The organism is Aestuariivivens marinum (assembly GCF_022662175.1).
Classification (GTDB): domain Bacteria; phylum Bacteroidota; class Bacteroidia; order Flavobacteriales; family Flavobacteriaceae; genus Aestuariivivens; species Aestuariivivens marinum.
This window is the reverse complement of sequence record NZ_JAKMCR010000004.1, coordinates 1-230,686: the sequence shown is the minus strand read 5'-3', so window position 1 is coordinate 230,686 and position 230,686 is coordinate 1. Positions and strand designations below refer to the sequence as shown.

Here is a 230,686-nt window from a genome sequence, read left to right as displayed (position 1 = left end):
AATCCCGACAAATATATTGGTGATGTTTCAAATTGGGAAAAAGCAGAACAAGCCATTATTAACGCAGCAAAAGATAAAGGCTTAGACTATGTTATTGAAACTGGAGAAGCTGCATTTTATGGGCCTAAGCTAGACTTTATGGTTAAAGATGCTTTGGGAAGACGTTGGCAACTTGGAACCATACAAGTAGATTATAATTTACCTGAACGTTTTGACCTGACTTATAAAGGTAGTGACAATGAAATGCACCGTCCGGTAATGATTCACCGTGCACCCTTTGGTAGTATGGAACGTTTTGTAGCGTTATTATTAGAACACACAGGAGGCAATTTCCCTATTTGGCTTATGCCTATTCAGGTTAAAATCCTGTCGCTAAGTGAGAAATATGAAAAATACTCTGAAAAAGTTTTAAATTTGCTAGAAAATCACGAAATTCGCGCCCTTGTAGACCATAGAAACGAGACAATTGGGAAAAAAATTCGGGAAGCCGAAATGGAAAAACACCCTTATATGCTCATTATTGGTGAACAAGAAGAAAATGAAAATAAAGTAACAGTACGAAAACATGGTGGCCAAGATTTGGGAATGATTTCTACTGAAGACTTTGCCAAAATAATAAAAGAAGACATTAATAAAACGCTAAAGTCGTTTTAAGGAAAATAAGTTTAATTAAAATTTTTAAGCCATAGCAATTAGAAGAAGAAGACAACCCCAAAGGGTTTCACAAGAGGATAAGCATAGAATTAACTCTAAAATTACATCGCCAAAGGTAAGAGTCGTAGGCGATAATGTTGAAGTAGGTATATACAGTATTAGAGAAGCTCTAAGTATAGCCGATGATCAAGGTTTAGACCTTGTTGAAATTTCACCAAATGCCGACCCCCCTGTATGTAAAGTTATGGATTATAAAAAGTTTCTTTACGAACAAAAGAAACGTGATAAGGCTTTAAAGGCGAAAGCCAGTAAGGTTGTAATAAAGGAAATTCGTTTTGGCCCTCAAACAGATGACCATGATTACGAATTTAAAAAGAAACATGCCGAGAAGTTCTTAAAGGAAGGGGCTAAGTTAAAAGCCTTTGTATTTTTTAAAGGACGCTCCATTATATTTAAAGAGCAAGGACAAATATTATTATTACGCTTGGCCCAGGATTTAGAAGAATTTGGGAAAGTTGAGCAAATGCCAAAACTTGAAGGTAAGCGAATGACCATGTTTATTGCTCCTAAAAAATAAAGTTGTTACTGAAATAATCCTGATAATATTTGGGACAGTAAATTGAAGATAATTAAGCGAAGTAATTAAAAACTAGGAGAAGACAATGCCTAAAATGAAAACAAAATCTAGTGCCAAAAAACGTTTTAAGTTAACTGGTACTGGTAAGATTAAAAGAAAGCACGCTTTTAAAAGTCATATCTTAACAAAGAAGTCTAAAAAGCGTAAGCTAGCGTTAACCCATGCCACTACGGTAAATGAGGCTGACGAGAACAATGTTAAATTAATGTTACGTTTAAAGTAACACTATTTAACCGGTTAAATTATTTATAAACCCTGGAGTGGGCCAATTAATTGACAATTGAATATCTTAAATTTTAGATTTACAATTTAAAATAAATAAAGAAGTGCAGATTATCTGTCGCCTACTACAAAAACAATTAAAATTATGCCAAGATCAGTAAATTCTGTAGCAAAAAGAGCCAGAAGAAAAAAGGTTCTAAAGCAAGCAAAAGGTTACTTTGGAAGACGTAAAAACGTTTGGACAGTAGCTAAAAATGCGGTTGAAAAAGCGATGCAATATTCGTATAGAGACCGTAGAAACAAAAAAAGAACATTCCGTGCCTTATGGATCCAACGTATTAATGCTGGAGCTAGAGAACATGGATTATCTTATTCTCAATTTATGGGGAAATTAAAAGCTAACAATATCGAATTAAACCGTAAGGTCTTAGCCGATTTAGCAATGAATAACCCAGAAGCTTTTAAAGCAGTTGTAGATAGAGTTAAATAAGGCGTATCGCCTAATGTAAAACATATTATTCGCTTAATGTAAAAGCCCGATTCAAAATTGAATCGGGCTTTTTATATCACGTTTTAAACACCAAACGCAGTTACCACTAAATTTCGAGATGATGCATGGTTTCTATGTTCACATAAATAAATACCTTGCCAAATCCCTAAATTAAGCCTACCGCTAGTAATTGGAACCTGTATAGACCCCCCAAGCAGCGACGCTTTAATGTGTGCTGGCATATCATCAGCTCCTTCATAGGTGTGTTCGTAATATGGAGCATGTTCTGGAACCAGTACATTAAAATGGTTTTCAAAATCGGTTCTCACTGTATCATCTGCATTTTCATTAATGGTTAAACTTGCAGAAGTATGTTTTATAAACAAATGTAACTGCCCCACCTCTATCTGTTCTATTTCGGGAATCGCATGCAATACGGTTTCGGTAATTAAATGAAACCCTCTTGAATATGGTTTTAACTGTATTTCCTTTTGAAAAACTTTCACCTTATTTATTCAAAATGCGGTACATCACTAGGTACGTTATATTGTGATTGCAACTTCTTAATTTCCTCTTTCATGGTATCTATGATGGATTGGTGTACCGTGTCATTAATTACATTTTTAAGTTCTTTGGGATCTTTTTGTAAATCATAAAACTCCCAAGTAGGAGGTGTATCTTCCTTTGACGCTCCGTATTTATTCAATCCCTTTCCATAAAAATAGGCTAATTTATACTTGTCATTTCTTACGCCAAAATGTGCCGGTCTTTTCGGTTCGTGTAACCAATATTGATAATACATGTTTTTCCTCCACCCTTTGGGTGGCTTTCCTTTTAAGTTTTCCCTAAAGCTTTCACCTTGCATATAATTGGGTTTCTCTATACCCGCATAATCTGCCAATAGTGCTGCAAAATCTATATTCAAAATAATATCATCTATCCGTTGTCCACCCTTCAATTCTTTTGGATATCGAATAACAAAAGGCATTCTAAGTGATTCCTCATAAATTAATCGTTTATCAAAAAACCCATGCTCCCCTAAAAAATAGCCTTGGTCTGCCGTATAAACTACAATTGTATTATCGGTAATACCTGCTTCATCCAAATAATCTAAAAGTTTACCAATATTATCATCAATAGTGGCACCACAACGCATAAAATCCTTTACGAATTTTTGATAGATTTTTTGTCGCAACCCAATACTATCCAAACCTTCTTTTTCAAAAGGCAAACCAGGATAACTGGTCCAAAATTCATTAGGACGACGATAAGCTTCTTCCCATCTTGCCTCCAAATTTTCTAATTTTTGCCCTACAAAAGTGCGTCCGCCCGTACCTTTACCAAAGTCCAGTAGCGATTGTGGTTCTGGGATATCAATATCGTTATACAAATCTTTAAAGCGATCGGGGTATTCAAATGGTTCATGAGTTGCTTTAAAATTACACATCATAAAAAAGGGCTTAGACACATCCCTTTGTTTTAAATGTTGAATAGTTAAGTCGGTAATTACATCCGTAGAGAACCCTTTATGCACCTTTCCTACAGAACCGTCATGACCATCTTTCCAATTGTCCTTGCTTTTAAGAATAGGATCCCAATAACGCCCTTGACCAGGAAGCACATTAAAATACTGAAAGCCTTCAGGTTGTTTTACCAAGTGCCACTTACCAATCACAGCTGTTTGATAGCCATTATCTCCTAAAGTTTTGGCTATATTAGGATGGCTATCTGGTAATGGTTCTCGTAAAGTATAGACCTGATTAATATGGCTGTACTGACCTGTTAAGATGCTAGCCCTACTGGGTGAACAAATGGAATTAGTACAAAATGCATTATTGAGCACCACTCCTTCATTGGCTAAACGTTTTATATTTTTATTCTTTACGTGGTCTTTTAAAATGCCCCCATAAATTCCCCAAGCTTGGGAGGTATGATCGTCAGAAAGAATAAAAAGGATATTAGGTTTATTATATACAACCGTTTCTTGCTTTTCATTTTTACAATTGAAAAGCAATACGATATACAACAAATAAATCGTTAAGGTTATATATGTTTTCATCAATAAAAAAGGTTATCTGCTAAATTTACAATTTTCATTATGTTTTATTTAATTGTATTGTATTTTTTTGACGCAACCTTTTTTTAATTTTGCATCTAATAAACAAATATTATTTAAAAATGAAAAAAAATATAATCTTCTTATTGGCCATAGTTTTAAGTGTTACTAGTTGTTCTTTAAAAAACGATACAGATCAAGACCAACAAACCTATAAAAGTCTTTGGCATTTGATCAATGTTTCAGGAGGAGTTTCTGGGGTAAATGATAGTTTTAGTTTAGGGACTATAGTTTGGTCATTTAACGAAACTACTTTAAAGTTAACCATTGAAAACGACAATACAGATGATACCAAACAAGACGGTTGGGATTCGGGAACATATGATTATTTACTTGATCAAACAGACTCACGTGATTTTTTAACCATAAGTGGAACAGAGGTTGGTGAATTGATATTCACGTCCGAAAATAACATGATTATTAATGAAAATGAAAAATCTACCGGTACTGCTGCCGACGGTTTAATATATACCTTGCAGCGTACTCTTGTAGCTGAATAGTATTAAAATTAAGTTTTTTGTTTTTTCTTTCTAGCAGCTGGGAAAAGCACATTGTTTAAAATTAAACGATATCCAGGAGATGTTGGATGCAAATCCAATTCTGTTTTAGAATCGCCAACCCTATGTTGGTAATCTTCAGGATCGTGGCCACCATAAAACGTAAAAAAGCCTTTGCCCCTAATTCCATGAATATACTTAGCTTCACCGTTGGCTTTGTTTTCTCCCATGACCAATACATTGGGTTTAATTTCACTACGTGTAAACGAAGTGGTTTGTCCCATAAAACCTTTGACCAAGGCTGTATGGTTTTGGCATAACATGGTAGGCACAGGGTCCCATTTAGCAGAAAACTCCATTAAAGAGAAATAATCAGCTGTTTTAGGTATTCGGCGCTTGCGTGTCATATCAATAGAAGAAAATTCATAGACTAATGGATTTTGCTCTAATATAAAATTTGTAAAGGCAAAAGCTTTACTATAGTCAATTTTATTTTGATAAGCAGGGTCACTACCATCCCCGTCAAACATAGGTTCACAAATATCAATACCTTCAGCTGCCAAAGCAATATCGAAACTATCAGTGGCACTACACATAGCAAACATAAATCCCCCTCCAATGACATAATCCCTAATTTTCTTTGCAACATCTAGTTTTTCCATAGACACTTTAGCATAACCTAATTTTTCTGCCAAAGCTTCAGCAGATTTCTTATCTTCTATATACCAGGATTGTGCTCGATAAGCACCATAAAATTTTCCATACTGGCCTGTAAAATCTTCATGGTGCAAATGCAACCAATCAAACAATAGCAAACCATCATTTAGAACCTCTTCGTCATAAACAGTTTCATATGGAATTTCGGCATAAGTAAGTACCATGGTAACAGCATCGTCCCAAGGTTGATCGCCATAGGGGGTATAAACGGCTATTTTTGGTGCTTTTTCCAAAACTACAGCCTCCATATTTTGACTTGGACTACTAACTTCCTCTAAAATACTTTCTGCTTTAGCATTAGAAATAATTTCAAAAGATACGCCTCGAATTTGACATTCTTTTTGAATCGCTTCACTATTAGGCAACAAAAAAGAGCCTCCCCTATAATTGAGTAGCCATTTTACTTTTAACTGCTTACTAATCGTCCAATACGTCATACCATAAGCCTTTAAATGATTTTTTTGGCTGTCGGCGTCCATGGGAATAAGCACATAGGAGGCATAGGTTTTTAACCCTAAACCTATAAATAGTAATGTAATTAGTATCCTTTTCAATTTAAAGTAAATGTTATGGGATTTCTAAGTCGTTCCTCCTTCGAAATGACAAAATCTATTATTTATATCGAAAGATACTTAAAAATATTTCCGAGGTAAACTATTTATGAAAATATTAAATCGAAAAGATCTAGAATGGCACTTCGTCTTCTTCATCATTAAACGAACTTCCAAAAGCTTGATCTGGGCTTGCTTTAAAAGCATCTGACTTAAAAGTATCATCGTTTGCAGCTGCATTCATCTTACTATGAAATTCGAAAGGTGAATCGAAATCGTCCAGATTATCAAATTTACCCAAGTGTCCTATAAACTTCAATCGAATATTATCCAATCCTCCATTACGATGTTTAGCAACAATAAATTCGGCTTGGCCTTCAGTAGGAGAACGTTCTTCATCATCCCACTCATCTATTTTATAATATTCGGGTCTATAGATGAAACTCACGATATCTGCATCCTGCTCAATAGCACCAGATTCCCTTAAATCGGACAGCAATGGACGCTTACTACCGCCACGTGTTTCTACAGCTCGGGATAACTGTGATAATGCAATTACAGGCACATCCAGTTCTTTTGCTAAGGCCTTTAGGTTTCTTGAAATCATAGAGATTTCCTGTTCCCTATTCCCTGAATTATTCCCCCCTGCAGTCATTAACTGCAAGTAATCGATCATAATCAACTTAATACCATATTGGGAAGATAAACGTCTTGCTTTGGCCCGTAAATCAAAAATGGAGAGTGAGGGGGTATCGTCAATATAAAGCGGTGCTTTCTCTAAACCCTTTACTTTTACGTTTAATTGTTCCCACTCATGCTTTTCCAATTTTCCGGTTCTTAGCTTTTCTGAAGACAGCCCTGTTTCACTAGAAATCAAACGGGTAATCAATTGTACCGAGGCCATCTCCAAAGAGAAAAATGCCACAGGTATATTTTGGTCAACAGCAATATTTCTTGCCATAGACAGCGTTAACGCAGTTTTACCCATACCAGGTCGAGCTGCTACAATAATCAAATCAGAAGGTTGCCAACCCGAAGTCAATTTATCTAATTTTGTAAAGCCTGTTGGGATACCACTTAAGCCTTCCTTATTTGAAATTTCCTCAATTTTTTTCTTCGCTTGGATTACCAAATCCTGTGCTGTTTCACTAGACTTTTTAATGTTACCCTGTGTAACCTCATATAGCTTGGCTTCAGCTTTATCCAATAAATCAAAAACATCCTTGGTTTCATCATAGGAATCCTCAATAATTTCGTTTGAGATTTTAATTAAACTCCGCTGGATAAATTTTTGCAAAATGATACGGGCATGAAACTCAATATGTGCAGACGAGGATACTTTTTGGGTTAATGAAATGAGGTAAAAATCTCCACCACACAATTCCAGTTTTGCAGTTTTCTTTAATTGGCTGGAAACGGTTAATAAGTCTATAGGTTCGCTACTTTCAAACAATTGAAAAATAGCTTCAAAAATGTGTTGATGGGCTTCCTTATAGAATGCTTCTGGACTAAGAATATCTATAACCTCATCTACTCCTTTTTTATCAATCATCATCGCTCCCAACACAACTTCCTCTAAATCAATTGCTTGCGGAGGTAATTTTCCTTTTTCTAAATTGATAAGCGTGCTTTTATCTACTTTGTATCCTTGTATTTGGTTGGGTTGTTTCATAGTTGCGAAAGTAACTAAAAAGAATTTTCTTTTAAAGTCAATGAGAATTGCTGTTGTTCACTAGTCATTAACAATTGAACTGTTAATAACTAAAAAATATTGTCGATAACCATAAAAAAATCTGAAGTTAATACTTCAGATTTCTATTAAGGTATGATTTTAAAAGGGTTACCCTTTGAATACACCCATGTTTGAATATTTTTCCATACGTTGATCAACTAATTCTTTTGGTGATAAGTTTTTAAACTCCCCATAAGAATTAACAATGGCATCACTAACCAATTCAAATGCCTTTTCACGATTTCTATGTGCACCTCCCAAAGGTTCTTTTATTATATCGTCCACTAATTTTAGCTTCTTCATATCATTAGCAGTCAATTTTAATGCTTCAGCAGCTTGTTCTTTATACTCCCAACTACGCCATAAAATGGATGAGCAAGATTCTGGAGAGATTACAGAATACCATGTATTTTCCAACATTAAAACCTTATCGCCAACACCAATTCCTAAAGCACCACCTGAAGCACCTTCACCAATAATAACTGTTATGATAGGTACTTTTAGTCTGGTCATTTCCAAAATATTACGTGCAATGGCTTCTCCTTGTCCTCGTTCTTCAGCTTCCAGTCCTGGATAGGCTCCAGGTGTATCTAAAATAGTTACAACAGGAATACCAAATTTCTCGGCTGATTTCATCAATCTTAGAGCTTTGCGATAGCCTTCAGGATTTGCCATCCCAAAATTTCTATACTGCCTAGTCTTGGTATTATACCCTTTTTGTTGACCAATAAACATAAAGCTTTGATCGCCAATTTTTCCCAATCCACCTATCATCGCCTTATCGTCCTTAAAGTTTCTATCGCCATGCAGCTCTAAAAACGAACTACCACAAATGGCACGAATATAATCTAAGGTATAAGGCCTATCAGGATGTCGGGAAAGCTGGACACGTTGCCAAGCTGTTAGGTTTTTGTATATTTCTTTACGGGTTTCTTTTAACTTTTTTTCTATTTGCTTGCAAGTTTGGGTAACGTCCACATCACTCTCTTCACCTATGACCTTACACTTCTGCAATTGTTCTTCAAGTTCTTTTATTGGAAGTTCAAACTCTAAATATTCCATAAAAATTCCTAGTTTTAGTTAGCCTACAAATATAAAAACTTTAATCGTCTTAAATAGTTAAGTATCCTTTCTTTTTAAATATCTCAAATTTTTTATAATCCCATTTAACAGTACCGTACTAATTATTATTACTGCCCCATAATAAAATGAGTTACTCATTTTCTCCTTTTCTGGAAATAAAATAACTGCCATTATAATGCCATAAACAGGCTCTAAATTATAGGTTAATACAACCGTGAAAGGACTAATTAGCTTCATAACATAAACCGAAGCAATAAATGCATAAGCGGTACATACTGAAGCCAGAATAAAAAGATACCAAAAATCTGCTGCACTCAATAAAAAAAAATCTGTTGAAAATCCACCATCAAAAAGCATAATAAAAATTGAAATGAACGCTACACCACTAATAAACTCATAAAACGAAATAACCGTAGCGGTGTGTTGCCTTAAAAATTTACCATTTAACACTGCAAACAATGATGATAAAAAAGCTGATGTGATACCGAGTATCATACCGGATAAATATTTTATCTCACTTTGTGTTATGATATATACCCCAGCGATGACAAATATTCCGAAAAGAATTTCATACCAAATAATCTTTCGCTTATATATTAATGGTTCAATTAAGGAGGCAAAAAAGGCTCCTGTTGAAAACATAGCCAATGCAATAGACACATTGGCAACATCGATTGCACCAAAAAAGGTTATCCAATGCAAAGCAATTATAATTCCAGCAATTGAAAACCGTAAAATAGCTTTAAGAGAAATCTTTGATTTTACCTTAGCCATTTTTATGTAAGCAAATACTAAAATACTAGCCATTAACATTCTAAACCATACCAATGGTATGGCCTTAATGGATATTAATTCGCCTAAAATGGCTGTAAAACCAGCAATAAATACTAAAAAATGTAGATGTAAGTAGTTTTTTATTCTATCGTTTGGCATTCCTTAGTAGGTATAAAGCTAAAATACCAAAAATAAAATTAGGAAACCAAACTGCAATTACCGGTGGAAAATCAGATTGTTCTGCCATAACCCCAAATATTTTATCGAAGAACACAAATACCATGGCTATACAAATCCCTACGGCTAAATTTACGCCCATGCCCCCACGTCGTTTTATAGATGATACGGCTACAGCAATAATAGTCAATATAAATACTGAAACCGGTAAACTCCACTTCCTATACTTCACTAACTTATATCTACCAATATTCGAAGAGCCTCTTAATTCTTCTTTCTCAATAAATTCATTAAGTTCTTTATACCCCAATGTCTCAGCTATATATATAACAGGTGTTAAATCGTCTACATCAAATGAAAAAATGGTATCTTTACTTTTACTTTCTTCAATTATATCATTTACTTCACCAACTTTTCGTTTTACATAATTTGTAAGTCTATAAATGGAATCCTCTTCAATGTATTTAATATTATTGGCATCTATTTTATACACTAACTTATTGTCTTCAAAATGCTCGAATACAAAATTTCTTCCTATTTTATTTTTAACATCAAAACTACTTACGTAAATAATATCGTTATCGTTTAATTGTCTGTAAACATTTGTGTTTTCAACTGCTGTTCTCCCCTTTTTTAAATATTTATAACTAAAATCGTTAAATCCTTCACTTGCACTTGGCGCCAAATACAATCCTAAAACAATAGATAAAATGGCAACAACAAAAGCGCCTATTAAATAAGGCCTTAAAAATCGTGTGAAAGACACTCCAGAGCTTAAAAAGGCAATAACTTCAGTATTATTGGCTAGTTTAGAAGTAAACCAAATAACCGATAAAAACAAAAAAAGTGGAAACAACAAATGGGCAAAATAAATGGTAAAGTCTAAAAAATAGAGCATCACCTCAGCAAAAGGCACCTCATTTTCTAAAATTTTACCAATCTTTTCAGCAAGGTGTACCGTTATTCCAATGGGAATAAACAGTAATAACATCATTAAAAATGTAAAGATATAGCGCTTTAATATGTACCAATCCAGTATTTTCATTACAAACGCTTATCCATTTGTTTTACCATTTTGTCTTTCCAAGTTCTAAAATCTCCAGCTAATATATGTTTTCTAGCTTCCCTAACCAACCATAAATAAAAACCTAAATTATGTATGGTTGCAATTTGTTTGCCCAAAAGTTCATTAACCGAAAACAAATGTTTTAAATAGGCTTTACAGTACTCAGTATCTACAAATGTTATGCCCATTTCATCAATAGGTGAAAAATCGGTTTCCCATTTTTTATTTTTGATGTTGATTGTACCATTAGCTGTAAATAACATGCCGTTTCTGGCATTGCGGGTTGGCATCACACAATCGAACATATCAATACCTAATGCAATATTCTCTAAAATATTAATAGGTGTTCCTACGCCCATTAAATAACGTGGTTTGTCTTCTGGTAAAATATGACAAACCACATCGGTCATTGCATACATCTCTTCCGCCGGTTCTCCTACCGACAACCCTCCTATGGCATTTCCAACAGCTCCTGAATTGGCAATATACTCTGCCGATTGCTGACGTAAATCCTTATAGGTACTGCCCTGCACTATTGGAAAAAAAGCTTGATCATAATCATATTTTAACGGTGTTTTATCTAAATGGGCAATACACCTGTCCAGCCAACGATGTGTCATGTGCATAGAACGTTTTGCATAGCTGTAATCACATGGGTATGGTGTACACTCATCAAAGGCCATAATAATATCTGCTCCTATACTACGTTGAATCTCCATTACATTTTCAGGTGTAAACACATGATAACTTCCATCGATATGTGACTTGAACTTAACGCCTTCCTCTTTAATCTTTCGGTTTGCAGACAAGGAATACACTTGGTAGCCGCCAGAATCGGTTAAAATGTTCCTATCCCAATTCATAAACTTATGCAATCCACCTGCTTTTTCTAAAATATCGGTTTGGGGCCTTAGGTATAAATGATAAGTATTTCCTAATATAATATCTGGATTAATGTCATTTTTAAGCTCTCTTTGGTGAACTCCTTTTACTGAAGCAACTGTACCCACGGGCATAAAAATTGGTGTTTCAATTACACCATGGTCTGTGGTTATACTTCCTGCCCTTGCTTTACTTTGGGAGTCTTTTCCTTTTAATTCAAATTTCATGTGTTGCATTTATTGCTCATTCATACGGAACACTTCTAATATGCTCAGTTCAATCATGTAACATCCATATAAACATTATCAAAAAAGGGATAAAGATTTGCTTTGGATGTTCCTTTCTAAGAAAATCAACAGGGAACAAATATAGGCAACTATATGTGACCTATTTCTTAATAAAATCAAAATTGTTAGCAAATCACAATAAATCGTTAATAAATGGATGAAATCCCTTTTTTTAAATCTTAATAAACCCTTACTTTTGTGGCTTAAAATTTTTAAGAATTAAAAAATGCCAAACACGCAGTATTTAAACGATTTAACGACACAAGTACGTAGAGATATTTTACGTATGGTTCACAAAGTAAATTCAGGACACCCAGGAGGGTCATTGGGTTGTGCTGAATTTTTTGTTTGCTTGTACAACAACATTATGGATAGAAAAGAAAGCTTTGATATGGATGGTATTGAAGAAGATCTTTTCTTTTTATCAAATGGTCATATTTCACCTGTTTATTATAGTGTTTTGGCAAGAGCAGGATATTTTCCTGTTGAAGAATTGAATACGTTCCGATTAATAGATTCGCGTTTACAAGGACATCCAACAACCCATGAAGGTTTACCTGGCGTGCGTATTGCATCAGGATCTTTGGGACAAGGCATGAGTGTAGCTATTGGAGCAGCACAAGCTAAAAAGCTAAACAATGACAACCACTTAATATATTCGCTTCATGGGGACGGTGAGTTACAGGAAGGACAAAATTGGGAAGCCATTATGTATGCTTCTGCCAAAAAAGTGGACAACCTGATCGCTACTGTGGACCTAAACGGAAAACAAATTGATGGTGATACCGATGAGGTACTTAATATGGGAAATGTTAAAGCCAAATTTGAAGCTTTTGGATGGACCGTTTTAGAAATTAAAGAAGGTAATAACATTGAAGCCATTTTAAAAGGCATGGCAAATGCCAAAGCTGAAACTGGAAAAGGAAAGCCTGTTTGTGTGTTATTGCATACCGAAATGGGTAACGGTGTTGATTTTATGATGCATACTCATGCATGGCATGGTAAAGCCCCTAATGATGAGCAATTAGAAAGCGCATTGGCACAAAATCCTGAAACTTTAGGCGACTACTAATCCACCAAAAACAACAAATACATGAAAACTTATACATATACAGAAAAAAAAGACACAAGAAGCGGGTTTGGTGCTGGTTTGGCTGAATTAGGAAGGACCAACCCAAATGTAGTTGCACTTTGTGCCGATTTAATTGGTTCGTTAAAAATGGACCAATTTATAAAAGAAAATCCAGAGCGCTTTTTTCAAGTAGGTATCGCTGAAGCTAATATGATGGGTATTGCTGCTGGATTGACCGTTGGTGGAAAAATTCCTTTTACTGGAACCTTTGCAAACTTTTCAACAGGTCGTGTTTACGATCAAATTCGCCAATCAATAGCTTATTCTGGAAAAAATGTAAAAATATGTGCTTCACATGCAGGCATTACGCTTGGTGAGGATGGTGCTACTCACCAAATTCTTGAAGACATAGGCTTGATGAAAATGCTCCCAGGTATGGTAGTTATCAACCCCTGTGACTATAACCAAACTAAAGCTGCCACTATTGCTATTGCTGATTACAATGGCCCTGTCTATTTACGTTTTGGAAGACCTTCTGTTCCTATTTTCACGCCTGCCGATCAAAAATTTGAAATTGGTAAAGCTATTCAACTAACAGAAGGAACCGACGTTACCATTGTAGCGACCGGACACTTGGTTTGGGAAGCATTGGAAGCTTCAAAAGCATTACATGAAAAAGGTATTTCTGCTGAAGTGATTAACATCCACACTATAAAACCTTTAGACGAAAAAGCCATTTTAACTTCTGTTGCCAAAACAGGATGTATAGTGACTTGTGAAGAACACAACTATTTAGGTGGTTTAGGAGAAAGTGTTGCCAGGACCTTAGCATTAAATAATCCTACACCGCAAGAGTTTGTTGCAACTAATGATACTTTTGGTGAATCTGGTACACCAGCACAACTCATGAAAAAGTATGGCTTGGATAGTGAAGCCATTATCACTAAAGTAGAGGCTGTTCTAAAAAGAAAATAATAGTAATACATTTAGTTTAACAACACTTTTAAACGCTGCCAAAGAAAATAAAATGTCTTTGGCAGCGTTTTTGATTATATACAAACCTAAATCTAAAAACTTATATTATGAACAGATTAATTTTAACACCACTACTAACAATGCTTTTCGTAACAGGTATTAACGCTCAAACGTCATCAGGCTTTGGCTTTAAAGGTGGTTTGAATTATAATGCCAATGGCAAGTATTTTGAGTCTATAAGTGAAAATGCTAAAAACCCAGATAGAAACATAGGTTATCACTTAGGTATCTTTGGAAAAATTGGAAGCAAAGTTTACTTTAAGCCTGAATTGGTTTATACTAGCACCAAAAGTGATTACGACAACGACACCTTTAAAATGGAAAAAATAGACGCACCTCTTTTAGTAGGCGTTAAAGTTTTAGGAGCTGTTAGTGTTTTTGGTGGGCCTGCTTTTCAATATATTTTGGATACCGAATACGACGGCATTTCTATTAACGATATTGAAAACGATTTTACCTTAGGCTTAAACTTTGGGATTGGTCTTAATTTTAAACGCATGGGGCTAGATTTACGCTATGAAAGAGGGTTTAGCGACAATGAAGCTAAATTTTTCTTAAATAATATATCATCAAATCCAGATAGGTTAGACACACGTCCAGACCAACTTATTTTAAGTTTGTCTTTTATCTTATAACCCTTTAAGATTTTATTTTATACCCGACAGGTTTACAAACCTGTCGGGTCTTTTTTTAATGTCTTTTGGCTTTCCCAACTCCGCTAGGAATTCTAATTTTTTCTACAATGTTTTGTACGCGCTTGGGTGGTTTTGGTGTAAACTTCATAATAGAAATAGATACAATAAAATTCAACATCATAGCGACCGATCCAAATCCTTCGGGAGAAATACCAAACCACCATTCACTTTTATCGGGCAAGGTTTCATCAAACCATCCTAATTTATATTTTATCATATATAATAGCATCGACACAATACCAACAATCATACCTGCTATTGCACCTTCCTTGTTCATACGTTTGTAAAAAATACCTAATATAATAGCTGGAAAAAACGATGCCGCAGCCAGTCCAAAGGCTAAAGCCACAACAGCTGCCACAAAACCTGGTGGATTGATTCCAAAATATCCAGCCACACAAACAGCACCTACTGCCGATATGCGAGCAGTTACCAATTCCCCTTTTTCTGAAATTTTTGGGTTAATGATTTTTTTAATTAAATCATGTGATACTGATGCTGATATCACCAATAGCAATCCTGCTGCTGTTGATAATGCTGCTGCCAATCCTCCAGCTGCAACCAAGGCAATCACCCAATTGGGTAGTTTAGCAATTTCGGGATTCGCTAACACCATAATATCACGATCTACAATTAGTTCATTTTTGCTAACATCAGCTACATATTGAATACGACCATCGTTATTTTTATCGGTAAAGCCAATTAATCCTGTTGTTTCCCATTTTTTAAACCAATCAGGAACACCTTCATAAGGTTTATTGGATACTGTTTCAATCATATTGGTTCGGGCAAAAACAGCTACTGCAGGTGCCGTAGTATATAAAATTACAATTAGCAATAGAGCTATTCCTGCCGATTTACGGGCATCCCTTACTCTTTTCACCGTAAAAAAACGAACAATCACATGGGGCAAGCCAGCTGTACCTACCATTAACGCTAAGGTGATAGCAAATACATCGATCATGGATTTGGAGCCTTCGGTATATTCTTCAAAACCTAATTGTGTACTCAATCCATCCAGCTTATCCAAAAGATAAGTACCGGAACCATCGGCCAATTCACTGCCAAATCCTAATTGCGGAATGGGATTACCAGTCATTTGTATGGAAATAAAAATAGCAGGTACCATAAAGGCAAAAATCAGCACACAGTATTGTGCTACTTGGGTATAGGTAATGCCTTTCATGCCCCCCAAAACGGCATAAAACAACACGATAAACATTCCAATAATTACTCCTGTGTCAATATTGACTTCCAAAAATCTTGAAAATACAATACCCACACCACGCATTTGCCCAGCAACATAGGTAAACGATACCAACAAAGCACAAAATACAGCGACTAACCGTGCTGTTTTGGAATAATAACGATCACCTATAAAATCGGGTACAGTAAATTTTCCAAACTTTCTTAAATAAGGCGCCAGCAATAATGCCAACAAAACATAACCTCCTGTCCAACCCATGAGGTAAACGGCACCATCGTACCCAGCAAAGGATATAATCCCTGCCATAGAAATAAAAGAAGCTGCACTCATCCAATCGGCTGCTGTGGCCATTCCATTGGCCCACGGGGAAACACCTCCACCTGCTACGTAGAAATCCTTGGTGGAATTGGCTCTAGACCAAATAGCAATGCCAATGTACAATGCAAAGGTTAATCCCACCAAAATATAGGTCCATTTTTGGACACCAATGCCTTCCAGCACCATCATACTACTTATCATAGCCATATTTTTTATCGAGTTTATTCATTAAACGCACATATACAAATATGAGGACGACGAATACATACATGGACCCTTGTTGGGCAAACCAAAAGCCTAGTTTGAATCCTGCTATTTTAATTTTATTTAATTCGTCCTTAAACAGTATCCCTGCTCCATAGGATACCAAAAACCAAATGGTCAAAAGAATTAAAACATACCTGATGTTTTCTTTCCAATAGGCTTTTGCATTATTTTTAGTCATACTTTAATTGGTTTGGTTAATTATTTTTGGTTAGTATTTACAACACATTTGATTAATTGAAAATTATTTAACTTTTTGAAAATACACTCTAATTTCTTTCACCACCCTTGGTGCCATGATTAAAGTTGCTGTCATGGTTGGTATGGCCATGAGGGCAAAAAAACCATCAATTAAGTTTATCATCATACTTAATGTTGTGGTAGCTCCTAAAATAATGCTTACAATATATAAATATTTGTAAAAGTGCTTATTATGGTTACCAAAAAGAAACGCCATACACTTGGTACCATAGTAAGAATAGGAAAACAAGGATGAAATGCTAAAAACCGATATACACAACATCAGCACATAGTGTCCTATAGTTGGCATGGCTTTAGCAAAAGCCGATGCGGTTAAACTTACCCCATTGGTGTCGGTAGTTTGCCATACTCCAGTAACTAAAATAGCCAAGGCCGTAAGTGTACAAACCACAAGCGTATCTATTGCAGGACCAAGCATAGCAACTAGTCCTTCCCTTATAGGTTCATTGGTCTTGGTCGCACCATGGGCCATAGGCGCTGTACCTATACCTGCTTCATTCGAAAAGGCACCTCGACGAATGCCCAATAAAATCAAACCGCCAAAAGCTCCTCCTAAGAAGGAATCACCTGTAAAGTGCTTTGCAGAAAACGCATCAGTAAAAATCATTAGGAAATATTTTGGTACAACTTCAGAATTGATAACCAAAATAATCAGTACCGAAATAAAGTAGAGCAGCACCATAGCAGGAACCAATTTAGCAGCCGTTTGACTAATTCGTTTTAAACCTCCAAGAATAACTATTGAAGTAATCACAACTAAAACTAGTCCAATTACTGTATTAGAAAATAGCCCTACTTTGACACCATTGGGAATCAATAGTATATCGTTAACAGCCTGGGTCAATTGGTTCACGTTAAAAACGGGCAAAGCACCAACCAAACCACTAAAGCTGAACATAACCGCCAACGGTTTCCAAATTGTTCCCAAACCTTCAACTATAAAATACATGGGGCCACCTTGCAACTCACCTGCACTATCTTTACCACGATACATAATAGCCAATGATGCAGTAAAAAATTTGGTGGACATTCCTATAATAGCACTTATCCACATCCAAAATATAGCACCTGGGCCTCCTATAGAAATAGCTACAGCTACCCCAGCTATATTACCCATTCCTACCGTAGCTGATAATGCCGTAGTTAAAGCCTGAAAATGGCTAATTTGCCCTGAATTGTTGGGATTGTCATATTTACCACGCAGTACCTGAATGGCATGCCCTAAATATCGAAATGGCAAAAAACGAGATAAAATCAATAGATATAGTCCACCTCCTATTAATAGCACCAACAAAGGAAAACCCCACACAAACGATGAAAAATCATTTAGGAATTGCTCCATAAAAGTCCTATTGATTCAAAAATATTTTATAAATATATCATTTTAGCTGAGTATATTTACCCTAACCAAACCAATTATTTTGCAAACCATTAGACTGTATTTTATTGATACTGTTAGGGCATTTGCCATTTTAATGATGCTCCAAGGGCATTTTATTGACACCTTAATAGATCCTATTTACAGAGACCCATCGAATACTATTTATGCCATTTGGGTTTATTTTCGCGGCATAACGGCCCCTACATTCTTTACCATTTCAGGAATGGTATTTATGTATTTATTATTGAGGGCTTATGTAAAAGGGGATGATAAACCTAGAATTAAAAAAGGGCTGTTAAGGGGGCTACTACTTTTAGGCATTGGTTACAGCCTACGTATCAATCTAATTGGTTGGTTAACCGGACATTTTAACTTTAATTTTTTAGCTGTAGATGTACTGCAATGTATTGGTTTATCATTAATTATTTTGGTAGGACTCTATGTTATACTAAAAAGACAATCTTATGTTTTGTCTTTGGTACTAGCCCTATTGGGGACTGCCTGCTTCTTGACCGAACCACTATATAGAACCCTATCGTTACCCTCGGTTCCATTGTTCATAGGAAACTATATGAGCAAATCACACGGTTCGGTATTTACTATATTACCCTGGTTTGGCTATATGGCCTATGGTGCATGGCTTGCCACGGTATTTTTTAGGCATTTGCAAAAACCAAAATTTAAATTGTTTACCATTATTGCTTTTTTTGTTATTGGAGGGTTACTCATTAATTGTTCGTCCTGGTTTTTAATAAAATTATACCACATGACCGGTTTTGAATTGTTAAACGCATCAGCCAACTACAATTATCTTTTTACCAGATTTGGTAACGTTTTAATACTTTTTTCAGTTTTTTATACATTCGAACGTTTTTTAAAACAATCCTTAGTTACTAAAATTGGTCAAAAAACCTTATCTATTTATGTGGTACACTTCATCATCATTTATGGTAGCTATACAGGTTATGGCTTAAAACGCTATTTTTATAAATCCTTAAACCCTACCGAAGCCATTATTGGCGCTATTGGTTTTATGCTAATAGTCTGTTTTATTGCATTTCATTATGCAAAAACCAATGCCTTTTTGTACAGTATTTTTAGGAGAATCGTAAATAAAACAAACCGTTAACCATGGCTTACGATGAATATTTAGCAGACCGCATTAGACGTCATTTAAAAATCAAGCATATCGTTTTTTCTGAACTTAAAATGATGGGGGGCTTGTGTTTTAAAATGGATGACAAAATGCTATGCGGAATCCATATCGATAAAAAATACGGTGATAGCTTATTAATGGTCCGTATAGGTGAAGCTGTATATGAAACTGAATTAAACAAACCAGAATGCCTGCCCATGGATTTTACAGGTCGTCCTATGCGTGGCTATATTTTTGTAACTCCCGAAGGTTTTGATTCTGATAACGACCTAAGCTACTGGCTAGACTTATGCGTTGCCTTTAACCCTACTGCCAAAGCCAGTAAACCAAAAAAGAAAAAATAAAGCTTAAGAATTTAGCTCTAACAAACTAATTTTTTATTTACCTCATTAAAAAAAATTAAATTTTAAAGGCATATGTTTATTGTTTTGCATTTGGTAAAAAACATGGTATAATTAAAAACTACATTCTTCATTAAGTTATTTAACAACCTTTTTTAGTAGAGCAAGAGTTGAAGCTAAAATAAAATAAATAGCATAACACTTTGAAGGTATTTCTTTTAAATTATTAGTGTATTATTTGTCGAAAGCTTATTATTGGGTATAGGGTAAATTAGTTTTTTTTCGTATTAATTAAAATGAAATAAAAATATTATGAAAAATCAACTTAATCTGTGCATGTTATTCTTTTTCTTATTAAACATTTCTTTAGTTGCTGCACAAGAAGATTGTAAGGTTTTATTGGAAAATATTTCTGGAACTTATTCTGGCGAGTGTAAAAATGGAATTGCAAATGGTATTGGTATTGCGAAGGGCATTGATTCTTATGAAGGAGAATTTAAAAAAGGATTCCCTCATGGCAATGGAATAATGACTTATACTAATGGCTCTGTTTACGAAGGTAGCTGGAAAAAAGGAAAAAGAAATGGAGAAGGCGTTTTTACAGCAAATATAGAAGGTAAAAAAGTAATTAAAAAAGGCATTTGGAAAGATGATGAATACATAGGAAAACCTAAATCTCAAATGTATAGAGTAATTACAGATATGGGTGTTCGTAATTACAAAATAAGAAAAGTTGGTGATGCTATTAATCAAGTTACTATTGAAGTTAGAGTTAATGGTCAAAGAATTAGAATACCAACAAATACTATTGGAGATAGTGGAAATTATTGGATCGATCAAGATTTAGGTATTTTTAAAGGAACCAATGTGCCTTTTGAATGTAATATGAATTATTCCTTTAACAACGTAAGTAATCCAGGAACAACTCTTGTAAATTTTAATTTTATTATTTTGGAACCAGGTGAATGGAAAGTTGAGGTAAATCATAACAACTAAATCTGTTTTCATTTATTTTTTATGAAAAACAACTACTTAAGTTTAATTTGTAAACTATTGCAATTAAAAAATTAATCCTATTAAATATGATAGTGTAGTCTGTATCCCTTCTCATTTAAAACCATTTGTATTATTGAAAATGATTAATAAATTTTAGGTTTTAAATTTTATAAATTGATTTTAGGTTAAGGGGCTATAGCCAATTTCAAAAAATTAAAAAAAACATATCTCTTAATTATTTGCAAAATGGAACAAATGTAATTACTTAAAAAGTGAGATAGAAAATTTAAATACACCTTATAAGTGAATTAAAAAAATTGTTTAATTATTTCATCAATAGCATTGTAAGAAAGTTTATTAACTAAACTATATAAATTCAGGAAAATAAAATTATTTCATTATTCTTTATGCAAATTTACAATTCAAGTTTATTTATAAAATTTACAATTTCACTATTGTTCCTTGTTCAAACAGCTGTTAACGCACAAACTTTCACAAAAACAAGTGACAGATTTGGTGATGCCGAATTTAAGGATAATAAAGGTGTTTCTGTTGCTGACTACGATAATGACAATGATTTAGATTTGTTTATAGTTTCTAGTTCTTTAGATGAGGAAGGCAAACCATTTACATATAGTAGATTATTTAAAAACAATAACAATGGTACATTTACAAACGTTACACAAGAAGCTAGATTAAATAATTTATATAGTGAACCAATAGGTGAAATAAATCAGATACCTGCATATATAGGATATAAGTTTGGCGCTTCATGGGGCGATTTTAACAATGATGGATATCCAGATTTATTTTTAACAAATGCTTACAAAGTACAATTGTATAAGAATAATGGGGATGGAACATTTGCTAATATTACCACTAGTGCAGGTTTCCCCTCAATTGACAACTGTGCCAATACCACTGCCACTTGGTTTGACTATAACAATGATGGTTTTTTAGATATTTATATAGCAGACTTTAAGTCTGGTTGTGGCAATAGATTGTATAAAAACTTAGGTAATGAAACATTTACTGAAATTACTGAAAATGTTAATCTACATAATGAAGACAAAAACTCTTTTATGGCTATCCCCATCGATGTTAATAAAGATGGTTATATGGATTTATACGTTACAAATGATTTTTCTCAAGGAAATGACTTATACATAAACAATAATGGTGTTTGGTTTGTTGAAAGTTCTAGCAGTTATGGTTTAGACATAAATATTGATGCCATGGGTATTACTGTTGGAGATTATAACCTTGATAATATTTTAGATTTTTACATCACAGATACTGTAATAAACACCATTGTTAAAGGAAATTTAGATAACACCTTTCAATATTTTGGAACTTCAAATATTTATTTGCCTACAGATTGGGCTTGGGATACTCGATTTTCAGATCTTGATAATGATGGTGATGATGACCTTTTAGTATGTACTGGCGATACAATACTTGGAGAAAAGGTAAATGTAATTTACAAAAATTTACATGCCAACGGTGGAAATAATTTTGAAAACATTGCAACAGCATCAGGTATAGGTATTGAAGAAACAGTATCCTATTCCTCAGAGGTTTTTGACTATGATAATGATGGTGATCTTGATATTTTTTTTTCAAATAGTTACTTCGACACTCCTTCTACGTTTTATGATAATGATTTGATTAATGGTGTTCCAGAAGTCAGTTCAAATTGGGTTAAAATAAAACTAAAGGGGGTTTCTTCTAACAGAGACGGCATAGGTACCAAGTTAAAAATAACAACGACAAAAGGCACCTTTACGAAATACTATTCAGGAATGGGATTGTATTCTCAAAGTTTACAATCTGTACATTTTGGTTTAGGAGAAGCAGAAGAGATAACTTCTTTAAGTGTAGAATGGCCTTCAGGAATTATTGACAATTATTCAAACATAAGTGCTAATTCCCATATATTGGCTACAGAAGGTGTTAATTATCAATACTTAGGAATAAGCCCTAGTGTAAAAGTAATGGGCTGTACCGACCCAAACAGTTGTAATTATAATCCATCTGCAACCGTAGATGATGGCTCCTGTAATTATTTAGAGCCTAAACCAATCACTGGAAATAATACAAGTACTTTTTTAGCTGAAGAAAATTACACCTATCCACTAGGTTCAAATTCTACTATAGTATGGCAAGCAGAAGGAGGACACATACTAGAAGGACAAGGAACTAATACTGTAAAAATTAAATGGGACATTGCCAGTACAGGTAAAGTAATAGCTACAGAAACAGATGGCTGTTCAACTTTACCTGTTGAATTAAATATCTCTTTGTCTGCTGCTGATGTTTCTCTTAGTGGAAACGCATCTATTGCGAGGCTTTGGAATGAAGTTTTACTTGAGGCTATAAGGAATGATTTTGCTAGACCTACTGTACATGCAAGAAACTTATTCCATACCAGCATTGCCATGTATGATTCTTGGTCTGTATATGATACAACAGGAAGTAGTAAAACCTATATGTTGGGCAACCAATTAGGAAACTATTTCACTCCTTTTGGCGGGTTCACCAATTCTGGAGACCTAGAAGATAATAGAGCAAAAACATTAAGTTATGCTGTTTATGGATTATTAAAGCATAGGTTTTCTAATTCTCCGGGTAAAGAAGAATCTTATGTTTTATTCGACTTACTTATGGATGATATGGGTTACGATAAAAACTTTACATCTACTGATTATTCTGATAACAATCCTGCAGCTTTAGGAAATTATATAGCTCAAAACCTTATCAATTTTGGTTATGTTGATGGAGCCAGAGAAGCTACGGGGTATGATAATGCTTATTACCAACCGGCAAACCAACCATTACCAATAGATTTACCAGGGAACACTACGATCACAGATCCGAACAGATGGCAACCACTAAGTTTAGAAACTTTTATCGATCAAAGTGGGAATTTAATACCTGGTTCAACTCCAGACTTTTTGAGTCCCGAATGGGGAAATGTAATTCCGTTTTCACTACAGAACAATAATAAAACCACTTTTTCTCGAGATGGATCATCTTATCACGTATACCATGACCCTGGAACACCTCCATTATTGGATCCCAATACGGTTACTACAAATGGGGATAATTACAAATGGGGATTCTCATTGGTATCAATTTGGGGGTCTCATTTAGATCCTACAGATGGTGTTATGATAGACATCTCACCTAATTCTATAGGAAACATTTCTATAGACCAATTACCGACCAACATAAATGAATACCTCAATTTTTATAATACCATTGACGGTGGTGATATTGGAACAGGTTATGGCATTAATCCACATACAGGTTCACCATATGAAGAACAGATAGTTCCACGAGGGGATTATGGTAGGGTTTTAGCAGAATTTTGGGCGGATGGACCAGATTCAGAAACCCCTCCTGGACATTGGTTTACATTACTAAATTATGTGAGCGACCATGATCAATTGGTCAAAAAATTTCAAGGTCAGGGTGAAACGCTTTCCAATATAGAATGGGATGTAAAAAGTTATTTTGCTTTAGGAGGTGCGATGCACGATGCAGCTATTACGGCTTGGGGTATTAAAGGCTGGTATGACTACATAAGACCCGTTTCAGCTATTAGATATATGGCAGAAATGGGACAGTCTACTAATAGTAGCCTTAGTAATTATAATATTGCTGGTATTCCTTTAGAAAATGGTTTTATAGAAGTTGTTCAAGCAGGAGACCCCTTAGCAGGGAGTAATAACGAAAATGTAGGTAAAATTAAATTATTTACTTGGAAAGGGCACGATTATATTCCAAATCCAACTACAGATATTGCTGGAGTAGATTGGATACTTGCTGAGAACTGGATGCCATATCAGCGTCAAAGCTTTGTTACACCTCCTTTTGCTGGTTTTGTATCAGGTCATTCTACATACTCAAGAGCTGCTGCCGAAGTTTTAACTAGAATTACAGGCGACGCTTATTTTCCAGGTGGTATGGGTGAGTTTGTTGCTAAAAAAGATGAGTTTTTAGTTTTCGAAAACGGTCCTTCACAAGATGTTATTTTACAGTGGGCAACCTATAGAGATGCTTCAGACCAATGTAGTTTATCTAGAATATGGGGAGGTATTCACCCTCCAGCAGATGATATTCCTGGTAGAATTATCGGAGAACAAGTAGGTATTGATGCCTTTAATTATGCAAAGACCTATTTTGACACTACACTTTCAACTAATGATGAACACATTATTAATAGGATTGTTTACCCAAACCCTTTAGTAAATAACTTAATCAAAATTACAAATACAACAGAAACTGATGAATTTGCTCTATTAAGCATTAATGGTGTTAGTATTTCCATTGAAGATAAAAAATATATTTCAGCAAACCGTACTACAGAAATTTCGTTTTCGAATAAGCTGTCTTCCGGAATTTATTTCTTAAAGGTGAATAATCAGATCTATAAAATTATATCACCTTAATAAATAATTTTGCAACTGGTTAAAATATAAAATGAGATATGGAATAATTAATTCCCTTAACGTATAACTTTAGTAAATAACAATCCAAAATATACTTAAAAATGAGAAAAATCATATTAGCCCTTTTTGCATTGGCAGTAATATCCTGTAAGGACGAAACAACAATTGATTATGCTGTTATTTCAGGGAAAATTTTAAATAGTGATGTTACCGAACTTAATTTATCAAGTACAGATAGAAAAACAAGAAAACAACTAAAAATTGATAAAGATGGTAACTTTAGGGATACCCTAAGAGTAAACCCGGGAGTTTATAGTTTTTACGATTCAAATAATTATGATTTTATCTATATTGAAGCAGGTAACGATATTCAAATAAATTACGATGCCAAAGATTTTGCAAACACCTTAACTTTTACTGGAAAAGGTCATGAAGGTAGTAATTATCTTAGAGAAAAAAATACGTTATCTTCTGAGTTAACTGGAGATAGAAAGGAGTTTTTTAAGTTGGAAGAGGATGCGTTCAAATCTAAATGTAATGATATAAAACAAGCCAAAATAAATCTTGTTTCTAACTATGTTGGGATACCGGAATTATTTAAAGGACAGGAAGTAAAGGATATTAATTATGAGTACCTAAATACCTTAACTTCTTATGAAAGATCTCATGCCTACTATGTAGGCAGCGAAGACTTTAAGGTTTCGGATAATTTTTTAAGTGAACTAGTAAGTGTAGATTATAATAATAAAGAGGATTATGGTTTCTCTACGAATTATAAAGGCTTAGTAAAATCATTTTACAGAAAAAAAACTTCTGAGATAGTAAAAAAAGATTCTTTAGACAGGAATATTGCTTATTTAAAAGCGGTCTCCTTAGCAACAGACCCTGATATAAAGAACGACCTACTATTTGATGCAGCCATTTTTGGCATTAAATATGTTAACGATATTAATTTGTATTATGAATTATTTATCAAAGCCTCTACAAATGATGAAAATAATGATAAGATATCAGAAATTTATGAAGGCCTGATAAAATTAGCAAAAGGACAACCTTCTCCAAAGTTTTTTAATTATGAAAATGTTGATGGAGGCTCAACATCGTTAGACGATTTAAAGGGAAAATATGTTTATATTGATGTATGGGCTACTTGGTGTGGGCCATGTAAATATGAAATTCCCTTTTTAAAAGAGGTAGAAGAAGAATATCATGGAAAAAATATTCATTTCGTTAGTATTTCGGTTGATAAAATGAAAGACAAAGAGAAATGGGAAAACATGGTTAAGGATAAAGAGCTTACAGGTATCCAATTAATAGCCAATAATGACTTCAGTTCTGATTTTGTTAGAGACTATATGATTAATGCCATTCCTCAATTCATTTTATTGGACCCTAATGGTAATATTGTTGAGAAAAACGCTCCAAGGCCTTCAAATAGTAAATTAACTGAATTGTTTAATGAGTTAGGTATTTAACCCTTATATACCATGAAGAATTTTGTACTGAGAATTACAGTTGTTTTAATTGTTTTTACCTTAATTACTTCATGCAAAGACTATACAACTCAAAGTAGAGAGAAGGCTGGATATATAATTTCAGGTACCATAAAAGGACTTGATCAAGGCTTTGTTAAAATGACTGATTACGGTAATCGTGAAAAAGTTACTGTGATAGACAGTACCCAAATTGTAAATGGTGCTTTTGAATTTACCGGAAAAGTTGATTTTCCAGATATGGTTAATTTATCCATTGATGGCAAGATCAGTAGATTTTTTCTTGAAAACAGTCACATTACTTTAGACATCGATTGGTCTGAGGTACAAGCAAGTAATTGGCAATTTAATTCTAAGGTTTCCGGTTCCAAAAGTCATAACCAATATGCAGCCATAGAAGCGCAAGCCCAGGCTATACTAGAAGACCCAAAATATAAACCCCTTGATGAAATCGGGAAACTTTATGCACAAGCGAAAAAGACTAAAAGCGCTGAAGATCTTGAAAAAGCTGAAAGCCTTCAAAAAGAGCTAATGCCACTTAGCAAGGAGCAAAAGGATAGGTACATAAAAGCAAAAATAGACTTTGTTAAAAACAACCCAGGCTCTCCCATAGCAGTGCATGTTTTAGGGTATCAGTATACTGAAGGCAGAATGACTAAAGATGAATTAAAGGAGTATTACAACCTTTTTACTGGTAACGCCAGAGAGACTGTATTTTTCAAACATCATATCACCAAAGTTTATAAAGACAATTTTGAAAACTTAGGGATAGGTAATACTGCTCCGGACTTTACCCTTAATACTGTTGAAGGGAATGAACTGGCTTTATCAAAAGTAAATGCAAAATATAAGTTAGTCGATTTTTGGGCTAGTTGGTGTATCCCTTGTAGAACATCATTTCCACATTTAAAAGAATTACGTAAGCAATACAAAAAAGACGGTTTTGAAATTGTTGGTATTGGTACTGCCGATGTTGAAGAACAATGGCGTAAAGCTATAGAGGAAGATGAAACCCCATGGATTCATGTATTTGATGCTGCAGAAGGCAGGGCTTACGGCCCTGTAGCCAAAAGTTACGGAGTGCCTCATTTACCAACTACATTTTTGATTGATAATAACAACACCATTCTTTTAAGAAACCCAACCAAAGATGAATTGGATACTAAGCTAAAAGGGCTATTCGGACATTAATCAAGAAAAAAACAAAAAACTTTATAGGGTATTTTTAAATTCCTCGTATTAATAATAATTAAACCACAGAATAACATAAATTAACAACTAACTATTCTAATTATGAAAAGAGAAATAATTTTTAAATGTTTTTTATTTTTTAGTGCTATTTTTTTACTAAACTCTTGTGATGAAAGTGACGATTCAATTTCTGAAGAGGTTGTAGTTAAATGGCAAGAAAAAACGAGAATTGCATTCACTCCAGTTGAAGATAAAGAAACTTTCATTTGGTATTACGACCTACTTACTAAAGAAGAATATTGGGGAAATGATGAAGTGGAAATAAATATGAGTATAAAGTCTAACGTCTCTACAGATAACTTTTCCAAAGTAGATTTTTATCTTACCGTTGAAGAAAAAGATGGCTATAATTATACCGCTCCGTTTAATACAACTGGTAAAATGATAGGCTCAGTAAATGTTCCAGAGTCTGGAGAATTTACCTTTAATATTAATGCCGATGATGCTTACGGATTATATTTAAATGACTTTAAAAATAGTAGATCTAGTGTTTTAGCAAGAGAAGGTGATATTTTTCTATTGTACTATGTAATTACAGCCAAGGATGGCACTACTTTTGATTCCAGACAATCAATAAAGGTAGGTAACCGCTTTGGTATGAAAGTTAAAGTTGAGGATTATGCGCCACCTGTTTGGGAAGGTACTTTTGATTTTGAATGGATTGTAGTAAGCGGTGGTGCTGAACAATGGGGAGGCGTGTATGTAGGTAAAACAGGTTCTGTTAACATTACCCACTTAGGTAACCAAGTTTATAGTATGTCAAACCTATTATGGGACTATTATTATGGTGGTCCAGGTAAATTATATTTCAACTTTTTATCAGGTGAAACCTATGTAGAAGGTAACTATTCTGAACACTGGACCATTTCCAATATCAATGGTCCTTCTATGGACATCGAGTTTTGGTACACTTACTCCGATGCTTATGACGAAACGGGAACAGTGAGATTTACAAGAACAGATGGTGCCGATTGGCCTTCCAATATCTATTCTAGACCTAGATAATAAATTTAGGATAAATAATAAGCTAGCAAAAAAGGCTCCCAAAATAATTTTGGAAGCCTTTTTTTAAACAATTCATAATTAAAACAAGTTCTCTGAATTCTCTCTATTATACTTTTAGTCTAAGTTATTATTTCAATGGAAATAAAATCTAAATAAAAAAACAGCTCAGAAACTTTTGGTAATGTTGTTTAATCTTTACAAAATAAAGATTGTTTATCACATCACTTGTTTAAAGCTGTTATTGTTATTTACTTGCTTCATAGCATGTAAAAGTTAAAAAAATGGTAAAAAACCCTCTAACCCTAATAATTTATAAGGGTATATGTAGTTGTTTTCGTAATTTCTTAAAATTAATTTAAAAAAACCACTGGTAATGCAAAAAACAAACTCAAAAAAACACACTTTAATCCTTTTAATTCTTAACTTAATTTTAGGTTTAAATAGTTTTGATATTAAAGCTCAAGATTCCCTAAAATTAGTAACACCTGATGACTATGAAAAATGGGAGAGCATTAACAATTATGCACTATCCAATGATGGAAACTGGTTAAAATACCAAATCAACACACAAGGAGGTGATCAAACCACTTATTTGTATAATATTAAGTCAGGTAAGTTAGATACAATAATAAATGCTGCTAAAAGCAGTTTTTCAGAAAAGAGCATTTGGTTTTCTTACGATATTGTTCCTTCTGGAAAAGAAGCAAAACGCATTAATAAAAATAAAGACAAAAAACCTAGAAAAACCGTCTTACTGAATCTTAAATCAATGGATACTATTAATTTAGAAGATTATTCATATTTTAATATAAGCGGTACTGAAAATTTTATAGCCTTAGTAAAAGAAAACAATAATACAAAAACACTAATTGTTAAAAACTTAGAAACTAGCTCCAATCTAACTTTTGGAAATATTACAGAATTTAGATGGCAACCTGAAGGTGATTTGTTAGCAATGTTAATTAAAACAGAAGACAATATTGGCAATACCATTCAACTATATAACCCTAACACTGGAACCCTAAAAGTATTAGATCAAAAAGATGTAGAGTATTCAGGTTTGAATTGGTTTGAAAAAAGCAACACGCTGTTTGTTAGAAGAAAGGTTGAAAATAAGGATTATGAAAACAATACGTTTGATCTATTGGCCTGGAACAATATAGGTAAGAAAAACACCTCTTCTTTTGTTTTTAATCAAAATGATTTCGAGAACTTCCCTATAGAAACCAGAATTCTTCCTGATAGAATTTCAATATCAGATGATGGTAATCATATCTTTTTTAAGACTTTTAGTTGGAACAAAAAAGTATCAGAAGAAAATAAAGAAAAGGATTCAACAGCAACAGATACCGACAAAATTGAATCGCCCGATCTTGAAATATGGAACAGCAGAGATGTTGTTATTATCCCTGCCCAAAAAAGGAGCAGGATGAAAGATATTGAAACCCCAAAGAATGCTGTTTGGCATTTAAAGGAAAATAAGATTGTTCAGCTTAACGATTCACTTGTTGATGACGTTAAAATTCAACAAAACAATGAAGTTATGATAGGTTTGGATGGCACACCATATGACTTTGAAGCCATGTTTGGAAGACCATCCTATGATGCCTATGTCATCAATTCGTTAACTGGAGCAAAAACTAAAGTATTGGAAAACATTTTTGATACATGGGATGTGAGTCCTAACAATACCTTTTTTGTTTACCTAAAAAACAACCATTTACATTTATTCGATATCAATTCTAAAACAACCAGTAATATCACTAAAAATATTGATGCTACTTTTATAAATTTTGAAGACGACCACCCTTTACCACAAAAAAGAGCTTTTGGTTTTGGTGGATGGAGTAAGGACAGTAAATCCTTTTTTATTTATTCAGAGTTTGATGTTTGGCAGGTATTCACTAAAACGGGCAATATTAGAAAAATAACAAATGGAAAGGACGAAAACATTGTATATCGCATTGTTTCTTTAGACCGTGATGAACCATTAATAGATACCGATGAATTAATTTATTTTTCATTGTTTGGAAAATATTCGAAGCAAACAGGGTATGCTTCCGGAATTCCAGGTAAAGGAATAAAAAGGCATATTTTTGAAGATGCTTCAATTACAAGGTTAATGAAAGCCAAAAATGCCAATGATATGATCTTTGTAAAACAATCGTATGTACAATCACCAAATGTCTATCTAACCAATAGCACATTTTCAAATCCCCTGCAAATAAGTAATACAAACCCGTTCCAAAAAAATTATAATTGGGGAAAAGCAAAATTGGTTTCCTTCACTAACGCCTTAGGAAAAGAAGCTCAAGGTATTTTGTATTATCCAGCGGATTATAAGGAAGGGGAAAAATATCCCATGATAACCTATATCTATGAAAAACTAACAAGAGGATTAAACAGATATATCATGCCATCTAAAACCGATTATTACAACACAACCGTTTGGACCCAAAATGGATACTTTGTCCTCAATCCAGATATCGATTTTATAGCTGGTAATCCTGGTGTTTCTTCAACCAAAACATTAGAAAACGCTGTTAGTGCTGTTGTTGATTTAGGTGATGTTGACCCCTCAAAGGTAGGCCTAATAGGCCATTCATGGGGAGGCTATCAAGCGGGTTATGTGCCAACGCAAACCAATATTTTTGCAGCCAGTGTAGCGGGAGCTGGTTTAACCGATTTAATTAGTATGAATTTAGCAATAACCCCTGCTTTTGGCGGTAGACCTGAAAATGACCACTTTGAAGTAGGTCAAGAACGCATGGACACGGCGCCTTGGGTTTCTCCAGAAAACTATATTAAAAATTCGTCTGTTATGCAAATAGAAAAATTAAACACCCCTATTCTATTTGAAGTAGGCGACAATGACCTAAATGTAAATTGGGCTCAAGGCATTGAATATTACAATGCTGCCAGAAGAGCGAACAAACCATTTATTTTATTAGTATATGCCAAAGAGGGACATGGGTTGAGGGCCGACAAAAACAGGATAGATTACCAACAACGCATTTTAAAATGGTTTGGCCATTATCTTAAAGGAGAAGTAGCAGAAGATTGGATTACAAAGGGTATTCCTTATGCAGAACAACAAAGAAGGCTGAAGAACTAATAAAACTAATAATTTTTAAATAATAAAAAAACCTCTTTAGAAAATTCTACAAGAGGTTTTTCAATCTATAGACCGTTTGATACCGGTTTTTAAATCAAATTTATTTGACATTAAATTAAAAAATAATAATAATGAACTATTATTTCTTATTTCATTTCTTATTTTTTTAAAGGCTATTGACATTTGCGATTCAACTGCTTTTTCAGTTATCTTTAACATTTTCGCAATTTCATAATATTTATAGCCCTGAAGCTTACTCATTTTGAAAATCTCCTTACATCGGGGTGGTAAATTCTCAATGGCTGAATAAATTTTTTTTAATCTTTGTTCCTTTAAATAACCATTATCTGTTTCTTCGAAACTTGAAAGTGCTTTGTAAGTTAAAGAATCTATCATTTGAGACTCTTTCTTGTTTTTTCTATAATTATCAATAAAAATATAATAGCCTATCTTGTATAAATATGCTGATATTGAGTTTTCGCTTTTAATATTTGCTCTTGCATCCCATAATTTAACAAACGATTCTTGAACAATATCTTTCGACAATGCTTCATCATTCGTATAACTATTTATAAAAGCTGTAAGCTCAACATGATATTTCTCAAACAGTATTTTAAATGCTAAGGTGCTACCGTTTTTAAAATTTTGCACTAACAACTCAATATTTTCTTCGCTATTTTTCATTTCCATTATTGAAGATGGGGTAAATCTATAAAAAAAATGAAATTTATACTAGGGTAATTTTAGATATAAGCGTCTTAGAAGTATATTTTGTTATTTTATGATTAACTATCAAATAGAAGCGTTAGTTATTAAGTACTTTACTAATCAGATAAATAGTGAAGAAATACAAGTACTAAATAACTGGTTGAAGGAAAAAGAAAAAAACCGTCTTGTGTTTAAACATTATGTTGTAACAAATTACAGCATTGAACAATTCAGGTCTTTACAATCTGCCAATTTAGTTTCTTGGGATGACTTAGAAAGTAAAATTAAACCCATTAAAAGAAATACATCCTTTTGGAAATATGCTGTTGCGGCGTCTGTAATTTTGTTTGTTAGTCTTTCTATTGTCTTTATAAACAAGAGAGAAAAAAACAATCCCATAAATATTATAACTATTGCACAGCCAACTTTAATTAATAATGATATTGAAATTGGATCTAACAAAGCAACATTGACTTTAGAAGATGGAACCGATATCTTTCTTGAAACAGGTAAAGACTTTGTGAGTAACAACGTGAAAGCTAATGATGCAGGTGTGGTTTATAGGGATGCTAAAGTTTTAAAAGGCGAGATTAAATACAATTATTTAACCATCCCAAGAGGTGGTGAGTTTTATGTACAATTACCCGATGGTACAAAAGTTTGGTTAAATTCTGAATCTAAACTTAAATACCCAGTGGCTTTTGCCAAAGGAGAATCACGTAAAGTTGAGTTGGTATATGGAGAAGCCTATTTTGAAGTTTCTCCTAGTGCTAACCATAACGGCGCTCAATTTATTGTTAATACACAAATGCAAGAAATAGAGGTGTTGGGTACTGAGTTTAATATCAAGGCTTATAAAGATGAACCACGTATTTTAACTACATTATCTGAGGGCAGTATCGCAATAAACAATGGTTTTGAAAAGGCTACTTTAAAACCAGGTGAGCAGTCCGAAATAAATACTAAAGGACAAAACAACACAATTAATATTACTAATGTTAATGTGAGAAAAGTTGTTTCTTGGAGGAAAGGAATTTTCACCTTTACAAATTTACCTTTAAAAGAAATTGCAAAAGTACTATCTAGATGGTATGATGTGGATATTATTTTTATGGATAAAGAATTAGAAAATATTCGTTTTACCGGAGTGTCAAGTAAAAACCAGAATATAGAAGAAATATTAATCAATATAAAGAATACTAATTATATTAATAACTATAGTATAAATGGAAAAACAATTTTAATAAGATAAAAAAGAAAAAGGAAGTGAGGGTTTATACTTTACCACAAAACAACACCTCAACTCCCTTTCATAAACATTATTAATCAATTAAATCGTTAACTAACTAATAAACAATGTAAATTTATGGAAATTAAATTAAAGAATCCTTTTTTCTTTTATAAGGATAAGTTACTAATTATGGCTATGAAGAGTTTTATTTTTTTGTTTTGCTCAATGGTTTTTGGTTTCACCCCTGCAAATGAGGTGTTTTCTCAAAACACAAAAATAAAGATAGAAAATGATAGAGTATTAACTGTAGATGAGGTTTTTGAACTTATTTCTGACCAAACAGATTATACTTTTATTTATCAAGTAGATACTTTTAAAGATTTTCCAAAAGTGAATCTTAAAAAAGGAAGTATTTTAATTAATGAATTACTTCAAAAAAGTTTATCGCACGGTGAATTTCAAGTTGAGTTATCTCCCAACACGAATAATGTTTTAATAAAACCAATAACAATTGGTGGCTTACAGCAGGGTATACCAGTTACAGGGACTATTATAGATGGTCAAGGCGTTCCTATTGCGGGTTTAAGTGTTTATACTACTACTAATACTTCTGAAATTGGTCAAAACATTATTAGGGGAACCTATACAGATTTCGACGGTAAATTTAAGCTTAATGCTAATCTAGGTGAAATAATAGTTGTAACAGGTGTAGGTTTTAAAACAGCACAACAACTTGTGCAGGAAGGAAAAACAATATACGATTTCACAATGCAAGAGGATGTAAGTGAACTTGAAGAAGTTATTGTAACTGGATACCAAAAAGTTGCTAAAGAACGTTCAACCGGTTCTTTTACACCAATTAAAAAAGAGCAAATTCAGAATACAGTAACTCAAAATATAGGTTCTGTACTTCAGGGTATTGCTCCTGGTATTCAAGTGGTTGAAGATGCTGATGGTAGAATTAATTTGGACGATATAGCGATAAGGGGTGTTGGAACTATGACTTCATCCAGAGCACCTCTTTTAGTGGTTGATGGATTTCCAATTCAAGTAAGCAACTTTAATACGATTAACCCTAACGATGTTGAAAGTATAAATATTCTTAAGGATGCTGCTGCTGCATCTATTTGGGGAGCAAGAGCTGCAAACGGTGTCATTGTAATTACAACAAAAAAAGCCAAGAAAGGTAAAATGCAAATTGGGTTTACCTCTTCAGTTAAAATGCGTCCTAAAATGGATTTAGATCGTAATATTACAACTGCTGATTCCAAAACACAATTAGCATATGAAGCTACCATATGGATACCTGGTGGACATGGTGTTTTAAGTGGTTTTATGTTACCATATCCTGCTCCAAATACATTATTTGACAGGCAAAATGTTAACCGTGGTGGAAATACAGCCTATTCACAAGGCGCAAGAGCTTATTTTGATGCTTATAATGGTGATATAACCCAGGCAGAATTAAATGCCATTATTTCTAGGTTGTCTAACAATAATAGCCTTATAGATGCTAAAGATTATTTATTAGTTGCTCCTATTCAAAAACAATATAATTTGTCTTTTGGTACTTCTACTGATAATAGTAATACTAGGTTATCTGTGTTATATAACGATAATACAGGTGCATTTATAGGGACTGAAGACAATCAATTATTAATTAACCTCAACAACCAGTATAAAATTTCAGATTGGTTAACATTAAACATTAGTGGAATGTTGGATAAATCTAGAAGAGAAAGTGCCGGTGTTGGGTTTAATACAATACAGAACTTACAACCCTATGATCGATTGATAAATGACGATGGCTCTTATGCTTCTGTATATCATCCTACATACGATGCTAAATATTTAGAGATTTTTGCAAATAGTGTTAATGGCCTGCCTTACGACGACATTACATTTAACCCACTTAGGGATGCCAGGGATACAGAATTTGTTACTAAGGAAACCAATTTAAGAGTTAGTGCTGGATTAGACATTAAAATTATAGATGGGTTAATGGTTAAACCAAGTTTTACTTATCAGAAATATGATACTAATTCTAATAACTATTATGGCCCTGAAACGTCTTCTGTTAAGTTTGCAGTAATTAATGGGTATGAAATCCCTAATTATGATCCAGTAAATGGTAATTTGGGGGAATCCCGTATTCCTACTGGAGCCATCTTAGACAATGCCTTTGGAGAAACAGATTATCTTACTTTAAGAAACTTAATAACTTATGATAAAATGTTTGGTAAACATTATATCAATGTTTTAGGGGGTGTTGAAAAAACATCCAGTACAAGTAAGTTTACAGGTGGAGTAAGAACCTATGGCTTTAATAAAGATAACTTCACTTATGCTGTTCCAAATAATCAACCTTGGCAGTCAATATGGGGTGCTGGTGGAGTTGGTGATGGTAGAGCTTTCACACGAAGCGATGATCGTTTTATATCATATTTTGGAAATTTTGCATATACTTATGATGGTAAGTATACCATTTCTGGTAGTGCACGCTCTGATGGTGCTAACTTTATAGTTGAAGATAAAAGTCAACGTTATAACCCGATGTGGTCTATTGGAGCTAGCTGGAACATTAGTGAAGAAAACTTTTTAAGAGATGTTGACTTTGTTAATCGTTTAAAACTTAGGGTTACCAATGGTCAAAATGGTAATGTTGTAAATGCTGAAGCTACAATTCCTACTATTAGTTTGAGTCCTTCTTTTAGCCCTATTCATGGAGGTTTTAGAGCTTTTCTTAATGGTTTAGGTAATCCAGATTTACGTTGGGAACGCGTAGCTACTTACAATATTGGTTTGGATCTTGATTTATTCGATAGTAAATTATATGGTTCAATAGATTACTATAATAAAGCAAGTAAAGATTTAATAGCTAGTGTAGACACCTCTCCTACTACAGGTTTTACTTCTGCTAGATACAATGTGGCAAGTATGCTTAACAAAGGGTTAGAGTTTGATTTAAGTTCAGATATCAGGCTTTCAAGCAATACCAGTTTTACAACTAATGTTGTTTTTGCATTTAATGATAGTGAAGTCACCTCATTAAAAGATATTGCTATTTTCCCACGTAGTATTTCTAGTTTTCCATATATTGAAGGAAAGCCTTACCAACCAATCTATTCATTTGTATATGGCGGTATGCAAACCATAGATTCACAACCCAAACCGTACCCAACTATAATTGGTGAAAATGGTGAAACTTATGGTATGGATCTAAACATTGGTCAAAATGGAGAAGATGGTAGAGATGTTCTTAAGTATATGGGTACCAGAGTAGCGCCAACAGTAATAGGATGGAACAATACCTTAAGATTTAAAAACTTTACCTTAAGTACCAGAATGACTGGTAAATTTGGACACAAATTTATTAGACCAACTTTTAATTATGAAGTATTCCTGCAAAAAGGAGGGTTTCATGAAGACTTAGCTGGGTTATTAGCCGGCAATCATGACGCCATGGGGCTTCCTAAGCTAGAAACGGAATATGAGTTTTGGGGTTATAGATGGGGTTGGTATACTCCAAATTTGGATACCTTAGTGGAAGATGCAGCACATATTCGTTTAAGACAAGTATTTTTTGCATATGATTTGCCACAAGATGTCCTTTCAAAAGCAGGAATTTCACGTCTGCGCTTATTTGCCCAAGCTGAAAACTTAGGTAATATATGGAAAGCTAATGATCATGGAATAGATCCTGAATATATTGAAGGGGTAACAAGAGCTCCTGAAAAAACATTTTCTTTAGGTTTAAATATTGAATTTTAAAAAAAAAATTATGAAAAAAGTATTTTTATTTATTATATGTAGTGTTCTTTTTACTGCCTGCTCTGAAGATCATCTAGATGTTAACCCAAATGTTAATACAGATGTTGTAATACAGACAGTTGATGATTTGGATAGATTATTTTATGGAACCATATCTGCAGTTGGTACTGAACATCAGGCAAGTGTATGGTGTCATGATAATGCATTTATGCCTCAAGAGATTTTAGATGAGTCTACTTCTTTTAATGAGGAACAACAACAACAGTATACATTTTCTACAACTATGGAAAGTAGATCATCTGACAGAACTTGGGCAACTTATTATGGACGTATGCTGGTTGTTTCTAATTTAATATTAGAACAACTGGAAGAAGGAACAGTAAGTGGTATGGAAGACCAAGCTTTAGTAGATTTGTTAACAGCTGAAGCACATTTTTATCGAGCTCACAATCACTTTAATTTGGCACTAACTTATGCTTTATACCCCAATAGTGCTAATCAAGAAGAATTGGGTATTGTAATAAAACAAACCAGTTCTGTTACCGAAAGTCAAGAAAGAGCTACAGTTAAGGAAACTTTTGATTTTATTTTAGCAGAATTAAACGAAGCATTAAAATACCCTAATACAGAAAAGAAAGGGCGTTATCGTATAGGAAAACCTAGTGTGCATGCCTTAGCTGCCAGAGTACATTTGTATTTGGGTAATTATGATCAGGCTAAAACTCATGCTGATGCAGCCTTAAGTGGTTTTAATACCATGGTAAATTTTGAGGATGAAATTACAATTCTTCCATTCACTTTATGGTATGGTGATTTTGTTTATCCAAATACTGCACAATTGGCTTCTTGGCAACAGTCTGGGTCTGACTTTTATACTGACCAATATTTTTATTTCTATGAAACAAATGGGTCATGGAATACAAGCCCTAGCCAAGAATTGTTAGATTTATATGACCCAGCAGATATACGTAATGTCTTTTATATTGATGGCTGGTTTGCCCGTACCGGTGTTACCTCTAATACATGGACCAGTTATATGCACATGGGACCTGGGGATTCTTATGCCGGACCTAGTGTTGCAGAAATGTATTTAACAAGAGCTGAATGTAAAGCACGTGATAATGATTTATCAGGAGCCATGTCAGACATTGAAATGGTACGTGTTAATCGATTTGCAGCAGCTGATTACACACCACTCACAATACCGGCTTCTGTAAAAGATGCAGTAAATGAAGTTATAGACGAACGTAGAAGAGAGGCTCCATTTACCTTGCGTTTTATGGATATTAAGCGATTGAATAATGATCCATTAACAGACCCTATAGTAATTACTAGAACGATTAATGGAGAAACTATTACTATACAACCAGACTCTAGAGCTTGGGCTAGACCAATAGGTGATGAAGTTTTAACCCTAAGCGGTGGTGCTACAGTACAAAACGAGTACTAACCGGTTTTAAATAATTTCAAAAGGGTTTCACGCCATGATGCATGAAACCCTTTTTAATAAATCTAAAATAAACCATTATGGATTTTAAATCCATCGTTTTAAAGAAAGAAATGAAATTCTTTTTTTAGTATTTACTGTCATTCCTGCGAAGGCAGGAATCCAAAACATATAAGTGGATTCCGCATCAAGTGCGAAATGACAAAGTAATATTCAAAAGGTTTATTGAAACTAAAGTAACTGCAATGAAATTGCAGAGTTTTAACCTTTAACTAGTTAATAAATTTAAACAAAAAACATAATGAACAATTTAGGTAGTAATATAATGCTTGTTTTATTGGTCGTTTTCTTGGCTTCATGTAAAAATGAGGTAAGTGAAGTAGAAACTCCAAAGACCTTTACATTAGAAGGTACTATTGAAGGTTTAGAGAACAACACCCTATATTACAGAATGCCAAACAAAGATTATGATGCTTTGGGCTACAGAACAGATTCAGTTGTTGTTACTAATGGAAGCTTTACATTAACCGATTCTATTGAAGGACATCATTTTGTGACTTTTTTCACAAGAATGAAAGAACTCATTAAAGGAACGCCAAGGGGCTATTACCCTGCTAAGTCGGGTTATTTAGCTGCCATCCTATACCCTGGTGCAAACATAAAAGTGAGTGGCAAGGCATCAGATTTTATGGATGCTTACCCAGAAAACAGCGATAGCATTAACAATGAACTGGGCACATTCCATAAAAAGATTTATCCTTTAATGAACGAAAGCGTTAATTACTTGGTTAAATCGTCTTTTGAGGAAAATGAAGACATCCAAAACACGCTTAAAGAAAAAGCTGATTCTGTAACCGCTATTGTTAATGATGTTAAAAAGGAGTTTGTTACAAATAATCCTTCATCTGTAGCAGCTTTATATTACTTAAGCGACATGATGATGCGAAGCCAAATTGATAACGACATTGCCATTGAGGCCTTTAACAATCTTGATAGTGCATTGACAGATATGGCTTATTACAAAGACATATCTTATCGTGTTAATGCCATTAACAGTACAAAAGAAGGCGCTGTTGCTCCAGCTATTAAAACGACATCGACATTAGATGGTAACGAATTTGATTTAGCTTCATACAGAGGCAAGTATGTCATGGTCGATTTTTGGGGTATTTGGTGTGGTCCATGTGTCTCTGAAATGCCTAAAGTAAAGGAGTTTAGTAAAAAATACAATGGTCGTTTAGAAATTTTGGGCGTAAACTCTGGTGATAAAAAGCAAAGAATAATAGACTTCGTTAACAAGAACGATTACCAATGGCAACAGGTTATGGATGTAAGGGACAGTGAAGTCGATAATTTTGTGCTGCGTTATAATGTTAATGCCTTTCCAACTAAATTTATTATTGACCCAGAAGGTAAAATAGTAAAGAAGTTTGTGGGATCTGGCGAAGAGGCTTTTACCCTTTTGGAAGAGCTTTTAAAATAAAATCAACCTAATATTTTGTTAATAATTATCTTGAGTTAGTCACTTTTTTTAACAAAAGAAAAAAGGGTTGTTATTGTAACAACCCTTTTTTAATAAACTCCTATACCATGAAAACCAATTTTTTTAAGATTGCATTTATTTTTGCATTATTTATATCCTTTACATGTACTGCACAACAGAAATTGGATTTAAAAGTGTTGTATGTTGGTTACCATCCTGAAAAACCTATGCCAGAACGATTGGGTGTTTTCACTACGGGATCCTTATCTAACGAACGGTTTAAAAAAGAATACGAATATAGGTATCCTGCTTTTATGGATTACCTAAATACTTACTTTGCTGAAGTTAAAGGTGTTGATGCCAGAGACTATAATTCTAAATTATCCGAAAATTACGATGTAACTATTTTTGACCATATTCCAAACCTTATATCAGAACAGGTAGTTGAAACTGATGAAAATGGACAAAGGGTGGGTTATATTCCTGCAAAATACATTGAAGACGATTTTGACCATGCAGCCATTTTTATTGGACATGCTGCACCAGTAATGACCTCTCCCCTAGGTTCTAAGTTAGATTGGTATTGTTTATGCTTAGATGCGCATGCACATAGCTTAAATACCGGTCACCCCATCTTTAAAGGCCCTTTAAATGTTTCTTTAACTATGGAAGACAGACCAACACCTAGTGGAGCATTTCACTATGCATCGGGAAGAAATCTTCCAGATACCATGCCCATGTGGCAAGTGCAAACAGAAGGATATTTAGAAGGTAAAGGCTATAGAATAGGACAAGTCTCTTCTTTTGATGGTTTTCTAGACTCTCCCGAAACAGAATTTATATCAAGTGGGGTTTGTACCAAAGACATTGATGCGGTTGCCATAGGAAGACATGGTAACTTTTTACTTTGGGGTTTTAGTGCGTCACCAGACTACATGACCCAGGAAAGCAAAAAAGTTTTTGCCAATGCCATTTATTACATGAAACAGTTTAAAGGGCATAAAATTATTGCCAAAAAAACAGAAAGAATAATATTTACCAGACAATATATAGATCAGATTAAATATGGCCTTACAGAAGAAGGGTATCAGGATTATTTGGGTTTGATTAGGGAATTTCATGATAAAAATGAAAAAGAGAGAAACGATGCTATATTAAAAAAAGAAAAAGGTGAAAAGCTTACTGAAGAAGAAGAAGAATTAGCTAATAGGCCCTCTAGGCCAAGGCAACCAGATATGCCATGGGAAGATTACATAAAAAGGTATATGGGTGGTTTTTTTGAGCAATTTGGTACCGATGTAAAAGCGTATATAACTTATTTAGATGAAAATTTAGAATACATTAGCTTTGAAAACGATAAAGGGTATTATGGGCTTGTTGTTGATGAAAATGTAAAATCATTGGGCGTTTCCAATAGACAACCTGAATTATTGACGACTTGTATTGAGCTACTTGAAAAAGGTGAAAAAATGGAACTGGCTCATAAAATTTTAAAACGTTATACTGATGAAAGTTTCGAGTCGGCCAATGAATGGAGAAATTGGTACAAAAACAATAAAAATAAATTATTCTTTACCGAAGCAGGGGGCTATAAATGGCTTGTAAATACCGTACCAAACCATGAAGAATAAATATTTATTATTCGTCTTTTCTTTACTAATACTGTCACAAATTGGAAGATCTCAATCCTCTGAAATTTCAGAGTCATTCAAGAAAAAAGTTGCTGAATCGGCTTCTAAACTTAAGGCCTTCGAGTGTTATGATTTGGATCCTTTATCATTAAATGCTACTATAGTTTGGTCTGAGGATAAAACCCAACTTGCGGTAATTATGAAAGTGAATTTGCTACATGGTTGGCATATTTACTCCTATGTTCCCAAAACACAGCCTTATATCACTTCAGAATTACAACTAAATCTACCCGAGGGCATTAGCAAAATAGAAAACTGGATTAAACCTCTGGACGAACCTTATGATGATGGGGTATATATTTATCACGGCGAACTTGTATTCGTTCAGTATTGCCAAGTGAACAACATTAGCGATGGCGTTTTAACCTGTGGTATTTATTATCAAACCTGTGATCTTAACAAATGTTACCCACCCGAAGAGAAAAAAATAAACTTAAATCCTAAAAAATTTTTATAAAGTCATTACAGACAGTTGTTTAGCCTTAGTTTATTTAATTTAACATTTTCTTAATAGGGGAATCTAGAAACATTACCGTCTATATAAAAAACATTCATTACATAATCATGAAAAACTGCATAACACTATTAAGCATCTTCTTTTTCTTAAATCTTACTGCTCAAAACACCAATAATAACTTACCTATTGATAACAGCATAAAAAAAGGGGTCTTGCCAAATGGAATGACCTATTACTTGCATAGCACCGATGTGACCAAAGATGTAGCCAGCTATTACATTATACAAAATGTAGGATCTATATTAGAAAATAATGACCAACAGGGTTTGGCTCATTTTCTAGAACATATGGCTTTTAACGGCACAAAGCATTTTGAAGGAAAGGGAATTTTAAATACCTTGGAAAAAGAAGGTATTGTTTTTGGAAAGGATATAAATGCCTACACCTCTTTTGATGAAACCGTTTATAATGTAAATAATATTCCAACAACACCTGAGCTTATTGAAACGGGACTTCAAATCCTTCATGATTGGTCTAATTATCTACTCCTAACAGAAGATGAAATTGATGCTGAAAGAGGGGTTATAAAAGAAGAATGGCGTACCAGACAAAATGGTAGAATGAGGATTTTTCAACAAACTATAGGTACTGCCTTTGGTAATTCAAAATACGCAGAACGCCTTCCTATTGGAAAAATGGATATTGTTGAAAATTTTGAATATAAAGCACTGAGAGACTTTTATCACGATTGGTATAGAACAGACTTACAGGCCATAGCAATAATTGGAGACTTTGATTTGGAACAAATGGAAACCAAAATAAAAGAAAAGTTTTCAGCAATTCCAGCTGTTGACAATCCTCTTGAACGTTATGTTGTTGAAATCGAAGACAATGAATCGCTGGCTTATGCTATGGCAATGGATAATGAGGTATCTTCCGCAGGTATTCAATTTAACATCCGTCACGACAAACCAAAAGACAAAAAATCTATTGCTTATTTAAGGGAGAATATACTAAATGGTATTGTTATAGATGTTTTAACAGAACGTTTTAACGAAATCAAACAGCAACCTGACGCTCCTTTTATAGATGTTTATACAGGCTTTAGAGGTCTTTCTAGGGCCCATAATCAATTTATATTTGGAATTATACCTAAAGAAGGCAAACAGCAAGAGGCTTTTAAGTTAGCGATGTTGGAAATTAATAGAGCCGTAAAATTTGGTTTTACTAAGGCCGAAATCCAAAGATCCATCATTAAAAACCAGAACAATTATGAAAACCAAATTGCCAGATTAGATGATAGAGGCCATGGAGAAATTTTAGGACAAATACAAGCAAATTATCTTGATAATGAGCCTATTACAGACATAACCAAAGAATATGAAATAGCCAAGGGTATTTTTAATGAGGTAACCCAGGATATTCTGTTATCCCAAATACAAAAACTATATTCTAAAAATAACAGAAATGTTATAGTAACTGGGGTTGAAGGAAAAAATAACCTAACAGAAGCTCAGACAATAGAAATTATTAACGAAGTAGAAAACGATACAACATTACAACCATACCAAGAAGAAGAGGAATTGAAGTCATTGATGGCAGGTGTGGAATTAACTCCTGGTAAAATTGTAAAAACAGAGTCACAAGAAGAACTTGGATTTACTACTTACACACTAAGTAATGGGGTTAAAGTACACTATCAATTTGTTGACAAACAAAAAAACAATGTCGCATTAAGAGCCCATAGTTATGGTGGAAATTCATTAATAAATACAGAAGACCTACCCTCTGCCAATATGATGCTTAATGTTATTGGAAGATCTGGGCTAGGTGAATTTTCAGCAACAGAACTGCCAAAAGTTTTAGCAGGAAAAACGGCTAATGTGAACCTTTCATTAGGAGATATCTCTGAATCAATATCTGGATTTTCAACCACTAAGGATGTTGAAACCATGCTACAACTATTAAACCTTCATTTTACAAAACCTAGATTTGATGAAGTAGCTTATAATGTGTTTTTACAAAATTTAGATAATTATTTACTTACTAAAAGTAAAGATCTAAGGTCTAAAATAAGCGACAGCATAACCGTATCCCTCTATGGCAACAATAACCCAAATAAAAGATTGTTTGATAAAAATTATGTTTCCGATATTGATTTCGATAAAATGAAGAGCCTTTATAGTTCAAGGTTTTCCAATGCAGCAGATTTCGAATTTGTTATTGTAGGGGATGTTAAAGAGGATAGTCTAAAACCTTTATTGGAACGCTATATAGCAAGCTTACCTACAACTAAAGAAAAAGAACACTGGAAAGATAATTCTGTAGAATGGTTAAGTTCTAAAATAGATAAGGATATATATTTACCAATGGAAGATCCTAAAGCTTCCGTAAGAATAGCTATTAAAAATAATATGGCACATTCCATAAAGAATTCCTTGCTTATGGATGCTCTTGGAAGTATACTACAACTTAGATATACAGAATCTTTAAGGGAACAGGAAGGTGGTACTTATGGCGCCAGTGCTAGAGGATCTCTTTACAAAAAACCTGTAGAATTAGCTTATCTATCAATAAGCTTTGACTGTAATCCAGATTTAGCTGAAAAATTAATAGGAATTGTTTACCAAGAAATAGAAAAGATAAAACAGGGTGAAATACAGCAAAATGATTTAGATAAGGTACTTACTAACTTTTTAAAAGAAAGGGAAGAAAGTAAAAGCTTTAACAGGTATGAATTATCAGCAATTACTACTTGGATTATAGATGGCTATAATAGAAATGCCCCTGAAAACTTTGAAAATATTGTCAATTCAATAACAAAAAAAGATATTCAAGATTTAACAATAAAATTATTGGAAGACCACAAATCGTATGAGATTGTTTTTAAACCAACCGAATAGAGTTTTCAACTTTCTTGGGTAATAATTTTATTAGATTTAAACCTACTAAATTTTAAAAATAAATTAGATTAACAATGCAATCCTAAAAAAACAGAAAACATTTGTTTTAATTTAACTGTATTTTTTATAGTATCTTAACAACATTAAACCAACCTTAAAGAACATGAAAAAATCACTTCTTTTACTTTTTTTACTTTCAGTTTCAGTTTTCAATGCCCAAATATTTGAGCCGGTAAAATGGGCTACTTCAGTAGAGAAAATTTCCGATTCAGAATATTACCTTATAAGTACGGCAACCATAGATAAGGGGTGGCACTTATATTCGCAAGATGTGCCAGAAGATGGTCCAATTCCAACAACCTTTATCTATGACCAACAGGAGGGAAAGATTAATGTTATTGGTAATACAACAGAAGAAGAAGGACACACCGTTGATGATCCCGTATTCAATATGAAAATCAAATTCTTTGAAAACAAGGCTACTTTTAAACAAAAGATAGAGGTTATTGGAGAAATTACTAAGGTTATGGGAACTGTAGAGTTTATGGTCTGTGACGACGTAAGATGTTTGCCCCCAACAGAGGTGGACTTATCTTTTAAAATAGGTACATCAAATGCATCTGCTGAAACCAATACAGACGATAGTCCAAAATTATCTAATGAAGGCCCCCAAAAGACCGAAACCATTACTACAACAGAATCAGTAAACGCTACAGGTTCAGAAAAATCCAAATCAAGAAGCTTATGGGCTATCTTCATCATTGCATTTTTCTCAGGGTTTGCTGCATTGTTGACTCCATGTGTATTTCCAATGATCCCACTTACTGTTAGCTTTTTTACAAAACAAAGTAAGACAAAAGCACAGGGCATTAGAAATGCGATTTTCTATGGTATATCAATAGTAGTTATCTATGTATTACTAGGATGGCTAGTAAGTGCTATTTTTGGTCCAGCTGCCATGAATGCCCTATCTACCAATGTATGGTTCAACATTATTTTCTTTTTGTTATTAGTTGTTTTTGCTGTTTCCTTCTTAGGTGCTTTTGAAATTACCTTGCCTCAATCGTGGGCCAATAAGGTAGATGCACAATCGAACCGTAGCGGTCTAATAGGTATTTTCTTTATGGCCTTGGCCTTGGCCATTGTTTCCTTTTCATGTACAGGTCCAATAGTAGGCACTTTACTTGTTGAAGCTGCCGTTGGAGGCAATACCCTAGGCCCCATCATTGGAATGCTTGGTTTTTCTTTGGCCATTGCTTTGCCGTTTACATTATTTGCTGCCTTCCCGGGTTGGATGAATTCATTGCCAAAATCTGGTGGATGGCTTAATACGGTAAAAGTAGTACTTGGGTTTTTAGAACTGGCACTGGCCTTTAAGTTTTTATCCAATGCCGATTTGGTGCTTCAACTGCATCTTTTGGAAAGAGAAGTATTTCTAGCCATATGGATAGCTATTTTTGGTGCGTTGGCCTTTTATTTGTTTGGAAAAATCCAGTTACCCCATGATTCTCCAGTGACCTATATTTCTGTAGGACGATTAAGCTTAGGATTGCTTGTTTTAACCTTTACCATTTATTTAATCCCTGGTCTTTGGGGAGCTCCCCTAAAGATTATTAGTGGGTTTCCACCTCCTATGAAATACAGTGAATCTCCTTATGGAGTGGGCTTTACCAAGACGGGAAGTACAAGCTCTACAAGTTATGTTCCTGACGATGCTTTAGCTGCAGGTGGGGAAGTTGGCGAACACGGTATCATTATGTTTCATGATTACAACAAAGGTTTAGCCTATGCCAAAAAAGTAGGTAAACCAGTTATGATAGATTTTACTGGTCATGCTTGTGTTAATTGTAGAAAAATGGAGCAATTCGTATGGTCTGATCCAGCAGTACTATCGGTATTGAAAAACGATATTGTTATGATTTCCCTTTATGTTGATGATAAAAGAAAATTATCAGGTGATGAGATCGTCGATTCCAAATTAAAGCCTGGAAAGAAATTAAAATATATTGGTCAGAAATGGAGCGAACTACAAACCATAAAATATAAATCCAATTCACAACCTATGTACATTTTAATGGATCATCAGGAAAATAATCTTATAGAACCCGAAGCATATAACCCTAACGTACAGGAGTATTTGGATTGGTTAAATAAAGGTATTCAAAATTTTAAAGAATAAAAAAAGTATTAAAGTTTTACCATTAATGAGTATTTCTTTTTTAGTAATTAGTTAAAATTGATGGTGATTTTTGATTGATTAGGATCTCTCCGAAAATCAACCGGAGAGGTTATTTATAATTAGAACTATGAAGCAGATAATCCAAAACAATAATTCCAATTCTGTAAAAACAGATACAACTTTAGAAAATTATTTTCAACAGTTCAGAAAACATATAGTAGGTATAGACCAAACTTTTAAATCCCCTTATGGAGAGCAGAAGCTAATTTATACAGATTGGACAGCAAGCGGAAGATTGTATCAACCTATTGAAGAAAAGTTACTAAATGAAATGGGGCCTTTTGTGGCCAATACCCATACTGAAACATCAACCTCTGGTGCGGCAATGACATTGGCATATCATGAAGCTAGAAATATTATAAAGCGTCACGTCAATGCGAGCGCCAATGATATGTTAATTACATACGGCTCTGGAATGACCGGTGTGGTAAATAAATTCCAACGTATTTTAGGTTTGAAAGTTTCTGAAAACCTAAAGGATTATACGCAAGTACCCGAGGAGAAAAAACCGGTAGTGTTTATTTCCCATATGGAGCATCACTCCAATCAAACCTCATGGCTGGAGACTATTGCAGATGTTGTGGTAATTCCCAGTAATGAAGAGGGACTTATTTGTATGGAGAACTTTGAAAAAACTGTAAAAGAATACCAAAATAGGCCTATTAAAATTGCATCGGTTACGGCATGCTCTAATGTAACGGGTATAAAAACCAATTATCACAAAATTGCGGCATTAATGCACAAATATGATGGCTTGTGTTTTGTAGATTTTGCGTGTTCAGCACCTTATGTTGATATTGATATGCACCCAAATAATGAAGATGAGTATTTGGATGCGATCTACTTTTCTCCTCATAAGTTTTTAGGTGGACCGGGCAGCTCAGGCGTATTGATTTTCAATAAAAAATTATATAAAAACATGGTTCCCGACAATCCTGGTGGAGGCACCGTTAGTTATACAAACCCTTGGGGCGACCGTGACTATTTTGAAGATTTCGAAACAAGGGAAGATGGTGGTACCCCAGCATTTTTACAAACTATAAAAGTAGCTTTATCCATACAATTAAAAGAGCAAATGGGAACTGAAGCCATTAAAGCTAGAGAGGAAGAAATTAACACTCAAATCTTCAGAACCTTAGAGAATTTAAATGGTGTGAAAATTTTGGCTCCAAATCACAAGAATAGACTGGGAATTTTTTCATTTTATTTTGAAGATTATCATTTTAATTTGGTAGTCAAACTTCTTAACGATAGATTTGGCATCCAAACTAGAGGTGGCTGCTCCTGTGCGGGTACCTATGGGCATTATTTGTTAAATGTGGATCAGCAAACCTCAAAAGCCATAGAACAAAAAATTCTTGAGGGATGCAATACCGAAAAGCCTGGTTGGGTGCGTTTATCAATACATCCTACCATGACCAATGAAGAATTAGAATTTGTATGTAATTCGTTGGTGGATCTTTCTAAAAACATTGAGCATTGGGCTAAGGATTATAAATATGATCCCATTAAAAATGATTTTGTTCATAATTCTGCCCAACCTGTAGAAAAGGAATTGGTGAAAAAATGGTTTGATTTATAAACGGTTTCCATTTAATTTGCTTTAAAGAATCGTTTATAATTGGTCTTGGTTAGTCATTTTTAAAAAAGGATATTGAAGGCTATAAAATTTTTTACAGTCTTTTGCCTTTAAAGTTGATCTTTAAAAAGTAAAAGATCAAATTAATAACCAATGGAAAGGATTTAAGTATGAATCCTTTTTCTAAAAATTAATTTAGCATTAATAATTGCTAGTTGTTTACAATGCGATTTAAGCAAATTGTTTTTAATTTTCTTTTATGGTCAATTTGTAGTCAGAATCTTGTTTTTTCACAAGTTTTTGAACGTATTGATCATTTAACTGGATTAAAAGTACTTGAAGAAAACAATGGCGCTGCAGTTGCAGACTATGATGGTGATAACGATCTGGATATTCTTGTTGTTGCAAAAGGAAAAGATCTCTCTGGTATAGAAAAAACCCATAGCAAACTATTTCGAAATAATGATAATGGAACATTCACGGATGTTACCTTAGAATCGGGCCTGACAAATTTATTTCCAGCAAGTGAATACAGTGAAGAAAACCCATCGCTAGATGGTGTTAAATATGGTGTTTCTTGGGGAGACTACGACAATGATGGTTATCCCGATTTATTTCTAACCTATTTGTATAAAGTGCAACTATTTCACAATGAAGGAAATGGTACTTTTGTTGAAACTACTATAGAAGCTGGCATTGATAGGCAGAACGGATGTTGGAATACGAGTGCTTCTTGGTTCGACTTTAATAATGATTCTTATCTTGATTTATTTGTTTCCGATTGGGAACTGTGTGGACAAAACACATTCTACATTAATAATGGTGATGGAACTTTCAATAATGTTACCGAAGCATTTGGACTAAACAACTCTCCTGAAAGATCCTATCTAGCATTTCCTTTTGATTTCAATGAAGATGGTTGGATAGATATTTATATCACAAATGATTTTCAGACTCCAAATGACCTTTTCATTAACAATGCTGGAGCTACAGTAACCGAAGCTGCAGCATCATATGGGTTGGATTACTCATTCAATGATATGGGAGTGGCCATGGGAGATTATAATAAAGATGGTTTATTCGACATATATGTTACCACTATTAATTCAAATGCATTATTTAAAAACAATGGAAATTTAACATTCACTAATGTTGCTGAAGAAGAAAACATTAAAAATACTGGATGGGCATGGGATACTGCTTTTGAAGATTTTGACCTCGATGGTGATGAAGACCTTTTTGTTGTAAACGGCTTTAATAATACAGGGCCACAGTTTAATAAATATTTTAAAAATGAACTTGAAGAAATGGGTGGTGGGTTTATAGATGCTTCACAAGCTTCAAATTTAAATGAAGCTGGAGAAAGTATAAGCAGTACAACATTTGATTATGATAATGATGGCGACCTAGATATTTTAGTGACCAATAACGACAAGGAAATTTTCTTTTACGAAAATAAGACCATAAATATGTTTGAGGAATCTAACCTTAATTGGTTGAAAATTTCATTAGAAGGAACCATTTCCAACAAAGACGCCATAGGAACTATTATAACTGTTAAAACGGATAAAGGAGACTTTAAACGTTATTACAATGGTATTAGTTTTTTATCACAAAGTTTAAAACCAATTCATTTTGGCTTAGGAGACATCTCAAACATAAATGAAATCTTGGTCAAATGGCCTTCTGGAATTTTAGAGTCATATCAGCATTTTGAATCAAATACAACCATAAAATTTACTGAAAACCAGGGATTTGAAATTACAGATATTAGGCCAAGCATTAAAATAGTTGGTTGTACAGATCCTCTTTCTTGTAACTACAATCCAGAAGCTACAATACATGATAATAGTTGTGAATATTTAAATTCCAGTTTAATATCTGGACCTACACAATCGGGATTTCATCAAATAGCCAATTATACATATTCTTTAGGAAGTAATTCAACAGCATCTTGGCGTGTTGAAGGAGGTGAGATTATCTCTGGTCAAGGGACTGGTCAAATTAGTGTAAAATGGGGGCTAGAAGCCACGGGAAAAGTTATAGTTACTGAAATAAGTGAACTTTGCAATAGTCAAAGTTCTGAACTGGAGATATCATTAAATATAACAAGAGCTCATAATGATATTTCTATTGCACGTTTATGGAATGAAGCACTATTGGAAGCCATAAGAAATGATTATGCAAGACCCAATGTACATGCCAGAAATTTGTTTCATACTTCCATGGCGTTATTTGACACTTGGGCAATATACACCAACAAAGCAAAGCCTTATTTAATTGGTAATACGGTTAATGGATTCAAAAATGAATTTAAAGGATTTACACCCAACGAATTTGGAAACAACTCTGTTGACAAAGCATTAAGTTATACTGCATATAGATTATTGAAACATAGGTTTTTAAATTCTCCAGGAGCTGAAGAAAGTTTATCGCGGTTTGACTTAATTATGTCTCAATTAGGATACAATTTAGAAGAAACCTCCATAGACTATATATCTGGCAATGCCGCTGCATTGGGCAATTATATAGCCAAAACTGTTATTGATTATGGATATAGTGATGGATCACAAGAAGCTTTAGATTATGAATATAGCTATTACGAACCCGTAAATCCCCCTTTAGATTTAGCCGTTTCTGGGTTGAGTGATGGGATAAATGACCCTAACCGTTGGCAACCGCTTACTTTTAATACGTTTATTGACCAAAGTGGTAATTTAATTAATGGATCTACACCCAAGTTTTTGGGTCCCGAATGGGGTAATGTATCACCTTTTGCTTTACAAGAAGAAGATAAACTGACTTTTCAAAGGGATGGTAATAACTATCATGTATATCATGACCCGGGAACACCACCTCAATTAAACATTTATTCTAATAACGAATCCAGCGAACAATACAAATGGAACTTTTCATTGGTATCGCTTTGGAGCTCCCATTTAGATCCAACCGATGGTGTCATATGGGATATCTCACCAGGCAATATCGGAAACATAGATATCAATATTTTTTCAGATGATTTTGCCGATTTACCCTCTTATTACAAAGAATTAGAAGGGGGTGATATTGGACAAGGACATTCCATAAATCCTATAACAGGTAAGCCTTACTCACCGCAATTAGTTCCAAGGGCTGATTATGCCAGAGTGTTGGCAGAGTTTTGGGCAGATGGACCCGATTCCGAGACACCTCCAGGACATTGGTTTACTATCTTAAATTATGTGAATGATCATCCTCTGCTTATAAAAAAGTTTAATGGCAAAGGTGATGTTTTGGAGCCTTTAGAATGGGATATCAAATCTTATTTTATTCTCTCCGGTGCCATGCACGATTCCGCCATTTCAGCTTGGGGAATTAAAGGTTGGTATGATTACATCAGACCTATTTCAGCAATTCGTTATATGAGTAGCTTGGGTCAAAGTACAGACGAAAACTTACCAAATTACCATATTGGGGGTATTCCTTTAAAAGAAGGGTTTATCGAGTTAGTTGGTGAAAACGATCAACTGGCTTTTCACAATAATGAAAATATTGGAAAAATTAAAGTATTGGCATGGAAAGGACATGATTATATAATTAATTCTAAAACTGATGTAGCTGGTGTTGATTGGATCTTAGCTGAAAATTGGTGGCCCTATCAAAGACCATCATTTGTTACACCTCCCTTTGCTGGGTATGTTTCTGGGCACTCAACTTTTTCTAGAGCAGCAGCAGAGGTATTAACGCTTATTACAGGTGATGAATTCTTTCCTGGAGGTATGGGTGAATTTGTAGCTAAAAAGAATGAATTTTTAGCTTTTGAAAAAGGGCCCTCAGTAGATATTACCTTACAGTGGGCAACATACAGAGATGCTTCAGATCAAACCAGTTTATCAAGAATTTGGGGTGGTATTCACCCTCCTGCTGATGATATTCCTGGCAGAATAATAGGAGAAAGTGTAGGTATTAACGCTTATTATTTTGCATTACCATATTTTAGCCACGAAACAACTGAACCTTCTGATATCGAATTTAAAATATTCCCCAATCCAGTAATAGATAAAGAAATCTATATAACAAATACAAAGGCTTTAGATGAGTTTAAACTTTTTGATGTTTTAGGAAAATCAATACCAATATTAAATTCAACTTTTAGCGAATCCAACTCTAGTACCAAACTTACATTTCCTAATTCAATAACCTCTGGTATTTACATCTTAAAAAGTAATACATTTTCTAAGATTGTTTTAGTAAACAATTAATCCCGTTGTCTTTTTAAACGCTTATATTCTGAGGATAATAATTTTTTAGTCTTCTAAAAGTGTTTAAAACCATTTAAATATTTTGGATATGCTCACTTGTTAATGATTCAAGAGATTTGTGCATCCCATCATTTACAATACGCTCTAAACCATTAGTGACCGCTTTTTGCAGTCCATCAACTTTTGTTAAATCCATTCCCCAAAACTCAAGATTTTCAAGTGTTGCCTTAACAATTGTTGGAATATGTCCTTTAGCCCATTGTAACTTAAAGAATTCTAAAACAGATTGGGAATCTTTTAACGGAATAACATCATTGTTCCTTTCACCCTTATAGAACGCAATTAATGCTGATAACGAAAATAATAACCTACGAGGCAATTCTCCATTTCGCTTAATATACTCAAGAATAGAGGGTAGTACCCTTGTTTTAAATTTAGAAATAGAATTCAAGGATATACTCATCAATTCATGCTCTAGGTAAGGATTTAGAAAACGATCCAATACGTCATTTGCAAACTGATTGAGTTCAGCTTTTGGTAAATCCAGTGTTGGACAAATCTCTTCAAAAATAGCATCTTTTAAAAATTTGCCAACTATATGGTCTTCTATGGACTCTCGAACCTTATCGATACCATATAAATAACCCACAGGTACAAGTGTGGTATGGGCACCGTTCAAAATACGTACCTTACGCGTCCTATATGGCTCCATATTATCAGTAAAAACAATATTCAAACCACAAATCTCAGCCGGAATTTCCTTCTTTATAGATTCTGGACCTTCAATGACCCATAAATGAAACTGCTCCCCTTCTACCACTAAATTATCTTTGTATCCCAATTCTTTTATTACGTTGTCTATTTTACCCTTTGGGTATCCTGGAACAATTCTATCTACCAATGTATTGCAAAAAATATTACTGTTCTCTATCCAATCTACAAAAGCGATTCCTAGATTCCAGTCATTGGCATATTGCAATACTATTCTCTTTAAATTATCACCATTTCTATCGATAAGTTCACACGGGATAACAATTAATCCTTTGTTTGCAGCTCCATCAAAAGCTTTAAACCTTTTATACAACAAAGCGGTTAATTTTCCAGGAAAACTTTCCTGAGGTGCATCGTCTAATTTATCGTTTGCATTATAAGCTATTCCAGCCTCTGTAGTATTGGATAATACAAAGCGAATATCTGGATTTTGGGCAAGCAACAAAAAAGCACTATAATCTTTATACGGATTAATACCTCTATGGATACAATCAATTATTTCATGTTCGCTAATAGCCTTTCCGTTTTTAAGTCCGTTAAGATATAGTGTGTACAGACCATCTTGGTCGTTCAACATTTTTACCAATCCTTCCTTTATGGGCTGTACAACAACCACTCCTGCATCAAACTCTGCCTTTTTATTCATTACATGGATCATCCAATTGGCAAAGGCTCTTAAAAAGTTACCTTCTCCAAATTGTATGATTCTTTCGGTATAAGTTAAAACATTTTCTCTATCCCTATTTAATGTCTTCATGTTTTGAATACCTCTTTCTTTTAAGCAAGTTATTAGCTAAATTATAGCTGTTTATAAATTAGAAATTTGAAAACCTTTACTATTAATTAAAATCTACAGTAGCTTTTATAACACCTGTTTCTGGTTTTAACCAACTATCGAAATGGTCTATCATTTCTGTAAATGCCACATTGTGTGTAATGAATGAATCGGTTGGAAATTGATCTAACACATCAATAACATGCTCAAAATCTTCAACCGTGGCATTACGGCTACACATTAAAGTCATTTCCTTTGCATGTATTTTAGGATGGATATAGGTCAATTCTCCTTTGGATAGTCCTACCAACACAAATCGGCCTCCATGAGACATGTAATCAGGACATGCCTCTAATGCAAACTTATTCCCTGAAGCATCAAACACCGTCGTACATAAATCGCCATTAGTTATCTCAGAAACCTCATTAACTGTATTTTCTCCTGCCTCAACAATATATTCAACTCCTATTTTCTCTTTAGCATATTCTAACCGTTGCTTATTCATATCAATAGCAATAACTTTTGCACCTGCAATTTGTGCTAACTTCATAATACCTATTCCTATGGGGCCACACCCCACTACAGCTACGGTCTCCCCTGCTTTTATACCTGCCCTTCTTATGGCATGTGCCCCAATAGCTAAGGGTTCTACTATAGCCATCTGGTTGTCTGACAAATTATTAGCTGGCAACAAGATATCGTATGGTACAGTAATTTGTTCTTGCATACCTCCATCACCATGCACCCCCAAAACAGTTATATTAGTACAGCAATTAGTCTTTCCATTACTACAGGCAATACATTTGCCACAACTCACATAAGGCATTACTACGACTTTATCCCCTTTTTTAATTCCCTTGGGGTTTTCTCCTATCTCTAAAACTTCAGATGCTAACTCGTGTCCCAAAATTCTAGGATATGTGAAAAACGCTTGGTTACCGGCATAGGCATGTAAATCTGTACCACAGATACCCACTTTATTAATCTGCAACAAGGCCTCGTTTTCTTTCCTAGTTGGAACTTCCTTTTCTTTTAAAAGAAATTCACCAGGTTTTTCACAAACTATATACTTCATTTAAGCCAATAATTATTTTATAAAATTTAACATAAAGAGTACTTAATCTTTTTGAGGGACAACCCAATAAGAATAACTATAGGACTGGAATGGTAATCTATATTCTTCTAAAGGCAATGCTCCCCAACTATTAATACTACCCAATCCTTGTTGAAATCCGTCAATATTAACATAAACTTCATCCCTTGCAATAAGTTCTCCAGCATGTTTTTGGCCTTTTTCACTTCCAGAATCCAAGTCATCAACACTGTAATTTAAAGCTGAAATATCGAGGGGTTTATCTCCAAAAAGTTTTAAGGAAACCCCATCATCTGTTAGTATTTTCATCCAACGAACACCTCCTCTATTCCCGTTTTCTTGAGGCCTTATATAAGGAAAATAAAGATCAGAAACAGAACTTGAAAACAGCCCTACTTTAGCAGCATGCTGTCTATCGGCATAAGATTCGAAAGGACCTTTACCATACCATTCTACATTTTTAAAGTCTTTAGATAATATCCATTCGTTACCAAATTTAAACATGTTGGTATGATCTCCCTTTAATGCTTCAAAATTATTGGACACGTTAATTGTACCATCTCCATAAATTGTATAAACTTGTTTAAACATAGCATCTCCCCCAAACAGCTCTTTGGTACTAGATACAACTATTTTAGTTTTTAAGTTTTCTTTAATAGTTACTTGAGCCGTTTCATTTTTCCCGGCCATTTTCCATTCAGCGTATCTTTTTTGCAACCTTGCCCCATAATCATTATCGTTGGGCGCTCTCCAAAAATTTACTGCCCCTCCTTTTTCTATTAAAGATTTACCGCTAAAAGTAAAGGATGATAATGTCCCTGAAGTTTTATCTATTGAAACTTCAAAATTAGTTCCTATGACATTCACGGCTTTTGAAGTTTCTTCAAGCTCAATACTTGGTAGATTATTAGGTTCGTTATACGCAAACTCAACATCATTTATTTTAAATTGCTCATGCCCAATTTCAAAACCAGGTTCCAACAAAGGTTCTGCTTCTTTCAATACAGCTTTTAGGTTCAAAAAATATTCTATTCCTACATTAAAATCTTTTTTGAATGGAATTGAAAGCGTACTTATTTTTTGAGGTTGACAATCTATATTATCAATGCTTCCTGAGTCGACTACTAAACCATTACCTATAACTTCCCAATGTAATTTATAATTAGATAAATCCCTAAAGAAATACCAGTTCTTAATATCTATTAACCCTTCACTGATGTTATTTTCATAAAATTTGATGTTTTGATGGATGTGTTTAACTTCATTTATATGAGGGTTTGGCTTTCTATCGGGCTGTACCAATCCATTATTCAAGAAATTGTTATCGCTAGGTACATCTTCTGGGCCAAAATCGCCACCATAGGCAAAAATCGTCTTACCATTTTTTTCTGTCTTAATCCCTTGATCTACAAAATCCCAAATAAACCCTCCTTGTAGCTTATCGTATTTTTCGTATAAGTCCCAATATTCTTTAAAACCACCAATACTATTTCCCATAGCATGGGCATATTCACATTGAATCAAGGATCTTTCGTCTTCATCTGAAATTGCATATTTCTCACAATAATCGGGTGAAGCATACATAGGCACATATAGATCGGTATTCCACTCTAAACCTGCTCTTTCATATTGTACTGGCCTAGTACTGTCCAATTTTTTAGCTAACAAATATGTATTATAAAAATTGTATCCGTTTCCTGCCTCATTACCTAAGGACCAAATAACAATTGAAGGGTGGTTTTTATCGCGTAATACCATTCTTTCTGTTCGATCCAAATGCGCTTTTAACCATTTAGGGTTGTTGGCAAGTGTTTTATTAAGGTTATACCCCATACCGTGGGACTCTACATTAGCTTCATCTATAACATAAATGCCATATTGGTCACAGAGCTCATACCAATAAGGGTCATTTGGGTAATGACAGGTTCTAACAGCATTGATATTATACTTTTTAAATATTTGGATATCCTTAAGCATATCTTCTTTCGATACCACATGCCCGGTTTCAGGATCTGTCTCATGTCTGTTAACTCCTTTAAAGAGTATGGGTTTACCGTTTAACAAATACCTACCATTAACAACCTCAGAGCTACGGAACCCAATTTTTTTCGAAATTACTTCTTTAATATTACCTGATTTATCTTTTAGAATTATATTTAAAGTATAAAGATTTGGTGCTTCTGCCGACCAATTTTTTACCTTTGGGACAACCGTTTTAAAATTTAAAACAGCTAACGTATTGGAATTGAATTCAACTTTCTTATTCGACTGAAATATAGTTTTATCTAGATCCAGTAGTTCAATTTCAACAGTTCCTTTATACTTTTTCGAAATGGCATTTGAAACATCGACTTGTAATTCAAAATCACCATCTATATATTGGTTTACTAACCCTGATTTTACCGTAAAATCTGAAATATGAACTTTTGGTCTGGCATATAAATAAACATCTCTTTCGATACCAGATATACGCCAAAAATCCTGACATTCTAGATAACTACCATCACTCCATCGGTACACTTCCATAGCTATGGTATTTTTACCCGGTTTAACAAAGTTTGTTAAGTTAAACTCAGCTGGTAATTTTGAACCTTGACTATACCCTACTTTTTTACCATTTACCCAAATGTAAAAAGCTGATTTAACTGCTCCCAAATGAATAAATATGTCTTTATTGTTCCAATGGGTTGGCAACTCAAAAGATCTTTTGTAAGACCCCACAGGATTATAACCATCTGGAATATCGGGTGGGTTAGGATTGTTAACAGCAAATGGATACGTTGTGTTAGTATAAATGGGAATCCCATAACCTTCTACTTCCCAATTAGAAGGCACTTTAATATCATCCCATTGATCCACATTAAAATCATCTAAATAAAATTTTTCTGGCCTTAATTCAGGTGATTTAACCCAGTTAAATTTCCATGTTCCATTTAACAATAAATAGTTGTCAGCTCCTTCTAGATCATTTTTTAATGCAATCTCTTTTGAACTAAATGGAAAAAAAGACGCCCTAGCTGCCAATTTATTTTCTGAAATAACATCTGGATTTTCAATTACAGGATCTAAAGTTTGAGATATTAGAGTGTTAGACAATAACAATACGATTACAGTAATTTTCTTTAAAATTTTCATTAAAACTAGCCTTTATTTGGTGATTAAATTCATTAATTATTACAGATGTTTTTTAACCTAATATTCTTCTAAACAACCTATAAATATTGAAGGCGCAATATAAACAATAAGCACTTTAAATTAAAATATTTTTTTACACTTAAATAATATTTTTATATTTGAATTTTTTCAAATTTATGGGGTTAGTTTCAGGTATAGATGCTATAATAATCTGTGTATATTTTATAGTTATAATATTAATCGGGTTATGGGCATCTCGTAAACAAAAAAACACAAGTTCTGGATATTTTCTCGCAAACAAAACTTTAACTTGGTCCGTTATAGGGGCTTCTTTATTTGCTTCCAATATATCAACAGTACATCTTGTTGGATTAGCCGAGTCTGGTTTTTTAGACGGTATTGTTTGGGGTAATTTTGAGTGGTTTTCTTCGTTTGAGCTAATTCTGTTGGCATTTATTTTTATTCCATTTTATATAAGAACCAAAATATCTACTCTACCAGAATTTCTTGAAAAAAGATATGACGGACGGTCACGAATCATACTTGCAATATTTAGCATTTTAGCTGCATTATTCATGCACATAGGTGTTAGTTTTTATGCTGGAGCTGTAGTAATAGAAAATTTATTTGGTATAAACATTCTAATATCCATTATTATCATTGCTATTGCAACAGGGATATATACCATTATAGGTGGTTTGGTTTCAGTGGTTGTAACAGAATCTGTACAAACCATTATATTGATTGCTGGCTCTATAACCATTACCCTTTTAGCTATTTATGAACTTCCAGATATTGGTATTAATTCTTATGAAAGCTTAAAGCAAGCTGTAGATCCAGACAGATTAAAAGCGGTTAGTTTTGATGCCAATAAAAAAGGTTTTACCTTTTTAGATATGCTTTTTGGGCATTTGGTATTGGGCATCTGGTATTGGTGCACAGATCAAACGATTGTCCAACGAGCTTTGGGTGCAAAATCTGAAAAACAAGCAAAATTAGGAGCATTGTTCGCTGGTTTTCTAAAAATCCTGCCCGTTTTTATCATGGTCGTTCCAGGAATTTTAGCATTTGCACTATTTCAAGAGGAAATTGGTAGTGAAACAAAAAATGTTTTACCTGTACTTATCATGAATTTAATGCCTATTGGACTCAAAGGACTAATGATTGCGGCACTTTTAGCTGCCGTAATGAGCTCTGTGGCTGCTGCTCTAAATAGCTGTTCTACACTTATCGTTTTTGATGTGTTTGATAAAATCAAACCTCATCTCTCCGACAAATCAAAGATACAAATTGGTAAAATAACCAGTGCCACTGTCCTTGTCCTTGCTGTTGCTTGGTCTCCCTTTTTAGGGGATTTGGGAAGTATTTTTGCCTTAATCAATCAAATGTTCAGTATTTTTGCTCCTTCAATTGTGGTTGTATTTCTTTGGGGTATCTTATCTAAAAAAGGTACAAGCAATGCATCCTTTTGGACTTTATGCCTAGGGAGTTTATTTGCAGGAACTATCTTTATTATAGAAAAATACATACCTATTAATGGTATTGAAAATTATATTTCAAACCCAGAGGGACTAGGCATCAATTGGTTACGACAAACCTATTTGTACTTTATAATTTCTTCTTTCATATATTTTAGCGTTTCTTATATTGATAAATCTAAACAAAGCATACCTGAAACCTTTTATTTAAAGATAAAATCACCATCAAAAACAGTCAATACCTTGAGTATTGTATTGGTTATTGTCATGTTAATCATTTATGCTACCTTCTATTGATTAAAGCTATGAATATGTCTACCAATCAATTATGTTTTGTTTTGGAAAACAAAGGGAATTGCAGTGATTCAGAACTAATATCCAAATGCAATAGCATAAGTTTCGACAATAATTCTATAAAACTTGAGATCTATAAGCTCCAATCTGTTTATTTTATTATTATTCAGGCTTTAAAACAGGATTCGAATACTATAAGACAGTTTCAACAACTTCTAAAAAGTTTACAAGAGTTAGATAGAATAATTAAAATCAGTAGTAAATTAAATTGTATTTTTAAAAAAGAAGCACTAGATAATACAACATCAGACCATAAAAGAATTGTTATGAGTCTAGAATTAAAAAATGACCCCATATTAATTTCTGAATACAAACAGATACATAGAAAAGATAAAATATGGCCTCAAATCATTACAAATATGGATACTATTGGTATATTGGACATGGGATTATATCTCTACAATTATAGCGCCTTTATAATTATGGACACCCATTTGGATTTTGATTTAGAAAAGGACGGAAAACAATGGTCCAATCTACCAAAGGAACGAGAGTGGCAATCCTATGTAGCCAAGTTCCAAAAAGTGAATCCCGATAGTAAAGCCATGGAAAAATGGCAAATTATGACACCTTTATTGTAATGAATATAAACCAAGACGTTACACTGCCAAATACTCCCCTTCCCATAGTCATTATTGGTGCGGGTGGCATTGTTAAAGATGCCCATTTACCTGCATATCAATTGACAGGGTTTCCTGTAAAGGGCATTTACAACAGAACCCAAGAGAAGGCACAAGCTTTAAAAAATGAGTTTCCATTTGTAGAAAAAGTCTATAACAGTATTCCAGAATTAATAGTTGATGCCAAATCATGTAATGCAGTATATGACATTGCCTTGCCTGCAAATCATAACTGTGAAATTCTAGAACAAATTCCAGAAGGTTCGGCCGTATTGATACAGAAACCAATGGGTGAAACCTTAGAAGAAGCCAAACAAATATTGGATATATGCAGGCGTAAAAAATTCGTTTCCGGAATTAATTTTCAATTACGCTATGCACCCTATATAATGGCTGCAAGAGATTTAATAAAAAAAGGTGTTTTAGGTGACGTATATGATGTAGAAGTTATGGTGTGTGTCTTCACGCCTTGGCATTTATGGGATTTTCTTTTTGATTTACCAAGGATGGAAATTTTATATCATAGCATTCACTATTTAGATATGATACGGTCCTTTTTAGGTAATCCTAAAAAGGTATATGCAAGCTCCATTAAACACCCTAAAATGAAAGCATTGGCACAAACCCGGACAACCATGATTTTAGATTATGACGATTGCCTGCAAGCTAGGGTGATTACCAATCATGGCCATGAATTCGGGTTGGAAAAACAACAGTCCTACGTGAAATTTGAAGGAACTAAAGGCGCCATTAAAATAAGAATTGGCCTATCTATGGATTATCCTAAAGGCGTTCCAGATACATTTGAATATATAAACTTAGAAGACAAGGCTCCTAAATGGAAAGAGCTTCCTTTAAAAGGCTCATGGTTCCCCGAAGCTTTTGTAGGAACGATGGCCGGCGTACAGAACTCATATTTAGATCCAACCATTCCATTATTGCACAGTACAGAAGATTGTTATGAGACTATGAAACTTGTTGAAGCAGCTTACCAATCGAGTGAAAAAGGAGGAGTTGCCTTTTCTGAAATAAAATAAAAACATCTTTAATAAACGAAAATGAATAAAACAGTTTTTATAAAAAATATAGTGGTTAATGATTCTAGATTTGAGCTTGGCAATGGCGCAGGATCTGATGCTATACATACCACACCTATTTATGCTTATGCGGTATGCAAATTGAAAACAGACACCAATCTGGAAGGTATTGGATTAGCTTTCACATTAGGGACAGGCAATAATTTAGTTTGTGAAGCTATTAAATATTTGGCCAGGCATATAGAAGGCAAAGAAATTAATGAGTTAATGTCCAACTTTGGTGAAACCTACAAAACCATGGCTGAAGACCCAAATTTTAGATGGTTGGGTCCCCATAAAGGTGTGGTGCATTTAGCCCTAGCTTCTGTGGTAAATGCATGCTTTGATTTGTGGGCAAAATCAAGAGACTTACCTTTGTGGAAGTTACTCCTTGAGCTATCACCTTATGATATTGTAAATACCTTAGACTTGAGTTACCTAGAAGATATTTTAACTCGTGATGAAGCCATTTCTATGTTAAAACAATCTTCTTTAACAAAACAAAATAGAGAAGCTATTCTTTTAAAAGGTTACCCTGGTTACGATACCTCCATTGGTTGGTTTAATTATAGTGACGAAAAAGTAAAAGACAATATTAAAAAAGCCATGGACCATGGATTTACGGCCATGAAGCTGAAAGTTGGCTCGAAAGATCACGAGCGTGATATTAGAAGGGCTTATCTAGTTAGAGAAACAGCAGGAGAAGAAGCTACAATTATGCTTGATGTAAACCAACAATGGCATTTACCAGAAGCCATACATATGGGAAAAGCATTAAAAGGCATGAACCCATATTGGATTGAGGAACCCACGCACCCTGATGATGTAACTGCCCATGTTGCATTAGCTAAAGAAATTAAACCAATAAAATTGGCTTTAGGTGAACATGTTCCAAATAAAATCATCTTTAAAAATTTTCTACAATCGGGCTGCATGAGTTTTAATCAAGTTGACGCGGTAAGGGTTGGTGGTGTTTCAGAATTTTTAACCATTAGTTTAATGTCTAAAAAATTCAATGTTCCTGTTGTGCCCCATGTAGGTGATATGGGGCAAATCCATCAGCACTTAGTGCTTTACAACCATATTGGAATGGAACATAAAGCATTGTTCTTAGAGCATATCCCTCATTTACAATCGTATTTTAAGCACCCTGTAAGTATTAAAAATGGACACTATCAAATACCTGATAACCCCGGAATGAGTTCCGATTTAAAAAACATCTAAAACACATTTAAAGCCAATAAAAATCAACAATCATGAGATTAAAGTATTACCTATTGACATTACTAATTCTGTGTACCCTTAATCATAAGATAAACTCTCAAATAAAAGAAAGGGAACGTCCAAAATCATGGGATAGTTTAACTTTTGGAGGAAAGTTTATGGATCGCTTTTTACCTATGCCTGTTCAAGGAACCTTAACCTACGATACATGGGGGGCAAAAAATGTAATCCCGAGATATGTAGATAACGGTATAGAAGATAGCATCAATTCCTATTGGGGAGGAAATGCACTATTGGGAAAAGATAATAAATATCACCTTTTTGTTTGTGGTTGGCCGGAAAATTCTCCGAAAGGACATATGTACTGGAGTAAATCTACTGTTTTTCATACGGTTTCTGAAAACTCCTTTGGACCTTATAAAATAAAGGATACTGTTGGACCTGGACATAACCCTGAAATATTTCAACTTAAAGATGGTAGATACATTGTTTATGTTATTGATGGCCATTACATCTCCAATTCCCTGAATGGCCCATGGAAATACAAAAAATTTGATTTTGATAAACGTGATCGAAAAATAATTGAAGGGTTGAGCAATCTAAGTTTTGCCAAAAGGGAAGACGGATCAATTATTATGGTATGCCGAGGTGGAGGCATTTGGTTTAGTAAAACTGGAACCTCTCCATATAACCAAGTCACTGAAAAGAGTGTTTATCCACCTGTCGAAGGTGAGTTTGAAGATCCTGTAATCTGGAAAACCAATATTCAATACCATATGATTGTTAATGATTGGTTAGGAAGGATTGCTTACAAACTTAGGTCTAAAGATGGAGTAAATTGGAAAATAGACCCAGGTGAAGCTTATGCTCCTGGTATTAGCAATTATGAAGATAGCACCCAAGAAAAATGGTTTAAATATGAAAGAATAAAAGTTTTGCAAGACAAATACGGCAGAGCTACCCAAGCTCATTTTGCTGTTATTGACACCATTAAGTGGAATGATTTACAAAACGACAATCACAGCTCCAAACATATTGTAATACCTTTAACCAAAGGAAAATTGGCTACCATCATTAATAAAAACCAAATTACAGCAAAAACCAAAAACATCACAGTTAAAATTGAAGCTGAAAAAGATTTTAATCCCCATACGGATATAGACTTCAAAACTTTAAAATTTGGAGCGCCAGAAGTGGTAGATTTTGGAAAAGGTTCCAAACTTATAAAAACAGAACAGTCGGGAGATGATATCATCATTACGTTTGAAGGCAAAGGCAATGGCCTTACCGATGATAATTTTGCTGCCAAAATAATAGGCAAAACCATCAAAGGCGAGTTATTATATGCCTACTGTCGCTTGCCTAGTGTAAACTATATAGAGCCTATACTATCGGCAAGAATGCCAAAAATAGCTTTAAAAATAGAGGGTTGCGATATAAGTGTTGAAATTGAAAACTTTGGGCAAGTAAACTCTAAAATATCCGATTTAAAGATTCTATACTTAAAAAATAACCAAGAAAAGGTAATTGGATCAGGCAAAATTCCAAAATTAAAACCTTTCGAAAAGACAACTGTTGTATTAAAATCTAAAGCTATTTTAAATAAAGGAGAAACCTACAATATTAAGATTGTTATAAATTCACCAGAACAAAAACCAACACTATTGCATGGAGAGATAATTCCTTAAAAACAACTAATTTTTTAATTTTTCAAGCAATCCTAAAATTTAATTGATAAAAACAGAAGCATGAATTCAAAACAAATAACTCTAAAGGCTATAATCATTTTAGTATTCTTCACCACTTATGGACAAAAGAAAAAATCTCTAGTTATAGGCATAGATGGTTTACAATTTAGTCAAATTGAAAAAGCCAATACACCCCATATGGATAATTTTTATATTAAAAGAGGATTTACTGGAGGTATTTATGGAGAGAAATCAGAGCAAGCTACTTCAAGTGGTCCAGGCTGGATTAGCCTTTTAACTGGTGTATGGTGTGATCAACATGGAATAACCAGTAATGATGGAACAAAACTAAGTAATGCACCAAGCATATTTAGCTTTATAAGGGATCACGATAAAGATGCATATATAGCGAGTATAGCCACATGGAAAGAAATTAATTTAATTTTAAAAAACGATTTGTATAAAACTAATTTTGCAACAGTTGGTGGTTCAGATTATTTGTCAACAGATATAGTTATCAATCAAATTGAAGACTACGCTCCAGATTTTAGCTTTGTGCATCTGGATGTTATTGATCACGCAGGACATGAATATGGTTTTGGAGGCATGTATACAGAAGCTACCGAGTTTGTTGACTCCTTAATAGGTAAAATTATGGCTGCTGTTAATCATCGTAGACAAAAATATCTTGAAGACTGGCTGGTTATTATTGTAACAGACCATGGTAGGGATGAGAAAGGCTTCTCTCATGGTGCACAAAAAACAACTCAAAAAACTATATTTATTGGAATGAATACTGAAGGAAATGATTATTTCAATAATAGTGATGATGGCAAAAAATTAAATACCTTACAAGAAGTAGAAACCTTAATACCTCAAACTTCAGTTGTACCAACAATATTAAAACATTTAGAAATTCCAATTAAAGAAAGTTGGAAATTAAACGGAAAATCCTTAATTGATTAGCCCTTTATTGTATTTCTATATTTTTTTGGCGATAGCCCCATAACCTTTGAAAAAACACGTGTAAAATAAAAAGGATCGGTATACCCTACCTGCTTTGCTATTTCGTTTATTTTTAGATCACTAAAATCCAGTAGTCCACAGGCTTTTTGGATTTTTAAATGTGTTAAATAATCTAATGGTGACCTAGAGGTTTTCTTTTTAAATAAAGAACAATATTGGGCAACCGAAAGCCCTACATGGGCTGCCAAGGTTTCCAAACTCAATTTCTCATTTAAATGCCCTCTCATGTAGGCAATACTCTTTGCTATCCTATTGGGAGAATGTATTTCCTTTATTTTTCTAAACTGAGACAAATACCGCAAAGAACCTAGCATGTGCCACAAACAAATGTTGGCATACTCTAAATTATCTTTGCTATAGCCCATTTCGAGGTTGTTGTAAATCTCTTCAAAAAGTAAAATTCTGTCCCTAAACCTAGAATTTGCCGATAAGTCAATTTCAACCTTTTCATTAGGGTGATTGACAAAAATATGCGATTTATCGCCTGTAAAATGAATCCAATAAATACTCCATGGATTTCGATTATTGGCGCCATATCTATGAGGCGTAAATGCAGAAATGATAATATATTCGTTCTTTTTAATAACCTGTCTCTTATTGTCTATTTCTACCCAACCTTCACCATCAATACAATAAATTAAAATATGTTGCGAACTTCCTTTTCGCTTTCTATAATGATTTTCGGCTTTCGGATAATACCCAATATCAGTTACCATCAAAGCATTGATAAGCTCATTTTCTTTTAATTCTTTTAGAATGCCCCTAGGTAAAATCACCGATTTTTCTTCCTTAAAACCTTCTTTTTTCCTCATGCCTTAAAAATATATTAAAATAATAAGATAATCCAGTTTTATAAAAGTATTTTCTATTTGTTTTAATGGGCTTTACTTCTAAATTTGGAAATTAATCCATTAATTTATTCACACAACTCCAATAGATTATGAGTAACACACATACATTTAACTATCGCTTTTTAATTAGTATTTCAATGGTTACCGCCATGGGTGGACTTTTATTTGGATACGATTGGGTGGTTATTGGTGGTGCAAAACCTTTTTACGAAAAGTTTTTTGGTATTACCAACTCGCCATCATTACAAGGTTGGGCAATGAGCTGTGCTTTAGTAGGCTGTCTTGTGGGTGCTATTTTTTCCGGACTTCTTAGTGATAAATATGGTAGAAAAAGACTCTTAATTTTAGCTGCTTTTCTGTTCGTACTTTCTGCAATAGGTACTGGTGCCACAAGTCATTTCACGCTTTTTATTATATATCGCATTATTGGAGGTGTTGGTATTGGCTTAGCCTCTAACCTCTCTCCTATGTATATTGCCGAAGTTTCACCAGGTACTGTTAGGGGTAAGTTTGTGTCCTTAAACCAATTAACTATCGTTATTGGCATACTTGCTGCCCAATTGGTTAATTGGCAATTAGCAGAACCTGTTCCGTTAAATGCTACCAATGCAGAGATTTTAAACTCATGGAACGGGCAAACAGGTTGGCGTTGGATGTTCTGGATGGAAATTATTCCTGCTGGACTCTTTTTTATACTCATGTTTTTTGTTCCAGAGAGCCCTAGGTGGTTGGCAAAAAATGAAAAAGAAAGCAAAGCAGTCGCTATTCTTTCTAAAATAGGCGGAAAGGACTATGCCCAAGGAGAAATTAATAATATTAATGAAAACACGCTGGGGCTTTCAGAAAAAATAAATCTTAAAGAATTACTTAGCCCCAACTTAAGAAAAGTACTAATTATAGGGATAGTTATAGCCGTATTTCAACAATGGTGTGGCATCAATGTGATTTTTAATTATGCCGAAGAGATTTTTTCATCGGCTGGATACGGTGTTTCAGATATTCTTTTTAACATAGTAATTACAGGTAGCGTAAATTTAATATTTACCTTAGTGGCTATTTTTACTGTGGACCGTTTGGGCCGACGTGCTTTAATGCTCATGGGAGCCGGTGGATTAGCAGGCATTTATGCCTTAATGGGAACAGCATACTTTTTCGAAATTACAGGATGGCCTTTATTGATTTTGGTTATTTCAGCAATTGCCTGTTATGCCATGTCCTTAGCACCAGTAACCTGGGTGGTACTTTCAGAAATTTTCCCAAATAGAATTAGAGGTGCTGCCATGGCAGTAGCAACAATAGCCTTATGGATAGCTTGTTTTATTTTAACCTATACTTTCCCGTTATTAAACCACTTTTTTGGAGCATCAGGAACGTTTTGGTTATATGGGGTTATCTCGATAGCCGGCTTTATGTTTATCTATAAAAAATTACCAGAAACCAAAGGCAAATCGTTGGAGGATATTGAAAAAGAAATCATCAAATAGCTCTTATGAAGTTTATAAGTTTAGCCATATGCTTCCTTTTTCTATCTTGTTTAAGTGACAAGAAAAATAAGCATGCAGATATTTCATTAGAAAAACCAAATATTTTATTGATTATAACAGATGATCAAGGTTATGCTGATTATGCAGCATACGGAGGTGCTAATGATGTATCTACTCCTGCAATGGACATAATTGCAAACTCAGGAGTCTTATTTACCAATGCTTATGCAACATCGCCCATTTGCAACGCTTCAAGAGCTGGAATCATTACAGGAAATTATCAACAGCGGTGGGGTACTTTTTATTATGGAGGAAACGTTTTTCCTGAAACTGTTAAAACCATTCCAGAATTGCTTAAAAAAGAAGGCTACAGAACAATAAAAATTGGTAAAACACATTATGCCGAAATATTAGACAATAATAACATAGAAAACCCAACCAAACTAAGAGAGTTTCCTCTAAACCACGGTTATGATGAATTTTTGGGGTTTTGTGCCCATCGACATGATTACTTCAAAATGAAACAGAGTGATGATGTTATTGAAGAACCTTATGATGATAGAATGTCACAACGTGGTCCGCTTTGGGTAAATAACGACCGTAAAGATTTTGATGGTTATGCCACCAACGTGTTTGGCGACGAGGCCGTAAAACAAATCTACAGAGAGGATGAGCGGCCATTTTTTATGGAACTTGCTTTTAATGCGGTACATCATCCTATCTATCAAGCTCCAGAAGAATATCTTCAAAAATTTGGTATAGAGAAGTTCCCTGAATGGGATCCAAAATTAGAAAGCTTTAAAGTTTATCACGAAAGAAACTGTTGGATGGGAGAAATAGATCCAGATGGTAGAAAGCGATATTTAGCCAATCTAGCCTGTTTGGACGACAATATTGCCAAAGTCTTAGCTGCTCTAAAGCAAACGGAAAAATGGGAAAACACTTTAATTATTTTTGTATCAGATAACGGAGGCTCCCAAAACACTTATGCGAATAATGGTATTTTAAAAGGTCATAAATACATTTTAACCGAAGGTGGCATACGTACCGCTTTTACCATGAGCTGGCCAAAAAAACTAAAATCCAATCAAAAATTCAACACACCTGTTTCTCATCTTGACATTTTACCTACCATTTTATCTGCAGTAGGTTCTAAAGTTCAGGATTCTATTACTACAGATGGGAAAAACATATTTCAAGTAATTGAAAAACAAAAACAAACCATACATGAAAATTTGGTATGGGATACTGGTAACGAATGGGCTGTTAGATCTGGAAGTTGGAAACTCCATGTCGCTAAAACCGATTATATTTTTAGATCCATTCATTTAGAAAAAGGCACATATCTCTATAATTTATTGGACGATCCTGGATGTAAAAATAATTTGGCTGATAAAAACCCAGTGAAAATAACCGAGTTGACGAAAATCCATGAAAACTGGGTAAAAAATCTGTAATATTTTAACCTGATAGAATGAAAGTAAACGTTTGGAAAGAAAAAGTGGTTATACCAACTTATGAAATTGGAGAACCTGAAAAAAATCCTGTATTTCTAGAAAACCGAGTATATCAAGGAAGTTCTGGAAAAGTGTACCCACACCCAGTAATTGAAAAAATAAGTGATACTAAAATAGACAAAGTATGGCAAGCGGTTTATTTAGAGAACGATTTTGTTAAAATAATGATTTTGCCAGAATTGGGCGGTCGTGTTCAAATGGCATTTGATAAAACCAAAAACAGGCATTTTGTTTATTACAACCAAGTTATAAAACCTGCTTTAGTAGGCTTAACTGGTCCTTGGATATCGGGAGGCATAGAATTTAACTGGCCACAGCACCACCGCCCCTCTACCTACAGCCCCGTAGATTTTGACATTGAAGAGCATACAGATGGTAGTAAGACTGTTTGGTGTAGCGAAGTGGAGCGCATGTTCAGAACCAAAGGTATGGCCGGTTTTACATTGTATCCAGACAAAGCCTACATGGAGATTAAAGTGAAATTATATAATAGAACCCCACAACCACAAACCTTTTTATGGTGGGCAAATCCTGCGGTAAAAGTTAACGACCATTACCAATCTGTTTTTCCTCCAGATGTGCATGCTGTTTTTGATCACGGTAAACGTGATGTATCTGATTTTCCCATAGCAACGGGAACCTATTATAAAAAAGATTATTCTCCAGGAACCGATATTTCTCGTTACAAAAACATTCCAGTTCCCACTTCTTATATGGCTATTAATAGCGATTACAACTTTGTTGGAGGTTTCGAGAACGATAGCCAAGGTGGTCTCCTACATGTTGCAGATAATAATGTTTCTCCCGGCAAAAAACAATGGACTTGGGGTAATGGCGAGTTTGGTAAGGCCTGGGACAGGAATCTAACAGACGAAGACGGGCCGTACATTGAATTAATGTGTGGCGTTTATACCGATAATCAACCCGATTTTTCTTGGATGCATCCCTTTGAAGAAAAAACATTTTCACAATATTTTATGCCTTATCGAGATTTAGGTGTTGTTAAGAATGCTACCAAAGAAGCTTTGTTAAATTTAGAATTTGAAAACGGTACAGCTATTGTTAAGTTTTACACTTTGGGCATTTATCCCAATGCAAAAATAAAACTACAAGTCAACAATACTGTGTTTTTGGAAGATACTGTAGATGCTTCCCCTAAAACATCCTATAAAAAAAATGTAAAGATTGATGCTACAATTCCAATAACCCAATACAAACTTACATTAGAAGATGCACTAGGAAACCTACTGGTAAGCTATCAACCCAAAGACACTTCTAGTAAAGAAATGCCAGAACCCGCCAAGGCGGCTAAAGCTCCAGAAGACATTAAAAGCATAGAACAACTTTTTCTAAGAGGTTTGCATCTCGAACAGTATAGACACGCTACTTATAACCCAAAAGATTATTATCTGGAAGCCTTAAAAAGAGAACCAAGCGATGTAAGATGTAACAACGCCATGGGGTTATTGCTGCTAAGGCAAGGACAGTTTGAACTAGCCGAAGGGTATTTTAGAAAAGCTATAGAAACACAAACCGAAAGAAATCCTAACCCTTATGATGGTGAACCTTACTACAATTTAGGTCAATCTCTAAAATATCAAGAACGTTATAATGAAGCCTATAAAGCCTTCTATAAATCGGCGTGGAATGCCGCATGGCAAGATGCTGCTTATTTTCATCTTGCAGAAATAGCAACCCTACAAGGCAATCTAACCAATGCTTTAGAACTTATTGAAAAATCGTTGTTAAAAAATTGGCATAATCATAAAGCCAGAGCGTTAAAAATTACACTATTACGTAAAACCGGACAGACAGAAAAGGCTTTAAAGTTAATTGATGACAGCCTCAAAATTGATAGATTTAACTTTGTAGCCATTTTTGAAAAACACCTCATTAGCAATAAATCTATCTATTTAAATCAATTAGAAGAACTCATACGTAATAATATAGAAAATTACATTGAGTATGCGTTAGACTATGCTGCAGCCGGACTTTTTGAAGAAGCTATTTTATTACTTAGTCATGGACTTATTCATGATGACAGCAACCCTATGGCATCCTATTTTTTATCATGGTTTGAAGCCAAAACAGGGAATACACAAGTCACTTTGCAATTATATAAAAACAAAAACCCCAAACATCATTTTGCTTATAGATTAGAGGCTATTGCTGCATTAAAATCGGCAATCTCAATTAATCCAAACGATGCCAAAGCATTATACCATTTAGGCAACTTATGGTATGATAAAAAACAATATGAGGAAGCTATTACTTGCTGGGAAAAGTCAAAAGCTATTGATAATAGCTTTCCTACCGTGCATCGAAATCTGGCTTTGGCATATTTTAACAAATTAGATAAAAAGAAGGAGGCATTAGCCGAATTAGAAAAAGCATTTGAATTAGACCCTAGCGATGCCAGAATATTAATGGAGTTAGACCAATTGTATAAGCGTTTAAATTATTCGTTGAAACAACGTCTAGAAATATTAGAAAAGCATCCAAGTCTAGTTAACTTTAGAGATGATTTATATTTGGAAAAATGTACATTGAATAATCTATTGGGAAATTATTCGCTTGTTTTACAAATGTTAGAGAACAGGCAATTTCATCCGTGGGAAGGTGGTGAAGGTAAAGTTACCGGACAATATTTGTATGCCTTAATAGCTTTAGCAAAAGAAGCCATTTTTAAGCACAACTATGAAGAAGCCATTGCTTTCTTAAATAAAACAGAAGTGTATCCTGATAATTTAGGTGAAGGAAAGTTATACGGCACCCAAGAAAATGACATAAACTATTGGTATGGTTGTGCGTACGAAGGATTAAAACAAAAAGACAAAGCTGTGCAGTATTGGGAAAAAGCATCAGAAGGATTAACAGAACCTAGTGCTGCCATTTTTTATAATGACCAACAACCTGATAAAATATTTTATCAAGGACTTGCTCTTTTAAAATTAGATAGAATTACCGAAGCTCAAACTCGATTTTCTAATTTAAAGAACTATGGTGAATCTCATATAAAAGATAAGGTCAAAATAGACTATTTTGCAGTATCACTGCCAGATCTTTTGATATGGGAAGATGATTTAAACAAGCGAAACGAAATCCATTGCCGCTACCTTATTGGCTTAGGAACTATGATAAAAACCGACCCAGATAAAGCAGCGAAAGAATTTAATCATATTTTAAGTATGGATAAAACCCATCAAGGTGCCATCCTACATAAAAAAATGTTAACCGATAACCTTATTACAATTTAGAGTTGATGAAACATAAAAAAATAGTAGTTATAGTGGGTTTAATACTGTATACACTAACTATAAATGCACAAAACATTATTGACCTACAAGGAACATGGAACGTTCAATTAGGCAAAAACAGTAAGGACTCAAAAAGAAGTATTACTCTCCCCGGAACATTAACAGAGGCTGGTTATGGTAAAAAAACCACAGGGTCAGACTTTGGTGTTCTCACCCCTACCCACAAATATATTGGTGTTGCTGTTTATGAAAGAGAAATTGAAATCCCAAAAAAGTGGAAACATAAAAATATTGAAGTATTTCTGGAACGTGTTTTATGGGAATCTCGTGTTTTTATAGACGGTAAAGAACTAAGTACACAAGATGCCTTAGGAACACCTCATATTCACCAAATAGGAACATTAACACCTGGGAAGCATACCCTATCCATAAGAGTTAACAATGAGATGATCCATAACATTGGAGATAAAGGGCATGGATACGGCGAATATACACAAAGCATTTGGAATGGTATTGTAGGCAGAATTGAATTACAAGCCAAAGACCCAACCCATTTTAATAGCATTCGCCCTTTTTCAAATATTGAAAAAGATCAGTTGAAAATTGAAATGAAAATTAATGCAACTTTAAAAGAAAAAGCTCATATTTCAATAGAAATTCTTGAATTGGCATCCAATAAAAAAGTACATGAAATTGAAATCACTGAACAGTTAGAATCAGGTAAAAACACAAAAGAAATAGTGTTAGATCTTCAAGGAAAATTGAATAAATGGTCTGAATTTGATCCTTGTGTCTATGTACTTAATGCCAAATTAAAGACCAGAAAGAGTGAAGATAATTATCAAACTGAATTTGGCTATGTTCAATTTTCGCATGATGGCACTAACGTAACAGTTAATGGTCAGCCTTTATTTTTAAGGGGAAATTTAGATTGTGTTCACTTTCCGTTAACTGGATATCCATCTACAAAAATGGAAGATTGGATACGTATTTTTAAAACGTATAAGGATTATGGCCTAAACCATGTTCGTTATCATTCTTGGTGCCCTCCGGAAGCAGCGTTTAAAGCAGCTAACAGAATTGGTATTTATATGCAAGCTGAGGCTTCTATTTGGATTGATTGGTGGATGAGTGAAGACATGGTAGCCAAAGGAAGACCTGAAATGGATACTAAAGGACACCCAAAAGGATTAGGAAAAGATCCTGAAAGAGATAAGTTTGTAATAGCTGAAATGAATCGCGTGGTTGATTACTATGGAAACCATCCGTCTTTTACTATGTTTTGTATTGGTAATGAGTTAGGCAATGCAGATTTTGATGTGATGCAAGAATGGATTACTGACCTAAAAAAGAAAGACCCAAGACATTTATATGCTACCTCTACCGCTAGAAAAGTGATGGAAGTAGATGATTATATGGCCACCCATTATATTCCTAATGTTGGGCGCACCAGAGGGTTGAACGGACCAAGTACCGATTGGGATTTTGAGGACGTATATGGCCAAATGAACATTCCTATTATTGCTCACGAAATTGGTCAGTGGCCCGTATATCCATCATGGAAAGAAATTGATAAATACACAGGTGTTTTAAAGGCCAGGAATTTTGAAGAATTTAAGGCTGTGGCCGAAAAAAATGGTATCGATGATCAAGATGAAGATTTTAAAATGTCATCGGGCACTTTAAACCAAATCATGTACAAATACGAAATTGAATCGTTTCTAAGAACCAAAAGTTGTGCTGGTATTCAACTACTGAGCATACAAGATTATCAAGGGCAAGGAGAGGCGCTAATAGGCTGGCTGGATGCCCATTGGGAGAGTAAAGGTATTACTACCCCAGAAAAGTTTAGGCAACATTTTGATGAAACCGTGCCGTTATTAAGAATGGAAAAATTTGTGTGGACTAATAACGAAACTTTTAAAGCAAAAGCTCAATTATCACATTATGGTAACACAAGTATTAAAGACGGTAAAATTGAAATGTCCATACAATCATCTAAAGGAACCATTTTAATGACAGAAACCTGGAACTTTAACGATGTTGCTATAGGTTCGTTGGTAGATATAGAAAACATCTCTTTTCCCCTAAGCAACATCGAAAAAGCAGAGCAACTTACTGTATGTCTTGAACTAAAAGGTACTCACTTTAAAAATGAATGGAACATTTGGGTATATCCAGAAGAGTTACCTACAGAAAAAAATAATAATATTATAATTGAAGAAAATTTAAACGATGATACAATTACAGCATTGGAAAATGGAGCCAATGTACTCCTGGCAGCCAATAATTTAGGGACTGAAGAAAATAGTGTTTCGGTAGATTATTACCCTTTATATTGGTCCTTAACATTCTTCCCAGGTCAAGGAAAAACAAGCATTGGTATGTTACTTAAGGATAAACATCCTGCATTTAAAAATTTCCCAACAAATTTTCATAGTGACTGGCAATGGGAAACTTTTAAAAACACCACCAAAGGTTTTATTTTAAATGATTTACCTAAGGCATACAAACCAATAGCGCAAGTGGTGGACGATTTTCACCGAAATAATAAAGAAGGCGCCATTTTTGAATTTAAAGTAGGAAAAGGAAAGCTATTGGTTTGCGGATTTGATATCACCAATAATGAAAACATTGTTGCTAAACAATTGAAATATAGTTTGACAGAATATGTAAATTCTAATGATTTTGTCCCTACATATGAAGTGGACCGTAACTTTTTAAAGCATTTATTCCCGTTTATACCTAAAGTTGAAAACGTAAATACTAATAGCGATTTTGAAAATACAATTCTTCAAGTAAATGCAGCAGGAAGACTAGAAGAATTAAATACCAATAAACCATGGAGCAATGATTTAGATGACATAGAGATAGCAAATGGCACCAAATACAAAGTAAAAGCAGAAGGAGTGTGGAAAGATAACCAAGTAACTGCATGGCATGGAAAAAATATGACTATAGAAGTTAATTGTCCTGATGGTATTTTAGGTTCCTTTTATGTAAAGTTTAATGATTGGAACAATCAAGGGCGAGAAGGCTTTCTTGAGTTTGAGGGACGAAAACTAAAATTAGACAAACATGAAGGCAAAACAGGAAAATGGGTAAAATTCCATGTGATGCGCGAAGATAGCAACGATGGAAAGATCATTTTAAAAACCAATGCCTCCAAAGGTGGTAATTTAATGATTGAAGAAATAATACTTGTTAAAGAATAAATTCTTATTTTAATGTAAATTTTTTAAAATGCAGTTAAACAAAGTCACATTTTTTTTTGTAACCTTAATACTGTTACTATACGGTTTTTCATATGGTCAGGACTTAAATTTTATGACCTATAACATTAGGTATTCTATAAAAAATGACCCAAAAGACAATTGGGATTCCAGAAAAGAAACCATGGTTAAATTATTTAATTACTATCAACCAGAGGTTTTTGGTATTCAAGAAGGCATGATTCATCAGTTAGAATACATTAAAACAAATCTTAATGACTATGATTATGTTGGCGTTGGGAGAGAAAATGGAAAGGATGGTGGAGAATTCAATGCTATTTTTTATAACACAAGTAAACTTAAAATTTTGAAAGAGAATACCTTTTGGCTTTCTGAAAATAATGAAATTAAAAAGGGGTGGGATGCAGGATATATAAGAATATGTACCTATGCACTTTTAGAGACTAAAGATTCTAAAACCAAATTCTGGGTTTTTAACACTCATTTGGACCATATGGGACCAACAGCCAGAGATAAATCAGTTAATTTAATATTAAATAAAATTAAAGCATTAAATGGTAGCAATGCCCCTTTAGTGTTAATGGGTGATTTAAATGATATTCCTGAAAGCAATCCAATTCAAACTTTAAAATCTAGTTTACAAGATGCCTTTGATATTTCTATAAAGCCTTTTTATGGCCCTAAAGGCACTTACAATGGGTTTAATACAAATAAAATTAATAATCGAAGAATAGACTATATTTTTGTCTCAAAAATCAAAGTTATAACCTACAGGCATATTGATGATAGATTAGACGATAATGGTTTTATTTCAGATCATTTACCGGTTTTAATTAAAGTCAAAATAAATCCATAAATTTTATTTTTAAACTCCATTACATAAAATTAGTGTTAATTGAAATAACCCTAATTTTTATTTGAATATTAAAACTTCTTAATATGTCTATACATATAGACATATTATTTTTATATTAGCAAAGTTTAACACTCTATAATGAAAAGAAAAACGTCACAATATTTATTGCCTGATAAAAAAAATAATCCAATAGATTCTGACTACGATTTATATCCTTCACATCTCATAAACAGAGGAAAAATTGAAATAGGCTATGAAAATCTAGCCGATAAATTAGTCAACGAAAAAGTGGTTTTATTAGATGGCTACATTGGAGTTGATTGGCATGAAGTTAAACATCGCCTAAGTGAAATATTAAAAGATAGAGGATTAAAAACCTCTTTTTACAATATAGCAACATGTTTAAAAAAAGAAAATGACATTGCCAATATAACAGCACCTTTTCTTGGTAGTGACGACCCTATTTTTGGCCATAAAACCCATTTGGAACTTCAGGCATATTTTGATGAAAGTAAACTTTCAAATGTTGCGTTAGATCCAAATGCAGACCTTAATATTATTTATGGAACCGGTGCCAGTCAATCTAAAATTGCAGGTTATTTAGTGTATTTCGATTTACCAAAAAACGAGCTTCAATTTCGTATGCGGGCCAATGCTATTACAAATCTAGGTTTTACTTTCCCTAAAAACCATAAACAGATGTATAAGCATTTCTACTTTATAGATTGGGTAGTGCTTAACAGTGAAAAGAAAAGGCTGTTACCTAATATCGACATTATTGTAGATCAACAAAGACCAAATAAACCTACCTGGATGGACGGTTCTGTACTCAGAAAAGCTTTAAGAGACATGTCGCATACTTGTTTTAGGGTAAGACCATGGTTTGAACCTGGCGTTTGGGGTGGACAATGGATGAAGAAACACTTTAAAGATTTAAATCAAGACGTACCCAACTATGCCTGGTCTTTTGAAATGATTGTGCCGGAAAATGGTTTGGTTTTTGAAAGTGATGGCATTTTATTAGAAGTTTCTTTTGATATGCTTATGTTTCAAGAATATGAAAACATTCTTGGAAAAGCAGCCAATAGGTTCAAATACGAATTCCCTATACGTTTTGACTTTCTCGACACTTTCGATGGTGGAAACCTATCCTTGCAATGCCACCCAAAACCAGATTACATCAAAAAGGAATTTGGAGAAAACTTTACCCAGGATGAAACCTATTATATTTTAGATACCAAGGCAAACGCTCATGTATATTTAGGGTTTCAGGAAGACATCGATCCAACTAAATTTAAAACTGCTTTAGAATACAGTATTAAAACCAAAGAAATCTTGGATGTTGAAAAATATGTGCAAAAACTTCCGGCAAAAAAACATGACCTCTTTTTAATTCCCCACGGAACCATACATTGCTCTGGTATTGACAATTTGGTGTTGGAGATTAGCGCTACTCCTTACATCTTTACCTTTAAGATGTACGATTGGCAACGCCTAGATTTAGATGGAAATCCTAGACCTTTAAATATAGACAGGGCATATGAAAACTTGAATTTTAACCGCAAAGGTAACGTGGTACAAGACACGTTAATATCGAAACCAAAAATGGAGGTTTCGGCCAAAGATTGGAAAAAAATACACCTACCAACACACCCCGATCACTTTTACGATATTTATCGTTATGAGTTTAAAACCCAGGTATCCATAAAAACCCTAGGACAATGTCATGTACTTATGCTAGTAGAAGGAACAGAAGTGGAATTACAAGTAAATAAAACCCATAAATCGTTTCATTATGCCGAAACTTTTGCCATTCCAGCAGCTGTAAAGACATATACCATAATTAACAAGGGAAGTGAAAAAGCAAAAATTATTGTATCCTTTGTTAAAGATAGAGCTTGTTAATAATAACATTAAAAACCACATTATGCTAAAACAAACAGGCATTTTATTTTTAGGAATTATACTCATTCTTACAACTTCTGTAAGTTGTAAATACAAAAACACCCAAAAACCACTTTTAAAGGACTTAACTCAATATGTAGATCCTCAAATAGGATCGGTCCACGGCCGCTGGTTTTTTTACACCCCAGCAGCTCGTCCATTTGGAATGGTAAAATTAGCACCCCACACCAATGCATATAATAGTCAAGGAGGTTGGGGACCAGTAGGTTATGATGACAGACATACATCTATTGAAGGATTTGGCCATTTTCACGAATTCCAAATAGGTGGATTGGTATTTATGCCTATCACTGGAAAGCTAAAAACTATTCCAGGTTCCTTAGAAAACCCTGATGAGGGCTATCGATCAAGGTTCAATAAATCTACCGAACAATCCACAACCGGTTATTATAGTACATACTTAACCGATTATAACATACAAGCAGAGCTTACTGCAACCCAAAGGGTGGGTTACCATAGATATTCATTTCCTAAAACCCAACAGGGGCATTTAATTATCGATATTGGACACAAGCAAGGTGAAAGTAGTAATGTTACTGAAGCTTATGCTAAGTTGGTAAACGATAACGAAATTGAAGGCTATATTGAAACCTATCCAGAATATGCTAAATTTTGCGACCCCGGTAAACGCGTAAAAATGTATTTTGTTGCCAAATTGAACAAAACTCCACTACAAACAGGTAGTTTTATAGACAGCATACAAAATCCTGGAGATAAGATGACCAAGGGAATCAATAATGGTCTTTATCTAACTTTTGATATGGAAAACCAAGAGCTATTGGAAATACAAACTGGTTTGAGCCATACATCGATAACTAATGCACGATTAAATTTAAATACAGAAACCAAAGGAAAATCTTTTGATATTGTTAAACAGGAATCTAAAGAAGCATGGAATGAAAAACTAAACCATATTGTTGTTGAAAGCACTAAAAAAGAAGATAAAATAAAATTCTATACTGGGCTTTACCATGCGTTGTTGGGCCGTGGAATATCCAATGATGTCAATGGTGATTATCCCATGATAGACGGCAAAATAGGAAAGACAGAATTACATCCCGACGGTAGTCCTAAATATTACCATTTTAATACCGATGGTATGTGGGGTGGATTTTGGAATTTGAGCCAACTTTGGGCTTTAGCCTATCCAAAATACTTTAGCGATTATGTACAATCGAATATAGATTTTTTCAAAGATAGAGGCTGGTTGCACGATGGCGCTGCCAATGGCGTATTTACCAATGGCGTACAAACCAATTTTCAAGGTCTGCTTTTAGCATCGGCATACCATGTGGGTATACGTGATTTTGATATAAAAACTGGATATCAAGCGGCATTAAAAAACGAACTGGAATACCATGGCCGTAATTTAGGTAACGGTAAATACGATATGTCCTACTTTGTAAAAGATGGTTATGTCCCCTACAAAGACACCATTATTTCTAATGGATGGACCTTTAACTTTGGAGCTTCACATACCTTAGAGTACAGCTTCAGTTCCTATGCTGTGGCACAAATGGCTAAAAGCATGAAGGATGTTAAAAACTATGAACAACTCACAAAACAAGCTTCCTTTTACAAAAACCTGTTTGATAATGAAAACAAATATATCCGTCCGAAATTAGAAAATGGCAATTTTATAGAAGACTTCGACCCCATGAGAGGCTGGGACGGTTTTCAAGAAGGTAATGCCTATCAATTTACCTGGTATGTGCCACACGATGTAAATGGACTTATAGAATTAATTGGAAAACCCTTATTTAATGAACGTCTGGAAACCATGTTCAATAATGCCCAAAAAAGTATGTTTGGAGGCGGTTCTGAAGAGATACATAGCTTCTCGGGCGTGGAAAAGCTCTATAACCATGGCAACCAACCTTGTTTGCATAATGCATGGCTATTCAACTATTCTGGAAAACCTTGGCTTACCCAAAAGTGGACACGCACCATTTGCAACGAATTTTATGGAACCGAACCCTTGCATGGATATGGTGTAGGACAAGATGAAGACCAAGGCCAATTGGGCGCATGGTATGTGCTGGCTTCCATGGGAATCTTCGATGTACAAGGCCATGCCTCGGCAAACCCAACATTACAATTTGGAAGCCCTTTGTTTGATAAAATCACCATACAACTCGACCAGAGATACTATCCAGGTGAAACACTTACCATTGAAGCACCTCAACAAAGCAACGATAGCCCTTACATACAATCTGTCATGTTTAACGACCATTCCATAGAAACCAATTGGATGTTCCACAAAGACCTTATGAAAGGGGGTGTATTATATTTTACCATGGGAGCAGAACCCAATACATCATGGGGTCAAAAAAAACCACCACCATCCATGTCTAACGAAAACTAATTTATTTTGACTATGAAAGTCCATAACCATCATTCAACATATTATAATTGATAACAATCAACATAATTAAATGACTCACCCATACATTATTCTTAAAACTTAAATAAATGAAAAAAATAATAGCTATTGTGCTTTCTATAATAAGTTTTTCTTGTACGGAAAAAAAAGAAACTTTAGAGCTCGTAAAAAAAATTCAAGACAATGAAAACTTTAAAAAAGTTAAGTCTAAAGCATTAGATGTCGTAAAAACCGGTTTTAATGCTGGCGATGGATACGGCGAAGTTTGGATACGCGACTACAATACATTTATAGAGCTATCTGCTGAGGTATTTGACGCCAAGATCCTAGAAGAAAATCTGTTGGTCTTTTTTAAACTACAAGGAGAAGACGGCAACATTATAGATGGTTTTATACCCAAAGAAAAAGCCATTGATACCGAAGGGGGCTACAAATTTATTTGTAGCGATTTAGAACCTAACTACTGCGGACATAAAAACACCGTAGAAACTGACCATGAAAGCTCCTTAGTGCAAGCGGTATATAAATACATAAAAAAAACAGGGAATGCAGATTTTTTAAACGAACAAGTAGGCGATTTTACAGTAGCCCAACGTATGGAAATAGCCATGCAGTTTTTAATGGATCATAGATGGTCTGAAAAATTTGGATTGATCTATGGTGCTACCACGGCCGATTGGGGGGATGTGCAGCATTCACATCCTTGGGGTGTTTTCATCACCGATGACACCCACTATTGCGTAGATATTTACGACAACGCCATGATGCTTATTGCTTTAGACAACCTTATGGAACTTATACCTCAAACCAAAGACAAATGGAAAAGCATTCGCAACGGAATTGCAAAAAATACAATGAAGGTATTATGGGATGAAAAAAAACAAAAATTCATTCCTCATGTCTATTTGGAGAAATCACCTTATCCCAAAGATTTTGATGAAAATAAAATCTATTATCATGGCGGAACTGCTATTGCTATAGAAGCTGGATTGCTAAACAAAGAACAAATAAGAGGCTCTTTGGACAAAATGATTTCAAATGTTAAGGCTTCTGGTGCCGGTTCTATTGGACTTACCATGTTCCCCCCCTACCCAGAATGGGCTTTTGAAAACAAAGGCATGTATCCCTATGGCTACCAAAATGGTGGCGACTGGACTTGGTTTGGTGGTCGTATGATTCAAGAACTAGTTAAAAATGGTTTCATTGTAGAAGCTTATGAGCAACTATTGCCCATGACAGACAGAGTGGTGAAAAACAATGGCTTTTTTGAATGGTATACGGTAAAAAATGAGCCTGAGGGTTCTGGAACCTTTAGAGGTTCTGCAGGCGTTTTGTATAAAGCCATTCTTTTACTGGAAACCTGGGCCAATAACCAAGAATAATAGCATTTAAAAACATGGACTTTAGACTAGACCAAAATAGCCCAATCCCATTGCATGTCCAGATAGAAGGCTATCTTAGAACACTTATTAATGATAAGGAATATAAAAGTGGCAAAAAATTATTACCCAAAGAAATGACATTGTCAAAAAAATTGGGAGTTTCTCGGAATACGGTAAGGCAAGCCGTAAATACTCTGGTAAACGAAGGTCTTATTGAGCGCAAAAAAGGTGTAGGCACCAAAGTGGTACACAAAAAAATAAATACCCGATTAGATAACTGGATTAGTTTTACTAAAGAAATGCAAAACCAAGGCATTGAGGTTGTAAACTATATGTCACGCATATCATTAGTTAAGGCACCAGAAGAGGTCGCTATTGCTCTATCAATTAATCCTAAAAAAAAGCTCTTTAAATTAGAAAAAATAAGAGGCTCTAAAGAAGCCAAGTACCTGTATTCAGAATCTTATTTCCATCCACGCGTAGGTATTCATGGTAATGAAAATTTTAATTTACCCTTGTATGAACTTTTAGAAAACGAACATGATATTATTGTTTCTAACTCTAAAGAAACCTTAAGTGCTGTTACTGCAACTCCTAATATAAGCTCCTTATTGGATATCGATAAAGTAATGCCCCTTTTAAAAAGAGAACGATTAGTTTGCGACCCTGGTGACAGACCTATAGAGTATAATGTGGTCTACTACCGCACAGATTATTTCACCTACAATATAGAAATAAGAAGAGAACCTTAAATAGAAAACATGATGAACAATCAAGTTGCAATTGGTATAGATATTGGAGGCAGCCATATTACAAGTGCTGCTGTAGATATTCAAAACCTTGTTATTATACCTGAAACGTTATTCTCTGTACAAGTAGATAACAAGGCTAAAAAAGATGTTATTATAGAAAAATGGAGTGAAGGGATTAATAAAACAATAAAAAGTGTTTCATTAAGATCGAGTACAAAGATAGGCTTTGCTATTCCCGGACCATTTAACTACATAGAAGGCATCGCATTATTTACTGGAGAGAACAACAAGTTTGAGGATTTATATCAAGTGTCTATTCCTCAAGAATTATCTAATAAACTTTTAACAACAAACAACGACTTTAGGTTTTTGAACGATGCGACTGCCTTTGGTGTAGGTGTTGCAGCCATGGGTAAGGCTAAACATTGTAAAAGGGTAATCGCAGTAACCTTGGGCACGGGTTTTGGATCTGCTTTTATTGAAGCTGGCATGCCTTTGGTAAATCACCCTGACGTTCCTAAAGATGGTTGCCTTTGGGATAAAAAGTTTAAAGACGGCATTGGTGATGATTATTTTTCTACACGCTGGTGTATCGCGCGCTATGAAGCATTGTCCTTAAAGAAAGTAAAGGGAGTTAAAGATATTGCGGAAGCCAATACCCCTGAGGCAAAACAAGTCTTTGAGGAATTTGGGACTAATATGGCTAATTTTATGATGCCATTTTTAGAAGCCTATCGTCCAGAAATCATTGTAATGGGAGGTAACATATCTAATGCTGGACATCTCTTTATTCCTAAGTTAAAAGAATCAATTGAAAAGCAAACAGGTTTACCTATAAGCATTGAAGTTTCAATCTTAATGGAACACGCTGCTATTATTGGCAGCGCCAAACTGTTTAACCCAATCTTTTGGAATCATATAAAAGAAGATTTACCAAGTATTTAATACCTATTCAACATGGCAACACAAAAAATCGATTTTAAAAAAACAGCCCCAGTGTTACTAACCTTTATTGTAATGGGTTTTGTAGATATAGTTGGAGTTTCAACAGGATATGTACAAAAAGATTTTAACCTTTCAGATACATTGGCACAATTCCTTCCATTTATGGTTTTTATATGGTTTTTTGTATTTTCAATACCCGTTGGCGTCATTCAAGATAAAATAGGAAAAAAACGTATGATGAACACAGGTTTGCTCATCACGTTCATAGGTTTAATCATTCCCTTTATTAACTATTCCTTTGTATCGGTATTAATTGCTTTTATTGGTATTGGAATTGGGAATACCATTATTCAAGTTGCTGCAAATCCACTATTACAGGAAGTCATCTTTAAAGAAAAACTTTCAAGTTTTTTAAGTCTTTCTCAATTTATAAAAGCCATAACATCCTTATTAGGACCTATTATTGCCACCTATGCAGCCTTAACCTATAGTGACTGGAGATGGGTATTTATCGTTTATGCAGGGGTAACCCTGCTGTCTATATTATGGCTTTATGTTACAAACATTGAAGAAAATATAAAATCTGAAAAACCTGCATCATTCCGTTCTTGTATGAAATTGCTAACCAATAAATTTGTATTGCCTATGGTAATCGCCATATTTTTAATTGTAGGGGCAGATGTAGGGATGAATTCAAATATACAAGGGTTTTTAATGAAACTTCAAGGACTATCACTTGAAGAAGCATCATACGGTATTAGTATTTACTTTACGGCTTTAATGATTAGTAGGTTTTCCGGTGCTATTTTGCTTCAGTTTTTAAAACCCAAAGTGTTTTTGACCATAACTACAACTCTTGCCCTAGTTGGCATGATATTAATTATAGTATCCTCAAGCCCTACTATGGCAAAAGCAGCCATTTTTATTGTCGGCTTGGGAGCAGGAAATCTTTTTCCTATCATTTTTTCAATAGCCATAAACAAAATGCCCTCGAGAGCCAACGAGATTTCTGGATTACTTGTAATGGCTATCGTTGGTGGTGCTTTATTACCTCCAATTATGGGCTTTGTAAATACCCATGTTGGTGTCTTGGGGAGTTTACTCATTTTGGTATTATGCTTTGCCTATATGTTTTTGATACCGTTTATTAGTTCAAACAACGAAGAATAGATTAAAAATATTATTTATAAGTTGAAATTCTGTCTCTAATTAATTTAAATTTAAAATAGGTTTATACTGTAAAAGCATAGAGCAACTTAATGCTTTAATTGAGTAAAAAGATGGCTAATTATATATATATATATAGTCTTTCAGTTCTGGTTAATTTTTATTACTTTTAATTTTAATTCTAAAAAAATTTAAAATGGTAAAAAAATTACTCATTATTCTTTATTTCATAAGCATTGGTGTTGTTCATTCCCAAACTTTTACCATAGATGGTATTAACTATGAAGTAATCTCTGGAACTGAAGTAAAGATTACCCCGTCTACTGCTTCTGGGGATCTTGTAATACCTGAAACGGTAAACTACAGTTCTACAGATTATACTGTAACTTTAATCGATCATGATGCATTTTACAACCAGTTAAGTCTAGAGTCCGTAGTGATTCCCAATTCAGTTACTTCTATTGGTAATAATGCATTTTATGGTTGTTTATTTATGACTTCTGTAGACATTGGGGATGCAGTTACTTCTATTGGGGATGCTGCTTTTGAAAGCTGTGCTTCTTTGACCTCTGTAATTATTCCCAATTTGGTGGAAACTATTGGTATTTCTTCTTTTAAATATTGCGATGGTTTGTTGTCCATTACCATTCCAGATTCTGTAACTTCAATTGGCGATCATGCATTTTATGGTTGTACTTCAATGACTTCAATTTCTATTGGAGGTTCAGTTGCTTCTATTGGAGAATTTGCTTTTGGGGTGGCTAGTTCAGTTTCTACGTTAACGACTGTTAATTGTGCTATTGCAACACCATTAGTTATAAATGCTAATGTATTTGCCAACAGAGTGATTAGTTCCTGTAGTCTAAATGTCCATTCTGATAGTTTAAGCGCCTATCAAGCTGCTAATGTATGGAAAGACTTCAATCCAATAAATGGGACATTAGGTATTGAAAATAAAAATATAGCAGATGAATTGAAATTTTATCCTAATCCAACCCAAGGTAGATTGTTTATAGAAGTAAGAAATATAAATAATGCCAAACTTAATATATATAACCTGCTGGGAAAAATGCAATTTAGCCAAACATTAACTAGAATGACCAATACCATAGATATTGAAAAACTACCAACAGGAATTTATTTGATGAACATAATTTCTGATGAAGGAACTACATCAAAAAAAATTATCAAGAATTAAATAGAATATCTACTTTAACATGAATTAAAAAAAGCAACCTTTATTTGGTTGCTTTTTTTAATTCATGTTTGTAATATATAATTTTATTTAAGTCATTGTGTGAGTTTACATTTTACATGTAATAAAGTTTATTATTTAAGATTAAAAGTCTTTACTCTTATTATATTTCTTATACACGTAAAAAATATTTCTTATCAATCAAATTCTAAATACACATTCATCCTTTCTACAAACAATTTACTTAAAAACTATAGGTTCCTTTAGAATTAAGTTTAAAGGGTTTTACTTTATTGTTAACTTTAACTCTTCCTTTTTGAAATGGTTTTCCTTTAATAAGCCCTGCAACAACTTTTCCGTTGTTCCATTTTATATCCACTTCAAATCCACCTCGTGCCTTTAATCCTTTTATTTCGCCACTTTCCCAAACATCTGGTAAAGCCGGTAATAGTTCGATAATTCCAGACTGGGATTGTAATAACATTTCAACGATACCTGATACACCTCCCATATTTCCATCTAATTGAATCGGCGGATGGGCACATAATAAATTAGCATACGTTCCACCTGAATTATCCATAGATATGGTTTTTGTTTCTACTGCCGTTAATAGCTGGTTCAACATTTTATGGGCTCTGTTTCCATCATTAAGTCGTGCCCAAAAGTTAATCTTCCAGGCTCTAGACCAGCCACTACCACCATCTCCACGAGCATTTAAAGATACTCTTACCGCTTCAGCTAGTTCTGGAGTTTCTATAGTTGATATTTGATTTCCCGGATGTAAGGCATAAAGGTGGGATACATGTCTGTGCTTATTATTAGGGTCATCTACATCTTCTTTCCACTCTTGTAACTGTCCCCAGCTTCCAATTTGTGGTGGCAATATATTATCCCTTACCCTTAAAGCTGTTCGCGTAAAATCATCTTCTATTCCTAATACCTTAGCTGCTTTCACACAATTGTTTAGTACATCCCAAGCAATTTGATGGTCCATGGAAGCTCCACTTGAAATCCCTCCATGTTCGGGAGAATATGATGGCACAGAAACTAACTTTCCATTTTCATCCTCGGTTAAATAACTTATCCAAAACCGAGCCGATTCTTTCATAATGGGATATGCTGTATCCTCTAAAAACTGTTTATTATTTGTAAAATCGTAATGATCCCACAAATGCTGTGAAAACCATCCTGCCCCTCCTGGAAAAAAGCCCCAGGGAATTCCCCAGCCTGGTGAAGTGTAGCCAAAAGCATTACACATAGTATTGACCATCCAGCCATCGGCATTAAAAAATTCCTTTGCTGCTAATTTTCCAGGTTCAACTAGGCTTTCTATATATTCTAAAAAAGGTTCATGGCATTCAGAAAGGTTTGTCAACTCAGCAGGCCAGTATATCATTTGCAAATTAATATTGCTATGGTAATCCGCAGCCCAAGCTGGATTTGTTGCATCGTTCCATTTCCCCTGTAAATGCATGGACATGGTATTAGGTCTGCTTCCTGAAATCATTAAATATCTGCCATACTGAAAATAGAGGCTTTCCAGCCCCGCATCTTGATTCCCTTTAACATAATTTTTTAGACGCTGATTAGTAGGAACATCGCTAAAAGATTCTCCTTCCAAACTAAAAGAAACTCTATTAAATAGGTTACTATAATCTAAAAGATGTTCTTCAATTAAATCATCATAAGACAATTTTGCAACTGCATCTAACGCTTCAATGTTTTTTTTCTTAAACCTTGGGTTCTTATATTTTGGATAGGATAACTCGAATGATGTAGCTGCTGTATGCTCAAGTGTTATATTCTTCGCACCTTCCACATAAACTACTCCATTTTTATAGGATAGGTTCCCGTCTGTTTTTTTAAGAGAAATTCTAGTTTCAAAAGCCATTCCGTTATCCGCTACCTTTCCTTGAAAGATATAAACACTATCCTCTAAAGCTTCTTTTATCGTAGCATGGGGTGTTTTAAAACGAATTTCATAATTGGTTGCCACAGAACTTTCAAAATGATATACCATAACCTTACTCGGGTAATTACCAAAATAGGTCCTTTTATAGTTTTCATTATTCACTGTATAGCTTACTTCCGCTAGTCCTGTTTTTAAATCCAGGCTTCTTTTATAATTAGAAGGCTCGCCAGAGTGATTTAATTTTATATAAAAATCACCCATAGTCTGTTGTGCTCCGTAATCCCCAAATTCACTATTATAACGTGGTCCTGTTTCTATAGCTCCCGTAAACTTAGCTTTAACCAATTGGTCTGCTTCTCGGGTTTTCCCCTCTTTTAACAACGCTCTTACCTCTGGCAAATATTTATAAGCCCCTTCCTTTATTCCAAAATTGTAATTTGGGTTGGAATCTGGTCCACCAGACCATAAGGTGCCTTCGGAAAATTGAATGTGTTCCTCGTTTATTCCACCAAAAAACATGGCACCGATATAACCGTTTCCAATGGGCAGGGCTTCTGTCATCCAATCGGTTGCGGGTTCTGTGTACCATAAGGTCAGCTCTTTTTTTTGTTGTGAAAATGCTGAAAGGCTTATTAACAATGCTAAGGCTTTTAATTTCATGTTTATGTTATTTTTCGATGATGCTTAAAAAATCGGTTAGTAAATCAAATTCGGTATCTACAAACTTGGTATCGTACACCTGTACTTCGGTGCCTGCCTCCAAAATGTGCTGTCTTATTTGTTCTGGGTTGGTGTTTTTATATTTTGCTTCTACCCATTTTAGATATTGATTGTTTTTATCATGTTGTAACGCTTCTTTTAAAAGGTTATCGGCTTCTTGGGTCTTGCTTAGTTTCCCTAATGCCATAAGTTGCAAATACAGTTTGGTACTTTCATTTAGGTACTTAGGTGTACGGTGGTTGCTAATGTTTTTGTAAACTTCCTTTGCTTTAGTTTCTTTATGCAACTGCCCTAAACTATAGGCTATAATAAAGTCATCCAACCGTTCATCTACATCGTAATGTTTGCCTACCCCTAAATTTTTTGGCCATAGTTTAGCTTGTTCGGCATAACGAATGGCCTGTTTAAAATTCTTTTTTTGAAGAGCATCATAAGCTGCTTTAATACAGGCTTCATGATACATCGTTCTACCTATAGTGGCACCTTCGTATGGCAATACGTTAAACTTATTTAGAAAATCTATACAGGTATCGTACTTCTTCAGTCCCATTAAAGCTTTGGCATAGTGCATACCAAACAACGATTTTTCGGGATATAATTTCAAATAGGTTTTGGCTTTTTTAGCTGCTGTTTCAAACTTATGCTTTACTAAATAGTCTTCTATAAGCGCCATATTTACCCTCCAATCATTAGGGCTAATGCTGTAAGCATTTTGTAATGCAGCTCCGGCAACGTCTTTATCATCAGCAAACAGCTTGGTTTTGGTTAAATAAAATAGGGATGCGTCTGGTTCGCTTCCGCACTTGGAAAACATATTTTTGGCTTCTTCAATTAAGCCTTTATTCCAATAAATAAGTGCGATGTAATATTTTAATTTCCATTGGGGAGTTTTACTGATCAATTCATTTAACATTGTCACGCTTTCAATACGATGTGGAAATACCAAATCTACTGGTAATTTGAGTGCTTCGTGTAAATAGTCAGTCGTATTTTCAGCATCTAAATGGGCCAACCACAATAATACCATTGGATGCTTTGGTGCTAACTTTAATATGGCAATAGCTTCATTTTTGCTTCCTAATGCCTGATACTTTAAAGCTAATTCAAGATAGGTTTCATATGGTAGTTCATTGGTGATATGTGCTTTAAACTCCAATTCATTCTTTAGTTTTAAAAACATTAATTCAGCAGCAACAAATATATTTGTTGCATCTAATTGGCTAATCTCTTTTAACTTTAATTGTGCCGAAACATTATCTTTTTCTTTCCTATGAATAAAGGCTTGCATTTCTAGGGCACTCACATTAAATGAATTAAAATGCAACGCTTTATTAAGATATATTTTGGCTTTGTACAAATTATGTTCATTTAAAAACAGCTTTGCCAATTCTGTGTATGACGCCGACCTATATGCTAAATCTTGGCTGGCTATTGAAAATCCACTCTTAGCTTCATTTGTGTTTCCTAAGATGGTATGTATTAAACCATAATTGTAGTTTGCCAATCCATCGTAAGTATCTATGGCTAGTGCTTTAGTAATATAATCTAGGGCCTTTTCGTATCGCATGATACGATAGTGACTTAACGACAACCGATTTATTGTTGGAACAAAGCCAGGGTCTTTTTCATAGCTTTGTTCATAAACTTGCAAAGCTTCAGGATATCGACGTTGTTTCTCCAATTCCAAACCTTCAATATATAATCCATAAGCTGTTTCCCAATTGAAATCTTCATTGGGAACTATAGGTCTACTGACCATATTATTAGGGCTATTAGAGTTGTAATATAACTTTTTGTTTCCTAAGTTTATTTCTAAATCACTTACATCATCTATAGTTAATGATTCGGTAAACAATTGCAGGGGATCAAGTTTTACTTTTTTGCTTAAAATAGTTTTACCTTGTGAAATAACTACCAATTCATCGTCTAAATTTTGTAACGCACTTAAAAATAAGGTGATTTGGTCTTTAGATTTTTCGATATTAAAAACCCCATATTTTGAAGCTGCTACCATACCCTTTGTTTCTTTTAATGGAAACCAATATTCCTTCATTATATCGGCATCGTGTGGTGAAAATTCGCGGTGTTTAAAAGGAGTATAGGTACTGCTAGCCGCTGCTTGATTAAAGAGTTTTCCCGATTGGTATTCGATATATTGTCCATCGGAATCCGTTAAAAGGTCTTCCCATATCATTCCCTGGTCTGAAAGGCCCCAAATCCATATTTTCTTTCCAGGCTTGTCGTCGTAAAGACTATAATGTCCGAAACCAAAATCATCATCGTGATAATAGCCACCAAAATAATCGGAATAGGAATTAATTACATGATAGGATTTATAAATACCGAAATTGTTATTTTCATAAAAACTGATTTCTCTCCCTTCATCAATTGGCCATTCACCTATTTCACCACCATGTCCAATACGTTTGTTCCCCGGATATAAAAACTCAAGATTTCCTTTAGATTTAGCAGCGGCATTCATCCAATGGTAATAAGTTACTGGGACATCAGTATTATTAAACCATGTTGCCTTCGTTTCAAAATAAGCCTTATTTTTTGGCAATCGTATCTCTACATTCCAATTGGTTCGCGATGGTAGATCCAAAGCTCCTACAATACAGGAAACGCTACCATCATCATTCTCCTTAATTATGTAATCAACCGGAGTGGCACAGGTTGGTATATGCCCTATATCTCCAAAATTATACTCCAGTCCACCAGAAGTCCAAGCGCCTCTCATGGCCACGTCCCTAAATTTGACCACATGGTTATAGTACATAAATTCTTTCCCTGTAGATTTTTCTATGGCACCCCATATTTTGCCTCCAATATCTGGGCACACAAATACTTTAATATATTCATTTTCCAAAACTACCATATTCCACTCCTTATCTTCCGCATTATTAGTATAACCATCAAACCTAAAATAGGGATATAATCTGCCTATTTGAGGTAGTGGACTTGGGTCTGAAAACATATAGGTTTTCATTGAAAATTTTTCTTCTCTTATAGTGGCATCTTGTGAGAATGTAGAAGTACTCATTGCTAATAAAATTAGTACTACAAAAAATATTCTTTTAGTATTCATTTAAATTATAGTTTCTGAATTACAAATCCGAAAGACATGGGATTATTACCATCTATGGTGTATTCACTATGGGTTCTGGCGCCCCAAGAATCGTCGCCACCAACACCGTGAACCTTGTAATCTATATTCAAATTGATAAAATTCCTTTGTGCAATTTCATAATCGTGTTTGGCATTTTCCAAATCGTCTTCTGTGTATGGCCAAGCCCTAAAAGACATTGGCTGTAACCCCTTTATTTCAATTCCATTACCTATACCATCGCTTAACTTAAACCAACGTACATCGGTTCTGTTAGCATTATCTTGAGGCGATATGTATGGGGTAATAAAGTTACCTAAAAGCATTTTATATTTACTATATAAAGCTCCTGTCTTTCTATCCGCATAACTTTCATGAGGCCCTCGACCATACCACTCTATCTTTTCAAACGTTTTGGGCAATGCCATTCTAAATCCGAATTTTGGAATTAATGGAATATCTGTCGCATTTGGAATATAATCTGCCTCCACTTTTATCTGGGCATTTCCAGTTATTGTGTATTTTAATTTATAAGAAACATCACCCACCGGTAGTTTTAAATCAAAATTTAAGGATACTTCGTTTTCTTTTTGCGATTTTGTGACTTCTATATTATTAAGCACTACATTTTTACCAGCCTCCTTCCATACTCCTAATCTTTTTACATAACCATTTCTTTCTTGGTTATCGTTTGGTGGTTTCCAGAAATAAGGCTCCAAAGGATTAACCATATATTCTTTTCCTTCTGATTTATAACTTTCTAATGCCCCATTAATTTTATTAATCGTAACAGAAAAATCCTTCCCTCTTATTATATAATACTCGTTTGAAGTTTCAATAATCAAATTATCAGAAGCATTGTTACTGGCATTTGGATAATGAAAGTCTTGTAATATAAATTGTTCCTTGGCTATTGTGAATCCTTTTGGTGCCCAATTAACATTATCGTTTACGTGTGCCGATAGTGTTAGAATATATTCTCCCTCTTCCAATAATGGCTGCCAGGGAATATTTATTGTAGTTGACTGATAGGGAGCTACAACAATATCTTTAATATCACCACTTTCAATGATATCTCCATTATATTGAAGTTTCCATTTGAAACTAAATGTTTTAAGGTTAATAAAACTGTAAAGATTGGTTATTTTAATTTTCCTTTCTCTAAGATTTTCAGCTTCAAACTTTATGGATTGATGCACTTTTTGTGCTTCGTAATAATGTGGATTTGGGGTTCTGTCCGGAGCCACTAAGCCGTTAATACAAAATTCGCTATCGTTAGGATAGTCGTTAAAATCGCCTCCAATGGTCCAAAATTCGTCGTCATTAAGTGCTAACTGGTGCTGGTTTTCTAAATATTTTAAAGGGCTTCCATCTTTCTTTTTTACCAGACCTTGATCTACCCAATCCCAAACGGCACCGCCAACGGTATAATCAAAATCATTAAATACATCCCAATATTCTTTAAAATTACCTAGTGAGTTCCCCATAGCATGGGCATATTCGCGCATTAGTATGGGACGTAAAGTATCGTGTTCTGCCACTCTTCTCATGGCATTAGGTGATAAATAGCCTTTGTCCAACATATCAGAAACGCTTAAATCACTATCGCAATACACCACTGCTTTAGGAATAATAGCTTTTATACTTTTGGCCATAGCCATCATATTTTGGCCGGCTCCACCCTCATTACCTAAGGACCAAATAATTACCGAAGCGTGGTTTTTATCTCTCTCTACCATAGAAACCGCCCTATCCACATGTGCTTTTTCCCATAAAGGATTATCTCCCAATTCTTTATTTCCAATATTATAGCCATGAGATTCTTGATTGGATTCATCCATAACATATATTCCATAGGCATCACATAGTTTATACCAAAATGGTGCATTAGGATAGTGACTTGTACGAACAAAATTAATGTTGCACTGCTTCATTAATTTAATATCCAACAGCATGGTTTCTTCATCGACATACCGTCCTGTTCTTGGGTGATGTTCGTGCCTGTTGACCCCTTTTAATTTTACTAATTGACCATTAATTTTAAATAAATTGCCATCAATCTCAACTTCCTTAAAGCCAAATTTCCATGGAATGTATTCCAATATGTTCCCTTTAGCATCGATAAGTTGCAAGAGCAAGGTATATAAATTGGGTGTTTCTGCACTCCATAACAATGGGGAAATTACTTTCATTCTTAAATCGACAACGGACTCAGTGCCTGCTAAAGTTTTAGGTAAATTTGCTAAAAGTACTTCGCTGCTTTTTTGTAAAACATCTCCATTAATATCATAAACAACAGCTCTAACCTTATGTTTTTTTACCATTTTAGTCCCTAAGTTTTGAACTTTAACCTTAATGGACAAATCTGAGTCTTTATACTCTTCGTCAAGATCTGTATTTATATGAAAATCTCTAATATAAACCTTATTTTTTGCCATAAGGGTTACATCCCTAAAAATACCGCTAAGGCGCCACATATCTTGGTCTTCTAAATAGCTTCCGTCCGACCATCTATACACCTCAACGGCGATGGTATTTTCGCCCTCTTTTATATACTTACTTATATTAAACTGGGCTGGAGTCATACTGCCCTGACTGTAACCTACTTTTTCACCATTAATCCACAGATAGAAAGCCGACTTTACCCCGTCAAATTTTATATAAACAGTTTTGTCCATCCATTTATCATCTAATGTAAAGTGTCTTTTATAACTTCCAACAGGATTCCTCAACTTGTAGCTTGTATATTCTTTAGGAGGCTCCAACATGACGTGTGGTTGTTCTTTTTTAAAAGGGTATTTAATGTTGGTATAAATAGGTAGGCCAAAACCCTGCATTTGCCAATTTCCAGGCACAACAATATTCTCCCAATGAGACACATCAAAATCTGGCCTATAAAAATCTATAGGTCTTTTATCTGGAGAGGATACCCAATTAAATTTCCATGTCCCATTTAAAGATTTTTCAGTTGAAGGGACTTCAAACGAGAATGCTTTATCTTTGGAAGTATAACTTGAAAAGGTCGCTACCGCAGGTTCTTTATTTATACCAATGACTTCAGGGTTTTCATAATCTAATTTAAGTTGTGCCTTTACGCCTGTAAATGTTAACAACACAGCTATTAATACAATCTTAAAATTTATGGTTTTTATTTCTAGTTCCATTATTGTTTTGGTATCAAAATATTATTCTTCTTAGTTATTTGAGACTAAAAACAAGTTCCTTTGTCTTATTTTTAAATAGTTCTATTTTCCACTTATTATTATATTCGCCTTGAATATGTTTCACTTCTCCCTCACTACACTCTATATTACCTACCTCATATTTTTCGGGAAGTCTTATGGTTAACGTTTTATCTATTTTGGAAGTTATTTTCAATTTTAATTCGCCTATTTCCATATTCCAAGCCAGTTCATCGATTTGAACTTGTCCTCTTAATAATATATTATTGATAGCTCCTTTTGACCATTCTTTTGGTAAGGCAGGAATGATATCTATAACATCCTCCCACGCAAATGCCAAGGCATTATTTATAACATCTGGGATGGTTCCTATAGGATCAAAACCATAGCCTTTTTTATTTGGCCAGTATGACATCATAAAACTAGGGTAAATGTATTGTTCCGTCGCCAGTCGAGAGAGGACTTCATATACTACCTCTGATTTTCCAAGACGTGCTGCTGCCTGAGCCTGGTTCATCATACCATGGGTTATATGGTTGCTATCCGCATTTTCCCTATTATGTAGCCAGTTTTCTGTTTTACCTTCTAAAGCTTTTGTAGAAGCTTCCCATAATTGTGGATTGGATTCCATATCGAATTCACAAAATTGGTATAACGGTAACAAATGGGAATGGTGACGCTGATTATAGACTTCTTGTGTTCCCTCTGAAGCCCATTCCATAAGCTCACCTTTTTCATTAATCATATAATCCGGCAATTTATCTATCATCGTTTGCCATTTTATGATGTTTTCCTTCTCAATATTTAAAAGCTTACATGATTTTATCAAATAGGTTAAAACGGCTTTAGTAACTGATATATCGAAGGTTGAATTGGCATACAAATAATGGTCTTGCTCAGGTGAATAGGAGATGAAAAATTGATACTTACCATTCTCATCTTCGGTATCCTTTAAAAAATCTTCATAAAACAAGGCATTCTCCTTTAATAAAGGTACTACTCTATCTTTCAGAAATTCAGAGTCTCCAGTAAATTGATAGTAATCATAAAAAAAGTGTAACATCCATCCCATTGTGCCAATGGATTGTTCGCCTGGCCATCTGCCCCAATGCAATAAAAGATTGGTGTTTGATGCTCTTGGATTAGATACAATGCCTCTACAGCCATAGAATTTTTCAGCATTCAAGCGACTGTCTACCAGCCAAGATTCTATAAGTGTAAAATAGTTTTCCATGAGTTCGGGCATATTGCTACTCATAATGGATTGAACCTCCAATTGAAGGTTAGAATCTAAGGTATAATCTCCACTCCATGCCGGTTTCCACGTACCTGTCCAAATGCCTTGTAAATTGGGAGGGTTCTTTCCTGTACTACATATAATTAAATATCTACAGGCATCATACATTTTCTCTGCCAATGCAGGAGTCAATTGCCCGCTTTGTGCCGCTTGCTGTAATAGCGTTTGTGAGGACACTGTTTCAGTTTGGGAGCCGTTAAGATTTAGTTTTACTCTATGGAACAAATCACCATGTGCTTGGGCATGAGGCTTAAGCAAAGTTTGATAGTCTGAAGCCAAAGCATCAAATTTCTTTAAAATAGCTTCTTGCTTATTAGTGGAATAATCACCTGTAAACTTTGGATTTTTAGGGGAGTAGGCCCATACCTCACTTTGCGATTCAGGTAATGGTGTTTTCCAGTTATCTACTTGCATTACAACCAAAATTTTATCTGCTTGTGAAACCGTAACAGATGATGAATCACTTATCATTTGCCCACCTTTTGGAATGATTCTGACCACATTATCATAACCTCCTTTGCCATGTACATAAGTCGCGTGCGTTTTTATTTCTCCGTGTGCTACTGCCATTTCTGTTTGTATCAATTCATGGGTCAATTCCATAGAAAACGAGCCTCCCACTTTACCCTTAGGGCCTGTTATTTCCATAACAATAACATCGTCTGGTCTGGAAATAAACAATTTTCTTTCCCAATGGCCCTCATTGTCATCCCAAGAAACTTTTAATTCGCCAGTTGCAAAGTTTTCTATTAATTGATAATTTTTATAAGCTCGTTCTGTGTTATTGATATGAAATATAAATGCGGGGTGAAAAGGATCTGTCCAATCAATTTTTTGCCCTGTTTTTTCAAGTAACATTTGATGTGCCACAGTTGGGCCGTTTACACCAGCTTCCAGGGCTTTTTCCTTTATCTCTGGCATAAAAGGAGCAGCATGTTTAACAAATTCTTTGGTACCTAGAGTCAAGAACATTTCACAATGGTTCACTACGATGGTTTCATTAAAAGGGTTACCGTACATCATAGCACCCATATTACCGTTTCCTGTTACCATAGCTTCTTCCCAAGTAGAAGCTGGCTCGTTACTTTCTGTGCCCTTAAAGGATACAATATTGGTATTGGTCTTACAAGACACAAAAAGTGAGGCCAATAACATTAATATGAGATATCTCATCATCGTTAATTTAATTTAAATTATTTCACAATTAGAAATTTTTACTTTTTCCTAAAGTAGCTTCTAAAAAATGCTTAGGTGCATTGTTTTTATCACTTTTAAAGATTCTTTTTTTATTCCATTCACTACCCTTTAAAATAATTAGATATGCCGAATCGGGTTGTGTTTTAAAATGAATGATACCATCCTTTTCTTGATGCTTTATTTTTGTTCTTAAATGGTTATCGGCATACACCTCTACCTTCGATCCTTCCCAAGGGTTAACCACTTTACAATGGTTTCCTTTCAAGCTTTTTATCCAAATTCCTGAAACTTGACCATTCTCCTTTTTCTCGGATGCAACCAAAAAAGCGCCTCTTGCCCTTAATTTAAAAGCAGGAGCCCATTCGTCTGGAATTGCTGGAAAAACCCTGATTTTTCCTTCATTACTCTGTAACAACATTTCATTAACCGCTGCACTGTAATGGCTTAAAGTTTCCAATCCTGTTTGAATAAAAGGTTTTGCTGGATGACCTTTTGGGTATTTCGCTCTTGCATCGTAAATATAATCGCGTTGGGTGGTTATATCTGGTTTTGCCACCGAGTCCATATAAATGGATAGGTTATACCAATGGTCTATATTATAAAATAAGCCTTGAGGAAAATGTTGTAGCCTGCGGACCCCATTTCGCATGCGATCCATCACCACATTACCCAAGCCCAAACGCGCAGCCACAATAGCATCAGGAGAAATAGCATTTACTTCCGGAGCGTGGTGTTTTACTACATTGGAAGCTGCATTAAATTCACGACTTCCCTTATCTTCCAAACCAATTATATTTGCTGGAAATACCAGCGAGGTGTTACCACTAAAATGATTGGTCCATTTACCATATACCTCGGGCGTGGGATAAATAGTCCCATCTGGATTGTATGCCAATTGCATAATTTCACCTAGGCCAGGTTCTTCCCTAAAAGGGATAGGCCATATATGGTCTATAATATGCTGCCATTGTTTTATTTTATTATTATCTACATGAAGTGTTTTTGCCGCTTTAATACAAGCATCCATAGTAGAAATAATCATATTTCTATCGGTAATGGGATTTTTTAAATCGTGAGTTCTCGGACTTTCATAAGGTTGCGACGGATAGATAAAATATTCTTTTTTATCAGCATCCCATTGTAGTTTTTTTACGTAAAATTCAGCAGCTTTCTTTAAGAATGGATAGCCTTTATCTCTTAAAAATTGTTTATCTTGAGTAAACTGATAGTACTCCCAAAAGAAGCCTGCTATTTGTGTCGCTGGTGTAAAGTTATTGAGCATATCTCCCCTGTCCCAAAAGGTCATTTTACCGAAAAAGTCATGGGCCTCACTCCACAAAATAGCATCATCAGCTCCACGCAATTTGGCATGTTTTTCGGCTTGTGGCATCAAACTAAAATAGGTATTTATATAAGGCAGCATAAGTTCTGTATCGTTTTGTGCTGCCAGTCCCCAATATTGTTGTTGGGTATTCCAATGGTGTGGCGTTACCCAGTTTCTTACATCGTGATTCCACGTCCATAAACCACCATTGAACACTACGGGGTATTTTCCTCTAGAGGAACTTGCCATTAAATAACGGCGGAAATAGTAAAGATTTTCTATATAATCGTTACCTAGATGCACAAAAGACTTACTCCAAAAATCAGCCCACCACTGTTGGTGTTCTTCTTTTTCTTTTGAAATACTTTGTTGTTCTACAGTGTCCAATAAGGCAATAGCTGAACTTGTAGGGTGCTTAGATTCATTTGAAGTCACTAGCGATACCATAACCGTTAGGTCATGCGAGTTTTTAGAATTGGTTGTAAGTTCCACCCGGTTATCACTTATTGTATTAGGATTGGCTATTGCTCCCAAAATACGACAGGCTACCGTAAATTGTAATCCTTTAAAAGTTTCTTCTAAAATGATATCCCTACCTTTAACGTTAGTTTGAGTATTACCTAAACCTATATTCGTGTTTTTGGAATAACCACCATACCATCCTGCAAAGGTACGACTACCCCAACGTTCTAATCCGACACGTATTTTGGAGTTATCCTCTACTTCTATTGATTTCGACTTGATATTAACAATCCATACATTTTTATTTACAGCTACCCAAGACTTAATTTCATTTTCTGAAAATGGTGTTTTAGAACCTATGGAAACATTGGCATTTCTCAGCGATAGCCTACTATCAAAATCATCAAGGTACAGCCACTCGAATGCCGGAACACCAAGATCTACGCTTAATCTTGCACCTCCTCGTAATGTGGCTTCAGATTCGGCATTAGGTTGATCGAATAAATCATTTTTATTGATTTGGATTTCAATACCATTTTTAGTATTCCAAACCATACCTCCCAAATCCCCGTTTCCAATAGGAAACCCTTCGAAGCCTTCATAAGCAGGGGTTTTATAAACAATGTCGTGTTTGGTTAAATAAGAAGCATCTACTTCAAAAATAGGGTTCTGTGCCAATACATTTTGAAAGTAAAAAACTGAACAGACTATTACAATTAATTTAATTTGATCTTTGAACACCTGTTTTATCTTTATTATTTTATCATTATTCAACAACTAGCAACCAGCCTTTGGTAGGATCTATTGTAAGATCGTCATCTACAGAAAACAGCTGTTCTGGTTGAAAATTTTCAATTTTAGGAGCTTTCACTTTTACTTTGCTCATATCTATACCTACGGCCTGCCAATCGATATTTAATTTTACATTTACCGCTTCTTTTGCCCAACTTGCCACAGCTATTAACATTTTATCTTCTTTAACATAAGCAGTCGCCTTTACCGCTGGATTACTAGTACTTACCACAGGTTGTTTCTCCCAATAGCCAATCATTTTAGAATCGGCAATACCAAAACTGTCCCATACTTTCCAGATTTGTCTGGGGTCGCAGGTTACGCCATCTGTAAACCACGGGTAGCGTACGGTCATGCCATACACCATGCCACGCCATGGGTTTCCGCCAGCATGTAACATATCTCCCATATGTCCGAATGGAATCCCCGAAACCTCTACCAACCAATTTTCAGCAGGCATCTCATCGTATCTAAAACTCTCTCCAAACCACAGTTTATCTAAATATGGAAAGAACTCTGTATATTGTGTTGCTGGTCCTTTTGAAAACCCTGTATTGGAATGTAAATCCATCATACACCCTGGCTTTGTTCTATCCAAAATTTTACGCATACGTTTTAATATACGTCTATCGTAAGAGACATCATCCAGATACAATCCGTCAATATCTATATGTTTAACCAACCAAGCCAATCCTTCTAAATAGTAATTATACCAACGTGAATCACCTGGTGCATTGACAATAGAGGCATCAATACCATTTTCAAGTGGTGAATACCACTGCCAACGGTAATCGTCCACTAAATGTTCTTGTAACCACGGATAACCCCCACCTTTTCCTGTTCCTAAAATTTCATTACCCAAACTACGTAATGCCCATATCTCAGTGGTGTAATTGGTAAGTTCCCTGATGGTGTAATAAATTTTCACTTTTAAGTCCTTAGCATGCATTTGGTCTACAAAGCTTTTCATTTCCTTTGTTGCTACAAAAGGATAATTAATATAAGGGTTATACTTGCTGGCATGATGCAGGTTCACGATCTTAACACCATCGGTAATTTCATCATCTTTGGGCATAGGATCCAATCCATTATGGTAGTATCTATTGTCGAATTGCGCTTTAGTATCTATCTGTCTTACAGGAGTAATTAAAAAAGACAATTCAAAAACCAAAGTTTCTCCTTTTTTAAAATTTCGTTGTCCAGAATAGATTCTTGCGGTTGTTTCATTATCGCCTTTCTCTATTGAAAAACCTCCTTTACCCCCATTGTGCCAACTTTCTGGAGGCTCAGGCTTATAAAGATTAAGTAATGGTCCATGATAACTACCACCTCTTAACTCGACGTGCAGTCCGCCATAGGTATTACCCACCCAAAAACTATCATGTGGTCCTTTCCATTTGGCTGAATGATTTTGAGGAACTGAGGTACCCGGTAATCCCATACCCATCATATATTCCGCTATACTGGATTGAAAAGGGATCTCTAATTTAAAATCTTTGAGCTCGCTATCCTCTTTAGCTGTTAGTTTTATTTTATAAGTTAAATGACCATCAAACTCAATAGTATTTGTAGTTTGAATCTCAAAATTTTCCGAGTGGGCCGAAACCGACCTTTCAAAAATACCAGAATCAATATTTGTTTGGTGAACATTTGAACTTACTAGAGAGTCTCCTTCCAAAACATATCGTATAGGATTATTTAAAATCTCAGTATCCCAAACATTTATAGCAGATGGTAAACCTTGCTCATTTAATGCAACCTGTTTACCATATAGCCCAAGTTTGTTTTCCTCGATTAATGTAATTGGCGTGTAGGGTTTTGTTGGTTCATTATCCAATCCAATGGTTGAATTCAACCAACGTAAGCGCGAATGTCTCCACGGTTCATTATCACCTCTATCGGCAATGGTTTCTTCTGAAACATGTAATATGATGGCAATAGTTTTATCGGGTTGATTATCAGCCTTAATTGTAACATGCCCTTTATACGCTCCCGATTTGGTAGTTGCTAAGATATCAGTGCCAATCCATAACGGTTGTATTTTACCTTTATTAACGTTAACCTGTTTTATAAATGGTGTTCCGTATGGATCCACACCATGGGTATTAAAACAGGTAAAAGCACTGGCCGGAATAACACTATTATTTGAGGATTTTAAATCGTGAAATTCCAATGATACATTTTCCAAATCTGTTTTAGCCGCATAAATGCCAATTTGAAAAGCGTAGTATTCGTTTTTTAGAGCCTTACCTTCAAAATGATGCGTTACGTCTTCTTTAATCCATTTTAAAGGCAAATAATCGCGCATTTTAATGGGATACTTTCTATCTTCTGCTATGGCAATATAGTTAGATGTCGTACTGTTTGTCAACTGCTCCTCTTCGGCTTGAGTAGCAATAACTTCCATAGGATAAAACGAATCGAAATCAGTTCTGGCTTGAATTTCAGTACAAATTGCCTTTGGTAGTTTTTTCAATTTTTTGGACTGCTCCAATTTGTTTTCTTCCATCCAGTGCTTACTCGGTATATCCTCTTTTTTAAGATATCCGTAACGGTAAAAACCCCATTCCTTATCTGGTTTAAAGGGCAAATAATAAAAATAATAGCTTCCTTTCTCAACGGGACCAAAAACTAACTTGCAGGTTTCATTGTTTACAATTAACCTATGTATGTTTGATATGGTATCTCCTGTTTTTGCATTGACAATCAAAAGCCTTCGCTCTGCAGGGTTTTTATCATGACGCCTCCAGTTAAAATCAAGTTTTACGGCATCGGCGTTTTTAGGAACCTCAACAATGGCCCTATGATTACCAAAGCCAGCTTCCCAAGGGGTTTCTGCAACATTATATTTAAGTTCAGTTTGTGCAATTATCTGTTGTGCAGTACACATTACCATAGAAAGGGCAATTAGCCGTGACATTAATTCTTTCATATTCTCTTCTTTTATTTTTTTGTTCTATTAGGTAAGTTTTTACCTTTTATAATCATTTGATTAAAGTAAATGTGAGTTTTCGTTCCAATTTTTTTCCACTTGCTGGAATAACCAAATGACCTGCCTTTGAATGTTCCATTTCCTCTATAGAAACCCCTTCAATTTCAGGGGTCAATTGCAGGGTATCTTTATTTAGCTTACTTATATCAGACACATAAATTCGTGTTGGCGCTGTAATTGCTTCATCTTCGTGCCAAGTGCAGTTAAAGGTTCCTAACTCATAATCAAAACTATAGTTTTCCAAAACCCCCGAAGTTTCAACAAGGTATGGCTTCTTTAACACATCAAGAAAAGAGGCATCCAATAAAAATTTTCCATAAGCCCAAAAGGCATCGCTAAAGCCATGCTTATTAAACTGGTTGAGCAAAAAGTTTGCTGTTGGAATTAATTCAGGCGACTTTCCATGTAAAGCCCCCCACTCACCTATTAAAACTGGCACTTCTAACCGTTGTCCGGTTTGTGCGATACGCTCAAAAATGAGTTCCACACGATCGTTGCTTCCTAAAGTAAGCGCATCGGTATCGACCACTAAATCGTAACCATGCGCGGCATAAGCCACTAAAGGGTCTTTTTGTCCATTTTCATCAACAATTTCTCCAAGTGCACCTACCAATCCCATGTTGGTGAAATAGCTGTGCTCGGTAAAAATAATATGGTGTTTATTAACCTTACGGATTTCATCTCTCGCTTTTTGGTAAAATGCAGTCAACGTACCTCTTTCAAAAACTGCATTAACCTCATAGATAACATCCAACCATTTTTTATAGGTTTCTTTATCGGATAGCGATCCTAAAACCTCCATTTTATTAGTATTCCACAAATGCATCACTTCTTCCAATGAAGGTGGGGCTTCTCCTGTTTGTTCAGCCAACAATTTTGCATAGGACTCTAAAAGCAATGGTGTAATTTTATTGGCCTCTGACCCCATAAACGGTTCGTTCATCACATCAAAACCAATTACTCTTGTGTTGTCCTTGTAGCGTTCTGCCAAATACTTCCATAGGTTTAAATAATGATCTTGGATGCCTACACCATCAGGTGCAGGAGTATTAGCCCAAAAATTATCAAATGCCGTTTGTACGGCAGGGCTTATTAGATAAGCCTCACTCCAAACATCGCCTGTAAGATGTGGCAGATCATTGGTTATTGTAGCCCAAGAGGGCGCACCATCACTAAAATCGACACTAAACAAATCTTGGTGCATATCCAGAAAAACATACAAATCATTGTCGGTTGCCCATTGGATCATGTCATCTATCCCTTTAAGATACTCCTGGTTATAGACTCCTGGTTCTGGTTCTAAACCATCCCATATAATACCCAATCTAATAACATTAAAACCCCATTCTTTAAACATTTTAAATTCTTCGGGAGTAATATGTCCTAAATAGTTGGTTTTGGGGTCTTTGTTACACACGCTAATGCCATGTAGAGTTAAAGTCCTGCCTAAAGAATCAATGAAATTTTGCCCTTCAATTGAAACGTGCTTATTATGTTGATTCATCACCAATGTATCCTTGGGCTTACACATTTGAAAAAATAATGTGGTGATAAATAACAAACTAAACAATTGTACTCTTGTCATTTGTATAGATTTATCCTTTTATGTGAATTTAATTATTCGTTTGGTTTTCAAAATATGTTTTAATCCTTAAGTATTAAAACCACTTTTCCTCTTGCACTCTCTTTTTCATCTATGTTTGACATATAAATCTTTATGGATGCCCCATTGTTTGCCCTTACTTCTTTAGACAGGTTAAATGGGTATAATGCATAGGGTGTTCTTTTACCAATAATACTAACCTTTTCAGTATTACCAACAATTATACCATCTGCAAGCAGTTGTACTTTTTCGATACTTACATTCGTTTTCCCTCCTTCATAAACAAACTTAACACCTTTTAATTTTGATATATCGTCTCTTTTTATCGGCAATTCTATGATCTTATCTTTTGACGACCAATCTCCAGCAATTATATCATCAGACTTTGAAATTTCAGGAATTGGTTTTTCTATGGCTTCTTTCACTAAAGCTTGAGCCGATTCTAAAGGATTTGAAAAAGGGGTTATTTTGCTAACACCTTTTTTTAATACCCAGGCATCTTCAAACGCTCTGTTATCATAGGGTTCGTTCTTTTTTAGACTTTCTAATTTTCCAGCCATTCTTTCTCGGTAGTAATCTCGAGTTAAGCCACCCCACATTCTAGCAGCGTAATCATTTACTCCAGATCTTATTTTGGGTGCTCCCCATACTGTTAGAATGCGCCTAGCATCGACTTCATACTTATCCTGCTGTTCTGGATTCGTACTTGATGCACGAGCAAAATCAATCCATCTCTGTAAATTTAAGGTAGGATGATTTTCCAATAATTTATCTGCATCAGAAAGTAATTGCAATGCCCATTCACCTGCTTTATCCCGCGTTTCAAAATCCAAGTTTTGATGTGCATTATAGGTGTACCCAAACCAATCCTCGGCTTTATGGCATAAAACCGTTGCTGCAAATTCAAGAGCATCTGCTTTATAAAGTTCAGAATCTTTTAATTGATCTGCACAGGAAAGAAATTTAGTGATGGCTTCAAAAATACGGGGGTCTTTATTTATTGTGCCTTTAAACCAAGAACCACTATTTCCTTGAAAACCAAAACGCGGATGATCGGTCATGGTCCCATAACTGGTTTGTCTTAATAGTTGCCATGCTTCAGCCATTGCTGGCGGACATGCACCATATCGCGCTTTTGAATAATTTTTATACCAGGTATCTAAATCAATAGCTTCATGTTCCCAGGCTATATCAGAGACCAGTTCAAAAGTTACATCATTATTTTCAATACCCTCAGGCGCGAATCCAAAACCAGCATTATTCTTTTTATATGGAGAGTTTAAAAGCTCAATGGGATTTGTTGCATAATAATCATGTACACCGGTATGTCCTGTCTTTCCACCACTATTAAGCATAAAACCATAAATCCAAGGTTTGTTGTTATAGCCTTCGAAAACCTCATAATTATATCCATTTTTATAGGCTATCCCATTGTATTCGTATGCATAATCAAGAATCATCATTTTATCATCTGGAATTCTACTGAATAGGGCATTGGTTGTTGTCTTGTTCCAAATATGCCTTTGATAAGTAAACATCCAGCCTTGTACCACCCACACAGCTTCAGGATTTCCAGATTTTAAAGATTCATATATAGCACTTCCATAATCAGCTAAAAGTTCTGTAACCGGTTGGTCTGTTTTAGGAAGATCCAATTCGTTAAAACTATCCGCTAAATAATATTTACACTCACCAAATTCTTTTTCCCATTCTTCAATAAATAACTTTCCTATCTTCTTAAACAATGGTGTTCTCGGACTTAATAAAAAGGCGTGATATTGTTCTGGAAGACCACCCCAACTCACTTCCAAAAGTTCATTTTCTGGACTAATTCTCGTAATGTCTTTAGGCACAAAACCAGCAAATGCTGGAACAATAGGGTTCATACCTAAAGCTTTCATTCTGGCTAATATTTTATGCTGTAGTTTAATTTGCCCTTCATGCCATTCGCTTGTTAACAACTCGCCATCAAGATCATTGATATTTCCCATACGTTGCCATGGTAATAAGGATGGCGCCGTATAGAACTTATTAATTTCCTCTTCTGTTAAGCCTAATTTTTTCCAAACCCTAGTTGCAATAGCTTCATTCGCTACCAAAGCTAAAGGAAAGTTCATCCCATGAAGTGCCATCCAATCAATTTCCTGTTCCCATCTTTTCCAATCCCAATAAGGTGTTGAATATCCAAATGCACATACATTTAGGTAATAGCGATTCTTATAAGGTGTTGTAACAGTTTTTTGATATTGAGGGAGTTTATCTGGAATATTGATATGAGAACCAGACCAAGTTACCATTGAATTTGTAGCATTCCTTAAATAATCATAAGCGCCTCTTGTAAGCGCTATACTTGAGTTTCCTGTAATAAGTACTTTATTGCTCTTTACTTCTATTTTATAAGCATCGGTGGAATCATTTTCTTCTAGCCTAAAGCTAAATCGTGATGCATTTTCCTCCCCTAAAGTTCTAACTAAAACCTCGTGGGCTGTTATTTCTTCAAATAATTGGGCATTTATTGGTTTATTACATGCTGTTAACAAGATTAATAAAGCCCCTACTTTAGCTATACTTTTTCTTAATGATTTCATCTTTTACACTTCTTATGAAAATAACATGTTTTTATACGTTTAAACTTTATTAATTATCTGATAATAAAATAATTATATAATTAAGAACACATGCAACCACTCGTTGCACTCGTTCTCTCATTAAAATATTTAAACATCACCTTTGGTAAAATAATCTTTAAATATTTCAATGTTCGTTTCATATATGAATAATTAATTTACAAATAAACAAAAATACACTAATTATTGGCTTAGACTAGTAATAAATTATATATAAAATTGTTTGTTTAGAGTTGCTGTATCTACTAAATCTTTAGAGATTGTGATATAAATCATAACTTACCTGTGTTCGACTTTAAAACATCTGATTTTAAGTATGTTGATAGATCTTCTAATGCAAATCATGTCATTCTGACGAAGTATGAGGAAGAATCTCATTATTTTGAGATTTCTCGTCGTTCGTTCCTCTCTCTGTCGAAATGACAAATAGCTAAACAACAGATGCTTAGTCTGTTTTAAACGTTTGAATAATAATCGAACTAAGGTAACTTAATTCAGAACACTAAAAATTTTAAATAAAAAAGCCCCGTAATCAAAAAAACTAAATCAAACTAACTCTTTTGATACGGGGCTTTACAATTTATTTAATCAACAATACCTAAATCTAATAACCCGTATTTTGTGTTAAATTTGGATTATTAATCAATTCAAAGTCAGGTATTGGCCAAGTATAGTCCCTAGGTGCTGTAAACACACGGTTCTCTAAAGGCACTACGCCCACAGCTGGTTGGTTCATGGTTGATTCTAACCATCTCCATCTGTGGTAATCGTAATAAAGGATACCTTCAGCAGCCAATTCAATGATTCTTTCTCGTCTTATAATGTCCCTAAAGCTATCTTTTGTAAGACCAGCAAAGGCTATTGGTGGTACAGCAATATCTGCTCCGCCAACACCAGCGCCTAATCCACCTCTAGTTCTCAAATCATTTATCATGTCCAATAATTCTTGAGATGGGCCATTAACCTCATTCATAGCCTCAACATAATTAAGCATCACTTCGCCTAACCTAAACACAATCCAATCGTTATGGCTTCTTTGCTCTGCAGTTTCGTCTGGATTAATCCATTTTCTGAAATTTAACCAAGTGCCATTGTTAACAAACATGGATCCTTCATAATTTACATCTTCGTCCCAATTGAATATGGACTGGTTTAATCTTGGATCCCTGTTATCGAAAGGATTATTTTCATCATAAATTAAACTTGTTGAAATATCCTCACCGTTAATGTCTGGATATCTTTCCACAAGGGCCATTGTTGGCGTAAAAATAGACCAAGAGGCATGAAAACTAATAGGGCCTAGCCATTGTCCCAAAGAATGGTGTCTTCCGGGCAGGTCGGCATTCACCCTTGCCAAAATAATCTCAGAATTGCCTTCTCCTTCTGGTCTAAACAGCTCGGTATAATTATCATGCAGGCCAAAACCACCACCCATAATTTGATTGGCTAAGCTTGCACTTTCGGTAAGCATACTATTGTCTGCTGCCAAAGTACCTTCATATAACAAAATTCGTGACTTTAAGGCCATAGCCGCCCATCTACTAACCCTTCCATATTCTGGTGTATATCCTGACAACTCTGTTATGGTCTGATCCAATTCAGACAACACAAAACTTAATACTGTAGCCCTAGAGCTTGGTTCTACCTGACCTTCATCAACGCCCAATACGCGATCTACTAATGGTACATTGCCAAATTGGTATAACAGCTTGTAATGTGCCCAAGCCCTAAAGAAACGAACCTGTCCTTTATACTTTGCCACTGCTGATTCTGATAATTCAGCTTTGTCTACATTATCCAAAAACCAGTTGGCATCCCTAATAGTCGCATATTGTCCAGTCCATAAACTATTTACTAGACTAGCACCAGGGCCAATACCCCCTGTAGAAATCTGAATAGAAGCTCCACTTTGGCTGAACATAATTTCAGTCAAGGCATCCCATTCAATCTGTCCCACATTATCTAAAGAAAAATAAAGGGCATTAGCTGCCTGACTAACTTCTTCTTCACTGGTCCAGAATGCATCTTCTGACAATGCTGTCACGGGAAGCTTGGTAATATCTTCTTCTGAACAACTTAGAAACATGCCAAGAGCAAAAATTACTAAGTATATTGTTTTTATATATCTTTTCATAATAATTATCTTTTTAGAAATTAATGTTTACACCCAATGCCACCGTCTTTAATGGAGGAACTATCAAACCATTAGCTTCTGGATCGAACCCAGTTCTAAAATCAGTAATAGTAAATAAATTAGTTCCTGTTAAATACAGTCTCGCTTTATTGATGTATTTATTTTCACTAATTGGGAGCGTATACCCTATTTGTAAGTTCTTCAATCTTAAATAAGATGATTTAAAGGTCCAATAACTGGATGTTGTATAAAAGTTTTGGAAATAGGTTTGTTGTGCAAACAACAATAATCTTGGATAATTTCCATCTGGGTTACTAGTACTCCATGCATCATTAGCCTCTTGAGGAATCCATCCATAGTTTCCAAACAGGTCATTAAACCTATGTTCTTTAGACTTTGCAGTCCCTTGGAAAAATGCTTGAAAATCGAAATTTTTCCATTCGGCATTTAAGTTAATACCATAGGTGATTTTAGGTAAGGTCTCTGCAATGGCCACATTATCCTCAAAATTTAAAACACCATCACCATTTTGGTCCACATATCTAATATCTCCCAAAGTTGTATTAGGGCTTATTCCTGAAGTTATTTCAGAGGTATAATCTGTTAGGTCAGCTTGTGTTTTAATAATACCTTCAGATTCATAACCATAAACAGTGCCCAAAGCATCCCCTACTCGGTAAGAGGTACTAAACTCTGAAAACGCATCGGTCAATTCTGTTATCTTATTGGTATTATACGTTCCATTTATTGAGATACCATATTTAAAATCTTCAGATATACTATTCTCATGATTTAAAACCAATTCAAATCCCTTGTTTTCAACACTACCGGCATTAATAGGCGGTCCACTCCTTCCTGTACCTACAGTTCCCGGTACAGGACTACCTAATAGAATATCTTTAGTATCTTTAATGTAATAATCCAATGATCCTGAAATAAAGCCATTATTTAATGAAAAATCAACCCCAAAGTTCGTTGTATTGGTAGTTTCCCATTTTAGGTCTCTAAAAGGCACGCCTCCTTCAGCAGCTGTCGACACAACCATATCTCCCATACCAAAAATATAAGTACCAAAAGAAATATTAGAAAAATAACTTCCAGACACCCTGTTATTACCTGTTGTACCATAAGAAGCTCTAAATTTAAGACGGTCTATAGCTGAAGAGTTAAAAAAGTCCTCTTTACTAATTACCCAGCCCAATGAAGCCGATGGGAAAAAACCGTATCTGTTTTCAGGCGCAAAAATAGAAGATCCATCATAACGACCAACTAATTCCACAAAGTACTTCTCATCGTAGTTATAATTAATTCTACCAACCGCAGATTGCAATGCATTCTCACCAGTATTACTACTTAAACCAGTGATATCATCGTTATCTCCTGAGTTAGGTGCACTGAATTCGGTTAACAAATTATCAAATTGGAAATTTCTACGTCCAGCACTGATAAACGAATCCTTATTAAATTGTACATCCCAACCTGCCAAAACACCTATATTGTGTTTATCAATAGTCTTGTCGTAACTTAAAAAAGTTTGTGCATTGTACTGGTTGTTATCACGCCATGTTTGTCCCATACTATTTACATCTGAAAACCATGGTGGTCCACCAGTAGTAGAACGCTTATAAATACTTGAAACCGACTTACTAGAACCTGAAATTAAAGAGTAACGTCCAATTAACTTAAGACCTTCTATAATCTCCCAGGTTAAATTGGTATTCGCTGTAAACGATTTGCTTTTCGTATTGGACGTACCAGCTTCCAATTCCCACATCACGTTCCAGAAGCCTCTACCATAAGCACCAGCCTGGTTAAAAAACTCGAATTCGCCATCGGCATTACGTACCGGTAAAAATGGCGCCGTAGAGTTCATATGCAAATAAATATTATCCAATCCAGCATTAACATTAGGTGCCGTATTATTGTTTAGTGTATAATTTAAGTTAACATCTAACTCAATATTATCCCTTAATTTGGTCTTTAAATTAGATCTTAAGGTATATTGTTTTCTGTCTATGCCCGACTTAACAATACCATCGGCATTTCTATAACCCAAAGACACATAATATGATGAGTTTTCATTACCTCCATTTGCACTTAAAAAATAACGTTGGGTTACTTCTGTTTTTAAGAACTCTTTTTTCCAATCTGTATCTGGGTAAGCCGGATCGTTACCAGACTCAAACTTTGCTATATCTTCAGCTGTGAATAAGGGTTGACCACCTGAATTCACAGAGGCTTCATTCATAATATTGGCCGATTGAATTGAATTGGCCGCCTTTTGGGTTGTAGTTAAATCACCAAAACTTACAAAGCTTTCAAAATTAAAGCTGGCTTTTTTGTTCTTTCCAGATTTAGTGGTCACGATAATTACACCCGCTGCCGCTCTAGATCCATAAATAGCAGAAGCTGCACCATCCTTTAAAACAGAAATCGCCTCAATATCGTTAGGATCGATGGTAAACAAATCCTGAGGAACACCATCTACGATAAATAAAGGTGAATTATTACCAATGGTTGTAGCCCCCCTTACCAATACAGATAAGCCTTGGTTATACCCACCATCTCTAATATACAAACCAGGTGCACGTCCTTGTAAGGCAGCTGTTATGTTTGGAGTAGTAATGTTACCTAATTCTTCAACATCAACAGGTGTAACAGCTGAAGTTACACTGGTAATTTTTTGGGTACCATAACCCACCAATATGATTTCATCAAGAGCGCTAGCTTCCTCAACCAGTTGAATACTGATATCGGTTTGATCTCCAACAGCAATTTCCTGTGTCGCAAAACCTACATAAGAAATAACCAATACGGCATCACTTGAAGCAACATCAATAGAGAACTTTCCATCAAAATCGGTTTGTGTTCCGTTGGTTGTCCCTTTTTCTAAAATGGTAGCACCAGGTAGCGGTTGACCGTTGGCATCTTGAATGGTACCACTAACTTGAATTTGCTGAAGCTCTACCATAGAATTAGCTCCATTGACATCCTCAATTACAGCCTGAGATTCATTTCTTTTTATAATAACTTGCTGCTCTAAGTAAACAATGTTTACATTGAAGTCTTTAAATAAATTGTCTAATATTTTAGACAATTTTTCTTTTTTTGCATTTATACTAACAATTTTTTCTGTTTCAAAAACATTCTTTTCATACAGAAATTTGTAGTCAGTTTTTTGCTCAATTTCGTTTAACGCTGTCTTTATTGTTACTTCATTCAATGTTAAAGATACTTTAGTGTTTTGGCTGTAAGTATCTGTAGCATGAATCTGAAACAAAGAAAAAACAAGTAATAGTGTAGTTAGTTTCATCTTTAAACTAAGATTAGGGGTAGCCTTAGGCATACCTATCCTTTTAATGATTTTTTTCATACTTTTGTTGTTTGGTTTTAATAAAATTGTACATTTTTAAAATCACACCATGGACTGGGGAATGTTGCAGCATTTTCCAGTTTTTTTTATCATTAAATTCAATAAAAAAGGTAATTAGTAGTGATTTAATTCTGGTCGTAGAGTGTTAGTTTATGTCATACGCTAAAGTTTAATTTAATGGTTAATTAATATTTGTTTATTATTTATAGTGTAAGTAAAGGTCGCTGCCTCACTTAAGCTTCTCATCACCTGATGGATATCTTCAATATCAAACCTTGCTGTGAATTCTCGACTTTCTAAAGCTGTGTAGGCATTAGAAAAAGTGACATCATATTGTCTTTCCAGCTTTTTTAAAATATCATTAAATGGAACTTCATCCAATATAAGCCTCCCCTCACGCCAAGCCACATGTTGTTCGATATCTGTTTTACTAACAGTAATTTGTTTGTTTGTTTTGCTCCAACTCCCTAGTTGTTCAGGCTTTAAAACCTGAGGTTCATTACCATCATTTTCTTGAGTATCAAAAATACTCACAGAACCTTCAACCAATACCGTATTTATATGTTCATCCTCTGGATATGAAGAAATATTGAACTGGGTTCCCAAAACACGAATATCAAGCTCATCGGCATTAACAATAAAAGGATGTTTTTTATCTTTTACCACATCAAAATAAGCCTCTCCATTTATAAAAACCTTTCTGTCTAAACCGTTAATAAACTTCACCGGATATTTTAAAGACGTACCAGCATTTAAATGCACATTTGTACCATCGGAAAGCACTAAATTAAACCGTTTTCCAAATGGCACCGTTAATGTATTGTACACCAATTTATCTACACTAACACTATTGTCATAAGATAGTTGTTTCCCCGTTTGCAAGCCCATCACCTGGCCGTTTGCCCCTAAAATTTCAGTAGTTTGGTTTTCGTCTATAATTTTTACAGTACCATCTTCTAACTGTAAGGTAATCTTTTTCTCAGGCTTTAGGGTATCCATTTGTGGTTTATCTCCGTCCAATTGCATAAAATAACCCACCGCAATAAACAAAACAGCGACAGCGGCATATTTAAAGCCTTTAACAAACCTATTCCTACGCATTCTATTTTTTTCCGTTCTTATTTCATCAAGAACTTTTCTAGTGACTTCTTTGGCATCTGGATCGTTAATGCTAAACATAATGGCGTAATGGTCTTTTAAATAATCTTTAAACAACAATTTGTTGTTTGGGTTCTCAATCCACTTTATAAGTTTATCCAAATCTTTGGATGTCGCTGACTTTGAAACATATTTAACAATATACTTTTCTATTTTTTCAGGAATCACTGCAATCTTTTTATTTAATACTTATTACAAAGCCATTTTACAATACCCTAGGTTTTTGGTGTGTTTTTTAAATTATTTATAATTTTGTGCTACATTTACGAATAAATTAATGTTACCGTTAGTATGTTTAAAGATAACGCTTTTTTAATTGATAATCTTAAAAAAGGAAACGAAAAAGCATATACTTATTTAATAAATACTTACTATAAAAAATTATTTGTTTACGCCTTAAGCCTTACCCATGACTATGCTATGTCTCAAGACATCGTTCAAAATGTGTTTTTAAGAACCTGGGAATTTCGTTCTAATTTAAAAAGTGATTTTCCTATTAAGAACTTTTTATACAAATCTATTTATAACGAATTTGTTAATCAATACCATAGAAACCAATCTATTTCTGTTTTGGAAAAAGTATTTGTTGAAGCTTTGAGCGAAGTGGAAAATGAGGACTACCAAGAATTATTAGCTGAAAAAACAGCCTTGATCTCACGGGAAATTGAAAACTTACCCAAAAAGTGCAAACGTACTTTTTTATTGAGCAAACAAGAAGGCCTTACCAATATAGAAATAGCCGACTATTTAAATATATCGGTTAAAACCGTAGAGTATCACATAGCCAAAGCCTACAGCATCATAAGGGAAGGCATTGGAAAAAAGGCCCGTAAAGTGTTGTTTTTGCTTTTTGAAAATAGTTTAAAAACTCGATAAGCCTTAATTTTCTAATCGATGGTTTTACTCCTTTAATAATTCTTTAAATCTATTAAATAGAATTTTGCTTAGACTTTAAAAAATATTTTTTGCCTGTATAAAAAGTACAACAGACCCATTTGTAGCAGGAGTACACCTATAATTAATACCACCGAACCATAACTTCCCGACACCTGCATTAATCCATGTAACAAAAACTCGGAAGTAAACCTAAAATCAATCATCCTATAAGCCAGATATATAAAAATAGGATTGAGTCCTATTAATACGAAGGGGAATGCCCATCTTGACCTTTTCTTCACATCTATAATGAAATAAAAAAACGCTAAAAAAACAAGCGACAACCCAATGGTTAACACATTAAATGAACTGGACCATATTTCCTTATTTATTGGGTAAACACTATGCCATAGCAGCGCAAATAAGACAAGTAGCGCTCCTGAAACCAACATAATCTTAACATTCTTGACAGATGCCTCTTTTGTCTTTTTAAGAATTTTTCCCATCATGGCACCTGCTAGGGTAATTACCGCAGCGGAGACCATTAAAAGTAAGCCTTGTGGGTCGTAATGCTCCCGAAACATGGTTCCTGGTAATAACAATCTGTCTATATAACCTGAAAAATTACCTTCTGGAGTCAATACGCCTGCCCCAATACCAGGTACGGGAACCAAGACCATTAGCCCCCAAAAACCCAACAATATTCCAATAGACCATAACCACTGCCCCTTGGTATTAGCATACAAATATATTAATACCGCTATTAGGTAAGCCACCCCTATCTGGCCTAAAACACTGGCATACCGCAAATTTGAAAAATCGAAAGATAGCTTATTGTTATATAATACCCCTAGAAGTATTAAAATAACGGCTCTTTTTAAGGCCTTTTTCCACAGAACTTTTCGGCTAATACCTTGTTCTAAGTTACGACCTATTGAATATGGTATCGCGACACCTGAAATGAACATAAACATAGGAAATATGAGATCCAAAAAATGAAAGCCGTTCCATTCTACATGGAGCAACTGTTGCGACATCCACTTAAACATAGGCAGACTTGTAGCTCCTGATAAGGCATGTACCAAGGCATCGCCCCCTATAATCCAAAACATGGTAAAGCCCCTAAGGGCATCTAAAGATACTAATCGTGATTTCATTTAATTTTCAATTATCAAATCAAGTTCTTCTATTAATGACGTTATATCATCATTTTCATTTTGTGAAGATTCATAAGCACTATTTATCCAACGGTCCTCCCATTTTTTTATATTAAACTCCTCGCCTTCCTTTTGAGCATTATACCAAGCCTCCCATCTGGCCAAATAGTAATCCTTTAAAAGTCCGCTCCATAATCTTGATGCATATTCGGTTAAACCGCTTCCCCAAACCGTAATAATTCGCTTCGCATCCGATTCATAATAATCCATTTGTCCTTTATCTGTTCCCCAACGCCTTGCTTTTTTAACCCATCTTTCTAAATTAGATAAACTATGGTGGGATAACATGTCATCTATTTTGATGACCAAATCGGAAATCTGTTCCATTTGTTTGTCAGATTCCATTACTGTTCTTCGACTTATATTACCTCTTAAATCCATTATCAATGAATCTGCAATAGCCATGTATTTATAAGTAGCCAACTCGATAAGATCATTTATATAAAGTTGATTGTTCTTAAATACTTGGAATTCCTCCAAAAACAAACTTAAAGCTTTATTAACATTCTCATCTGCTTTAGGTAAAACATGATAAGAACTCGCTAAAGTGATCGGATTAGACTGAATCCTGTTTACGGCATGATCGATTTCTTTATTATAAATAGAATGACATAACAACAACCAGGCTTCATACAATTTGTCTGATTTCATACCATATCGATTATTGCAATATGATACCAACCAATCTTTATAATCCAATGTTGCATTACTCCACATGGCATCTGATGCCAATTCGTAAATTACTTCATTGGTTTCTGTCCCCTCTGGAGAGAAACCAAAGGCTTTTAGTTTTCCGTCTGCTTTTGATTTTGCTATCTCAGGAATTAAATGTCCGTATTGTGTTAATAAACCTCCTATTTGATAAGCTCCACCCCAATTAGGGATTATACTATACATCCAGCTCTTACCAAAAAAATCATCCATGCTTTTATAAAATGGACTTGCCTCTGCATATAGATCCAATACCATCATCTTATCATCCGGAATCGTACTCAATAATGCTTTTGCCCTGTCGTTGGTCCAAAATCCTTTATCCATAAATAACCAGCCCATCATTAGCCATGTAGCATCTTCATCTGCCTCAATAATCGATGAGTATATAGCGTTTCCAAATTCAGCTAATTCTTTTTGTAGGACTTCTTCAGATTCATCACTAACTGGGGGGCGTAACTCATTAAAAACATCGGCCAAGAAAAAGTCTACCTCTCCAAACTCTTTTTTCCAAGTATCAATAAAATCCTTTCCAATCTTTTTATAATAAGGCGATAGAGGATGTAAAATATGCGTTGTATTATCTCCTTTAAAACCTACCCACCCATCAACATGCCTAACTTTGGCATCAGGAAATTTTGCTTCAAATTCCTTAGGAACAAACCCTGCAAAAGCAGAAGCTACAGGATGTATTCCAATGGATCGCATGTGCTTTAATATTTTCTTTTGAAGTGTCTTTGTTTTTTCGAAATAATCACTTGGAATAGGACCTCCATGCTTATTAATATTTCCCATTCTATGCCATGGCAAATAAGCGGGTCCCGTAAAGTATTCTTCCAATTCTGCAGGGGTGAACCCATATTTTTTCCAAACTTCCTTCCAAATAGCTTCGGTACCTATTGGAGCCAACATCATATTATAGCCATGTACAGCCATAATATCCAGATATCTTAACCAATCTTCCCATTGATAATACGGTGTAGTATATCCAAAACCACAGATGTTATCCTGTAAGGTATATTGAAAAGGACAGACCACACGCTTTTTTCTGTAGTCTGGCCAAGTTTCAGGGATTTTAATATTACTTCCGCCCCATGAAATCAAACTATTACAAGCTTCCTTAAGGTAAGTATATGCCCCTTTACATTGGGCCACTCCTGTATTTCCACCAACTTTTAGAATACCTTCGCCAGCTTCGATTTCAAAAACCATATTATTGGGACTTAAGCTATCGCTAGGTATATAATAAAATTGTATCTCTTTTGCTCTTTCTCCTATTAGCCTATATAAAACTTCACTCGCTGGTGATTCTTCATATTTGTGATTTGATTTTTGGGAACAGCCCATTGTGCATACAATAAGTATGAGAATAAAATTAAATTTACTTATAATGTATTTCATTTTAAAACTATACTTGAATTGTAAGCCATATCAATCCTTGGGTAAATATCTTGCTCGCCAAAATGCTATATCTAAAGATTAGTAGCTAATGGTATCTTCAATTATACTATGGAAACTAATTTGAATCGAGTATTTCAACTTAACTAAAACTATACTCTTAATGTGTTTTAGGTTCAAAAATATTAGACTTTTAAATTCACATCAAAAACCTTTCCTCCTTTAAGGCGACTTTTTTCAGCTTGAAACCCAATTAAGTGACTTTCCATTGAGGCTTCTATAGTAGATGTTAACTGTGTAGGATCCTGCAACTTTACAGCCCTTACAAAGTCCCTTGCCAAACGCATATCGCCACCGCCATGACCATGACCGGCATAAATACCATCGTTAATATCCTTAGTTGTCCAGTGTTTTTTCTCCCTGGTTCTAAAATCAAAAACCGTCATACTATCCATATCACCAACTATATCACCCATCGTCCCCATGATGCGTGTACGTCTGCCACCATAACTGGTAAGGCCTTCCATAGAGAACGAAGCCGTGATATCGTCTTCAAACTGCATATTAACTACCTGATGGTCTACAACATCATTATCGCAATGGTACACACAACGTCCATAAGGCCCAGTCTTAAGGTTTTCCATAATAGAGTCTGTATCATGTTTTTCAAGTTTTAAGTGATGTAAGAATATTTTTCGTTCGGCATAAATCTTTATGGCCGAAAAAGGACATTCCCGCTCCACGGCACAACCATCGGTACAACGTTTAGTACTGCCTTGGGGTGCACTTTGAGACCTGAACAACTTTAAAGACCCGAAAGAAGATACTTTTTTACAGGGTTTCCCTACCAACCAACGTATAATATCCGTGTCATGACAGGATTTTGAAAGTATCATAGGGGTTGATTTTTTTGAGTTCCCCCAATTGCCTCGCACAAACGAATGGGACATGTGGATGTGCTCTACTGGTTCGAAGTGTTGCACACTAACCACCTCTCCTATTTTACCAGAATCGATAATTTCCTTCATCTTAACAAAATAAGGCGCGTAGCGAAGCACATGGCAAATGGCCACAATTTTACCATATTTACGTTGTTGTTTTAATATATCGTAACATTCCTCCCAGGTTTGCGCAATGGCTTTTTCCAGTAATACATCATATCCCATTTCAATGGCTTTCATTGCAGGGCCATAATGTAGGGCATCGGGTGTTGTAATAATAACAGCATCTGCAAACTTAGGCCGTTCAAAAACATGTTCCCAGGTTGTAAATTGATTGTTTTCTGAAATTTTATGAGACTTGGAAAAGTTATCCCTTCTGTATTTAATGGGTTCTGCTACCCCTACAATGTTTAGCTCTTTTGGGTTGTCTAGTGCATACCCTGCATATAAATTACCACGCCCTCCTGCACCAAGCACTATCGCCGTAATGGGCTGTTCAAAATTTATAGGTTGCACTTTTTTATCTTCAATATATTGTGTTTCAATACTTTCTTTAGAACTTGCATTCGCAACACCAATTGCTCCAACGGTTACTGCAGCCGACCCTAATCCTATACGTTTTAATGCTTCCCGTCTACTGAAATTATTTTTCATATTATTATATTTAAAATTAGTATCTACTTATTCTCAAACTCAATTTCTTCCAAGGTTTTGTTTGTGGTTTCAAATAAAAATGTTCTAAAAAAGAAGAACCCTAAAAGCGTCATTATGGAAAAAAAGGCAAAACTATATCCAATGCCCTTACCATCACTAAAGGCGCCCACAACTATTGGGAATAGAAAAGTAATGGACCCATTCACTATCCAATTGGAAAAAGAGCCCAAGGCCATTCCTCTAGATCGTATGTTGTTTGGAAATATCTCTGCCAATAATACAAATACCACAGCCCCCATAGATGAGGCAAAAAATGCCACATAGCAAATTAAGATACCCAATAATAACAAGCCTTCAGTATTACCAGTATAGAAGGCCCATGAAAAAACACCTAAAGATATGGCCATTCCAATGGTTCCAACATACAATAGCTTTTTCCTTCCTATTTTATCGATTACACTCATGGCCAATATGGTAAAAATTAAATTCGTGGCTCCCAAAATAACGGTTTGTCCTATTGCGGAATCCGTTGAAAAACCAGCAGCCCTAAATATATCCGTAGCATAGTAAAAAACAATGGCTACCCCTGTAAACTGACTAAATAAGCCAATGCAAATTCCTATAAGTGTAAACTTTAAGTTGGGCTTCTTAAACAGCTTTTCTTGCTTACCTTCCTGCTCCAACTTGATAGATGTTTCAATTTCCACAATAATACTTTGTATATCGGCATTCGGATTTACATCTTTAATCGTCTCTCTGGCCGCTTCCTGATGTCCTGTTTGCATTAACCAACGTGGACTCTTGCGGACTTTATAAAGCAAAACCAAAAATGCTAGTGCTGGTATCGCTTCTGAAATAAACATGTAACGCCAGTTATTTTTTCCAGTATCAATGAGGAGGTAATCCACAAAAAAGGCAACCAATATCCCTACAACCAAAGCCAGTTGAAAAGTAATAATTAGCCTTCCCCGGTGTGTCGCTGGCGCTATTTCTGAAATGTAAATGGGCGACAGTACAGAAGCTGCACCGACTGCCAAACCACCAACAAACCTAAACAGAATAAAACTATTGATTTCTGGTGCCAGTCCCGTACCAACAGCTGAAACCAAAAACAACAAAGCAGAAAGCTTAAGCATTTCCCGTCTTCCATATATATCGCCCGGTTTACCTATACCTATGGCACCAATGATACACCCCAACAAAGCAGAGCTTACGGCCCAACCTGTCATGACATCGTTCAATTGGAAATGCGATTTAAAAAAAGGTAATGCACCATTAATTACTGCCGTGTCAAAACCATAAAGCAGCCCGCCTATTGCAGCTACCAGGGTATATAATATTAGTTTACCTTTCATCTGTTTATGTTTATTGTTTTATAGAGGTTAAATGTAGCTTTCCAAAACTATTTTTACAGTGTATCTAAATTTTAGTTATGAATGTTTAATGTATCTTTCATTAATCTTATTTAATATTTAAAAGGTCATTAATGATGTTTTTTAAATCATCAACAACCAATTTCGAAATTTGTTTTCCTTTTTCTAAAGTCCCGTATTCTGGATCTCCAAAAACACCATTAGTGGTCATTTCCTTAGTTGATCTGTAGTAGGATGCCTTGGGTCCCCGCAACATATCACCCTCACTCCAAGAAAACGTATCGGTATGTTTTCCTTTTTCAATTTTATCCAGATGTACTAAGTGTGGGGCAATATTTAACATTAATGACGTTTCAAACTCCCCGGCATGCCCAACGCCGCCTTTACCACTTTCATTTAAAGTGAATAAGGCCTCGGATGCTAATTTCCACCACGTTACCATAATGATATTTGCCGTGGGATTTTCATAGCCTAACTTTTCCACCAATACTTGCCCAACGGCCTGATTCCCGCCATGGCTATTTAAAAGGATGATATTTTTAAATCCATGCTCTATCACCGATTTAACTATATCCTCAACCTGTCGTATAAATGTGTCATGGCTAATGGTAAGTGTTCCTGAAAAATCCATATGATGTGAAGAACATCCTATACTAATAGAAGGCAGCACTAGTACCTTATCGGGGATAGCCTTATGCAGCTCATTAGCAAAATGTTCTCCTATAAGTCTATCGGTTGCGAGTGGCAAATGCTTTCCATGTTGTTCGGTTGCAGCCATAGTAAGGATAACCGGTATATTTTTGGCTATCTTACTTAATTCTGATGTTGTTAATTGATCCCAAATCATGATTCCTTATTTTTATTTTTTAGCGGCCCACATTTCAATTTCAACCACCAGATTCATTAACAATCCTGTTTGCACTGCTGTACGAACAGGTTTTGGATCCTTAAAATAATTTTTATAAACAGCATTGAATCTTGGCCAATCGGCTAAATCTTTTATAAACACATTTACTTTGAATACATCATTTAGGGTACATCCGGCAGACGCCAACTGAATGCTGCAATTATCCATCATATATACCGTTTGTTCCTCTATGGTATCCCCTATAACATTTCCCTGTTTATCTATGGCAGCTTGCCCGGAAATAACAACCAGTTTACTCGGATTCACTTCTAAAACCGGTGAATAAGGCCCTGCGGTAACATGCTGGCTTGCATTTGCTGGCATCTGTTTTGCTGCTTGTAGATTAGCGTTGGAATTGACACTAAAAAACGGTAGATATCCTGTAAATCCTACCATTTTCCATTGTCCATTTATTTTTCTGCATCTGTATAATGTCTGCCAATTGGTTTCAACATAACCCCCATCCGCTTTTTTTATGTCACCTACAAACTTTTTGTGCAACAATGCGGCATCTCCTATAATTTCTATGTCTTGTAATATGGTTACTCTATGCAGTGCTTCGGTTACATCTTCACCCCATGCGGTTTCATGGAACTCCTTAGCCTGTTGCAGCCATGAGATCTTATAACTTTCTAAATTTGGAAAGCTTAATTTCCATTGGTCAATACTTTGGGATTTTCCCCCGTCAATTCCCATGAAACCTTCTTCATGAAAATCATTTTCTACCATTTTCCAGTCTTGGTTTACAAAAGCTTCAATATCTCTTCTAACCACCATGTCCCAAATGGCTTCTTTGTTTTTATCTATACCAGTAAATGGGTTGTTCATAATGTATATGCTTTTTGTTTTGTTTGGTAATGCGTAACAGCGTCCATATCTACCTCTATACCTAAGCCTAATCCTTGTGGTAAATGAGCATAGGGCGCCTCAATCTTTAAAGGTGACTTTAACAAGTCGTGCTCACGTATTAATCGGCCAAAAATATCGCTTGGCCAGTTGCAGGATGCCGCAGCAGCTGCAGAATGTATGTACATGGCTTCTAAAATGCCAAGGTCTATTTCGGAACCATGCCAACAGTTTAATTCTGCCGCCGACGCTATATGATCCAGTCTCTGAAAATCTGCCAATCCGCAGTTAAAGTTAAACCCATCAACCGCACTTAGTTGAATCGCCTGAATGCTATCTTTAATTCTTTGTCCGTGTATGATGTAGGGCAATGACACATGAAGTACTATGGGTACAGATGCATAGTTTCTTAATTGATGATACTCATTTAATTGCCAACGGGGCAGTGGATCTTCGAGACATAAAATATTACCTATTTCCTGTAAGCCGTCAATGCGTTTTTTAGCCTCAAAAGCATGTAACCAACGCTCGTTAGGGTCTAAAATAACCTGCATTTCAGGAACGGTTTCAGCAATTGTTCTGCACCATCCTATAACGTCATCCTCTAAATCGCTTTTAAACTTCATACAGGTATAACCCATATTATGAAACTTTAAAGCTAAATCAGCTATATCTTCTTGACTGCGATGGCTTGACCATGCCCCCACTTTAACTTTATCCTTTAAAGGGCCTCCTAGCAAATCTACTACCCGTACGCCCTTCAGTTTTGCATAAGCATCCCAAATGGCACACTCAAATCCGTCGTATTCCCTAGAAAAGGCAAAAGGTAATTTTTGTAATGTTAATTTTTCAATATCCTGTCCAAGCAATAATTCGCTTATAGCATCTACAGTTATCCAATTATGGCTTCTGTACAGCTCTCCCCATCCAATGATGCCATTTTTTAGTTCTAATTGCACTATTAGCTTGGGAACCTCATCAAATTGAACACTCCAACCTGCTTTGGCTCCCAAAGGCAATTTATGCAACCCTTTATTGAAACCCTTACTTTCAATAGCTCCGGGGTGTGCTGGAACTATAACCTCAAAACAAGTAATCCTATTAATTGTCATTTTTTTTATTTTTCAATAAATGAATTGTTATACAACATAGAGGTTGTTCCATTATCAACATAAATTACCTGACCGGTAATGGCCCTACTGAAATCTGAGGCTAAAAAGCCAACCACATTTCCGCAATCTTCTGCTTGTATTTCAAAGGGTAAACTTTGATAATCTTTGGTATGATTTTCTACCCAAAGTTCGGGATCATCAGCAAAAGTTTTAATCAACTCAAAATTCTGTTCTGCATGCACATATCCAGGCGCTACTGCATTTACCCTAATATTGTGTTTTCCAAGTTCTACGGCCATACCCATGGTTAACCCTTCTACTGCACTTTTTGCACTGGCATAAACGGCGTACTTAGAAATGGTTGCCGAAGCATGTACCGAAGAGATATTAATGATACTGCCCGCTGTATTATTTTTAATAAGTTGATTAGCAAATAATTTTGAAAGTTTCCATACAGCTCTTACATCAATATTGTATAGATTGTCAAACTCCTGATCGGTTACTTTATGTGCTTCTTTACTTAGTCCAATACCGGCATTATTTACTAAACCATGTATGACCCCTACTTGTTTGGCTATGGTTGAAAACATGGCTTCCACTTGGTCATCTTTGGTTATATCGGCAGCTACTGCTATAGCATTGGGCAAGGTATTAGCAACAGCTTGGGCTTTTTCTAACGTTCTGGCATTTATAATAACCCGGGCACCCATTTTTGATAATGCAATTGCAACCCCATTACCCACTCCAAAACCAGCAGCCCCAGTAACTAAAATATTTTTATTAAATAGATCCATTGTTAAATAATTACATAATTCCAAATTTTTCAAAAGCATCCACAGTACTCATCCCTTCCTCCAAAGCTTTCTGAACTAATTTCTCACCTCTCGCTTTTTCAATGGCTCCAGTAAATGCTTCTTTTTCTATTTCTTGAGGAATAATTAACACGCCATCCCTATCTCCATAAACAATATCACCAGGGTTTATACGAACACCGTTAAATTCAATAGGCACCCTGTAATCGATGACTTTTCCTCTTGGCCCTTGATCTTGGGCATAGGTTCCCAATGAAAATGTTGGGAAATTTAGTTTTTCTATTTCATTGGTATCTCTTGAATAACCATCAACTACAGCTCCTGCGGCTTTTAATTTTAAAGCTCTTGTACTCATTAAACCTCCCCATAACGCATAGCGTGGTGAAGCTCCTGCACATATATAGACTTCATTTTCTTTTAAACTGTCAAGTGCTTCAAACATGATCCCAAAGGGTTTCTTCATCAAAGGATTATTTGTTTGTCTTGAAGACTCTTCAAAAGTATCTGCTTCCAGCACGGTCATAGCCCTTCCTATGGTAACCATATCCTTTCTTAAAGGCTTTATGTTTGGTGAGAGAAATTGGTGTAAATACCCCATCTTATCCATTACATCACCCACTAGGGCAACGAACAACTCTTCTTTAGCAATTTTGAAAAGCTCTTGGTCATTTTCCCATTTTATTACTGTATTCATAAGTATATTAAATTAAATAAACTCTTTAAACCTCATTTCTTTATCTTAAGTTATAGAATATCAAAGAAAACCAAAAATTGAAAAAATATTATTAATTTTAGTACGATAATACTATTTCAAAGATGCAGGAACTTGATAAGATCTCGACCGACGAACGTCAAATTATTGATTTTGAAGCCTTAGGATTTGAATGTATAAAAGTTTTGGGAACTTATAACTACAGGCAAATGAACAAAAGCCTAGAAATGCACACCCATGACAATATGATTGAAATATGCTTTTTGGAGAAAGGCACACAATATTACCATATTCAGGGGGAGGACTATAGAATAAATGGTGGGGACCTTTTACTCACCTTTCCCGGGGAAGAGCATGGTACAAAAAGTTTTCCAGAAGAACGCGGACGTTTATTTTGGTTGATTATAGAAGTTCCCAATAAAAACCAAAGGCTTTTAAATTTAACAAAAAAAGACACGAAATTATTAGTAGAAAGCCTCATGAACTTAAAATCAAATAGGAAATTTAAAGGCTCTGATAGGCTAAAGCATGACCTTAATGCTATTTACAAAATTTGTGAGCATCCAATTAGTGGCTTGGACAAAATTAAAATATCAAATTTACTGCTACATTTTCTATTGAACGTCTTAGAGTTTGGGAACAAACATTCTAATCAAATTATAAGTAGGGAAATAGCCGATATTTGTACTTATATTAACAACAACCTTAGAGAGACACTTCCCTTGGAGCAGTTGGCCCAATTGTGCAACCTGTCGTTATCGCATTTTAAGTACAAGTTTAAAAAGGACATGGGATATTCTCCTTCTGATTATATTTTAAGGCAAAAAATAGAAAAAGCTAAGGAGCTTTTAATGGATACGTCGAATAGTATTCAGGATGTGGCCTATAATTTAGCCTTTAGTTCGTCTTCCTACTTCGCCACGGTTTTTAAGCGTTATACCGGTATATCGCCAACTCAATATTGTATCTACAAAACTTAACTTATTTCATTAATGGCTCTGTTGAACAGACCTATTAACACTGAAAAATTTATTTGTTTTTTCTCTAATTCTTAAAAGATTTTTCTTTCTGTAATATAATAATATTATTACTTTTACTAGATTATTTTTATTTTATTTTTTTATATGAAACGATCTAAACTAAATAAAACTATCACAATTTTTATAATGACGTTATGTTTCACATACATTTGTTATTCCCAAAATTTATTTGAAAAAGGCTACTATATTGACAACTATGGCTTTAAGGTTGATTGCTTGATTAAAAATCTTGACTGGGGCGAAAACCCAACTGAATTTGAATACAAATTAGATCAAGAAAATAACTCTAGGGTTTTAACCATAAAATCTACCAAAGAATTTGGAATCTATAATAAATTGAAGTTTTATAGAAGTAAAGTTAATATTGACCAATCCAGTGAAAAGACAAATGAATTGTCCTATATTAAGGATCCGGTTTTTAGCGAAAAGGAAGTTTTTTTAAAGGTATTGGTTGAGGGCAGTGCCAATTTGTACTCATACAAAAATGAATCTACAAAGTTTTTTTACAGCACTAAAGATTCTGACATTGAACAGCTTATTTTTAAAACTTTTAGGACTTCTAATATGCAAATTCAAGAAAACAAAACTTACATTTTACAACTACGAAACAACTTGAAATGCCAAAAACTTACACTTAGTAGCATTGAAAGTATTGACTACAATAAGAAGGACTTAATTAATTTTTTTGTTAATGAAAACCAATGTAATGATTCGGAATATATTAATTTTGAAAAAAAGGAAAAACATAAAAGCTTACTAAAACTTAATATTAGACCTGGAATCAATAGTCGATCTTTAGAATATAATAAAATATCTTCTTCAACTGGTGCTGTAAATTATGATGTTGATTTTGGCAATAAACTTTCCTTTAGAGTAGGTGCTGAACTTGAAGTTTTTTTACCTTTTAGAAACAATTCATTTTCTGTGACTTTAGAACCTACTTTTCAATCCTATAAGTCTGAAATAGATTATGTTTCCCAATCGGCCGTCATTACAAGTCAAAAAATAACCGCTAATTATACAACTATAAATGTTCCTGTTGGTTTAAGATACTATTCTTTTTTAAAAAATGGTTCTAAACTTTTTTACAATGGTTCTGTTTCTTTTTTTAATATAAGGATGAAATCCTCGAAGATAGATTTTGAAAATGGTGGCCATTTAGACCTTGGTACAGATACCGAAGCGCGTATAGGGATAGGTTACAATTTTAATGAAAAATATAGTTTTGAACTAAATTACCAATTTAACAGTCCTTTAATTAAAAGGTATAGGAATTATAATTCCTATTTTACTTCGTTATCATTAATTTTTGGATATACCCTTTTTTAATTGTTTTAAATAGCTCATACATAAATAGATTAAGTCGTTTAAACACTCTTATTTTCTTATTTAAAGTAATTATACCCCAACTGAAACAATTAATTTGATTCAATTTAAAACCATTTGTCAAATAATAACAAACTTAATTTTTAATAGTGACTATCAATATTTTTAATTTTTAAACCCAGAGGTTTTATTGTTCTCGTTTCCTAACCCGAAACTCAAAGGTTTGTCTTCCCAACTGCCCATTACCACTAACACCTTCAACAATTCCAATAAATCCAGTATTGATATCTGAAGTGTAAAACTCAATTTCTGCCTCGCCTTTTTCATTGGTTATCATATCTGGTTTCCAATACAACGTATTACGATAATCTGGAAAACCGTCAACCTGTTCTAAGGCATCATAAACCAGAGCGTAAAATTCTTTTTTGCCATAATAGCCTTTAATCCTACCTAAATTGAATTTTTTTAAAAGCTCGGATTCCTCAAGTTGAGGGTAACTATATACCAATTGGCCCGAGCCTGATATAGTATATGGGCCACCTCTTTCATTAACCCATTTAAAGCCTGTCTCATAATAATATCTCTTTCCTTCTATAGGTTTTTTACTTTTATCCAAATCGTGTATAGGACAATTTAATACTCCACATTGTACTCCAACATAATCCGTAGTCATATCCAATTTAGCCAAACTATCCAGTGTTCCCATATATTTATCCCTAAACACACGTTGTTTTTTGCCAGACACCACGACTTCATCTAGCTTGTTTACATCATTGGCTACTACAAATGGCCTTAAATCTATCTTTATTTGAAATTCCTCATTAAAAGTCTGGGAATAACCAAAGGGTTTCTGCTTTATTAAACCATTGATCCTTGCAAATGAAGGGTCCTCAATTGTAATGTCCTTTTTTGCTTTCGGGTCGTTCAGCAATGGCTTTAAATATAGGTACCCTCTCTTTGCCTGTTGCAGGTGCTCTGGAAGTACTTTAAAACTTCCAACAGAATCTACATCTATAAACATCTTTGAACTTTGTTTATCTGCGGTGAACGCCATGACGTATTGGTCTGTTAATATTCCTTGTGCTTTTTTGTTCTTTGCACAAAGTTTCCCCGTTACGGTATCGTTTAATACAGGATGTGTTTTCTCTCTTTCTTGTATTAAATTAGGTTCTGCCCACTCATAGGCCCTCCAGCCTTGAGCCAACAGCAATACATCCAGGGCTTCTTTTCGGTTCTTGTTCTTTTCATTAAAATAATAACCAGGGTTATATAACTTCCCTTTTAACTGGGTAGATAAATGGTAATGTGTTTCTATGGTCTTTCCATCCTTTAGGTTTTGGTATGCCCTATCAAACACACTTAAGCCCAAATGGGCTACTATGGGTTGGTTGTTTTGGTCGGTTACCTTTAGCTTTAGTTGGACTTTATCTTTGGTTAAATATTCGCCTTTGTCTAGAATGGTTTTTATGTTTAGTCTTTGGTCATGGTTTACATAAACCAACCGTTCTGCCGTTGGTTCTAGATCTTTGTTGAATAAGGTCACTTCGGCTATACCTTGGGGCATATCCTTTAAGGGTATCTTTATGAGCCGTTCTTTTTCTACTTCTGCCCTGGCAATGCTATACACCACGCCCCTAACCTGAACTCTTAGATATACGGTCTCTTTATCGGCTGTGTGTTTTGAGACTTTAAAAGTTACATTGTCCTTGGTATGGCCAACTAATTGTAAAACTTGTCCTTTTGATTTTATATCGGGTATCCCATATGGCTTTTTTGTGGTCAAGGAGTCCAGCTCTATATGATAGTGGTTGCCCTTGACCGGGGTAAACGTAAACGTTCCCATACCAGCATGGCTCGTTTTTAAGGTTTTTATGGAAATATTGTTCTCAAATAGGGTTCCTGAAACGGTTTTCGGGCTACCATTGGCATTTACAGCTTTAAAGGCAACCTTGCTTTGGATACCTGATACCAAATGCCCCCCTTCAGGGAACAGTTGAAAATCAATCTTTTCGCCTTTACTTTCTTCTGTTGGAACAGTGTCTTTTTTTGTTTGGTGGTAACTGGTTATGTTTTTTGCAATCCGCAATTGGCGAACCGATTTTATGGGTTGTCCGTCATTGAAAAATGAATGGGGCGTATAAGCTGCCAAGGTATAGTTGCCATCTTGCAGGCTGTCGTGCACGTAGATATGGCCATCTACAAAACCATACTCTATTTCATACCTCTCTTCCCAAACTGGTTTCTTACTGATGTCCTCAATCAATTGTACATAGAGGGTCTTACTCTTCTCCGATAATGTTAAATACCGACTGTCCAACACATAGCCCTTAAACCATAGATCCTCGCCAGTTTCATAAATACCCTTACTGGTTTGGAGATAGACAGATTCAATTGCTTTATTCTTTGAGACCGCTTCCAACTTACTCACCAAAAGGTCAGGTACGCTGTCTTTATCTTGGGAATTTGCATTTAAGATCGATAATAGAGCTATTATAAAAAAGAGATAAACTAGATTCCTAGAACTAACTCTTAATTCAATCTCATGGGATATCCAATATTTGGCAGTTGAACTACTCACTTTCTTTAAATAATAACTTTAATCTATTCTCCTATATATAATCAACAGTTTCATGAAAAACTCTAACCAATATACAACATAGTAGAGTCTGAAATTTTGTAATCCTGCTCTAGCTACTCACTATTAACACTATTTAAAGCCGCTCTCATATAGCCCATCGCATAGGCCATACCTGCATACCAAGGGCCTTCGCAAGTCATTTGCGGTGTATGATCGGGAATCAATACTCCAGTAAAATTGTTCTTTTTTAATATCCTTAGTATCCTTAGCATATCGATATCGCCCTCATCTACAAATACTTCTTTGTAATGGGGTACTTTACCAATAACATTTCTAAAATGAATATAGGCTATCTTATTTTGTTTACTGTAACTATCAGTAGCACTATAAACATCTCCTTCTGTCATTTCTGCTATGGACCCCAGACAAAACTCTAAATTATTACATGTACTAGTTTTCATGTCAATTAACTTTTGGTACATATGGGGTTGATAAACCAATCTGGGAGTGTTTCTTATATAGGGCATGGGCGGATCATCTGGATGTGCCGCCATCTTAACCCCTGCCTCTTCGGCAACGGGAATGATATGATCCAAAAAGTACTGTAAACGTTTCCATAGCTCATCATGATCAATACTGGGCAGTGTTCCCTTTGGAGCATGTCTATTATAAATCATGTTCCATACCATGCCATTTGGTATTGGCGTTTTATCTGGCTCGCCTTCCATACCTACAGATTGGGCATTTCCTCTAGCATATGGTCCAATGGTCCTGCTTGAAACGCCGGCCAAGGAAAAATTATATCCAAATACAGGAATTCCAGCCTTGCCAACAATTCTAATCTGTTCTTTTACCAGTTCCATTTGTGCTTCCTTTTTCGAACCATCCAAAAGAATATCGTGCCATATAGAAGGATCAAAATTTTCAATGGCCTCCAATTCCAAACCATGTGCATTGATCTCTTTTTTTAATTTCAGTAACATTTCCAAAGACCATAATTTACCATCTCCTGCATCACCCCAGCCTTCACTTTCTCCTATTGGCTGATTGGCTTCAGTTTTATTGTTCTTTTCATGACCAAAATAGTCTACCAAGTGGACTACCAAGTGGGTTGCACCACATTGCTTAGCGAATTTGTAATGTGCTTCGTTGAGCATATGGCGATATAGTCCAAAACCTAATTTCATTCGTGTTTTTCTTTAAAATTTCATTAATTTAAAAATGCTACGCATACTGGTGTTTTCATGACTTTGGTTGCAAATTTTTGGGTAAGCGTACCATCTTTTTCTATTAAGTAAACGATGGTATCATGTGAGTCTTGATGGCAGGCTATTAGCCATTTTCCATTAGGGGTTATATTAAATTCCCTAAGCTCTTTTCCTCCTGTATATGTATGACCTATAAGTTGTAATTGTTCATCATTAATCTTAAAAATAGTAATTGTATCGGTCTTTCTATTTCCAACATACAGGTAGCTGTCATTGGGGTGTATTCTTATGGCCGATGCACTGGGTATGCCTTTGTAGTTAGAGGGCAGTGAATTAATAGTATCTATGTGTTGCAGCTTACCATCGCGTAATTCTAAGATTGATACTCCTCCCGTGAGCTCATTGACAACATAAGCAAATTTTCCGTTTTTTGTAAAAACCATATGTCTTGGTCCACCTCCCTTAGTAACATTTACATCAAGCTCAGTTTTGGGCTTTAAATGACCATTATCAAAAACATACGCATTAAGGGTATCAGTTCCTAGATCGCAGGCATAAATTTCTTTTGTTTTGGGCCGAATGGCAACTTGGTGTACATGTGGTGCTTCTTGACGTTCTTTATTGCTACTGGATCCCGAATGCTTATGATTTGTGACACATTCTGAAAGGCGACCCGATTCATCCAACGAAAATTGAAGTAGGTTTCCGGTTTCATAACAGGACACTAAAATATGATCTTCAACTTTTTCTATATGACAGGGAAACCCACCATTTATTGGTAACTCATTACACAAGTCTAGTGAAAAATCGTTCTTAATCCTATAGGCTTTTACTTTAGGAGCTTCTTTTGATGCTACTTCTGTATTACAATATAAAAACTTGTTATGTTTGTCCACAACCAAATAACTGGGATTGACCGTAGATTCTACATGCAACAGTTTAAGCTCTCCTGTTTTATTATTCAATTCAACAGTATAAATACCCTCACCCTTACCTACGATTTCCGGTGAAATTGTTTTTGTATAGCTGCCTATATAGAAAACAAATGAATCCATTTACATATAAATTTTTTTATTATATTTTTCTAGTTGGTCTTGGATCATACTGAATGGTCGATTGCATATACCCACCGTCTATATATATTTCGGTGCCTGTTATATAACTTGCCAGATCTGAACACAAAAAGGCTACTGTTGGCGAAACATCCTTGACTGTTCCAATTCTTCCCTGTGGAATCCAGTTATTAAATTTCTCTACACCAAAATTGGCAATTTCCTTACGGTTCATCTCGGTTTCAATGGCTCCAGGAGCTACCGATAAAACTCTAATATTATGTTCTGCAAGTTCTAAAGCCAGGCTTTTGGTAAACATTTTTAAACCACTTTTGGCAACACAATAATGGGTAAATCCTTTTCGGGGAACGGTATCATGTATGGAAGTAATATTTATGATGACGCCTCCGCCTTTTTTTTCCATACGCCTACCAGCCTGTTGAGCACACAAAAAAGCGCCTTTTAGGTTTACATGATTTACCCTGTCCCATTCTTTCTCATCTAAATCCAGTATATGGTGGCAGGTCTCTGTACCAGCATTGTTGATTAAAACATCTATACTTCCCAAGTGCTCGTCCATAAGTTGAAACATCGCTTGGACCTCTTTAGCATTTGCAACGTCTGCTTTACCACTAAAGACTTTTACCTCATATTGGTCTTTAATTTGTAAAGCCAATTGTTCGGCTTTTTCCTTATTGTTGTTGTAGTTTATAAAAATATCTGCTCCGCATGAGGCCAATTCTCTACAGATCTCAGCTCCTATCCCTTGTGAACCTCCTGTAATTAAGGCTTTTTTTCCTTTTAAATTTATAACACTCATTATAATTCCTTTAGTTTATCTATTTCATATCTCAAATCGGATATCTGTTTTTTAGTCAAATAAAAATATTCAACATCATTTAAATGGGTATTTGACTTTTCAACAATCAACACCTTACTTCCTTTTTCCATGGCAATATTATGCCATAACCCTTTTGGAATGTTATAAGTTACTTGAGGAAGCATTATATGAGCTGAAAAACTTAATTTATCATCTTTATTTAATACAATAAGTGTTGCTTTGCCTTCCAACAAGATAAATGCTTCATCAGTTAGTCTATGCACTTCTACTTTATCAATTTTATCAATATGCTGGGTAGCTATATAATTGAGCTGTGCTACTTGCCACCCATCATCAACCAGAAATGGGGTAAATCCTTTTTCACAAATGTTATACGATTCCAAACCCATTTTATTCTATATCTGTCTTAAATAATTCTTTTTCAATTTGCTCTAAGGACTTTCCTTTGGTTTCTATAAGATACTTTTTATAAAAGAAATAACTTATTAAGGTAGCAACGGTGTAAAATGCGAAAATATATCCAGCTCCAGTACTACCAGAAAACGCACCTACAATTATTGGGAATAAAAACGAGGTTAACCCATTAAAAAACCAATGCGAAAAAGTTCCTATCGCCACGCCCCTAGATCTAATGTTATTGGGAAACATTTCGGAAAACAAAACCCATATAACGGCACCTTGAGAAGCCGCAAAAAAGGCCACAAAACCTATGAGACATACCACCAGAACAACACTCATTTCGGCTTTTAAAAAGAAAAAAGTAAAAATTCCCAAGAACAAGGTCATCCCTATGGACCCTATAAGTAAAAGTCTTTTTCTTCCTATCCTGTCAATGAGCTGCATGGCAATAAGGGTAAAAATCAAATTGGTTAAGCCTATTAGTACGGTCTGACCAATGGCAGACTCTGTTGAAAAACCGGCCATCCTAAATATATCGGTGGCATAATACATAACAATGTTTATACCTGTAAACTGATTAAACATACCTACAAGAATTCCAATAACGACCAGCTTAAAGTAAGGTTTTCTCCAAAGGGTTTTACTTGCATCAATAGCATCTGCCTTAATAGACTCCTTTATTTCATTATAGGTTACTTGTACATCCTCTTCATTGCCAACACTTTTCAGTACAAGTATGGCTTCATTATGTCTCTCCTTTGCAATTAACCAGCGTGGGCTTCTTGATACAAAGAACAGCAGAATTAGAAAAAGTAAGGCTGGAATACTTTCGGAGGCAAACATCCATCGCCAGTTGTTCTTACCTATATCCAACAGTAAATAATCTGCAAAAAAAGCAACCAAAATACCTAGGACTATTGATAATTGAAAGGTTATTGTCAATCTTCCCCTATATTTTGGCGGTGCTATTTCAGTAATATACATAGGAGACAGTACAGAGGCTCCTCCAATGGCAATACCCCCAAGCAATCTATAAATTACAAAGGCGTTTAAACTATTGGCCAATCCAGAACCCAATGCAGAAACCAAAAAAAACAGGGCCATGATACGAAGCATATTTCGCCTTCCAAACTGATCCCCCAGTTTCCCAATAAAAAAGGCTCCTAAAATACAGCCTATTAATGCCGAGCTAACTGCCCACCCCTGCATAGAGGGGGTTAATTGAAAATGCGCTGTAAAAAAAGGTAGTGCCCCATTGATTACCGCAGTATCGTATCCAAATAACAATCCGCCCAATGCGGCTACAAACGTGTAAAAAAAGATTTTTCTCTTCATATGATGTGTTGGTTAGTGGTTTTCGGCTTTAAAGCTAAAGGTTTCAATACTGTATTTTGGAACTTTTAATCCAGATATCGGTACCGGATTTTCTTCAATAATATTAGTATGCTTATAGTTTCCAATATTAAAAAACGATTTTAATCCTACTGATGTTTCTTCTCCTTGCGCATCGTACATTCTAATGACCAGTTCGTCTGTATCTTCTGCCTTTTTAATGGTTGTGACGATAACATTATCCGCATCGATGTTAAAGAAACTTAGGTGTTCCGGGAGTGTGGCATGAACCGATTTATCTGGATTGATTACAATACGTATGGGGTCGTTATTTTGTTTGGCAATGCGCTCTCCGGTATTTTCTCCTGCTTTGTTGGAGGTTAATATGTTCTGGAAGGTATGGTTTCCTTCTTGTGAATATTCATTTCCTTCCCAGTGGCAAGAGGTTCTACTGGCCAACAATACATGTTGTAATAATGTATTAGATTTATTTTCCGTTGTTGGGTCTATCCAATCTATTGCTGCTACAGAAGAACTTAATGTTACTGTCATTTCATCATCCGAAGCCGAGAACCAATCCATTATAGCTCTTGGGTGTACATCTTTACAGAGCGCTGTATAACGATCGCCCGCCGTATGGATTTCATCTTTGCCTACTTTAACGGTACCAAAAGGAACTTCATGGGCTATCTGAGCTTTATCTATTGCTACGGGAAAAGCTGTTCTAAACTCCCTATACAGCACGCCCTCCCAATTTAATAGTTTGGTTTTAAAAAGCACCCTTTTTAAGGTATGGTAAACGGTTACTTCTTGTTGCACCTTAGCATACAAAATAGGTTGTTCCAGCTTGTATGTAGTATACACATCTCCATCTTCAATAATGTTCCATTGTGGGTTGTGGGCACTTACTTTATCAAAATCCTGCATAAAAGGTTGCTGGATATCTCCAAATTCACCTGCTCCATTTCCGTTGGAATACAACGTAAATACCTCACCACCCTTTAATCCATCTGTTCTTAAAAGGTTTCGGTTTAACTCCTTATCATAAATTTGGGAAATGCCTCCAGCTCCAAAGGTAATTTTATAGGTATTGTTTTCGTATACCGATTTAAAATCCTTGTTCTGTTTTGCTTTCAACGGTTGTTGTAATGGTTCAACATAATAGGTTTTATAGCCTATGGATGGTATATCTTTGGCTATAAAAACCACATCGGCACTTTTAAGGCTTTTGTCATCGTAATACTCGATATTGGATAACTGAGAGGGGATGATTTCCTTTTTAGCGGTAATGATATTTAGTGCTTTTGCTTTTCCTTTCTGAAAGTTCAAATTCACTTTTACGGGATCGGTACGCTGCCATGACAGGCTATTAAACAATACTATAGGAACACCCAAATGTTCTTTGGTCTTTATACGCCCTGCAATGAAATCGATTCCTGTGTTTAATAGTTGTGTTCCCAGTTTCTCAGATTTTACCAATTGTGCCTTAAATAAGTCGTCGGTAATATCACCATCATGCCCTCCCCAACCATGATCCGGATATATTTTAGCCTGCCATGCTTCATCAAGCTCCTTAAATGGGTAGGGAACTTTTTGTGGATCTATGGTGTTTGCTACAGCTAGAAATTTTTCGGCTGCCGGTAGAATTTTGGACGCTTTTCTACTGGCTGAAATAGCTTCATGGTGGGCCGGGCCATGAATATAGACCCACACATTGGGACGTTCCCCCTTAATGGTTTTAATTTGGGTTGCATTTGCACTTGACAAAGGCATAAATTCATCAGAGGTCATTAACTCCATTTTCGGAAAATAAACCGGTATTTCCTTTTCCTTTTCATCTTTAATATTTTTGGTGCTATTCCATGCCTCAATAAAATCAGTGTAATCTATTGCAGGAATCATATCGTAACTGGACAATAAGGGTGCAATGGTATTCTTTTTAGAGTAATATTGGCTCCAATAGGCTACTTGTTCGGCACCATATTTTATCTTGTTGCTCAATGCTTTGGAAAGCTGTACATAGTCATCGCCATAATGGCCCGGAGAATAAGTGAATACTGAACTGCCATCGGGGCTTTCCCAATTAAACAGTCCTTTGGCATGGCGGCTAATAACCATGTAATCGACACCTGCCTTCTTTAGTATTTGTGGAAATTGTAGCGTTTTGCCAGGCACATCAACATTCCAATATACCTTTGAATCATAACCCCCAAAAGTCTTTTTTACCCATCGTTTACCCAAATAAAATTGACGCACTAAGTCTTCTGCATCGTACATATCCTCATAGGGACAATTATAGGATGCACCTACCGATAAAAGCTTTTTATTTAACAAGGCCGTTATCTTATCTTTTGAATCTGGATGCCTTGAAATGTACTCTCTAAGCATTAAGCCATCTTCGATATCAAACCCATAATCACCTCTAACAAAGGCATCCCTTATAACCGGCGTTAGCAATAGGGTATCCCTAAGGATAATACAAACTTCAGGTCTATCCATCCAAGCTATGTCCTGATGACTGGAGTTCATTAGGGACACCGTACCATTCTCATACTTTTGATCAAAAAAATTGGAATAGGACGCGAACATTGATGGCTTATAAAGCTTGACTATACTGAGATTGAAATTTTCGGTATTTTGAATGTTATAGTGGTAAAAATATTTGCCCACAACATCCGATAATACAAATGGTTCCTTTTTATCTTTTAATGCTATTGTAAAGCTCTCATTACCATAGAACAACTTAAAGTTTTCTTTAGGTCCTATAATATTTATAGTAGCTTTTGCCAGACCACCTTGTTCCTTGAATGCTATTTTTTCACTTTCTCTACCATCACAATCCACAGAGATCAATTTATCTACAAAATGTGCTGGTGCGTCAATATGGAGAACACCATTATTTTCTTTAATACTAAAAGCCACTTCATTTAGAGCAGATATTTTTAGTTGTTCAACCACATCTTTCACCTTAAAAATCATAAACCAGGACCGACTTCCCTTTCTGTGACCATTAACTTTTATCCGTGCTTCTTTTCCCCTACCTACCAATGTTGTTGGTACAGTTAATCTAAATGCACCAACCCCATCGTTATTTGCATCTCTCTTCATTAAAATATATTCTGGTCCCACATTTAAGGGATTGCTTAATATCTTAAGGGTACCGTCTTCATTGGCAATAAATGTTACAGCTAACTCATCATTTATAAATAGGTCGAAAGGCTCTCTAATGTTCAAATCGATGTTAGAGTAAAAGAGATATGAGACTGAATCACTATGGTAATCTTCCGGTATTTTATTTGTTATTATTTCAAAGAATAACTTCCCATCTGAAGCCCTCGATATTAAAGCTTTGGTCACATCTTCCCGAATGGACTGATAGGTATAATCCCTACCATAAACCTTTTCTTTGTAACCTTCTATATCATTTTTAGTGGTTGTATAGAGTTTAAATCTTTCGTTGATTTCTTGTATGTGATTATGACCGCCGCCACCATGGAATAGTTCTATTTTTTCCGGGACATCCAAAATGCTAGGTGTTTTTTCAATTGCACTAGACAAAGCACAAACAAATTGTAGCATCAAAAACCCTATTGATTTAAAATAAAATCGTAATCTTAATATTGACATAGTTAATCCATTTTTATATTTATAATTTCCCAAATACAGTTTAACACTAATTAAAATAATTAATTCGATCCACAAGATTTTCTTATAATCATTTCTGTTTCCAGAACATTTACTTTTTGTTCCATGATCAATTTGTTTTCAATACTATTTATCAAAACCTCAGCAGCTTGTTTCGCCATTTGCTTAACCGGTTGGATTATAGACGTAATTGGAGGGTCTAGTAAATCAAAAGCACTCATTTCATCAAAACTTACAACAGCTATATCTTTAGGAATATTGATTTTGTTCTTTTTTAACTCTCTTAGTCCCAAAGCAGTAAGATAATGTGTTGAAAAAATAAGGGCATCTACTGTGTTTGTCCCATTTATCAAATCATGAATAGCAGCCTCCATTTCTTGATTGTATCTAATTTGATCCAATTCCTTAACCATACTAAACTCCATATTATTTTGTTTTAAGGTGTCCAGATATCCCTTCTTTCTAAGTTTCAGGACTTCTAATTTAGAGTCCAGTGTAACGAAGCCAATTTTATGTCTTCCCAATTCAATCAAATGTCTAGTTGCCTTTTTTACTCCCCCAAAATTATCAGAAATAATACTATAGGTATCAATTTCAGGATAATGCCGGTCTATTAAAACGAAGGGAAAATTATTTTTTTTTAACAGTTCAATTTCATTATGATTTTGTTGGGTCGATGCTATAATTAGGCCATCAACTTGCCTATTTAACATAGTGCGTATAAGCTTACCTTCATCTTTAGGATTTTCATTCGAACTACTAAATACTACTGTATAGCCCATTTCCTTTGTTCTCTCTTCTATTTGCTGCGCAATAACTGCATAATGTGAATCAGCAATATTAGGAACAATTAAACCGAGCGTCTCTGTTTTACCCCTACTTAAACCTCGAGCTAAATGGTTCGGACTATAATTGTTTCTTTTAGCATAATCAAAAATCTTTTTTTGGGTAATTGTGCTGATCTTTGCCTCATCTCCCTTATTGTTCAAGACAAGGGAAACGGTTGTTTTCGACAGCCCTAAGTGTTTTGCAATATCTTTTAAAAAAATTGTTTTCAAAATAATTACCTAAACCGGTTTAGTTATTTGGTAACACAAGTTACAATAAATTTATGTTTAAAATATAAAAAATGTTGCAATATCAAATGCAGCTAAAATGTTTCTAACAATTACTATCTAACGCTTTAAGCGAAACAAATTACCAATTATTGATTTTTAAGTCTTAGAATTTACAATGTATAAAGGTTTTGGAAACCTATAACTACAGACTAATGAACAAACGTTTGGAAATGAACACTCATGGCAACAGGATTGAAATATGTCTTTTGAAAAAAGACATGCAGTATTTACAAAGTATTATAGAATAAATAGTAGGAATGATTTGTATACCCTTCCTGAGAAAGGTATGTACACCATAGAAGATATACTCAAAAATGTGGATAAATTAATCAACCATAACCCCTAACTCAGCTAATATTGCATAATTAGCATCAAAGACCTTAACTGCTTTAAACTTTATAAACTTCGCTTTTATAATAGTATCTAGACTCACAACTTGTTCTATCGGGTTGTTTATTATATTTGAGAATTCTCCAGCTTTTGCCAACTTCCAGTTTTCACCATCTAAACTCGTATAAAACTTATAATGTGTTATGATACCATTCTTCATTTCGGTTTGGCGTGGTAAAACACTAAAACTTTTTAAATTTAAAATCTTTCCAAAATCAATTACGATATCCTTATTTTTATCTTGTTCATGGGATTGCCAAAACGTTTGTTTATTATCATCAATAAGTTTAGTGGCTTCTCTATTTTTTTCTGAAGAACTAGCCTCCATAATTTTCCATAGGTTTTTACTATGGGTAAAGGTTGACGTCGTGGTTTCACTACTTTCCCCTTTATAAAAAACCTTTGATTTTATTGTTCCACCCTTTTCAAAAGGTATTTCATTCTCATAAATAGCTGATTGTTCAGTTGGTTCACTACCATCTAATGTAAATCTAATGAGTCCGTTACTTGTTATTTTAATATTTCCAGTAGCGGTTCTATGTATTATTGGAGGCGCTAATTGTACGGGTTCTAAATGCACCGATATTTCTGTTAATGTTGGACAAACAGGGGCTTCGGTAATTCTAATTCTTATTTTATTAGTGATTTGCAGCCCACCTTTCCATAGTCTTCTATTACCAATAGACTCTCCTTTAGCAAATTCTTTCCAAGAATTATCCTCCCATTTATCTATAGCCCACCCCCAAATACGCTGACCTAATGGAATGTATTCGCGTAAATTAATTACGTTGAATTCTGTTTCCTTAGGAAATTCTACTATGAGATTCGATACCGTAATATCATCATCTGTAGTCCAATATGTTTGTTGATTTTTATCCAACAGATTATCTGTACTATATCGCGATGAATTTCCACGAACATTACTTGCTTTAATACTGGCTCCTTGAGCTAAATCCTTTGAAAAAGTAGCATCAATTATTTCTTTAAACTTAGTCAATGAAGCTACGTCATTCTCATGTACCAAGCCTCTTCTATCTGGTGGTAAATTCAATATTAAATTAGTACCATGTCCTATACTTTCATAATATAATTTGACCAATCGTTCTGGAGATTTCACCTTATCATCTTCATGTTTATGGTAAAACCAGCCGGGGCGAATTGAAGTATTAGTCTCAGCAGGTATCCAAAAATCACCTTCCCTATGTCCATTTAATGCTTCTAAATACATGGTTTCCCCTATTCCAGGTTTATTGCCATTTCTTCCATGGGGTGTATAACGATGCCAGCATGGGTCTCCTGAATATCCAGCTTCGGTACCAACCCATCTGACTCCTGGTCCTAAATCAGAAAAAATAACTGCGTTAGGCTGCAATTCATGAACTAGTTTAAAGGTGTTCTCCCAATCGTAATACGATAATCTATCTATTTTACGTTCCTCGTTAGCTCCGCCATAATATCCAGAACCTCCATTAGCCCCATCAAACCACACTTCAAAAACATCACCGTAGTTTGTTAGCAATTCTGTTAATTGCGTTCTAAATATTTTTATATACTCTTGGGTTCCATAGGTTGCTGTATTTCTATCCCATGGTGACAAGTACATCCCTACTTTTAGCCCATGTTTTCTACACGCATCAACAATTTCCTTAACAATATCTCCTTTCCCGTCCTTATACGGTGACTTTGTAATATTATGTTCAGTTGTTTTGGTAGGCCACAGACAAAATCCATCATGATGCTTTGCTGTTAAAATCAACCCTTTCATACCTGCATTTTTACTCGAAAGCACTATTTGCTCTGCGTCAAACGCCGTAGGATTAAATAATTCGGGAGATTCATCCCCAAAGCCCCATTCCTTATCTGTGAAAGTATTAATGGTTAAATGTATAAATGCATAAAACTCAATATCGTGCCATGCCAATTGGCTTTCAGTTGGAAGTGGTCCAAAAGGTACTGGAGGTTCAACTACTTCTGTTTTGCAACTAAGTAGTATTATTAGCCCTATTGTAACTAATCCTTTTATTTTCATTGTTTTTACTAATGTTTTAGTTTACATTTTTCCTTAAAAGAATTAATCCGTAAAATAGAATAAAGGAGAAAGATATTAATGGAACAAAATAAGAGTAACTGATGCTTTGCAACCCATCCGAAACCAATCCCTGAAGAGGTGTTAGAACAGCTCCTCCTACTATGGCCATAACCAAACCAGAACTTGCTATTTTGGTATCATCCTTCAGACCATTGATAGCCAACCCAAAAATGGTTGGATACATTAACGACATACATGCAGAAATTAAGACCAATGAATATACCCCTATAGTGCCCTTTATAAAAATAACGCTTGCTGTGGCTATCATCGCCACAAAAGCTAGTATCACCAACAATTTTTTTGGTTGTATAAATTGCATCAGCCAAGTGCATATAAATCTTGAAAACATAAATAATACAATGGACGCTAAATAATAGTTAGAAGCGTCTTGCTCGTTTAAATTAAACTCTTGCATAACATACCTAATGGTAAAAGACCATACCCCAATTTGTGCTCCGCAATAAAAAAATTGAGCAACAATACCCATCAGGTAATTTTTATTTTTTAATAATCTTTTTACTTTAGGAAGTACATTAAAATCCTGAGCGTCATCTGATGCAACTGGCATCTTTACAAAGTAAATAATAACCCATAAAGTAACTAAAAGCAATGCTACAATAACGTAAGGTCCCATAACCGCATTTAATTCTTCAAGTTGTATGGCCTCCAAATCAACCTTGTTCATTTGCTCACGTTCAGCTGCAGTAGCCATATTTAAGTGAGACAGAATAAATATTTTCCCTATAATTATTCCTAATATAGACCCAATAGGATTAAAGGATTGGGCCAAATTTAAACGCCTTGTAGCTGTTTCTTCCGGTCCCATGGCAATAATATACGGATTGGCAGTAGTTTCTAAAATAGCCAATCCGCCTGCCAAAACAAACAATGCTATCAGAAAATGAGCATATTGCATGCTTATACTTGCTGGATAAAACAACATGGCCCCTCCAATAAACAACCCTAAACCCAATAAAACACCAGACTTATAAGTAAATCTTTTTATATATAACGCTGCTGGGATGGCCAAACAAAAGTAAGACCCGTAGAATGCCGTTTGTATCCAAGAGGTTTGAAAATCGGTCATACTCATAATCCGCTTAAATGCAGCCAAAAGTGTATCGGTCATGTTATTGAACAAGCCCCATACCAAGAATAAGCTCGTTATTAAAATGAAAGGGAGTCTAGAAAATTTTCTGGTTGTATGCATATTATAAGGTTATATTTAGCCTACTAGGCAATTAGGTCCAATGGGTTCAAATGTTTTATAGGTGATTACTGATTCTTGATGACCTAATCGTTCAGAAGCAGTTGGTATGCCTGAAGCAGTTTGTAAAACTTTGCTGTAAATTTCCTGAGAAACTTCCTCTAACGTAGCATTAGAAGAAATTACTTTCCCCGCATTAATATCCATATCATCAGACATACGCTTGTAGGTATCTGGGTTACCGCATATTTTTATTACTGGAGAAATAGCCGAGCCTACAACTGAACCACGACCTGTAGTAAAAAGAATAATATGACAACCTGATGCTATCAACTCAGTTATTTCAACATTATCATTAATATTAGGAAAACCGAATCTGGGCTCTCCATCCGGAACAATATCCATTAAAAAAAGTCCTGGTTTATTAGGTAAATCCCCTGGTTTTATCAATCCAGAAATCATCGCACTTCCACTTTTTGCATAGGCTCCCAATGACTTTTCTTCTATGGTGGTCAAACCTCCATCGGCATTACCGGGAGCAAAACTACCATAGCCCATTACAGTGTAATATCTAGCTGCTTTGTTCAATGCTTTTTGAAGTTCTTCGGCCAATAAAGGGGTTTCTGCACGATTTATGATATCTTCAAAACAACCTATCATTTCGCCTGTTTCTTCAAAAATAACCGTGCTGTTATTTTCAACAAACTTGTCGAAAGCCAACCCTACCGATGGATTGGCAGCAATACCACTGGTGGCATCTGAGCCACCACAAATTGTTCCTATTATCAAGTCTTCAACCGATAGCTTTACCTGTTTTGTTTTCTTTAAGGACATAACCGTTTGCTGAATCCATTCCTGTCCACTGGCAATAGTTTTGGATGTACCTCCACTATTTTGAATGACCAGTGTTTTAACAGGTCTGCCAGATTCATCGATTGCCTCAGCAAGTTTTCTTCTATTAAAACTTTCACAACCTAGGGATACCAATAACACCCCGCCCACATTGGGATGTGTACAGAGTTGTTTCATTACTTTTGCAGCATAGGTATTTGGATAACATCCACCAAATCCAATCACCTGAACATGATCATCCCTAAAAGGTCTTGCTATTTCTGATGCTACATGGTGCGCACACTCTACCAAATACGCTACCAATATAACGTTTCGTATGCCCTTTCTACCATCCTTTCGTTGGTATCCTTTTAATTCCATTTCTTTACTAATGTTATCGTCAACTTTCTCTTGTATGCGTATCAATAAAATCACTTTTCATATTATGAAGGTGAACATGTTCACCCGCCATAATATCTTGTGTTGCACTCCCAATAGACATATTGAACTTGATTATTTTTTCACCTTTAGCAATAGCCCTGGCTGCAATTTTATGGCCCAAGGTAATGGGTGTTGTAACCCTATAATTCTCTCCATTATATGTAAGCGTATCGCCGACGTCCACATTTTTGGTTAACACAAAAACATTATCGTTATCGGAAAGCTTTATAAACTGATTAGAATTTTCCATATTTCAAATAAGCCTCTTGCGGATCTACGCCTTCCATAATTGCTTTTCTAACCAAACTTTCAGTTCTTAGGACTTCCTCGGTTTTAAGAACAACTTCTTCTACTAAATCTTGGGGTATAACAACTACACCATCCCTATCTGCCATAACATAGTCCCCTGTCTGTATTTGAACTTCTCCAATACGAATAGGTTCTCCATAACCATAGGCTTTCCATCTACCTACCACATCAACAGGTGTATAATATTTACAGAAGACCTTAAAACCTATGTTTTTAATGAATGCCGAATCTCTACATCCACCATCCACAATATAACCGCGTACACCTCTTAGTTGTAGTGTTTCAGACGATAACTCACCCATATGTGACAGAGTATCGTCGTTAGGTTGACATATTACCACACTGCCTTTAGGCGCTTTTGAAAGCAAGCCGGTCCAGTTCAATAGAGTTTCATGTGGGTCGTAACTCGCATCATGTTTTCCGCTAACCGTGTATATAGGTCCTGCTAATTTTTTATCTATATCCAATGGTCGGATATTATTTGGTAAGGTTTGGTTGGGATAGCCCATTGCTCTTAATACATCGTAAACTGCACCAGAATAACATTTTTCCAGCCTGTTTGACAAATCATCATTTATGTTCATATCTCGTTTTTTAAAAATTATTTAAATAAAATTCATCGTTTGCCAACTCTTTTGGCTCTCTAAAATTAATGTCTTTTCTTTCCAAGATCTGTAGATTCCTTTTAAGCCTAGATTTAAAATCATTCCAGCCTCTATTATTCATTTGGGTCCAACCCGCTTCAGATAAGGCCATAGCTCTTGGAAAGGTCATATAAAATGCTCTATCAATATCTTTAACATATTCGCCCCAAATGGTAGCTTCAACCCCTATAATATGGGCCTGTTTTTCTTGTGGCAAACCATAACCCGGATCGAGTTTGTACACCTGCTCTAATGGCAAATAAGCCATCCAATCGCATGTTTCCTCTCCCTTGGCTTGTGGGTAATCAAAATAAGCATGTTCTCCCGGCGAGCAAATAAGTTTATACCCCATTTCCCTAGATTTTTCAATAGTTTTTGGGGTTAAACCACCACGCCAAGTATACATGGTACTGGTCTCTGGATAAAACGGAACATCCAATTCATACCAAATTTGTGGGGTCTTACCATGTTTGGCCAACGTATCGCTTATCCGTTCAAAAAAGTAGCTCATAAGATGTTGAGGACTTTCTAAGTTATTATCCTTAATCCTTTTTTGACATTTGGAACATGCTTTCCAATGATCCAATGGTGCCTCATCTCCACCTATATGAAACTTCTCTGCAGTAAAAATAGGTGCTAATTCTTTATACACGTTGCCATAAAATTCAAACACCTTGTCGTTACCCGCACATAGCAAATTTTTAGACACCCCCGGTGTAGTTCGTACTTCAAATTCATCTGGGAAGCAGGTTAACTCAGGGTAGGCTACAAGCATTGCCTGACTATGTCCTGGAACATCTATTTCTGGAATAACTTCTATAAATCGTTCTTTGGCATAGGCTACAATATCTTTTAACTCGTCCTGCGTATAATAGCCCCCATGTGGCACACCATCGCCATCCGTCTCTTTTCTTACTGTCGCCAACTCCATTAACTTGGGATATTTTTTAATTTCTATACGCCATCCTTGATCATCTGAAAGGTGCAGGTGCAGGGTATTGAATTTATACATGGCAATAGCATCAATATATTTTTTTACATCCTTAGCGGGCAGAAAATGTCTTGCAGGATCAAGCATCATTCCTCTATAGGGTAATCGTGGAGCATCTTTAATCTCTAAACAAGTAATTTCTATAGCTTCATTGACTTTTTCAAAAGGTAACAGTTGCCTAAACGTTTGAATAGCATAAAATAAACCTTTAACCGTGGTAGCTGAAAGTAAAATCTTCTTTGTGTTTATTTCTATTTTATATGACTCTTCTGTTGTCAGGGATTCATTATCTTCTAATGGACTTATTACTATCCCTTTTTTAGGAATCTTATCATAAGATTCTAATGGTAATTTCAAACCTGTATGATTAAAAATCACTTCATTAACTACATCGGCTTGTTTTTTTAATTCTTCATTAGATTCAGGATAATAAATAACGGTGCTCTCATCCATTACAAACTTTTCTGCGTAAGTTTTAACAGCATTTGGTTGAGGAATTAAATTAAGCTTTACATCGTTAGTCGTAAGGGAGGTCTCCTTTTCTACACAAGCAAACAAAAGACATCCTACAACAACCAAAAGGATTTTTTTAAAAAATTTCATTTTATTTTTCATTTATATATTCATTATTATTCTACAACTTCAAACCATCTTTTCACTTTCATACAATCACCAGAAACACTATAGTGATAATTTCCATTTAGAGTTGTATCATCTTTATGGATAGTAAATGTTTTAACATTATCGACCACTTTATTGGTAACCTCAAACCCTGGGGCATTCAAATAAATACTATCTAAACTATGGCTTGTTTTTTCATTGTTCCATGGCGCAAAAAGAGACACTTCAATTACTAAACTCTCATTTTCATTATCAATTTTATTTTTTTGTACAATAACAGGTAAGGGGTCGCAACTTGCTAAAGGGAAAAAAACCGCAGAAACAGCAGATTGTAATGAGATATAAACTCCTTCATCCTTTCTTACAATAGGCACTTCTCTCATTTCTAATGTTTCAATGTTGAATTCATAGGCGCTATTAATCGCTTCTGGTAATTCAGGTAATTTTATCCTGACCTCAGGGGAAGATAATGGCGTAGCATCAATATGTCCACCTGTTAACACCCAATAATCTTTCGATTTCCATACATGCCCCATCCATTTTGGGTCATTTTCGGCAATGGGATCCCATTCAGTCACATCGCCATAGGTTACCGCTTCTGAAAATGTTGGGTGTAATTCGTGCCATTTTAAGTCTACCACAAAATTTTCGTCATAATCATCGGGTTTTTCTACCCCTACATTTCCCCATGCCCAGTTGTTTCGCCTACTTTCGGTTTTACTCATAATCGCTCCGGTGATAGCTGCCTCAGACGAACTGGCGTGATAAGATAACGGCACATAGTTGGGCATGGCCACTTTCATGGCATCAATCTCATTTCCGGGGCAGTCCATAATCAATGCTCCGTTAGTACTTTCATTGAAATAGTCCATATAAAACTCTGTAGAAAGAAAGAGTTCTGGGTTTATCTTATCGGTGGCTTCGCGAATACGCTTTAAGCAATCACGCATCCATGTATTGGCGTTAAAGGGACTTTCGTGTTTATGTGCTTCATTAAAACATGGCCGAAACGGAAAACCAAATTCATCTAACCTAATTTCATCCACCCCAGCTTCTGCCAGCATAGCACAAATTCTAATTAAATTATCCTGCCAGGGCTTATAACCTGGACAGTTGAACGCGCCGTATATTTCTTTACCTTTTCTATAATCCATAACCGGTTTACCATTTCTGTTCTTAATGGCAAATTGTTCCCAATTCCCTTCAAAAATAGGACTCGTTGTTCTTGCACCATAGGCAGCTACATACATACCTACTCTTCTACCATAAGTGTGGCATACTTCAACACCTTTTTTAAAGGCTTCCATTCCTCCTAAATCTGTTCTATAGTCTATAAATCCTGAAGACATCCATGGCCCATAGGTATCTGGCCAAATATTAACCCCTTCATTCCACATGGCTATTTCCATACAGTCGTTTATATTATTTCCAAAAATGGGGCTACTGAACAAGCTGTGTAATTGTTGAAATGATGTAAATGAATTTGAAATAGAATCTTGTTTGTTTTTTTCAACAGTTTCTTTTGTTGGAAACCATGTACTTGAACGTGTTGAGACCTCTTCTTTATACCATTCTGGGATATTTCGGGTCTGCACATTATTCTCAAACCAATGGCTATAAGCTTTTGCCGCTGTTCTCCAATTTCCTTTATATACTAAAAACCGAGCAGATGGCCAGGCATTTGTTTTGCTTGGCTCAAGCACCTTTTTATCAAAATATAAAGATGACATGCCACCTTCTGGAAATGTAGATAAGACTTTATTACTAAAATCTTTATCCATAGTTATAAAAGCAAGGCCTTGTTTTCCTTCAGTTTCATAAACCGTTTGCCATTGCATGGATACATCTTTCCCATAGACACCTCCTAAAGGTCTTTCCCATGCTTTAGCTCCTGGATATCCCCTATCCCACATATTAACTGCCAAATTTGTACTCTTGTCTTTACCTATACATATTCCAGTGAGGTATGGAAAGGCAAGGTAGCCTGAGAAGGATTCTTTGCCTGTATTTGTTACTGCTATATTGGCATCAAAATTATCAGCATCCTTAAAAAGCTCTAACTGAAGCTTAATTTGAACATTTAGTTTTTCGAATAGGTAATTTAAAACAAGTACATTGGATACTTCCTTTTTAATTATTTCAAAAGTATCAAGCTTACAGGTACTGGGATCTATAATAACACCTCCATAATCATTATTCTGTGCTCCCGCTTTTAACCTAGGCATTGCTGTGGCATTCACAAAAAACCTAAAAATATTACCCCCATTTGGTGTTTTAATATAGTTGTCGTTTGTGTTCTTATTAGTCACGGACACCAACTGTCCGCTTTGTTTATTGAAAACTACAGACAACGATTTATTCTGTAAGCCAATAAAATTTTCATCATCAATAACGGCTTCATTTGAATACAAATTAGAACAAGCCATTAAGAAAAAGATTATTAATGGTAAGATGACTATTTTAGCGTTGTTCAATATAAAACGACTATTTATCAAGTACTAAATGTATTTTCTGGTTTTCTGAAGTGCTTACATTAATAATGTCATCTTCAAGCACATATTCTGCATCAATGCTAAACTTAGAATCTCCAAATGGATTCTTTATTTTTAGATCTCCTCCTTTATCTGAAACTATCTGCACTTGGGTTATTTGGCCATGTTCTTTTTTAGCCGAAACTAAGAATGCCCCTTGTGTTCGTAACGTTTCAAAGCTAACATTATCCCATCCATTAGGAATGGCAGGAAATAGTTGTATAGTACCCGTATGACTTTGAATTAACATGTCTTGAACCGCCGAAGCGAACGCAAAGTTCCCTTCTAAAGTAAACGGACGGTATTTAAACTTAGAATACCCTTTATTATACTGTTCTCCATTGACGTGAAAGGAGTTTGGGAGGCAAAAATTTTCGGCAAATATTCTTAGGGTATTGGCTGCTGCTTCTCCATCAAAAGCGCGAGCCTGTAAATTGGCCAACCAACTAAAAGAATACCCAGTCCAATAATCCGAGCCTGTTTCTGTTAAATGGTTAATGGTATTGTCCACTATGGTTTTATGGTCTTCACCATTAGAATAATCGATTAAACCATAAGGATGAAAAGCCATTAAGTGTGAAAAATGACGATGGGATTCTTCATAACGATGCTCTGGTGCCAACATTAAGCCCTCTGTTTCATGAATGGCGAAAGAAGGCCATTCTTGCAATAAATCGTTCCATCTTTTCGCATCTTCTTCCTTTCCAAGTTCCAAAGCCAATTCAGCCGCTTTTTCATAAGTCCAACGTATAGCTGCCAAATCAAAATTAGTCGTTTCCCCAAACCAGGCTTCTCTGTTATTATTGTGAATTTCTGGACTGGCGCTAATGGGTAGTTTTCGTAAACCATTTTCGCCATTTACTGAAATATCCTCAAAGAATATGGCCACCTCACTAATCCATGGGTAGGCCTTGTTTTTCAAAAAGTCCCTATCCATACTGTAACGCCAATGTAAGTAAAAATGTTGCCCTAACCATCCTGAAACTGTAGGTCCAAAAGCATATTGAATCCAGCCTCCCATAGGTTCACCCGTTAAAGTACTAACACCGGGGACTGCCAAACCTTCAGCCTCATAATAATCCTTGGTATATGTTTTAAAATTATCCTGGTATTTAAGTAACCATTCTAAATATCCTATTTCTAAATCCAGATGGTTTCCTGAATATGCAGGCCAATAACTTAATTGGGTATTCAAATCATGATGATAGTCCCCTTTCCATGGCGGTAGTTTACCATTATCGGCTGTCCAAACCGCTTGTAAGGATATTGGTGGTGCACCATTGCGCGCTGCCGATCCAAATTTATACTGTTCCAAGTGCCATTGTTTTTCTATAACGGGATCTGGAATATTGATGGCGGATTTTGACCAAAAATGAGCCCACCAATCTTTATGGGAACTAAAGTCTGATTGGTACCCTCTTTGCAATGCTTTCTCTACAAGGTCTACTGCATTTAAGTTGGTCTCCCATTCTGGATAGCGTGCCGTTATACTCCAACAGCCTTCCATATCGTTACCATTATGCTGCCACTTTACACTAACATTATAGTTAAAACCTCCCCAACCTTCTTGTGTGTAGCTAATCTCTTTTTCACTTTCACTGACTTGACCTTCGGGATATCCTAACCTACGTAAGTCTTGCCCTGTTACTGGGGAATCCTCTTTACTTTCTCCTTCTATATTATAAGCTGGAGGAATAAGAACTGGTTTAAATCCTTCTGGAACATTTTTAAACCTGAACCAGCCAACTTGTTCTGAGCCATGTACAAATGCTTCAAACGCTGTTCCATTAGTCCAAAACACCTTACTAACAGCATCGGTAATGGACAGCCTAGTTGAGTCTACATCACCTAAAGTTTCAATATTGAATTCAAGTCCAGCACCTGGAATTTTGGAAGGTGCCGGTGATTTATCGTAAGGCACATCAAACTTATCCTGGACAGCCTTATAATTATCCTTTTTCCATTGGTCGTAAACCCAGGAATATTTATACTCGGGGGTATTTAAATTTTCCATGGGACGTAAATCCCATAGGTTCACATTGTCTAAAGACAGTCTTAGACGCCCCTCTTTTTCCCAAATTAATGCACCTATAACACCATTTCCCAACGGGATGCCCTCATCCCAGCTCTTGGCTAAAGTGGTGGATATTAAATCATGGTCGCCAAATGTAATGGATAACTCATTCTGTTTTTGGGTACAAGACACCACTAAAAACAAGCCCCATATACATATTAAGTATTTCATCATTTTTTATTTATAGTTAAGCTTCAAAATAAAATATTTTGTAACTGAAATCCCTCTCAAATATTTGTAGTAAACGATACTTTTTTTGCTTTATTAGTATTTCGTCTTTTAGAACTACAAATATTTTATTATGTAAAACAATTATTTATTACTAATAACTATTGGGGTATTATTGTTAATGGCAAAGATGTAGCTCGATTTATTACTTATATTTATTTTTTTAATATGCCTAACTTCACCTACAGAATAAATTCCACTTTCATAAGGCATTAAAGTTTTAAAATTACCCTTACCGTCGCCTTGCATATATAGGCCATATGAAGCATCATTCCTTGGTGTTTCTACTTCGGCATTATATAAATTACCAGCTGCAATTATATCTAGGTTGCCATCACCATTAAAATCTTCTATTACCATATCGTTGATCGATGATATTTGAGCGAGATTTTCAAACACATGAGCTACAAATTTTCCATCTCCTGTATTCTCAAAGTAGGTAGAAGCAAATGTTTGTACCCCATAACTTATGGCTTGTTCTAAATTAGTTTCACCATATACATCAATTAAAGAGGCCTTACCAAATTCATCATATGTTTTAAACTTCTTTTTAATAAATGGCATTTGCTGAGATGAACATTGTCTTCCTCTTAATGGAAATAAATCATCACCCTGGTAATATCCTAAAACGATATCTAAAGTTCCCGTTTCATCAAAATCATTGGCATAAATCTTAAAGGGTTTATCATTAGTAGCTTTATATTTGTAGTTTAAACCTAAGTTTCCTGCCAATAAGTCTAAATCACCATCGGCATCAACATCTGCCACCTTTATGGTATTCCACCAACCTGTTGTTTCTTTAAGCCCTGAATCTTCTGTTTTGTCTACAAACGTATTTCTGAGATTATAGAACACTCTAACCTGCATCCATTCCCCAACAATTATTAAATCTTGTAGTCCATCGTTATTTAAGTCGGCATTAATGACATCTGTAACCATTCCAATATTAATAAGTTCGGGACATACCTCGTTTGTAATGTCTGTAAACGCAATCTCTCCCTTGTTACTATCGTTTCTCAATAAAACACTACTTGTTGGTTTAGGGTATTCTCCTGGTGTTTGCCTACCTCCAATAAATAAATCTAGATCACCATCATTATCATAATCAAAAGGTCTAACACAAGCACCACTTATATTAAATGCAGGTATACTTTTATTTTGTTTTGAGAATGCTCCATTGTTATTTACATAAAAATTATCGTTATAATAATTGCTTTCCAACTCTTTTTCATTTCCTCCGCTAACCACATATAAATCCAGGTCACCATCGTTATCGGCATCAAAAAATACCGCATCTGTATCTTCATGCTTTGCCTGATTTAAAAATGTTTCCTCCTGTACTGCAACAAATTTACTTTCCTCAGTTTGTTTATACAGCATGGATTTTTGTCCCAAAGCGGCTCCAAAATACACGTCCTCCAACCCATCACCATTAAAATCACCTACGGCTATTGCAGGCCCTTGTTGGGACATTTTATGAGGTATTAAGGATTCCCTTTTAAAATCATCGAAATCGTTTTCCTGATGCTTATAATCCAATCCCAACTGTTCAGTTCCCAATTCAAAGAATAAACCATCCTTTGTTGTAGCATCCGATACCTCTGATTTACTTGCATTAGTATAATTTAACACAATGGTTTGATTGGATTCTACCTGCTCAAGTATTTGTTGTTTGCCATCTGGCCAAGTCACTTGAACTGTATCTAATACTTTAGCTTTTCCTATACCAAAATGTAAACCTGAGGCAATGGATGATTGAAATCCACGTGTTAAATAATGCTCTCTTGTTTGGATATTTTGTCCTGCCTGCACTTTTACCCTTACCCCGATGCCTTTAGTGTTTTCTGGGCCTCCTTTAAAATCAACCTTTAAATAGTTACCCAATTCCAGTTCAGCCGCATGATTTTTATAAACCAGCGAAACATCATCGGCATTATTGACTACAATATCCAGGTCTCCATCATTATCTAAATCACCATAAGCTGCACCATTGGAACTTGTTAATATATCTGAAACCCAAATATCACTTTTATCGGTAAAGGATAAATTGCCGTTGTTCTTAAAGAAGTAATTCTGTTTTTTTCGTGCAGGCATTTCATCTAAAACACTATTAATAAAAGCATCACGATCTTCGGGTTTAATTTTATCCTTTCTTGTTTTTTGTTTAATAACAAAATCGTTATTCCTAAAATCTTTCTTTATACCATTTGAAACAAAAATATCCTGTTGCCCATCGTTGTCCATATCAAAAATTAAAGGCCCCCAGCTCCAATCTGTACTTGCTACCCCGGCCAATTGTGCTACATCCGAAAATACAGGTATATTATCTTTTAATATGCCATTATTAATTTGTAATGCATTATACATATACTGATGGTGGAGTCCCAATTCTACTACATCGTAAAATTTCTGGGTATTCATGGCGCTCATACTGGTTTTAATGGTATAATTATCGACCGCCATCATATCTAAAGACATAAAGTCCATCCAACCATCATTATTAATATCTGCCATATCGGTACCCATGGAATAAAAAGATACGTGTGCTGTGGAGGTATTAGCTATATCGGTAAATGTGCCATTTTTATTATTTAAATAAAGAAAATCCTTGCCTTCGTAATCATTGGCCACATATACATCGGGCCAGCCATCATTATTAACATCTCCAATGGAGACTCCTAAGCCATAAGACAGCCTATTGATGTTAGTTATTCCAGCCATTTCGGTGACATCAAAAAACTTTCCATTTCTATTTTGAAATAACCTATCACCAGTAAGCACCCCTTTGGTTTTAATCATTTTATCTGTTTCACTATACTTTAAAGGGGATGTATAATGATTTATCAAAAACATATCGAGATCGCCATCTAGATCATAATCAAAAAAAGCAGCCTGTGTAGAACACATATCAACAGCCAAGTTGTATTGAGCAGCCTGCTCTTTAAATGTTGGTATACCATGTTGGTTTGGGCCTTGGTTTACCCATAATTCGTTTTGTCGTTTGGTAGGATCATCATATTTTCCAGATTTGGAGATATAAAAATCCATAAGTCCATCATTATTGATATCCACATTAGTTACTCCTGTTCTAAACCCTTTAGATTCGAACATTCCTGAAGCTTCTGTGATATCTTTAAATTTTAAATTGCCTTCGTTAAGGTAAAGATGGTTTTTACGCAGATTGGATATAAAAAGTAAATCTAAAAGACCATCGTTATTTATATCTGCAATGGATACCCCTGCGCCATTGTAATAATATTCATAAAAAAATCCATTCATATCAGGGGTTTCCGTTAGGCTGTTAACGAATTTAATACCTGTTTCAAATGGATTGAGCATTTTAAACAAAGGTTGATCAGCCATATCCGGCAAATGCTTCCCTGTTTCATTCGGTTCATTTAAATTTTGCTTATTAATTTCCTTTTTACATGAATAAACCAAAGCCAAACATAAGGTTGAAATTAAGATTAAATATATTCTCATAAAATAAATAAATTAAATATGGTAGGACTAAAAAGCCCTACCATAAAATAAACAAAATCTGAAAAAAAACTAACTCGAAGATTAATATTTTCTAATCATATCCAGGATTATTGGTCCAAGCACCTTCCGATGTAACGATTTCACTTCGTGGTATCGGTGCCCAGTACAACCTATCATCCCAAGCGTAAATTGCTGATTCAGGTGTAATCAATCCATAGTTGTATACAAAATCACCGTTGGATAATTTCTCAACCCATACACCTTTTTGTCTTACACCCAATACGTCTTCAGCAATTTTCCAACGACGGATGTCATAAAAACGATGACTTTCAAAACTAAGCTCAACAGCACGCTCTCTTCTATAGGCTTCAACCAAGTCATCTCCACTATAACTTATAGGAGGCATGTTAACTCTTGCTCTAACTGCATTAATTGCATCACGAGCAGCAGCCTCATTACCCAATGCAATTTGAGTCTCTGCATAATTTAGGTAAGCCTCTGCTTTTCTATAAAAAATGTCTGGCGTATAAACCTCTGGCTGCTTATTGTGGTCAATAGGCAATTCTTCAACCGTATGCTTTCTCCAAGCATAACCCGTAAGTGAAATTTCACCACCTTTTGCATAACTATCTCTACCTGAATCATCTGGTAAATATGTTCTACCTGTTGGATCTCCATTACCATCATCTGTAAAAGTTGCCCAAAATTCACAAGTTCTGTCTTTAAACGGTAAATCATTATGGAATACAATATCATAAAAACGTGGATCTCTGTTGGTATATGGATCCTGTGGATCGTATCCAGAAGCTGGATTCACGGTACCATCAGATAATAGAGGCTGCTGACCATTGGTCATATCGAACATATCGACAAACTTTTGAGTTGGCCCAGCGTTTTGCCATCCTGCATAACCATTAGGGAACAATAAGGTATTGGCACCAGATGATCCTCCTTGACTAAGATTTATATTATATTCTTTGGCAAAAATAACTTCAGGATCTAAATAAGCCGAGGTATTAAACATCGCCCCGTAGTCTGAAGCCAACGGATAGGCAGACATATCCATAACCGCCTTATTGGCCGCTGCTGCAGCATTCCATTTGCTTTGATCGTTAGACGGGTTAAATAACTCACTGGCCGCATAGAGCAATACACGTCCTTTCATAGCCATCGCAGCACCTTTACTTGCTTTTGTAGGATGCGTTGTTGTTCCAATACTAGAGTTAATGGTGCGATCTAAATCACCCACGATAAAAGCGACAACCTCATCGATAGATGCTCTAGGAAGCCTTACGTCCTTATCTTCTAAACTATAACGTTGATCTACAATTGGCACAGGGCCATAATATTTCAACAACTCAAAATAATAGTATGCTCTCATAAAGTACATTTCTGCACTTAATAGATCCAGTGCTGCCTGATCAATTGAAGAGCCTTCTATTTTTTCAAAATAACTGTTAATATGACGAATATAGCCATAACATCTATTCCAACGTCCATAGGTAAATCCTTCACCATTATCGGCAGTTACTTGTGCCGTTAAATAATCATTATAACCATAAGTATTTTGAATTTTAATGTAGGACAAATCCTCAAAACCTATGGTTCCCAAATTATTGGCTTCATGCATATGGTAAATGCCTGAATAGGATGCATTTACATAACCAGCTAATAATGCTTGGTCGTTGAATACATCAACCTCTGAAACCGAATCCAACGGCTTTAAATCAAGTGCATCCTCGTTGCACGAATACATGGCGAACGATATGCAAACGACTATAAATATTTTCTTTAATAATTTCATCTTTTAAATATATTTTTTAATTAAAACGTTACATTTAAACCAAAGTTAATCGTTCTTAAGTTAGGATAATCCCAAGTAAGGTTACTTCGTTGTTCAACATCTGTCATACCATATTTGTTCATAGGTGAAAAAGTTAACAAGTTGTAACCACTGGTATATAATCTTAATCCATCTAAACCAATCTTTTCAACCACACGCTTAGGCACATTATAGCCAAGTTCTAAAGACTTCAATCTTATGTAATCATTATCAAAGTAGAAAAAGTCATTATTCCAGAATGAATTGTAATCTGTATGTATCATTGGCCATGGCGCATCTACATTATCAGGAGCCCAAGTGTTGTTTGCAACATATGCTAAACCATTGTTATCTCCAGTAAAGAATGTCCAGAAACTCTTTTTACCTCCAGCAGAACCTTGCCATAACATATCTAAATCCCAGTTTTTATAGGTAAAGTGACCTGTAATACCAAACGTGCTTGTAGGTACAAAAGATCTGTATTGACGTGTTCTATCGGCGTCGTTAATCACACCATCATTATTTATATCTTTAAAGATTAAAGTTCCTAATTCAACACGTCCAGGTGGATGAGGGTAATTATTTAAATCCTCTTGTGTTCTAAATATACCAATAGCGGTATAAGATAAATCGGCACCAATTTGATAACCTTCACGCATTTGATATTTAAGCTCTCTTTCTGGCTCATCTATATCAACAATTTTATTCTTAGAGTATCCATAGGTAAACCCAAGAGAGTAGGTGAAATCTGCTCCTATTTGATCTCTAAAATTGGCCGACATTTCAAAACCTTTATTTTCAGCTTTACCTATATTGGTTTGTGGAATAGGTATACCTAAATAATCAGGTATTACTTCATCTGGTGTAGCAAACAATCCTGATATGTTATCTTTAAAAACTTCAAGTTCTAAAGTTAACTTATTATTAAACAAGGCAGCTTCAATACCAAAGTTGATCACTTCGTGAACCTCCCAAGTCGTATCTGGATTTGAAACTCCTGATTCTCTATAACCCGGTGAAAGTGCACCATTAAACACCGTGTTACCACCTTGAGCATAAGATGACAAATAGTTAAAAGCAGGTACATTATCGTTACCCAATTGCGACCAAGATGCTCTTAATTTTAATGAGCTTATTGTATTACTGTCCTTTAAGAAATCTTCTTCAGACATTAACCAAGACCCTGAAACACCAGGGAAGAATCCAAATCGTTGATCTTTGGCAAATTTTTCAGATCCATCATATCTAAATACCCCTTGTAAAAAGTATTTACCTTTATAGTTATAATCTACCCTAGAAGAATAGTTGATACGCGCATTTTCAGATGCCGAACCATTACTATAGTTTGCAGACCTATCGCCACTACCGGCAGATAACTGATCAGATGATGATGTAGCAAACCTATCATTTCCACCACTAAACCAATCATACTTATTTTTTTGCTTCTCCATTTGAGCTAATATGCCAATGGTATGATCTCCAAATGTTTTATCGTAATTCACACTTAAGTTTCCTGTAAGCAATTGTCCTCTTGAAAAACTCTCATTCAAGCTTGTATTTCCTACTATGTTTTCTCGAGGTGGATCTGTTGGAGAACCATTACCTGTACCATCACCGTACCATTTCCAAGGTTTTCTCCAATCTTTCGAGAATTCATTCGTTAAGTTAGCCGAACCAAAACCAGACAAAGCTAATCCTTCTACACCAGGAATATTATATTTAAAATGAAGCCTAATAGACTGGTTTTGCCTTTCATCTGCATAATAACCAGCATCGTTATTCATAGAAATGTGGCTTTGCCCTACCCTACCCCAAGCAGGGTATCTAGTATCGCCATTTACATAAAACTCACGTAACGGACTGGTAAGTCCTGCTGTTTGAAGTGATCCGGTAAAAACACCTGCTGAAGTCACTACATCTTGATAACGGAAAGACATATCTAAACCAATGTTTAAATTTTCGCTTGCCTTAATGTCAAGATTGGTTCTTATATTATATTGCTTGTTTCCACCTTGATTATCAAACTTATAGGTGCTTCCTTGCTCTAAATATCTAGCAGAAGCGAAATAGGTGATATGTTCACCACCTCCTCTAACATTAATATTTGTATTTGATTGCGTAAAAGTCTGGAATGCATCTCCTACCCAATCATAGGTTGGTGTTGCTCCACTTCTAATATCTGCTAGTTCCTGTTCTGTAAACCATGGCGTATAATCATTGCTCCAACCTGCAGCCTTCCATCTATACCTGTTTAAGTAGGTAGCATACTCAATTCCATTAGCCACCTTCATTACACCTATAGGATCATTTATACCTAAGTTGGTAGACAAAGAAAATTGAGGTTTTCCTGTTTTACCTCTTTTAGTCGTTACCAGTATAACACCATTTGCAGCACGCGCACCATAAATGGCAGCCGCCGCATCTTTTAATACCGAAACGCTCTCAATATCATTAGGATCCAATCGAGACAGACCATCTGCACCAGCTACACCATCTATAACGATAAGCGGTGTATTATTATTAAAACCAGAAACACCACGTATAAGTATGGTATTAGATTCCCGTCCTGGTTCAGCCGAGTTAGAGGTTACCGTTAAACCGGGCAGCCTACCTGTTAAGGCATTGGATAATGAGGCTACTGGAGCAATTTGCAAATCCTCTCCTTTTACCTGTACTACCGAACCTGATACCTCACTCTTTTTCTGGGTACCATATCCAATCACCACAATTTCATCCAATTGTGATATTGTTAACACAACATTTATTGTTGTGTCTGATCCTACTGTAATTTCTTGAGTTTGCATTCCTACATAAGAAAACTGTAGCACATCGCCTTGTGAGGCAGAAATAGTATAATTACCGTCAAAATCGGTTGCAACGCCATCGTTTGTTTGTGTGTTTAATACCGTTACACCGGGCAAGGGCATACCCGAATCATCTGTTACAGTTCCCGAAATATCCGACTGTAACACAGAAGCATCTCCATCTACCAATGCATTTGCATTAAAACAGATTAATGACACTAATACCAAAATACCAAGAAAAGGTTTTTTTAGTTGATTTAATTTCATAAGATTTTTGTTAAATGGTTATTAAATTGTTAGTTAATAAATAATTAGCATATAAAATGCAGTAAGAGTTTTTTTTTACATACGCCATTAGGATTTAGTTTAAAATTAGTTTTAAGGGTGCAATTTAAAAAAATTTATTTATATATGAATATATTATTTAAAATAATTTGTTGGTATATAAAATTTTAACAAATACTTCAATATATGTATTTATAAATAGAAGGCTTAGCGCTAATAAAAACAAAAGGATTAATTGAAATTTATACCTAGATTAGTTTTAATTGATTTAACGGCCTCTTCAATCTTTTTAAGAATTTTATCAGAAGCCAACAGCTCCTGAACCTGCCCAGACAGCATGGTTACCACTAAAGCGCCAAGAATATTGATTTCAGGAATATAAATAGCAAAACCTATGTCTATAACCCCTTTGGTTGTTTCACTCTCCTTTATATAATAACCTTTATTAGTAACCAAATTAATTTCACTAATGTAGTGATCTTTTTCAGCTTGAGGTAATTGATTAAAGTCTACATCTTTTTTTAAATAAATTAATTGCTCTTCTTTTTTTAACTGAGATAAGATAATACTCCCCGAAGTAGAGTTATATAGGGGGAACCTACTACCAACCTCTACCGATAATGATACTGGGCCAGGACTGGAACACTGTGCAACTATTAAAAAATTGTCGTGGTTTAAAATAGACAAATGGCATGATTGCTTACAAAAGGCGGCCAAGTCTTGCATGGGGTAAAATGCGGCAGTCCGTAATGTATATAAAGGCGGATGCCTATGCGATAAATAATACAATTTTAAGGACAACCTATACTTTCCAGAAACTTGATTCTTCATAATATAACCCCTCTCATCAAGACATACTAACATACGATAAATTTCGTTGGGTTTTTTATCAATACCCATAGCAATCTCAGTTTGGGATTGGTCTACCGCTTGTTTTGAAAGGTATTCTAAAATATCCAGTCCCTTGTCTAAAGCAGGAGAATTATATTTAGAAGCATTATTATTGGCCATATCTGTTTAGTGTTTAATAGCGATAAATTTATAAAAATAATATCATTTTGGCATTAATAAATAATTATTTTTCATTATATATAAATATAATATTTATATTTGAATCTTTAAATTTAACTCATGAATTTACCAAGCACAATTACTGGGATTATTTTACACGGCATTGGCGGCGTATCGGCCTCAACTTGTTACCTGCCTTTTGAAAAGGTACGAAAATGGTCCTGGAACAGCTATTGGTTGGTACAGGCTACCTTTGCCTGGTTAATATTCCCAATTATTATAGGATACCTTACCATTCCAAATATATGGCAAGTTTTTAAAGAGGCACCTGCATCGGTGATGTTTAATGCTTTTATATTGGGAGCCATTTATGGGTTTGGTGGTATGGCCTTTGGTTATGCCATAAAACATATTGGGTTTTCATTGACGTATACCATATCTATTGGTTTATCGGCAATATTAGGTACTATAGTCCCTCTAATCATTCACGGGACACTTATAGAACAGTTTTCTAAATCTGGAGGATCTATTGTTTTAATAGGTATGCTGCTCTCCTTATTGGGGGTTATTCTGTGTGGATTGGCAGGACACAAAAAAGAAAAAGATTTAAAAGCAGCCAATAAACTGGAAACAAGCCATTTTAATATAAAAAAAGGACTGGCTTTGGCTGTTTTTGCCGGGGTATTCTCAGCTATATTTGGAATCTCTCTTGAACTAGGGGCTCCTGTCGCTGAAATTGCAGGACAATATGGTGCGGGGCATTTTGAAGGCAATGCTAATTTAATGCTTTCTACCTCAGGAACCTTTGTGACCAACTTTGTTTGGTTTATGGTCATTAGCTTTCGCCAAAAAACAATAAAAGAATTGGTATCGGTAAAGTTGTTAGGCACAAAAGTTTGGTCCCAAAACTTGCTTTTATCCATCTTATCGGGTGGCTTATGGTATTTTCAATTCTTCTTCTATGGCCTGGGCCATGTAAGAATGGGTAATTTTAAATTTGCCAGTTGGGCCATTCATATGGCGATGCTTATATTTTTCAGTTATCTGGTAGGTGTATTAATGAAAGAATGGAAAAGTGTTACCAAACCAACTTACATTGTATTAATTACCGGATTAATTGTTTTGGTATGCTCGTTCGTGATAATTACCTACGGAAGTATGCTTGGAACCCCAACTATTAGTTAAACAATAAAGAAGCGATTAAATTACAGTATGAATAACACCATAAAATTAAAAGGTATTGCCTGGAACCACACCCGAGGGTTCACCTCTGTAGTTGCCACTGCGCAACGATTTGAAGAGTTAAACCCAAATGTGAGAATAACCTGGGAAAAAAGATCGCTGCAAGCATTTGCTGATGCCTCGTTGGATGAGCTGACAAACAACTACGATTTGTTGATTATGGACAACCCCCATGTCTCCATTGCAGCTCGCGACAATAACCTTTTGGCTTTTGATGATTATTTAGATGCTGGATTCATTGAAGAATTAGCAAATAATAGTGTTGGTAAATCCCACGCCAGTTACAACGTCAATAACAAACAATGGACCTTAGCCATAGATGCAGCTACACCCATTGCTACGTGGAGAGAAGATTTAATCAACCAACAAAATATTCAAATTCCTAAGACTTGGGAAGATTTGTTGGAATTGACCAAAACCGGAAAAGTAGCGTTTGCATCTGTTCCCATTGATACGCTTATGCATCACTATACCTTGTGTGCTGCATTAGGGGCGTCTCTTTTTGAAAGCAAAACAGAATTGGCGCCTCGTGCCATTATGATTGAAGCCATAAAAACCTATAAAAAACTGGTTGATTTAGCCCCTTCATATTGTTTAAAAATGAACCCCATACACATCGCTGAACTTATGTCAAGTACAGACGAGATTGTATATAGCCCATTCAATTACGGATACTCCAATTATTCAAAAAAGAATTATGCCAATACCATTTTAAAAGCTGGTGGATTGGTAACTTTTAATGGCAAACCATTACGTTCTGTTTTGGGTGGTGCAGGCATAGCGGTATCTTCTAAGACCATGCATGCCGAAATGGCTATGAAGTATGCTGAATTTAACGCTATAGAAAAAACACAATCGGGTTTTTATTTTGATTTTGGAGGACAACCAGGACATAGGAAATCATGGTTAAATGAATACGTAAACAAGCAAAGTAACAACTTTTTTAAAGACACTTTACAGACACTGGATGACGCTATAATGCGTCCACAGTATTATGGCTATATGTATTTTCAGGACCATGCAAGCCCTGTGGTTCATGAGGCTGTTTCTGGAAAAATTTCTGCAGAAGTAGCAGTAGATAAAATGAACGCTTTATATGCTGAATCGCATAAATTCTAATAAATAGCAAATGAAACCCTTAGAAGGCTTATTGGTTTTAGAGTTTTGCCAGTATATGGCAGGACCTTCAGCTGGATTAAGGTTAGCCGACCTAGGCGCCCGTGTCATAAAAATTGAACGCCCCATAGTTGGCGAAGGGAGCAGGCAACTGGCCATAAAAAACCTTTTTGTTGATGAAAGCAGTTTGGTGTTCCATACCATTAACAGAAATAAGGAATCCTTCGCAGCAAACCTTAAAGACCCCGAAGACTTAAAAAGCATCAAAACCCTATTGAAAGTTGCCGATATCATGACCCATAACTTTAGACCCGGCGTTATGGAAAAAATTGGACTGGATTATGAAACCGTAAGCGCTATAAATCCAAAATTGGTTTATGGCGTGGTTTCGGGGTACGGGAACACAGGTCCGTGGGCCAAAAAACCCGGTCAGGATTTGTTGGTGCAGTCCCTTTCCGGGCTAAGCTATTTATCCGGTTCAGCCAACGACCACCCAACACCCATGGGATTGGCCGCCTGTGATATGTTGACCGGTATGCATCTAACCCAAGGCCTCTTGGCCGCTTTAATACGTCGTGGGAAAACCAATACAGGAGGTTTGGTAGAAGTCAGTCTTTTAGAGTCCACTCTGGACTTTCAATTTGAAGTGCTAACCACCCATTACAATGATGGCGGCAAATACCCCAAACGTGCTAAAGAAGGGAATGCCCATGCCTATTTAAGTGCACCTTATGGTATTTACAAAACAAAAAACGGCTATATTTCCATGGCCATGACGCCATTAACAACCTTAGTACCTCTATTAAACCTTGAATTACCCGAAGCCTATAAATCTACAGAAAGCTGGTTTGAAAAGCGTGATGACATCATGGATATATTACGCTCTATTTTTATAACCAAAGACACCGAAGCATGGCTAACCATTTTAGAAGCTGCAGATGTTTGGTGTTCCAATGTGTACACCTATAAAGATATATTGGAACATGACGCTTACAAAGTGTTGCGCATGGATCAGTTAATTAAAAATTCTGATGGTCAAGTTATACGCACAACACGCTGCCCCATCAGAATTGATGATGAACGCTATTATAATGAAAAAGCAGCCCCAAAAGTTGGCGAGGACACTGATAAAATAATTAAAGAATTCAATTTATGAAGCCCCTTGAAGACATATTGGTTGTAGATTTAAGTCAGTTTTTATCAGGGCCTTCAGCAAGTTTAAAACTCGCAGATTTGGGAGCGCGTGTTATTAAAATTGAACGTCCAGAAATAGGCGACATATGCAGAACACTTTATGTGTCTAATGTTAAAATGAATGATGACTCAACCGTTTTTCATGCTATCAATAGAAACAAAGAAAGTTTTGTTGCTAATTTAAAAGATGAAGAGGACTGCTCCAGAATAAAAAAGCTTATTGAAAAAGCCGATGTGGTTATTCACAACTTCAGGCCTGGCGTTATTGATCGCTTAGGGTTGGATTATAAAACCGTTTCTAAACTAAACCCAAAAATAGTTTATGGTGAAATATCTGGTTATGGTCCAGAAGGGCCTTGGAAAGACAAACCAGGGCAAGACCTTTTGCTCCAATCCCTTTCCGGTCTAACCTGGCTTAGCGGTAACGAACATGATGGTCCAGTACCCATGGGGTTGGCGATTGTCGATATTATTTCAGGTGCCCATTTGGTTCAAGGTATTTTAGCCGCGTTAGTACGTAAAAGCATTACGGGCAAAGGCGCCAAAGTAGCAGTAAGCATGCTGGAATCCATATTGGACTTTCAATTTGAAACCATCACGACGTATTATGCTGATGGCGGACAGCCCACAGTAAGGACCAATAGCAATAATGCCCATGCCTATCTGGGCGCACCCTACGGCATTTATAAAACAAAAGACGGATATTTAGCTTTGGCCATGGGGCAAATCCCCGTGTTGGGCGAACTTTTGGGTTGTGAACAACTAACAACATATCAAGACATTAACTCTTGGTTTGATCAAAGGAACGAAATAAAAGAGGTGCTGTCCGAGTATTTGGCTACAGACACCAGCCAAAAATGGCTATCCATCCTAGAACCTGCCGATATATGGTGTGCAGATGTGATGGATTGGGAACGATTAATGAAGACGGAGGCCTACCAAGTGCTAAATATGGAACAAGAAGTAAAAATGGGAGATGGTTTTAAATTTAAAACAACGCGGTGTCCCATTAGGATAGATGGTGAAATATTATTATCTTCAAAAGGTACACCTGGTTTAGGAGAACACACTAAAAATATTGAATTAGAATTTAATTTATAGTAGTCATGAGTAATAAAATTAGAATTGCCGTTCGGAAATTTGGACCCTTTGAAACTGCCTTACAGAAAACTTGGGATGCATTTTGTAAAACACATCATTGCACTATGGAACTAGAAGCAGTTCCCATGGATTTACACCCGCTTTATGATGCCACGCTTGGTAAAGAGAATGGCTTAGTAAATGGCGATTGGGATATAGCTCATATCAATACCGATTGGATTACAGAAGCGCAACACAAAAATGCCTTAGAGGATTTAACACCATATATTACATCAAGTGCTCCACAAAATTATCCTAATGGCTGGTCCGATTCGTTACTACATATGCAACGTTTTGAGAGTATGGTACTTGGCCTTCCTTTTCATGATGGCCCAGAATGTTTAATATACAGAAAGGACCTGTTTGAAGACCCTAAAGAACAACAAGATTTTAAAGCACAACACAATAGAGACTTAAAACCACCCACCACATGGGATGAGTTTCATGAGATTGCACGTTTTTTTAACCGACCAGATAAAAATTTATATGGTTCTGTGTTTGCTTTATATCCTGATGGACATAACACGGTATTTGACTTTTGTTTACAATTATGGACAAGAGGCGGGAATTTATTAGATAAAAACGGGGAAATCAATATTAACACCAACGAAGCTATTGAAGGATTGGAGTTTTATAGAAGCATTATTAAAGACACTAATGCCATGCACCCAAAATGCAATGATTTCGATTCCGTGAAATCTGGTATGGCCTTTGCCAATGGCGAAATAGCTATGATGGTTAACTGGTTTGGTTTTGCATCGATGTGCGAAGTATATCCAGACTCCAAAGTAAAAGGATGTGTAGATATCACCCATGTGCCCGCTGGTAAAAATGGACAGGGTGTTTCCTTAAACGTCTATTGGCTTTACACCATTGCTAAAGGCAGTAAAAATAAAGATATTGCCTACGATTTTATAAAGTATGCCGTAAACCCCGAAAATGATAAATTACTCACCCTAGAAGGTGGTATAGGTTGTAGAAAATCGACTTGGACAGACCAAGAAGTAAACCAAACCGTGCCGTATTATCATAAATTGGACATGTTGCACAGCAATGCCAAAACCTTGCCCCGAAAAATGAACTGGAGTAAAATTTCTGAAGTCATAGATGTTATGGTTACTGAGCTCTTTAGCACCGATAAAAAAGTAGCTCAACTAGTTAGTGAAGCACAACAAAAAATTGACACCATAGAAAGCCCATGATACCTATAATATCAAAACCTAAATTACCTAAAACCAAAATACCCATTGTAATCATTGGAGCTGGAGGCATTGTAAAAGATGCCCATTTACCTGCCTATAAAAAAGCAGGTTTCCAAGTTATTGGTATATACGACCTCAATCCAGATAATTCAAAATCATTAAGTGAGCAATTCAATATTAAAACGGTATGCCATACTATTGAATCCTTGGTTGAATTAGGAAAAGAAAACCATGCTATTTTCGATTTGGCTGTCCCAGCATCCGAAATCACAAATATACTCCCTAAATTACCTAATAATTCTTCGGTTTTAATACAAAAACCTATGGGAGAGAACCTCCAAAATGCTGAGCATATTTTATCTATTTGCAACTCTAAAAACCTAACTGCCGCTATTAACTTCCAGTTGCGTTTTGCTCCTTTTGTAAACGCTGCTAGATCTATAATCAATTCTGGTGCTATTGGTGAGGTTTATGATATGAAGGTAAAATTATGCACTTACACGCCTTGGCATCTATGGGATTTTTTAGCCAAAATTTCACGTGTTGAAATTTTATACCATAGCATCCATTATATTGACGTTATACGTTCTTTTTTGGGAGATCCAAAAGGCATTATGGCAAAAACCGTTAAACATCCAAGTTCTAGAGTGGCCTCAACAAGAAGCAGTATTCTATTCGATTATGGAGACGAATTAAGTGCCTCAATTAATACAAACCACGATCATAACTTTGGAAAGGAACACCAGGAAAGTTTTATAAAATGGGAAGGCACCAAAGGCGTTATCATTGCCAAAATGGGACTACTATTGGATTACCCCCATGGCGTTCCAGATGCATTTGAATATTGTGTTTTAGATGATCAGGGAAATCCTGAATGGCATGTGGAAACCATTGAAGGCAGCTGGTTTCCAGATGCATTCATTGGCACTATGTCCAATTTAATGCGATTTGTAGAAGGGTCTCAAGACGTATTGACTTCTTCAGTTGAAGATGCTATAAAAACCATGGAAATTGTGGAGATGGCCTATCAATCGAGCGATTCGGGAAAAAAAACGTTAATGGACAACACATAAAATTATCAAAAAAAACATGAATTTCAAAACCCAATTTTTTGAAGATTACCAAATTGGCCACCACAGGGAAACTCTAGGTAGAACCATTACCGAAACCGATATTGTGATGCATGCGGGCCAAACCGGTGATTTTTTCCCACATCATATGGATGCCGAATGGTGCAAGACCCAATCTTTTAAAAAAAGAATTGCTCATGGCACACTTACTTTTAGTATTGGCATAGGCATGACTGCCACTGAAATAAATCCAGAAGCTTTCTCTAAAGGCTATGATAGATTGCGTTTTATTAAACCGGTCTACATTGGAGACACTATACGAGTCGTAGTAACCATTAGTGACAAAAGTGATTCCAAAAAACCACATTTAGGACAAGTTACAGAGCACGTTGAAGTGTTTAATCAAAATAACGATATCGTCATGGTTTGTGATCACATCCTTTTGGTAAACAGAAAAACAGACAATACACAGCAATGATAAATTTTCGCGATATTATATTATTTTATACACTTTTCTTTTTAGCATGTATTACGGGACATGGCCAGAAATTGGCAACACCCACTGAAGCACAATACAACTGGCACGAACAAGAGCGTATTATGTTTATCCATTTTGCACCAACAACCTGGTCTGAGGTAGAACAAAACGATCATTCGGTACCCTTAGAACGCATAAACCCAACAAAATTAGATACCGATCAATGGTGTGAGGCCGCATTGGCCTGGGGTGCCAAACAGATTATTTTTGTTGCCAAACATTCTGGTGGCTTCTGTTGGTGGCAAACCGACACAAGTAATTACGGCATAAAAAATACACCCTATAAAAATGGTAAAGGGGACGTATTAAAGGAAATATCAGAATCCTGTAAAAAATATGGATTAAACTTAGGTGTTTATATATATCCTGGCGACAAAACTTGGGGCGCCATGCTTGGTGGTGGCGGTAAAACACAAGACCCAAATAAACAAGAAGCCTATAACAAAATTTTTAGAACCCAATTAACCGAAGTTTTGGCAAACTATGGTGAAATGACCGAAGTTTGGTTTGATGGCAGCTGTGTTATAGACATTGCCGATATCATGGAAAAATACGCAAAGAATGCGGTTGTTTTTCAGGGACCTCATGCTAACCTGAGGTGGCCGGGAACAGAATCTGGAAACTTAGCTTATCCTGCATGGAATTCGGTAAAAACCGAAGACTTAAAAACCGGGGTTTCTACCCAAATACACGGCACACCAAATGGTGATGCTTGGGCACCTTTGGAAACCAATACGACCTTATACGACCACTATTGGTTTTGGTCGCCAAAGAAAGTACTGCGTAGAAAATCCCTTGACGATTTAATGGAAAACTACTATAAATCTGTTGGCTATGGTAGTGTTTTTCTATTAAATGCCAGCCCAGACACCACGGGTTTGATTCCTCAAGGGGATATAAAACTTTATCAGGATTTTGGAAAGGAAATAAAACGCCGATTTGAAAAGCCGTTGGTAGAGGTCAAAAACATAAAGGGCAACTCAGTAACCATTAAATTTAACGAACCCACCAAGATTAACCATGCCATTACTATGGAGGATTATCGGCATGGTGAACGCATAAGGGCCTACACCATAGAAGGATTAGTGAACAATACATGGGTTGAAATCGTCAATGGTATTTCCGTAGGACGCAAAAAAATTGATTATTTTGAAGATACTGAAGTTACCGAATTAAAACTCAGTATAACCAAATCTGCAGCAGACCCCATCATCAGATCGTTTTCAGCATATTACGTCAATGATTTCACCCCTCCAAAACAACGTAAAATGCACGTCTATGCAAGACCACAAATAGTCCATTCCTGGAATACAACCGATTTGGACGGTACGCATCTGGAACTAAAAATAAACTTAAAGGATAAAATCAATATCCCCGGACAATACATTTTGGAGATAAAGCCCAATGACGGGAAAAAAGTACAAATAGAACATGCTGCCATGTACTACAATGAAAACAAAGCCTTGGATGAATTTATCCAAATTAAGAGCAACCAATTGTACGTAAACCAAACGGCACAGATTACGGACCACAGCAATTTATATGTCGTCCTTAAACTAAAATTTGATTCGCCCTGCAGTGGTGAAATTACATTCAAGCCAAACATAATACATTAACATAAAAGATAGCATATCAATGAAAGCTACTGTTTATACAGGAAATAAAACCTTTAGTGTTTTAGAAAAAGAAGTAGAATCTCCTAAAACAGGAGAAGTCAGAATAAAAGTGGCCTATGTGGGTGTTTGCGGTACTGATGTGCACATCTACCATGGCATGATGGACCAACGTGTAAATATTCCGGAAACCATAGGACATGAAATGTCTGGAGTAATCGATGCCGTTGGTGAAGGTGTTTCAGGGTTTTCAGTTGGTGATAAAGTTGTCGTTCGCCCTTTAGATGATCGCTTGGTAAAACCTTCAGATAAAGGCTTCAATCATATTTGCGAAGATTTAAAATTTATAGGTATTGATAGTCCAGGCGCTATGCAAGAATATTGGAATGTTCCTGCCTTCACATTGCACAAACTAAATGAAAACACCGATTTAAAACTGGCAGCATTAATCGAGCCGCTTTCAGTAGCAACTCACGATGTTCGGCTTAGTGGATTGACCAAAGACGAAACGGCAGTGGTTCTAGGTGGCGGTCCCATTGGATTACTCGTTGCATTGGTGGCTAAGGAAACCGGTGCGCAGGTGATTGTTTCCGAAGTGAACGAAAAGCGTATTGCCAAGGCACAATCCATGGGCATTGAAGCTGTAAACCCCACAAAAATTGATCTCGTTACATACGTAAGAGAAAAAACAGAAGGTCGATTGGCCGACGTGGTTTTTGAAGTTGCAGGTGTACAACCAGCACTGGATATCATGACCGAAATAGCGGGTATTCGAGGCCGCATAGTCATGGTCGCCATCCATGGTCAGCCTAAACCAGTCAATCTTTTTAAATTCTTTTGGAAGGAATTAAAGCTGATTGGTGCTCGGGTCTATGAAAAAGAAGATTACGAAAAGTCAATTGCATTAATCAGTGCAAACGAACTTCCGTTTGAAGATATGATAACAGATGTTCAACCATTATCAGATATTCAACAGGTTTTTGAACGTATTGATCAAAATCCTGATGGTATGAAAGTTTTAATGGATTGTAGCTTATAATGATATAAAAAATTAATAATGAGTATATTAAACAAATTTAGTTTAGCAGGGAAAACAGCATTAGTAACGGGTTGTAAACGAGGCATTGGTAAAGGAATGGCAGTAGCGTTAGCCGAAGCTGGTGCAGATATTATAGGTGTGTCCGCTTCATTAGCATTAAGTGGAAGCGCTATTGAAAAAGAAGTTCAAGCCACAGGAAGAAACTTCACTGCCTATCAATGCGATTTTTCAGATAGAAAAGCGGTTTATGCTTTTATTGAAAAGGTAAAAGCCAACCACCCGCAAATAGATATTCTAATAAACAATGCCGGAACCATTTTAAGAGCTCCAGCTGTAGAGCATCCAGATGAGTATTGGGACAAGGTGATTGAAGTCAACCAAAACGCCCAATTCATATTAACACGTGAGTTCGGAAAAGATATGGTTGCCAGAGGACATGGGAAAATAGTGTTTACAGCTTCGCTTTTAACCTTCCAAGGCGGCATTACGGTTCCAGGCTATGCCGCCAGTAAAGGTGCCATCGGCCAAATGACCATGGCTTTCGCCAACGAATGGGCGGGCAAAGGTGTAAATGTAAATGCCATAGCTCCTGGCTATATCGCTACGGACAATACAGAGGCTTTAAGAAACAATCCTGATAGGAATAAAGCCATTTTAGAACGAATACCCGCAGGACGATGGGGTACTCCCGAAGATTTTGCAGGACCTATTGTGTTTTTGGCTTCTGATGCTTCTCAATACATGAATGGATCCATCGTCTTGGTTGACGGTGGTTGGATGGGTAGATAAATTATTAAAAAAAACAATTGTATGAAACTATTAAAATTTGTTGCAATCCTTTCTTTTTTAGTACTAAATGCTTGCAACCAAAAACCAAAAAAAGACACTAATATAAAACAAGCCCAAGAAAGCCTAAAAGGTATTTGGCTGGACCAGCAGGCAGCGAGCTGGTATGAAGCCACCCCTATAGGCAATGGTCGTTTAGGAGGCATGGTATATGGCGGAACCGAAGTAGACACTATAAAACTTAATGAAGAAACGCTTTGGTCTGGAGAGCCTAGGGATATTCAAAACAAACATGGCTTAAAAGACCTCCCAGAAATAAGACAATTGTTGGCCGATAAGAAAACCTTGGAAGCACAAAAGTTAATCGATTCTGTAATGCTTGGTCCTAATAACCAGTCGTATTTACCCATGGGTGATTTAATTTTAACGCATAATGGTATTAACAGCTCGACCACAACAGACTACAAAAGGATACTAGATTTAAATAGTGGCTTAGTAAAAACAACCTATAATATTAGTGGAGTCAATTACAAAAAAGAGGTCTTTGCCTCAAAGCCAGATGATGCTATTATAGTAAAAATAACAGGAGACAAGGAAAATTCTGTAAACTTTACTGCCGAACTTTACAGCTTAATACAAAGCGAAACAACTGGTGACAGTGGCGATTTAATCTTAAAAGGTCAAGCACCATTACATGCCTTCCCTCATTATGAAGGCCCTAAGGAAGTCATTTATGAAGATGGTAAAGGCATGCGATTTCAAATTAGGCTTTCAGTATTAGAAAGCGATGGAGATATTACCACATCTAACGATGGGATACAAATAAATAATGCCTCTTATGCAACACTCATTTTAACGGCAGCGACCAGCTTTAATGGTTTTGAAAAAAGCCCATCTGTATCAGGAAAAGACGAAAATGCCATTTGCAATGCCATTTTATCTAAAATTAAAACCAAGTCATATTCCGATTTACACAACAATCATTTAAAAGATTATCAATCCCTGTTCCATAGAGTAAGCTTAGATTTTGAAGGCGAGAACCGTAATCACATCCCCATAAATAAAAGAGTAGAAGCATACACTCCCGGAAATGACCCTCAATTAATAGCACTATATTATCAATTTGGCAGGTATTTGCTTATGTCCAGTTCCAGACCCGGTGATTTTGCGCAACCGGCAAACCTTCAAGGTATTTGGAGCCGACTAATGCAACCTGCCTGGAGCTGCAACTGGACCTTAAACTGTAACGCCCAAATTAATTATTGGCCAGTAGAAACAGGGAATCTGTCTGAATGCCATATACCACTTATTGAGTTAACTAAAGATTTAAGTATCGATGGTAGTAAAACAGCCAAAAACCTTTATGGCGTTAATGGTTGGGTAGCCCATCATAATGCAGACATTTGGCGAACAACATCTCCAGTTGGTGGTTCGGGGCTCTGGGCCATTTACCAAATAGGAAGCGCTTGGTTATGCCACCACCTCTGGGAACATTATGAATTTAATTTGGATGAAGCTTATCTTTCGTCTGTATACCCTTACATGAAAAACGCTGCCCTTTTCTATGTAGAAAGTATGCAGCAAAACAAAGACGGTTATTTTGTTACCTCTCCAGCTGTATCTTTTGAAAATACCTTTAAAAAATCCGATCGCACTGTGGGCTGGGCTTGTGAAGGACCTACGCAAGATATTCAGATTATTAGGGATTTGTTTGAAAATTGTATAAGTGCATCACAAATTCTAAATACAGACAGTGATTTCGCCGTAACCTTAAAAGAAAGATTAGATAAACTTCCTCCAATGAAAATTAACCCTAATACAGGAAGGCTTCAAGAATGGTATGACGATTGGGAACCCTCTGCTCCAAAAAATGGTCAAGTAGCACATGGTTGGGGTTTAGTTGCAGACAACCAGATATCGCCTTACCACTCACCCGATTTGGCCAAAGCCTTTGAGCAAACATTGGAATACAGACAACCAGGTGAATCCTATAACTCTGGAAGTTGGACAGGAAGTTTTCCTGCCATGTTCTATGCAAGATTAGGTCATGGTAATAAATCCCAAAATGTAGTGGACAGGCATATTAAAAATGCGGTGCTGCCAAACTTCACTTCTCATTTTTTTACAAAATATTGGATGATTGATGGTAATCTAGGCATTACAGCGACCATTGGTGAACAATTATTGCAAAGTCACGACAATATAATTCATCTTTTACCAGCATTACCATCAGCAAATAAAACAGGCCATGTTAAAGGTTTAAAAGCCCGTGGTGGTTTTATAATAGATGTTTCATGGAAAAACAACAACTTAGAAAAGGCCACTATTCATTCACTAAAAGGAAAACCCTGCTCGGTAATGTATAATGGCAGTAGAATCAATATAGAATTAGAGCAAGGAGCTGTTACAACATTATCTCCTTCAGATTTTAATAAAGAGTGATTTATGTATAAGAAGTTCCGTTTTTTTAAAATTATCGCATTGTCTGTAATAATTTGCTTTTTGATAGCCTTCAAAATCAATGTAGATTCAATCCCTAATCAATTAAGCCAAAAGGCGTCAGAAAACACAGATGTTAATAGGCCAAATATACTACTACTTATAGCAGATGATTTGGGCTATGGCGATTGCAGCGCCTATCCTAATCATGAACCAGATGCCAAGACACCCAATATCGAGAAACTTGCCCAGCGTAGTGTCTTGTTTACCCAAGGGTATGTGACCTCTCCTATATGTTCCCCTTCTAGATTGGGAATTTTAACTGGGAGATATCATCAGCGTTGGGGTACACACACCTATACAAATGCTAATTTGCCTAATGATGAGACAACACTTGCCGAATATTTAAAAAGTAAAGGTTACAAAACCGCTTTATTTGGAAAATCTCATGTAGGGCAAGCAGAAGGCATTATGGAACGTGAGTTTCCCAGACGCCACGGCTATGAATATTTTGTAGGAAGAACTGGTGGTATGATCGATTTTTTAACACATACCTTTGAAGACCAAGCGAAATACCCTAAACCGCTTAACGTCTTTTGGGGATTTGGTCCATGGTACTTTAACGATAGTGTAAAAGAAGTAGAGGGATACACCACCGATATTTTAACGGATGAGGCAACCCAATTCATCCAAGACAACAAGAAAGCGCCCTTCTTTTTAACCATGGGCTATACCGAGGTACACGCATGGACCCATCAAATCCCCGATACGGCATTGGTGCGTTTAGGAATCAACAAAATCGAAAATTGGGATCCCAAGAAGGAAAAGGCTCTTGAATGGGTCGTTAGAGACGGACTAGGTCAATATATGGAGAATGGAAGAACACGGTTATTATGGCATCTTTCCCAATTGGATAGTAGTGTTGGAAAAATAATTAATACACTTGAAGAAGAAAAGCTAATGGACAATACTATTATTGTATTCATTTCTGATAACGGGGCAACCGACAGAACAGCAGGGAAAAACACACCCCTATCTGGAGGAAAATACCTATTGGAAGAGGGCGGTTTACGAGTACCTTTCATGATTGGTTTCCCTAGTAAATTACAATCAGGATCAGTATACAACAAGGCTGTAAGTTCCATGGATATTTTCCCAACCATTATGGGACTTTGCAATGACATTACTGAATTTACGTCATCACATTTTGATGGTAAAAACCTAGTGCCCTTCCTTAATGGCGAAGATACAGCCGTTCCACATGAAACCCTGTATTGGACCGGCCTTTCACTCTCTGGAAGTATCCCTAAGTTCGAAGATATGGAATCTACAGAAGCCAAAAGTTACCATTCGGTTGGAGGCGATGATTCTGGATGGGCCATAAGAGATAATGACTATAAGCTTAGATATTTTGGAAGAACCAAAGAGCTTAAACTATTTAATCTCAAAAATGACATTGAAGAATCCAACGATTTATCAAAATCATTACCCGAAACGGTCAAACGCCTTAAAAATAAATATTATAAATGGCATAATACAGACATGCATTTACCCACTTTAAATTAATACACATGAAACGAATATTTTTTATCGCTGCAATTTTTATGATTATTTTTCAGAGTTGCAAAAACAACACCAATCCAAATTTGGATTGGGTTACAGCAGAAGAACCCAAAACCATTAAAAGTAATTTAGCACTACCCTCTCAAGCTCAAATGGATTGGCAGGATATGGAACAAACCATGTTTATCTGTCTTGACCCTTGTACTTGGGAAGGTGTAGAACAAGGAAACCACACCTACCCTATTGAGAAAATGAATCCTAGCAAACTAGATGTCAACCAATGGATTGATGCCGCTGAGGCCTTTGGAGCTAAAATGGTTCTATTTGTAGCTAAACATTCCAGTGGCTTTTGTTGGTGGCAAACCGATACATCTGAGTACAGCGTAAAAAATACGGCATACAAAGATGGTCAAGGCGATGTGTTAAAAGAACTTTCCGACGCCTGCAAAGCAAGAGGTATGAAACTTGGTATTTATGTTTATCCAGGAGACTTAACCTATGGTGCCTATTTAGGTGGTGCTGGGCGCACCAAGGATCCTAATATGCAGGAAGCCTATAATAAGGTTTACAGACAGCAGTGGGAAGAAGTTTTATCGCGATATGGTGAAGCTACTGAAATATGGTTTGATGGCAATTGCATTATACCATTAGAAGACATCAAAGAAAAATATGCCCCCAATGCCATCGTATTTGGAAGTTCCATGGCGAATATTAGATGGGTAGGTAACGAAAGAGGTATCGCTCCATACCCAGCATGGAATAGCGTAAAGAAAGAAGACGGGGCAACAGGAATGGCTACCGCTGCGCATGGTGACCCCAATGGTGATTTATGGATGCCCTTGGAAGTAAACACTACATTAAAAGACCATTATTGGTTTTGGTCGCCCGAAAACGAAGGCAAACTAAAATCTATGGATAACTTAATGGAATGCTATTATAAATCTGTTGGACGTGGTGGATTGTTTCTATTAAACTCAGCCCCAGATACCACAGGACTTATCCCTCAAGCCGACATGAAGCTATACAAGCAACTTGGAGATGAAATAAGAAAGCGTTTTTCTAAGAGCATTAAAGAAACTTCAGGTAAAGGATGGCTAGTTGAGCTAGACTTGGGCAAAGAAACCCAAATTGATCATGTCATTACCATGGAAGACATTACATACGGAGAGCGGGTAAGACGCTATGCTATAGATGGAACGACTGACGGTAAAAACTGGTTTAAAATTGTTGAAGGTATTTCAATTGGCCACAAACGTATCGATAAGTTCGACCCGGTACATGTTACGAAAATCAGATTCAGGAGCTTAGAACAAGCTGCCGAACCCATTATACGTAAGCTAGCCGTGTACTTTGTAAACGATCCTAAAGACTATAACAGGTTCAATAGTACAAAAGATGATTACGGACGGGATTACAGCACAGGAGTTTCTAAAGAATACTTGGATTTGAAAGAGATTGGAACAATAGAACAATTTCATTTTGAAGGTGAAAAGCAACGATTTAAAATTGATTTATCAAGCCATATAGACCGTCCTGGTTTATACGAATTGTTTGTATCAAATGATGAAGACAAAAATCCAAACAAACCCTCTAATGTTTCCTTATTTCTGCAAGGCGTAGAAACCCCTGGTTTTAGCAAGGTCGATCGGGTTTTTAGTAGAATTGAATTGAATATTACTGCACATCCTACTATGGAAGAAAATTCTATTATGGTTGAATTCGATCTTGCTGATAACATTTCAAGTGAAAAGGTTTACCTTAGAAAGGTAGTTTATAAATAATGTTTAAAACAAAGATATTATTTCATGTTTTATTGGTGTTAGCAACACTATGTTCATGTAAAAAACACGAAGAATCATCTTTAGAGATTCCGTTCCCTGAAGCATTGAATGGAGCTCTTATTGCACAAAAGAACCATGCCAACCCCATCGAAAATTCTGTTTTCTTGGGAAATGGAGATATCAACGGCATGGTTTTTTCGAAAGGGAACGATTTGGTGGTGCATTTATCAAAAAATGATGTTTGGGATGCAAGGTTAGATACAGAAAATGACCCTCCCCTGATGAAAATAGATGTTGCCAACCAAAAATACCATGGAGGGGCTAAAGAACACGACACCCCTCCAAGTTGGAAAAACCCATATCCATCTCCCAGAATTTGTGGCAGACTCATTATTAAAAATTTAGGATCGTTCCATTCAGAATTAAACATCCATCATGCTAAGGCTACAATAAAACAGAATAACAAAGATTTAACCATAAGGGCTTTAGCACAGCAAAATGTATTTTTAATCGATACAAATGAAAAGGTTGAACTAGAGTCTATTGTGGTTGACCATCTTCCGCAGGCAAAAAAAGGTAATGACAACAATGTGCAATGGATTTTCCAAGAACTTCCAGGGGACAAAGACTGGAAAGGCATGAGTTTTGCCGTTGCACTTGCTCAAAAGAACGGCAAAACAGTAGTCGCCATTGTAAGCTCTTTAGAATCTGAGCAACCTAAAAAAGAAGCCATTGCATTAGCAAAAGACGTACTGAGTACAAATACAACGGAATTGATTGCGAACCACGAAACGATTTGGAATCAATTTTGGGCAAAAAGTGGCATTGACCTGGAGGATAAAGCGTTAACCAATATTTGGTATCAAAATCTATATTTTATGCGTTGCGTTAGTAAACCAAACGTATACCCTATTGGCCTTTATGCCGGTGCTGCGAACGAAAATGCCTTATGGCATGGTAGTTACACACTTGACTATAATGTGGAACAAGCGTTTTGGGGACCCTACAGTTCAAACCATGGAGAGCTGTCTGAACCTTACACAAAATTAATTTCAGATTATATGCCCAGAGCCAAATGGTTTGCCAAGGAAACATATGGATTGGAAGGTGCATGTTTCCCTGTCAACATATTTGCGCATGAACCTAATCCAGCAGACTGCAAAAGTATTAATAAAAGAATGATGGCCTATGTTCCCTGGTCCTATGCCTTGGGCGTTTCGGGTTATGTTGCCCGGAACATATGGTTACGGTACAAATACTACCCGAATGAAACCTACCTAGAACATGTTGCATACCCTATTCTGAAAGAGATATCCCTATTCTATTGTAATCTAATTGCACAATGTAAATTAGATGAGCATGGTAAAGCCATACTAGGGCCTAGTTATAGTCCAGAACATGGAGATTTTGGGACATTCAACTCTGCATTTGATATTGCCTTTATTAGATCGACATTCAAATCAACATTGGAAGCTATAGCACTATTGGAGCTTGATACTGATCTGGAACATAGGATAAAAGAAAATGTGCTTCTCATCCCAGACTTGCCCATCTCTAATGGTGATACGTCCGTAGTGGTTGATTGGCCGGGAGATGACCCAGAACGAAACCATAACATTCCAACGACTGTGGCCTCCGTATTTCCTGCAGAAATATATTCGTGGTTTTCAGAATCGGACGAAAAAGAAATTTTAAAAAACACCGTAACAAATATTAACTGTACCGGAGTGAATTCAACCGTTACCATGGCTGTTGCCAAAGCCCGTTTAAGCTTGGAAGGTACATGGGAATGGATGAAATCAGAATTTCTATCCAGACGAAGACGCAATGGCATATTAACGCTTATGCCGGGAGATCATCAGTTTAACAGTTTTGGAATTTACACTGAAACTTTTTCGGCATCTGGAGCCATATCAGAGCTTTTACTACAAAGCGTTGATGATATTATTCGTGTTTTCCCTGCGTGGCCATTACACAAAAACGGAACATTTAAAAACCTAAGGGCACAGGGTGGTTTCCTTGTTTCATCAAAGCAAAGCGACTCACAAATAGAGCATATTGAAGTTGTATCGACAGTTTGGGGTAAATTACAATTATTGAATCCATGGGGACAAACAAAAATCGTTTGCGAATATTCTGGAACCTCAGAAATAATTGATCTGGAAAAAGATGAGATTATTACAATCCCTACAGCTCCCAATTACTTATATTCGTTCAAGCCTGTATATTCACCCAAAACTTTATAGAAACATTGCCAACCAAAAACACCATGGAGGTGCAAAAGAAAATGATACACCCCCAAGTTGGAAAAACCCATATCCATCTCCTCGAATTTGTGGTAGACTAATCATTAAAAATTTAGCACTATTCTATTCTTAATTAACAATAGTTAATGCCGCTTTCATATACCCCATAGCAAATGCCATACCTGCATACCATGAGCCATCACACAACATTTGTGGTGTGTGGTCTGGAATCAGCACACCTTTAAAATTGTTCTTTTTAAGAATTCTTATAATTTGCACCATATCAATATCACCTTCATCCACAAATACTTCTTTATAATTAGGCACCTTACCTACAACGTTTCTAAAGTGGATATAGGCTATTTTATTTTGACTGCTATACTGTTCGGTTGCTTTGTATACATCCCCATCAGTCATTTCTGCAATGGAACCTAAACAAAACTCAAGTTGGTTGTTTTTACTTGATTCTATATCAATAAGCTTCTGATATAGCTGGGGTTGATAAACGAGTCTTGGTGTGTTTCTAACATATGGCATTGGAGGATCGTCTGGGTGGGCTGCCATTTTAACCCCAGATTCTTCTGCTACTGGAATTATATTATTTAAAAAGTATTGTAAACGACTCCATAACTCTTCATGTGTAATTTTTGGAATTACGCCTTCAATCGCATTTTCATCATATACCATGTTCCAAACCATTCCGTTTGGTATTGGGGTTTCATCAACTTTTCCTTCCATTCCGACAGAAACAGCACCTCCTCTTGCATAAGCCCCTACAGTTCTACTTGAAACTCCTGCTAACGAAAAATTATATCCAAATACTGGAATCCCAGCTTGTCCAACTATTCTAATTTGTTCTTTTATAAGCTCTATTTGAGCTTCTTTTTTAGGTCCATCCAATAAAACATCATGCCACATGGCAGGATCAAAATTTTCAATCCCTTCCAATTCTAGACCATAACTATTAATTTCACTTTTAATTTTCAATAAATACTCTAAACTCCATAATTTTCCATCACCTGCTATACCCCATCCTTCTTTTTGACCAATGGGTTGATTTGCATTTTCTTTATTGTTTTTTTCATGTCTAAAATAATCTACAAGATGTATAATTATATGTGTTGCCCCACATTGTTTAGCAAAACGGTAATGGGTATCATTAAGCATGTGCTTATATAATCCAAATCCTAATTTCATTTGTTACTAACTTTTAAATTGTTGACAAATCTGTAATTAATCCTTTAATTCCCAATGTACTTACATAAACTGAGAACAATAAAATTATGCTCAATAAAACATAGTCATAAATGCAATTTACATGATTACCCATCAATACTTTTTTGGAGGTGAGGTAAAATATACAAGCTATGGTAACCGGAAGTATTATTGTTATACATGCCTGAGATAATATTAGTACAAACACAGGCTTAAAGCCAAAAACAACACCAAAAACACTTATAACTGATAAGAAAAATAAAATAATTCTGTATTTTTTTGTTTGTGTATTTCTTTCTTCATTTTTATAATCTATAATTAACCACGGAATTACCAATAAATTTGGTAAATGAGATGATAACCCTGCAGCAACAATACCAATAACAAACACACTCAATGCTTCTTTCCCTGCAATGGGTTCCAGTAAAGGGACCATTTCTGCTACATTGTTCATAGTTAATCCTTGTACATGTAAAGTTGTAGCGGCCGTTATCATGACTGCTGCACTTATAAAAAACATCATGGAGGCACTAACCAAGGCATCCCGCCTCTGTATTTTATTATCTTTTATTTTCCATCCTACTTCTTTTACTATTTGAGAACGAATAATAAATGCGAATACAGAAACTGTTGTTCCTACCATTCCCGATATAATAATTAGAGCACTGTTATCACTTCCCTCAGCGGTTTCTGGGAGTGAGGGTAATAAACCTTTAGCCAATTCTTTTATAGAAGGGAAATTGATGAACATCGTTGCAATGAATGCTATACCCATAATAGCTACAAATACTGCCAGTACTTTTTCAAAAAAAACATAATTCCCTATCCATAGCAGTATATAAATACTTATAGCTATAATTATTGCCCACACTAAAGGTGTAATACCAATAACCAATATACTTTTAGACCAAACTGCCAACACATCTGCCAGAACACCTACTAGGCCCATTAATGCACTTAATATAATTATAGATAGAGCTGCTATTAAAATGATGGTTATACTAGGATGAATATGCTTTTTTATACCTTGAATAATGGTTTCTCCTGTAACCATAGTATATTTACTAAATAACACAATAAGGTAGTAGGTTATTAAACAACTAATAAGCACGGTCCATAAAAGATCTAAGCCAAAATTAGCTCCTGCCTTGGACATAGAGGTAACACTTCCTGTACCTACATTGTATCCAATCAGGAAAATCCCAGGCAATATACTGGCTATAAGTTGTTTTAATTTTGACATTGCTTACCTTTTAAAATAATTTATTAAAACCCAATAGAGTTTCCACCATCTACTGGTAAGCATATACCAGTTATAAATTCTGAAGCATCGGAAGCGAGAAACGCTGCAGCTTTTGCAATATCTGAGGGCAAACCAAAACGTTGGGCGGGAGTTCTGGAAAGGATTTTCCTTTCGCGCTCAGGATCTTGTGACATGGCATTACGAAACATTTTGGATTCTATAAAACCAGGTGCTATGGCATTAAACCGTACCCCTGTATGCGAATACTCTGAAGCCAAAGTTCTCGTCATTCCAAGAAGGGCCGTTTTAGAACTACTGTAAGCAACAACTAATGGAATCCCATAAAGTGCGGTCATGGAACTTATGTTGATTACTGAACCTTTTTTCCTGGCAATCATATACTTAAGCACCGTTCTTGTAAGCGCAAAAATACTATTTACATTGGTATCCATTATTTCTTGAAATTCCCCATCGGTAGCTTCCAAAGATGGTTTTTTGGAATGGCGCCCCGCATTATTGACCAGAATTTGGATTGGCCCAATTTTTTCCTCTATGGACTTTACCAGATTTTCATGTTCTTCCTTTTTGGTAACGTCGTTAGCAAAGTAAAAACAATTTGCACCTAATTTTGCCTTTGCTTCCTCTAATTTTTTTAGGTCACGCCCAGTAATAACTACCTTAGCTCCTAAGTCTATAAACTGTTTTGCAATTCCAAGGCCAATACCAGAACCACCTCCGGTTATCAAGGCAACCCTATCGGTTAAATTGACTATGTTTTCTATTGTATTCATTATAGTTTAAATTGTATTTCAAAAATCGAAATATTCATTGGCATTATTATAAGAAATATCCTGAACCATACGCCCCAGAAATTCAATATCGTTTGGAAGTTCACCATTCTCAACATCATTACCTATTATATTACATAATATTCTTCTAAAATATTCATGTCTTGAGTAAGACAAAAAACTGCGAGAATCTGTAAGCATACCAATAAACCTACTTAATAGGCCCTGATTGGACAGTGTATTTATGTGTTTCTCAATACCATCTTTTTGGTCCAAGAACCACCATCCAGCTCCATACTGCATCTTGCCAGGTACCGATCCGTCTTGAAAATTCCCCATCATAGTAGCCACCATTTCGTTGTCCTTAGGATTGAGATTATAAACAATTGTTTTAGTCAACTTTTCTTTTTCTTCCAATCGGTTGAAAAACTCACCCATAGAAACGGCATAGGGAAAATCTGAAATGGAGTCGTAACCACATCCTTGTCCTACATTGCTTACCCCCCTTTTGTTTACATCTCGAAAGGCTCCTATATGGTACTGTTGTACCCATCCCTTTTCAAAATTCCAAATAGCAAATTCGTATAAAAAGGAACTCATGAGTTTTTGCCGATCATTGGATGTCAATTCTTTCCCCAATCGGATTTTTAAAAATATTGAGGCGACCTCTTTTTGGGTGTAAACTTCAACTGGAAAAGGAAATTCCAATCCATGATCTGCAAGCCTACAGCCTCTTTCATGAAAATAATCATGCCTAGACTTAAGTGCCTCCAAATAATCGGAATATGTACTAATAGTACTTGAACTAACTTCTTCTAAACGGTCAATATAGCTATTAAACTCTTTTGGATCTCTTACATCCATTGCTTTGTCTGGACGCCACGCCATAGATACTTGCAATTCCATTTTGCTTTGAACAATTTGCTGATGCCACTTTAGTGAATCTACTGGATCATTTGTTGTACAAATCTTTTGAACATTAAAACATTTTAAAATATTTTCAACAGACAGCTCTCCACTACTTAGTTTTTGAGATGCCGTATTATAAATATCTTTAGCAGAATTCTTATTTAGAATGTCGTCAATTCCAAATGGTTTTTTCAGTTCTAAATGTGTCCAATGGTACAGAGGGTTTCGCATGGTATAGGGAACTGTTATTGCCCATTTTTGGAATTTTTCCCAGTCTGTTGCCTTTCCAGACACATATTCTTCCTGAATTCCATTGGCTCGCATAGCACGCCATTTATAATGGTCTTCTTCCAACCAAATTTGGGATAGATTTTCAAAAATTCTATTCTCTGCAATTTCTCTAGGTGATAAGTGACAATGGTAGTCTATGATAGGCATTTTGCATGCGAAATCATGATATAGTTTTTGTGCCGTATTGGTTTGCAACAGGAAATTCTCATGTACAATTGGATTTTTCATTTATCTTTACTTTATTCCAAATTTCTTGAAAGGATCTGGTCCTCACCAACACTTTGTACTTAACATCTTTATAAATAATTACTTTAAGTTATTTATTAAATAGCCTTCTAAAATGCGTACTTCAAAAGGCTCTAATTCAATCTCTTTGGTTTCATTGGCATTTATAATGATATTTTCTTTTTCCTTGTCCTCATTCCAAGGGCTTTTAAATTCAAAATCGGAATGTATTTCTTTTGGAAGTTCAAAGACTTCTGCTAGGTTTAATTTAAATTTTACTTTTTTATCACTTGGGTTTCTAAGGGAAATAATCCCTTTTTCTGTAGTCCATGAAGCAAAACCATATGTTTCTAAATTAATAGGGCTGCCACCAATCCAATGCGTGTCTTCCAAAATAGATTCATTGGCTTTCGCCCAATTAGCACCCTCTGCGACTACAGCCCAAAACTCAGGTTTCATCTTATTGTAACTAATATATAATTCCTGCAAGCTAGATCCAGCTGCAAAAGAAGAATATACCATATCTTTAAAATCGTCCAAATCATCATTGACATACTTTGATGGATGTCCTAAATTGGCATAGGCTATGCCTACTGTCATTATTGAATTGAGAGGATATAGGGGTGCTCTGTTTACAATATTATTATGGAGTGTCCCATCTCTATAGGTAATCATTTTTTGCGTAGTACTACCTACGCCCGCTTGATGTAAATCGCCTGCCCCTCGCCATATACAATCGGCATATTTTAACCAGAAAGGTGAAGGCCATGTGCCTACGGTAATATTGATATAGACTTCTGGGTTTGTTTTTCTTAAATTGGAAATGAGTTTCACTCCTGCTTCCATATCTGGAAGATATTTTGGTTCTGAACCTCCAAAACCATCAAACTTAAAATAGTTTACTTTGTAATTTACCAACATATCTGTTGCCCGTTCCAAAAAGCGATTGTAATAATTTTTGCCGGCAAGACTTAAACCTTTATCATTTGTTTCTAACCCTTCTCTTTTTGCAGATGCAACCCTTCTGTCTTTATTTTCTAAATAGCCTCCAAATGGCGACATCCAAACTCCAATTCCTGAATTATACACCTTGCAAAGTTTGGCTTGGCTCTCAAATCCGTTTGGGAACTTTATTGGATCAAAATACCACACCTTATCCAAATCATCCCAACCATCATCAAAAACAAATGCATCTAGTTTAATATTATAGGGTTCTATAAATTTTTCGTTCCAGGCATGCATACGCTCTATCAGCTGTTCTGAGGTAAAACTGGACGCGCCATCATCGGTAATATCCCACCAACAGTTGTAGTGCAAGAACTGTTTGTAAGGTCGTGCTCTTTCCCTTTTTATATAGTCACTAAAAAATCTCCTCTTTTGATTTTTTGGAAACACACCCATTACAGCCCATTCTGAAATATTTTCAGAAGGCTTTAACTCATCTTCTCTTTTTACATAAAAATTTAAAATATTAGGAGTCTTTTTGTAGATATGAAATGTTCCTGTAGCGTTTTCCGGTTGATTTATACTAGCTTTCATCTCATATATAGCATCTTTTGTATAGGATTTCAATTCCAATTTATAAAGATTGCTTCCGCCAGTACCATTCAACACATGCATATCCTCCGTTACTAATTCACCATTTTCAAGAAGGGCTATTGAATTGATATTGAACTGGTCAGGACCACCTGCATGTTCATAGGAAACCACATACTCCCCTGTAGCATCTATTATATTAGATATATCTACTTGAGGTACACTAACATCTCCTATGGTTCTAACCAACAAGGCCTTGCTTTGGGCTATGGGATGTTCCATTCCAAAAAAGAAGTTCTTATATATTATAGGAGATCCCAATACCGATCCATCATACCATGCTCCTTGTAGTGTCCCATCAAAGAAAGTTATTTTCTTAATCTTTACAGGTGTATGGTTTGCTTTGATACTAATATTTTGTTTTATGTAATTGGATCCCTCCCTTAATTGGGCAGCCCAATGGATTGCAATATTTTTGTCTCCTGAAATAAAATTACCTGAAATTTCCTTCCCTGAAAAAGACAAGGTGTTATTTGGTAAACTATCTGTAGGTTTTAAGTTTTTTAAACTTAAAGTCTCTTGAAGGTTAAAATCTTTATTGTTTAAATTTTCACCATTTTCGAATTCTATATTAAAAAGGGTAATATCTTTAAAATTCACTTCAGTATGGTCATAGTTATTGGATACTCTTTCAAGTTCTATAGTACTGTTTGCTATACTCCAAACAGCTTCGATAGCTTCATTTTTTAGAATGATTATGTTCCCATCCATTTCAGCTTTTGGAGTTCCAGGGAAGTTAGTTGCTAAAACCGAATATGGTATGTTGGTTCCTTTTTTACATGTGAATAGAAGTAATATAAATACCGTACATAAAATTCTTTTGATGAAATATTTAATTTTAGTAACCATAATTACTGTTTTAATAGTCTCTCTACAAAAGATTTAGCAACAGGATTTGTATTTAGCCTATGGTTTAACTGCAATTGGCAAACTATAAATTTTCCTTTACCGTATTTCATTTCGGCAACTGCAAAGGCTCCTCCTTTATCTCCTACCCAATTGGTATTCCCGCTTAAAAGAATTGGCTCCCAATCTTTATTTAAAAGCATTATAGCACTTAAAAATGGTGATACTAAATCTTTGGATTCGTCGTACCAAAATTTAAAATCATTGGGCTTATTGTCCTTAACTATAGGGTGTCCTGTTTTGGGTGATACAAAATAATAGCTTCCCATAGCCGTATTTTCTACTTTTATATTGCTTTCTCCAATAGAATACTCGCCTTGTCCCAGCTCCATAAAAACGACTTTTTTACCATTTTTCACCAAATCGTCTATTTCACTCTTATGCTGCTGGTACCAATCAAAATCATCTATAATAACCGTATTGGAACTGGTATAATTTTTTTTAGGATCTACATTTAATTCATCCAGTAATGGTAATGCTTTATTTTGTTTTGTTTTGGCAGCATAAACTTTTGTAGGCGATGTTGTTATATTTGGAAACACTTCTAAATCTATCGTAGATTCACTAATTCCTCTACCGTTTTCATCAAACAATCCCAGTCTTAATAAAAAGGAAGTTCTCTCGTTTACTTCTGGTAATTTTCTATTAATATATCCTTGAAATTGTGAGGAGTTTTCAGTAAATTTTGCATTTATTTCATTTGAAAATAAAATGCGTTTTCCTTTTTCCAGTTGGTACTTTAAAGTATAATTTTCTGGAATTTCGTTTAAATCATTACATAACCAAGCTTCTACTTTTAATTTTTCGCCTGAATTAAAATGATACCTGTCCGTCCTTAAGCTTGCCATTAAAGGCTTTAGAGCATTTCTATAAGTGAAAAATGCTTTTTTGGGCTGTCTATCTACATCCATAATGGTTTTCATCCAACCTGCTGGCCAAGCATCTATAAATAAGTGGATGGCAAATGAAACCATGTCTGGATTGCGTCTAAATGACTCCGTAGTTAGTTTTGTTACCCAAGCTTGATGTGTTTGACTTGCTTCTATCCAATCTTTTACATTGTCCTGCGTGTTGAACCACATGTAATGAAAACGATGGGTTTGTGCTTTTGAAATACGATTGGCGTTCCACGTTTTTTCTTCAGATTTACTTTGTGGTAACCATGATGTTGGATAATATTTTTCCATGACACTGTAATTATCCAGTCCTTCTGAGCCAAACTCGCCACAACCATATAACCAACCAGGTTTAATATATTGCCAATAGCCCTTGTGTAGTTCTCCCAAACCTAATCCGTGCCCATTATACCAGCCATTGTAGCAATGGCTATCGGGTAATCCTGGCGAAGGTGGGTCGTAATCACCATCACTAGATTTAATTACTCGATCTGGATTTGCTGTTAGTACAGCTTGATCGCAAGCTTTGTATAATTTCATATAGCCTTCGGCATCTCCTATTTGACGTTGGGGAAATCCTTCTCCGTTTGGAAAACGCTCATTCATATAGGTAACCATAATATTGCTGGGGTGATTACGTACCAATCGTTCCATTTCTCCTGCCTGTTTTACTATTTCTGCCCATTTATTGGGCCGAACACCTCCAAATAAGGGAAGATCTGTTTGAGTCATTAAGCCTAATTTGTCGCAATATTCATAAATTTCAGGTTGTACTGGGCGTTGTGTTAAACGTAAAAAATTCATGTTGCAAATTTTTGCAAGCAAAATATCGTCTATTAATTGATTCCAATCTTTGTTTTTTACATCAACTTGTAAAAATCCCATGGTATTTGCCCCTCGTAAACGAATCCTATTTCCATTTAAATACATACTCCCTTTAGGTATACTTATCGTATCCATAGTAAATGAGCGCATACCAAATTGTTGTTTTTTGGTATCAGTCAATTTCTTATCTCCATCGAATAATTTTACTTGTAATTGATATAACCAAGGGGTTTTATTATCCCATATTTTGGGATTTTCAATATCTACCTTTAATTTTAAATAATTTTTTCCATGACCCATTTTTAGAAACTTTTGCTTACCATCGTTAGGTTTATCTAAGTCTCCAACACCTTGAATAAACTTTGTGCTAGGTTTATATTCAAACTCGGGTATAACTATTGTTTTAAAATTTTGACCATAAACGGCTATTTTGGCTGTTATTTCCCTATAATCTTCAAAAATATTATTGACCTCTAACCAAATTTCGGCTTGTTGTTTTTCCAGTAAAGGACGGACAAATACATCGTTGATATGCAGTTTTTCCCTAGCTTCAATGTAGCAGTCCTGATAAATACCCATACCATCGGCTATGTGCCATCCAATTTCAGGGTCATCATACCCTACACCTGTTCCGGTAAAAATTTTGTCGCCATACACCCGAACACCATTTAGGTCATTACTTCCTGTCATATTATAATCGCTTTCTACCTTAACAAGTATGGTGTTTTCTCCAAGTTTAGCATGTTTGGTAAAATTGAACTCGAACGGGGCAAACATGCCTTCGTGCGTTCCCTGTAAAGCCCCATTTACAAAAACAGAAGCCTTATAATCTACAGCTTTGAAACATGCGAACAAGCTGCCCTTATCCAACATTTCTTGAGTTAAAACAAAAGTTTTGAAATAATAAGTTATCGCACGACCACGCGGTGGTCCAAAATGGGGAATTTGTACCTTTTCCCATTGTCCCTTGCCTTTAAGGGTTTCTGTGAAATTAGAGACATCTTGACTCGTTTCTTTTCTCCAATTAAATTCAGTTAAAGGAATTTTTATTCTGGTAGTTTTTAATTCGGGGGCTTTGTTATCCATAAAAGGGACAAACTCTTTCCTGAACTTAAGCAACTCTTCGTGAAGCTCATCAGCAGTATCCATACTTTGGATTGGCTTGAATGCAGCAGATAGGTTGTTTGTTACAGGTAAATATTCTTCTGGTAAAGGTTTTGGTACCTTTTGCTCTAATAAATGTAATCGTGTGCCGGATACCATATTACCTATTTTGGCAAAATGATCCATTTTCTCTTGTGTATAGGAATCGACTGTAATTACCAAGCAAACTACTACAGACAGAAATATGATCTTGTATTTTTTCATGTTATCAATAACCTAACCTATTTGGTATTAACCTAATTTAATTATTAGAGTTTTTCATAAAACTCTTTAGATTTTTGGGCATTCAAACCACAAATACTGTTTTCACTTTTTAAAGTACTTTACAAAGTATCGCAATAAAACCTAATGCAGCATATGGATAAACCATTGCCATTTCATGAATAAATAATCCATAAAGACTAATCAATCTGATTTTAGTAATTTTTAAATGTGCACCTGAGTCTACTACATTATTTAATTAACAATAAATCCAAAATCAAGCTGAATACGAAATGTAATTACATTTTTATTTAATTAAATTAAACAGGTTTTACTTTAAAAAAGATGCTATTTACTACTTAAACAGCATCTTTTTCGCAATATACAAACTAAATTAAACAAAACTAATATCCTGGATTTTGACCCAGAACTGCTCCTCCATTTCTATCGATAACAGACTGGGGTATAGGAAAGAGGTTATTATATTCTTGAATGGAATTTCGTGCAGGTTCATACCCAAAACGTTTGGTACGATCATATATTAATCCTAACCTCCCTAAAGTAAGCATCCTATATTCTTCACCATACAATTCACGGATTCTTTCATCTAGTATATAATCAATATCTACATCACCTGCATCAACTAAAGGAGCTTGTGCTCTTGTACGAATAGCATTAATATCGTCTGCTGCCATATCGTTTTGTCCTTTACCTAAATAAGCCTCTGCCCGTAACAAATAAGTTTCGGATAAACGCATCACATAAAAGTCGCGCACATAGCCATTATCTGGTCTTCCATCTAAGTGTTTATCTGTTCCAAACTTTTGCCAGTTAGGAAAAATATGGAGCATTGAGTCTTCAGCAACTGTTAAGAAAGATTTAGGTATTACATCGCCTTTACTATATGGAGCTACATCGTCGGCAAAGTAAAATTTACGTTTAATCGCTGCCTCAGTATTTCTTAAATCGTTTCCGGCACCTCGCCAAATTGTATAATTTACATGGTTACCCCCTCTTATAAATGCTACCCCTCGACCTGTTGAATCTTGTGCTGGTCCCGTATAACCTGCTTTTTGGAACCCCCAGTGAAAATTTTGGAACATACGCTCTGTTGTCGGTCGACCAAATCTTATTGTACCACCAGGAACATTATACTCCATTTGTGCTACCCAGATACCTTCTTTATTACCACTTTCTTCTCTATTTTGATTTCCCATTCGAAAGAGATCCCAATACACATTTTTATTTGGCTCATCTGCACGAGCCCCAAAACGCCCATCCATAAGTTGGTAATCTCCGTGGGTACCATTAATAACACGTGTGGCAGCAGCTATGGCTTCGTCATAGTTTTTTAATGATATGTTCACTTCTGCCAAAAGGTGATCGGCAGCTGCTCTTACTACTTTACCAGGAAACTCTGGTTCCAATGGCAAATATGTTCGAGCAAATTCTAAATCGGCTTTTATAAACTGCCATGTTTCCTCTCTAGTAGCTCTTTCAAAATCTACCTTAGGCTCTGTTACTGGACCATCAATAATTGGAACGCCCCCATATAAATTTGCTAAATTTCTATATGCAAAAGCTCTAAAAAAGCGACCCTCAGCTATAATAGCATCGCGTTCTGCATCACTATTCCAAATTACATCTTCTTTTTGAGCAGCATCAATAGCTGTATTGGCATCCCTTATAATTATAAATTGCCAATTAAACCATCTACTCGAATATCCTTCAAAAGGATTAAGCTTAGCCCAATCGTTATATACTCTAGAATCGTCCCTAGTCCAAAAAAATACATCAGTACCCAATCCCTTTATCCATGCATCGCTATCTCCATCTCCAGAGTTATAAAACTCCCGTATTTGTCTGTAAACATTACCCAATAATGTTTCAAATTGTGCTTTATTTCTAAACGCATTTTCTGTATTAAGCCCATCACGGCGCTCTTCTTTCAAAAAGTCTTCATCGGAACACGATAGTGTTAGTAATAATCCGATAAGCACTATCCAGATTTTGTTATATGTTAAGTTTTTCATTTATCAAATTTTTATAATTTAATATTATTTTTTATTCTTTATTTCAATTCTTTTAAAAGCTTAGGTTAAGTCCAGCTGTAAAGGTTTTAAGAACAGGACTGGAACCACCAACTTGACCTGCATTTTCGGGGTCTAAACCAACCCAATCTGTTTCTGTAAATAAATTTTTTCCTGTAACGAAAATCTTAAGGTCTTTAACGCCTAAATAATCCTTTAACTTAGAATTAAAGTTATATGACAATGTTATATTCTGCAATCTTGCAAATGCCCTATCTTGCCAAAAACCATAGCCAAAAGGATTTCCGTAATTAGGTCTTGGCACTACATTACTTTGACGATCTGGTCTCCAATATTCACGCCCCGCAATCCATCTGCCAACTGTTGGCACAATAGGAAGAAATGCAGTTCTATTACCTGCTAGATAATAATTGTCCTTACCTCCACCTGCTATAATATTAATATCAAAATATAGTTGAAAGTTATTATAGGTAAGGGTATTTGAAATATTAGCCCTATAGTTTGGTACGCTATAACCAATAACCGACCTATCGGCTCCATTAATTTGTCCATCTGGTTGACCCGTTAAGTTTCCATCATCATCAAAACCATCTATATCTCTTATTTTCAAGTCTCCAGGTGACACGCCAAACGTATTGATATAATCTGTATCTTCAGTTTGTACGATACCATCTACTGTATAATCGTAAATCGCTCCTAATGACTTACCTATAAACCAACGGTTACCAATATCATCATCTTCAACGCCATCACCATCGGCATCTAATCCTGTTAGACTAACCAATTTATTCCTATTTAATGAAAATACTATACCCGTTTTCCATTCAAAATTGCTGTTCTTAATGTTAATCGTATTTAAAGATACTTCAACTCCTTTATTATCCACCTGACCAATGTTTGTTATTACACTGCCAAAACCAGTAAAAACAGGAAGCTGAAGGTTTTGTAGCTGATCTGTTGTTTCACTTTTATAAATGTCTATATCTCCTGACAATCTGTTGTTGAACAATGAAAAGTTTACACCAAAATTAAATGATTTGGTGGTCTCCCATGTTAACGATTTATTGGCCAAACTTGAAGGAAATGAGGTATTGAACGTTTGTGATCCAAAAACGGTTGATCCGCCCCCTACATTTGCTAAAGTTGAATAGGGCGAAATAGCTTGGTTTCCATTCTCTCCATAGGACATCCTAAACTTTAAAAAGTCAATTGATGGTATATTATCCTTTATAAAAGATTCTTCACTTGCAGTCCAAGCAATAGATGCCCCGGAAAAATTTCCAAACTTAAATCCAGGAGCAAAAGCTGAATATCCATCTCTTCTATAACTACCTGTTAAGTGATAACGTCCTTTATAGGAATAATTCAGCCTTGCCAAATAGCCTACATTTGAGAAGTCGGTGTAGTTAGATACTCCACTTTTTTTCTCTGGATTTGCTAATTCAAGCCCGTAAAAACCTAAGACAGTACTTCCTGCACTTCCAAAATCAGCACCACTAAATTGAACTGTTTCTTGTCTCGTGTAATCTCTTGTGTAACCTAAAACCGCATCAACCCTATGATCTCCGAATGTTTTTTTATAGGTCAATAAATTATTCATTACCCATCCTTGAGAGGTATTGGTTCGAAGAAAACCTCCAGCATTACCTAAAAATCTCGAAGGATCATTCAATTGATCAGGAACATCAGGGTCAACAAATTTGAACTCATGTGCAAATCGGGCCAAACGCGATACATTTCTTCGCCCTGTGTAGTCGAAACGGAAGGTCAAACCTTCAATCTTTGGAATATCCACCTCAACATATCCAGTACCTCTAATACCCCATTGCTTATCCATATCATCATCATACATACCGGAACCTCCTGAATTGGGATTACCCCAAAATGGATTGTAAAGAAAATTATTTGTAGGAAAACGATCCAAGACTTCTCCTTCGCGGCCATCTAGCCATTTATTACTATAAGGCGTATAATAGGTCGCTATATATATGTCTGGTGAAATACCTGTAAAATCCATAGAGTTATAGTAAATATTTGCCCCCACTTTAAGCCAATCGTCAATTTTTGTTTCTAACTTAGCTGTAACACTGGGTTTCTTAAAACTATCGTTGGCCAATACCCCTTTTTGATCTAAAAAACTACCTGACAGGTAATAATTGGTTTTATCGTTACTACCTGATACACTCAACTGATAATTTTGAATTGGTGCATACTGAGAAATCTCATCAAACCATTCTAACTGCTGACCATTTTGATAAGCTTGATATTCTTTAGGATCCAAAATATTTTGAATACTTAAATCTTGTTGTCCTGTAAGACTTAAATTATATGTTCGCCAGTCCAAAAACTCTTCTCCCAACATCATATCAGGTATGCGACTCCATTCCTGTACACCAACATAGTGATTTAAATTAATTGTTGGTTTACCGGTCTTACCTCTTTTTGTAGTGATAAGAATTACCCCATTGGCTGCCCGTGACCCATAAATAGCTGCCGAACTGGCATCCTTTAATACATCTATTGAAGCAATATCATCACTAGGAACCTCATTTAATCCCCCATCGAAAATAACACCATCCAATACAATCAAAGGTCCGTTACCACCGCTAATTGAATTTTGCCCTCGTATAAGTAAGCCTGGAGTTCCCCCTGCACTTGCTACCGCACCTATGCTTACGCCAGGAACTGTACCCTGCAAGGTTTGTAATACATTTGTAGTTGGCTGTAAGGCTATTGGCGAGTCTTCAATCTTAATACTGGCAACAGAACCAGTAATGTCCTTTCGAGTGGCGGTTCCATAACCTATAACCACTACTTCATCCAATTTAGCCGCATCCTCTTGCATAATCACGTCTACTGTTGCTTGGTCTCCAACCACTTCTATGGTCTTCATACCAACATAAGAAAACACCAAAATGCTCCCTTGGCTAACCGCAATTGTATAGTTTCCATCAAAATCCGTAAGTGTACCATTTGAGGTACCTTTTTCCAAAATGTTTACCCCAGCAAGAGGAAGACCCGATTCATCAGTTACCTTACCAGACACATCTATAGAGATTGTTTGCGCAAAAGTCCAGTAACATGACAAAATCAAGAATAAAAAAGTAAAGGTTTTTTTCATAATTCCATAAATTTGATTGTTAGTTATTTTTATTGTCAAATACAATGTTAAGGTTTTCTTAATGCTAACATTAAAACAAATTCTTGATTGTCTAGCACAGGTTCATAGCACTACAACAAATTCAGGATTTAATAGCATATTTTCTGATTTTATTAAATAATAGCTTATAATAATGTAATTTTAGACTTAAATACATTGTATGTCACGCTATCCGATCCGTGTTTTATTAATATTGGTTTTTACAATTAACGTATCATTAATAAATGCACAGTTCATAAATTATGGTATTAAAGAAGGCTTATCATTTAAAAGCGTTGACCACTTAATAACAGATGATGAAGGTCTTATTTATGCGGGGACAAATGAAAGCCTAGATGTTTTATATGGTAATGATTTTAAACCCATAAAACCCCTTGAATCTAAAGAAGTTAGAAACCATATTACTTCTTTACTTTTTTTAAAAAAAGGATATATACTAGTTGGCATTGCTCAAAAAGGCCTGTTTTTGTATAATAAATATAACGAAACCCTAAATCGATTAAACCTAAACCATGATGTTCACGAACCATTGTCTCTAACTGCTCTCACTTTAGACAACAAAGGTGTTGTTTGGGTTGGATGTAGTGATGGCAGTGTTTTTACAGTAAAAATTGACCAAATAAAACCCAATCAAGTCAACAACTCAAAAATAGAAGTAACAGAGGTGGCTGAATTGCCTTTCCAAATTAATGATATTTATTCATTCGATAACGAAATTCTAATAGCTTCAAATGCTCCAGAATTAATCCATATTAAAAACAGAAATGAAAAAATTATTCTACTTCCCCATATTTATTTAGAAAATGCTACCAAAATATACCAGGTAAAGCATGTTGATAGCACTTTATTAATTGGAACCGACAATGGGCTTTTTAAAATAGATCGTTTTTTGGAATATCAATCAAACAACAACCATATTAGACCTTGGGTATTACCCCAAAATATTATCCGTTCCCTTTCTGTCCATAAAAATATTATATGGGCGGGCACAGAAGGCAACGGCCTTTTTAAGCTTAGCCCGAACGGAAACATACTTAGTAATTTTACATATTCTGAAAATAAACGTAGTAGTATAAACTCAAATTATATACTCAAAACGCTTGTAGATAAGTCCAACCATTTGTGGATAGGCACTTGGTTGGGAGGATTAAACATGCTGGACCTTAATGAATCTAAATTCAGATTTGTCTACGATAAAAAAAATGAAAATAACCTGTTTTCAAATGTATTATGGTCTTTGGAAAAAACGCTTAATGATGAAATTTACATAGGAACACATGGTAACGGTTTGGCGGTCTACAATAGCAAAGAAAAATCATTTGAATCAATTCTGAAAACAACATCCATAAATTCTATTAGTACAATTTACTTTGATTCGAATTCTGGCATATTATTTATAGGGACCTGGGGAAATGGCATTTGGACATATAATACCAATACCCATAAACTTGTAACCGATAGGTATGATTTTGAATTACTTAAAAACGATAGGATTTACGCCATTACCAAAGGCCCAAGGGGCAACTTATGGATAGGAAGCTATAACAACGGCCTTATGGTCCTTTTGCCCAAAGAGAAAAAACCGAAACCAATAACCCTCTCAAACAGTTCCCAAGATAAAATTGATGTTAGATGCCTATATACAGATACGGCAAACGACAGGCTTTATGTAGGTTCGCTAAAAAAAGGCGTTTTCGAACTCACGCTTGATGGGAATGGAGAGATAACAAATCGGAAACACTTAGAGCACTTTACCGACAATAATGAAAAAATAAGTCCCGAAAGTATGTATATGGGAGAAGACTCAAATCTCTGGTTACTTTGTCGTAATGGGCTTGGTATGATAACTAATAACGGAAAGGCTAAAAGGTTACCACAACTACAAGAAAAAGTGGCAACAGCCTTGTGCAAAGACAAGCAAGGAAATTTTTGGGTAAGCACCTACGAAGGTATATTTAAAATCAACAAAGAAAGTTTAACAGTAGAACCAATTATAAAAGGGCATAGTTTTTATGACCTCCTTTTTATTGAAAAAGAAAATTTGGTTTTAGCAGCATCAGATGATGGACTACTTATAGCCAACCCACAAATTAACCAAACACCAAAATCTGCTTCAAGTATTTTTTTTAATAATTTAAAAGTATTGGATCAAGATATTCTACCAAATAAACCTGTATGGAAAACTACTATTTTAACCGAACGTCTCAATTACTCAGATACAATAACACTACCCTATTTTGCACAAACATTCTCCTTTAACATAAGTAATATTTCCTATAATAAAAACCAACAAAGTAAAATTCGATATAGGATAAAAAACTTTGATGCACTTTGGAACGAAACCAACAATAAATCGGCCAACGTTTCCTACTCGAACCTGCCATCGGGGAACTACATATTTCAAGCCCAAGCCACAACCGAAAACAAAGCATGGAATTCGAAAATTAGAGAACTTGTTATTATAAAACAAGAACCTTGGTGGTTTAACTTTTGGGCAAAACTGATATATTCCATTTTTTTGATAAGTAGCGGTTATATTGTTTTCAAATTCATTAGAGAACGTATTAGGATTAAACAGGAACTTAAAATTGAAAAAATCAAGCACGAACAGGAAAACAATCTACACGATCAAAAAATTTCGTTTTTCACAAATGTTTCCCATGATATTAGAACGCCCTTAACCTTAATTATTGGTCCTATTGAAGAGGTTGTGTCAAATCCAAAAATTGACCATGAGGTATATACAAAGTTACAACGTGTTTTAAAAAACTCCAGAATGCTTTTAAACCTAGTAAACCAAATTCTAGATTTTAGAAAGGTAGAAACCAAAAACTTAAACATTAACAAAAAACAAATAAATCTTAACCATTTTTTACAGAACACCTATTATCAATTTAATGAACAGGCCGATAATAAGTCTATTGATTTTGAACTGAACTTACAGGAAGACGAATTGACCTTGGTTGCCGATCCCGTAAAATTGGAATCCATTCTCTTTAACTTAATTTCCAACGCCATTAAGTTCACTCCCAAATATGGACACATTCTTATAGAATCTTTTAAACAAAAAGAAAAAATCATTATTGTCATTCAAGATTCTGGTATAGGAATCCATCCAGATGAAATTAATCATATTTTTACTAGATTTTATACCTCTAAACTTAATAATTTTTCATCGGGAACCGGCATAGGCATGGCTTTAGTGAAAAGTTATATAGAGGCACACAATGGCAGTATCCAGGTAACCAGCAACCTTGATTCTGGAACAAAATTTATAGTGTCCCTTCCCGTTTTGGATACTTCATTCTATGAAGAACACGTTAATCATCCTATAATAGATTTGCAAACAGATGCGCCCAAATTAATAAACAGTACATCAACACTAGAGAAAAAGAGCTCCATCCTCGTAATAGACGACAATCCTGAAATACTAAATTACCTCAAGGATATTTTAAAGAAAAACTACAATGTGCTAACGGCAGATAATGGGGTATTAGGCTTGGATATAGCCATTAAGAAAATTCCTGATCTTATTATAAGTGATGTGATGATGGATAATATGGATGGCTTTGAACTATGTGGTCAATTAAAGAGCCATATTACAACTTCCCATATACCCATCATACTTTTAACAGCAAAAAACTCACCAGAATCAAGAATTGAAGGGTTTGAAAAAGGCGCAGATGCCTATATCGAAAAACCCTTTAACAGGAACCTACTATTGATTCGTATTGAAAAGATTATACTATCAAGGGAAAAGCTCAAAAAGAAATTTTTGATTTCAGATAGTTTCTCTGGAGATGCTATGCCATCATCTATTGATAAGGAAATTTTAGACAACATTGTGGCACAAATTGAAAAGCATATCTCAGAGTCTGATTTCTCGGTACAGAGCCTAATCGATATCGTTAACATGAGCCAAGACCAACTCTATAGAAAAATTAAAGCACTCTCTGGACTTTCCATTAACCATTTTATAAGAAAAGTGAGGTTGAACAAAGCTGCAAAGCTTATTGCAGAGGGCAGACATTCTATAAGTGAAGTGGTTTACAAAGTTGGATTTAACAATCCCTCTTATTTTACCAAATGCTTTAAGGCTGAATTTGGCATGTCCCCAAGTGATTATATCAACGAAAAAAAAAATGTTAACCAGAATTAATTAAGGATTTATGAAGCGGATTTTAAAACTATATGCATTAGCAATACTCATTATTTCACTATCTTCCTTTAAAACGGAAGAGGTGCACTATTTTGTTTCCACATCTGGAAACGATTTATACAGCGGCACAAAAGCAGCCCCTTTTGCCACGTTGGAACGCGCGTTGAAACAAATACAAGATGATAGGCAAAAAGGTAACTCTTCTATAGCCAAAGTTTATTTTAGGGGTGGTATCTACTATTTTCAAAATACAGTAAAAATCAATGAAACCCTTTCCAATATACATATTCAACCCTATCAGTCCGAGCAGGTCATATTTTCGGGCGGTATTGAAATTCCTTCAAAATTCATTAAAAAAAAGAATAAAAGTACTTTTAATAATCACTACAGTGTCAATTTAAAACATGTAGGTATTAAAAACTACGGTACTTTACGCCATGTCGGATTTGCCCGTCCTTACGGTCCGGCTTGGGGTGAACCCTTTGTTAACAAAAAGCCTCTACATCTTTCCCGCTGGCCAAACCAAGGTATGGTTCCCATGGGAGAGGTATTGGATAAAGGCTCGGTGCCAAGAAACGACGATTTCTCAAATCGGGGTGGGATTATTAAGTACAGTGATGCCCGAATTAATAAATGGGCCAACGAAACAGATGCATGGATGTCTGGATATTTTATGTGGGGATATGCCGATGATATGGTAAAAATAGCATCCATCGACACTAAAGTAAAAACCCTTAAAACAGCATCAGCTACTTTGTATGGCTATGGCGACAATAAACCATGGCGACAATGGTACGGCGTTAACATACTAGCGGAACTAGATGCCCCCGAAGAGTATTATCTTGACCGTAAAGAAGGAGTACTCCAGTTTATTTTAGAGGACGATGACATAGAGTCGCTGGAGTTTTCAATACTCGAAGCCCCATTTTTTACTATTCAGAACACCATGCATATACTGATTGAAGGTATTCAATTTGAATGCTCCCGAGGATTGGGCATTACTATGGACAATACCCACAATGCAACCATTAAGGACTGTGTTTTTAGAAATCTTGGCAGTATAGGCATTTTGGTAGGCAAGGGCGTAGAGCCATTTAATAAGTACAGACATGAGGGGACGGGAAAAGTAAAATCCGGTATTGTTGGCAGTTTGCAACAACACCTTTACGCCAATCCAACCCAGTACCGTGAATGTGGTAAAAATAATAAGATCATAGGGTGTGAATTTTACGACCTAGGCGCTGGAGGCGTTATACTTGGCGGCGGTAACTTAAAAACACTGGAAAAAGGCAATAATAGTATTGAAAACTGTGTATTCCATGATTTAAACCGCATAGAAAAATCGTATCGCCCTGCTGTCCACTTAACCGGTGTGGGTAACACAGTAAGGCATTGCGAAATATACAACACCCCAAGTATGGCCATATACCTTATGTTTGGAAACGACAATATAATTGAGTACAATTACATTCATGATGTATGCCTTGAAGTAGAGGACCAAGGTGCTATTTATTACGGGCGTAACCCTGCCGAACGTGGTAATACAGTGCGATATAACTATTTTGAAAACATCCCGGACCATTACAACACCTGTGCCGTTTATCACGATGACGGTGCCTGTGGCATGACCGTATTCGGCAATGTTTTTTATAAAGCAGGTAAATGGAACGCGCTCATAGGTGGCGGATCCGATAATGTCTACAGTAACAATATTTTTATTGGCAATAAGATTGGCATACATGTGGACAACCGCCTGCAAAACTGGTCCAAGGCTTTATTGGATAAAGACGGATTATTTGAACAACGATTAAAGGCCGTTAACTTTAAAGCCCCTCCCTACAGCGATAGGTATCCCGAAATTGTTACTTATTTTAAAAACCCTGAACTTCCTCAACGAAATTTAGTAGAAAACAATGTTTTTGTAAATGTCGAACAGTTATTAGATGGAAAAAAAGAATGGCTCGACTACAAAGACAATAATTGGCCTACAGACCAAAATATTGCTTTTGCAGATTGGGATATTCAAAATTTTAATCTGGGTTCAAATTCAGAAGTTTACAAAAAATTACCCGATTTTAAAGAAATACCATTCCATAAAATAGGGCTTTATGAAACCAAAAGCATAAAAAGTATTAGAAAGAGAAATGGGTTAAGGGTTAGTGTAAATGAAAACAACATTCATGAGTGGCAAAAAATACAAGAAAGACAATTGGCTTACCAAGTAAAAGACCCAATAATTAATAACATTTTAAAGACCATTTCCGAAGATAGTAAAGCGGTTGTTTTTCCAAATCCCAATACAGGAGCCCAGTGGTTTGGTGAAGGCCATTTTGGCTTGTTTATGCACTGGGGTCCACATAGTACACAAGGTTCACAACCTTCTTGGGCAATGATTAAAAATTATCCGCATGGTTATGAAGAAAAGTATGCCAATCCTGAAGACTACTTTGCCCTGGCAGAAAACTTCCATCCAACCGATTGGGATCCAGACAAGATTTGCAAAGCGGCTAAAGAAGCTGGAATGACCTACGTAGTACTAGGAGCCAAACACCATGATGGTTTTGCATTGTGGCCCTCTACTTACGGAAATTATAACATTAGCACCTATGTTCCCGATGCTGATTTGTTAAAACCCTATGTAGAGGCATGTCGTAAATACGGTTTAAAAGTGGGATTCTATTTTTCTCAACGCGACTGGCATTTTCCAAACTATCCTTTGGGAGACCAGAATTTTAATTTTAGAACTCGAAATAAATTTCCCTTAGTGGATTCTGAAATTGACTCGATGAGGTATAAAAATTGGTGGGCATATACTATTGGACAGTTAAAAGAATTATTGACGAATTATGGACAAATAGATGTGTTATGGTTTGATGGCTTTTACTGGCCGGGAAAAGAAAAGGAAGCTTATACTGATGGTCTATTTAATTGGATAAGAACCTTACAGCCTAGTATCGTTGTAAATGACAGGTGGTACAAAATGCGTAGTCCCGATGCAAAGGAAGAAGAAATAGGTAAAGGCGATTTTGCCACGGTTGAATGGAAGGAGCCGGAAGAAGGTATAAATAAGTGGTGGGAATTTACTACTTCATGGTGTGGTTCATGGGGCTACTCCCCTTTACGCTTCGGTGCAAAAGAAGCCTTGGATAAATTGATTTTAGCCAGAAGCTTAGGAGGTAATTTCCTTCTTAACATCGGACCCTCTGGCAACGGTGTCCCACCAAAAGATTTTTACAAACATATGGCAAAATTGGCCGAATGGATAGTTCCAAATAAAGAGGCCTTATTTGGAAAAGAACTGCTCCCTGCCCCTAAAGAATGGGCTAATGTTCCCATTACTAAAGATAGGCATGCCCTATATTTACACTTATTACCGAACAGATTAGATGATAAGGTTTCATTATTTTACAACGGGAAAATTGGTAGAGTAACGAATATATCATCAGGTAAAAAAATTAACACAGAAAAAGCAAAAAATGGCTATAGCTTTTCTCTTAAAAAAAGCAAACTTGATTTTGATACATACCAAGTGATTAAAGTTGAAATAAAGAAGCTATAAGAGAGTATCAAAATTTTTCAAAACTTTACGAAATATTGGTATTGCATTGGCTACTGCAGGCGGTACTATCATAACTGCACCTATTTCGATGCCTGCCATTGTGGTAACCATTGCTACTTATATGACCGTTGCAGGAACTGTGGCCAATGCAGTAAGTCAAGCGGTTGTTGCTGATGATGAAAACACAGAAACTGATGAGATTGACGATGGACTATAACACCAAATCTGCCATTATTGGTGGTACTTTCTTTTCAACAATAATGAATATTGGTGTTGAGGATTTAATTACTACCGTAATTTTGGCCATGGTTGGTGCTATCGTAAGTTTCTTCGTTTCCTTACTCCTAAAAAAGACAATCACTTTTCTTGGGGCAAAGTTTCGTAGGTGGAAGTAATTATTAATGTTAAGTGATTGGAAAGATAAATAAAGGGCATTTTCTAAAAAATGCTCTTTTTTTATGAGCGGGTGTTGAGGTGGGTAAATGAAAAGAGCGATACCCTGACAAGGGATTGAGCGAATGTAATGCATCCTACCGCAGACACAAGGCAAATATTAAGAATTGCTGTAACCTACACAGTTGAAATGGGTGGTGGGGAAAAGTGGCAATCTTGTGTGTTCTAAACTTCAATGTCGGTTCGTAATTTGCGGCTGGTGAGCGGATATTTTACATAATGGCGTTATAGTACAGAAACTAAATGAATGCTACTATAACTACCCGTTATGTAAACATAGCTTTGGGTAGTTTTTGGTGTGAGGGTTAGAAATAGCTCTTTGATTTTTTGCTTAACCTAATTTTGAAAATAAATCTTTAAGCAAAACATGCAATGTGCTGTGTGAGGTATGCAGCCAAAAAATACAAGAGCGCTGACACGCTTATCAGCTTCGCACGGGATAAACTCTGCAAACCAAAAGATATTTCAACTTCTCTCAATACAGGTTACGGATTTTTTCTTTTCCAACAAACTGTGTTTTGGTTTGTAGGGAATTATCTTAACTAATACTCCATGTATTTTCAAACATAATAGGGTTGCTTTTAGTTTAAAATCTTACTTGATTACTTTTACATTTCATCATTAAACATTAAATGCTTTTGACATAAAAGTCTTTTCTTTATTAGATATACCAATTTCTTTTGCCACCTCTTTCCAGGTTGCTACTACAGTCAATACTTCTTGAATAATTTTATCCATTTGCTTGTCATCCAAACGGAAAAACTCACCTACACTTTTTACTAAATCATAGTCAAGTGCATTATTATCCATATCAATATTAAGTGCCAAACCATCTTTATCTATGGATGGATTCAAATCATAGGCTGGCGATAATACCCAACCTTGATTGGTTAAAATAAATCCATGGTTTCTTAAATGGTCGTCAGTATTTGAAATAGCTATATTGAATACTATTCTACGCCACAACTGCTCTAAATTATCGTTAATCATAGCCCCATGGTTTTGAATGAATTCAGCTAACTCCAAATAACTTACTGGATTATCTCTTATGGTATCTTCATTATTTCCTGTCATAGTCATGGCTGATGCAAAATGAAGTCTACATCCTTCTTCACGATCAAACCTTTTGGTAAAAAATGTATTGAAACTACCACTAATCTTTTCAATTTTTGATGGCGCCATATGGATTCCTGCCTTTATTGCTAATTGATATGCCAGATATTCCCACGCGGCTTTGTCTACGGTATCGTTTTTTGAAGGAAACTTTGCAATCCATAACTCCTTATTTTCATCTAATATATTAGCTTTCGGTCTTGCCCCTCCCAAAGAGGATCCCGGTGCCATTAAAACAGCTAACCATTTTCTTACTTCATCATTGTCCTCTTCAATTTCAAAATTTTTTGCTGCTTCTTGCAACTCTCTAATGGATGACCACGGTGGTGTTGGATTTAGTTCATTATCATCTAAAAATGGTCCTTCTGGGTCTAGTTTAAAACGCAAAGCTCCCATTCGACTTTCGTCATAAACTCCTAATAAATAATCAATTTCGTATAGTGTTTTTGCCTTTTCATTATTTACAGCTGCTTGTTGTGACGCCCTACGCTTCATAAGTGTGCGTCCCCAAGTATCAGGCATACTATCCAAGAAAACACCAAAATTTTCTTTATTGTTTGGGTATTGTGGGCCACTATAGAATTGAATATCCGGATCCAATAGCATTTGTTCTTTAGATTTCAACCAATCTTTATCATATTCAAAACTGAATGCTTTCTTTCCTTTTGCATACAATGCAGAAAGCACTCCCATTAATTGCGGTTCTTCCAAACCTTTCCAATGTGCAAAAATGTATATGTCTTGTTTACCAGTTGCCATTTTAAATTAGATCTAAATCTTGAAGTTTTCTACCAAATTCATCATCCGCTGCTAATTTTAGAAAATCATCTTGCAACCCAAGTACACGTAAAACATTGAAATAAGCCCCAATAGTTACACTTGAGTTACCTTTTTCAATTTTATACAAGGTCGTTCTATCTATATCTGCACGTTCTGAAACTTGAACAGTTGTCAATTTCCTTCTTTTGCGTGCCAACTTGATATTTTCACCCAAGCGCTCCATAATTTCCATATGCTTCGGGAATATTATGTTTTTCTTTGTCTTCATAATTGTTGCTTATTTTCAACAAAAATACGTTTAATGTTGATAATATACAACATTTTGTAATTAAAACTATTTCATTCAATAGCGAGTCAGAGTTTTTAAAGCAATTAAGTTTTGGCAAATTTTGAGTGTTCCCGGTTTAAGTATCGTTTTCATAGTCTTGTTATGATAACTTACTAATTGCAAAAGGGTTTTGTGTTGTTCATCCATACCCAGATAACGTGATTTTAACGTAAAAACCGTAATTAGCTTGCCTTCATTTTGAAGTTTCACGTAACTATCGTAAAGCTTATTCTGTACTTGCTGAATGTAATTGTTTAAAGCACGTGCTTCATGAGAATTCCCTTTAACCTTGCCCTTGTTTTTATCCCAAAGCTTTTGGGATACGTTTCTTTTTAAACTGATTTCGGAACGCTTGCCATTAACAGTAATACGAACAAAGATTAGGGCTTGGTCGGTCTTTTTGGAATTGAGACGCGTAAAGAATATTACGCCAAAGGTGGAATTTGTTTTCATTTTGAAAGTGTTTTGGTCGAACGATAGACTCGTAACACGAAAATCAAATCACTTTCAAAAAATTCTTATGTTTTGGTGAGCTCACCGAATCACTCACCTATTAACTCACTTTTGTTCTAAACGAGTTTGTTTATCAAACACAGCCAATCCTTTTATTTATATAGTGTTTGGCTATTTTTTGTGTGTTTTTGGTTTTATTTAAAACCTTAAAAAGTCGGGATGACAGGATTTGAACCTGCGACCACACGGCCCCCAGCCGTGTACGCTAACCGGACTGCGCCACATCCCGATTTAATTATGGGCTTCAAAGAAAACACTTTTTGATATAATTACAAAACAAAAAACCAAAGCATTTTCATGCTTTGGTCCATATATAAAAAATCAAAATGCTTTTAGTTATATGTTGATGTTGAAACTTCAAATGAAGCATCCTTTGCCGCCAACCAACGTTCTGCATCTAAAGCAGCCATACAACCAGTTCCTGCAGCCGTAACAGCCTGTCTGTAAACGTGGTCTGCTGCATCGCCCGATACAAATACGCCCTCTATGTTCGTTTTAGAGGTTCCCGGTTTGTTGATGATATATCCCGTGTCATCCAACTCCAAATAATCCTTAAAAATATCTGTATTGGGCTTATGTCCAATAGCTACAAAGAATCCTGTTGCCGGAATCTCTTGCTTTTCATTGGTCTTATTATTGAACACCCTAACACCTGTAACCACTTGCCCGTCGCCCAATACCTCATCGGTCTCAGTATTAAACAATATATTTATGTTTGGCGTATTCTTAACTCTGGCTGCCATAATTTTAGATGCCCTAAATTCATCACGTCTTACCAACATGGTTACTTTAGTACATAACTTGGATAAATAGTGAGCTTCTTCACAGGCACTATCACCAGCACCAACTATAACGACCTCCTGATTCCTATAAAAGAATCCATCACAAACCGCACATGCCGAAACACCGCCTCCTAATTTTAGATACTTCTGTTCTGATTCCAATCCTAAATACTTGGCTGAAGCCCCTGTTGATATAATGACCGTATCACAATGAATTTCTTTTGTGTCATTCACCCACACTTTATGGACCCCTCCTGAAAAATCAACTTTAGTCACCCAGCCATCACGAATATCGGTTTCAAAACGTTGTGCCTGAGCCTGTAGTTGCATCATCATTTCCGGGCCTGTTACTCCCTCTGGATACCCTGGAAAATTTTCTACTTCATTGGTCGTTGTCAACTGCCCTCCTGGTTGTGTGCCTTGGTATAAAACAGGGTTCATATTGGCCCTTGCAGCATAGATAGCTGCCGTATAACCTGCTGGCCCTGAACCTATAATTAAACATTTTACCTTTTCTATTGTATCAGCCATAATTCAATTTATTTAATTTGAGCAAAAGTATAGTTTTTGGCCTTAACTTTACTTATAAGTTATCAACAGTTTTTATCTGCTTATAGTAGTTTCTTATTGGCTTCTAAGATTTATGGGTTATTTTTTGTAACTTGTAGATGTACTAACTACATATCTTCTAATCTTACCAACTATGAAAAATTTTTTTCTTATCCTCTTCATTTTGCTACTGTTTTCATGTAAGGAGAATTCAAATACAGAATCCACAAATGATAACTCTGAAATATCCAATGAAAAGACCCTTTCCATGCAAGGCGCATGGGAGTTGATTAGCTACTTTAATTACAGAAGTGATGGCTCTATTGATACAATTAAATCTTCAAATACACTTAAACAAATTAAAATGTACTCTCCTACAAAAGTCATGTGGTCCAGATTACGTGTTTCAGATTCTTTAGATTGGTTTGGATATGGTGATTACACTGCAAATGATAGTGTTTTAACCGAAGTTCTAGATTATGGCTCGAAAGCCATGAATAATATTATAAAAGAAAATAAAGAGTTTACATTTAAACTCATCTTAGAAGAAAACAAATTTTCTCAAATTAGTCTGGATGAACAAGGGAACCCTATGTTTGCTGAAAACTACAAACGAATAGAATAACTGTTTGCACATAGAAATCAATTAAAACAGCTATTCAAGCCTTTATAAAAAGATAAACCTATAATGTTCATAACATATTTATTACAAAACTTGGAATAGTTACCTTAATAGCCTGTAACAAAAAAGAGGTTAAGGGGTGCTTATTTGAACTTTATAATAGTTAAAATAAGGTTAGATTAGAATAAAACCATTACAAGTAAATGAACATATAAATACCTTATTTTTCTCAATTCATTCAGAAAGCCTTATGAATTAATATTTGGTCATTTTATTAATAACAGATTACATCATTTTTTATAAATTGAAGCCTATCAAAATAAAACACATGAAAATGACGCTTACAACTGTTCTTATTTTAATTCTTATAGGTATTCTAACTGGTGTTTTTAGTGGCTTACTAGGAGTGGGTGGCGGACTGATTATGATTCCCATGTTTGTATTTTTTTTAGGATTTTCACAACACATGGCACAAGGTCTTAGCCTAGCGGTAATGCTTCCCCCTGTTACATTTTTAGCTGTTTTAAATTATCACAAAGCAGGTGCAATAGATTGGAAAATGGCTTTAATTGTTTCTGTTTTATTTATGATTAGTGGTTATTTTGGTTCAAAATTAGCACTTAGAATAGACCAAGCTTTTCTTAAAAAGATTTTTGGGGTCTTTATTATTCTAGTAGGCATTAAAATGATTCTTGGAAAATAAAATCAACAACTATTGCATTTTTTTATTAATTGAAGCAAAAACTTGCTTAAAATAATCTAAACCATAAGGAACAAATCTAAATGAATCGGTTTTAGATTCTAATTTTTTAATTAATTCTGAAATAAATATCAATTGGATTCCTGCAACTTCTTCGACCTGAATTTGTAATTTTTCAATAGGAACCGTCAACTCTGCCAAATACATATAATGGTATTCCCTATCTATATAATCTTTATGATGTCTAAAATCTGTGGCATAATTTCCTATAAACGTTAAATCACTGGATGTTATATGGAAACCGACCTCTTCTCCTACTTCACGTTGGGCAGCTATTAACACATCTTCTCCCGCTCCAATATGGCCTGCTACAGATACATCCCAAGTATTGGGAAACTCCTTCTTGGTAGCCGCCCGCTTTTGTATTACAACCTCACCTTGTTTGGTATAAAGCCAAACATTAATACACGCATGCCAATAGCCTTTGGCATGTGCTTCAGACTTCATACAGGTTTTTCCCGTTGCTTTTCCCTCTCTATCAAGTATATCAACTAATTCATCCAAAACATACTAATTTAGAAGTTCCAGCACGCTCAAAACGGCACAATGGTCTGTTGCTTTATCATTACAGATAATTTTGGTATCCAAAACCCGCCAAGCATTCGCAGGTTTATATAACACATAGTCTATTTTTACACTTGGGGTATCAGAAGGCATAGTTGGTTGAAAATCGGGCAATGAAGGTTTCCAGATACTAAAAAGAATCTTCATGGTTTCACTCTCTGGCCTCGCATTTAAATCGCCTGCCATAATCATAGGTACATTCTCTTTTGCAAATAATTTGTTAATTGTATTTGCTTGGTTTATTCTATCGGTTTCATCTTTAGTATGGTCTAGGTGCGTTCCCACAAACTTAATGGTATCGCCACTTTTAATGACAACATTTACTTCTAAAGCAGCCCTAGGCTCCTTGCCCTCCCTAGCAGGTAAGACATGGTTTTTAGTTGACAGAAATGAATACTTTGACAAAATACCTTCACCATACTCACCACCATCAAAAGCCATAGCCTTACCAAAAATGGCCTGCATCTTGGCGCGTAAGCCTAACTCGGTGACCAAATCGACACCCAGAACACGATTAGTTTTAAAATCAACCTCCTGTAATGCTACTAAATCTGGTTGTTCATCGTTTATAACTTTGGCCAATAAATCAAAATCAAATTGTTTTTCGGCATTTACCGTTTCACCATGATATATATTGAACGTTAACACCCTGACTACTTTAGATGAATCTATTTGGGTTTGGGCATGTATGCTTATACTGAGAATAAATAGGAGTTTAAAAATAATTTTTATTCGATTCATTGGAATGCTTTTATTTTTCTTAAGTAAAGTTTATGTAGGCCATTTCAATTTTTTAAAAAATATAGACTATAATGCTAACTACCAACAAATATAATATAGATCAGTAAATCTTCTACTTAAGTTGGATTAACATTATAAATACGTCTCATTGTTCGAAGTCAAGACACAAGACCCACTTGGGCTATCTGAATTTCTTTTGATGTGTTATGGTTCCAGCTTCAAAATACAAAACCTTATTGGCAAGTTTTGAAGCTTCAAAATTAGAGTGCGTAACATGTACCACTGTTATATCCAAATTCTGCTTTAATTTAACCAATAGCTCTATCATATCGCCCTTAGTATCCTCATCCAAAGCACTTAACGGCTCATCTAAACACAATATTTGAGGATAAAAACTCAGGGCCCTAGCCAATGCAACACGCTGTTTCTCACCGCCACTTAGACCATCTATACGTCGTTCCAACAAATGGTCTATACCCATAAGCTCTGCCAATTCGTTTGTTCTTTCTTCTATTTTTTGTTTGTTACACTTGCGTATTTTTAAGGCAAATCCAATATTCTTTTTTACGGTCATAGTATTAAAAAGTGCAGCATCTTGAGGCACGTATCCTATTTCACGTTTAGCTGGGACTTCATTGGACACATTTTTGTCGTTTATCCAAATTTCACCAGATGACAACTTTCTTAGTCCACATATAGTTTCCAACAGGGTTGTTTTACCACAACCTGTTTTTCCCATAAGTACAACATATTCCTTTGCCTCAATGGTAAAGTTAAGGTTGGATAATTTAAAATCCCCTTGATGAATGCTTAAGTTAATACCTCTTATCATTGCTAAACAATCACTTTTTTATCACCAAATAACCGAACTACCATAAGCACTGCAAATCCCGAAAATATCATAATTAATGATACTGCTACAGCTGCCTCTATATTACCTACGGTCATTTCTAAAAATACCGTTGTTGGTAAAACCTCAGTACGCATTCTAGTCGCTCCAGAAAAGATAAGAATAGGTCCAAACTCTCCTAAAGCCCTAGCCCAGGCTAGAGAAGCCGCTGTTAAAATGCCATTCTTTGCTTGTGGTAATAGGATATTAAAAAAAGCTTGCTTTTGATTGCACCCCAATGTTAGAGCTACCTGTTCCTGTCTGTTGTTAATTTGGGAAAATGTTACATACATGGTACGTACAGCAAAAGCACAGGCAACCATAAACTGAGCAATTACAACACTATATACCGTATAAGTAATACGCACATGGCTTTCTATAAATCGGCCCGGAGCGGTTTGAAATAAAATCAACAAACTCAATCCTATTACTAATGGTGGTAGTACTATAGGAATGTCAAGAATAGCGTCGATTACTTTTTTAAACGGAAATTCAAAACGTGACATAAAATACCCTAATGGAACAGCAACCATTACGCTTAAAATCATAGTAACCGTACAGGTGATCAAGCTCAATTTAATTGCATATTGAATTTCCTTACTTTTAAGTGCTTCAAATATATGTCCTGGTGAAGTATAGGACATATCAGCCACCATCATAGCAACAATTAAAATGATATAAGTAGAAGCAACAATACCCATCATTATATAAAAAGGAGTATTGGGTTTAACTTTTAAAGGTTTAATATGTTCTTGTAACGCTTTAATCCTATTTCTTTTATTAGATTATCTACTTCTCTACAGTATAGATTCAAATGCCCTATCTAAAATAGATATAGCATTTTTAAGCTCTTCCCTTTTAATAGTCAACGCTGGTGATAATTGTAAAACATGTCCTTGAGACACCTTAAAACTTAAGCCCTGTGTTAAGCAACTGTACATGATTTTCTCTGTTTCAATAACTTTTGGCTGATTGGTTTCTGGACACCTTAATTCAACTCCCCACAAAAGCCCTAACCCTCTTACCTCACTAATAATAGGGTATTTACATTTTAAGTCGTTCAAAGCTTGTTTCATGAAAATAGCATCTTCTTTTACTTTTTGTAACACCTCGTTCTCATTTATGTAATCAATTACGGCCCTAGCCGCTGCACATCCAACGGGACTCTTCTCATGTGTAAAATGTCCTAACGAAATATCCTGAGCTACATTATACTCTTCTCTACATACCATTGCTGCAAAGGGAATGACGCCTCCTCCAAGTCCTTTTCCCAAACATAAAATATCAGGCTCAATATTAAAATTCTCAAAGGCAAACATTTTTCCTGTTCGCCCTAAGGCAATTGGTATTTCATCCAAAATAAGCAATACATTATGTTTAGTACAAATTTCCCGAATACGTTTCCAGTATTTTTTAGAAGGGATCTGAACATCTGTATTCCTAACTGTTTCAGCAATAAAAGCCCCTATTTCACCTTCCTTCTCAATAACATACTCGAGATAGTCTGCAGATTTCATTTCATCTTCAAAAAAACCCCCTGTATTCATCGGTGGAGGAATACGTATAACTCCTGGCATCATTGGCCCCATATGCTGCCGAAATACCGCTTCACCTCCAGCACTTATCGCATCTAAAGATGCGCCATGAAAGGAATCCCAATTTGAAATAACTTTATGTCTTCCAGTAACAACTCTTGCTAATTTTAAAGCCATACTTACTGCCGACGTCCCTCCAGGTGCAAACAATACTCTATCTAAACCTTTGGGCAGTAAAGAGGTTATTCTTTTAGCAAAATCGATAGCTACTTCATTAGTATAACGACGGGTAGAAAAAGATAATTCATCTAATTGCTTTTTTATTTGCTCAATGACATAAGGATTAGAAAACCCAACTTGATGGACATTATTCCCGTGAAAATCAAGATAATCCTTTCCTTCCAAATTTGTGATTTTGGCATCCTTACATGAGCTAAGAACATCAAGACAAGGTGTAGACATAGACTGATGTAAAAATAAGGCCTCATCTTCGCTTAACAACTTTTTGGTTTTTTGATTAAGTTTTTGCTCTTGTTGCCATAGCGTTCTTTCTTTGGAAAGGTTAATATCTCCTTCTGTTTTTAAAAGCTCCTTCATTGTTTTAAATCTGGATTAGTATATTCCCAACCAAAACCATATTCTAAATATTTATCTTTAGAACTATTTTCCGTTAAGGCGTTTATTAATCGTTTTGTTAAATATTTGTAATTGGATTGAGCAGCAACCCCAATATTTTGAAGTGCAATAGCCTGGTCCAAATCTATTGACACTAGCTCTAATCTGTCCTTAACTTTCGCAACATTAGCATAATATACTATTACAGCATCTAATGAGCCTGTTAAAATTTGATTCACCAACAAATCTGCCGTTGGCGCTTGGGACCGAACATTTTTATAAACCGCTTCCCACAACCCTTGCCCCTCAAGCAATTGCTTTGTTAGAGCTCCTAATGCGCTTTGGTTATCATTGCACACACCTAGTTCTATATTTTTTTTTGTTAAATCGCTAAGACTTAGAATTTGTTTTGGATTTTCTTTTTTGGTTACAATAACAATTCTTGTATTGGAAATATCCAAAATATTGGTAAACCTATCCTTTACCTGTTCCATAAACGACACATCGCATGTTAAGTAAGCATCTGGGTTTTGTCCTGCTTTAATTTGGGAAACCAATATTCCACAACCATTGTACACGCGTATTACTTTTATACCTTCACGAGTTTCAAATGCATTGATAGTTTCATCTGCTGCCAGCCTATTTACGCCACCACTATAGAATAAGAGTTCTGGAGTTTCTTCCCAAACATCACCTTCTATAGGGTGATAGCCCAAGACCCTAAAAGTTTCCAAACCTTTATTTTTAGCAGAAAGATAACGTAAAAATTTTAAGGCTTCAGTTGGTTTTTTGGAAAATTTAAGCACGCCTAATGTTACTGTTTTTATGTATTTGTTAAATGCCTTTTCGTCGACAACATCAATATCCTCATACTGATTGGCCGTAGCATCCCAAATAATACCTGCATCAACTGTTCCCAATTTAACAGCATTAGCGACTTCGTTAACTGTTAGCATCTGTACTTCTAGATGGTTTTGAATACTATCCCAAAGTTTTGAATCCTGAAACATTTTTTTAGTGAGACGTCCAATGGATGCTGCATCGGGATTTGCAATGGCAATTCTTAAAGTATCACGAAATACACTAGATATGCCCCTGATTCTTTTTGGGTTACCTTTTGGTACTGCTATGATAGGTTTTAAAAAAGATAAAGGTTGCGTTTCTTTGACGAGTTTAAACTTTTGGGCTTCCTTTATATAACTTATATCGGCTGCCAAATATAAATCACCTTGTTGAGCCACCCTTAAATTGGAAAGTAAGGTACCAGAACCTCCATATTGAATATTGATACGCACACCATATTCACTGAAATAATTATTTGCTACTACTTCAACAACCGGTTTCATTCCTGCTGCACAATAGAGCATTAATGATTTTCCTTCATTATTCTTTTTACATGAAAAAAGTATTAGCAGTAAAAGTAAAGTGGTAATATAATTTTGCTTTATGAACACCCTATATATAAATCGTAGTATTTTACAAACTTGCAACTTTTTTTAGTTATATTCAAGTTTATTAATATTAAAAACACATTAAAATTAATACCTATCTAAGCTGCGATCAACCTCCATGCTATATTTATCTATACCCCCCTTTAGATTATAAACTTTGTTAAAACCATTGTCAATTAAATACTCTACAACTTTTTTACTTCTACCACCATGATGACACATAACCACTATAGTTTTATCCTTTGGCAAGACGTCTAGTTTATTCGAAACTTGTTCTTGGGGAATCAAGACAGAACCTTTAATTTTCGCGATTTCATATTCATATGGTTCACGGACATCCAACAAAAAAACATTTTTTTTATTAATCAAATCAAAAAGACTCTTAGGCATTATTTCATTATTACCGTGTAACTTTTCCATAGACTCCACTCCTTTCCCTTCTTTCATTATACCACAAAACACATCATAATCAATAAGCTTTGTAATAGTTGGTTTATCTCCGCAAACCGAACAATTATTATTTCTTTTTAATTTTATTTCGGAAAAATGCATTTGCAATGCATTGTAAAGCAACAAACGCCCAATTAGTGGTTGCCCTTGTTTTAAAATCAACTTTACCACTTCTGTCGCCTGAATGGTTCCCATAAGTCCGGGCAATACGCCTAGCACCCCAGCTTCGCCACAAGAAGGTACAGTACCAGGCGCTGGGGGCGTGGGATACAAACACCTGTAGCAAGGTCCTCCTTTAGCTCCAAAAATACTGGCTTGACCTTCAAACTTATAAATTGACGCATAAACATTTGGCTTTCCCAATAACACACAGGCATCGTTAACCAAATAGCGGGTTTGAAAGTTATCGGTGCCATCGGCGACAATATCGTATGCCTTGATGATGTCCAATGCATTTTCTGAAGTTATTGCTTCACTATACTGAACAATATTAATGTCGGGGTTTATATTTTTAAGTGTGGCTGTTGCAGATTCCAGTTTTAATTTACCTATATCAGAAGTCCCATGAATGATTTGCCGCTGAAGATTAGAAGCATCGACTACATCAAAATCAACCAAGCCTAAAGTACCTACTCCCGATGCTGCCAAATACATGGCTAAAGGTGACCCCAATCCACCGAGCCCCACAACTAAAACCGATGCATTCTTAAGTTTTTGTTGCCCTTCAATACCTACCTCACTCAACAACAAGTGTCTTGAATAGCGCTTTAATTCTTCTTTAGATAGCATTATTTACATTCTATTTTCAAAAAATTATCAATACCGCTTTAAAATTAATGCTTTTAAAATAGAAATCGTAAAACCCAACTAGGTCTTATTTATTATTTGACCAATAGCTTCTTCAGCATCTGGCCAAGGCACTTGCTGATTGGTGTCTGTTCTGGTTGGCATTTGTGCATTGACTCCTCTTAAATAATCACCAAGCTCTACAGCCAAAGCTTTTAACTTTTCTTTTTCTGTACTGGCCAAATTATTGGTTTCACCTATATCTTCTTCAATATTGAACAATTCAAAATGACTATCTATATGATAATAGATTAATTTATAATCGCCTTTACGTATGGCGCTGGTCGCCCCAATACCCGGGCCCGTTTGCCCCCAATTATTGGGATAATGCCAAAACAAAGGCCTTTCATTGTTGTTCACTTCTTTAGATTTCAAAATTGAAACAAAACTTTTTCCATCTATAGTTTGAACAGCTTTATATTTTTCAATCCTTGCCATTTCCAATATGGTTGGAAAAAAATCTTCTATAATAACATAGTTACTTGTACTAGAATTTTCTTGAGTTACCCCGGGCCACTTTACAATCATTGGTTCTCGAATACCGCCTTCATGTGCCGACCCTTTACCGCTTGAAAGAGGTTTATTATGCGTATGGGGTTGGCCTCCTCTGGCCACTGCACTCAATCCGCCATTATCGGACATAAACAAAATAATGGTATTATCGGCAATTCCTTTATCGTTTAAATAATTCATTAAATCACCCAAACTCTTGTCCATACCCTCTACCATAGAGGCATATTTGGCTTCCTTGGGGTCTAGCCTTGCATCCAAATATTTTTTTTCAAACCTATTATCCCCGTATAAAGGCGTGTGCACTGCATAATGTGCCATATACAAAAAGAAAGGTTTTTTGACTACTACAGCACTATCCATAGCCAGTATAGCCTCCTTAGTTAGTGCTTCGGTTAAAAATATATCTTCACCATGATATTTTTCCAAACCTGGCACCGCCCATATTTCCTTTCCTTTTTCACCATTTCCAAAATTTTCTGTTCCCAAATAACTTTCTGGGGCCCCTGCAGCATGTCCTGCTATATTAACATCAAATCCAATACGCTTAGGGTTTTCTGCTGGTGTTCCAATAGCACCAAAATGCGCTTTACCAGCATGAATTGTGTAATAGCCTGCTTCTTGCAATAAATTTGGCAGCGGTGTAGCATATACTGCATTTTTAATATCTGGTATTGGACTCATACCATTAACATTCCATCTTGGAAATTTCAATTTTTTATGGTTTACTTCCACAGGTTGCAGCATATCTTTCTTAAGTGTCCAATTAGTAACTCTATGCCTCGCAGCATTCATTCCAGTCATTAAACTAATCCTTGTCGGGGAGCATACAGACGTAGCATAAGCCTGCGTAAATTTCATGCCTTCCTTTGCAAGACGTTCCATGTTTGGTGTTTTGTAGCGCTCATTAAAAGCTGTTTTCTCTGTCCAAAATGGTACTGAGGTATCTTGCCAGCCCATATCGTCAACCAAAAACAGTATAATGTTTGGTTGCTCACTACCCCCCTTATCTCCATGCCCTACAGCCTTAGCATCTTTCTGTTTACAAGAGATTATGGTAAAACAAATGGCAAAAACACCAATTACTCTACATATGTTATTCATAACCTAAATAATTTGTAGTTACATTCCATTACTCTAACACTTTCGCATAGTTAATTCCTAAATTGTCCCAGCGGCTCTGCATTTTTTTTAAAGCCACTTTAAAGCTATCAAAGTCTTTATTTTCTATTGTCGTCCAACCTACTTCTGCATAAGCAGCAATTCTTGGGAATGTTTGACGTTCTACATCTTTATATGTAGGTGTCCATTCGCTCCACATCTGGCAGCCAAAACCTAAAATATTTTCATGGTACTGTTCTTCCAATCCTTCTGGAATTGGATTGAAACTATAAGCCTTTTGTAAACTAATTGATTTATAATTATAATCTAAATAAGTATTACTGTGTAGTGAATTCACAATATCATATCCTTTTTTAGCAGCATCGGTAGCCAATTCCAAATCACCTTTCCAGAAATGAACAACAACATTTTTAGCTAGCTCTGTCTCGGCTTCTTTATCGTCTTTCTTTTCTTCAAAACCATGATGTATGTTTTTGCCTAAAATTTCGTTCCAACCCATCATTCTTCGTCCATTCTCCTCTATGAATTTTGAAATTTTATTGGTAAAAGCTATTTGTAAATCTGCAGGGGTATTAATTCCATTTTCTTTCATGTACTCCTGAACATGCTTTGACTCTTCCCAAACCTTATATCCCACTTCATCTCCACCAATATGAATAACTTTAGAGGGGAACAACTCAAATAACTCCAGAAGAACATCCTTAATAAACTGCTCAACTTCAGGCTTGGTCACATCGTAATTATCGTAATGTCTACCAAATTTAACAGGAACATCAATATCTTTACCAGCCGTCCCTAGCCAAGTATAAGCTGCAATAGCGGCACTCGAGTGCCCTGGCATTTCAAACTCTGGTACCACAGTAATATTACGCTCGGCAGCATACGCTACAATATCCTTTATTTGCTCTTGAGTATAAAAGCCACCATGTGCTTCACCAGATGTTTTACCACTGCCCCACCATTCAATTTCTGAATCGGTTCTAAACGCACCAACCTTTGTCAATAATGGATATTTTTTAATCTCAACACGCCAACCTGCATCATCTACTAAATGCCAGTGAAATATATTCATTTTCAATAAAGCCATCTGATCCAGTATCTGCTTGACAAATGTTTCACCGTGAAAATAACGCGACTCATCTAACATATAGGCGCGCCACTTAAAACGCGGACTATCTTCTATGGTAACACAAGGCACTAACCACTTATTGGATTCAACACCATGACTTACTGATTCATGTGTTAAAAGTTGATATAATGATTGCACTCCATAAAAATAACCAGCAGCCTCACTAGCACTAATAATAATTTGGTTCGGATTAACGTCTAATTGATACGCCTCAGATGGGATACTTTCAACAAATCTAAAGATAATCCTACCCGAGTTTTTTTCCTCCAATTCAAGTATTTTACCCGTGGTATTACCGATTAAGTCTATTAAATGATTTGCGGCAATTTGTTGATCATCCGATTCGATTGAAACCTTGTCACCTTCTTTAAAAGCAAAAGAAAACTCCCCCAAAGTAAGCTTTGATGGTTTCGGTAAAATATTAATTTCTACAGGTAGAAAAGTTCTATTTTTCTCTGCACAACTGCTGAACAATAAAACTAGAAATAATACAAAAAAGGCATTATAGCGCATAATGGGTATTTTAATTCTTGATTTATTGTGCTCGAACATAAACTTATAGCTTAATTGATTAGAATACAAATTAATCACCTTAACATTAAGGTAATACTGAAAAGACTAAGGCGTAGAGCAATTATTCAACTACTAATAAAAATATGGTTTACACTTAATCTAGTATAACTTATGTTTCAGGAAATACAATTGTTTTATTTCCATCAACGATTATCTGGTTATTCAAATGAAACTTAACCGCTCTAGACAAAACCATTGTTTCTATATCGGCACCAATACTCTTGAGAGTGCTTACCGTAGACTCATGGGTTACTCGCTCTACATCCTGTTCAATAATCGGACCCTCATCTAAATCTTGGGTAGCGTAATGCGCTGTTGCACCAATTAATTTCACCCCACGTTCATAAGCCCTCATGTACGGGTTTGCACCCTGAAATGCAGGCAAAAATGAATGATGAATATTAATGATTCTATACGGATAATGACTTATAAAATCTGATGTCAGTATCTGCATGTACCTTGCCATTACTATTAAATCAATTTCATTTTTATCAAATAAATCCTTTAATTCTGCTTCTTGCTGGTTTCTAGTCTCTTTATTTACAGGTGCATAGTAATAAGGAATACCAAACATTTCGGCCACAGGCCTTAATTTTTCATGGTTACTAACCACCAAAACGACTTCACAAGGCAATATGCCCTCTTTGTATTTCGATAATAAATCATATAAATTATGATTGGTATGCGACACCATTATAGCAACTTTTTGCTTTTTGTCACCATAATCTATTTTCCATTCAATATCAAAACTTTTGGATAACTTATCAAACTTTTCCTCTAGATCAATAGTTATGTTTTGCTTAGTAGTTAAGCATATACGCATAAAGAATTTTTTTTCCCTTACATTGGTATACTGCTGCAAACTAATAATATTAAAACCCTCTTTATAGAAAAACCCCGTTAATGTGGCTATAATTCCCTCTCTATCTGGACACTTTATCAACAACGTAACCGTTTTTTGTTCCATTTAATTATATTTTGATTGTTATTTAAGGTGAATAACAAATACGTTTTTTATATCACGAAACACTAAATTTCTATTCCTTTTAAATTGAAAAGCACTTTGAACTTACAAACATTATTTACATCAATTAGATTACATGATAAATTCGTATTCCCTTAAGCAAAATAAGTTTAAGTATTTAAGAATTGCAAAATAAAGTTAAAGCACTACCAGACAAATCTTTGTAAATTCAATATAGTGATTCAATAAATAATGCTTAAAGGTAGCAATCCCTAAAAAACCTTTTCCAAACAAATCTTAAAAAAATCATTCATTTATTTTCAAATAAAACTTCTATAAAAAAGTATCACTTTTATAAGTTATCTTTATTAATATTTTTACAAAAATGCTCATTATTATTAACCTTCTTTTTTATTGGAACGTGCATCTGCACAACGTTGCCTAAAACTAGAATTAAACGGATCTATTTCACCAAACCTATCAACACCAAACGATTCAATATTAGTAAACAAAGGCACCTCAGATATTAATTCTGCTATAGTACGTCCATACCCGCCCGATGTAGCTACGCCAGCACCAGAACAACCTGTTGACAAATACAACCCGTCAACATGCTTCGCTCTTCCAACCACCAAAGAGGCATCTGGGGTATAGGTTGAAAAACCAGAGACACAATGGGCTATTTCCATATCATAGAATTCTGGAAAAAATTCTTGAAAAACCGCTCCTTTTTCCATTATTATATCCCACGATTCGGCTTCAGAAATCAGGTTAAATCCATTCATGCTACTCGGCAATAGCCTAGGATCTACATGAACTCCTTTATTGTCCCTTATACCAAAAAGCAAAGACGTTCCATCCGGTCTACAATAAGCAGATGCATCGGGCAAAATAACCATAGGCTGGTTAGGATTAAATAAATCTGGACGTTCTCCAGTTATCCAATAAACACTCCTTACAGGGGCCATTGGGACCGCCTCACCCACTTGCATTGACAACAGGTTACTCCAAGCTCCTGCAGCATCTACTACTACATCGCAATCAATAATACCCTTGTCAGTTTGTATTCCTGTTACCTTACCTTCATCTGTTAATATTTCTTCAACATTGGTATATTGCTTAATAACTGCTCCCAAACGTTTTGCAGCTTTTGCAAAATTTGTGGCCAAAATAGTTGACTCCATGTAACAGTCCTCCTCCATAAATGCGCCACCCCTAACCTTATCAATATTGAGCCATGGCAATCTTAATTTAATGTCTTGAGGTTCGAGCCACATACATTTTAATCCAAAAGATAGAGCTACCTCCATTAACCCCTTTATACTTTTCTCTGAAGCATCAGATGCTGCAACATGAATACTACCAACACGCATAACCCCTATAGCCTCACCCAACAAATCTTCTATTTCTGTAATAGCTTCCATAGTCTGCATGACCAACGGAACTATTGATTTTTTCGACCTTGCCAAAGTCACTAATGAAGCCGCTAAAGACGTGTTACCAGAACCAATAAAATTCCTTTCAACTAATACAACTTCAGCTTTAGCCATTTTACTAACATAATAGGCTACTGCAGTGCCAATAGTACCTGCACCAATAACTACGACCTTTTTTATCATAAAATATCTTTAATCTAAAATAGCAATAAAATGTATTTGAACATCCATTAGTGCTTTATTTAAACTTAGGCTGTGGTTGTTCAATAGATTACTCAAAAAACAACTCTTTTTCGTCAACAGTTTTCAAGGTAAAAGCAATAAAAGAACTAAAATAATTATAATATTAGTAAATATTAATTATAAAATTATAGTATTAGTATATTTTTTTTACTTTTGTGAAAATTTTAGTTTAAATATTTAGTCACTTAAATAATGGAAATAAACAACAGAAATTACCCTAGACAAAAGAAAACAATAATAGGGATTTGTATGGATGGCACTTCATACCCATACTATGAAAAGGCAAAACACGTTATGCCAAATTTGCAACGTTTTATAAACGAAGGCTCGTTTGGTTTAGTAAAAAGTGTCATTCCTTCATTTACAAACCCAAACAATATGGCTATTGTTACCGGGGTAACTCCAAAAGTAAATGGTATATGCGGTAATTTTTATTGGGATACACAATTACAAGAAGAAGTGATGATGAACGACCCGAAATACCTAAAAGTACCAACCATTTTATCTGAACTGAGTCATAACGATCGTAAAGTTGCTGTTGTTACTGCTAAAGATAAACTAAGAAAAATGCTGGCCCATAATTTAAATGGCATCTGTTTTTCTGCTGAATTTGCCAATCAAGCCACTTTAGAGGAAAATGGCATTGAAAATGTTGAAAGTGAATTAATGGGTAAAGAAAGACCAGGCATATACGATCCTTATATTTCTGTTTACTGTATTGAAGCTGGCGCAAAACTTTTACAACGCGAACATTATGATGTGATGTACTTAACCACTACCGATTTTGTACAACATAAATATGCGCCTGGAAGTGAAGGTGCTAACGATTTTCTAGCAAAAATTGACTACTGGTTAGGTGAGCTTGACAAATTGGGTGCTATTGTAGGTGTTACGGCAGACCATGGTATGGAAGCTAAAACAAATGTAGATGGATCGCCAAAAGTACAGTTCATTGAAAAACTACTGAACGAGCAAGGTATTAGCACGAGGGTCATCCTACCAATTACTGATCCTTATGTAGTGCACCATGGTGCTTTGGGAGGCTATGGAACCTTATATCTAGATGATAAATCTCAACTTGAAGCGGCAAAAGCTTATCTATTAAGTTTAGATGGTATTGAAAAAGTGTTGACCAACGATGAAGCCGTTGAAGCTTATGAATTGCCATCCGATAGAATTGGAGATCTAGTTATACTTTCAGATGCTGCAACAACCATAGGAAGAACGCCAGAGTGGCATGACCTAGAAAAGGTAAAAGAAGGATTGCGTTCCCATGGCAGTGAACACTGCCAAGTGGTTCCTATGATTTTTAACAAGAAACTGAATAGTGAATATGCAGAAAAATTAGCTTCTGGAGAAAGCAGAAACTTCGATTTATTCCATTTCCTTTCTAACGGATTTTAAATCAGTTAAGCCTAAAAAACCTATTAAAGTCATAAAATAACAAGTTGGAATAATGGAAAAAGACAGTCATAAAAACAGTGATGGTATTATAGAATTTGGTGCCATAATTAATGGCAAACAAGTTAAAACTGGAGAATGGATTGAGGTATTCAATCCATACACCAAAAAATTAGTAGGTAGGGTTGCTTCAATAAATACTGATACCTTGGACAAAGTTTTAACAGATACCAAAAAAACTAAGATAAACCTCACACGCTATGAACGTTATGAGATTTTAAATAAAATTGCTGACGCGCTTGAAAGACGTGTAGATGAAGTCAGCCAGATGATTACCGATGAAACTGGTCTCTGCTTAAAAGACACACGCTATGAAGCCAGTCGTGTTTCCGATGTATTGCGTTTTTCGGCCATGAAGGCTCTTGACGATGATTCACAAGTGTTTCCTTGTGATGTATCTAAAAATGGTAAGCCCAGAAGAATTTATACCACTCGGGTCCCCTTAGGTTTAATTAGTGCCATTACACCATTTAACCATCCTATGAACCAAGTGGTCCATAAAATAGCACCTGCTATTGCAACCAATAATACCGTGGTATTAAAACCCTCTGAAAGAACACCGCTTTCTGCCTACTATTTTACACAATTGGCACTGGATTGTGGCTTGCCACCCAACATGCTTAACTGCGTGAATGGCAAAGACATTCAAGCCACATCCGAGATGATGACCGTACACCCTGAAATTACCATGGTTTCATTTACTGGAGGTAGTAAAATTGGAAAAATAATTGCTTCGAAAGCAGGCTACAAAAAGTTGGTTTTAGAACTAGGTGGCAGCTCAGCTTTATTAATATTAGACGATGCCGATATTGATGAAGCCGTTGAAGTCACCATGGCTGGAACTTTCAAAAATTCTGCACAACGCTGTACAGCTATTAGAAGGATTTTGGTGCATGAAAGTATTGCAGACGAATATGCTTCCAGATTGGCCAAACGCGTTAGCGCATTAAAATATGGTAATCCATACGATGAAAATAACGATATGGGAACCGTAATTACTGAAGAAGCCGCCATTGAAATGGAAAGACGTGTACAAGATGCCATAGCTAATGGTGCCGTGTGTTTGGCAGGCAATAAACGTGAAGGTGCACTATTTGCTCCAACGGTTTTAGACCATATTAAAAATGATCACGAAGTTGTTGCTAAGGAAACCTTTGGTCCGGTAGCCCCGATTATTCGTTTCTCTACATTAGATGAAGCAATAGATATCGCCAACGACACCCCTTACGGTTTGTCTGGTGGAGTAGTAAGTAATCATTGGCCATCCATTCAACGTGTTATTACAGAATTGGATACTGGAACCGTTAATGTAAACGAAGCGCCTAGTTACCGATTGGAATGGACTCCTTTTGGTGGTGTAAAAGATTCTGGATTAGGCTACAAAGAAGGTGTTATTGAGGCCATGAAAGCCTATACTTATGTAAAAACCTATTCCCTACCATGGGATATTGCATAACCATAAACTATACTTAAAACCATAACAAACTTTAAATTTTTTTAGCGTTTGTTAAGATAAAACACAATAATTAAATTAAACTAAAAACATTATATGGTTTTTCTAAGTCTTTCAAAACAACAAAGACTTAAACCAAGCATAAAACCAACACTATCTTATGGAAATTAAAAGAAATGTATTATTAAATCCTGGACCAGCTACGACCACAGATTCGGTAAAATTAGCGCAAGCGGTACCAGACATTTGTCCAAGAGAAAAAGAATTCGGTGATCTTATGGAGTTTTGTTCCACAGAAATAACCAGATTTGTTGGAGACCCAAAGGAGTATGCTACAGTATTATTTGGAGGATCGGGCACAGCAACAGTAGAAGCTATTCTAAATTCTGTAATTCCAGACAGTGGCAAGGTATTAATTATAGATAATGGTGCTTACGGAAAGCGGATGTGCCAAATTACAAGTGTTTATAAAATCCCCACTGTTGTTTTTGAATCGTCTTCAATTGAACCAATTGACTTAAGCGCTTTGGAAGACACCATTAAAAACACTGATGGATTGACGCACTTGGCGATGATCCACCATGAAACCACAACTGGGTTGTTAAATGACATTGCTGCTGTTGGTAACATTTGCAAAAACCACGGTATTAGTTTTATAGTAGACTCTATGAGTGGGTTTGCCGCCATTCCAGTAGATATGAAAACCATGAATATTGACTTCTTGGCTGCAAGTTCAAATAAAAACATACAAGGTATGGCGGGTATAGGTTTTGCTATCTGTAATAAAAAAGCATTAGATGCAACAGCTTCCATACCTATGCGAAGCCTATACTTAAATCTGTATGCGCAATACGCTTACTTCGAGAAAACGCATCAAACCCGTTTTACGCCTCCTGTACAAACATTTTATGCCTTAAAACAGGCTATCGTTGAAACACAGGAAGAAACCATAGAAGCCCGCTATGAGCGTTATTCTAAGTCTTGGGAGACATTGTTGGATGGTATAGAAGCCTTAGGATTAGAGTATTTAATAGATAGGAAATACCACTCAAAAATCATTACCTCTATTATAGAGCCCAAAACAGAATCTTACGATTTTGATGAAATGCATGACTATTTCTTCGATAGAGGGTTTACCATATATCCCGGAAAAGTAAATAATTACGATACCTTCAGAATTTCCAATATCGGTCAAATCGATCACAACGATATCAAGGCTTTTCTTGAAGTATTAAAATCGTATCTTGCTAAGATAAATTTCTCATAAACCACTAAAACATGGATGATATTTTAGTAAATCTAGGAAAGCAATTAAAACGAGTGCGTTTAAGTAAAGAATTGAGCCTAAAGCAGGTTGCCGAAATGAGCGATGTTAGTACGGGCTTGATTTCAAAAATAGAAAATTTTAGGACCACACCATCACTTCCTGTTTTACTAAAAATCATGCAAGCCCTGCAAATAGATTTAGGCGAATTAAATCTAATGTCCAACAACACCGAACCCTATGTACTAATAAGACATGGGGAAGGTGAATTAGAGGATCGTGAAGACTCCATGGGCTTAGAATACACCTTTCTGTTTTCCAATTCATTATCAGACAGCACACTACGTACTTACATTGTTAGGGTTAATAAAGGCGTTTATAGAGAACCTATTTCAACAGATGCCGTTGAGTTAATTTATGTTGTAAACGGGAAACTGGATTACATTATAAATGAAGAATCCATTGTTTTAAATGAAGGTGATATTCTATTCTTTGATGGTTCTGTTCCCCATGCTGTCCATAATAAGTATTCTGAAAATGCACAATTGCTAAAAATGTATTTCATACAGAAAAACCCTTTTTAATTTATACCAGTTCTTATTTAAAATTCTAATTATAGAAAACGCAACAAAATAGATTAGGCATTCCTTGATACTTATTTCTAAAGAAATTAACAACGTTTAATCTCCACGTTCAATTCATTAAAAACACACATGATATTTTATTGATTAACAACACCTTAAATTAGCAATCGATGGCATAAAATTAATAAAATAAATGCATTTCGTCGATTTTTTTTGCGTTTTATAGATGTTTTGTGAATTTTTTATTCTATATTCGTGTCCATAAAACAGTTATTTATCAAAAATATTTACTAAAACAAGTAGGTAAAACACTAATTAACTGTTTTATAACAGATTACTATTAATTAATCTATGTTAAAATTTTTATGCTCCTACTAATAGGAAATAAGGGTATTTCAACGAGTATTTTTGACATATACCGAAGGACATTCTAATTTTACATATCCCTCATAATTGGTTAATAGCACGTAAAACCTATAATTAGTTCGTTTTTTAAAGAAAGTAAGAAAACGAACCTGTTTACGTTTGTGCAATGCCCTAAATATTAACAATTTATGAAGAGAAAATACTTTTTTAAGTTTCTTTATATCTTAAGTAGCCTATTATTTTGCAGTTCGCTGTTAGCAAATAATTTTTACTTAAAAAGGAGTCCTGCTCCTTCTTCAAATAATGACACCCCTTATTATGGCTTGATTTCGGATTATGCGAGGGTGTTTGGTGAGAATAACGAAAGTGCATCAGCCAATTTAAATTTTAATACAAATAGCAATAGTTTTTTTACTATTAATGGGTGTCCAGGGCCTATTTCCATTAATAATGATTCTGGACTTTGTACAGCCTTTGTAAATTATAGCATACCTACAACTGATATACCTTCGGGTTCAATGGTACAAATTGATGGTACTGGATATTCATCAGGAAGCGCCTTTCCTGTTGGAATCACAACCCAAACATGGGAAGAAAGAGATGCTTCTAATGTTGCAACTGGTAACACATGTAGCTTTACTGTTACCGTTAATGACAATGAAGATCCCGTTACGCCATCCCTTGCAGACGTGACCGGGGAGTGTTCTGCAACAGCTACTGCCCCAACAACAACCGATGCCTGTGCCGGAACAATCACTGGTACTACATCAGACCCTTTAACTTATAACT

151 protein-coding genes and 1 tRNA gene (1 of these 152 cut by a window edge) are annotated in these 230,686 nt (G+C 35.5%); 72 read left to right on the top strand and 80 right to left on the bottom strand.

Annotated elements, in window-relative coordinates; genetic code table 11:
* From thrS to rplT, 4 genes are all read left to right on the top strand, one after another.
* A protein-coding gene (thrS, locus tag MR053_RS11610; RefSeq protein ID WP_242132597.1) for a threonine--tRNA ligase crosses the window boundary here: on the top strand, positions 1 to 654 show its end. It extends 1,281 nt beyond the left edge of the window; the window shows 654 of its 1,935 coding nt (coding positions 1,282-1,935); its start codon lies beyond the left edge, outside the window; its stop codon occupies positions 652 to 654.
* A 31-nt stretch (positions 655 to 685) separates the two neighbouring features.
* Positions 686 to 1,231 (top strand): translation initiation factor IF-3, encoded by a 546-nt coding sequence (gene infC, locus MR053_RS11605; RefSeq protein WP_223551662.1) that lies wholly within the window; start codon positions 686 to 688, stop codon positions 1,229 to 1,231.
* An 85-nt stretch (positions 1,232 to 1,316) separates the two neighbouring features.
* Positions 1,317 to 1,514, top strand: coding sequence for a 50S ribosomal protein L35 (gene rpmI / locus MR053_RS11600; protein WP_223551615.1), 198 nt, complete (start codon positions 1,317 to 1,319; stop codon positions 1,512 to 1,514).
* A 144-nt stretch (positions 1,515 to 1,658) separates the two neighbouring features.
* Positions 1,659 to 2,003: a 50S ribosomal protein L20 gene (gene rplT / locus MR053_RS11595; RefSeq protein WP_223551616.1), complete on the top strand. Its 345-nt coding sequence runs from the start codon at positions 1,659 to 1,661 to the stop codon at positions 2,001 to 2,003.
* A gap of 83 nt (positions 2,004 to 2,086) precedes the next feature.
* On the opposite strand, the gene MR053_RS11590 is transcribed toward rplT, so the two are convergent.
* Together MR053_RS11590 and MR053_RS11585 are read right to left on the bottom strand one after the other, a co-directional pair.
* Positions 2,087 to 2,509, bottom strand: a complete 423-nt coding sequence (locus MR053_RS11590) for a secondary thiamine-phosphate synthase enzyme YjbQ (protein WP_242132596.1) — start codon at positions 2,507 to 2,509, stop codon at positions 2,087 to 2,089.
* A gap of 5 nt (positions 2,510 to 2,514) precedes the next feature.
* Positions 2,515 to 4,062: a sulfatase family protein gene (locus MR053_RS11585; protein WP_242132595.1), complete on the bottom strand. Its 1,548-nt coding sequence runs from the start codon at positions 4,060 to 4,062 to the stop codon at positions 2,515 to 2,517.
* Positions 4,063 to 4,181: 119 nt separating this feature from the next.
* Here MR053_RS11585 and MR053_RS11580 point away from each other — a divergent pair, with 119 nt between their 5' ends.
* Positions 4,182 to 4,619 carry a hypothetical protein gene (locus MR053_RS11580; protein WP_242132594.1) on the top strand — a complete coding sequence of 146 codons (438 nt, stop codon included), beginning with the start codon at positions 4,182 to 4,184 and terminating at the stop codon, positions 4,617 to 4,619.
* 8 nt (positions 4,620 to 4,627) lie between these two features.
* Here the strand turns inward: MR053_RS11580 and MR053_RS11575 are convergent, their stop codons facing one another.
* From MR053_RS11575 to tgt, 6 genes are all read right to left on the bottom strand, one after another.
* The gene (locus MR053_RS11575) at positions 4,628 to 5,812 is read right to left on the bottom strand and encodes an asparagine synthetase B (RefSeq protein WP_242132600.1); all 1,185 of its coding nucleotides are present in this window, start codon (positions 5,810 to 5,812) and stop codon (positions 4,628 to 4,630) included.
* A 205-nt stretch (positions 5,813 to 6,017) separates the two neighbouring features.
* Entirely contained in the window at positions 6,018 to 7,556 is a 1,539-nt protein-coding gene (dnaB, locus tag MR053_RS11570; protein WP_223551620.1) for a replicative DNA helicase, read from the bottom strand.
* A gap of 168 nt (positions 7,557 to 7,724) precedes the next feature.
* Entirely contained in the window at positions 7,725 to 8,678 is a 954-nt protein-coding gene (locus MR053_RS11565) for an acetyl-CoA carboxylase carboxyltransferase subunit alpha (RefSeq protein ID WP_242132593.1), read from the bottom strand.
* A gap of 57 nt (positions 8,679 to 8,735) precedes the next feature.
* Entirely contained in the window at positions 8,736 to 9,632 is an 897-nt protein-coding gene (locus MR053_RS11560; RefSeq protein ID WP_242132592.1) for a DMT family transporter, read from the bottom strand.
* Entirely contained in the window at positions 9,619 to 10,695 is a 1,077-nt protein-coding gene (locus tag MR053_RS11555) for an LptF/LptG family permease (RefSeq protein ID WP_242132591.1), read from the bottom strand. Before MR053_RS11555 ends, MR053_RS11560 begins: the two co-directional genes overlap by 14 nt.
* Positions 10,695 to 11,825, bottom strand: a complete 1,131-nt coding sequence (gene tgt / locus MR053_RS11550) for a tRNA guanosine(34) transglycosylase Tgt (RefSeq protein WP_242132590.1) — start codon at positions 11,823 to 11,825, stop codon at positions 10,695 to 10,697. The genes MR053_RS11555 and tgt overlap by 1 nt, the downstream gene beginning before the upstream one ends.
* Positions 11,826 to 12,111: 286 nt before the next feature.
* Between tgt and MR053_RS11545 the strand changes: the two genes are divergently transcribed.
* From MR053_RS11545 to MR053_RS11535, 3 genes are all read left to right on the top strand, one after another.
* A complete protein-coding gene (locus MR053_RS11545) occupies positions 12,112 to 12,957 on the top strand; it encodes a transketolase (protein WP_242132589.1) in 846 nt (281 codons plus the stop codon).
* 21 nt (positions 12,958 to 12,978) lie between these two features.
* On the top strand, positions 12,979 to 13,932 hold the full coding sequence (locus MR053_RS11540; RefSeq protein ID WP_242132588.1) for a transketolase family protein: 954 nt from the start codon (positions 12,979 to 12,981) through the stop codon (positions 13,930 to 13,932).
* 107 nt (positions 13,933 to 14,039) lie between these two features.
* On the top strand, positions 14,040 to 14,627 hold the full coding sequence (locus tag MR053_RS11535; protein ID WP_242132587.1) for an outer membrane beta-barrel protein: 588 nt from the start codon (positions 14,040 to 14,042) through the stop codon (positions 14,625 to 14,627).
* 55 nt (positions 14,628 to 14,682) lie between these two features.
* Here the strand turns inward: MR053_RS11535 and MR053_RS11530 are convergent, their stop codons facing one another.
* From MR053_RS11530 to MR053_RS11520, 3 genes are all read right to left on the bottom strand, one after another.
* Positions 14,683 to 16,383 (bottom strand): sodium:solute symporter family protein, encoded by a 1,701-nt coding sequence (locus MR053_RS11530; RefSeq protein WP_242132599.1) that lies wholly within the window; start codon positions 16,381 to 16,383, stop codon positions 14,683 to 14,685.
* Positions 16,384 to 16,402: 19 nt separating this feature from the next.
* Positions 16,403 to 16,657 carry a DUF4212 domain-containing protein gene (locus tag MR053_RS11525; RefSeq protein WP_242132586.1) on the bottom strand — a complete coding sequence of 85 codons (255 nt, stop codon included), beginning with the start codon at positions 16,655 to 16,657 and terminating at the stop codon, positions 16,403 to 16,405.
* Between the two features lie 63 nt (positions 16,658 to 16,720).
* Positions 16,721 to 18,079 (bottom strand): alanine/glycine:cation symporter family protein, encoded by a 1,359-nt coding sequence (locus MR053_RS11520; RefSeq protein WP_242132585.1) that lies wholly within the window; start codon positions 18,077 to 18,079, stop codon positions 16,721 to 16,723.
* A 79-nt stretch (positions 18,080 to 18,158) separates the two neighbouring features.
* On the opposite strand from MR053_RS11520, the gene MR053_RS11515 reads away from it, so the two are divergent.
* From MR053_RS11515 to MR053_RS11480, 8 genes are all read left to right on the top strand, one after another.
* Complete coding sequence (locus tag MR053_RS11515; protein ID WP_242132584.1) at positions 18,159 to 19,247, top strand: heparan-alpha-glucosaminide N-acetyltransferase domain-containing protein; 1,089 nt, start codon at positions 18,159 to 18,161, stop codon at positions 19,245 to 19,247.
* A gap of 2 nt (positions 19,248 to 19,249) precedes the next feature.
* Positions 19,250 to 19,618, top strand: a complete 369-nt coding sequence (locus tag MR053_RS11510; RefSeq protein WP_242132583.1) for a TfoX/Sxy family protein — start codon at positions 19,250 to 19,252, stop codon at positions 19,616 to 19,618.
* 309 nt (positions 19,619 to 19,927) lie between these two features.
* A complete protein-coding gene (locus MR053_RS11505) occupies positions 19,928 to 20,611 on the top strand; it encodes an MORN repeat-containing protein (protein ID WP_242132582.1) in 684 nt (227 codons plus the stop codon).
* A 455-nt stretch (positions 20,612 to 21,066) separates the two neighbouring features.
* Positions 21,067 to 25,065 (top strand): FG-GAP-like repeat-containing protein, encoded by a 3,999-nt coding sequence (locus MR053_RS11500; RefSeq protein WP_242132581.1) that lies wholly within the window; start codon positions 21,067 to 21,069, stop codon positions 25,063 to 25,065.
* A 101-nt stretch (positions 25,066 to 25,166) separates the two neighbouring features.
* On the top strand, positions 25,167 to 26,540 hold the full coding sequence (locus MR053_RS11495; RefSeq protein ID WP_242132580.1) for a TlpA family protein disulfide reductase: 1,374 nt from the start codon (positions 25,167 to 25,169) through the stop codon (positions 26,538 to 26,540).
* A 12-nt stretch (positions 26,541 to 26,552) separates the two neighbouring features.
* Positions 26,553 to 27,749: a TlpA disulfide reductase family protein gene (locus MR053_RS11490; protein ID WP_242132579.1), complete on the top strand. Its 1,197-nt coding sequence runs from the start codon at positions 26,553 to 26,555 to the stop codon at positions 27,747 to 27,749.
* Positions 27,750 to 27,851: 102 nt separating this feature from the next.
* On the top strand, positions 27,852 to 28,814 hold the full coding sequence (locus tag MR053_RS11485) for a hypothetical protein (RefSeq protein ID WP_242132578.1): 963 nt from the start codon (positions 27,852 to 27,854) through the stop codon (positions 28,812 to 28,814).
* A 373-nt stretch (positions 28,815 to 29,187) separates the two neighbouring features.
* On the top strand, positions 29,188 to 31,929 hold the full coding sequence (locus MR053_RS11480; protein WP_242132577.1) for an alpha/beta hydrolase family protein: 2,742 nt from the start codon (positions 29,188 to 29,190) through the stop codon (positions 31,927 to 31,929).
* Between the two features lie 60 nt (positions 31,930 to 31,989).
* On the opposite strand, the gene MR053_RS11475 is transcribed toward MR053_RS11480, so the two are convergent.
* Positions 31,990 to 32,619, bottom strand: a complete 630-nt coding sequence (locus tag MR053_RS11475) for an RNA polymerase sigma factor (RefSeq protein ID WP_242132576.1) — start codon at positions 32,617 to 32,619, stop codon at positions 31,990 to 31,992.
* Positions 32,620 to 32,710: 91 nt separating this feature from the next.
* Here MR053_RS11475 and MR053_RS11470 point away from each other — a divergent pair, with 91 nt between their 5' ends.
* From MR053_RS11470 to MR053_RS11425, 10 genes are all read left to right on the top strand, one after another.
* Positions 32,711 to 33,889, top strand: a complete 1,179-nt coding sequence (locus tag MR053_RS11470) for a FecR family protein (protein WP_242132575.1) — start codon at positions 32,711 to 32,713, stop codon at positions 33,887 to 33,889.
* A gap of 114 nt (positions 33,890 to 34,003) precedes the next feature.
* The gene (locus MR053_RS11465) at positions 34,004 to 37,639 is read left to right on the top strand and encodes a SusC/RagA family TonB-linked outer membrane protein (protein WP_242132574.1); all 3,636 of its coding nucleotides are present in this window, start codon (positions 34,004 to 34,006) and stop codon (positions 37,637 to 37,639) included.
* 10 nt (positions 37,640 to 37,649) lie between these two features.
* A complete protein-coding gene (locus MR053_RS11460) occupies positions 37,650 to 39,089 on the top strand; it encodes a RagB/SusD family nutrient uptake outer membrane protein (protein ID WP_242132573.1) in 1,440 nt (479 codons plus the stop codon).
* Positions 39,090 to 39,387: 298 nt separating this feature from the next.
* A complete protein-coding gene (locus MR053_RS11455) occupies positions 39,388 to 40,569 on the top strand; it encodes a TlpA disulfide reductase family protein (protein ID WP_242132572.1) in 1,182 nt (393 codons plus the stop codon).
* A 107-nt stretch (positions 40,570 to 40,676) separates the two neighbouring features.
* A complete protein-coding gene (locus MR053_RS11450; RefSeq protein ID WP_242132571.1) occupies positions 40,677 to 42,200 on the top strand; it encodes a hypothetical protein in 1,524 nt (507 codons plus the stop codon).
* A complete protein-coding gene (locus MR053_RS11445) occupies positions 42,190 to 42,717 on the top strand; it encodes a protein-disulfide reductase DsbD domain-containing protein (protein WP_242132570.1) in 528 nt (175 codons plus the stop codon). The genes MR053_RS11450 and MR053_RS11445 overlap by 11 nt, the downstream gene beginning before the upstream one ends.
* 107 nt (positions 42,718 to 42,824) lie before the next feature.
* Complete coding sequence (locus tag MR053_RS11440) at positions 42,825 to 45,620, top strand: M16 family metallopeptidase (protein WP_242132569.1); 2,796 nt, start codon at positions 42,825 to 42,827, stop codon at positions 45,618 to 45,620.
* A gap of 163 nt (positions 45,621 to 45,783) precedes the next feature.
* Positions 45,784 to 47,799 (top strand): protein-disulfide reductase DsbD family protein, encoded by a 2,016-nt coding sequence (locus tag MR053_RS11435; protein WP_242132568.1) that lies wholly within the window; start codon positions 45,784 to 45,786, stop codon positions 47,797 to 47,799.
* A 127-nt stretch (positions 47,800 to 47,926) separates the two neighbouring features.
* Entirely contained in the window at positions 47,927 to 49,441 is a 1,515-nt protein-coding gene (locus MR053_RS11430) for an aminotransferase class V-fold PLP-dependent enzyme (RefSeq protein ID WP_242132567.1), read from the top strand.
* A gap of 221 nt (positions 49,442 to 49,662) precedes the next feature.
* Complete coding sequence (locus MR053_RS11425) at positions 49,663 to 53,679, top strand: FG-GAP-like repeat-containing protein (RefSeq protein WP_242132566.1); 4,017 nt, start codon at positions 49,663 to 49,665, stop codon at positions 53,677 to 53,679.
* Between the two features lie 73 nt (positions 53,680 to 53,752).
* Here MR053_RS11425 and MR053_RS11420 read toward each other — a convergent pair whose 3' ends face one another.
* The 3 genes from MR053_RS11420 to MR053_RS11410 form a co-directional block, all read right to left on the bottom strand.
* Positions 53,753 to 55,207: a tagaturonate reductase gene (locus MR053_RS11420; RefSeq protein WP_242132565.1), complete on the bottom strand. Its 1,455-nt coding sequence runs from the start codon at positions 55,205 to 55,207 to the stop codon at positions 53,753 to 53,755.
* Between the two features lie 82 nt (positions 55,208 to 55,289).
* Positions 55,290 to 56,300, bottom strand: a complete 1,011-nt coding sequence (locus tag MR053_RS11415) for a zinc-binding alcohol dehydrogenase family protein (protein ID WP_242132564.1) — start codon at positions 56,298 to 56,300, stop codon at positions 55,290 to 55,292.
* 42 nt (positions 56,301 to 56,342) lie between these two features.
* A complete protein-coding gene (locus MR053_RS11410) occupies positions 56,343 to 59,453 on the bottom strand; it encodes a glycoside hydrolase family 2 TIM barrel-domain containing protein (RefSeq protein WP_242132563.1) in 3,111 nt (1,036 codons plus the stop codon).
* 176 nt (positions 59,454 to 59,629) lie between these two features.
* Between MR053_RS11410 and MR053_RS11405 the strand changes: the two genes are divergently transcribed.
* Genes MR053_RS11405 through MR053_RS11380 form a run of 6 tightly spaced genes read left to right on the top strand, consistent with a single transcriptional unit; the run spans position 59,630 to position 66,859 of the window.
* Positions 59,630 to 61,228 carry a sodium:solute symporter family transporter gene (locus tag MR053_RS11405; RefSeq protein ID WP_242132562.1) on the top strand — a complete coding sequence of 533 codons (1,599 nt, stop codon included), beginning with the start codon at positions 59,630 to 59,632 and terminating at the stop codon, positions 61,226 to 61,228.
* 14 nt (positions 61,229 to 61,242) lie between these two features.
* On the top strand, positions 61,243 to 61,866 hold the full coding sequence (locus MR053_RS11400) for an L-rhamnose mutarotase (RefSeq protein WP_242132561.1): 624 nt from the start codon (positions 61,243 to 61,245) through the stop codon (positions 61,864 to 61,866).
* The gene (locus MR053_RS11395; protein ID WP_242132560.1) at positions 61,839 to 62,942 is read left to right on the top strand and encodes a Gfo/Idh/MocA family protein; all 1,104 of its coding nucleotides are present in this window, start codon (positions 61,839 to 61,841) and stop codon (positions 62,940 to 62,942) included. The genes MR053_RS11400 and MR053_RS11395 overlap by 28 nt, the downstream gene beginning before the upstream one ends.
* 21 nt (positions 62,943 to 62,963) lie before the next feature.
* Complete coding sequence (locus MR053_RS11390) at positions 62,964 to 64,205, top strand: enolase C-terminal domain-like protein (RefSeq protein ID WP_242132559.1); 1,242 nt, start codon at positions 62,964 to 62,966, stop codon at positions 64,203 to 64,205.
* Between the two features lie 32 nt (positions 64,206 to 64,237).
* Complete coding sequence (locus MR053_RS11385; protein WP_242132558.1) at positions 64,238 to 65,893, top strand: glycoside hydrolase family protein; 1,656 nt, start codon at positions 64,238 to 64,240, stop codon at positions 65,891 to 65,893.
* A gap of 60 nt (positions 65,894 to 65,953) precedes the next feature.
* Positions 65,954 to 66,859, top strand: coding sequence for an alkaline phosphatase family protein (locus tag MR053_RS11380; protein WP_242132557.1), 906 nt, complete (start codon positions 65,954 to 65,956; stop codon positions 66,857 to 66,859).
* Here MR053_RS11380 and MR053_RS11375 read toward each other — a convergent pair.
* The gene (locus MR053_RS11375; RefSeq protein ID WP_242132556.1) at positions 66,856 to 67,731 is read right to left on the bottom strand and encodes an AraC family transcriptional regulator; all 876 of its coding nucleotides are present in this window, start codon (positions 67,729 to 67,731) and stop codon (positions 66,856 to 66,858) included. The two genes, MR053_RS11380 and MR053_RS11375, sit on opposite strands and share 4 nt — an antisense overlap.
* 128 nt (positions 67,732 to 67,859) lie before the next feature.
* On the opposite strand from MR053_RS11375, the gene MR053_RS11370 reads away from it, so the two are divergent.
* The 12 genes from MR053_RS11370 (at position 67,860) to MR053_RS11315 (ending at position 87,909) form a co-directional block, all read left to right on the top strand.
* Positions 67,860 to 69,254: a sugar porter family MFS transporter gene (locus tag MR053_RS11370; RefSeq protein ID WP_242132555.1), complete on the top strand. Its 1,395-nt coding sequence runs from the start codon at positions 67,860 to 67,862 to the stop codon at positions 69,252 to 69,254.
* A gap of 5 nt (positions 69,255 to 69,259) precedes the next feature.
* Complete coding sequence (locus tag MR053_RS11365) at positions 69,260 to 70,711, top strand: sulfatase family protein (protein WP_242132554.1); 1,452 nt, start codon at positions 69,260 to 69,262, stop codon at positions 70,709 to 70,711.
* A 17-nt stretch (positions 70,712 to 70,728) separates the two neighbouring features.
* Positions 70,729 to 74,028, top strand: coding sequence for a DUF5107 domain-containing protein (locus MR053_RS11360; protein ID WP_242132553.1), 3,300 nt, complete (start codon positions 70,729 to 70,731; stop codon positions 74,026 to 74,028).
* Between the two features lie 5 nt (positions 74,029 to 74,033).
* The gene (locus tag MR053_RS11355; protein ID WP_242132552.1) at positions 74,034 to 77,243 is read left to right on the top strand and encodes a glycoside hydrolase family 2 TIM barrel-domain containing protein; all 3,210 of its coding nucleotides are present in this window, start codon (positions 74,034 to 74,036) and stop codon (positions 77,241 to 77,243) included.
* Positions 77,244 to 77,355: 112 nt separating this feature from the next.
* A complete protein-coding gene (locus MR053_RS11350) occupies positions 77,356 to 78,117 on the top strand; it encodes an endonuclease/exonuclease/phosphatase family protein (RefSeq protein ID WP_242132551.1) in 762 nt (253 codons plus the stop codon).
* 138 nt (positions 78,118 to 78,255) lie between these two features.
* The gene (locus MR053_RS11345) at positions 78,256 to 80,022 is read left to right on the top strand and encodes a class I mannose-6-phosphate isomerase (protein ID WP_242132550.1); all 1,767 of its coding nucleotides are present in this window, start codon (positions 78,256 to 78,258) and stop codon (positions 80,020 to 80,022) included.
* A gap of 22 nt (positions 80,023 to 80,044) precedes the next feature.
* On the top strand, positions 80,045 to 82,447 hold the full coding sequence (locus MR053_RS11340; protein ID WP_242132549.1) for a GH92 family glycosyl hydrolase: 2,403 nt from the start codon (positions 80,045 to 80,047) through the stop codon (positions 82,445 to 82,447).
* Between the two features lie 107 nt (positions 82,448 to 82,554).
* The gene (locus MR053_RS11335; RefSeq protein WP_242132548.1) at positions 82,555 to 83,847 is read left to right on the top strand and encodes a glucosidase family protein; all 1,293 of its coding nucleotides are present in this window, start codon (positions 82,555 to 82,557) and stop codon (positions 83,845 to 83,847) included.
* Between the two features lie 14 nt (positions 83,848 to 83,861).
* Positions 83,862 to 84,599, top strand: coding sequence for a GntR family transcriptional regulator (locus MR053_RS11330; RefSeq protein ID WP_242132547.1), 738 nt, complete (start codon positions 83,862 to 83,864; stop codon positions 84,597 to 84,599).
* 9 nt (positions 84,600 to 84,608) lie between these two features.
* Positions 84,609 to 85,544: an ROK family protein gene (locus MR053_RS11325; RefSeq protein ID WP_242132546.1), complete on the top strand. Its 936-nt coding sequence runs from the start codon at positions 84,609 to 84,611 to the stop codon at positions 85,542 to 85,544.
* Between the two features lie 12 nt (positions 85,545 to 85,556).
* Entirely contained in the window at positions 85,557 to 86,714 is a 1,158-nt protein-coding gene (locus tag MR053_RS11320; RefSeq protein WP_242132545.1) for an MFS transporter, read from the top strand.
* Positions 86,715 to 86,907: 193 nt separating this feature from the next.
* Positions 86,908 to 87,909 carry a leucine-rich repeat domain-containing protein gene (locus MR053_RS11315; protein ID WP_242132544.1) on the top strand — a complete coding sequence of 334 codons (1,002 nt, stop codon included), beginning with the start codon at positions 86,908 to 86,910 and terminating at the stop codon, positions 87,907 to 87,909.
* Positions 87,910 to 88,150: 241 nt separating this feature from the next.
* Here the strand turns inward: MR053_RS11315 and MR053_RS11310 are convergent, their stop codons facing one another.
* The 11 genes from MR053_RS11310 to MR053_RS14015 form a co-directional block, all read right to left on the bottom strand.
* The gene (locus MR053_RS11310) at positions 88,151 to 90,478 is read right to left on the bottom strand and encodes a glycosyl hydrolase family 95 catalytic domain-containing protein (RefSeq protein WP_242132543.1); all 2,328 of its coding nucleotides are present in this window, start codon (positions 90,476 to 90,478) and stop codon (positions 88,151 to 88,153) included.
* A gap of 7 nt (positions 90,479 to 90,485) precedes the next feature.
* Positions 90,486 to 93,581, bottom strand: coding sequence for a DUF5107 domain-containing protein (locus MR053_RS11305; protein ID WP_242132542.1), 3,096 nt, complete (start codon positions 93,579 to 93,581; stop codon positions 90,486 to 90,488).
* Positions 93,582 to 93,631: 50 nt separating this feature from the next.
* Positions 93,632 to 96,808, bottom strand: a complete 3,177-nt coding sequence (locus tag MR053_RS11300; protein WP_242132541.1) for a glycoside hydrolase family 2 TIM barrel-domain containing protein — start codon at positions 96,806 to 96,808, stop codon at positions 93,632 to 93,634.
* 34 nt (positions 96,809 to 96,842) lie between these two features.
* Entirely contained in the window at positions 96,843 to 99,299 is a 2,457-nt protein-coding gene (locus MR053_RS11295; protein WP_242132540.1) for a glycosyl hydrolase family 95 catalytic domain-containing protein, read from the bottom strand.
* 28 nt (positions 99,300 to 99,327) lie between these two features.
* A complete protein-coding gene (locus MR053_RS11290) occupies positions 99,328 to 101,847 on the bottom strand; it encodes a glycosyl hydrolase family 95 catalytic domain-containing protein (protein WP_242132539.1) in 2,520 nt (839 codons plus the stop codon).
* Positions 101,848 to 101,872: 25 nt separating this feature from the next.
* The gene (locus MR053_RS11285) at positions 101,873 to 104,830 is read right to left on the bottom strand and encodes a glycoside hydrolase domain-containing protein (protein WP_242132538.1); all 2,958 of its coding nucleotides are present in this window, start codon (positions 104,828 to 104,830) and stop codon (positions 101,873 to 101,875) included.
* A 52-nt stretch (positions 104,831 to 104,882) separates the two neighbouring features.
* Positions 104,883 to 106,475 carry a glycoside hydrolase family 5 protein gene (locus tag MR053_RS11280; RefSeq protein ID WP_242132537.1) on the bottom strand — a complete coding sequence of 531 codons (1,593 nt, stop codon included), beginning with the start codon at positions 106,473 to 106,475 and terminating at the stop codon, positions 104,883 to 104,885.
* A gap of 59 nt (positions 106,476 to 106,534) precedes the next feature.
* On the bottom strand, positions 106,535 to 109,081 hold the full coding sequence (locus tag MR053_RS11275; RefSeq protein ID WP_242132536.1) for an alpha-N-acetylglucosaminidase: 2,547 nt from the start codon (positions 109,079 to 109,081) through the stop codon (positions 106,535 to 106,537).
* Between the two features lie 643 nt (positions 109,082 to 109,724).
* Positions 109,725 to 111,254, bottom strand: a complete 1,530-nt coding sequence (locus tag MR053_RS11270) for a RagB/SusD family nutrient uptake outer membrane protein (RefSeq protein ID WP_242132535.1) — start codon at positions 111,252 to 111,254, stop codon at positions 109,725 to 109,727.
* 13 nt (positions 111,255 to 111,267) lie between these two features.
* Positions 111,268 to 114,627, bottom strand: coding sequence for a SusC/RagA family TonB-linked outer membrane protein (locus MR053_RS11265; protein WP_242132534.1), 3,360 nt, complete (start codon positions 114,625 to 114,627; stop codon positions 111,268 to 111,270).
* A 174-nt stretch (positions 114,628 to 114,801) separates the two neighbouring features.
* On the bottom strand, positions 114,802 to 115,953 hold the full coding sequence (locus MR053_RS14015; protein ID WP_242132533.1) for a FecR family protein: 1,152 nt from the start codon (positions 115,951 to 115,953) through the stop codon (positions 114,802 to 114,804).
* Between the two features lie 123 nt (positions 115,954 to 116,076).
* On the opposite strand from MR053_RS14015, the gene MR053_RS11255 reads away from it, so the two are divergent.
* On the top strand, positions 116,077 to 116,661 hold the full coding sequence (locus tag MR053_RS11255; protein ID WP_223551891.1) for an RNA polymerase sigma factor: 585 nt from the start codon (positions 116,077 to 116,079) through the stop codon (positions 116,659 to 116,661).
* A gap of 68 nt (positions 116,662 to 116,729) precedes the next feature.
* On the opposite strand, the gene MR053_RS11250 is transcribed toward MR053_RS11255, so the two are convergent.
* The 9 genes from MR053_RS11250 to MR053_RS11210 form a co-directional block, all read right to left on the bottom strand.
* Complete coding sequence (locus MR053_RS11250; protein WP_242132532.1) at positions 116,730 to 117,818, bottom strand: acyltransferase family protein; 1,089 nt, start codon at positions 117,816 to 117,818, stop codon at positions 116,730 to 116,732.
* Positions 117,819 to 119,990: an alpha-N-acetylglucosaminidase gene (locus MR053_RS11245; RefSeq protein WP_242132531.1), complete on the bottom strand. Its 2,172-nt coding sequence runs from the start codon at positions 119,988 to 119,990 to the stop codon at positions 117,819 to 117,821.
* Between the two features lie 182 nt (positions 119,991 to 120,172).
* Positions 120,173 to 121,582, bottom strand: coding sequence for a Gfo/Idh/MocA family protein (locus MR053_RS11240; RefSeq protein WP_242132530.1), 1,410 nt, complete (start codon positions 121,580 to 121,582; stop codon positions 120,173 to 120,175).
* 23 nt (positions 121,583 to 121,605) lie between these two features.
* Complete coding sequence (locus tag MR053_RS11235; protein ID WP_242132529.1) at positions 121,606 to 122,937, bottom strand: sugar porter family MFS transporter; 1,332 nt, start codon at positions 122,935 to 122,937, stop codon at positions 121,606 to 121,608.
* Positions 122,938 to 123,043: 106 nt separating this feature from the next.
* Entirely contained in the window at positions 123,044 to 123,802 is a 759-nt protein-coding gene (locus MR053_RS11230) for a creatininase family protein (protein WP_242132528.1), read from the bottom strand.
* A gap of 12 nt (positions 123,803 to 123,814) precedes the next feature.
* On the bottom strand, positions 123,815 to 124,690 hold the full coding sequence (locus MR053_RS11225) for a RidA family protein (protein ID WP_242132527.1): 876 nt from the start codon (positions 124,688 to 124,690) through the stop codon (positions 123,815 to 123,817).
* The gene (locus tag MR053_RS11220) at positions 124,687 to 125,820 is read right to left on the bottom strand and encodes a mandelate racemase/muconate lactonizing enzyme family protein (protein WP_242132526.1); all 1,134 of its coding nucleotides are present in this window, start codon (positions 125,818 to 125,820) and stop codon (positions 124,687 to 124,689) included. The genes MR053_RS11225 and MR053_RS11220 overlap by 4 nt, the downstream gene beginning before the upstream one ends.
* Positions 125,821 to 125,825: 5 nt before the next feature.
* Positions 125,826 to 126,614: an SDR family NAD(P)-dependent oxidoreductase gene (locus MR053_RS11215; protein WP_242132525.1), complete on the bottom strand. Its 789-nt coding sequence runs from the start codon at positions 126,612 to 126,614 to the stop codon at positions 125,826 to 125,828.
* A gap of 10 nt (positions 126,615 to 126,624) precedes the next feature.
* The gene (locus MR053_RS11210) at positions 126,625 to 127,326 is read right to left on the bottom strand and encodes an RraA family protein (RefSeq protein WP_242132524.1); all 702 of its coding nucleotides are present in this window, start codon (positions 127,324 to 127,326) and stop codon (positions 126,625 to 126,627) included.
* Between the two features lie 122 nt (positions 127,327 to 127,448).
* Between MR053_RS11210 and MR053_RS11205 the strand changes: the two genes are divergently transcribed.
* Entirely contained in the window at positions 127,449 to 128,324 is an 876-nt protein-coding gene (locus MR053_RS11205; RefSeq protein WP_242132523.1) for an AraC family transcriptional regulator, read from the top strand.
* A 276-nt stretch (positions 128,325 to 128,600) separates the two neighbouring features.
* A complete protein-coding gene (locus MR053_RS11200; RefSeq protein WP_242132522.1) occupies positions 128,601 to 129,713 on the top strand; it encodes a porin family protein in 1,113 nt (370 codons plus the stop codon).
* Between the two features lie 184 nt (positions 129,714 to 129,897).
* On the opposite strand, the gene MR053_RS11195 is transcribed toward MR053_RS11200, so the two are convergent.
* The 20 genes from MR053_RS11195 to MR053_RS11100 form a co-directional block, all read right to left on the bottom strand.
* On the bottom strand, positions 129,898 to 132,288 hold the full coding sequence (locus MR053_RS11195; protein ID WP_242132521.1) for a hypothetical protein: 2,391 nt from the start codon (positions 132,286 to 132,288) through the stop codon (positions 129,898 to 129,900).
* A 113-nt stretch (positions 132,289 to 132,401) separates the two neighbouring features.
* Positions 132,402 to 133,475, bottom strand: a complete 1,074-nt coding sequence (locus MR053_RS11190; protein WP_242132520.1) for a mannonate dehydratase — start codon at positions 133,473 to 133,475, stop codon at positions 132,402 to 132,404.
* A 23-nt stretch (positions 133,476 to 133,498) separates the two neighbouring features.
* A complete protein-coding gene (locus tag MR053_RS11185) occupies positions 133,499 to 134,551 on the bottom strand; it encodes a lactonase family protein (protein ID WP_242132519.1) in 1,053 nt (350 codons plus the stop codon).
* Positions 134,552 to 134,570: 19 nt separating this feature from the next.
* Positions 134,571 to 135,368, bottom strand: a complete 798-nt coding sequence (locus MR053_RS11180; RefSeq protein WP_242132518.1) for an SDR family NAD(P)-dependent oxidoreductase — start codon at positions 135,366 to 135,368, stop codon at positions 134,571 to 134,573.
* On the bottom strand, positions 135,368 to 135,778 hold the full coding sequence (locus MR053_RS11175; RefSeq protein ID WP_242132517.1) for a hypothetical protein: 411 nt from the start codon (positions 135,776 to 135,778) through the stop codon (positions 135,368 to 135,370). Before MR053_RS11175 ends, MR053_RS11180 begins: the two co-directional genes overlap by 1 nt.
* 1 nt (position 135,779) lies before the next feature.
* A complete protein-coding gene (locus MR053_RS11170) occupies positions 135,780 to 137,123 on the bottom strand; it encodes a sugar porter family MFS transporter (protein ID WP_242132516.1) in 1,344 nt (447 codons plus the stop codon).
* A gap of 12 nt (positions 137,124 to 137,135) precedes the next feature.
* Positions 137,136 to 140,747 carry a glycoside hydrolase family 38 N-terminal domain-containing protein gene (locus tag MR053_RS11165; RefSeq protein ID WP_242132515.1) on the bottom strand — a complete coding sequence of 1,204 codons (3,612 nt, stop codon included), beginning with the start codon at positions 140,745 to 140,747 and terminating at the stop codon, positions 137,136 to 137,138.
* A gap of 59 nt (positions 140,748 to 140,806) precedes the next feature.
* Entirely contained in the window at positions 140,807 to 141,823 is a 1,017-nt protein-coding gene (locus MR053_RS11160) for a LacI family DNA-binding transcriptional regulator (protein WP_242132514.1), read from the bottom strand.
* Positions 141,824 to 142,208: 385 nt separating this feature from the next.
* A complete protein-coding gene (locus tag MR053_RS11155; protein ID WP_242132513.1) occupies positions 142,209 to 144,302 on the bottom strand; it encodes an alpha-L-fucosidase in 2,094 nt (697 codons plus the stop codon).
* A gap of 16 nt (positions 144,303 to 144,318) precedes the next feature.
* Positions 144,319 to 145,572 carry an L-fucose:H+ symporter permease gene (gene fucP / locus MR053_RS11150; RefSeq protein WP_242132512.1) on the bottom strand — a complete coding sequence of 418 codons (1,254 nt, stop codon included), beginning with the start codon at positions 145,570 to 145,572 and terminating at the stop codon, positions 144,319 to 144,321.
* Positions 145,573 to 145,587: 15 nt separating this feature from the next.
* Positions 145,588 to 146,826 carry a UxaA family hydrolase gene (locus MR053_RS11145; protein ID WP_242132511.1) on the bottom strand — a complete coding sequence of 413 codons (1,239 nt, stop codon included), beginning with the start codon at positions 146,824 to 146,826 and terminating at the stop codon, positions 145,588 to 145,590.
* Positions 146,801 to 147,091: a UxaA family hydrolase gene (locus tag MR053_RS11140; protein ID WP_242132510.1), complete on the bottom strand. Its 291-nt coding sequence runs from the start codon at positions 147,089 to 147,091 to the stop codon at positions 146,801 to 146,803. The genes MR053_RS11145 and MR053_RS11140 overlap by 26 nt, the downstream gene beginning before the upstream one ends.
* Positions 147,078 to 147,734 carry an RraA family protein gene (locus MR053_RS11135; protein WP_242132509.1) on the bottom strand — a complete coding sequence of 219 codons (657 nt, stop codon included), beginning with the start codon at positions 147,732 to 147,734 and terminating at the stop codon, positions 147,078 to 147,080. The genes MR053_RS11140 and MR053_RS11135 overlap by 14 nt, the downstream gene beginning before the upstream one ends.
* Before the next feature lie 10 nt (positions 147,735 to 147,744).
* The gene (locus MR053_RS11130) at positions 147,745 to 149,388 is read right to left on the bottom strand and encodes a beta-N-acetylhexosaminidase (RefSeq protein ID WP_242132508.1); all 1,644 of its coding nucleotides are present in this window, start codon (positions 149,386 to 149,388) and stop codon (positions 147,745 to 147,747) included.
* Positions 149,389 to 149,414: 26 nt separating this feature from the next.
* The gene (locus MR053_RS11125; protein ID WP_242132507.1) at positions 149,415 to 151,832 is read right to left on the bottom strand and encodes a DUF6259 domain-containing protein; all 2,418 of its coding nucleotides are present in this window, start codon (positions 151,830 to 151,832) and stop codon (positions 149,415 to 149,417) included.
* A gap of 58 nt (positions 151,833 to 151,890) precedes the next feature.
* Positions 151,891 to 154,185, bottom strand: a complete 2,295-nt coding sequence (locus MR053_RS11120) for a glycoside hydrolase family 95 protein (RefSeq protein ID WP_242132506.1) — start codon at positions 154,183 to 154,185, stop codon at positions 151,891 to 151,893.
* A gap of 138 nt (positions 154,186 to 154,323) precedes the next feature.
* Positions 154,324 to 157,722, bottom strand: coding sequence for a VCBS repeat-containing protein (locus MR053_RS11115; RefSeq protein WP_242132505.1), 3,399 nt, complete (start codon positions 157,720 to 157,722; stop codon positions 154,324 to 154,326).
* A 91-nt stretch (positions 157,723 to 157,813) separates the two neighbouring features.
* A complete protein-coding gene (locus MR053_RS11110) occupies positions 157,814 to 159,526 on the bottom strand; it encodes a RagB/SusD family nutrient uptake outer membrane protein (RefSeq protein WP_242132504.1) in 1,713 nt (570 codons plus the stop codon).
* Positions 159,527 to 159,546: 20 nt separating this feature from the next.
* Positions 159,547 to 162,615, bottom strand: a complete 3,069-nt coding sequence (locus MR053_RS11105) for a SusC/RagA family TonB-linked outer membrane protein (RefSeq protein ID WP_242132503.1) — start codon at positions 162,613 to 162,615, stop codon at positions 159,547 to 159,549.
* 249 nt (positions 162,616 to 162,864) lie between these two features.
* Positions 162,865 to 163,644 carry an IclR family transcriptional regulator gene (locus tag MR053_RS11100; RefSeq protein ID WP_242132502.1) on the bottom strand — a complete coding sequence of 260 codons (780 nt, stop codon included), beginning with the start codon at positions 163,642 to 163,644 and terminating at the stop codon, positions 162,865 to 162,867.
* A gap of 120 nt (positions 163,645 to 163,764) precedes the next feature.
* Here MR053_RS11100 and MR053_RS11095 point away from each other — a divergent pair, with 120 nt between their 5' ends.
* From MR053_RS11095 to MR053_RS11030, 14 genes are read left to right on the top strand one after another with little or no spacing between them, the layout of a single operon-like run.
* A complete protein-coding gene (locus tag MR053_RS11095) occupies positions 163,765 to 164,829 on the top strand; it encodes an L-rhamnose/proton symporter RhaT (protein WP_242132501.1) in 1,065 nt (354 codons plus the stop codon).
* Between the two features lie 27 nt (positions 164,830 to 164,856).
* Positions 164,857 to 166,005 carry an extracellular solute-binding protein gene (locus MR053_RS11090; RefSeq protein WP_242132500.1) on the top strand — a complete coding sequence of 383 codons (1,149 nt, stop codon included), beginning with the start codon at positions 164,857 to 164,859 and terminating at the stop codon, positions 166,003 to 166,005.
* A 10-nt stretch (positions 166,006 to 166,015) separates the two neighbouring features.
* Positions 166,016 to 167,158, top strand: coding sequence for a CaiB/BaiF CoA transferase family protein (locus tag MR053_RS11085; RefSeq protein ID WP_242132499.1), 1,143 nt, complete (start codon positions 166,016 to 166,018; stop codon positions 167,156 to 167,158).
* Positions 167,155 to 168,297: a CaiB/BaiF CoA transferase family protein gene (locus MR053_RS11080; RefSeq protein ID WP_242132498.1), complete on the top strand. Its 1,143-nt coding sequence runs from the start codon at positions 167,155 to 167,157 to the stop codon at positions 168,295 to 168,297. Before MR053_RS11085 ends, MR053_RS11080 begins: the two co-directional genes overlap by 4 nt.
* 5 nt (positions 168,298 to 168,302) lie before the next feature.
* Entirely contained in the window at positions 168,303 to 169,538 is a 1,236-nt protein-coding gene (locus MR053_RS11075) for an extracellular solute-binding protein (protein WP_242132497.1), read from the top strand.
* On the top strand, positions 169,535 to 170,611 hold the full coding sequence (locus tag MR053_RS11070) for a Gfo/Idh/MocA family protein (protein ID WP_242132496.1): 1,077 nt from the start codon (positions 169,535 to 169,537) through the stop codon (positions 170,609 to 170,611). The genes MR053_RS11075 and MR053_RS11070 overlap by 4 nt, the downstream gene beginning before the upstream one ends.
* A 16-nt stretch (positions 170,612 to 170,627) precedes the next feature.
* Positions 170,628 to 171,086 carry a MaoC family dehydratase gene (locus MR053_RS11065; protein ID WP_242132495.1) on the top strand — a complete coding sequence of 153 codons (459 nt, stop codon included), beginning with the start codon at positions 170,628 to 170,630 and terminating at the stop codon, positions 171,084 to 171,086.
* Positions 171,083 to 172,762, top strand: coding sequence for an alpha-L-fucosidase (locus MR053_RS11060; RefSeq protein WP_242132494.1), 1,680 nt, complete (start codon positions 171,083 to 171,085; stop codon positions 172,760 to 172,762). The genes MR053_RS11065 and MR053_RS11060 overlap by 4 nt, the downstream gene beginning before the upstream one ends.
* 19 nt (positions 172,763 to 172,781) lie before the next feature.
* The gene (locus tag MR053_RS11055; RefSeq protein ID WP_242132493.1) at positions 172,782 to 173,798 is read left to right on the top strand and encodes a zinc-dependent alcohol dehydrogenase; all 1,017 of its coding nucleotides are present in this window, start codon (positions 172,782 to 172,784) and stop codon (positions 173,796 to 173,798) included.
* 24 nt (positions 173,799 to 173,822) lie between these two features.
* Positions 173,823 to 174,587 carry an SDR family oxidoreductase gene (locus MR053_RS11050; RefSeq protein WP_223549480.1) on the top strand — a complete coding sequence of 255 codons (765 nt, stop codon included), beginning with the start codon at positions 173,823 to 173,825 and terminating at the stop codon, positions 174,585 to 174,587.
* A gap of 21 nt (positions 174,588 to 174,608) precedes the next feature.
* Positions 174,609 to 177,026 carry a glycoside hydrolase family 95 protein gene (locus tag MR053_RS11045; protein WP_242132492.1) on the top strand — a complete coding sequence of 806 codons (2,418 nt, stop codon included), beginning with the start codon at positions 174,609 to 174,611 and terminating at the stop codon, positions 177,024 to 177,026.
* Between the two features lie 39 nt (positions 177,027 to 177,065).
* Positions 177,066 to 178,589 carry a sulfatase family protein gene (locus MR053_RS11040; RefSeq protein WP_242132491.1) on the top strand — a complete coding sequence of 508 codons (1,524 nt, stop codon included), beginning with the start codon at positions 177,066 to 177,068 and terminating at the stop codon, positions 178,587 to 178,589.
* A 5-nt stretch (positions 178,590 to 178,594) separates the two neighbouring features.
* Entirely contained in the window at positions 178,595 to 180,367 is a 1,773-nt protein-coding gene (locus tag MR053_RS11035; RefSeq protein WP_242132490.1) for an alpha-L-fucosidase, read from the top strand.
* Positions 180,367 to 182,613, top strand: coding sequence for a glycosyl hydrolase family 95 catalytic domain-containing protein (locus MR053_RS11030; protein WP_242132489.1), 2,247 nt, complete (start codon positions 180,367 to 180,369; stop codon positions 182,611 to 182,613). Before MR053_RS11035 ends, MR053_RS11030 begins: the two co-directional genes overlap by 1 nt.
* Before the next feature lie 129 nt (positions 182,614 to 182,742).
* On the opposite strand, the gene MR053_RS11025 is transcribed toward MR053_RS11030, so the two are convergent.
* The 8 genes from MR053_RS11025 to MR053_RS10990 all read right to left on the bottom strand — a co-directional run bounded on the left by MR053_RS11025 (position 182,743) and on the right by MR053_RS10990 (position 198,044).
* On the bottom strand, positions 182,743 to 183,810 hold the full coding sequence (locus MR053_RS11025) for a mannonate dehydratase (RefSeq protein WP_242132488.1): 1,068 nt from the start codon (positions 183,808 to 183,810) through the stop codon (positions 182,743 to 182,745).
* A 13-nt stretch (positions 183,811 to 183,823) separates the two neighbouring features.
* On the bottom strand, positions 183,824 to 185,071 hold the full coding sequence (locus tag MR053_RS11020) for an Nramp family divalent metal transporter (protein ID WP_242132487.1): 1,248 nt from the start codon (positions 185,069 to 185,071) through the stop codon (positions 183,824 to 183,826).
* Between the two features lie 23 nt (positions 185,072 to 185,094).
* Positions 185,095 to 185,862, bottom strand: a complete 768-nt coding sequence (locus MR053_RS11015; RefSeq protein WP_242132486.1) for an SDR family NAD(P)-dependent oxidoreductase — start codon at positions 185,860 to 185,862, stop codon at positions 185,095 to 185,097.
* Between the two features lie 18 nt (positions 185,863 to 185,880).
* A complete protein-coding gene (gene uxaC / locus MR053_RS11010) occupies positions 185,881 to 187,287 on the bottom strand; it encodes a glucuronate isomerase (protein WP_242132485.1) in 1,407 nt (468 codons plus the stop codon).
* A gap of 78 nt (positions 187,288 to 187,365) precedes the next feature.
* Positions 187,366 to 189,729 (bottom strand): alpha-amylase family protein, encoded by a 2,364-nt coding sequence (locus tag MR053_RS11005; RefSeq protein WP_242132484.1) that lies wholly within the window; start codon positions 189,727 to 189,729, stop codon positions 187,366 to 187,368.
* Positions 189,730 to 189,731: 2 nt separating this feature from the next.
* On the bottom strand, positions 189,732 to 192,875 hold the full coding sequence (locus MR053_RS11000; RefSeq protein ID WP_242132483.1) for a glycoside hydrolase family 2 protein: 3,144 nt from the start codon (positions 192,873 to 192,875) through the stop codon (positions 189,732 to 189,734).
* A gap of 401 nt (positions 192,876 to 193,276) precedes the next feature.
* Positions 193,277 to 194,905 carry a RagB/SusD family nutrient uptake outer membrane protein gene (locus tag MR053_RS10995; RefSeq protein WP_242132482.1) on the bottom strand — a complete coding sequence of 543 codons (1,629 nt, stop codon included), beginning with the start codon at positions 194,903 to 194,905 and terminating at the stop codon, positions 193,277 to 193,279.
* Positions 194,906 to 194,957: 52 nt separating this feature from the next.
* Complete coding sequence (locus tag MR053_RS10990) at positions 194,958 to 198,044, bottom strand: SusC/RagA family TonB-linked outer membrane protein (RefSeq protein WP_242132481.1); 3,087 nt, start codon at positions 198,042 to 198,044, stop codon at positions 194,958 to 194,960.
* 199 nt (positions 198,045 to 198,243) lie between these two features.
* On the opposite strand from MR053_RS10990, the gene MR053_RS10985 reads away from it, so the two are divergent.
* The 4 genes from MR053_RS10985 to MR053_RS10970 are packed head-to-tail and all read left to right on the top strand — an operon-like array spanning position 198,244 to position 206,196.
* Positions 198,244 to 202,242 (top strand): hybrid sensor histidine kinase/response regulator transcription factor, encoded by a 3,999-nt coding sequence (locus tag MR053_RS10985; RefSeq protein ID WP_242132480.1) that lies wholly within the window; start codon positions 198,244 to 198,246, stop codon positions 202,240 to 202,242.
* Positions 202,243 to 202,252: 10 nt separating this feature from the next.
* Positions 202,253 to 205,801, top strand: a complete 3,549-nt coding sequence (locus MR053_RS10980) for an alpha-L-fucosidase (RefSeq protein WP_242132479.1) — start codon at positions 202,253 to 202,255, stop codon at positions 205,799 to 205,801.
* Between the two features lie 46 nt (positions 205,802 to 205,847).
* Positions 205,848 to 206,018: a hypothetical protein gene (locus MR053_RS10975; protein ID WP_394800339.1), complete on the top strand. Its 171-nt coding sequence runs from the start codon at positions 205,848 to 205,850 to the stop codon at positions 206,016 to 206,018.
* Complete coding sequence (locus tag MR053_RS10970) at positions 205,996 to 206,196, top strand: hypothetical protein (protein WP_242132478.1); 201 nt, start codon at positions 205,996 to 205,998, stop codon at positions 206,194 to 206,196. Before MR053_RS10975 ends, MR053_RS10970 begins: the two co-directional genes overlap by 23 nt.
* A 679-nt stretch (positions 206,197 to 206,875) precedes the next feature.
* On the opposite strand, the gene MR053_RS10965 is transcribed toward MR053_RS10970, so the two are convergent.
* The 5 genes from MR053_RS10965 to trxB form a co-directional block, all read right to left on the bottom strand.
* Positions 206,876 to 208,126, bottom strand: coding sequence for a type II toxin-antitoxin system HipA family toxin (locus tag MR053_RS10965; protein ID WP_242132477.1), 1,251 nt, complete (start codon positions 208,124 to 208,126; stop codon positions 206,876 to 206,878).
* Position 208,127: 1 nt separating this feature from the next.
* Complete coding sequence (locus MR053_RS10960; RefSeq protein ID WP_242132476.1) at positions 208,128 to 208,415, bottom strand: helix-turn-helix domain-containing protein; 288 nt, start codon at positions 208,413 to 208,415, stop codon at positions 208,128 to 208,130.
* A gap of 75 nt (positions 208,416 to 208,490) precedes the next feature.
* Entirely contained in the window at positions 208,491 to 208,928 is a 438-nt protein-coding gene (locus tag MR053_RS10955; RefSeq protein ID WP_242132475.1) for an Arm DNA-binding domain-containing protein, read from the bottom strand.
* Positions 208,929 to 209,142: 214 nt separating this feature from the next.
* Positions 209,143 to 209,217: transfer RNA gene (locus MR053_RS10950), tRNA-Pro, on the bottom strand.
* A 103-nt stretch (positions 209,218 to 209,320) separates the two neighbouring features.
* Positions 209,321 to 210,301: a thioredoxin-disulfide reductase gene (trxB, locus tag MR053_RS10945; protein WP_223549094.1), complete on the bottom strand. Its 981-nt coding sequence runs from the start codon at positions 210,299 to 210,301 to the stop codon at positions 209,321 to 209,323.
* Between the two features lie 172 nt (positions 210,302 to 210,473).
* Here trxB and MR053_RS10940 point away from each other — a divergent pair, with 172 nt between their 5' ends.
* Positions 210,474 to 210,944 (top strand): hypothetical protein, encoded by a 471-nt coding sequence (locus MR053_RS10940; RefSeq protein WP_242132474.1) that lies wholly within the window; start codon positions 210,474 to 210,476, stop codon positions 210,942 to 210,944.
* A 259-nt stretch (positions 210,945 to 211,203) separates the two neighbouring features.
* A complete protein-coding gene (locus MR053_RS10935) occupies positions 211,204 to 211,644 on the top strand; it encodes a sulfite exporter TauE/SafE family protein (protein ID WP_255745067.1) in 441 nt (146 codons plus the stop codon).
* 9 nt (positions 211,645 to 211,653) lie between these two features.
* Here the strand turns inward: MR053_RS10935 and MR053_RS10930 are convergent, their stop codons facing one another.
* The 11 genes from MR053_RS10930 to MR053_RS10880 all read right to left on the bottom strand — a co-directional run bounded on the left by MR053_RS10930 (position 211,654) and on the right by MR053_RS10880 (position 224,709).
* Complete coding sequence (locus MR053_RS10930) at positions 211,654 to 212,205, bottom strand: NUDIX hydrolase (RefSeq protein WP_242132473.1); 552 nt, start codon at positions 212,203 to 212,205, stop codon at positions 211,654 to 211,656.
* 6 nt (positions 212,206 to 212,211) lie between these two features.
* A complete protein-coding gene (locus tag MR053_RS10925) occupies positions 212,212 to 213,006 on the bottom strand; it encodes an endonuclease/exonuclease/phosphatase family protein (protein WP_242132472.1) in 795 nt (264 codons plus the stop codon).
* A gap of 181 nt (positions 213,007 to 213,187) precedes the next feature.
* Complete coding sequence (locus tag MR053_RS10920; RefSeq protein WP_242132471.1) at positions 213,188 to 213,838, bottom strand: ABC transporter ATP-binding protein; 651 nt, start codon at positions 213,836 to 213,838, stop codon at positions 213,188 to 213,190.
* Positions 213,839 to 213,840: 2 nt separating this feature from the next.
* Positions 213,841 to 214,599: an ABC transporter permease gene (locus MR053_RS10915; RefSeq protein WP_242132470.1), complete on the bottom strand. Its 759-nt coding sequence runs from the start codon at positions 214,597 to 214,599 to the stop codon at positions 213,841 to 213,843.
* A 93-nt stretch (positions 214,600 to 214,692) separates the two neighbouring features.
* Entirely contained in the window at positions 214,693 to 216,027 is a 1,335-nt protein-coding gene (gene pbfA, locus MR053_RS10910; RefSeq protein WP_242132469.1) for a (R)-1-hydroxy-2-aminoethylphosphonate ammonia-lyase, read from the bottom strand.
* Complete coding sequence (gene modA / locus MR053_RS10905; protein ID WP_242132468.1) at positions 216,024 to 217,412, bottom strand: molybdate ABC transporter substrate-binding protein; 1,389 nt, start codon at positions 217,410 to 217,412, stop codon at positions 216,024 to 216,026. The genes pbfA and modA overlap by 4 nt, the downstream gene beginning before the upstream one ends.
* A gap of 171 nt (positions 217,413 to 217,583) precedes the next feature.
* Positions 217,584 to 218,735 (bottom strand): molybdopterin-synthase adenylyltransferase MoeB, encoded by a 1,152-nt coding sequence (gene moeB, locus MR053_RS10900; protein ID WP_242132467.1) that lies wholly within the window; start codon positions 218,733 to 218,735, stop codon positions 217,584 to 217,586.
* 78 nt (positions 218,736 to 218,813) lie between these two features.
* Entirely contained in the window at positions 218,814 to 220,406 is a 1,593-nt protein-coding gene (locus MR053_RS10895; RefSeq protein WP_242132466.1) for a sulfatase, read from the bottom strand.
* A 28-nt stretch (positions 220,407 to 220,434) separates the two neighbouring features.
* The gene (locus MR053_RS10890; protein WP_242132465.1) at positions 220,435 to 222,105 is read right to left on the bottom strand and encodes a beta-N-acetylhexosaminidase; all 1,671 of its coding nucleotides are present in this window, start codon (positions 222,103 to 222,105) and stop codon (positions 220,435 to 220,437) included.
* A gap of 130 nt (positions 222,106 to 222,235) precedes the next feature.
* Positions 222,236 to 223,093: a formyltetrahydrofolate deformylase gene (purU, locus tag MR053_RS10885; protein WP_242132464.1), complete on the bottom strand. Its 858-nt coding sequence runs from the start codon at positions 223,091 to 223,093 to the stop codon at positions 222,236 to 222,238.
* A gap of 395 nt (positions 223,094 to 223,488) precedes the next feature.
* Positions 223,489 to 224,709, bottom strand: coding sequence for an NAD(P)/FAD-dependent oxidoreductase (locus tag MR053_RS10880; protein ID WP_242132463.1), 1,221 nt, complete (start codon positions 224,707 to 224,709; stop codon positions 223,489 to 223,491).
* 252 nt (positions 224,710 to 224,961) lie between these two features.
* On the opposite strand from MR053_RS10880, the gene phnA reads away from it, so the two are divergent.
* From phnA to MR053_RS10855, 5 genes are all read left to right on the top strand, one after another.
* Positions 224,962 to 226,173: a phosphonoacetate hydrolase gene (gene phnA, locus MR053_RS10875; RefSeq protein ID WP_242132462.1), complete on the top strand. Its 1,212-nt coding sequence runs from the start codon at positions 224,962 to 224,964 to the stop codon at positions 226,171 to 226,173.
* Positions 226,174 to 226,225: 52 nt separating this feature from the next.
* On the top strand, positions 226,226 to 227,686 hold the full coding sequence (locus tag MR053_RS10870) for an aldehyde dehydrogenase family protein (RefSeq protein WP_242132461.1): 1,461 nt from the start codon (positions 226,226 to 226,228) through the stop codon (positions 227,684 to 227,686).
* 157 nt (positions 227,687 to 227,843) lie between these two features.
* Positions 227,844 to 228,950: a 2-aminoethylphosphonate aminotransferase gene (locus MR053_RS10865; RefSeq protein WP_242132460.1), complete on the top strand. Its 1,107-nt coding sequence runs from the start codon at positions 227,844 to 227,846 to the stop codon at positions 228,948 to 228,950.
* Positions 228,951 to 228,961: 11 nt separating this feature from the next.
* Positions 228,962 to 229,531 (top strand): helix-turn-helix domain-containing protein, encoded by a 570-nt coding sequence (locus MR053_RS10860; RefSeq protein ID WP_223549132.1) that lies wholly within the window; start codon positions 228,962 to 228,964, stop codon positions 229,529 to 229,531.
* Positions 229,532 to 230,085: 554 nt separating this feature from the next.
* Positions 230,086 to 230,686, top strand: a 601-nt coding sequence (locus MR053_RS10855; protein ID WP_242132459.1) for an HYR domain-containing protein, incomplete at its 3' end; no start/stop codon positions are given.

Excerpts from the sequence above, each read along its gene's own strand:
- rpmI (WP_223551615.1), top strand. The coding sequence starts at position 1,317 with ATGCCTAAAATGAAAACAAAATCTAGTGCCAAAAAACGTTTTAAGTTA.
- rplT (WP_223551616.1), top strand. The coding sequence starts at position 1,659 with ATGCCAAGATCAGTAAATTCTGTAGCAAAAAGAGCCAGAAGAAAAAAG.
- MR053_RS11585 (WP_242132595.1), bottom strand. The coding sequence starts at position 4,062 with ATGAAAACATATATAACCTTAACGATTTATTTGTTGTATATCGTATTG.
- MR053_RS11580 (WP_242132594.1), top strand. The coding sequence starts at position 4,182 with ATGAAAAAAAATATAATCTTCTTATTGGCCATAGTTTTAAGTGTTACT.
- MR053_RS11575 (WP_242132600.1), bottom strand. The coding sequence starts at position 5,812 with ATGGACGCCGACAGCCAAAAAAATCATTTAAAGGCTTATGGTATGACG.
- dnaB (WP_223551620.1), bottom strand. The coding sequence starts at position 7,556 with ATGAAACAACCCAACCAAATACAAGGATACAAAGTAGATAAAAGCACG.
- MR053_RS11565 (WP_242132593.1), bottom strand. The coding sequence starts at position 8,678 with ATGGAATATTTAGAGTTTGAACTTCCAATAAAAGAACTTGAAGAACAA.
- MR053_RS11560 (WP_242132592.1), bottom strand. The coding sequence starts at position 9,632 with ATGCCAAACGATAGAATAAAAAACTACTTACATCTACATTTTTTAGTA.
- MR053_RS11555 (WP_242132591.1), bottom strand. The coding sequence starts at position 10,695 with ATGAAAATACTGGATTGGTACATATTAAAGCGCTATATCTTTACATTT.
- tgt (WP_242132590.1), bottom strand. The coding sequence starts at position 11,825 with ATGAAATTTGAATTAAAAGGAAAAGACTCCCAAAGTAAAGCAAGGGCA.
- MR053_RS11545 (WP_242132589.1), top strand. The coding sequence starts at position 12,112 with ATGCCAAACACGCAGTATTTAAACGATTTAACGACACAAGTACGTAGA.
- MR053_RS11540 (WP_242132588.1), top strand. The coding sequence starts at position 12,979 with ATGAAAACTTATACATATACAGAAAAAAAAGACACAAGAAGCGGGTTT.
- MR053_RS11535 (WP_242132587.1), top strand. The coding sequence starts at position 14,040 with ATGAACAGATTAATTTTAACACCACTACTAACAATGCTTTTCGTAACA.
- MR053_RS11525 (WP_242132586.1), bottom strand. The coding sequence starts at position 16,657 with ATGACTAAAAATAATGCAAAAGCCTATTGGAAAGAAAACATCAGGTAT.
- MR053_RS11520 (WP_242132585.1), bottom strand. The coding sequence starts at position 18,079 with ATGGAGCAATTCCTAAATGATTTTTCATCGTTTGTGTGGGGTTTTCCT.
- MR053_RS11510 (WP_242132583.1), top strand. The coding sequence starts at position 19,250 with ATGGCTTACGATGAATATTTAGCAGACCGCATTAGACGTCATTTAAAA.
- MR053_RS11505 (WP_242132582.1), top strand. The coding sequence starts at position 19,928 with ATGAAAAATCAACTTAATCTGTGCATGTTATTCTTTTTCTTATTAAAC.
- MR053_RS11495 (WP_242132580.1), top strand. The coding sequence starts at position 25,167 with ATGAGAAAAATCATATTAGCCCTTTTTGCATTGGCAGTAATATCCTGT.
- MR053_RS11490 (WP_242132579.1), top strand. The coding sequence starts at position 26,553 with ATGAAGAATTTTGTACTGAGAATTACAGTTGTTTTAATTGTTTTTACC.
- MR053_RS11485 (WP_242132578.1), top strand. The coding sequence starts at position 27,852 with ATGAAAAGAGAAATAATTTTTAAATGTTTTTTATTTTTTAGTGCTATT.
- MR053_RS11480 (WP_242132577.1), top strand. The coding sequence starts at position 29,188 with ATGCAAAAAACAAACTCAAAAAAACACACTTTAATCCTTTTAATTCTT.
- MR053_RS11475 (WP_242132576.1), bottom strand. The coding sequence starts at position 32,619 with ATGGAAATGAAAAATAGCGAAGAAAATATTGAGTTGTTAGTGCAAAAT.
- MR053_RS11470 (WP_242132575.1), top strand. The coding sequence starts at position 32,711 with ATGATTAACTATCAAATAGAAGCGTTAGTTATTAAGTACTTTACTAAT.
- MR053_RS11465 (WP_242132574.1), top strand. The coding sequence starts at position 34,004 with ATGGAAATTAAATTAAAGAATCCTTTTTTCTTTTATAAGGATAAGTTA.
- MR053_RS11460 (WP_242132573.1), top strand. The coding sequence starts at position 37,650 with ATGAAAAAAGTATTTTTATTTATTATATGTAGTGTTCTTTTTACTGCC.
- MR053_RS11455 (WP_242132572.1), top strand. The coding sequence starts at position 39,388 with ATGAACAATTTAGGTAGTAATATAATGCTTGTTTTATTGGTCGTTTTC.
- MR053_RS11450 (WP_242132571.1), top strand. The coding sequence starts at position 40,677 with ATGAAAACCAATTTTTTTAAGATTGCATTTATTTTTGCATTATTTATA.
- MR053_RS11445 (WP_242132570.1), top strand. The coding sequence starts at position 42,190 with ATGAAGAATAAATATTTATTATTCGTCTTTTCTTTACTAATACTGTCA.
- MR053_RS11440 (WP_242132569.1), top strand. The coding sequence starts at position 42,825 with ATGAAAAACTGCATAACACTATTAAGCATCTTCTTTTTCTTAAATCTT.
- MR053_RS11435 (WP_242132568.1), top strand. The coding sequence starts at position 45,784 with ATGAAAAAATCACTTCTTTTACTTTTTTTACTTTCAGTTTCAGTTTTC.
- MR053_RS11430 (WP_242132567.1), top strand. The coding sequence starts at position 47,927 with ATGAAGCAGATAATCCAAAACAATAATTCCAATTCTGTAAAAACAGAT.
- MR053_RS11425 (WP_242132566.1), top strand. The coding sequence starts at position 49,663 with ATGCGATTTAAGCAAATTGTTTTTAATTTTCTTTTATGGTCAATTTGT.
- MR053_RS11420 (WP_242132565.1), bottom strand. The coding sequence starts at position 55,207 with ATGAAGACATTAAATAGGGATAGAGAAAATGTTTTAACTTATACCGAA.
- MR053_RS11415 (WP_242132564.1), bottom strand. The coding sequence starts at position 56,300 with ATGAAGTATATAGTTTGTGAAAAACCTGGTGAATTTCTTTTAAAAGAA.
- MR053_RS11410 (WP_242132563.1), bottom strand. The coding sequence starts at position 59,453 with ATGAAAATTTTAAAGAAAATTACTGTAATCGTATTGTTATTGTCTAAC.
- MR053_RS11405 (WP_242132562.1), top strand. The coding sequence starts at position 59,630 with ATGGGGTTAGTTTCAGGTATAGATGCTATAATAATCTGTGTATATTTT.
- MR053_RS11400 (WP_242132561.1), top strand. The coding sequence starts at position 61,243 with ATGTCTACCAATCAATTATGTTTTGTTTTGGAAAACAAAGGGAATTGC.
- MR053_RS11395 (WP_242132560.1), top strand. The coding sequence starts at position 61,839 with ATGGCAAATTATGACACCTTTATTGTAATGAATATAAACCAAGACGTT.
- MR053_RS11390 (WP_242132559.1), top strand. The coding sequence starts at position 62,964 with ATGAATAAAACAGTTTTTATAAAAAATATAGTGGTTAATGATTCTAGA.
- MR053_RS11385 (WP_242132558.1), top strand. The coding sequence starts at position 64,238 with ATGAGATTAAAGTATTACCTATTGACATTACTAATTCTGTGTACCCTT.
- MR053_RS11380 (WP_242132557.1), top strand. The coding sequence starts at position 65,954 with ATGAATTCAAAACAAATAACTCTAAAGGCTATAATCATTTTAGTATTC.
- MR053_RS11375 (WP_242132556.1), bottom strand. The coding sequence starts at position 67,731 with ATGAGGAAAAAAGAAGGTTTTAAGGAAGAAAAATCGGTGATTTTACCT.
- MR053_RS11370 (WP_242132555.1), top strand. The coding sequence starts at position 67,860 with ATGAGTAACACACATACATTTAACTATCGCTTTTTAATTAGTATTTCA.
- MR053_RS11365 (WP_242132554.1), top strand. The coding sequence starts at position 69,260 with ATGAAGTTTATAAGTTTAGCCATATGCTTCCTTTTTCTATCTTGTTTA.
- MR053_RS11360 (WP_242132553.1), top strand. The coding sequence starts at position 70,729 with ATGAAAGTAAACGTTTGGAAAGAAAAAGTGGTTATACCAACTTATGAA.
- MR053_RS11355 (WP_242132552.1), top strand. The coding sequence starts at position 74,034 with ATGAAACATAAAAAAATAGTAGTTATAGTGGGTTTAATACTGTATACA.
- MR053_RS11350 (WP_242132551.1), top strand. The coding sequence starts at position 77,356 with ATGACCTATAACATTAGGTATTCTATAAAAAATGACCCAAAAGACAAT.
- MR053_RS11345 (WP_242132550.1), top strand. The coding sequence starts at position 78,256 with ATGAAAAGAAAAACGTCACAATATTTATTGCCTGATAAAAAAAATAAT.
- MR053_RS11340 (WP_242132549.1), top strand. The coding sequence starts at position 80,045 with ATGCTAAAACAAACAGGCATTTTATTTTTAGGAATTATACTCATTCTT.
- MR053_RS11335 (WP_242132548.1), top strand. The coding sequence starts at position 82,555 with ATGAAAAAAATAATAGCTATTGTGCTTTCTATAATAAGTTTTTCTTGT.
- MR053_RS11330 (WP_242132547.1), top strand. The coding sequence starts at position 83,862 with ATGGACTTTAGACTAGACCAAAATAGCCCAATCCCATTGCATGTCCAG.
- MR053_RS11325 (WP_242132546.1), top strand. The coding sequence starts at position 84,609 with ATGATGAACAATCAAGTTGCAATTGGTATAGATATTGGAGGCAGCCAT.
- MR053_RS11320 (WP_242132545.1), top strand. The coding sequence starts at position 85,557 with ATGGCAACACAAAAAATCGATTTTAAAAAAACAGCCCCAGTGTTACTA.
- MR053_RS11315 (WP_242132544.1), top strand. The coding sequence starts at position 86,908 with ATGGTAAAAAAATTACTCATTATTCTTTATTTCATAAGCATTGGTGTT.
- MR053_RS11310 (WP_242132543.1), bottom strand. The coding sequence starts at position 90,478 with ATGAAATTAAAAGCCTTAGCATTGTTAATAAGCCTTTCAGCATTTTCA.
- MR053_RS11305 (WP_242132542.1), bottom strand. The coding sequence starts at position 93,581 with ATGAGTACTTCTACATTCTCACAAGATGCCACTATAAGAGAAGAAAAA.
- MR053_RS11300 (WP_242132541.1), bottom strand. The coding sequence starts at position 96,808 with ATGGAACTAGAAATAAAAACCATAAATTTTAAGATTGTATTAATAGCT.
- MR053_RS11295 (WP_242132540.1), bottom strand. The coding sequence starts at position 99,299 with ATGATGAGATATCTCATATTAATGTTATTGGCCTCACTTTTTGTGTCT.
- MR053_RS11285 (WP_242132538.1), bottom strand. The coding sequence starts at position 104,830 with ATGAAAGAATTAATGTCACGGCTAATTGCCCTTTCTATGGTAATGTGT.
- MR053_RS11280 (WP_242132537.1), bottom strand. The coding sequence starts at position 106,475 with ATGACAAGAGTACAATTGTTTAGTTTGTTATTTATCACCACATTATTT.
- MR053_RS11275 (WP_242132536.1), bottom strand. The coding sequence starts at position 109,081 with ATGAAATCATTAAGAAAAAGTATAGCTAAAGTAGGGGCTTTATTAATC.
- MR053_RS11270 (WP_242132535.1), bottom strand. The coding sequence starts at position 111,254 with ATGAAAAGATATATAAAAACAATATACTTAGTAATTTTTGCTCTTGGC.
- MR053_RS11265 (WP_242132534.1), bottom strand. The coding sequence starts at position 114,627 with ATGAAAAAAATCATTAAAAGGATAGGTATGCCTAAGGCTACCCCTAAT.
- MR053_RS11255 (WP_223551891.1), top strand. The coding sequence starts at position 116,077 with ATGTTTAAAGATAACGCTTTTTTAATTGATAATCTTAAAAAAGGAAAC.
- MR053_RS11250 (WP_242132532.1), bottom strand. The coding sequence starts at position 117,818 with ATGAAATCACGATTAGTATCTTTAGATGCCCTTAGGGGCTTTACCATG.
- MR053_RS11245 (WP_242132531.1), bottom strand. The coding sequence starts at position 119,990 with ATGAAATACATTATAAGTAAATTTAATTTTATTCTCATACTTATTGTA.
- MR053_RS11240 (WP_242132530.1), bottom strand. The coding sequence starts at position 121,582 with ATGAAAAATAATTTCAGTAGACGGGAAGCATTAAAACGTATAGGATTA.
- MR053_RS11235 (WP_242132529.1), bottom strand. The coding sequence starts at position 122,937 with ATGAAAGGTAAACTAATATTATATACCCTGGTAGCTGCAATAGGCGGG.
- MR053_RS11230 (WP_242132528.1), bottom strand. The coding sequence starts at position 123,802 with ATGATTTGGGATCAATTAACAACATCAGAATTAAGTAAGATAGCCAAA.
- MR053_RS11225 (WP_242132527.1), bottom strand. The coding sequence starts at position 124,690 with ATGAACAACCCATTTACTGGTATAGATAAAAACAAAGAAGCCATTTGG.
- MR053_RS11220 (WP_242132526.1), bottom strand. The coding sequence starts at position 125,820 with ATGACAATTAATAGGATTACTTGTTTTGAGGTTATAGTTCCAGCACAC.
- MR053_RS11215 (WP_242132525.1), bottom strand. The coding sequence starts at position 126,614 with ATGGATCTATTTAATAAAAATATTTTAGTTACTGGGGCTGCTGGTTTT.
- MR053_RS11210 (WP_242132524.1), bottom strand. The coding sequence starts at position 127,326 with ATGAATACAGTAATAAAATGGGAAAATGACCAAGAGCTTTTCAAAATT.
- MR053_RS11205 (WP_242132523.1), top strand. The coding sequence starts at position 127,449 with ATGCAGGAACTTGATAAGATCTCGACCGACGAACGTCAAATTATTGAT.
- MR053_RS11190 (WP_242132520.1), bottom strand. The coding sequence starts at position 133,475 with ATGAAATTAGGTTTTGGACTATATCGCCATATGCTCAACGAAGCACAT.
- MR053_RS11185 (WP_242132519.1), bottom strand. The coding sequence starts at position 134,551 with ATGGATTCATTTGTTTTCTATATAGGCAGCTATACAAAAACAATTTCA.
- MR053_RS11180 (WP_242132518.1), bottom strand. The coding sequence starts at position 135,368 with ATGAGTGTTATAAATTTAAAAGGAAAAAAAGCCTTAATTACAGGAGGT.
- MR053_RS11175 (WP_242132517.1), bottom strand. The coding sequence starts at position 135,778 with ATGGGTTTGGAATCGTATAACATTTGTGAAAAAGGATTTACCCCATTT.
- MR053_RS11170 (WP_242132516.1), bottom strand. The coding sequence starts at position 137,123 with ATGAAGAGAAAAATCTTTTTTTACACGTTTGTAGCCGCATTGGGCGGA.
- MR053_RS11165 (WP_242132515.1), bottom strand. The coding sequence starts at position 140,747 with ATGTCAATATTAAGATTACGATTTTATTTTAAATCAATAGGGTTTTTG.
- MR053_RS11155 (WP_242132513.1), bottom strand. The coding sequence starts at position 144,302 with ATGAAAATAAAAGGATTAGTTACAATAGGGCTAATAATACTACTTAGT.
- fucP (WP_242132512.1), bottom strand. The coding sequence starts at position 145,572 with ATGCATACAACCAGAAAATTTTCTAGACTCCCTTTCATTTTAATAACG.
- MR053_RS11140 (WP_242132510.1), bottom strand. The coding sequence starts at position 147,091 with ATGGAAAATTCTAATCAGTTTATAAAGCTTTCCGATAACGATAATGTT.
- MR053_RS11135 (WP_242132509.1), bottom strand. The coding sequence starts at position 147,734 with ATGAACATAAATGATGATTTGTCAAACAGGCTGGAAAAATGTTATTCT.
- MR053_RS11130 (WP_242132508.1), bottom strand. The coding sequence starts at position 149,388 with ATGAAATTTTTTAAAAAAATCCTTTTGGTTGTTGTAGGATGTCTTTTG.
- MR053_RS11125 (WP_242132507.1), bottom strand. The coding sequence starts at position 151,832 with ATGGCTTGTTCTAATTTGTATTCAAATGAAGCCGTTATTGATGATGAA.
- MR053_RS11120 (WP_242132506.1), bottom strand. The coding sequence starts at position 154,185 with ATGATGAAATACTTAATATGTATATGGGGCTTGTTTTTAGTGGTGTCT.
- MR053_RS11115 (WP_242132505.1), bottom strand. The coding sequence starts at position 157,722 with ATGAGAATATATTTAATCTTAATTTCAACCTTATGTTTGGCTTTGGTT.
- MR053_RS11110 (WP_242132504.1), bottom strand. The coding sequence starts at position 159,526 with ATGAAATTATTAAAGAAAATATTTATAGTCGTTTGCATATCGTTCGCC.
- MR053_RS11105 (WP_242132503.1), bottom strand. The coding sequence starts at position 162,615 with ATGAAATTAAATCAACTAAAAAAACCTTTTCTTGGTATTTTGGTATTA.
- MR053_RS11100 (WP_242132502.1), bottom strand. The coding sequence starts at position 163,644 with ATGGCCAATAATAATGCTTCTAAATATAATTCTCCTGCTTTAGACAAG.
- MR053_RS11095 (WP_242132501.1), top strand. The coding sequence starts at position 163,765 with ATGAATTTACCAAGCACAATTACTGGGATTATTTTACACGGCATTGGC.
- MR053_RS11090 (WP_242132500.1), top strand. The coding sequence starts at position 164,857 with ATGAATAACACCATAAAATTAAAAGGTATTGCCTGGAACCACACCCGA.
- MR053_RS11085 (WP_242132499.1), top strand. The coding sequence starts at position 166,016 with ATGAAACCCTTAGAAGGCTTATTGGTTTTAGAGTTTTGCCAGTATATG.
- MR053_RS11080 (WP_242132498.1), top strand. The coding sequence starts at position 167,155 with ATGAAGCCCCTTGAAGACATATTGGTTGTAGATTTAAGTCAGTTTTTA.
- MR053_RS11075 (WP_242132497.1), top strand. The coding sequence starts at position 168,303 with ATGAGTAATAAAATTAGAATTGCCGTTCGGAAATTTGGACCCTTTGAA.
- MR053_RS11070 (WP_242132496.1), top strand. The coding sequence starts at position 169,535 with ATGATACCTATAATATCAAAACCTAAATTACCTAAAACCAAAATACCC.
- MR053_RS11065 (WP_242132495.1), top strand. The coding sequence starts at position 170,628 with ATGAATTTCAAAACCCAATTTTTTGAAGATTACCAAATTGGCCACCAC.
- MR053_RS11060 (WP_242132494.1), top strand. The coding sequence starts at position 171,083 with ATGATAAATTTTCGCGATATTATATTATTTTATACACTTTTCTTTTTA.
- MR053_RS11055 (WP_242132493.1), top strand. The coding sequence starts at position 172,782 with ATGAAAGCTACTGTTTATACAGGAAATAAAACCTTTAGTGTTTTAGAA.
- MR053_RS11045 (WP_242132492.1), top strand. The coding sequence starts at position 174,609 with ATGAAACTATTAAAATTTGTTGCAATCCTTTCTTTTTTAGTACTAAAT.
- MR053_RS11035 (WP_242132490.1), top strand. The coding sequence starts at position 178,595 with ATGAAACGAATATTTTTTATCGCTGCAATTTTTATGATTATTTTTCAG.
- MR053_RS11030 (WP_242132489.1), top strand. The coding sequence starts at position 180,367 with ATGTTTAAAACAAAGATATTATTTCATGTTTTATTGGTGTTAGCAACA.
- MR053_RS11025 (WP_242132488.1), bottom strand. The coding sequence starts at position 183,810 with ATGAAATTAGGATTTGGATTATATAAGCACATGCTTAATGATACCCAT.
- MR053_RS11020 (WP_242132487.1), bottom strand. The coding sequence starts at position 185,071 with ATGTCAAAATTAAAACAACTTATAGCCAGTATATTGCCTGGGATTTTC.
- MR053_RS11015 (WP_242132486.1), bottom strand. The coding sequence starts at position 185,862 with ATGAATACAATAGAAAACATAGTCAATTTAACCGATAGGGTTGCCTTG.
- uxaC (WP_242132485.1), bottom strand. The coding sequence starts at position 187,287 with ATGAAAAATCCAATTGTACATGAGAATTTCCTGTTGCAAACCAATACG.
- MR053_RS11005 (WP_242132484.1), bottom strand. The coding sequence starts at position 189,729 with ATGGTTACTAAAATTAAATATTTCATCAAAAGAATTTTATGTACGGTA.
- MR053_RS11000 (WP_242132483.1), bottom strand. The coding sequence starts at position 192,875 with ATGAAAAAATACAAGATCATATTTCTGTCTGTAGTAGTTTGCTTGGTA.
- MR053_RS10995 (WP_242132482.1), bottom strand. The coding sequence starts at position 194,905 with ATGAAAAACTTAACATATAACAAAATCTGGATAGTGCTTATCGGATTA.
- MR053_RS10990 (WP_242132481.1), bottom strand. The coding sequence starts at position 198,044 with ATGAAAAAAACCTTTACTTTTTTATTCTTGATTTTGTCATGTTACTGG.
- MR053_RS10985 (WP_242132480.1), top strand. The coding sequence starts at position 198,244 with ATGTCACGCTATCCGATCCGTGTTTTATTAATATTGGTTTTTACAATT.
- MR053_RS10980 (WP_242132479.1), top strand. The coding sequence starts at position 202,253 with ATGAAGCGGATTTTAAAACTATATGCATTAGCAATACTCATTATTTCA.
- MR053_RS10970 (WP_242132478.1), top strand. The coding sequence starts at position 205,996 with ATGAGATTGACGATGGACTATAACACCAAATCTGCCATTATTGGTGGT.
- MR053_RS10965 (WP_242132477.1), bottom strand. The coding sequence starts at position 208,126 with ATGGCAACTGGTAAACAAGACATATACATTTTTGCACATTGGAAAGGT.
- MR053_RS10960 (WP_242132476.1), bottom strand. The coding sequence starts at position 208,415 with ATGAAGACAAAGAAAAACATAATATTCCCGAAGCATATGGAAATTATG.
- MR053_RS10955 (WP_242132475.1), bottom strand. The coding sequence starts at position 208,928 with ATGAAAACAAATTCCACCTTTGGCGTAATATTCTTTACGCGTCTCAAT.
- trxB (WP_223549094.1), bottom strand. The coding sequence starts at position 210,301 with ATGGCTGATACAATAGAAAAGGTAAAATGTTTAATTATAGGTTCAGGG.
- MR053_RS10940 (WP_242132474.1), top strand. The coding sequence starts at position 210,474 with ATGAAAAATTTTTTTCTTATCCTCTTCATTTTGCTACTGTTTTCATGT.
- MR053_RS10925 (WP_242132472.1), bottom strand. The coding sequence starts at position 213,006 with ATGAATCGAATAAAAATTATTTTTAAACTCCTATTTATTCTCAGTATA.
- MR053_RS10920 (WP_242132471.1), bottom strand. The coding sequence starts at position 213,838 with ATGATAAGAGGTATTAACTTAAGCATTCATCAAGGGGATTTTAAATTA.
- MR053_RS10915 (WP_242132470.1), bottom strand. The coding sequence starts at position 214,599 with ATGATGGGTATTGTTGCTTCTACTTATATCATTTTAATTGTTGCTATG.
- pbfA (WP_242132469.1), bottom strand. The coding sequence starts at position 216,027 with ATGAAGGAGCTTTTAAAAACAGAAGGAGATATTAACCTTTCCAAAGAA.
- modA (WP_242132468.1), bottom strand. The coding sequence starts at position 217,412 with ATGCTCTATTGTGCAGCAGGAATGAAACCGGTTGTTGAAGTAGTAGCA.
- moeB (WP_242132467.1), bottom strand. The coding sequence starts at position 218,735 with ATGCTATCTAAAGAAGAATTAAAGCGCTATTCAAGACACTTGTTGTTG.
- MR053_RS10895 (WP_242132466.1), bottom strand. The coding sequence starts at position 220,406 with ATGAATAACATATGTAGAGTAATTGGTGTTTTTGCCATTTGTTTTACC.
- MR053_RS10890 (WP_242132465.1), bottom strand. The coding sequence starts at position 222,105 with ATGTTCGAGCACAATAAATCAAGAATTAAAATACCCATTATGCGCTAT.
- purU (WP_242132464.1), bottom strand. The coding sequence starts at position 223,093 with ATGGAACAAAAAACGGTTACGTTGTTGATAAAGTGTCCAGATAGAGAG.
- MR053_RS10880 (WP_242132463.1), bottom strand. The coding sequence starts at position 224,709 with ATGATAAAAAAGGTCGTAGTTATTGGTGCAGGTACTATTGGCACTGCA.
- phnA (WP_242132462.1), top strand. The coding sequence starts at position 224,962 with ATGGAAATAAACAACAGAAATTACCCTAGACAAAAGAAAACAATAATA.
- MR053_RS10870 (WP_242132461.1), top strand. The coding sequence starts at position 226,226 with ATGGAAAAAGACAGTCATAAAAACAGTGATGGTATTATAGAATTTGGT.
- MR053_RS10865 (WP_242132460.1), top strand. The coding sequence starts at position 227,844 with ATGGAAATTAAAAGAAATGTATTATTAAATCCTGGACCAGCTACGACC.
- MR053_RS10860 (WP_223549132.1), top strand. The coding sequence starts at position 228,962 with ATGGATGATATTTTAGTAAATCTAGGAAAGCAATTAAAACGAGTGCGT.